The sequence below is a fragment of the Clostridium sp. 'White wine YQ' genome, from assembly GCF_028728205.1.
GTDB lineage: Bacteria > Bacillota > Clostridia > Clostridiales > Clostridiaceae > Clostridium_T.
In genome coordinates, this window is record NZ_JAQYUU010000001.1 from 519,042 (window position 1) to 749,727 (window position 230,686).

Genomic DNA, 230,686 nt, shown 5'->3' on the forward strand with positions numbered 1-230,686 from the left:
TAATGAAATTGAAGGTTTTTATGAAGATAATGAAGGTATTCTGTGGGTTGGAACCAGTGAAGGCGGACTAAACTCAATGGATCGAAAAACTGGAAAAGTAAATCATTATTTGTATTCTCCTACCGATGAGAATAGCTTAAGCAGCGATAGTGTATGGGGGATAACAGGATACGGAGATAAATATGTTTATGTAGCAACTTCAAATGGGCTAAATAGATTTGATAAAGAGACTGGAAAGTTTAAAAGATATGACCTGAGTAAATTAACAAATGGATTAGTGAGCAATGAGAGCAGATTTTTATACATAGATAGTGAAGGATTATTATGGATTGGCACTAGAAACGGGTTAGCAGCTTTTAATCCCAAAACGGAAGCCTTTACATATACAGATTTATTAACCATCAGCAATATAACTGATAAATTGATTACTTCCATTTATGAAGATATAAACGGTAATATGTGGTTTGGTTGCGGACTTGATGGAGGATTAATTAAATATAATAGAAGGACGGACAAGCTTAGGATATATAAAAATGAAGCAAATAATCCTAAGTCCTTAAGTATAAATAGTATAAAATCAATAAATGGAGATAGTAAGGGAACCATTTGGATTGCCACAAATCATGGCTTGAATTCATTTAATGTAAGCAAGGAGGAATTCACTAGATATACTGAAGATGAAGGTTTAGCTAATGATTATTGCTATGGGGTATTAATTGATAAAGAGGATAATCCATGGGTAAGTACAAATGGTGGAATATCAAAAATTGATAGAAGTAATAATAGAGTAATAAACTATGACGTTTCAGATGGACTTCAAAGCACTGAATTTAATGCATACTCATTTTATAAAAGTAAGTCTGGCGAGATGTTTTTCGGCGGAATTAATGGATTTAATAATTTTTATCCAGAAAATGTAGTTAAAAATTATTATTTAACAAATGTTAGAGTTAGCTCCTTTAAGATATATGATAAAGCTATTGATTTTACTCAGAATATAAATTTAAAATATAATGAAAATTATTTTACTATTAGCTACTTTCTTCCTGATTATAGAAACACCAAAAAAATAAAATATGAATATATGCTCGAAGGTGTAGATAAAGATTGGGTAGAATCCGATAACAGAAACTATGCAATGTACACAAATGTAGATCCTGGAAAATATGTTTTTAAAGTTAAGGCAAGGAATTCATCAGGGATATGGAGTGCACCAACACAGGTGGAGATAAATGTTAATAATCCGCCATGGAAAACACCAGGTGCATATTTTTTATATGCCATGTTACTAGCTTTAGTGATTTATCTAATTTGGAATTATGTTTATATACTTGAAAACATGGTAAATCAAAGGACGGTACAATTAAACAAAGAACTTGAAGAAAATAAAGTTCTATATAATAAACTTATAGAAAATGAAAGATATAAGAATAACTATTTTATAAATTTATCCCATGAATTAAGGACACCACTTAACGTTATATTATCTTCTATTCAGCTTATAAGAACACTAAACCAGGAAAATAAGTTAAAGAAAGAAAAAATCGAACAATACGTAGAGGTTTTAGATAAGAATTCTAATAGATTATTAAAAAATATTAATAACATTATAGATACATCTAGAATAGAATCAGGTAATTACAGACTTAACTTGGAGAAAGTAGATATTGTATATTTAGTAGAAGAAGTTGCACTTTCCATGAAAGATTTTATAGAAAGTAATGGGTTAGAACTTATAATAGATCCGGAAGTTGAAGAAAAGCTAATTCTATGTGATGCTAATGAAATTGAAAAATGTATAATAAATTTAATAGGAAATGCAGTAAAATTTACTCCGGAAAATGGTTCTATTTATATTAGAATATTAGACTTAGGTGATAAGATTGAAATTTCAGTTAAGGATACAGGAGTTGGAATACAGAAAGAATATATCAATATAATATTTAATAGATTTGCACAGGCATATAACACCATTACAGAAGAACATGGTGGAAGCGGCTTAGGATTGACACTAGTAAAACATTTAGTCACTTTACATGGAGGGGACATTAGAGTTAATAGTGAGGTAGGAAAGGGTAGTGAATTTATAATAACATTACCTACAAATATAGAAGAGGAAAATTAAAAAAATGGCCTAATGAAAAATACATTCTTAAAGAATGATATTCATTAGGCCATTTTTGTTTTACCCTTTAGGAATTTATAATATTTTACACATTTTAATAATTCAAGCATATAAATGAAAACAAATGCCAATTAAAGATAAATTGCAATATACCCACCAGGGGCATGCTAATCATTGGAAATGGGTGATAATTATTATTGATTAATAATATATATCAACTATAATGAAGGTATAAAAGAGATTAATGATTTTAAATATATACAAAAATACAAGGAGGCATGAAACGTGAAGTATAATATATTAATTGGTGGAGCCGCAGGACAAGGGATGGACACCATAAGTGATTTTTTAGAAAAAATACTAAAGTTAAAAGGATATAATGTTTTTTCAAATAAAGATTATATGTCTAGAGTAAGAGGAGGACACAATTTTATTCAAGTAAGGTTTGGGGATGAGCCTATATACAGTCATTCTCCAAATCTAGATTTTATTTTTGCATTAGATCAAAATACAGTGGATATACATCTTAAAAGATTATCTTCGGAGGGAATAGCAATCGTAGATGAAGGAATACATTCAGAAGATGATAGGGTTAAAACACTACCACTTAAGAAAATTTCTTTAGAACTTAAGTTATCAAAAGCTTTAGGAATGGTAGGACTAGGAGCTATTCTTAAGTTTTTTGGAATATCACTGGACAAAATAGAAGAAGTTTTTCCTAAAAAGTTTGCTGCTGAGATAAGAGAGATCAATCTAAAAGCTTTAACTAAGGGATATGAATTGGTAAATAAAAAATATGAACTTAAACCATTAGTGGATCAAAAAAACTTGATTTTAGATGGAAATACTTCCATTGCATTAGGAGCTTTAGCAGGCGGATTAAATTTCTATTGTGGATATCCAATGACACCAGCCACTTCAGTAATGACATATTTATCAAAAAAACAACTTCAAGCAGGAATTGTAGTTGAGCAGGTAGAGGATGAGATTGCTGCATTAAATATGGCAATAGGTGCATCTTATGCTGGTGCGAGAGCAATGACAGGCTCATCTGGTGGAGGAGTAGCCTTGATGGTTGAAGCCTTTGGACTTGCAGGTATTACTGAAACACCTATAGTAGTACTAGACTCTCAAAGACCTGGACCAGCTACAGGTCTTCCAACAAGAACAGAACAAAGTGATTTAAGTTTTTTATTAACTGCATCACAGGGAGAATTCCCTAGAGCAGTATTGTCTGTAAGAAATGCTGAAGATGCTTTTTATCAGACTTTTAAAGCCTTAAATATAGCAGAGAAATACCAGACACTAGTTGTCTTATTAACAGATCAATATTTAGCAGATGCAAAGGTTACAGTTCCATATTTCAATTTAGATATGCTTACAATAGATAGAGGTAAATGGCGCGAGGAAGAGTTCCAAGAGGGAGAAGAATATAAGAGATACTTACTAACAGATGATGGAATCTCTCCAAGAATTGTTCCTGGAAAAATAAAAGGGCAGACAGTTTTAGTAGATTCAGATGAGCACAATGAAGATTCTCATATCACAGAATCGGAAAAAGTAAGAATTGAACAGATGGAAAAGAGAATGAAAAAGCAAAAGTTAATTGAAAATGATATTGAGGAACCTAAATATATGGGAAGTGAAAATCCACAAGTGATACTAATAGGATGGGGTTCAACTTTTGGAGCATTAAAAGAAGCAGTTGAATTATTAAATAAAGAGGAAGATAAATTTGGCGCATTAAGCTTCGGAGATATTTATCCTTTGCCTAAAAAAACATTAGAAAAATATAAAGGTAAGGTTAAGTTTATAAATGTAGAACAAAACTTTACAGGTCAATTAGGAAAATTAATAACTCAAGAAACAGGAATTCTAATGGATTCAAGTATCCTTAAGTATGATGGTAGACAAATTAACGGGTACGAACTAGTTGAAAGGTTAAAAAGTGAGGTGAAATAATATGCTTGATATAAAAATATTTGAATCAAAGGATGAAAATGCTTGGTGTCCTGGTTGCGGAAATTTCGGACTTTTAGAAGGGATAAAAGAAACTCTAGCAGAACTTGATATAGAGCCACATGAGGTAGTTGTAGTTTCAGGGATTGGTCAAGCTGCAAAGATGCCACATTATTTAAAAGTAAATGGGTTTAATGGACTGCATGGAAGGGCCCTTCCACCGGCGCAAGGAATAAAGCTAGTAAATAAGGATTTGAAAGTTATTATTGTAGGAGGGGATGGAGATGCCTATGGCGAAGGTGGAAATCATTTCTTACATGCTATAAGAAGAAACTTAAATATTACTCAAATTGTTGGAGATAATCAGATATATGGATTAACAAAAGGTCAAGGGTCCCCAACTACATTTCTAGGACAGATAACTTCAATGCAATTTGAAGGAGTAATTCAAAATCCAATAAATCCTCTTGCAGTAGCATTGGCGGCAGGAGCTACATTTATAGGAAGAGCTTTTTCTGGAGATAAGGAAACTCTTGTAAGTGTTTTAAAAGAAGCTATAAATCATAAGGGCTACGCATTAGTAGACGTATTAGAACCCTGCGTTAGCTTTAATAAAGTAAACACCTTTAAGTGGTATAAAGATAGGGTATATAGATTGCCTAAGGATTATGATGTAACAGATAGAGTGAAGGCGATGGAAAAGGCACTAGAATTTGGAGATAAAATACCTACAGGTATTTTATACAAGGAAGAAGGAAAGGCTACATTTGAGGATTTGCATCCAGTTATAAAAAATAAGCCACCAATAATTGATAGAAAGTGGCAAGTTAAGGATGTTGAAAAATTCTTAAACGAGTTTAAATAATTTATAAAATAAGTAAGGCTTGTATAATCATATTTACAAGCCTTATTTTTATGATATAATATCAATAAATTTATAATAAAGGGGCTAAAACAAATGAAAGATATGAATAATGTTCGAACGGGAAAGTATTATTTAGATAAGCTTATAGAAGGAAATGAGAGGTTTTATCATAAGAAAAATTATGAGGAAGTTGATATATCAGAAGCAATGATAAAAAGTTTAGAAGAGGGGCAAAATCCATTTGCAACGATTTTATCTTGTTCAGATTCAAGAATAACTCCAACAATAATTTTTAATCAAGGGCTGGGGGATATATTTGAAATAAGATTAGCTGGAAATATAATTAGCAGTGAGGCTTTAGGCTCAATTGAATATGGAATAACAGCGGTTAATATACCTGTACTTATGGTATTAGGGCATCAGGGATGTGCAGCAGTCAATTTTGCAATTAAGTATGAAAAGGGAGAAGGAAAATATCAAGGAGAAATAAAATCTATACTTGAAAGAATTTCTCCGTCAGTTAAAAGAGTAAAAACAAGAGTTTATAAGGACTTATATCAAGAAAGTATAATTGAGAATATTGGTAATACACTTAGGGAAATACTTAAAAGTAGTATAGTCACAGATGCAATAAAGGATGGAAGATTAATTGTTGCTTCTGCTATATATAATTTTGATGGGAAAGTAGAAATATTAGATGTGATTTCATAGGTGTTATTAAATTTATAGGAGGGAAAAATTAATGAAAAAGGATTATAGTAAATATTTTTCTGAAAGTAAACTTTTGGGTAAGATTAAAGATTATTCAAAAAGCGCTGGAATTAAAGTTGTTTACGCGGTATTAATATTATTTTATACATTACAAAAACCAGAAATCTCAATGAAAGAGAGAGCTATTGTAATTAGTGCCTTAGGTTATTTTATACTTCCCTTTGATGCTATACCTGATTTTATACCATTTGCAGGCTATAGTGATGACTTTGCAGCATTAGCATTTGCAATAATGAAAATATCAAGACATATTGACCAGGAAGTTAAAGATAAGGCAAAAAGAAAATTAAATACATGGTTTAATAAGGTTGATCCTAAATCATTAATAGTAGTTGAAGATAAAATATTTTAATATGAGATGAGAAAATTTAAAAGGCTAATTTAAGCCTTTTTTAATTTGACATAAAAGTTCTTATATTCTAGAATTTATATATTGTCTATGGAGGATTTTGTATGGATTTTATTAATTATATAGATTTAGGAACAATAGATTTTATTAAAAATAATCTAGATAATAAGTTTTTTGACACAATCATGCCGATATTCACAACTCTCGGTAATGGAGGACTAGTTTGGATTATAATATCTATTATCTTGCTTACACAAAAAAAGTATAGAAAAATTGGAGTTGTTACATTAGTTGCGTTACTCTTAACTTATTTGGTTGGAGAAATAGGAATAAAAAATTTGGTTAGAAGAGAAAGACCATTTATGAGCATGCAGGAAATAAAGCTTTTAATTAAGGCTCCAAGTGGATTTTCCTTTCCTTCAGGACATACTGCTAGCTCTTTTGCAGCAGCAACAATTTTAAGTTCATATTTTAAAAAATATAGAGCTATAATATTTTCCTTAGCTATAGTAATAGGATTTTCTAGAATTTATCTAATGGTTCATTATTTAAGTGATGTTTTAGGAGGAGCACTGCTTGGTATCAGCATGGCTATACTTATAAAATACATCTTTAAAAAATTTGAGAAAAAACTATATAATATAGGATAAATTTTAATTATATATGAATAAAGTGTTACTTATGTAATATAGATATACTATATTATTAAATAAGGTGTGTTGAGTAATGGGTAATGGGGTTATCATAAGGTGTAATAATTGCCACTTTTCTCAAGAGTTCCTATTGGGTACAGGTTCATATCAGCCTCAGCTAGAAGAAATTTTAAAAGCTGCTGATGAAAAATGCAGAAGAATAGTAAAAAAGATGAATGAGGTATACCCAATAGAAAAATATACTGTTGTAAGACAATTGTTTTATTGTATTGATTGTAAAAATATAATTGATAAAAGTATACTTAAAGTAGTATTTTCTCATGGAATTTCTTATGAAGAGGAGATATTTTGTAGTAATTGTGGAAGCAAGCTTAGAAAAGTAATTGATTACAATGAGATAAAAGACATTGCTTGCCCAGAATGTAGGCTGGAAGCATTAACTTACATCGATAATTATAGTTCTTGGGAATAGGATTATTATATTTAAATTTTATGTATTTGTAAAAAGTCGATTATTTATATTAAATAAATAGTCGACTTTTTTGTATATCCTATTTTATATATGGGATTTACTAGAATTGATGGTCTTTGTATAGTATAATAAATGAAAATATCACAAATAAAGAAATATAATTTTGAAATAACGGAGGTAAGCATGAGGGGGCATTTATTTAAAAATTCAAGATTGGTTAAGGATTTAGAAGAAAGAATTTTAGTTCTTGATGGGGCAATGGGAACTAGCATTCAATCTTTTAAGCTTAATGAAGAGGATTATAGGGGAGAATTATTGAGGGATTTCCCTAGGGATCAAAAGGGGAATAATGATATATTATCTTTAACAAATCCAGATATAATAAAAGAAATACATAAGAATTATCTAGAATCTGGGGCAGATATTATAGAAACAAATACCTTTAATAGTACTATAATTTCTCAAGAAGATTATGAACTTACTCATTTAGTTTATGATATAAATCTTAATAGTGCTAAAATAGCGCGTGAATCTGCAGATCAATATACTACAAAAGATAGGTATAGATATGTGGCTGGTTCTGTTGGTCCTACCAATAAGACATTATCAATGTCTCCAGAGGTAGAGAATCCTGCTTATAGAAGTGTTAATTTTGCACAAGTTAAGGAATCTTACAAAGAACAAATTAGGGGACTTGTAGAAGGAGGAGTAGATTTACTATTAATTGAAACTATATTTGATTCGTTAAATGCTAGAGCTGCTATTATTGCAGCTGAAGAAGTTTTTGAGGAAAAAGACAAAGCACTTCCAATAATGATATCAGGTACAATCAATGACAAAGGTGGAAGAATACTATCTGGACAGACCTTAGAAGCTTTTTGTGCATCTATGAGTAGTGAGTATGTTATTTCTATTGGATTAAACTGTTCCTTTGGAGCTAAGGAGTTAGTTCCATTTGTAAAAGAGTTAGCTAAAAGCCAAGGGTTATTTATATCAGTTTATCCTAATGCAGGATTGCCAAATGTATTAGGAGAATATGACGAAACTCCTGATGTTACAGCTGAAAATCTTAAAGAATTATTAGAAGATAGCTGTTTAAATATAGTTGGTGGATGTTGTGGTACTACCCCTGAACATATTAAAGCAATTAGTGAACTAGTAAGTAAATATAGAGCAAGAAAGATTCCTGAGATTAAAATATATAGTAAATACGCTGGATTAGAATTATTAGAAGCCAGAGAAGAAAATAATTTCATAAATATAGGTGAGAGACTAAATGTGGCTGGATCAGCTAAATTTGCAAGGCTTATTAGAGAAAAGCAATATGAAGAAGCATTAGCAATTGCTAGAGAACAGGTAGAAAATGGAGCTCAGGTTTTAGATATAAATTTTGATGATGGTCTTTTAGAGGCAAAAGAGGAAATGGAGAATTTTCTTAAGCTTTTAGCATCTGAACCAGAGATTGCAAGCAAACCAATTATGATTGATTCATCAAGATGGGAAGTTATTTTAGCTGGATTAGAATCTATAGGAGGAAAACCTATAGTAAACTCTATTTCTTTAAAAGAGGGAGAAGAGGAGTTTTTAAAGAAAGCAAAAATAATTAAATCTTTTGGTGCCGCGGTTGTAGTAATGGTATTTGATGAGAATGGGCAAGCAGATACCTTCGAAAAAAAGAAAGCTATTTGTAAGAGAGCCTATGATTTATTAACTGAAAAGATTAAATTTCCACCAGAAGATATAATATTTGATCCTAACATTCTTGCAATTGCAACTGGAATGGAAGAACATAATGGATATGCAGTTGATTTTATAAAGGCTACTAAATGGATAAAAGAAAATCTTCCATATGCAAAAGTATCAGGTGGAGTATCAAACTTAAGCTTTTCATTTAGAGGAAATAATGCAATAAGAGAGGCTATGCATTCTGTTTTCTTATATCATGCCATTAAGAATGGAATGGATATGGGAATAGTAAATCCAGGAATGATTAAAATATATGATGATATTCCGAAAGATTTATTAGAACTTGTAGAAAATGTTGTTTTAAATAAAAAACCAGAAGCAAGTGAAGAACTTTTAGAGGCTGCAGAAAGATTTAAAGGTGCAGGAGTAACTAGTGATACAAAGGTTGAACTTTGGAGAAATGAATCTTTAGAAAAGAGATTAAGCAATTCTATAGTTAAAGGAATTGGTGATTATTTAGATGTTGATTTAGAGGAAGCAAGAGAAGCTAAATATAAGGCTTTAAGTATAATTGAAGGACCACTCATGGATGGTATGAAGATTGTAGGAGAGCTTTTTGGAGATGGAAAGATGTTCCTTCCTCAAGTGGTAAAGTCAGCTAGAGTTATGAAGAAAGCTGTTGAAATATTACTACCATTTATTAAACAAGAAAATTCAAAATCAGGAGCTAAAGCAGGTAAGGTTCTACTAGCTACTGTAAAAGGTGATGTACATGATATTGGTAAAAATATCGTAGGAGTAGTTTTAGCTTGCAATAATTTTGAAGTCATTGACCTAGGAGTAATGGTTAGCTGTGAAGAAATATTAAGAAGAGCTAAGGAAGAGGAAGTAGATGTTATAGGATTAAGTGGTCTTATTACTCCATCACTAGATGAAATGGCCCATGTTGCTTCAGAATTAGAAAGACAAGGTTTTGATATACCATTAATAATTGGAGGGGCTACTACATCAAAAACTCATACGGCACTAAAAATAGAACCTAATTATTCAAAAGGTGTTATTTATGGGGGAGATGCCTCTAAAACAGTTGAAATTTTAAAAGAGCTTATTAAAGATAAAGAAGGCTATATAACTAAAATTAAAGAAGAGTATCAGGAAGTAAGAGATAATTATAATAATATTAAAATCAATAATGTTTCTATAGAAGAAGCAAGGGAAAAAGCATTAAAGCTGGAATGGAGAAAAGAAGATATAGCAATTCCAAAGGTTATAGGTAAACAAGAGATAAGCTATAGCATTCAGGAATTAAGAAGATATATTGATTGGACTTTCTTCTTTATTGCTTGGGAAATGAAAAAAACTTATCCAGAAATATTAGAGGATGAGAAATATGGTGAAGAGGCGAAGAAGTTATTAGCAGATGCTAATTCAATGTTAGATACTCTTGAGGAAAATGGAAGAATAGTTCCAAAGGGAGTGTATGGCATATTCCCATGTAACTCAGAAGGTGATGAAGTTACTTTATATGATGAGAATAATAAAGAAATAGAAAAATTTTATTTCCTACGTCAACAAAGGCAAAGTAATAAAGGCGAGTATTTAAGTTTGGCAGATTTTATTGCACCAAAAACCTCAAATATAAAAGATTATATAGGTGCATTTATTGTGACTGCAGGGGATGGCGCGTATGAGTATGAAAAAGAACTTAAGGACTCAGGAGATGACTATGGTGCTATTATGCTTAAACTATTATGTGATAGATTAGCCGAAGCTTCTGCAGAAAAACTACATGAGGATATTAGAAAGAAATTTTGGGCTTACGATGAAAATGAAGACTTAAGCATGAAAGAAATCTTCCAAAGTAAATATAGAGGAATTAGGCCTGCATTTGGTTATCCTTCACTTAAGGATCAAAAGGAAATGGAAAAAGTATTTAAACTCTTAGATGGAACAGAAAAAATTAAAGTTATGCTAACAGAACATTATATGATGAATCCTGTTTCATCAGTATGTGGTTTGTATTTTGCTTCAAAAAGTTCAAGATACTTTGATTTAACAAAGTTATCTATGGACCAGATTGAAGATTACAGCCATAGAAAAGGAGAAGATTTACAAACCATTCTTAAAAGACTTAAAGGTTATGTGCTATAATAATAGCTAGTAATGTTTTAAAATAGGAGGCACATATGAGAAGTATAGTAATTTTAGATGGCAGAACTATGGGAAATGTGAATTTTGAGCTTTTAAAAGAATTTGGAGATGTAAAGTATTATGATATTACTCCAAGTGAATTAGTAGCTGAAAGAGTTAAAGATGCAAATGTAATATTAACTAATAAGGTTGTATTAAATGAAAGTAATTTATCAGGAAATACAAAATTAGAACTTATTTGTGAAATGGCAACTGGGTATAATAATATTGATGTGGAGTATGCAAAAGAGAGAAATATAGCTGTTACAAACGTGGCAGGATATTCTACAAATACAGTAGCTCAACATACCTTTGCTACATTACTTCATATTTATGACGAAATCGCATATTATGATAACTACGTTAAAAGTGGGGAATATTCAAAGAGCCCTATATTCACTAATTTAGATAAAGAATATAATGATATATCAGGGAAGACTTGGGGAATAGTAGGATTAGGAGCAATAGGAAGAAAAGTTGCACAAATAGCAGTAGCTTTCGGTGCCAATGTTCAGTATTATTCTACCTCAGGACAAAATAATAATTCTGATTACAAAAGAGTAGAATTAGATGAACTATTAAGAACTTCTGATATTTTATCAATTCACTCACCTCTAAATGATAAAACTCAAGGATTAATGAATTATGATAATATTTCTAAAATGAAAAAAAATGCTGTACTTATTAATATGGGAAGAGGACCTATAGTTGTCGATGAGGACTTAGCTAGAGCACTAGACGAGGATATAATAAAGGCAGCAGCTCTAGATGTGTTTAAAGTAGAGCCGATTAATGAGGATAATCCATTACTTAAAATAAAAAATAAACAAAAGCTAGTAGTTACTCCTCATATAGCATGGGCAAGTTTAGAGTCTAGAGAAAGATTGTTTAGTAACTTAATAGATAACATTAAAGCATTTTATGCTGGAGAGAATAAAAACAGAATAGTATAATATAGGGTTTTTTATAGGAAACTTAATTTATTCTTGTTTGAATAAATTATTAGTTGAACCTAAAACCCTGTATAAAAGTTTTGTGCTAAAGCTACACTAAAATAGATTTATTTTAGTGTAGCTTTTATATTTGCACAATCCAGTAAACATTTACAAGGGCGGATCTTTTAAAATTTATAATTTTAGTCTTTTGTGTACAAGTTAAAATATATTTTTTTATGCTTTATTGTTAGCTATAAACAAAAAAATATAAAAATAGACTAAGTTAATTGTACATCATTTAAATAAGAAAATGGCATAAAAAACCTAAAATTAATAAAGATATGTCAACAAAATGACAATTTTATTGACAAATAATCAGTTGAATAGTAAAATTTTAAACATAGTAATAATACAAATTTATTTTGGAATTTATTTAAGGGGAGGTTTTATTATGAACGCAATTAACAGTGCAGATACGGTGTTTGTTTTTGTTTCAACAGTTCTAGTATTAGTAATGACACCAGCTTTAGCATTATTTTATGGAGGTATGGTTAGAAGAAAGAATGTATTGAGTACAACCTTACACAGTTATGGTGCAATAGCAATTATCTCAATTCAATGGATACTTATAGGGTATACATTAGCCTTTGGATCGGATATTAATGGAGTGTTAGGTGGATTTAATTTCTTAGGATTAAACGGGGTTGGATTTGAACCAAATGCTGATTACGCAGGTACAATTCCTCACCAAGCATTTATGATGTTTCAAATGATGTTTGCAGTTATAACTCCTGCATTAATTTCAGGTGCAATAGCTGAAAGAATGAAAACAATGGCATTTATGCTATTCATGTTATTATGGGCAACTTTTGTATATGATCCTCTAGCTCACTGGGTATGGGGTGTTGGAGGTTGGATTAGAAACCTAGGTGCATTAGACTTTGCTGGAGGTGACGTAGTTCATATAAGTTCAGGAGTTTCAGGTTTAGTTGCAGCATTGGTTTTAGGACAAAGGAGAAAGAAAGAAACTGTTACACCGCATAACCTTACAATTACAGTTTTAGGAGCAGGATTACTATTATTCGGATGGTATGGATTTAATGCGGGTAGTGCTCTTTCTGTTAGTGATGTAGCATTTAATGCATTTATTACAACAAATACAGCAGCTGCAGCTTCAGCAATTGCATGGAGTATTGGTGAATATATACACAGAGGAAAAATAACTGCACTTGGAGCAGCAAGTGGACTTGTAGCTGGATTAGTTGCAATTACACCAGGAGCTGGTTTTGTAAGTCCAATGTCTTCAATTGCAATTGGAGCTATCGGTGGATTCATATGCTTCTTTGCAGTAACAATATTAAAATCAAAGTTAAACTATGATGATGCGTTAGATGCTTTTGGATGTCATGGTATAGGAGGTATCTGGGGAGGTATAGCAACAGGTATATTTGCATCAAAAAGTATAAATTCAGCTGGTGCAGATGGATTGATTTATGGTAATATACATTTATTAGGCGCTCAATTAATAGCTATTGTCGCAACTATAGCATTTGCAGCAGTAATGACATTTATAATCTTAAAGGTTATTGATAAGACTATTGGATTAAGAGTTTCTAATGAAGACGAACAAGCTGGAGTTGACGTTTCAAATCATGGAGAGGAAGCTTACGGCGGATTAAGCTAATAAGGGGGTATTATTATGAGTCAAAAATTATCAAAAGTTGATATTATTACTTCTCAAAGTAAATTTGATGATCTTAAAGATGCATTAAATGAAATTGGGATAACAGGTATGACTGTATCAAACGTGTTAGGTTGTGGAACACAAAAGGGGCACAAAGAATTTTATAGAGGAACTACTGTAGATATAAATCTATTGCCTAAAATAAAAGTTGAAATTGTTGTATGTGATGTACCAGTTGAGGAAGTAGTTAAGGCAGCAAAAAAAGTACTTCATACTGGAAAAATAGGCGATGGAAAGATATTTGTATATAATGTTGAGAATGTTGTTAGAATAAGTACTGGAGAAGAAGGTAGAGATGCCCTTCAATACAAAGAGTAATTTTAAAACTTAAAGCTAGAAGTATAAGTATAACGCTTATACCTCTAGCTTTTTCTTTTTTGCAATTTATTGGTATAATAGAAATAAGCTTACGTAAACTCGATTTGTGAATATCATTTCTTGGAATGTTCAACCAAGAAACGATAGAATAAATCGTTAGTTGAAGTTGCTTATTTCAGAATAAGCATACGCAAACCCCATTTATGAATCATACTGCTTGGAATGTTCAACCAAGAAACGACAGAATAAATCTATAGTTGGAGTTACATATTTCAGAATAAGCATACGTAAACTCAATTTTTGAAAGTTCAGCAAAGAAGTGGCTAAAATAAATTATTATAAATAGAGATTATTATTAAAAAAAAGGTGGTGAGATAATGTCAAGGGGAAAGTTTCAACTTCTAATAAATGAGGGCAATAGATTAAAGAATGAAGAAAAATATAAAGAAGCTTTTGATATGTTTATGAAGGCTTTAGATGAAATTGAAGAGAATGACGAAGAGCTTCAATGTTATTTTTCAATGATCGATTGCTCAATTAAATTAGAAGAGTTGGATACTGCAAAGGAATTTTGTTATAGGTCATTATCTAAATATGGAGAAAAAGAAGATTTTTATTTGAACTTAGCATATATAGCAGAGCTGGAAAGAGAATTCCTTGATTCATTTATTTTTTTGAACAAGTCTTATAATATTTCTAAAAGAGAGCATTATAAGGAGGGAATTAAAAACAAAGTATTTCTATGGCAAAGAGACCTGTGGTTTGAGTATAAATATAACTATGAGGTACATAATTTAAATAAAGCTATTGAATGTTTAGAACAACTAATTTCCTTAATATTGTTAAGTAAAGAAATAGAATTTACAATTAAAGAAGTGTATGACACATATATAGATTTATTAATAGAAACCAAAAATTATTGGAAAGTATATGAGTTAAAAGAGAAGTTAATAAAATTGGGCGTAAATGAAGAAATTATTTTCTCATTGAATAATGACGAGAAATACTTTAGTAAAATAAAGGCATCAGATACGTCACGAGAACATTTTAACTTATTAATTGATTATCTTATTAAAAAAGAAAAAAATGATCTGTATTATTTGGAAAAATTGAAGTTAGCAAAAGAGTTTGGTAGCCAGGAATACTATGGGTTATTAGTTAAAGATTATATAGATAGACCCTATGAAGAAAAGTTTAGAAGCAGAAAGAATAACTATAAAAGAGAAATAGAAATATATGAAATGTCTTTAGGTTTTTTAGGCAAAAATGAACAAAGCATTATTGATGAAATTCATAAAGAAATTCAAGAAATAAGAAATACAATTATTTAATATATTTTCAATAAAAAATCGAGATAATCAAAGGAAACCGTAGTAAGTGGGATGTAAGTTGCTCTAAATTAACTTATATCCCATTTTTGATTGAATTTCGGATTACATATATGTATTTAAAGTGTGGTATATTATTAGATGGTTAATATATATAAAACTGGTAGTTTAATATTACTAAACAAAAGTTTATAAATTTAATAAATTAAACTGAAAGTTAGGTATTACTAAACAAATTGAAGATAAAAGAGATAAAAATTATTTAAAATAAATAAATTACTAATAAAATTCTATGTAAATAAATTATAGGTGAATAATTTAGGAGGGATTTAAATGCATATAGAACAACTAGGAAGACATATTTTAATTGAATATTACAACTGTAATAAGGAAACATTAAAAGATCATGAAATAATTGAAAAGTACATGAAAGAAGCTGCAATTAAATCAAAGGCTACTATCGTGACAAGTTGTTTTCATAGATTTAATCCTTGGGGAGTAAGTGGAGCTGTAATAATTCAAGAATCTCATCTTACAATTCATACTTGGCCGGAATATGGCTATGCGTCTGTTGATTTATATACTTGTGGAGATACTATCAATCCATGGGATGCCTTTGCATACCTTGAAAAGGTTCTAGAAGCTGAGAGAAGTGAATCAACTGAAATCGCAAGAGGGATTGTTGAAAAAATTAAAAATTATTCAAAAGTAGATGTGGATATAACATCTCATAAGCCTTTTGAATTTATGGAGTAGGAGTGAATAATATGGAATTATGGTTTACAGAAAATCAAACTGAAAATGTTAAATTTTCTATGAAGGTTAAAGGTCATGTATTTTCAGGAAAGAGTGATTTTCAAAAAATAGATATAATAGATACTTATGAGTTTGGTCGTGTATTAGTTATAGATGGCTGGACTATGGTTACTGAAAAAGATGAATTTATTTATCATGAAATGATTACACATGTAGCTTTAGGTGTAAATCCTAATATAAAGAGAGCATTAGTTATAGGTGGAGGAGATGGAGGAACTGTAAGAGAATTAACTGGCTTCCTTACTATTGAAGAGATTCATATGGTAGAAATTGATCCAGTAGTAGTTCAAGCTTCAAAGGATTACTTATCTTATACTTCTTGTAAACTTAATGATCCAAGAGTAACTGTATATTATGAAGATGGAATAAAATACATCAAAGATAAAGAAAATTATTATGATTTAATAATAGTAGATTCAACAGATCCAATAGGACCAGGAGAAGGATTATTCTCTGAAGCATTTTATAATGATTGCTATAAGGCTCTAACAGAAGAAGGAATAATGGTAAATCAATGCGAAAGTCCTTACTATCCTAATAATGCTAGAGAAATGAAAAGAGCATATAATAAGATCGGTAAGATATTCCCTATATGCAAAGCATATCAATATAATATGCCAACTTATGCATCAGGTCATTGGTTATTTGGATTTGCTTCAAAGAAATATGATCCTATTAATGATTTTAAAGGCTTTAAGTTTAAAGAAAAGCTTGAAAATACAAAATATTATAATGAAGAAATACATAAAGGAGCTTTTGCTCTACCAAATTATGTTTTAAAACAATTGGAAAAATAGCATTGACTTTTAGTTTGAATTAGTATAATATTTTACTAAATTAGTAAATGATATATTATTTGAAATTATAAATTGGGGTTAATTTTAAATAATTACAACTTAAAAAATGAAACTTTTAAAAGTTTCTGTTCAACTAATAATTTTACATGCCAGAAAATTGTCAGAAACCACAATCTTCTAACAAGTAAAATTAAAGTTTCTCTATAATAAAACCCTTGAAAAAGCGATGACTGAGAGTAGTAGGAGATTTAATTTTTAAGAGAGTAGTCGGGTGGTGTGAGACTATAGATAACATTTCTGAACTCGCTCAATGAGCTGTGGATTGAAATTAAGTAGATTCAACCGGTTAATAACCGTTATTATAATTAAGTTATAAGTTTGGATGGTACCGCGCCTTTGCGCTCCAATGGAGTGTAAGGGCGCTTTTTTGTTATCTAAAAATAATAAAACGTGTATTTAAGGCTACGAAATTTTAAATGCAATTTCTACGCTTTTTCTAATATAAGAATAAATTAAGGGGGCTATAATTATGAAAAAAGAAGGATTTAAAAAGTACAAACAGTACAAAAATGTAGAACTAAAAGAGAGAAAGTGGCCAAGCAAACTTATTGACAAGGCACCTATTTGGTGTAGTGTGGATTTGAGAGATGGAAATCAAGCATTAAGAAATCCTATGAGTTTAGAAAAAAAGATAGAATTTTTCAATTTACTTGTAAAAATGGGGTACAAGGAAATTGAAGTTGGATTTCCAGCAGCATCACAAATTGAATATGATTTTACCAGATATTTAATAGAAAACAATCTTATTCCAGATGATGTAACTATTCAAATATTAACACAAGCAAGAAGAGAACTTATAGAAAAGTCTTTTGAAGCACTTAAAGGTATAAAAAAGGCAGTAGTTCATTTATATAATTCCACATCAGTAGTTCAAAGAAAAGTAGTATTTAATAAAGGTAAGAAAGAAATTATTGATTTAGCAGTTGAGGGTACAAGAATAATAAAGGAATTAGTTAGAGAATATCCTGAAACAGAGTTTATTTTGGAGTACTCACCAGAAAGTTTTAGTGGAACAGAACTAGACTATGCACTAGATATATGCGAAGCTGTAGTTGATGAATGGAAACCAACTACAGAAAATAAAATCATATTAAATCTACCAACAACAGTTGAGATGTATACACCCAATGTATATGCAGATCAAATAGAATGGTTTTCAGATAATATAAAAGATAGAGATAAGATTATTTTAAGTGCACATCCACATAATGATAGGGGAACAGCTGTAGCAACAGCAGAACTTGCAATGCTCGCTGGTATAGATCGTATTGAAGGAACTATATTCGGAAATGGAGAAAGAACGGGAAATGTTGATTTAGTCACATTAGGATTAAATTTATATACCCAAGGTATAGATCCAGAAATAGATTTTAGTTGTATAGATGAAGTTATTGGGGTATATGAAGAGTGTACCGAAATGCCAGTTCCAGATAGACAACCTTATGCTGGTTCTCTTGTGTATACTGCATATTCAGGTTCACATCAAGATGCCATAAAGAAGGGCTTAGGTGTTTATAGTGAAGAAGATTATTGGGAAGTACCATATTTACCTATAGATCCTAAGGATGTTGGCAGAAACTATGAAGCAATAATTAGAATTAACGCACAGTCAGGTAAAGGTGGAATAGCCTTTATAATGCAAAATTACTATGGATTTTCTATTCCAAAGTTTATGCAGAAAGATTTTAGCCTAGTGATTCAAAGTATTGCAGACGAGAGTGTAAAAGAAGTTAATTCTGAAGTTATATATGATGCGTTTAAGAAATCATATCTAAATATTGACTCACCAATATCTCTTGAAAGTATTGAAATAAATAGTAAAGAAGTAAGTAAAAAAGATATTGAAATACTAGCATCTATAAATTATAAAGCTAAGCTAATGAACATTGCAGGGGTAGGTAATGGCCCTATAGATGCATTTGTTAAAGGATTGAATAATATTATAGATGGTTTCAAGGTAAGCTCATATAATCAACATTCTTTAGGTGATGATTCAAATGCAGAATCTGTAGCATATATTCAAATAATAGATAAAGATGGTAGAAAACATTATGGAGTAGGAACAGATAATAATATTATCTTAGCTTCAATTAAGGCTGTAATAAGTGCAGTAAATAAATCAATAGTATAGCAAAAAAGTTAATTAAGAAATAATTAATAAAAACGCCAGAAATTTTCTGGTGTTTTTTACTCTTTAGGAATTTATAATATTATAAGGGTTCGTATATCATCATAAGTTTGAATTATAATCTAAGGATTAACTAGACTCCCCTAAAGAATAAAAAAATAGAATTAGTCGCCTGCCAATTTTTCCTCACATGCGTTTGGAAAGGCAGATGCGAGAAAAAAATCGTCTAGACGATTTTTTTTATATTCAAAATACGACTTTTTATGATATTATGTAAAGGTGAGGTGTTAAAATGGGAAAGAAAAGAATGAAATATATAGTTTTTGTTGCTCTTTTAGTTGTGATAACTATAGTTTCTATTGTGGGAGTAAAAAAATATAATAGATATAAACTTGAAGAAAATAGATTAAAAAATATCGCAATTACTAAGGATGCAATGAAGTTATACATGAATGAAGCAGATTCAGTTGGAGAGAATAAAATACAACTTAATTGGAAAGAGATTGCAGCAGTAAGTGCAATTGAAGAAAATAACTATTTCACTAAAATGGATGAGAGTAAGGTTAAAGCATTAGCTGAAAAGTTTGTAGTAGAAAAGAAAGTTTCAGGAAAAACATATTATGGTTCTAAAGGTATAGATGAAATAATTGATGAATTGCAATATACAGATAAGGAAAAAACAAGAGTACATAATTACTATGACCAGCTTCAAAAGATGGGGTTATATCCAGAAAACTATACAGATAAAAATCTTCAATTTATAAAAACAGTAGAACCATATGCCTATAAAATATATGAGAAATACGGAATATTGCCTTCTGTAGTAGTTGCTCAATCTATAGCAGAATCAGGTTGGGGAAATTACGCTGAAATTAATAATTACTTCGGGATTAAGGCAGATACGAGTTGGAAAGGTCCAAGCAAGTTGATAACAACCACTGAGTATAACGGTGAAACTATTAAGGCTAAATTTAGAGTATACGATAGCATTGAAGCATCTTTTGAGGATTACGGAAAATTTTTAAGTAATAACGTTAGATATAAGCAAGCAGGTGTATTTGAGGCTAAAAACTATAAAGATATGGCCAAAGCAATAGAAAAGGGCGGCTATTCTACCCATGAAAACTCAAGTGGGGAAAAGATTTATGCAGATAATCTAATATCTATAATTAAAGCAAATAATCTTATGATATTGGATAACAATGCTGAAAATAAAAAGTTTAAAGAGTTAAGCAATTAAAAATAATTAAGTAAAATAGTAGGTTAGAGGAGTACATATGTACAAGCCTCTAACCTTTTTTAATAAGATATTCTGAAAGCTTTTTCTTTTTCAATTAGAGGAACTTCCTTAGTAGATAAATCATCTATTCTTGAAAAACCATTACCCTTCATAAGCTGTGCTTTAAAAGTTTCTATTTGATTTTCATCTCCTTGAACCATGATTTCAACCATACCATTAGATTGATTTCGAACAGTTCCAGTTACTTGAGTTTTTTTTGCAATAAGTAAAACAAAATATCTAAAACCTACCCCCTGAACTCTTCCAGAGGCAATCATTAAATATCTTTTCATAGGACCCTCCTGTATAATTTGGTATTTAATAATTCTTTTTATATTATAACAAAGAAAAAAGTTTGGAACAAAATAAAAATTGTTTAAATATTTGAAATATACTGAAAATTTGTTATAATTATGATTATTAAGTTAAGGAGGGTTTATAACTATGGTGGAAAAGAGTTTAGTACTAATTAAACCAGATGCTGTAGAAAGAAATTTAATAGGAAAAATAGTTGATGCATATGAGTCAAATGGTCTAAAAGTAATAGCAATGAGATTGTTAAAGGTTTCTGAAGGGTTAGCAGAAATACATTACAAAGAACATGAAGGAAAAGCTTTTTATAAGAGTTTAATTGGGTATATTACAAGAAGCCCATTATGTGCATTAGTTTTAGAAGGGGAAAATGCCATAAGTGAGATAAGAAGAATAAATGGTGCGACAGACCCTAAAGCAGCTGAAGCAAATACAATTAGAAGCTTATATGCAATTGATAAAACAGAGAATTCAGTTCATGCATCTGATTCAAAAGAAAGTGCTTTAAGAGAGATTAGTTTATGGTTTCCAGAAGTAATTAATAAATTAGAATTAGAAAAAGAACATATATCTTAAAAGTTATAAAAATAGCCCCAGAATACAGTATTTATTCTGGGGCTATTAATTAGTTACTCTTTATTTCTAGCCATGCATCATCATAGAGTTTTAAGCTGTCTCCTAAGTCTACAAATACTTCACATTTATCTAATAATTCATCTGAAGGATATGATGCAGGATTATTTTGAGTATCTTCATCTAGAAGCTTATATGCTTCCTTATTTGGAGTAGAGTAACCAATGTATTCTACATTTTGTTTTGCATTTTCAGGATCACATAAGAAGTTAATAAATGCTTCTGCTTCTTCTGTATGAGGCGAATCCTTAGGAACTACTAAGGTATCAAACCATTTATTACTACCTTCCTTAGGAACTACATATTCTAAGTCAGGGTTTTGCTCCATCATGTATACAGCATCTCCTGACCATACTGTAGCAAGGGCAGCTTCTCCGCCTATCATTCTATCTTTAACTTCATCTACTACATAGGCTTTAACAAGAGGTTTTTGTTTTATTAATTCTTCTTTTGCTTCATTTATTTCTTTTGGATCTGTTGTATTTATTGAGTATCCAAGTCTTTTTAATGAAATAGCCATAGTATCTCTTATGGAATCAAACATCATTATTTGTTTTGAATATTTAGAATCCCAAAGTATATTCCATGAATCAACTGGATCAGTAACCATGGTCTTATTATAAATAATACCAACAGTTCCCCACATATAAGGAACAGAGTATTCATTTTTAGGATCATATGATAAGTTCTTGAACTTATCATCAATGTATTTATAGTTTGGAATATTATTAAAATCTAATTTTTCAACCATATCTTCTTTTATCATCTTTTGAAGCATATAGTCTGAAGGCACTACAATATCATAGCTGGAATTTCCACCTTTTAATTTTTGATACATAATTTCATTTGTATCATATTCTTCATAATTAACCTTAATTCCAGTTTCATCTTGGAATTTTGTTATAAGCTCTTTATCAATATAGTCACCAACATTAAATACATTTAAAACTTTTCTATCAGATTTCTTCTTGCCATATATAGCAAATGAAGTAACTAAAAGTATTATAACCAATGCAAACGCCATAGCTCTATTTCCATTCTTGTTACTGCTTGGCTTATTTTTCTTAACTGGTTCCTTTGATAAATCTTTTTTGTTTACCAAGATTAATAGTGTTAGTACTGTAATAAACATTAAAGTTGAGAGGGCATTAATCTCAGGCTTTATACCACGTCTAGCCATTGAGAATATTTCTATTGATAGGTTAGAGACTCCTGAACCTGTAGTAAAGAATGAAATTACAAAATCATCAATAGACATAGTAAAGGCCATAATGAAGCCAGAAACAATTCCAGGGGTAATTTGAGGAATTATTATTTTTCTCATTGCATAGCTTGGTGTTGCCCCTAAATCTAATGCAGCTTCTGTTATATTGCTTGGCATCTGTTTTAGCTTTGGTAAAACAGATAAGATAACATATGGAATATTAAATGTTATATGAGCTAACATAAGTGTTTTAAAGCCAAAGGTTAAATGCATAAAAACAAATAAACTCATTAGAGCTATTCCTGTAACAATGTCTGGGTTTAAAACAGGTAAATAGTTAATATTAAGAATTAATTTTTTTGTTTTACCTCTCATGTTATAAATACCAATGGCAGCTATAGTTCCAACTATAGTAGAAATAACTGAGGATGATAAAGCTACTAATAAAGTGTTATAAAGAGCTTTAAGTATTTTATCGTTATCAAGTAACGCTTGATACCACTTTAATGTAAAGCCTTCCCAAGAAGCCATCGATTTTGAGCTATTAAAGGAAAAAACTATTAATGCAAGTATTGGTGCATATAAAAATAAATATATTAAGAACATATACACCTTAGAGCTAATCTTTTCTAAGGTCTTCATCATAATAGTGCACCACCTTCCTTATCAGATTCACCTTCATATCTAGATAATAATGCCATTGAAATTAAAATTATTATCATCATAAATATTGAAATTGCTGATCCGAAATTCCAGTCACCTATATTAGTAAATTGTTGTTCGATTAAGTTACCAACAAGCATATATTGTCCACCGCCTAATAGGCTGGAAATTATAAAAGTAGATACTGCAGGCATAAATACCATAGTAATCCCTGACATAACTCCAGGTATTGATAGTGGGAAAATTACTCTTTTAAATAGTATACGTCTATCAGCACCTAGGTCTTGCGCTGCACTTATTAAATCACTATCTATTTTAATTAATACTGTATAAATTGGTATAACCATAAAGGGAAGAAAGTTATAAATCATTCCTAATATAACTGTCCCATCATTATAAAGTAAATTTAGTGGTCCTATACCTATATAACCAAGAAGTGTATTTATAATTCCATTTTTGCCTAGTATAGCAAGCCATGAATAAGTTCTAAGTAAAAAGTTCATCCACATTGGCAATATGAATAACATAATTAAAACATTTCTTTTACCTACATTCATCTTTGAAATCATGTACGCAATAGGGTATCCCATAACTAGACATGCTACTGTAGAAATAATAGCAAGCAATAAACTTCTTCCGAAAACTTTAAGATATTGTGGTGATATAAGTTTTTGGTAGTTTTCTAAGCTAAATACATATTGAGAATCAATTTTTTTAGTGAAGCTGAAAAATAATACAATAATTAGAGGAACTACTATGAAAAGTAAACTCCATAATAAATAAGGATAGGCAGCAAGGCCCCTTTTCTTATTCATTTTCTGAAACCTTTCTCATAATGTGTATATCTTCAGGATATATATCCATCCCAATGATATCTCCAGGTTTTGCATTTTTAGTGTTGTGAATAATCCAGCTTCTATCGTTTTCTATAACTTCGATTTCATAGTGAACACCTTTAAATATTACAGAATTAACCTTGCCTTTAAGCATACCCTTTTCACTATCAGTTATCTTAATATCTTCAGGTCTAATAACAACTTGAATTTCTTCATTTATTTCGAAACCTTTATCAACGCAGTCAAAATCTTTACTGCAGAAATTCACTTTATAATCTTCAAGCATGATACCATTTATTATGTTACTCTCACCAATAAATTTAGCAACAAAAGCATTTGAAGGCTCATTATAAATATCTTCTGGAGTTCCCATCTGTTGAATTATCCCTTTATTCATAACAATAATTTTATCAGACATAGTTAGGGCTTCTTCTTGATCATGAGTTACAAAAACAAAGGTTATACCTAATTTTTTTTGTATCTTTTTTAATTCTAATTGCATTTCTTTTCTTAACTTTAAGTCTAAGGCACCAAGAGGCTCGTCCAAAAGAAGAACCTTAGGCTCATTAACTAATGCACGTGCAATTGCTATTCTTTGTTGTTGGCCTCCTGAGAGAGATTCAATGCTACGTTCTTCAAAGTTTTCCAAAGAAACTAATTTAAGTATTTCTTTAATCTTCGAATCAATTTCATCTTTAGGTAACTTTTTAATTTTTAATCCAAAAGCTATATTCTCATATACGTTCATATGAGGGAATAGAGCGTACTTTTGAAAAACGGTATTAAGGGGTCTTTTATATGGAGGTATATCATTAATATTGCTTCCCTCAAAAATAACTTCACCTGAATCGGGATTTTCAAAACCACCTAAAATCTTTAATGTTGTAGTTTTTCCACAACCACTTGGACCTAAAAGTGTTATAAATTCATTTCTTTTAATATTCATACTAATGTTGTTTAGTACAACATTGTCTTCATAAGATTTAGTTAAAGTTTTTATTTCTATAATATTTTCTCCCAAAATAAAGCACCTCTTTCTGATTACTAAAATGATGGTGGAGTACTAATCCAAATTACTTTCGCAGGAGTTTTTCCTGCATTTGAAATATAATGATTTTCTCGTGGTTTAAAATAGAAGCTCTCGCCTTTTCTAACCTTATATTTCTTTTCACCGATATGAAGAAAAATAACCCCAGATAGTACATATCCAAATTCTTCACCTTCATGAGGCTCTTCTTCTGTATACCTGCCATCAGGTTCTAAATTTATCATTATTGGTTCCATTTCATTTTTTTGTGCATTAGGTACTAGCCACATTAAAGAGTATTTAAGTTCATTATTTTCTGTTTCAAACATATCATCCTTTGTAAAAGCGATTCTTTCCTGGTTATCTTCACTAAAGAATTCAGTTAAGTTTGTACCTAGGATTTCAAGAATATCCATTAAGGTTGCAATTGAAGGAGAAGTTAAATCATTTTCTAACTGAGAAATAAAACCTTTTGAAAGCTCACATCTATTTGCTAATTCTTCTTGTGTAAGTTGTTTTTCTATTCTTAATCTGCGGATTTTTTCACCTATTTGCATTTGATTTTCCTCCCGTATAATTTATAAATAAATAGTTGAGTTAATTTCATAAAAGCATAATTTACTAAACATAAAGTTTAAAAATACTAAACAACATTATATAGATTTTAATTTTAAAAATCAATAAATAGTTGGAAAATTATATGAGAAAAATATTTGTTTAACAAGAATTAAAAAGTTTTCTGATAATTCATTTGATTAAAAGGTGAAAATATGAGATATTATTAATATAATATAGAAAATATTAGGTGATATTATGGAAAGTAATTTTTATAGAAGAGATGGAAAATTAGTTTATATAAAACAACCAGAGTTTTCGGAACTCAAATTTGTTCAAAACTTATGGAATGACAGAGAAACCATGGACGGTATTGGGGGAATATATCATTTTCCAGAGGAAAAATGGAAGGTCTTTTATCATAAAATGGTTGCGCCTTCTGATGGAAAGAACTTCTATTGTTTAGTATATAATTTAGATGATGTACCAGTTGGAGAAGTAAGCTTTCATGGTTATGACTCAGCAGCAAAGATTGCAAGATTTAATATAAAAATCCAAGGAAAATATAGAAATAATGGATATGGCCGAGAAGCTATAAGATTGCTATTAGAATATTATTTCCTTGAATTTGGTGGCAATATTATGATGGAAAAAGCTAAACAGGAATTTTCAAATGAATTCATTAGTTCCTTAGGTTTTGAAGTTACAAGAAGGGACAAGGGTGAGATAACCTATCAAATATCCAAGGAAACATTTAAAGCTTTATCCAATAATGAAAAGAAAAATGTATGTTGCATTTTATATCCGGGTGTAGATTTGATAGAAGTTTCATTTACTTTCGAGCTATTTAATTTAATTAATAAATTTAATGGGGAAGAAGTATTTAAGCTATATGTTATTGGTGATGAAGAAGTGGATCTATCTAATGGAATGAAGATAATACCATCCCATTCTTATGAAGCAGAAGTAAGTCCTAATATTATTATAATGCCGGGTGGATGTGTTTGTTTAGAAAATAATAAAATCTCAAGCTTCATAGATAAATTCTATAAGGATAGTGACTATATTTTAGCTACAGGACATGGAATAATGACTATAGCAAAGTGTGGAATATTAAAAAATCATATCATTGCAGCATTAGAAGAAGATAGACAACAACTTTTAAATATGTCTCCAAGTTCTAAGATAGCAGAATTGAGCTATGTAGATACAGGAAAAATTATTACAACTGTTGGAGGAAAAAGTTCTATTGAGGGAACTTTAAAAATTATAGATAATATATTAGGAAATGAAAAGACAAAAGATTTAAAAGAATACTTAAGTATACATAAAAAATAAGATGGACGCTTGTCCATCTTATTTTTTAAACACGTTTTTTATTAAGAATATAATATCTTTAAATATACTTATGTATTCAGTAATATTTTCCTTTGCAACTATTACATCTGCAGTAGTCTCAGTTACAACTTCACTGACATCCTTAACGTTATCAGTTATATCTGCCATATTTTTAATTATGTTTGTTAGGGAGCCTTTATTAGATTCTAGTATTGAGTTAACGTTGCTTAATACCTGAATTAATTTTCTCAAAACAAATATTAAATAAATTATTGCAACAAAAAATGCAATTGCAATTATTCCCCAAAATAGATATCTTATATCAATTAACATATTAAATCCTCCATTTATTCGGTGAATGTTTCAGTGTCTGATTCATCTTCCTTGATATCATCTTGAGCAGAGCTAACGTTAGCTTTGTTTTTCTTTTCCTCTAAATATGAAGAAATTTTACTTTTAGCTTCTTTTATATTGGAGACTGTAGTTTCTTTTTTATCCTTAGCTAGATTTTTTGCTTCTTCAACTTTTAGTTTTATATTTTCATTTGCTTTTGAATAACCTTCTATAATATCATTTCTTGTTTCTTTTCCTGATTTAGGTGCAAGCAGAATTCCACCAACAACACCAGCTGTTACACCAGCAGCAGCACCTAAAGTAACCTTTTTTGCTGTTTCAATCTTTTTCTTTCTTTTTTGTGCTTTTCTTTTTTCTTCAATTAAACCTTTTAAACCCATAGTACTTTACCTCCATTAGTTTGATAAGTTTATTATACTACTTAGTACAATAATGGACAACAAAAAACAAGAAAGAGATGGATTGAGTTCCATCTCTTTCTTATTTAGTTATTTTTAGGCTTTCCTGTGTTATTAGTTTCATTACCATCTAAGTCAACATTGCTATCATTGTTATTAGCAGGTTGATTTCCTTGAACTGGGACACCAGTAGTAGGAGACTTAGTTGGTTGTACGGTATAATCATCTTGCTCAGTAGGAAGAATGTATTGGGCATCTTTTACATAAGAATTATCCGTGTTCCATGGCTTCTTTATAAAAACTCTTTCCTCAACTAACTCTTTAGGGGTATTATCAGTTGCTAATTTATTATTTAATTTGTTAACCTTAGCTGATACATGGACATCGCAGGTTTCTGTAGGTTCTGCACCATCTATAACCCAATCTTCAACAACTTTACTTCCTCTAGGATCCTTTGAACATAAATCTGTAGGAATTTTACCTGAAAGGCTACATAAGGCCATTTTCTTAATTCCAGAAGGTACAGGGATTTCTTTATCTGCTAAACCTTCATGGGCTTTTTCCATGATTTTTCCCCAAATAGGAGTTACAACAGCACCACTTTCACCTTTTATTTCAGTAGGAACATCATATCCAACCCATATAGCTGCTGAAAGATATGGTGTTAACCCAGCAAACCATAAATCCTTATTTTCAGTAGTAGTACCTGTTTTACCAGCAACAGGCATTGAACCCCATTTTGCATGTGAAGCAGTGTAATGTTCAACTGGTTCTTTAAGCAAATCATAAGTTATATATGATGCTTGAGGTGATAATACGCTTCTTGTTTCAGGTTTCTTTTCTAAAAGTACCTTTCCAGTTGCATCTTGAACCTTTGTATATAGAATACCTTCAGTATAAGTACCATTGTTTCCAAATGTACCATAGGCTGCAGCCATCTTATATGGATTACCTCCATCTGGGTCGCTTGGATCATTATTAAACTGACCTAAGGCAACGGAAGCTATAGAAGTTCTAGATTGATTGTTATATTTTAATCCAAACTTTTCACCATACGCTACACCATTTTTTATTCCAACTTTATCTTCAGTTAATACAGCAACGATGTTCTTTGAATATCTTAAACCTTCACGAATTGATATAAGACCAGAAAAATCATTTCGTGATTGGTTACGTGGGTCATATGCTTTGCCATCTGTAGAATATTTCATACCTATTTCTTTAGGAATAGGAGCATCATTAATACCAGTTGCTGGGTTTATTAGTTTCATGTCTATTCCAGGACCATATACAGTTAGTGGCTTAGTAGAAGAACCGATAGGTTTTAAAACATTATAAGCTCTGTTTAAAGAATTAGCAGCTTTAGGTTCTTTTCTACCACCAACCATTGCCTTAACTTCTCCAGTATGATAATCCATAATTACAGCAGCAGCTTGAAGTTTTGGGATTCCATTTTCATCAAGTACTTCTGGATTACCAACATTAAAATTATTTCTATCATCTAATACACTTTGAGTATAATCTTGAAGTTCTTTATCCATGGTAGTATATATTTTTAATCCACCATTAGCAATTAATTTGCTAACTTCATCATCACTTAATTTAAGTTGTTCCTTTAAATCCTTTTTAACTTGTGAAATAACAGGGTTTGAGAACCACTCATAATTTAATTTATAAGATATAGTCTGAGTTTTAAATTCAAATTTTTTCCCATCAATATCTTTTATTGCTTGATCATAATCAGCTTGAGAAATTTTACCTAAATCTTTCATTTTAGTAACTACTGTTTTTGTTCTATTTAAGTATGGAGTAGGATCCTTTTGCATTGTTGGATTATAAGCACTGTAGTAAGATGGTGCTTGAGTAAGCCCAGCAATATATGCGCATTGAATTAAGTTTAATTCTTTAGCTGGTTTACCAAAGAAATACATTGAAGCAGCTTCAACACCATAGATTTTACCCCCAAGTGGAATTGTGTTTAAGTAAGCTTCTAAAATTTGATCTTTTGAAAGTAATTTTTCTAATCTAGTAGCTAAGTAAGCTTCTTTTATTTTTCTATTTAGTGAAACCTCATTTGTTAGAATGGTGTTTTTTAATAATTGTTGGGTAAGAGTAGATCCTCCATGAAGACCTGATTTACCAGAAACTTTGTTTTTAACATCAATAAGTACAGAGCCAAGAATTCTCTTAACATCTACACCACTATGTTCATAAAATCTTTCATCTTCTATTGAAACATAGGCATTTTTTAGATTATCAGGCATATCTTTAAATGGGATAATACGACGTTCCTCATCTGAATGAACCGTATCTATAACATTACCATCGTTATCATAGAGGGTTGAGGGTTGGCTCAAATTTAGAACTGAATTAACATCTAAATCAGGTGCATTCTTTATTATGGCATAAGCATACCCCCCTGCAACTACAAGTAAAGTTAGTGCTATAAAAAATAAGGAAAGTAAAATATTCCTAAATATACGACCTTTCTTACGTTTTTTACTTTTACTTTTATTTTTAGTTTTAGGATCGCTTTTATTAGTTGAGCTAGCTTTATTCATTATTTCCTCCTAAATATTTAAAATGAATTAATCATCATTAGTCCATATTATAGCATAAAAAAATATAATAATAAATGGAGTGGTTGATATGAAATATTATACTAAAAAAAATAAATGGAATAAACGTATTATAATATTAATTATTATAATTATTATCTTGTTAACATTTTTTATATACATTTTTAATAAAATAATTTTAGGGACATTAATGGTGGTTTCAGATACAGAGATGAGAGCGAAAACTATAGAATCTATTGATGAAAATGTACTAACACTTTATTCAAAGGAATTTCAATATGATGATGTGATTAAGATAGAAAAAGACAAAGATGGAAATATAACAATGCTTAGGGCAGATACCATAAAATTAAACGCTCTTTCAACTAAAGTTTCATTAGAGGTGCAGCAGGATATAAATAGGATAGGTTCATTAGGAATAAAATTCCCTATTGGTTATATTACAAGAAATAATATAGTATCCTCATGGGGACCAAAGATAACAGTTAGAATGGAACCTATAGGAACTGTTAAAACAAACTATTATTCAGAGTTTGAATCAGCAGGGATAAATCAGACAAGACATAAGATTTATCTAGTAGTTGAAGCGAAAATAAATGTGATTGTTCCAACTAAAAATGACGAGGTGGAAGTAAAATCAACAATACCTGTTGCAGAAACAATTATTGTAGGTAAAACCCCTCAAACTAATTTAGATTTTGGAAAATAAGTTTATAAAATAAATAGTTCTTTAGACTAAAAAAAGAAGAGTTTAAAACTCTTCTTTTTTAATCTGAAGTTATGTAGTTTGAATTTTATTCCCAGTTAAAAACATAAGGAACATTTCTATAATAGTCTCCGTAGTTTAATCCATATCCAACTACAAAAACATCTTCTATTTCAAAGCAACAATAATCTGGGTTAAGATCCACTTTTCTTCTTGAAGGCTTATCTAAAAGAACACAAGTCTTTACAGATTTAGCACCAAGAGATTTAACATGATTAACTACAAATTCCATAGTATAACCTGTATCTACAATATCATCAACAATTAAAACATCATAACCTTCTATATTATCAGGAATATCATTTACAACTTTAACTTTACCAGTAGATTCTTCTGAATGTCCATAACTTGAAGTAGTCATGAAACCAATTTTAGCATTTGCATCGATAGATCTAACTAAATCTGCAGCATAAATAAAACTTCCTCTTAAAAGAGATAAAACATATAAGTTTTTATCTGAATATTCCTTAGTAAGTTCTTGACCAAGTTCCTTGATTCTAGTAGCAATTTGTTCTTCAGTAATAAGTATATTCCTTTTCTTATCTTCCATGTTAATCCTCCAAAATAAAATTTATATATAATCTACTATAGAGTTTAAAGTTTGTATTTAATTTATACATTAGAAATTAATAGCTTCAATCAGTATAAGTTAAGTTTTTTTAGCTAAACTCTTTATTCATATTAACCATATTAACAATTTTTTTGACATTTTTCAACTATTACAATAATACTGTAAGTAGTAAATATAATAAAATTAATACTTGTGTTAATAAAGTTAATTTGTAAATTAATAATATTAATTATATTAAGAAAAATATTAAATAATTTAAAAAATAATATTGAAATCATAAATATAAAGTAGTATAGTATGATTATAGGAAGGATGTGACAATTAGTGTATAAAGTTATAAACAAATGTCCTGTATGTAGTTCTAGGCTTGTAGTTACTAAGCTTAAATGTTCAAAGTGCAGTACAGTAATAGAAAATGATTTTGAGATGTCAAAGTTTGAATATTTATCGCTAGAGCAACTTAAGTTTATTGAAGTTTTCTTAAAAAATAGAGGGAATATCAAAGATGTTGAGAAAGAATTAGGTATTTCATATCCAACAGTTAGAGCAAAGCTTGATGAGGTTATTTCATCATTGGGCTACAATGTAAATCCAGCTCCAGTTGTAGATAAGAAGAAAGTTATAGATATGTTAGATAAAGGAGAAATAACTCCAGACCAAGCAATTAAGATGTTAAATGAATAGAATTAAGGAGGAATTATCAATGAATGAAGAAATTTCAAGAATATTAAAAATGGTTGAAGAAGGTAAAATTACAGCAGATAAGGCTCAAGAATTAATAGAGGCTCTTAATGAGAAAAAAACAGAAATTCAAACTGTACAAGATAACGACATTATGAATATGATGCTTAAGATTAAAGTAAATTCACATGAAGGTGATGTAGTAAATGTGAAACTTCCAATAAAGCTTATAAAAACTTTATTAAAAACAGTAGGAAAGCTTCCAATTGAGAGTAATGTAAAAGGCCTTGAAAATTTAGATCTAAATCTTATATCTGAAGCAATTGATAATGGTCTTTGCGGAAAAATAGTTGATGTAAATAGTGCTAACGGAGATGTTGTGGAAGTTGTAATAGAGTAGGAGAGTGAATTTCATGAGAATTTATGTTAAGGCAGAAGGAAGAAGCTTCTTTATTCCTTGTCCATTAGTATTTGCAAAATGGGGAATGTCACTTGTTAAAACTCCTTTTATAATGAAGAATATACCAGAAGAAGAAAGAAAATATGTAGAGATGATAGATTTTAAAGAGCTTTCAAACTGCTTATATATTTTAAAAGAATACAAAGGATTAACCTTAGTAGATGTTAAGGCAAAGGATGGAACTATTGTGAAAATTACAATATAAAGTAATAATTTTATTTAGGAGATATTTATGAGTAGTAAAAGAAATTTTCTGTTATATATAATAGGAAGATTTATATCCTATATAGGAACTGGGATACAACAAATTGCACTTCCTTTATATATACTTGATATCACCCACTCAGGAATAATGATGGGGTTATTTTCAATATTAAATTTAGTACCTAATCTAATAACTTTACCTTTTGCAGGCATATTAGGTGATAGGAAAAATAGAAGAAATATCATGGTTGCAACAGATTTGGGAAGAGGTATCATTGTTTGTTTACTTGGCACCTTAGCTTTAACAGGAAATATTAATATTTACATTTTATTCTCAGCTCAAATATTTATTTCCATTATGGATAGTATTTTTGGAGGATCATCTACTGCTTTACTTCCTGAATTGGTATCAGAAGAAAGTTTAATGAAAGCTACTTCAACCAGAGGAGGACTTGATGCAGCATCGATGATAGTTGGACCTGCTCTTGGAGGTATAATTTATGGACTCATGGGAATTAAAGCAGTTTTTTATATAAATGCAGTTTCTTTTATAATCTCTGGAGTATTATCAGCTTTCATTATCTATGAAAATAAAATTTATAATAAGGGTAAGATAACATTAAAATCATTTTTAAGTGAAAACTTAGAAACATTAACCTTTATAAAAGATAATAAAGGTATAATGCAGTTATTTGGATATGCAATGATGACAAATCTTCTTTTAACTCCTTCTTTTGATATTGTTCTACCCTATATAATGAAAAAGGGAATAGGATTTAGTTCTGAGCAATTCGGATATCTAATGTCTATTTTTACATTAGGTGTTTTAGTGGGAAATGTAGTTTTAGGATTAGGGGCTAAAAAGGCAAAAACAAAGAATATAATGAATTTATCTTTTATAATGCAAAGTGTAATGTTATTTGGGTTCTCAATAGTAATCTTCCCAAAACAAGTTTCACTATTAGGTGGTCATTCTTGGATACTATTTATGGTAATTGCATTGATATGTGTTACTATTGGAGGGTTTAACGCAGGAGTTAATACTCCAATAAGTACAAATCTTCAGAAAATGGTTCCTAACGAAATGAGAGCAAGATTTTTCTCTTTAATAGGAATGATTGCTCAAGGAGCAGTTCCACTTGGTTCTATTATGTATGGAATATTATTAGATAGATTTCACTATTATAATATATTTATGATTGTTACTATTTTAAATTCGGTTATAACATTAATATTTATATTTAAGGCAGTGCCAGAAGTTTATGAGCCAAAAGTTCAACCAATACTTGAAAATTAATAATAGTAAGTAGCTTAAATTTATATTTTAGCTACTTATTTTTTTATTCCATTAGGAAATTATAAATAGTGTGTACTATAGGGTTTTGATAGGAGACTTAACTTATACTTGTTTGAAAATGTCGTCTTCTGGACATTTTCAGGCATGTATAAGTTATTAGTTGAACTTAAAACACTATATTTACATCTTTTATGTTATAGTTTAAAATTAGATGAAGAAAATGAGGTGAGAGTATGATTCATGGTAATGTAGAAGGAATTAAGAATTCCTTTTTAAAAGAGTTAGATGATATATATAGTATAAAGACTCAAAGATATGAATTTTGTGCGACAGAAATAGTAGAGAGTATTTCAAGATTGACCTCTTTAATTGAAAGAGAAATATCAGTTGCAATAGATAGAAGAGGAAATGTTGTTTCAGTAGCTATAGGTGATTCAACATCAGTAGAACTTCCAATAATAGATATAAAGGAAAAAAAGTTGTCTGGAATAAGAGTTATTCACACACATCCAAATGGTTATTCACAACTTTCAGCATTAGATGTTACAGCACTATTAAAATTAAAGCTAGATTCTCTTGTTGCTGTAGGTGTAATTGAAGGTGCAATAACAGATATATCTCTTGGATTTTGTTCAATAGAAAATAATGTTTTGGTTGAAGAAACTATAGAGAGACTCTCTTTTGATGAGGCCTATAGATTTAATGTAATTGATAAGATACTAGAAATTGATAAGGTTTTAAAGGAAAGTGAAATTGAGGATGACGATTCAGAAAAAGCTATAATAGTTGGAACTGATACAGAAGAAAGCTTAGATGAACTTGAGGAATTAGCAAAAGCTTGTGATATTCCAGTTATGTATAAGGTATTTCAAAGCAGAAATAAAATAGATGCAGCTTTGTTTATAGGGAGTGGAAAAGTAGCAGAAATTGCAAGCTTAAGGCAGGCGCTTAGAGCAAACTTAATTATATTTGATGACGAACTTTCAGGCTCACAAGTTAGAAACTTAGAAGAATATATAGGAGCAAAGGTTATAGATAGAACAACATTAATACTAGAAATCTTTGCAAGAAGAGCAAAAACTAGAGAAGCTAGAATACAAGTAGAATTAGCTCAATTAAAATACAGAGCTTCAAGATTATCAGGACTAGGAACTGTTTTATCTAGAACAGGTGGAGGAGTTGGAACCAGAGGACCAGGAGAGAAAAAACTTGAAACAGATAGAAGACATATAAAGGAAAGAATATATGATCTAAATGATGAACTTAAGAAAATAAAGAAAAATAGAGAAGTTCAAAGAGAGAGAAGAGGAAAGCAGAGCATTCCTCAAGTTTCTTTAGTTGGATATACTAATGCTGGTAAATCTACATTAAGAAATACTTTATGTGATATGGTAGCGACTAAAGATGCAGTAAAAAAAGAAAAAGTATTTGAAGCTAATATGTTATTTGCTACATTAGATACTACTACTAGAGCAATTAATCTTCTAGACAATAGATTAATAACTTTAACTGATACAGTAGGTTTTGTTAGAAAATTACCACATGAGTTGGTTCAAGCATTTAAGTCAACCCTTGAGGAAGTAATTTATTCAGATTTACTTGTTCATGTAGTGGATGCTGCATCGGAAACTGCAATAGATCAAATAAGAGCAGTTGAAGAAGTGCTTGGAGAGTTAGGAGCTAGAGATAAGGAAGGATTTTTAGTTCTTAATAAAATAGATTTAGCTTCAGAAGATGCAATAAATGAAATTAAGGAAGAATTTAAAAATTATGATATCTTAGAAATATCAGCAAAAGAAAGAATAAATCTCGAATTACTATTAGAAAAGATATCGGAAAAATTACCATACAAGTTAAAAATGGTTGAATTTATAATTCCATATTCAGAGGGAAATATAGTTTCGTATCTTCATAATAAGTCCAATATTATTGAAGAAGATTATAAAGATGAAGGAACTTATATTAAAGCTGAGGTGGATGATGAGGCTTATAATAAATATAATGAATATATATTAAAATAAAGTCCTTAAAATAGAGCATAAAAAGTAAAATTATGCTCTATTTTCTATTTGTATAAAAAGTTAATAAACTTTATTTTTTATGTACTATAGAGTATAATAAGTTTAAAAATCTTCAGGAGGGATATTGTGAATTTAAAAATAGCTGAATTTCAGAAAGTAATTTCGAAAATTACATCGGAGTTTCAAGAAAATAAGGATGTACTAGCCCTCTTAGCTTATGGTTCTCTAGTAAGTGGAGATTTGTGGGAAGAATCCGATATTGATTTATTAGTAATTATAAAGAATGAATTAGATGGAATAAAAGATATATATATTTATGAAGAAAATATACCAGTACATTATAAACTGATTTCTAAGAGTGTCATTACAGACAAGAAAAATAAGAAAATAAACAAGATGAATATAGATAAAATACTTATATCTTCAAAACTTATTTTCTCAAAGGATGATGATATAACAAAAATTCATAGAGAATTGAGATATTTTCCAGATAATGAAAGACAAAGAATGAATTTGGTATATCTTGGAGAAACGCTGAAGGTACTGAGTGTTTTAAAAAAATACATGTATAATCATAGAGATATAACTAGTTACGAAATAGCAGTAAAATGTATTGACTCTTTTTCTAAGCTATATATAAACAATAGCGACTATTTAGTAAGTAAGGATGCCATTACTATGGCAATTAACTTAAATGATGATTTCAAAGTTATAGTTGAAAATGTGTTTTTTTCAAACGAGGATAAAGCAAAGTCCATAAATAGTCTAATAAAATATATAGATAAATATATTAGAAGTAATATAAAGAATTGTTGTAGTTTTTTAATTGAACATATAAAGAATAAGAATAATTGGGTAACTTCTCAATTACTAAAAGAGGACGAGCTTTTTAGAGATTTATCAATTAATATGGAAGATATATTAAAAGAACTATATAAAAATAAGCTGCTTAAGAGTAAAGTTCTAATGCAGAGCTTAAATGGCTTCAGATATAAGGAAAATGTTTATTTTTACGATACCCTATAATGGGTATTTTTACTATTTAGTATATTTATAAAAGTATATATTTTTGAAAAAATGGAGGAGAAATGAAGGAATTTAGCTTAATTTTTCATGAGGAAATACCAAAGTATATACAATTATCAGATTATATAAAGCATAAAATAGATATTGGGGAGATAAAAGACAGAGAAAAACTACCAACAATAAGAGCTTTATCTGAGATGCTTAAAGTAAATAATGTAACCATTGTAAATGCGTATAAAAAGCTTCAGGCAGATGGATATGCAAATATGAAGATGGGAAGCGGAACTTATGCAAGAAGGAAGGAAGTTATAAGAAGCTTTAATAAGGAATATAATAAAACCTTTAAATTATTAAGTTCTGGAGGCCTTAGAGAGTATATTGATTTTACAGGAGAAACTACATCATCCTCTTTCTTCCCAGTTAAAGATCTTCAAAAGGTTATTAATGAAGTATTTGATAGAGATGGGGCAGAGGCACTTTTATATCAAGATGTTTTAGGATATGAAAAATTAAGAGAAGAAATTAGTAAAAGGTTTTGGAAAAGTAAATATAGTGTAGATGATATTTTAATAGTTTCTGGAGCTCAGCAAGGAATAGATATTGCAGCTAAAGCCATATTAAATGTGAATGATAAGGTAATAGTAGAAAGACCAACTTACGGAGGCGCTATTTCAGTTTTTAGATGGAAGAGGGCAGATATAATTGAAGTACCAATTGAAGATGATGGGATTGATATTGGGATTCTAGAGAAAATATTAAAAAAACATAAGATTAAGTTTATGTATATAATGAGCTATTTTCAAAATCCAACTGGTATTAGTTATTCTGAAGAAAAGAAAAAGAATCTTATAGAATTAGCTGAAAAATACGATTTTTATATTTTGGAAGATGATTACTTATCAGAGCTTATTTATGATAGCAACCTTGTATATAATCCGTTAAAAAGTTATGATATTTATGATAGGGTTATATACATAAAAAGTTTTTCTAAAATATTCATGCCAGGAATCAGAATAGGATATGTAATTATTCCGGAAGTATTTAAGGAGAGCATGTATCTTTCAAAGATTAATACAGATATTTCAACATCTTCTTTAATGCAGAGAGCATTAGAAAGGTATATAGTTAAAGGCTACTGGAGGAAACATATAGAGTATCTAAATGAAGAATATAGATCAAGGTATACATTTATCAAACAAATATTAGAAAGAGATTTTAAAGGCATACTTGAGTTTAAAGAACCTAATGGTGGACTTAGTTTTTTGCTCAAGTTTTCTGAACCAGAGAAATTTAATTCAAGAAAGTTATTCTTTATACTAAGAGATAAAGGAGTATTGATTTCTCCAGGTGCTTTGTTTTTTAGAAAAGAGCAAGAGGGAGATAAGTATTTTAGAATAGGTTTTTCCCAAACAAATCATGAGAAAATAGAAGAGGGGTTAAATATAATCTTAAAAGAGCTTAGCTTATAAGGAGGAGAATCTTAATGTCTTATTTAACGATAAAAAAGCAGGCTAATGATGAGTTTGATGAAAAAAAATCACAGTTTATAGGGTATATTAAAAGAGTAGAATCAGAGGATGAGGCAAAAGAATTCGTTCAAGAAATTAAGAATATGCATAAAATGGCTACACATAATTGCTGGGCATATGTTATAGGCGAGAACCTAGGAATTCAGCGTTATTCTGACGATGGGGAACCTCAAGGAACTGCAGGCATACCAATTTTAGAAGTAATTAAGAAAACAGGATTAACTGATTGTGCTATTGTTGTTACTAGGTATTTTGGAGGAGTTTTACTTGGAGCAGGTGGACTAACTAGGGCATATACAAAGGGTGCATCAATTGCTATTAAAGCTGGGGGAATTGTTGAGAAAGTTAAGGGAACGCCTATTGAAATAAATATTAATTATGATTTGCTTGGCAAGGTTCAGTATATTTGTGGAGAAAATAATTGGGTAATTGAAAATACAGATTACACGGATAATGTAAAAATTACGCTTATACTTGAACTTGAAGAAGGGGAGAAGGCAATAAAAGAAATAATGAATACCACCAATGGAAAAGCAGCTATAAGCAAGGGGAGTTTAGGGACATATTTTAAAGAACAAAACAGGCTTTTTGAAAGCATTGATAACTAGGGGGCACTTAAAATGTGCTCTTTTGAGGTTGCAGAAAAAAAATCTACTATGTTATAATGGTTTAGGATTATTATATAATATAATGCAAAAATCATAGTACATCTTATTGTCAAACTCTTAGTTGAAGCGTCTAAGAGCTTAACAGTGACATGTAAATTCTTTAATGCATTATATATAATACAAACTTTTAAGGTACAAAGTTAGGAGGAAGTTTAATGTCAGGACATTCAAAATGGCATAATATACAAGCAAAAAAAGGTAAGACAGATGCTAAAAGAGGTAAAATCTTTACAAAGATAGGTAAAGAGATTATGGTTAGTGTAAAAAATGGAGGACCAAATCCAGAATCTAACTCTAAATTAAGAGATGTTATAGCAAAAGCTAAGGCTGAAAATATGCCTAATGATACTATTACTAGAGCAATTAAAAAAGCTTCAGGTGAATTAGGTTCTGTTAACTATGAAACAATAGTATATGAAGGATACGGTCCATCAGGAGTAGCTGTTATAGTTGAAACTCTAACAGACAATAAAAATAGATCTGCAGGTAATGTTAGAAGTGCCTTTACTAAAGGTGGCGGAAACATGGGAGCATCAGGTTGTGTTGGGTTCATGTTCCAAGAAAAAGGCGAAATAGTAATAGAAAAAGAAGATAAAGATGAAGATGAAATCATGATGTTAGCTTTAGATGCTGGTGCAGAAGACTTTGCTTCAGAAGAAGAAGTGTTTGTAGTAACAACTACACCAGATGATTTTGGAGCAGTTAGAGAAGCGTTAGAAGCGGCTGGATTAGAATTCTTAGAAGCAGCTGTAAAGATGATACCAGATACATATACAGCTATTAATGAAGATGATGCTAAGAAGTTCCAAAAGATGCTTGATTTACTTGAAGATGATGATGACGTTCAAGATGTTTATCACAATGCTGAGTTCCCAGAAGGATGGGAAGGCTAGTAGATAAATCAATGGTTTAGTCTAAATTGTTGATGTTAAGTTGCCGTTATCTATTATGGTAAACATTAAAAAAACTAACCCATTATGGTATAAGTTCAATTTCTGTTAAAGCCGTTATGGATATGCAAGTAGTACACCTTTATAAACTTATATAAAAGTTTATAAAGGTGTATTTTTTATGTTATTAGAAGAAGTGTTAAAAGAATTTATTTTTGATTGTGAGATTAGAAAGATGAGTAGCAGGACAATAAAAAATTATAAAAACAATAACCGAAGGTTTTTTAATTTTATAGAAGGTGAGTTTGATATAACGAAGTTAGAGGAAGTGTCACATTTACATATTAAGAAATATTTTAAATTTCTTATTAGTAAGGGGTTAAGTGAAGTCTATGTTAATGGAATACTTAAATGCTTAAGGGCATTCTTTGTATACAGTGTAAAGGAAGAGTATCTGTTAAAGAGTCCTTGTTTAAATGTAAGTTGGCAGAGAGAACCAAAGACTATCATTAATACATTTACCGATGATGAAGTAGTATTAATTTGAATTATTGTAATTGAATGGTATAATTTAATCAATATATTGACTGGAGTTTTTATATTATTACGATTCTACAAATTTATATATGATATGGGGGTAGATTTAATATGGAAAGAATAGCATTAATTTCTGATATTCATGCTAATATACCTGCTTTGGAAGCAGTGCTATTAGATATAAAAAATAGGGGAATTAGTAGAATTATGTGTTTAGGAGATTTAGCAGGTAAAGGTGCAAGCCCTCAAGTTGCAGTTGATACAATAAGAAATAATTGTGAAGTTGTTTTAAAAGGAAATTGGGATTATCTTATTTCTGAAGTAAATGATAGTTATTTTTTAGAATGGAATAGTTCTCGATTGAATCAAAGTCAATTAAGGTATTTAAAGGAGTTACCATTGTATTTTGATTTCTACATGAGTGGTAAATTAATAAGATTATGTCATGCTTCTCCTACAAATGTGTTTGATAGTGTCCAATCCACAGCAACTATTGAAGAGAAGTTAAGATTATTTAACCCGCCAAGCAATGAAACTAAAGAATGTGATGTGCTTATATATGGGCATATACATGTGGCGTATATACAAAATTTTAATCAGAAAACTATAATTAATTTAGGGAGTGTAGGGGTTCCGTTGAAAGTGTCTCAAGCCTCTTATGGGATTATTGAAGGAATGTACGGGGCTATAGAAGAGTCCAGTATTTCAATTTCATTAGTTAGAGTTCCCTATAATGTTGAAAAGGCAATTAAAGAGGCGAAAGATATTGATGTGCCAGATTTTGAAAAGTATTCCCACGAATTAAGAACTGGTGAAATTTATAGTATTAATTAAATAAAATTATTTAATCAGTTACATCGTTAGTTCAAAGTATTCTGATAAGATGCATCAAAGTAGAATTGCAAAAGTAACCTCGCTATCTAAATTAACGGATATTATTTCTTTTTCTAATAAAAACCCCCTATAGTAATTCAACAAGTTATTTTACCTCTATGGGACAAAATGTCGAAAACTATTTTAAAGCTTGTGTTATGGGTATAGTTATTGTGGCAAACTATATAATCCTTTTCCTTGGGATAGGCTAATAATTAATTTGCTTTTAAATTTTCCTATATGTAGCTAGAGTAATTTTAATTTTAAGTCATAAGGGAATGGTATAAGTCCTTTAATTAAATTCAATCTTAAAAAGTTGAGTTAGCTAATACACAAAGGAAAGGATTAACGGAAAGCCTTAATTGAATTTCGTAAATATTATTTTACAATGTTCAGGAGGTTAAAAAGTGTGTAAAATGCAAGGTATAATTGTGTTCGGAGCAAATGGAAGTGGCAAGTCTACACTTGGACGTGAATTGGCAAATATATTGAACTTTAAGTATATGGACATTGAAGATTATCACTTTGAAAAGTCAGAATTTCCATATACCATAGAACGCGCGAATGAGGATTGTTTGAATTTAATGCTCGCTGACATAAAAAAACATCACTCCTTTGTCATTTCTGCGGTCACTGGAGACTTTGGCGATACAATTCCGCAGTTGTACGAACTCGCTGTATTTATATCAGCACCAATTGAACTACGTATAAAACGTATAGAGCAGCGTGAGTATGAGAAACATGGAGAACGCATTCGCGAAGGTGGCGATATGCATGAGCAGCATTTGAAGTTTGTTGATTTCGTAGCCTCACGTCCTCTATCAAAAATCGAGCAATGGGGAGAAATGCTTATGTGTCCAGTAATCTGTGTTGATGGCACAGAGGATTGGCGTATAAATGCAGTCAATATAGCGGAACGTTTTTATGATAAAAATAGTTTTTCAAAGCAACAATGAGTATATATAAGGAAAGTAGAAAAATACGTTTTCCAATAATATGGTTTTCAGGTGGAGACATTCGAAAACTTCTTAAATATTTAGAAAAGGCGAATCAAAGGATTGAATGGATAGCTATTGATATATTAATGGGTATGCCATTTAGCAATTTTAAATGGCTAATTGATAATGATGAAATTCATGTGATTAAAGATAATGAGTTTACTGGTAAGTTTTTATATAATGAAGAAATAATAAGTGGAGATAAATTGTTTGATAAAGCAGTTAGTAATACTTACTATATGATATTTGTGACACTAAGAGCGTTTTTGAATGAAAGTGAGGTACAAAGGGTATCAACATATAGGGAGTTTTTAGAAAGTAGTTGTGAAATTGCTTTTGGTGTATATGATTGCTCAGAGGTTATATTTTGGAGTAAAGAGGAACAATTAGTATCTAAGATGTACAACTATTGTTTATCAAAAGGATATAACAAGGTTAAATATATTAGTGAAGATGATTTAATTAAAGGTATATATCATATTGAATAAACCAAGTTCATAATAAAGTAATAATTAGAGTTTTGGAGTGATATTTATGGATCTTTTCCGTCCAGTTGGTAAAGCTGAGTTAGAGTTAATTGAAAAGAGCAATTATACATTATTCCCACCGAGATTACCTCAACAACCTATTTTTTATCCAGTACTTAATCAAAAATATGCAGAGGAAATTGCCCAGAGGTGGAATACGCAGGATTCTAGTTCTCAGTATAAAGGATACGTTTTGAAATTTGAAATTGATGATGCATATATTTCTCAATTTGAAGTGCAAACTGTAGGACGTAGCTATCATCAAGAATTATGGATTACAGCAGAAGAGCTGGAGAACTTTAATAAATTCATAGTTGGAAAAATACAGGTAATTAAAGTGTTTGAATAATGAAATTTATAAATTAAAGACTTAGAAGAATGAAAGTAGAGGAGACTCTACTTTTTATTTGCAAATAAAAAGAGCAGATATGCCAATATCTGCTCGGTTTTACTGACTAATTAAGTCCCACTTGGAGACCTGAAATCCGTATAATTATACTAGCATTTTGAACAGTGAGAGGCAAGAGTTTTTATTTTCCATATGTTTAGTCTTACAATATAAAACACTTAAATTATAATAAAAAATAACCATTCTTTGTGTGAGTAAAGGATGGTTATTTTTATAATATAGTTATTTGATCTTCCTCTTGTAATCTTTGTAAAGCTCCTATAGCTCTAAAAACAAGACCGCTAATAACTACTTTATAGCCAAAAGTTATATTTATGTTTGGGGTTATGGTCCCCTTAGCAGTTCCTGATTCTATGTTTTGTTCTCTTTCTACAAGTCTTATCTCAGCAATTTCACTAAGTATGGTAGCTGAGCACAATGTAAGTAGTGATGATAGTGCCGCTAATTGCGTTGCTTCCAAAGGATTGGAAGACTTAATGCCATTTTGTCTATCAAGAATTAGTTGTCTGTTTTTATTTGCAGAAGCAAGAAGCGATAAATTAGCTAGTATAGAAATCATAGTCCCTTGTATTTCTCTTTCTATTAGCTCTAAGTCTAACTGATCATTACCAGTATTTATAACATTATTGCTGGTACCACCAGAAGGAGTTGATGTATTGGTTGAAGTATTCGTAGTCTGATTTCCAGTTCTATTAGCAGGCATTATACCACCTCCTCTAATATAATATTAAGATTAAAGTCAATTGTTCACCAGATTTTGATTTTTTGATTTTAGTTGAGGGTGTTATGAAATGTGAAAAAATAAAATCAGAAAAGTTTAAAAATTCTGATAATTTAAAGAGGAATTTGGAGTTTTCGCTAGAATATGTATATATATAATATATAGTAAGGGGGATTATTATGATTTTAATTTGGGATGATAATTTCACTACTGGAATTGATAGTATAGATAATCATCACAAAGAGTTATTTCTACTTATTAATAAATCATTACAAGCTATGAAAAAAGGTAAACAATCCATGGATATTATAAGTTCATTAGATTATTTAGAAAAGCATGTAATAGAGCATTTTAAAGAAGAAGAAGAAATTCAAAAAAATAATAGTTATCCTAATTATACATTGCAACATATACAGCATGAACAGTTTAAAAAGGAACTTAAAGATTTAAGAAGAACATTTGCAACTTCTGGCGCATCAACATTATTTATAATTAATGCTCAAAAATCTATAGCTACTTGGTGGGTAAATCATATAAGTAATATGGATAAGGATTTTGGTAGGTTTTTATTAGAGAAAAACTATAATTGATGAACCTAATATAAACTTCAAAACTAAACAATGAATTTAAATAAAGCTGTATCTCTTGATATAGCTTTTTCTTATGCATATAAATTTACAATAATAAAGACTAAATAAGCATAATTTACGTGCGTCCACATATTGTTAAATATATATAAGATATTATAGGAATTTTAATTAAGTTTAAAATTTTCTTGAAAATAACTATAAAATTATTAAAAAAATATTACAAAAAAAGGAATTTAGCCTATAAAAGAGAAGTATTAAGTTATATTAATTAACTTAAGGAGGTAAGAGCATGGAAATCAATGATTTTATAACTTTTGATTTTTTATCTAGCTATGTAGGCACAGTAATTGTAACAATGCTTATAGTCCAATTCCTAAAAGATATACCTTTTATTAAAAAGATCCCCACAAGGTATTTTACATTCCTTGTAGCTTTTATAACCATACTCATATCTGGTATATATCATGATACTATATCCTTTAGTAATTTGTATATTATGCTAATTAATGCCATCTTGGTTACCTTCACTGCAACTGGAGGGTATGATTTTGCAACCAGAAAAGTAAGTATAAACGTGGATAAACCAAACAATAATGATGGAGAAAAATAAAAAAAGCCCGTAAATAATCAATGATTTTCAACAGTGTAGAAATAGCAATTGATTAAAAGAGGGAGGGGCTTATGTCTAAACTAAATCAAATACAGCAGAAGATACTAGAATTAAATGGTGGAAGTTTTCAAAAGCTTGCAGATAGCTATTTAGTTTCATGTGGTTATGGACATATTGTTTCTTTAGGTTCAGTAGTTGGAAACGATGGTACAAGAAAAGGAACTCCAGATTCATATTTTATTTTACCTAATGGAAAGTACGCCTTTGCAGAATATACGGTTAAAAAAAGTAGTCTTTATGAGAAAATAGAAGAGGATATTGATAAATGCTTTGATTTTTCTTTAACTAACATTAAAGCAGAAGAGATTCAGGAAATAATATACTGTCACACCTCACAGCTCTATACTAATCAGGTAGATAATCTTATAAAAAAATGTAAGAAGAAAAATGTATGCTTAAGAATAATAGGTATAGATGAGCTTTCCCAGCAGATTTATCTTTACTACCCCAAAATAGCAAAAGATTTTCTAGGGATAGAACTGGATACTGGACAAATATTGAGTTTAGAGGATTTCATAGCTAATTATGATAGAAATTCCATGGTAACACCTTTGGGAATGAAATTCTATTTTAGGGAAAATGAATTGAAAGAAATCTTAAATAATATAGAAGGAAATGATTCTACAATAATAGCTGGTAAGGCTGGGGTAGGAAAATCCAGATTAGTAATTGAATGCTGTAAGAAATATGCTGAAAGACATAAGAATACGCTTGTTTGGTGCATAAAAAATAATGGACAAAATATTTTTGAGGATTTGAAAACATATTTTTCAGAACCGGGTAGCTACTTAGTATTTATAGATGATGTAAATCAAACAACTCCACTAACTGATATATTAGAGTATCTACACAAAGGAAATCTTGGAATTAACCTAAAAATAATAGCTACAGTTAGAGATTATGCGCTAAGGAGAATCTTGGATAAGTTTTATGAAGAAACTCACCCTAAGATTATTAAAATTGATCTTTTAGCTGATGAACAAATCAAAGAAATGGCAAGGCAAGAATTTAATATAAACAATTCATTATATTTAGATAGAATAATCCAAATAGCTCAGGGTAACCCTAGACTTGCAGTAATGGCAGCACAATTAGTTGTGAAGGAGAACACCCTTGAGAGCATAATAGACAGCACACAATTATTAGAAGAGTACTTTAGAAATATAAAAAAAGATCTCCAAGCCTTAGATGATGAAAACATTCTAAAAATTGCAGGAATAATTACTTTTCTAAATCATATGAGCCTTAAAGATAGCGAGAATATTAATAAAATCTGTACTATATGTGAAATAGAGAAGAGTGTATTTTGTGAATCAATTCAAAAGTTAAGCAATATGGAAATTATAGATATATATGAAGATGAGTTAGTGAAAATATCGGACCAGATTCTTTCAACGTATCTATTTTACTTAGTTTTTATTGATAAGAAAGTTCTTCATTATTCTGAATTAATAGAAGCATACTTTCCCATTATAAAACAAAGGATAATAGAAACAATAAATTCTGTATATACACATTTCAATTTTGAAAAAGTAAATGAGGTTATTAATTTAGAGATAAATATTGTCTGGGACAACTTTGATAGAAAAAATGATTATAGATTAACAGAATTGATGCTGACTTTTTGGTTTGTAAGGGAATCAGAAACACTTATTTATATTAAGAAAAGAATAAATAGTTTAATTTCCAATATGAACGAACCAGAAAGCTATGTAATACCTAAAAATGAATATATGGTGGTGCCAGAAAGTATCAAAACTTTAGTGCAATACAGAAGTAGTAACAATTATCCAATAGCAATTAGTTTAATACTAGAATATTTAAGGAAAAAACCTGAAGACTTCCCAATGATTTATTATGTGTTAGTTAATGGATTAGGGTTTAATGAAGATTCATATTATCAGAATTTTATTATTCAAAGAAATATTGTAGATCAAGTTATTAGACTTACAAGGAATTTTGAAAATAAACTTTATACAATGTTATTTCTAAGGCTGTCAAACTATTATTTAGGATTTGTTTTTGATGAAAATGAGCCATGGGGAAAAAAGAATATTTTGTTTCATAGAATAGCATTAAAAAATTCTCTTTCACTAGAAAAGCTTAGAGAGAAGATATGGATGAGTCTTATTGAATTATATGATAATCAAGAATATCAACTAGAGGTTTTAGAGATTCTAAAAAATTTTGGAGAAGATTACTTCACTGAAATTGATAGAGAAGTTATAAAAAACGATATGAAATTTATAAAGTTATTTATTAATGAAAAACTCAAGGAAAATAAATTCAATCACTGTATTGCTGCAGATTCATTATTTGAGGCCTTAGACAAGGCACAATTAGAAACTGAGGACATAAACATTAGGAAATTTGATGTAGGTGGATATAAAATATACAAATTACTTAAAGGTAGAAAACACCTAAAGATATTTAATTATAATAAAGAAGAAAGACTAAGAGAATTAGATATTAGAGTTTATGTTGAAGATTACAAATTAGAAGATTATAAAAGCTTTATAACCAATTGCAAAGAATTTGGAGAGCTTTCATCTAGTGACGAATACGAGTTAGGAGAAGGCATGGATATAGTATTTTCATCCTTAATGGTAAATAAAAGTCTATTTGTAGATGTAGTAGATTTTTATTTATCACAAAACTTATCAATTAGTGTAAGTCCAAAATTGATTATTAAGGGATTGATTGAGGTTATAGGATTAGATGAAGCAGAAAGAATAATAAATAAATATGAATACTTTAATAAGAGTAAATGGTTATATTGTTACTTTACACTAATTCCTGATAAGGAAATAAATACAGAGTATGTTAATAAATTATACGAATATTTCTCTAATAATGAAGATGAGATAATTGGTTGGACACGGAATATAAGCTTTTTATCAAATTACCTGCATGCAGATTCTAAAGTATTTATAAATGTAACTAATATTGTTTTAAGTAAAACAAAAAAATCACCATTAACTGTTATAAGAACTTTAAAATCATTATTTAATGTTTATAGTAATATTTATAAGCAGTTATTTGAAGTATTTAAGGATGACTTAAAGGTTTTAAGAAAAGCATATTTTACACTGCTTAAAATTGATAAAACAATGAACTATGATTCGAATTTATTAAACAAGTTAATGGAGAAGGATGATGAATTTAAAGAAGAATTTATAGATATAATTTTGAGTTCCAGAAATATAGATGAAAGCTTTGATTTTATATTCTTGTGGCAAGGTGAGAGTTATGTTGAATTAGTTTCATCAATTGTAAATATTTTCAAAGAAAAAACAATTGAAAAAAGATATATGTTTTATGATTTTATAAAGCAATTATTGAATCTAAAACACAGTGATATCTTAGATATAAAAGAAAAACAAGATAATTGGATTAAAATATATATTGAAGAAAATTATGATAGAGAAGAAGAAATACAGGTACTCTTTTATGGAATATCTTATTTTGAGGACAAGAGAAAGGTCAAGTTACTTTCATTTTTACTTTCATATAATAAATCTTTTGAACTATTCAAACAGTTAAATTTAGTTTCAAGGACTATGTTTTTAAGTGGTAGTGAAATTGCAGCACTCGAAAAACGTATATCACTCTATGAATCATTATTACCAGTTCTTAGAGATGTAGAATTATTAGAACATAAAAAATACGTTGATGATATTATTAGAAATTTAAGAAGTAAAATGAAAAGTGTTAAGATTAAAGAATTGATTGAAGATAATTAGTAAGTTAAACAACCTAATTTTATTTAAATTAGGTTGTTTTTTTCATATTTATATAAAAAAATTAAAAAAATTTTATTGGGAAAAAAATAGTAAAATAATACAGGTTGTCCATGAATAGAATACATATGTACTTAACAGTCCAACTGTGTATATAGAAGGAGGGCATGAATCCCTTTGGATATATTTGGAATAAATGGGGTGAAAAATTAATAATTATGCATGTTTGCAATGTTTATTTCATTTAAGTGTAATAAAGGAAATAAAAGTTGTAAAAGATGTGTCCACCATTGGGATACAAATGTTCTGAAATTAAGTGAAATTGCCTAAAATAGCTCTGTTGCAATTTAAAATATATCATGCTAATATAAACTAGTTAATAATAATAGGGATAAATTATTGATATTTTATCAATTTTAATTCTGTTTTACTTCAAAAATGTCAATTTAAATCGAAGACAAATTTGAAGTAATATGTCTAAATTGGGGAGGCAATATTTATGAAAAGAAAGATATCATTACTTTTGGTACTAGCTATCTCAACTACATTTACTTTAGCAGGATGTAAAGCTAAAACAAAAACAAGAGTAGATAGTGATGTAGTTAAAATTGGAGTATTTGAACCAATGACGGGAGCAAACGCAGCGGGTGGACAACTTGAAGTTGAAGGGGTAAAGCTTGCAAATAAGTTATATCCAACAGTACTCGGGAAAAAAGTTGAATTGGTTTTTGTAGATAATAAATCAGATAAGGTTGAAGCTGCAAGTGCAGCAGCAAACCTAGTGGAACAAGAAAATGTTAATGCAATAGTGGGAAGCTGGGGAAGTGGTAACTCTATGGCTGCAGGTGATGTTGTTATGGATGCAAAGGTTCCAGCTGTAGCAGCATCTGCTACTAATCCACTGGTAACAGCAGGAAATGATTATTATTTTAGAGTATGCTTTATAGATCCTTTTCAAGGAACTGTAATGGCTAAGTATGCTGCTGAGAAACTAAAGGCAAAAAAGGTTGCAATCCTTCAAGAAGTTTCAAGTGATTACTCAGTTGGAATATGCAAGTTTTTTACTGATTCTTTTATTAAGTTGACTGGGGATAAGAATGCTATTGTAGCAAAAGCAAATTATAATACTGGAGATCAAGACTTTTCTGCACAACTAACTAATATAAAAAGTAAGAATCCAGATGTTATTTTTGCACCAGGTAACTTTACTGAAGGAGCATTATTAATAAAACAAGCAAGGCAACTTGGGATAAAAACTCCTATAATTGGTGGAGACACTTGGGAGACACCAGAATTTGTTGATATAGGAAAAGATGCAGTGGAGGGAACAGTATTTTCAACCTTCTTTGCAAGTGAAACTCCTATAACAGAAGAATCGAAAACATTCTTAGATTCATATAGAAAAGAATATAAGAAAGAACCAGCAGCAGTAACTGCGCTATCATATGATGCCTACATTTTAATATTAGATGCAATTAAGAGAGCTAATTCCACAGATCCAGTAAAAATAAGGGATGAAATAGCAAAGACTAAGAATTTCCCAGGAGCTGCAGGAATGATAACAATAGATGAAAATAATAATGCAGTAAAAGATGCAGTATTAAAACAAGTTAAGAATGGTAAATTTACGTATCTCGATACTATAAAACCGGATAAATAAAAATAGGTGGTGAAATTATGACTTTTAGTATATTTATGCAACATTTAACAAATGGAATTTCTCTTGGTAGCCTGTACGCACTTATTGCCATAGGTTACACAATGGTTTATGGAATATTGAAACTTATAAATTTTGCTCATGGAGATATTTTTATGATGGCTACTTACTTTGCATTTTTTGGAGTAGCTACATTTAATCTACCTTGGTACTTTGCTTTCATTATAGCAATAGTTATAACTGCAGTACTTGGTATGACTATTGAATTTACAGCTTATAGACCGCTTAGAAGTGCACCTAAAATTTCAGTGTTAATTTCTGCAATTGGTGTTTCCTTCTTACTTGAAAATCTAGCTATTGTATTATTTGGAGGAATGCCTAAAGCCTTCCCTACACCAGATATATTTACGAATGTTGTTACTATAGGAGGAGTATCTATTCAAAATCTTACCTTCATAATTCCTGTTGTTACAATAGTATTATTATTTGTTCTTTTATACTTAGTTAATCATACAAACGTTGGTATGGCTATGAGAGCTGTTTCTAAGGATGTGGATACAGCAAGGCTTATGGGTATAAACGTAAATAGAATAATATCCTTTACCTTTGCTATTGGTTCAGCATTAGCTGCAGTTGGGGCAATGATGTGGTCAGTTAAGTATCCACAAATAATTGCAACCATGGGAATAATCCCAGGCCTTAAATGCTTTATAGCTGCAGTTATAGGGGGAATAGGTGATATCAAAGGAGCAGTTATTGGGGGCTTCATATTAGGAATTGGTGAAATTATGATAGTTGCCTTCCTTCCAAGCTTAACTGGATATAGAGATGCCTTTGCATTTATACTTCTAATAGTAATATTACTATTCAAGCCTACAGGTATAATGGGCAAAAATTTAGCAGAGAAGGTGTAAGTATGAGAGATAAAAGAAAACTTTTAAATATAGGACTTATTTTAATTATATTTCTATTACTTTTAGCTGCCAATACTGGCTTGGATTCATATAAAATAAGAATTTTAAATTTATGTGCAATATATACAATACTTGGATTGAGCTTAAATTTAATAAATGGATTTACAGGTATGTTTTCACTTGGACATGCAGGATTTATTGCTATAGGGGCCTATACAACAGCGCTTCTAACAATGTCTGAGAAAGTAAAGAACCAAAACTTCTTTTTAGAGTCTTTGGTAGCACCACTTAATCATATACAAATTCCATTTTTACCAGCGTTAATCATTGCAGGATTAGTTTCTGCATTAATAGCATTTTTAATTGGAGCTCCTGCATTAAGACTTAAAGGTGACTATTTAGCAATTGCTACATTAGGATTTGCAGAGATTATAAGAATAGTTATAACTAATGCTCAAAATGTTACTAATGGTGCACTTGGGCTAAGAGGTATTCCACATAAAACTAATTTATATTGGAGTTTCGGTATAGCAATATTTACTATTATAATTATAGTTTCACTTATGAATAGTTCTTATGGAAGAGCATTAAAATCAATAAGAGAAGATGAAATAGCAGCTGAAAGTATGGGAATAAGTTTATTTAAACATAAAACCATCGCATTTACTATAGGAGCATTTTTTGCAGGTGTTGGGGGAGGACTTTTAGGAAACCTGATGGGAACTATAGATCCAAATATGTTCAAGTTTGTTTTAACATTTAATATACTACTCATAATTGTTATAGGTGGAATGGGAAGCGTAACTGGTACAGTAATTTCAGCTTTTGTAGTAACAATTCTAGGAGAAGTTTTAAGATTCTTAGATATGGAGAAACATTTTAATTTTGGTATTATAAGCTTTAATGGAGTTCCAGGATTGAGAATGGTAGTGTTCTCAGCAATACTTATGGTTATAGTTCTTTTCTTTAGAAATGGAATAATGGGAACAAAAGAGTTTTCTTGGAAAGGAATATTTAAAAACTCAAGTGATAAACCTCTAACAGAAGGAGGAAGTAAATAATGGCATTATTAAAGGTTGAAAATGCAACAATGCAGTTTGGAGGACTTACTGCAGTTAATGATTTTAATTTAGAAATAAATGATGGAGAGATTGTTTCTTTAATAGGTCCAAACGGAGCAGGTAAGACAACAGCTTTTAATATGATAACAAATGTTTATACTCCAACAAAGGGAAAGATCATATTAGAAGGAAATGATATTACTGGTCTTAGACAAGACCTTATAACACAAAAAGGAATAGCTAGAACTTTCCAAAATATTAGACTTTTTAAAGATTTATCAGTACTAGATAATGTTTTAATAGCAAATCATGTTCATATTAAATCTAACTTCATGGAAGCAATTTTTAATCTTCCTAAATATAAAAAAGAAGAAAAAGAAATGGTTGAGAAGTCTATAGAATTATTAAAAGAAGTAGGGCTAGAAAGTTTAAAGTATGAAAAAGCAACTTCACTTCCTTACGGAAAACAAAGAAAGCTTGAAATAGCAAGAGCACTTGCAACTAATCCAAAGCTTCTTCTACTAGACGAGCCTGCAGCAGGTATGAATCCAACTGAAACAGATGAACTTACAGACTTCGTTAAGGAAATAAAAGAAAAGTTTAAGTTATCAATCTTTATGATAGAACATCATATGCAAATGGTTATGAGTTTATCAGATAAGATTCAAGTTTTTGAGTATGGAATTACAATTGCTGAAGGAACACCTTCTGAAATACAAAATGATAAAAAGGTTATAGATGCATATTTGGGGGTGTCTGAAGATGATTAAAATAGATAACTTGGTAGTGTCTTATGGTGGAATTGAGGCATTAAAAGATATTAGTTTAGAAGTACCAAGCGGCAAGATAGTTACTTTAGTTGGAGCTAATGGTGCAGGTAAAAGTACTACTTTAAAGTCAATCGTAGGACTAGTAAAACTTAAAAGTGGAAGTATTAGCTATGAAGGAATAGATTTAACTAAATTAAGTACTGAAAAGATGGTTGAGAAAGGTATTGCTTTAGTTCCAGAAGGAAGAAAAGTTTTCACTGATCTTACAGTACTTGAAAACTTAAAGATAGGTGCATATTCAAGAAAAGATCGTAAAGAAATATCAGAAGATCTTGAAAATGTATATTCTTTATTCCCAAGATTAAAAGAAAGAAGCTGGCAATTAGCTGGTACCCTTTCAGGTGGAGAACAACAAATGCTTGCTATAGGAAGAGCTCTAATGTCCAGACCTAAATTAATAATGATGGATGAGCCTTCACTAGGTCTTGCACCTATTATAGTAAAAGAATTATTTGGAATAATTAAAAGAATAAAAGAGGAAGGTACAACAGTTCTTTTGATTGAACAAAATGCTAATGCTGCATTAAAAATAGCGGATATAGGTTATATTATGGAAACTGGTAAAATCACATTAAAAGGCTCAGGAGCTGACTTGTTGAATAACGATGAAGTTAAAAAAGCTTACCTTGGCGAAAGTGTAAAGTAAATATTAGAGAAAACATTAGAGAAACTCCTTATGGAGTTTCTTTTTCTTAAGAAATAATTAATTAATGGCTTATGGATAAATTGAAAAAAATGTATTATAATGTAAATGAATATTGTATAATAATTTAAATTTATGATTAAATTGGGATTTGAGGAAAATATAAATGAAGAAAAAAATAATAACAATTCTATTAGTAGTAGCTAGTGTTTTTACTGTAGCTTGTGGAAATAAAACGGCTGATAGTGCACAAGGTAATAAAAAAAATACAGAGAGTGTTTCTCAAACTGATGATAAGAATAATTCAAGTTCTGAAGAGACTAAAACTAATACAACAGATTCAAGTAGTAATAATAACAAAGCTCAAGAATCTATTAAGAATACATCAACTCAATCAACAAATAATCAACAAGAAGAGAGTTTCTATGGCAATTGGGTAGCTAAAAAGCAAATAGGAACTTTAGTGGCGACTGCTCTATCAAGCAAGGATGTAGAGAAAATAATAGGTAGCAAATTTAGTTTTTCAAAGGAAAGTGCATCTTGTTTTGGAGATTCCTTAGATGATATGAAACATGTTGCAACTAATCCTAAGTATGAAAAAAAAGTAATAAATGAAAATGATTTTGGAATTAATTTCAGAACAAATCTAACCTTTAAGGACTTAGAAGGAGAGAATGGAACAGTTACTGAAATATCAGCAGTGGATGCTTCTGGTAACGGGTCAACGTTTTTAATTAAAGATAATAATACACTTATATTATTTGGCGGAGGAGTTTTTATAGAACTTGACAGAATTCAATAAATATTAATGACAGCTAGCTGCAGTTCCTATCTAAAGTTAGACAATAATATGTTTATAAGAAATTGTTATTAGGAGTTTTGTATGGGATATATTGAGAGGAAGCCTATTAATCGTTCAAAACTAAGATTATATTTTGGAAAGAGATATTATGACATAAAGAGATTTATTGAATGGCATTTCAGTAATAAGAAATTCTCAAAACATCTAAATGAAGAGCTTTATCAAAATATTATTTTTCAGCATAGAACACCTCTGCTTAGAAAATTAAAAGGAGTAGATATGGGGTTGCAAATTAATAAGATTCAAAATCTTAAAATAGCAACTAAAAAGATAAATGGATTAGTAATAAAACCTGGTGAAACCTTCTCATATTGGAAGCTCATAGGAAGACTAACTTATAAAAAAGGTTATTTAGATGGTCTAGTGCTATATCCAGACGGAACTTTTAAGGCAGGAGTAGGAGGTGGGCTATGTCAGCTATCTAATTTAATATATTGGATGACATTGCATACTCCATTAATAGTTACAGAAAGGCATAGGCATAGTCATGATATATTCCCAGATTCAAATAGAACTCAGCCTTTTGGTTCAGGAGCAACTTGTTCATATAGTTCATTAGATTTACAAATATTTAATGGAACTAATAGTGACTTTCAGCTTGTAGTTTATTTAACTAAAGATGAACTTGTTGGAGAATGGAGAAGTTCAGAATCTTCTATGCTACAATATGAAGTTTATGAAAAAGAGCATTCAATAACACCTGGGCTTTGGGGTGGTTATATAAGGAACAATACTATTTATAGAAAAGTATATGATAATATAGGATTTATTAAGGATGAATATATCACTGAAAATCATGCTTACATGACTTATAATCCATATTTAAATGGTATGCAGAATGTAAATTAATTTTAAGTACTGCTATGTATTATAGTAAAATTAACCTAACTAATAATTTTAGTTAGGTTAATTTTTTTTTAAAATAGAGAGAGAGTTTAAAAATTTGATACGTTTATATAATTGAATAACTATTAGGAGGTGAATTGTTTGAAGATTGATGATAATAATCTAATCCAAGAGCTAATTCAGAAAAATGAAAAAGCATTGGATTATTTAGTTGAGAGATATGGTAACCTTTTATTTAAAGTTTCCTATTCTGTTTTAAATGATAGAGAGACAAGTTTAGAATGTATGAATGATTCATTACTTAGAATATGGAGTAATATTAAATCATTTAAAGGAGACTATAAGAATTTTGTTAGCTGGATAATTGTAATCACAAAAAGAATTGCAATAGATGAATTAAGAAAAAAAGATAAAAGAGCCATATCGACCTTAGAAGATTTTATGATAGCAGATGAGATATCCTTAGAAAAACAATTAGAACACAAAGAAACGAGAGATAGAATTTTGAAGGAAATAGATACAATGGAGGATATAACACGAGAAATATTTTTAAGAAGATTCTTTGTAGAGGAATCAATTGTGGACATTTCTAAAAAATTAGGTATGTCAGTTTCAGCAGTATCAAATAGAATTTTTAGAGGTAAAAAGAAATTGGAGTTTTTATTTAGAGAGGAGGTAATTTAGAATGGATGATTTGGAAATCATGAGAATATCCCAAGGACTAGATTTAAAGGAAGAGGATTTTGAAAATATACAAGTTGAGTTAAATGAATTTGAAATAAATAAAACTAAGAAAATATTAAGAGAAAGAATAAAGAAGGATTCAATAAATAGTAGGTATAATAAACGTTCGGTAAAAAGATTATCTGTAGCAGCTTTAGCTTTAGCTTTTATTTCAATATCTATTATACTTTTATCCAAGCCCGCATTTGCAGAAAACATTAAGCTTCTAGATACGGTTTATGAAAAACTAGGATACTATAAAGAGTATAAAGATTTTTCAGAGATGGTTGGACAGACCCAAGAGAATAATGGATATTCTTTTACTATAGATAAGGTAGTAGTTACCCCAACTAAAGCGGTAGTTGCAATAAGAGTTAACTCCAAAAATGTTTTAGATAAGAATAAAGAAACCTCATTGCTTAGCAATCTCACAATTATGATGGATTTTCCTGAAAACCAGCCAAAGTCAGGTTCAGGTGGACAACATGTAGAATATATTGATGAACATAATGCACTTTTAGTTAATGAAGAAGAAATTCAAGGAGGAACCTTTAAAAAAAGAGGGGATTTTAAATTGCACATTCATTCTTTTGGTTTAGATGGTGTAGAAAAGGTGAGTGCAGACTTTAACTTTAAGGTTGATTTTAGTAAATCTTTTGCAATGGTTATGAATACGAGAATAGATAAAATGCTTCAATTTGGAGATGAAAAGATATATTTAAAAGATATGCAAAGTACAGTTTTAGGAACAATTATTAGATTTACCACAGCTGATTTAGAGAAGTGTGGCAAATTTTTAATTGAAGTTGATGGTAGTGTATATAGATTTATTAATTGGGGGACAAGTGATGATGGCGGGCATGCATTTATTAAGGAGTTGACCTATGATAAAGTAAAAAGTGCTAAAAGTATAAAAGTTATTCCAATATATATTGAGAATATAGATGAAAATCCACAGGATTTAAATAACGATGACATAGAAATAACTGAAGCAATGAATTTACCACAAAAATTAGGGCTTTTAAAGGAGTCCCAAGGAGAAGTATATAGAGTTGATAAAACAGAAAATAAAATAAGAGTATATTACTGTAATGGAGAAAAAACATTAGCAGAACTAGGTTATATATATATTTACGGAGAAGATGAAAATGATTTTGCCCTAAGTACTATTGGAAAAGACCCAAATAGAAAAGATGGATATTATATTGAAAGAGAAATACAAGGAAATAAGAAGTATTATATAAGAAAAACAAGGTCTGGGCTTACAATGAAGACTGGAGATGGGATAAATATAAAATAACACTTGAGGGTAGTTCGGATGATATCGCTGAGCTATCCTTATTATTCTATTTATGGTAAAATTAAAAATAAATTATCGGTATGTGGGTTGTTTACATGAATATAGAATTACTTTTTTCTGAGATTCCAAAGCTTCAAGGAGAAACTATAATATTAAAATCTGTTAAAGAATTGTTTCGTATTTATTTGAACGTATTAATCTAAATAGAATAAATGCTGAAGTTATGTTAGAAAACAGTCCATCTAAAAAAGTATTAATGAAAAATGGATTTTTAAAAGAAGGGACTATAAGACAGGGAAATTTCTGGCCAGGTAAAGGTATTGTAGATTTAGAGTACTATGGACTACTTAAGGAAGATTATTTAAAAAATAGGAGAGGGTAGTATGAGTTTTGATGAATACGCAAAGAACTGGGACACTGATATTAGAATTAAAAGAGCTAAAGTAATATCAAATGAAATAATTAAATCAATAGATATCAGAGAGGGCTATAGAGCTATGGAGTTCGGATGCGGTACAGGACTTATAAGCTTTAATATTTATGATGAGTTTAAAGATGTTACCTTAGTGGACTCTTCTCAAGGAATGATTGATATAGTAAAAGATAAAATTACTAAGTATGAAATAAATAATATGACTCCATGTAAAATAGACTTACTTAATGAGGAATTTACATCAAAGAATTTTGATGTAATATTCAGTTCTATGGTATTGCACCATATAGAAGACACTTCTAAAATAATAAAGAAATTTTATGAGCTATTAAATACAGAAGGGACCCTTTGTATTGTAGATTTGGATAAAGAAGATGGAAGTTTTCATAAAAATGAGCCTGATTTTAGGGGACATAATGGCTTTGAGCAAGAGGAACTTAAAAATATCCTACTAAAGAATAGCTTTAAGGATATTGAAGTAAATACATTCTATAAAGATAAAAAAGTAATAGATGATAAAGAAATTGGATATTCATTATTTTTGCTTAAGGCACGTAAATATTAATAAAATACACTTATAGCATAAGTCTATTTATTAAACCTGTGAAATATATTCTAACTATAGTAATAGAGTGAAAAGGCTGATGTAGTTAAATATGGCAAATGGAAAGAGAAGTATCATAGGTGGAAAATTAATAAGGATAAAAATTAATGGAAATACCATTAATTCAAGAGTAGATGAAGGTGTAGAAAAGTATTTTAGACCATCTAAATTACCTATAATTAATACAAAGGAATTTCATTATAAATTTTATGAGGATATAGATAAAACTAGTGAATTACCTGACTATTTATTTAAAACCCCAGAAGATACTATAATTAATTATTTTAGCATTTTAAGAGAAGCCTCAAACTATGAAGAAGGTAAAAAAGCAGGCTGTGGGTCAATTGGAGATACTAGAGCACCATATCCAATTGCATATAAGTTTTCAACTAAAAACTATCAGGATAGGATAAGTTATGATAAGTATCTACAATCATTTAAAAATATACTCCATATAAACCTTTTGAAGTTAAAACGGTTAGAATCAGATAAAGAGCATCCTGAAGCCCTAAAATATTTTGTGGAATTTGAAACGATAGAAGGATCAGAAAAGGATGCAACTTATTTTGCATACTATTATGGATACTTATATCTAACTAAGACAGATGAAAAGTATCTAATAGATGATATGATTTTTTATGGAGAAAATTATCTATGTGCTCCTTATCATGGATGGTCTTATATTGGAGAAAGTGTAGTTGATATAGAATATGGATACTGGTGTAATTTAGTTCAAAAAAGGATGCCATCAGAAGATGAAGGATATATAAAAAAGGTACCCTTTAAAGGAACAGATGGGAATCTCTACATGATTGAATTTATTAAATTAACCAACGATACAGATTTGAAAATTGGAGAATATGAAAAAGCAGAGAATGGTATGTGGGAACCTATAACTATAAACCCAGAGGAATGTTTAAAGAAGAAAAAACTAAATTATAGTAAATAAAAAAGGCTTGTAATAAGCCTTTTTTATTTAAATAGACCCTTAAAAAATCTATAACTCTTCCTTATAAAATTTAAACAAAAATTAGGGATAGCAGGATGACGCTTATAAAAGAAAGGAATATATATTGAGTAATATGCTTTTTTAAAGTCATCCCAATGGGAACAAACTTCTAATTTTAAGAAGTCAGAAACATCAACAACTACACCTTTATCATCAACAATCATAACATTTTTAGCATGTACATCATGAGGAGAAAGCCCAAGATTTTTAGCATAGTCTAATGCATAATCTATGTCTTTAATAATTCTTTCTGGAATTTGTATTCCTTTGTTTATGCAATTATATAATGTTTCACCATTGAGTCTTTTAAGAATTAGATAATTATCTGTATAATAGTAACATTTTGAAAATGAAGGATGATCTTTTATTCTATTATAAACTTCTACCTCTTCTTTAATTCCAGGTCTTCCAGGAGCATATATTTTAACAACATACTCTGAAAAATCAGGGTGGATTATACCAGCTGCATAATTTCCAACTCCTAATAGAATCCATGGTTTTGGTAGGTTATTAACAAGAATTGGATCATGAGGATTTACACTTTTTATATCTAAATTAGGTAAAAGCATATTATCAATGTTATGAACTAAATTAGTCACATAATTCATAGAAAAATCTCCTATCTTAAGTTAAATATGATTACTCATTATTATACGTTAAGGCTTGTATAAGTGAAATAGGTAAGTAGTTCAGAGAAAAAATATTAATAAGGTTATTATTCACCTATCATTTAAATATACATATATTCCTTAAATTGTTATAATAATTATAATATGGAAGAAGAGTTGTTCGATAATATCAACAAGAACATATTAATAATAAAGAGGTGCAAGTTAATTGTGGGAACAGTGATAATAACTGGTGGTAATGATGGCATTGGATATTACATGGTAGAGAGATTTTTATCTGATGGTAAGAATGTAGCGGTCCTAGATATAGAGTTAAATAAAATAACAGAACTAATGAAGCAGTATCCAGATTCACTAGTAGGATTTCAATGCGATATTAGAGATGTAGTTAAATTGAAAAGCTGTTTAAATGAAGTAGTCAAAAAATTTAAAACTATTGATTATGCTATACATAACGCTTGTATGTGTATATTTAAGAGTTTAGAAGAGTTATCATATGAAGAATATAACGAAGTTTTTCAAGTTAATTTCTATGGGGCAATTAATTTAACTAAAGAAGTTTTACCATATATGAAGAAGCAAAAAAACGGAAAAATATTTTTTACAAGTTCAGGGGTTGGTGTTACTGGTTTTACAAATATAAGTTCTTATGCATCAAGCAAAGGTGCAATAGAGTCATTTGCTAAATGTATGAATATTGAATATGAATCAAGCGGCATTAGTTTTCATATATTACATCCGCCATTAACTAGAACAAAATCTTCAGAGCCACTACCAGTACCAAAAGAGTTTAAAGCAGATGCCTGTAAGGTAGGAAATGGACTTGCTAAGAATATAGATAAAAATAAGTTTATTATTTGTCATAGTTTTTCTCAAGCATTACAAACAAAAGTGGCATATTTGTTTCCACTATATGTTGGAAGAATGATGGCTAAGATGACTTCAAGAGCAAAGGTGAAAGAGTAAATATTAAAGAGTGAAATGAATTTTTATTATATTCATAGAGAGGAAATAAGCATGATTAAAGGGGAAAATGTTAACTTGAGACCAATATGCAAAGAAGACTTTGACTTAATATATACTTGGAATACAAACCAAGAATATTTAGGAAAATATATGGATGCAGAAATGAGAGTAAAAGATTCAGCACTAGCAGATATGGAAAGGGCTGTAGCATCTAACAGAATATCATTCTTCATAATTGAAGATAAGGAAGGCCGTGCCATTGGTATAATTAATTATCTTAATTCTATGGCAACAACTGAAGCCTATGATTTTGGAATATTAGTAGCTAATAATGATAAAAAAGGAAAAGGCGTAGGAACAGAAGCATTAAATCTTTTTATAGATTATATATTTAATACTAAAAATATAATGAGGCTTCAATTTATCACAAGAAGTGATAATTATGGAATGAAAAAACTAGGTGAAAAGAGTGGATTTACTCTTGAAGGCACTCTAAGGAAATATAAATTTGAAAATGGAGATTATAGAGATTATTGTCTATATGGAATCATTAGGGATGATTGGAGAAAACTTATTAAGTAAAGGATGTATATGAGTTTTTTCCTTTTTATCAGCAGTTTAAGGATGGACCAATAAGAAAACTTAAGTTTGTTCCAATAGAATCCTTAAATGAGTAGGAGGAATTATGAATATTTCAATAATTGAAAAGGATATTAATGAAATTAATCTAATAAAACCATTATGGAAAGGCCTCAATTCAGTACACTTAGAAAAATCAATTAATTTTAAAGAGAAATATATGAATTTTACTTTTGAAAAAAGAATGGAATCAATACATGCGAAAGCTATTAAAGGAATAATTAAGATTGATGTAGTATTAGATTCTGATAGCGATAGCTATGCTGGATATTGCATAAGTTCAATTGAAGATGGAAGAGGAGAAATTGAATCAATTTTTATTCATAAGGATTACCGTAAATTTGGACAAGGAAAAAAGCTAATGCTGAGAGCTCTTGAATGGTTTAATAAAAATAAGGTTAAAGATATTTCAATAAATGTAGTTTATGCAAATGAAGAGGCACTACCTTTTTATGAAAGCTTTGGTTTTAGTATTTCAAATTATATATTAAAAAGGAGATAGATATATGAGCAAGGATATCTTAAATAAAATTAGATTAAAAAATGGAGAAGAGCTTGTACTTAGGGAACCTAATGTAGAAGATGCAGAAGCTATGATTAAATATCTAAATACTGTTGGCGGAGAAAGTGATAACCTTTTATTTGGTAAAGATGAATTTAGGCTTACAGTAGAGCAGGAAAGAGAATATCTTAAAAATGTAAGTAATGATGTAAATACCTTAATGGTTTTAGGAATTATAGATGACACAATTATAAGTGTTTCTCATTTAAGTGCATCTAATAGAAAAAGGATAGCTCATAATAGTGAAATGTCCATTTCTGTAAAAAAAGAATATTGGGGAATGGGTATAGGAAGTGCAGTTATGACAGAACTAATAAATTTTGCAAAGACTCATGAAAATATCAAAACTATAAGCCTTGGGGTTAAAGCAAGTAATAAAACTGCAATCAAACTTTATGAAAAGTTTGGTTTTGAACGAGTTGGAATGCATAAAAACTTCTTCAATATAAATGGGGAATTTGATGATGAGTACCTTATGGATTTATATCTTTAGTTTATTTTAGGAGGGCAATATGGACATTAATATATCAACAATAGTAATGACAATAATAAATATTTTAGTTTTAATAGCAATTATAGCAATTATTTATTCTGGAATAAAAAGCTTTAGATCTTTTATAAGAAGGAATAAGGAAAATGATAGGAAGCTTGATATGATACTAAGTAAATTAGATGAGCAGAAAAATAAGTAATCAACATACATTCTAATGTGAAAGGAGAAATATAAATGAGTAGGATATTAGTTTTTATTTTTGATGGAATGACTGACTATGAAATAACATTTATAACTCATCTTTTAAGTTCAGATGCTGGAAAGGAGATAATTACAATATCATATACAGATGAGCTTATAAAAGCTAAATCTGGATTTGTGTACAAGCCTCACAAATTGGTTAGAGATATGCTAGATGAAGATGTTGATGGATTAATTATTCCTGGAGGATGGTATGGTGAAACTAAACCAGAATTAATGGATTTAATAGAAAAATTAAATTCAAAGCATAGGCTTATTGGTGCAATATGCGGAGCTGGAACTGTATATCTTGCAAAGTCAGGTATTTTACAGAATGCAAAATACACAACACCAGTAGTAGAGTGGACAGAGAAGCATGCTGAGGTATTTGGAGAAAAAGATCCTTTCCCAAGAAATAATTTTGTTTCAGAAAGAGTTGTAAGAGACAAGAATATTATTACTGCGCATGGAACGGCATTTGTGGACTTTGCAGTTGAGATATGTGATTGGTTTGACTTATTTGAGGGGGAAGAAGAAAAAAATAATTTTGTAAAAAGTATTAAAGGAAAATAGTAAACTTAAAATGAAAAATCAAAATACATATTTAGGGTGGTTTTTATCTTCTATAATTGATAAAAATCACCTTACTTTATTGGTATAATTACATAAAATATTGGAAAAAACTAAAGGTAAAATAATATGTATATGAGGTAAGATCATGGATTATTTAATTTTATTTATAGTAGCAGCATTCTCAACCATAGTTTTTTCAATACTTATTAATGTATTTAACAATAATGTTATAGGTATTTTTATACCCATTCAAAAACATACCCAAAGTCTTAAGAGGAAAAGATTGTATAGCAATATGGCAAGCATAATATTTATATTAATAGCAATAAATATTGCCTGGTTTTTTAAATTAGGAAATGTTGGATCAGGGTTAGTTTTGGGTGCATTTATAGCATTAAACGGGGTACTTTTTGGTAGTGGATTTGGGTCTGATTTAAAAAGTTAAAATAGTTATAGAAATTTTATTTGAAGAAATAGGAAAATTAATGTAAAATACTTGTAATTACAATAATTTTCTAAGGAGTGATGAAATGTGAAGGTAGAACTAATGAGACCCAAAATTGAAATGGAAAAGGAATATTTTGATTTCATAAACGAATGGAAAGAGTATGGACAAGATATTGTTCCTTATTCAGCAAGACTTCTTGATATGGATTATAAAGGCTGGCTAGAAAAAACCTATAAAAACGAAAAAGAAGAAACATGTCCAAAAGATTTTGTACCTGCGCATACATATTTTTTAATTAATGAGAATAAAAGAATTTTGGGTGCTATAAATATAAGGCATCGCTTGAATGATTATCTATTAAATTATGGGGGACATATTGGCTATGGAATTCGCCCAACTGAGAGAAGAAAAGGATATGCAGCAGCAATGCTAGAACTAGCATTACCAATAGCTAAAGAACTTGGAATTAATAAGGCATTAATAACATGCGATAAAAACAACCTTGGGTCAGCAAAGACAATTATGAATAATGGTGGCGTTTTAGAAAATGAGGTTAAGGAGGCTGGAGAAATAACTCAAAGATATTGGATAAGCTTGTGATTGAATAATTAATAATAATAGGAGCTTTAGGAATGAGATTTAAAGCAGAATTATTTGATGAATTACAATTTATGTTTGAAAAAAATAAATTTAATGATCATGTTCTTCATTGCATTATAAACTTTAATGGGAAAATAGATAAAGTGATATTGAAAAAAGCTATAGAAATGACTCTAGATATTATCCCAATTCTAGGAAGTAGATATGTTGAAGGCAAGAATAAGGCATATTGGATAAAAGAAGATAAATTAAATTATAAAGAAATACTTAAAGTTGTAGATAATGAAGAAGAGTTTAACGATTTTATAACTTCAAAAATTAATGAGTTTAAAGCAACACAAGTGAAGGCATGCGTATTTTGTTCTAAAAATGATTCTTTAGCTATAAATATGAATCATATGATATGTGATGCCGCAGGTTTTAAGCAGTATATGTATTTGCTATGTGAGATATATTCTAACTTAACAAGAGAACAAGCATATAAACCAGAATTCGTAATGAATGGTGATAGAAGCATAGATAGAATTACAGGCAAATTCACCTTAAAAGAAAATATAAAAGTTTTTGTTACCCAAAATAGCGAAAGTAATAAACAATTTAACTATACATTTCCCTTAAGTTCTAACGAAAAAAGACTTCCCTTTATTATAACCCATAATATTTCTAAGGATAGATTTCAGTTAATTAAAGTTTATAGTAAAAAGAATAAAGTAACTATAAATGATATAGTGCTAGCAGCCTACTATAGAGTTATGTTTAAAATTTTAGAAGTACAAAATGGAAATGAACTTAATATTCCTATAATGATTGATATGAGAAGATATTTAGAAGAGAGGAATATTGATGCTTTATGCAATTTAGCATCAACAGTAATTACTAGTTTGAAGTTTGACTCACAAGAGAGCCTTCTAGAAACTGTGAAAAGACTTAGTGTGAGTATAAATAAGAAAAAGGTTAATCAACTTGGATTAAATGGATTTGTAAAAATTTCAGCGATATACAAAATATTTAGTTATAAAAACTTTAAAAGACTACTAACTTTTGGGTTTAAACACCCATTAATTGCTATGACTAATATAGGAATTCTAGATGAAGACAAGCTATGCTTTAAAGGAACACAAATAAAAGATGCCTATATGTGCGGCTCTATAAAATATCCACCATATTTTCAACTTGCAATAAGTAGTTATAAGGAAAGTCTTACCTTAAGCGTCAATTTATATGGAAGTACTAAGGATAAGGAAAGAATTAAAGAATTCCTTGAGTTATTAGATAATGAATTCCCTAAACAATAATATTTGGAGGTTAAGATGTTTAAAAAGGTAACACCTAAAAAAATAGCAATTTTTGTTTTAGTAGTTTTCATTTTATTAAATGTTGGTATTTTTATTACAGTGACAGTTTTATCTAAACAAACATTCGGAACTAGATATGATACTAAGATAAAATACAATTATCAAGACTTTAAAGGAATGATAAGAACTGAAAACTCATTTAAAAGTAATGAAGGACAAAATTTAAAGGGCTATGTATATTCAAAGCAAGAAGAAACAAAACCTAAGGCATTAATTATTTTATCTCATGGCTTTGGAGGGGGAGGGCATAATTCATATTTGCCTCAAATATATTATTTCATTAACAATGGATATTGGGTTTTTGCATATGACGGTACAGGCTGTGATGAAAGTGAAGGAAAAAATGTTAGAGGATTACCCCAAGCTGTAATAGATTTAGATTATGCAATAAAGTGCGTTAAGGAAGAGAGTAATTTAAAGAATTTAAAACTTTTACTTTATGGACAATCCTGGGGAGGTTATGCTGTTACAACAGTTGGAAATTTAGATAATAATATTTCAGCAGTAGTGTCACTTTCAGGCTTTTCTAATGTTACAGATTTATCAGTAAATCAAGCAAAAGGTATGATAGGACCAATAGCTTCAATTATATCTCCATATGTAAAGCTATATAATTATATTGGTTTCGGAAAGGTAGCAAATTATACGGGTGTAGGTGGACTAGATAAGATTAAGTCAAATGCCAAGGTAATGATAGTACAAAGTGAAGATGATAAAGTAGTAAGTTATAATAATTTTACAAAATACAAAAATACATTTGGTGATAATAAAAATTTTGAATTTATAAGTTATAAAGATAGAGGTCACTCAGTTGAACTTTCACCTGATGTTACAAATGAAGTAAAAGAAGAAGTGGCAGCATGGAAGTCTTTAGTTAACGAAAAAGGTGAAGAAAATATACCAGAAAGTGAAAAGGATGAATTCTATAAAAATTATTTAAGCACTAATGTAAAAATAGATATGGATCTTATGAAAGAAATTGTAAAGTTTTATGATGATGCTATAAAATAATAAAAATATTTAAGTGAAAAGGTTTTTATGATAAAATTATGTTAAGAAAATAACAAAGGATGATAAGGGGAGTAGATAGCTTGGATTCAAAAAAAGAAGTTAAAGTTAAAGGTAAACTAACACTGGAGGACTATAAAAAGCTCACTTCATATTACATGGGAAGATTATCAAAGCAGATGCTTATAGTTGTATATCTATTATTTTTAGGTGTATATGGAATAATCTTTTACAAAAGATATGGAATTCCTTTTGTATTAATAGCAGGGGTGTTTGGAACCTTAGTAGTGTATTTAGCTTTATATATTGCTACAAGACAAAGAATTAAAAAGACTTTTAAGAAAGATACAGCACTTAATAATGATTTCGTATATACAATAAATAAAAAGGGTGTACATGTTCAGTCTGAAAGAGGCGGGGACATCTATTATTGGAAAGATATTACTGAAGCAACAAATCATAAGGATTTATACATTTTAAATATTCCTAAGGTAAAAACAATATTAATACCTAAGAATTTTTTTGGTGATGAAGATGAGACGGAAGCATTTAAAAAGATAGTTGCCAATAATATTAAAGGAAAAAATAATATTGAATAGTTTAAAAGCCATCCATATATACAAGGATGGCTTTTAGTTTATTATTTGTTAAGCTCGATATTGAATTTTAAATCATCTCTAAATTCATAATTACTTAGATCAGATGTATAGATGGTATAGTTCTTATTTTTATCAAAAGCGGGATAGCTAATAGTAAATTCATTAGGGTTCTTTTCATCCCTATGAAGTGCAGGGAGTTTAGGGGATAAAATATTGCCAGCCTCATCTTTTACATGTACTTCATTGGCTTGAGTAAATGGTGCCTTACCTGTAGCAGTAAATCTTATAATTGTAATGCTATTTTCTGTTTTTACCTCGCTAATAACTATCTTACCAATGTTTCCTTGAACAAGTTCTATTGGGAATGTATCATCCATAACTTTAGATATTTCTTTGGTTTTATAACCTTCTATAGGGGTAGTTACTTCCTTTCCATTAACTATATGAGTTTCACCACCTCCAGTAGATAGGATATTACATGGAATAACGGTTAAGTACTTAGGAATTTCCTTCATGTTCTTAAAGTTAAATTCTCCAGTGAAGGTTTTAGAATTTAAGTTTGATTGAGAACCTCCACCTGTCCAGCTAAGTTCATTTCCTTTGTCATCGTATACTATCCAGCTACCATAGTTCCATTCACTAAAGGTATTACGTCTTTCATAATTTTTAAAAGTTCCGTTTACAAAAATTGATGTATCTATTGGTGAAAATACTACCTTATCTACATTAACATTTGTTCCGTCTGGAAAAGAAATTTTGTTTGTAGGATTAAATACTATGCTGCTTTTTGTTAGTTCCTCTTTTGATACTCCAAATGCAAAGTTCCAAGTTCCTTTGTTTCCCATGATATCATCTATATTTAAGTTTACATTAAACATCTTAGAATCCTGTGGTAAAGCCGTATGAATATCTTCATTTGCTACATAAGTGTAATCATCAACGTAATAACCCATTATGCTGCCAGTGGAACCATTTTGAGTACCATTAACCTTTAGAAATTTACTAAGTCCAAAGGTTTCTAAATCTTTGATTTTTTTATCACTTTTTATTGTATAGGTTATGGCAAATTTAGAATTATCAGCTAACACCTCATTGATAGTAAAGTCTATTCCATTATTTGAGACAGTTTTATTAACCATTTGAGTATATTTAATATATTCTCCGTGATTGTCAAATCTATCATTAATCGACTGAACAATATAATTTAAAGCAGGAATTTTTTCTGCAAAGGCAGGAGTTGCTGTTTCAATACCTATTAGTGAGACTATGGCTATAGCTGCAGCTGCAGATACATATTTAAGAGGCTTATGAAATTTATTTTCTTTTATTTTCTTTTTAAGATTTTTCTTTATTCTTTCTTTTTGAAGAGTTTGAACATCCATTTCAAATTCCTCAAATTCCTTTTCATCTATTTTTACTTCATTAAATAACTTGAAAATATCTTTTTCTTGCATTTTAGAATCTATATTATTCATTAAATTACTTCTCCTTTCAACGGCATAAGTTTTGCTTTTAACTGTTTACGACCTCTTGAAAGCTTTTTATCAATTATATTTCTATCTACACCGAAAGACTTTGCTATATCACAAACATCTTCGTAGAGAAAATATCTGCGAATAAATATTTCCTTGTCCTGAGGATTTAGAATGTTTAAACTCTCTATAATTTCTGTTCTATTCTCTTTAGAAATAAGTAGATTTTCTACATTTACTTCATCAGGCATAACATATTCATCTAAAGCTTCAGAAGTATTTAATCTATATAGCTTTCGCTTATAATCAATAGCTTTATATTTTGAGATTGCTGTAATCCAATATTTAAAGTCACCTTTCTCTTCATCAAAGCTCTCAATGTTATTCCATATAGAGAAGAATATATCATTTACACATTCCTCTACATAGTTAGCATAAAAACTTGAATTAAGCACACTGTGCGCAACCTTAAAAACTAGATTACTATAGGTATCAACCATAAAATCTAAGGCCTTAGTATTTCTTAATTTAATTTGTTTAATAAAGTTTGTTTCATTTATAGTCACATTTTTTCCTCCTTTAAGAAGCTTCTCATAAACAAATACGTTAAAAGGAATAATTTTCTGACCTAAAAAAATCACATTTTATAAAAATTATAATATAATAGAAGATTAAATGGTATAATAGACTAAAAAAGGCAGGTATACAAATGATAGACGAAAATATTAAATTAGAAGGACTAAGTGCGAAAGAAGTATGGGAAGCGCTATATAATAAAGAATTAAATTCAAAGAAAAATATATTAGAGTATATTGAGCTCACAAAGATATTAAAAAAGGATGATATTGATAGCAACCAGATTCAAGATACATATAATTTTATTTATGATAGTATTGATAAAATGGGTAATACCATAAAAGTGAATACAAATATGTTTTTAAAAAATCAATTAAAAGCACAATTAGGTAAGTATGTTAAAGACAAAGATCCAAAACCAGTTAATTATTTTATTGAATTCTTTAAAGAGGCATATCCACCACATGAGAGAAAGAAAGATTTTACTTGGGTACTTATGGATATAAATAAGATAACTGAGGAGCAGATTTGGACTACACTAACTTATATAAATTCAGGATGCATAAAAGGTAACAAGTTAAGTCATAACCAAATTAGAGACACTATAGAAATGGTAGAGAAACTTATAAATAAAAATAATATAAAATATGTTAATAGGGTAAAAAGTTTGGAAAAACTTTTAAATGTATTAGGAATAAAGATAGTAAATGTAAATGATAGATTTAAAGTTAGAAGAATATTTAGATAAAAAAGAAGCAGATTTCTCTGCTTCTTTTTAGTTTTTAGGAAAATATAAATAGGATATGCTAGATAGCTATTTATTTTAAATTCCTAAAATGCCAAAGGAGTGTAAAAAGCTGAAGGAATTCTCTCTATGATTTAAATAGAAGAGACTTTTTACATTTATATACTATGCAAATCAAACTAATTTGGACCTATATAAATAAGTTTAAAAAATTTATAATATAGGAACCTTTTTATCATTTGATCCTAAATACTCATTAACATAAGTTTCAGGAGTACATAAGTGTCCTTTGCCAGCAGATATGTGATATATAAGTGATGAATTTTTCATAGCTGCAGTAAGATTATGTTCAATTGAAATCACAGTTATATTTTTTTCTTCATTTAAGTTTTTAATTATTGAATAAATTTCTTCTTGACTAGTCACATCAATACCTGTTGAGGGTTCATCTAATATAAGCAAATCAGGATCTCCCATCAATGCTCTAGCAATAAATATTTTTTGACACTGTCCTCCAGAAAGATTACCTATAAGTGAATTTTGATGATTAAGCATATTTACCATTTCTAAGCTTGTTTGGACAATGTCCATGTCTTTTAATTTTAATAATTTTTTATAAGAATTAAGAAGTTCGTATACTGTTATAGGAAACTCAGAATTGATAAAATCTGATTTTTGAGGTACATATCCTATTCGATTACTTGAAATAGTAATAGATCCCCTACTTGGTGATAGCAGCTTTAAAATTAGTTTTATTAATGTACTTTTTCCTGAACCATTTTCACCTAAGATTGAAATGTATTCTCCATTATTTATAGTTAAGTTAATATCACTTAGTATGTATGGAGGTAAATTATTATAAGAAAAATATAGATCTTTAATTTCTATCATATTATTCCTCCTTAGTCTAACATAATCTTATTTTTTTCAAAATATGAAGCTCTTACTTATATTATATATTTAAATTGCTAATTAAAAAATATTTTAGAAATTAATTACAAAAAGTTGTTGCAAAAACTATCGGCTACCGATATAATATTAATATAGAATATCGGTAGCCGATATATTGGTAACGGATATATCGTCAAAAGTAGTAATGGAGGAATGAGAAATGCCAGAAAGTTCAGAAAGAGGAGCATTAACTGAAGCCGTATACTATATACTTCTTTCAGTAAATAAGCCTCTTCATGGTTATGGAATAATGCAATTAGTAAAGGAAATGAGTAATAATAGAGTGAATCTAGGACCCGGAACACTATATGGAGCTATTAATACTATGCTTTCCAAATCGTGGATTAAAATACTAGAAAATAATGTGGATAGTAGGAAAAAAGAATATATTATTACAGACCTTGGTAAAGAAATTGTGAGAAATGAAATTGAAAGATTAGAAGAACTTATATTAAATGGTAGAAGGGTAATGGAGGGATAATTATGAAGAAAGTTATCAGAAAACTTTTTTGGGATTATGAGAGGGAAGAAAAATGGTTAAATGAAATGGCAGCTAAGGGATATAACTTTTTAAGCTTTTCATTTCCAGGAAAATATGTATTTGAGGAAGGGGTACCAGGGGAGTATACCTATAGAATTGAGCTATTAAAATCTAAACCCCAAAGTACTGAAAGTAATGATTATATAAGCTTTATGGAAGAGAACGAAATTGAGTGTGTAAACACCTATTTCAGATGGGCTTATTTTAGAAGTAGGAATAAAGACGAACTTGCTAATTTATATTCTGATAATGAGTCAAAGATTCAACATTATAGTAAGGTGTTCAGATTAACTCTAACTTTATGGGCACTTAATTTTTCATCTTTTGTATATAACCTTATTATAGGATATGTGGTTTATATTGATAGAGGATTTATGATTAATCTATTTTGTAGTTTGATTAATTTAATCATAGCTATTTTAGTAAGTCCACTAACATTAAAACAATATAAGAATTTAAATAAATTAAAAAAACAAAGAGCGTTATATGAGTAAACAAAATATAAAATAGTTAGAAAGGAGAAAAGTAGTATGGCTGAGTTTGCTAGGGCTGCATTCCCCTGGGTTGCGATGGGAATTGCTATTGCATTTGTTTTATCTTACAAGAATGAAAAGGATAAGAAACAAGATAAAAAAGAATCTTGATATTTCAAGATTCTTTTATTATACCTCTTTAGAATAAAGTGAATGTGGATTTGGTGCCAATATAATAAAGAGAGACATGTCTTCTTTACCAGTATTCTTTATGCTGAAAACTTCTTTTCCAGTGCAATGAATAACATCACCCTGAGTAATATTATTAGTAACTCCATCCACAGTTAATTCTCCATTCCCAATTAGTACATGTACTAGTAAATCACTTTGTTCATGATTATGAGGAGGAACTCCTTGACCTGGCCTAAAATTTAAAACAAAATTTAAAATTTTATCTTCTTTGAAAAGAACTCTTTTAGTAAAAGAGTCGTCACTATATTCTATTTTATTAGCTATTTTCTCAATTTGCATACATAAAATCTCCTCGTTATCAATTTAATTTTTATAATAATTAATATTCACAAAGCACAGAGTATTTATACTTTAACTGAGATATTAAGAAATTAAGATAAAATAGTAATCTGTGATGATTATCACAGAAAAACTATTTATAAATTGATATTATATGATAATTAAAAGTAATATTTTGGGAGGGGATTAACGAATGTTTGAATGGAAAAAAGAATATGAAGTAGGAATAGAAAAAATAGATGGGGAACATAAAAAACTTTTTGATATTGCTAATAAAGGTTATGATCTTTTAAAAAATGATTTATATTTAGATAAGTACGATAGGATTATGGATATAATTCATGAATTAAAAGATTATGCACAATTTCACTTCTCTGCTGAAGAGGACTATTTAAAAAGCATTGGATACAAAAAATTATTCACACATAAAATGGAGCACGATTATTTTATAGATAAAATAAGCAGTGTTGATTTAAGTAAAATAGATAGCAATCAGGATAAATATATTACTGAAATACTAGATTTTATGGTACAATGGATAAAAGAACATATTTTAGACAAAGACAAAGAATACGTGAATTAAAGACCACTTACTAAAGTGGTCTTTTCTATAACTATAAATGGAGGATACATGGATAATAATATTTCTTGGTATATTGAAAAACAAGTAGAGAGAACAATAAATAATTTAAATAATCGTAATATGGAAGGTTATTTCGTAAAAGATAGATATGAATTAATTAATAAAGTAAAGGAATTCATATCTATTGGTTCTAACGTAGGTGTAGGAGATTCACTGACGCTTTCAGAAACAGGAGTATTAGATTTATTAAGAAATGGGGATTATAATTTTTTTGATAAATATAAAGAAGACCTAACCAAAGAAAATAAAAGGGAAATTTATATTAAGAATTTTGGAGCAGATAGTTTTGTTTCCAGCACAAATGCAATTACTGAAAATGGAGAATTATATAATATAGATGGCAATGGAAGCAGGGTTGCTCCAATGCTCTATGGGCCCAATCAAGTAATTATTGTAGTAGGGATTAATAAAATTGTTAAAGATATAGAGGCAGCTGAAAAAAGAGTAAGACAATATTCAGCACCAATAGATGCCAAACGTTTGAATAAAGATACACCATGCACTAAAATTGGATATTGTGTTGACTGTAAAAGTCCAAATAGAATCTGCAATGATTTTGTGATTATAAGAGGACAATTCATTAAAGGAAGAATAAAAGTAATTATTGTAGGTGAAAGTTTAGGTTATTAACATAAAAATAGAATTTAGCTAGAAACAAATTAAAACTACATTTTCAAATGTAGTTTTTTTATTTGAATATATATCCCTCACTTGGTAAAGATAAATTTGTGAATATGAGTTCGTAAAAGAGGAATATCAGAAGGTTAATTTTGAGGTGGATACGGATATAAAGATAATAAATACAAGGGTAATAAATTATAGTAGGTGAAGAATTTTCTTCACCTACTATGATTTTTAATATGTTTAGCTAATTTAAATACATATGATATTCTTCTTTACTTATAAGACTTCTAAGTTTATCTAATATTTTATTTCTTTTAGTTACAGCTTTTCTATATGTGACATTTTTGTATCTTGAATAATCCATTAAACTTTTCTTTTTAAAAAATACAAAGTCTATTAATTCTAATTCATCATACTGGAGTTTACTTAAGGCATCCTTTAGTTTCTTTCTAAAGACTACTTTATATAATGCATCTTCAATAAAACCTAAGTCATGGGAAAGAATGTTTTCTAGATTATCGTCAAGTATTAAGGTTTCTGGTCCATCGGATTTATCTCTTCTTATAGAGCTTCTAATTAAAAAGTTAATAGAATTTCTTATTCCATTTGTAGCATAAGCAACAAATCTATGTTTTTCAGGATTATATAGTCTTATGCAATTAAATAGGACTCTATAACACTCATTTTTAATATCCTCAAACTCGAAACCGTTTATAAAGGTTTTCTTTGAAAGATTTAGTATATAGGGTTTAAACTCCTCAGCTAATTCTTCTTTTGCCTGCTCCTCTCCAAACTTTGCAAGTAAAACTAAATTTTCGATTTTATCGTAATTCATGTTAATCACCTCTCCATAAGGTTATATATGCAAAGTAAATGAATTTTTGGGGACGGTTCTAAACTTTTTAAAAAGTTAAGAACCGTCCCTTAAATAATAACAAACTAAAACTAAAAATGTTTATTAATATATAGACAAATGTAAAATTTGATGTATAATATAATAAAGGAAATATTTAGAATCTAGGAGGATGAAAATTGTGGATACTAAATCAAATGAATTATTTTGGAGTGCAAATATAGAGGAAGTAAAAAAAGGTTATATCGAAACAGAAGATGAATATATGTGTATAATTTGCGAAGAGTCATTTAAGAAAGGACGTATATATGAAAAAAATTCAGAGCTTTATGATGCAAGAATGTCAACTAAGCTTCATATTAAAGAAAAGCATGAATCCATGCTTAAGTATCTAATAGGAATGAATTCTGCATATACAGGTGTATCAGAAGTTCAAAGAGAACTGCTTACCTTAATGGCTCAAGGTTTATCAGATAAAGATATTGCATTAAAGCTTGGGGTTGCACAATCTACTATAAGAAATCATCGCTTTAAATTAAGAGAAAAAGAAAAACAAGCAAAATTATTCCTAGCAATGATGGATTTACTTTCAAAGACAACAAGTAAAAAGATTAATAAATTGGAAGATGATATCATTTGCGATGCACATAAAACTGCAACTACAATAGATGATAGATATAATATTACTGATAAAGAAGAGAAAGAAACAATTAAAAATTATTTCGATGATAATGGAGCCTTAAAAAATTTCCCTGCTAGAGAGAAAAAGAAAATAATAGTTTTAAAAGAAATAGCAAGGAATTTTACAAAAGGGAAGAAGTATTCAGAAAAAGAGATAAATAGGATCATAAAAAGGATAAATGAGGATTATGCTACTTTAAGGAGAGCACTTGTAGAATATGGATTTATTGAAAGATCAAATGATTGCAGTTCATACTGGGTTAAGGAATAAAAATAGGGGAGCAATATGATTAAGAGTTATATTAAACTAGACGATAGAGAAAAAAGTTTAGTCAATACTTTTATAAATAGAAATATTGAAGAGAAAAAAACATCAAAAGAAGTTGATGAAATGTTCAATAATAAAGTGTATGACTATGGAAATGGGACATTATTCTACTTTGAAAGTGGAAAAGTCTTGGGAAAAGTTAATATAGTTCTAGAAGTAGCAAATCAGCTAGGAACTACTTATATACATTTCCTAGATATAGATGATACCTCGAATAACAAAGAGATGATCATAAAAAGTTTAATAGAAGAAGCTGTTATTATAGCAAATAAATATAAAGCTAAGGAAATATATTTAGGTGAGAGAAGTGAAGAAAGGCTTAAACTATTAGAGACACTAGGATTCCATAAAGACTATAGAGCTATAAGGATGTATTTAGAGGATAGAGATAAGAAAGCGGAATGCTTTGATTTAATACCATTAACACAAGAAAATAAACATGAATATCAAGGGGTATATAATGATTCCTTTAGTGATATGCCCCATGGATCCTATGTAGATATTAATGGAGTTATGGAGTGCTTAAAAAAGGCCAATGAAGAAAATTATTATTTTCTTGTAGCCTATAATAACATTAATATAGGATTTATGGATTGTACTATAAAAAATGGAGAAGGAACTTTTGACATAGGGTTATGCAAAGAATATAGGGGAAGAGGCTATGGTAGAATGCTTTTGGAAACAGCAATTGATTTTTTAAATAAAAAAGAGGTTAATAAGATAGGACTTTTGGTTATAGAAAGGAACTTAGTAGCTTACAACATGTATAAAAAAAGAGGCTTTAAAGTAGATTCAATATTTAGTAGCTGGATTAAATTAAAGTAAAGTATTATAATCTTAAGATAAATAATATATTTTAAGATTGAAGAGGAGTAACTTATTATGATGAATGTAAATACTGAGAAATGTATAGGTTGTGGCTTATGCGTTAAAGATTGTTTTGCAAGGGATATTGAGCTTGTAGATGGTAAGGCAAAAATAAAAAATATAGCCTGTTTTAAATGTGGACATTGTATTGCTGTTTGCCCAAAGGAAGCAGTGTCAACAGATGAATATAATATGGAAGAGGTTAAGAACTATAATAAAGAAGAGTTTACTATAGAGCCTGAAACCTTAATGAATTTTATTAAATTTAGAAGAACAGTAAGACAATTTAAAGATAAAGCAGTAGAAGAAGACAAGCTTTCAAAAATTATTGAAGCAGGAAGATTCACTCAGACTGGAAGTAATACTCAAGGAGTATCTTATATAGTTGTAAGGGACAAACTACAAGAATTAAAAGAATTGACTTTAGAAAGTTTAAAAAATATCGGAGAAGCGATGCTTTCAAATTTAACTCCTGAAACAATGGTATTTAAGAGATATGCTGAGATGTGGGTTGATATGTATAAAGAATTTAAAGCTAACCCTGATGGAAAAGAAAGGTTATTCTTTAATGCACCTGCAGTAATAATTGTAGTAGCTGATTCACCAGTAAATGGTGCACTTGCTTCATCAAATATGGAGTTAATGACAAATGCTTTAGGACTAGGAACATTCTTCAGTGGTTTCTTTGTAAGAGCATCGCAAGCAAATAGTAAAATAGCAGATTTTCTTGAATTACCTGAAGGTAAACAAATAGTAACTTGTATGGTAATAGGGTATCCTGATGTTAAGTATTCAAGGACTGTACCTAGAAAAGAAGCTAATATATTATGGAAATAAAATTAAGAGCTGCTGCAAAAATGCAACAGCTCCTTTTTGTTATGTTTATTTAATCCATTCAGTTATTTTATCAATTGATTGTCTTGTCTTTTCACGCGGAGTATTCTTTCTATAACCGAAAGCAGCCATGACAGAGACACCAAATTTAGTTTTATCCAGTACCCCTTCTTTTTCAAGTAAGTCTTCAACCTTTTTAATATCATAACCTTCAATTGGACATGAATCAATGCCTATCAAAGCAGCTGAAGTTAATATATTTCCAAGTAAAATATAAGTTTGCTTTGAAGCCCAGTCGAAAATGTACCTATCATTTTCAAGAAGATTAAAATCATTTTTCTGGAAGTTTTCAAAGGTAGCTGTTTTCCCGGTAAGGATATCGTTAGGAAGCTTTTGAATATCTTCCATGAAATTATGTATATATTCAGAGTTATATATCATTTCATCCTTTTTTCTTGCTAGAATTATAACAAAGTGGCTTGCAGTTGGTAGTTGTCTTTGCGCTCCCCAAGTAATAGGTTTAAGTTTATCTCTTAAATCTTTATTTTGAACGATTAAAAGCTTCCATGGTTCGAATCCAAAAGAGCTAGGAGATAACCTTGCAGTTTCAAGTATGAAGTTAAAATCATCATCAGATATTTTTTTGTTTTCATCAAATTCTTTACATGCATGCCTAAAGTTATAGGCATCTAATATTTTTGATTTTTCAATTGACATATATCTTGTCACCCCTTAAATTTAATATTATAGTTAATATTTAAATAAATTATAATATTAAAATTAAATATCTTGAAGAATGCACATTTCTTATATATAATATACAAAAAGGTACTTAAGTATACTTTTTATACTGAGGTGATAATTTGAATAATAATATTGAATATAAGGAAAATAGTGAATGTTCAGAGATTCAATGCCCTGTAGAAACAAGCCTTAATATCATTGGTGGTAAGTGGAAAGGGATAATAATTTACAGGTTACTTAACGGTAAAAAAAGATTTAATGAATTAAGACGAGAAATGCCTAGAATAACTCATAGGATGTTAACTCTTCAATTAAGAGAACTTGAAAATGATAATATAGTTAAGAGAACTGTTTATGCTGAAGTTCCACCTAAGGTTGAATATGAATTAACTGAATTTGGTATGTCAATAAAACCAATAATAGTTGCACTTTTTGATTGGGGAAAAATAGTTCAGCAAAATGAAAGTAAGTAATAATAGATTAAAAGTCTAAAGAAAAATTAGGAGATATAAAATGGCGAATGATAAGATAGAAAGATTATTATTAGATGAAGCTAATAGATGTATAATGTGTAAAAATCCAAAGTGTAAAGAGAATTGTCCAATAAGTACACCAATTCCACAAATTATCTCACTTTATAGAGAAGGGAAACTAAAGGAAGCAGGAGAAATATTGTTTAACAATAACCCTCTTTCAGTTGTATGTTCCTTAGTTTGTATTCATGAAGATCAATGTAAAGGAAATTGTATAAGAGGAATTAAAGGGGAACCAATTAGATTCCATGACATAGAAGATGAAATTTCAACCAAGTATCTTGAGGAAATTAAATTTGAAAATATTCCAAAGGATAAAGATAGAATTGCTATAGTAGGTGGTGGACCAGCAGGAATAACCATAGCCTTTATATTAGCACAAAAAGGCTATAATATCACAATTTTTGATGCTCATGATAAAATTGGAGGAGTATTAAGATATGGTATTCCAGAATATAGATTGCCAAAAAGAATAATTGATTTATATGAGGAAAAGCTTATAGAACTTGGTGTGAGAATAAGACCTAATACAACAATCGGACCAGTAATAAATATTGATAGACTACATGAAGATGGCTATAAAGCTGTATTTATCGGAACAGGAGTATGGAATCCTAAAACTTTGAATATTAAAGGAGAAACTTTAGGTAATGTACATTACGCTATTGATTATTTAAAATCTAGTAGTGTGTATAGATTAGGAGATAGAGTAGCTGTAATAGGAGCAGGAAATGTTGCGATGGATGCAGCAAGAAGTGCAAAGAGAAATGGAGCTAAAAATGTAACTATACTTTATAGAAAAGGCTTTGAAGACATGCCAGCTACAAATCAAGAGATACATGAAGCAAAGGAAGATGGAATAGAGTTTAACATATTTAAAGCTCCAATTGAAATAACAGAGCATGGCGTTAAGTTAGCACCTACTGAAAATGTAATTGATGAAGAAACAGGAAAAGTAAAAACTAAGATCATTGAAGGAAAAGAAGAATTCTTTGAATGTGACTCAACAATTATTGCAGTAAGTCAAAGCCCTAGAACAAATATAGTGTCTACGACAAAACAACTAGATACCAATAGACATGGTCTTCTTATCACTGATGATAGGGGAAATACAACTAAAAAGGGTACTTTTGCTTCAGGAGATGTAGTTACGGGAGCTAAAACTGTAGTTGAAGCTGTTGTACAGGCTAAGATAGTAGCAGAAACCATTGAAGAGTATTGTAAAAATAATTAATACATAAAAGTAAAAGGATGTTTCAACTTTGATTTGAAACATCCTTATTATTTAAATAAAAGTTTCATGAAATAACTAATTAGATTAAATAAGATCCTACTACGGCATATCCCCCTAGGATGCCAGTTATCAGTCTTCTAGTATCTGTTGAATTTAATAGTCCTAAAAATTGAATTAACCAATCTAAAAACATTATTGCTAAAAGAACTATACTAATAGGAATACTACCAATTTTAATAAGTGTAAATATAGATAAAATATATCCTAAAGTCATTCCTGTGCATCTAGCACATAAAGGAAATTGATAATTCCCTAGAAAAAAGCATCTATCAGATCTTTGATGGCAAGTTGGAGCAAAGAATTTCATTAATACATTTTTTATCGAAAGATTTTAGGTATATAATGGTTATAGAAAATGCAAAAGAAAGTAGGTCATTTAATTATGAATGTAAGGGACAAAATAAAACGACTAAGAGAATTAATGAAAGAGAACAATGTACAAGCATACATAGTTCCAAGTTATGATGCGCACCAAAGCGAATATGTAGCTGAGTATTTTAAGTGTAGACAGTGGATATCTGGATTTACTGGTTCTGCAGGAACAATAGTGATTACATTAGAGGATGCAGGTCTATGGACAGATGGCAGGTATTATATTCAGGCTGAAAATGAATTGAAAGACACAGGCATAAGATTATTTAGGATGGTAGATCCTGGTGTGCCTTCATACACAGAATGGCTCAAGGAGACATTAAAAGAAAATGATATGATTGGATTTGATGGTAGAGTTTTTTCAATAAATATGGTTAAAGCTATGGAAAAAGAATTTAATGATAAGAAAATATCCTTAAAAATTGATTTAGACTTAATAGATGAATTATGGAAAGATAGACCTGAAATCCCTAAGGAAAAGATATTTATCCATGATGTAAAATATGCTGGTAAATCCAGAAACGCAAAATTAGCACTAGTAAGAAACTCTATGAAAGCAATGGGAGCAAATTATCACCTATTAAGTTCATTAGACGATATAGCATGGCTTTTAAATATCAGGGGAAATGATGTGCCAAATAATCCAGTAGTTCTTTCAAACATTTTAATATCAATGGAAGAATGCTATTTATTTATAAATTTACAAAAGGTACCAAATGAAGTTAAGTTAGAACTTGAATCTGATGGAATAGAGTTATGTGACTATTACGAAATAGAGAAGGCTTTAAAGAAATTAAAAGCAGAAGATAGTATAATTCTAGATGGAGATAAAGTAAATGCAAGCTTATACTATTCAATAAACGAACAAGCTAAGAAAATTGATGCTATAAATATTACTACTAATCTTAAATCTATCAAAAATGAAACAGAAATAGAAAGCTTAAGAGAATGTGAAATAAATGACGGAGTAGCCATGGTAAGGTTCATAAAATGGCTAAAAGAAAATGTAGGTACAGAAGTAATTACAGAGATGAGTGCTGATAAAAAGTTACAGGAATTTAGAAGTGAGCAAGAATTATTTGTAGGACCTAGTTTTGACACTATAGCTGGATACAAGGATCATGCAGCAATGATGCATTATAAAGCAAATACTGAAATACAATATAACTTGAAGAATGAAGGACTTTTTTTAGTAGATTCAGGTGGACAATATTTTAATGGTACAACTGATACCACTAGAACTATAGTATTGGGTGAACTTACTGAAGAGGAAAAAAAGGATTTTACACTAGTGTTAAAGGGACATATTGGACTAAGCACTGCAAAGTTTTTATATGGAGCTACTGGATCTAACTTAGATATTTTAGCAAGACAACCTATCTGGGAGCAGGGGTTAGATTATAAGTGCGGAACAGGACATGGTGTTGGATTTTTTTTAAATGTTCACGAGGGACCACAAAGAATAAGCCAAGTACCTAATGGAATTAAGTTAGAAAAGGGTATGATAATCACCAATGAACCAGGAGTATATAAAGAAGGAAAGCATGGTATTAGAACAGAAAATATGATGGTAGTATGTGAAGATGCTAAAACCGAATTTGGACAATTTATGAGGTTTGAATCAGTTACTTATTGTCCTATAGATTTAGATGGAATAGATAAGGAGATGCTTACAGAAAATGAAATTAAATGGTTAAATAATTATCATAAGGATATTTATTTAAAGCTAGCTCCTAAATTAACTCAAGAGGAAAGAGAATGGTTGAAAGAACAAACCAGAGATTTATAGGTTTAAATATTAATATTACTGTTAAAGGTAAATTTTATTATGAAATAAAATTTACCTTTTTTATATAGTGGACATGAATATAAGAATGAAAATTTAAATAAAAAGAAGCAATTGCATATATGCTATAAAACTACATAACCTAATTAAAAATAGTAAATTAGGGAGTGAATATATGAAAAAAAATATATCAATATTAATATCATGTATACTTGTAGTTTTTTTAGTTGCATGTAACATAACTAAAAAGGAAAAGGTAAGTCCTTATTCAGATGATATTCAAATGAAACTTAACAAAATGTCACTAGAAGAAAAGATAGATCAGATGATTATGCTTTCAATTGATGAAGTGGTTAAAGACGGTGGCAGGGTAAAGTTTACAGAGATGAATGAAGCAACCAAAAGTTTTTTAAGCAAACATCAGTTAGCAGGAGTTATATTATTTAAGTTTAATATGATAGATAAATTACAGACTGAAAAGCTAACTAAAGATATTCAAAATTTAAGCAAAGTAAATAAATTTTTTATTGCAACAGACCAAGAGGGTGGGAGAATTAGTAAAATACCAACTGAAAACAAAACGATGACTGCAAGAGAAATAGGAAATACTAAAGATCCAAACAATGCATATAAAGCAGCTAGAATCATTGGTGGTGATTTAAAATCTTTAGGACTAAATTTAGATTTTGCACCAGTAATGGATGTGGACACCAATCCTAATAATCCAATAATTGGGGACAGAGCATTTAGTAATGACCCAAAGATTGTAGGTGAATTTGGTGTTAAATTCATGGAAGGATTACATTCTCATGGAATATTAGCAACAGCAAAACATTTTCCGGGGCATGGAGATACAACTGGTGATTCCCATAAGGAGTTAGTGAAGGTAAATCAACCTTTACAGAGAATTGAAAATGTTGAATTATACCCTTTTAAAAAAGCAATAGAAAATAATGTTGATATGATTATGGTGGGACATATAATTGTGCCTGCATTAGATGATGATAAAACTCCTGCAAGCTTATCTAAAAAGATGATGACTTCACTATTGAAAGAAAAAATGGGCTTTAAAGGAGTGGTCATAACAGATGCGTTTGATATGAAGGCAATAACACAAAACTATGAAATTAAATCAGCTGTAGTGCAAGCTATAAATGCAGGTGCAGATATTATTTTAATGCCTGTGGCAGTGGTTCCGGGTGAAAATGAAAAGGATTATGAAGAATTAGTTAGGTTTATTAAGGAGAAAGTTCAAGCTGGTGAAATTTCCGAAAGTAGAATAAATGATGCAGTTACAAGAATTTTAACTGCAAAAAAAAGTTTATAGATAGTATAAAGCAAGAGATTTTAACAGAATTATTAGCAGGAGGCTGATTTAATGGGAAAGCTTGCAATTATCACTTTAATCAAATCAATTGGTATGTATGTTTTAGCATTATTTTTAACTAGAATTATGGGTAGAAAACTTATATCACAAATGACATTCTTTGATTTTGTAGTGGGTATATCAATGGGAACTTTAGTAGCAAACACAATGGTAGATTCAGTATATATATCATAAACATCACTAATAGCACTGATAGCTATAACCATTTTAACTGTAATAACAGCATTACTTAGTATTAAAAGTATAAAAATAAAAAAGTTAAATGGGTTAGGGATGAATTGAAACAACAAGATGTTCAAGATATCTCTGAGGTGTTTTATGCAGGTATATATGCAAATAAAAAGTTACATGTATCAAGAAAATCTAAAGAAAAGATAGAGAAGCATGGACAATATGGGATAGAATAAGATATAAGAAAGTTCAGTTAATACTTTTTACATAAATATGGTGAAATAGTTAGTGAAGTATGTAACGAAATAATAATTGATATAAAAAAGGAGTTCTAGTTCATGGATATATATACAATAGGTCATTCAAATTATTCAGTTGAGAGACTAATTGATATGTTAAATTATTATAAGATAAATTGTGTAGTTGATATAAGGGGGACTCCTTACTCAAAATATAATGTTCAATTTAATAAAGAAACTATAAGGAATACTTTATTAAATAGAGGTTTTATGTATATATACATGGGGAAAGAATTTGCAGCTCAACGGGAAAATAGAGATTTATATACGAAGGAAGGATATGCAGATTTTGAGAAAGTAGTAGAAGATAAAGATTTCTTATCTGGAATTGAAAGGTTAAAACTTGGATGTGAAAAAGGATATAGAATAGTGCTTATGGGAGCTATGCAGGATCCTATTAACTGTCATAGATCAATTTTGCTTGGAAGAGCGTTAATTAATAACGGTTTTAATCTAAAACACATATTACATGACTATTCATTAGCTACTCAAGAAGAATTAGAAGAAAAAATGCTAGAAAAGTATTTTAGTACAAGAAATCAAGTTACAATTGATACTTTATTAGGAATAGAACCTAATAGAGAAGAGCTTATAAAAAAATGTTATAGGGAAAGTAATAAAGAAATAGGTAATAGAGTTGAAAAAAATAACCCTAAAAATTTTTAGGGTTATTTTTATTAAGTGGTATAAGATTATTATTTTGATCCCATAGAGTAACTAAGTACATTTTTTACTTTAGGTACAAGATATTTAGTTCCACCTATGGATTTTGTATCTTCCATCATCATAGCCACAACAAGTTTTGGGTTGTCCATATTCATTCCTACAAACCAAGAATTTTCTGTTCCATTTGCATCATCTTGAGTCTTTTTAATTTCAGCAGTTCCAGTTTTCCCTCCTATATTTGCTCCATCTATTTTTGCAAGATTTGCTGTAGCAGTAGGGCTATTTACGACTGCAATTAAGTCTTCTTTTAAAATATTTATATTTTCTTTTTTGATAGCATTTTCTTTCCAAATCTTTTGAGGAGCTTTATCACTTAACTCTAGAATAGGAGTCATAATGTTACCATCATTTACTACGGAACTATAAATAAGTGAAGCTTGAAGAGGAGATATTAAGAGTTCTCCTTGTCCATAACCAGTATCAGCTAAAAGTTCTTCACTTTTTATTGTATTATCATTAGAAATTTGGTTTTTTGAAATAGGATATGAAAAAGGAATTTCCTCTCCTATCCCAAATGCTTTAGCACCTTCAATAAATTTGTCAGCTTTAATTTTCAATGCCTGCTGTGCAAAATATATATTGTTGGAGCTGATAAGAGCATCTCTAAGGTTGATTGGCTTATCGGAACCAACTGTAGTGGTTATTTTTTTGCCTCCCCAGGAGCTATCTTTTTGCCATTCAGTACCCTTTATATCTAAAGTCTCCTCTGGATTTATTACACCAGTATCTAAACCTATTGCAGCGGTGACAAATTTGAAGATTGAGCCAGGTGCATAAGTATTATTGAATCTATTATTTGATATATCACTCCAAGCTGTATCCCATTGCTTTTTTATTGTTTCAGTTTTATAAGTTGTAAATATATTTGGATCATAGGAAGGGGAACTTACTAATGAGAGAACCTCCCCAGTTTTAGGGTTTATAGATGAGCAGGCCCCTTTTTGACCACTAAGTTCACTATAAACTTTTTGTTGCAATGCTAAGTCGATGGAGAGCTTTATGTTTTCGCCAGGGGTTGAATCTTTTTTTACTATGATAATCTCAGTATCCTTATTATCAACTTTTCTTGTAAGATATAGCTTAAGTCCATCTTCACCTTTAAGTCGAGGTTCAAAAACCTGCTCTAATCCAGCTTTTCCAATGACACTTGAACTACCATATCCTTTCCCCTGATTTTTCTCAAGTTCTTCAGCAGTAATAGGAGCAACATAGCCAACTAATGAGCCAATTGCTTCCCCTCCAGTATATACTCTTGAAGGAATCTCCATGTATTTAACTCCAGGAATTTCTATAGCCTTTTGTAGCTTATCTTTATCGCTTAAAGATACATTTACTAATGGTATAAATTCATCTAATTTATCTTCAGCACCCTTTAGTTTACTTGATATAAAATCTGGGGTTAAATCTAATATTGAAGCTAGTGCTTGTACACTAGAATCTTTACTTGGGATAAATTTTCTAGGATGTATTCCTAATGAAGCTACACTTCCATTGAATGCAAGCTTTACATTGTTTCTATCTGTCAATTCGCCTCTTTTAGCAGGGATTCTTTGTATTTTGATTTTTTCCCCTTTTTCCATCTGAGGGAATAGTAATTTTTCACTCCACTTAATTTTCCATGGATTCTCTTTGTCCTTAGTTTTTATTAAACTAAGAGTATAATCAGAAATATCAAGCTTTCCGAAACTACTATTCATTGAAAGGGAAAAAGGAATGTCTAACTCAGATGACTTACTCTTATTAGACTCAGATAAATCCTTAGCGTCTAATTTTATATCTGAAGCGTCTAAACTACTATAAATGCTGGTATACTTGTCTATAAAATCTTTTTCATTTATATATTCTTTAGAAGAATCATCTAACATGGCATATAATGCTTTATAATTTTTATTATTTAGATTATCACTAAACTTATTAAATGCATCAGTAGGTGTTTCTGTTTTTGAACAACCAATAATAAAAATTGGTATTATTGCTAAGAAACAATAAATGAAACATTTCTTTAATACTTTCATAAAGTTACCTCCTATATTCAATATAATAATATTAACACAAATAGAAATAAAAGGTAACGGGTAAAAAAGTAGCTTTTATATATAAATATTTTTAAAGAATTTTGTAAATGAATATAGAAAGATAACGAAAAGCATATTATAATATTATAAATATGTTAAAAATATAATAAAAAGATATTGTTAAAAGGAGTACATAATGAGAGCAGTTTATAAGAACCCAAAAGAATTAGCAACAGTTATAAAGGATTCTGTAGATGCATATTTGGAGGATTTAGTAACTTATGATCAGCTAGAACAAAAGTTAACTAAAGTAATTAATGCAAATGGAGAAAGAGTATATAAAAATGGAATAATCGCATTACAGATTTCAAATGTTCTAGGTGAATCCAGAACAGAAATAGTGAATAAAATATATAATAAGTAATAATGAAATGATGACGCTATATATTAGTAAATACGCTGATATATAGCGTTTTATATTTTATTAAAGTATTACATTTATATAAATGCAATCGCTTGCGTAAATCTTGCTCATTAAGAATGAAAATATAAAGAAAGAATATAATAAAAACTTATTAATATAATTATTATATGAGGATTTTAATTAGCATAGATAGAAAAATTCTAAAAATAACCTTAATCTTAATTGACAAACATTGGCAAGGGGGATATAATTAAATTAAAGTTGTGCAAGCGTTTGCATCAACTAATAATTAGTAAATGGGGGATATCATGAAAAAAATAAAAAAGCTTTTAGCTATGGCGTGTACTCTTACTGTTTCTATGGGAATACTTGTTGGTTGCGGTAGTTCTCAAACTACTAATGATAAAAAGGTCACTTTAGACATATTTCAATTTAAGGTTGAAGCAAAAGATGCCCTTGAAAAAGCAGCCAAAACTTATATGGATGAAAATAAAAACGTTACCATTAACGTTCAAACCGTTGGTGGTGGACAAGATTATGGTGCAGCGTTGAAATCAAAATTCGCATCTGGTGAAGAGCCAGCAATTTATAATATTGGAGGGCCTCAGGATGCTCTTGACTGGAAAGACAAGCTAGAAGATTTATCTAAAGAACCTTGGGTTTCACAAGCTTATGATGGAACATTAGGTGCAGTTACAATGGATGGTAAGATTCTAGGAATGCCTTTTGACTTAGAAGGATACGGACTTATATATAACAAAAATGTATTTAAGAAGGCAGGAATAGATCCAGCATCAATAAAAACTTATGCAGATTTAGAAAAGGCAGTTCAAACTTTAGATTCTAAAAAAGGAGACTTAGGATTAGAATCTGTATTTGCTCTACCAGGAAAAGAAACTTGGGTAACAGGATTACATTTATCAAATGTTGCATTTTCAAATGAATTTAAGGATGGAGTAGCAGCATTTAATTCTAAAACTATAGATTTTAAATACAACGATGGAATGAAAAAATTATTAGATTTACAAATTAAGTATGCATTTAAACCTGATGGAACAAATAAATCTATTAATAGTGTAGATTATTCAACTCAAGTTGAACAAAAATTCTCATTAGGAAAAGTTGCAATTATTCAACAAGGAAACTGGGTTTATGGAAGTATTGACGGTGTTGATAAGGATTTAGCACAAAATGTAGGAATATTACCTATGCCTATAGATGGTGTTAAAGAAGGAGCAATTCCTGTTGGTGTACCAATGTACTGGTCAGTAAATAGTAGTAAGGATGATGCAACTAAAAAAGCAGCTAAAGATTTCTTAAATTGGCTATATACCTCTGATAAGGGTAAAGACATGATAGTACATGATTTTAAATTCATACCTGCACTTAAGGGATATGATTCAGATAATTTACAGCCAGCAGATCCATTAGCAAAAGACATAATTAGCTATTCAAAAGATGGAAAGACTATGCCTTGGGTATTTATGGGATATCCAACAGGATGGGGACAAAATAAGTTAGGAGCTGACATTCAAAAATATATTTCAGGAGAAATTAACTGGGATACATTGGTGAACAATGCTAAAACTGAATGGCAAAATGCCAGAAAATAGAGAAATACATTAAAAATTAATAATCCTGGACTTCCTATAAGGATATCCAGGATTATTTAAATAAATAGTTCTAAAAAGGGGTGATAAAATGAGAAAACGGAATTTTTCATTTTGGGGTTTTGTTGGACCAATTCTTTTGGCGTATATAGTAGTTCAATTAATTCCGTTAGTTATTGGGATATATTATTCCTTTACAGATTGGAATGGAATAAATTCAGATGTAAAGTTAATTGGAATACAAAATTATGTAGATGTATTTAAAGATCCAACATTTAAGCAATCCTTTTGGTTTACTTTTAAATTCACTGTTTTATCAATTATAGTATTAAATGCACTAGGATTTGGACTTGCATTATTAGTGACAAGAGAATCTAAAATATGTAATATACTTAGAACAGTATTTTTTATGCCAAATTTAATTGGTGGATTAATTTTAGGATTTATATGGCAATTTATTTTTACCCAAGTTTTTTCAGGTATTGGAAAAGTTTTCGGACAACAGTGGCTCCTAGGTTGGCTATCTGATGGAAAGACTGGTTTGTATGGGCTAGTTATATTAATGGCATGGCAAATGGCTGGATACTTAATGGTTATTTATATAGCTTCACTTCAAAATATACCAGCTGAATTATTAGAAGCAGCAGAAATTGATGGAGCTAATTTATGGCAAAAGGTAAAAAATATAATTATTCCATTAGTAAGACCAGCTTTTACTGTAAGTGTTTTTTTAACATTAGCAAATTCATTTAAGCTTTATGACCAAAACCTATCTTTAACAGCAGGGGGACCTGCTAAAGCAACTGAAATGTTAGCTATGAACATATTTAATACTGCTTTTCAATTTAACTTAATGGGAATCGCTCAAGCAAAAGCAGTTATATTCTTTGTTATAGTTGGAGGAGTATCATTAATTCAATTATACTTTTCAAAGAGAAGTGAGGTGGAGATGTAATGAAAGTAAAGAAGAAGCTACGTATTTCCTATATTCTTATAACAATATTTAGTTGCTTAATAGGAGTGCTATTTTTATCACCATTTTATATTATAATTATCAATGCCTTTAAATCAAAAAAGCAATTGTTTGAGAATACATTATCCATTCCACATGAAGTAACATTTGATAATTTTAAAGAAGCATTTCATAGATTAGACTTTTTATCATCTTTAGCTCATTCACTATTTATAACAATTGTAAGTGTTGTTTTAATTGTATTATTTTCATCAATGGCTGCATGGATGCTCGAAAGAACAAAAAGTAAGTTAAGCGGATTTATTTTTACATTATTTATTGCATCTATGATAATTCCTTTTCAAGCGGTAATGCTTCCACTAATAAGGGTTATGGGAAAGATACATTTCCTCAATGTTGGTGGAATAATATTCATGTATGTTGGCTTTGGCTCATCATTATCAATATTCTTGTATCATGGATTCCTAAAAAGTATTCCTAAAGAATTAGATGAGGCGGCTACAATTGATGGATGTAATAAATTTAAGACTTTTTGGTATATAATTTTTCCATTATTAAAGCCAATGACAATAACTGTTGCAATTTTAAATACTGTATGGATATGGAATGATTACTTACTTCCTTCACTAGTTATAAATAAGCCAAACACTCTTACCATACCACTTAAAACATTCTTTTTCTTTGGAGAATATACAAAACAGTGGAATTTAGCATTAGCTGGGCTTATTCTAGTCATTATACCAGTAATAATTTTCTACTTCCTTGCGCAAAAACATATTATAAAATCTATAACAGCAGGAAGTATAAAGTAAAAAGAACAGTTATTACTGTTCTTTTTACTTTGCAATATATTTTGTTTAATTAATTTCATAAATAAGTCAGGGGTTACAATACGTACATTAGGAATATTATTAAGACTGTTAACAACACTACTTATATCATTCATATCTTTACTCCAGGCGTGAACATATACAAATGAGTAGGCACTTTCATTTTTTATATCTATTTCACCATTTTTTACGGAGTTTTTAATAGAGTTAACTAATTCATCCTCATCTTCAAGATCTCCCCATAGTAAATTTCTACAGGATACTATAGGTTTATCATTTGACCATAGAATTTTCCCTTTATAATCATCATGTTTAGAGTAATTTAAATAAAAGACCCCTTCAATATTAGGTTCTACGGTGAATTTATCCCATAAGTTAGTATTGTAGAAGGAGCAATCGTCAATTACAGCTAAATACTTTTCATCAACTTTTCCCATATAGAAATTTAAATCCTCTAAATATTTATCCAATGCTTTAGTAGGAAATTTACTTGGATAAATGTATGAATTCCCAGAAGGAGAGACGATGAAATTGTCTAAACTAGTTGATGAACTATAATATTTATTTAGAACTGTAGGGGCGAGGTAATATAAAGAAGGAGTCATACTCCAGCCCATATTAAAATCCCCTCTAAACTTTGATCCATACCATTTGTCTGAATTAAAATTGCTTCCTAAATTCCATTGTTGATTATCTCCATCAGACATTATAAAAGTCACATAATGAGCATTCGCATCAGTAGGAATTGCTTGATTTTTCTGATTTAATGGATTAGATGGAAATGAACTAAGTACAGACAAATTATAGGACCAATCCGCAGCAACCATTCCAACCCCATATTTTGAAGCGATATTTACGTTTTTAAACTCATCTGGTCCCCACCCAAGACATACAGAATTAGAATTCATGGAACCAAAAACTTTTTCTCTAAGTTTAAAATCATTAACATCATCTTCATAGAAGACTAAAGATTTTGTCATAATTGCATAATCTCTTAGAGCACTAGAATGTGCAGGTGATAATTCTATAACCAAGGAATGGTTTCTTAGCTTATTCCATAGGTTATCATATGCCCAAAACTTATCTGTATTTCTACAATCACCAGCAACTGTTGTTATTCCCATGTCTTTAACTTTATCCTCTATAGATTCATCTATGGCTAAAGAGGATTTTAAAGAAGCCAAAGTGCAAGCGTTATTAATTGAAGGGTCAGATGGAGTTGCCTTAGTATATAGAACATATCCTTTGATATAGTCTTTAAAGACATCCAACATACTCCAGGGGTTAGCAACTAGTTCGTAATCAATTTTATAATAGTTTTTCAAGTCATCTAACCATATTTTATAGTCTGGTTGATTGGAGTTAATTGTATATATTTGACTTGCAGAACGAGTTGAAATTAATCCTTGCAAAGTTGAAATCATAACTTGCTCAGCTTCTGTCATATCATTTTGAGATAATACATAAAGATATTTTGGTTTTTTAGGATTTTTCATATAATATTTTGGATTATTTGAATAAGCTAAAACCGAAGTTGAATTCATTAAAATTAATATAACTAATACTATTAATGTTCTTTTACTTTTCATAATATTAATACCCTTTTTCCTTTGCCCAATCTGAAAATTTAATTTTATATTTATCTCCATTTTCAGTGCAATATTCATAAAAGGTAGTTAGAAAGTTTATACGTCTTTCTGTATAAAAGTGCTGAATACTTTCAGTTGAAATTCCAGAGAGAAGTATTTGTCTCTTTATGATATCTTCAAGTTTAACATCTTTATAGTTTTTCATGGAATCGAACATTATCATAAATGTTGTGGTTCTGCCTATCCCTTCTTTACAGTGAAAATGAATCCATTTATCTTTAGAAAGTGAATTTATTTCTTTAACGAAGTAATCTACTGCCTCATTTGTAGGAATACTACCATCGGTAACTGGAATTCTCTTATACTTCATACCAAGACTATTAACCAACTTTTCTTCGTTATACACCTTGTTCGGGGTTAATGTGGTTTGGGGCTTATTATAGAAGGTTACAAATTCATTTTTAGGAATGCTTTTTAAGTCTTTCTTTTCTTTGGCGATAACTTCTCTTCTTGTCAATCCATGATTTGCATTGTTATATTTGTTTTTAAAGCTAATAGCATTTCCATCGATAAAGCCGTGAGATTCTTCCCTTAGATCTATAACTATAATTTTCTTTTTAGTATCTAGGGCATCTTTTATAGTCTTTAATGAGTGTTCTGTAAATTGTGAGCTTCCTGAGACATTTAGATTTTCTAAACCATTTAAATTAAGAATTTTACTATCCTTAATATCAATTTTATCTGTAGTCTTACGGAAGTGTTTAGGAAGATTTGAGGAATTAAGAGCATCTAAGACAAGATGAACTTCATCATCTTGTGCTTGAACATCAGTATTTGTCCTAGTTAAAGCATTAATAGGACTTGAAATTGTAAGAATTAAAATCATTAATAATAAAGTGCTGAATTTTAATATTTTTCTCATCATTTGTATACCTCGTTATATAAAAATTTGTTTATCACAATTAAGTTTTTATAATTTTAATGCATTTTATACGGATTTATAAAAATTATTTTAGACACCATAAACTGACAAAATACTCCAAATAGTATAATGTTTTATTGAAGGAGGTGGGGTATTATGTCAAATCTGGAAGAAGTTCTAGTGGCAATTGAAGACTTAAGAAGTCAAATGATTAATCTTCTTGACGAAAAAGATGAGATCTTTGATCCAGAATTGGTTGAAGTAAGTCAGCTGCTAGATAGCAAACTAAATGATTATGAAGCTATCATAAGACAAACTGACGACGCTTAAAAGGAAGTGAAAATGGGGGAGGTGGTATTTGTACCATCTCCTTCACAAAAAACACTATAATAGGGTTTAAAGTTAAGTTTCCTATAAAAAACCCAATAACTTGCCTATTTTAATTAAACATATTATCATATACTTAGAATTAAAGTTAGGAGTGAAGTTATGATTAGAGCAGTATTATTTGATTTAGACGGTACACTTATTGATACAAATAAACTTATTATGGATTCCTTTAAAAAAGCATTTAAAGAAATATTAGATATTGAACCTCCAGAGGAGGAAATAGCAATGTTATTTGGAAGACCATTAGTTCAGACCTTAGGACAATATTCAGAGGAAAGAGTTGATGATTTAGTTAAGACTTATAGAGATTACAATGAAAGTAATCATGATAATATGTGCAATGCTTTTGAAGGTGTAAAGGAGATGCTAATTCAGCTAAAGGATATGGGGATAAAGACTGGAATAGTAACATCTAAAAGGGCATCTCTTGCAAAAAGAGGCATGGAGATATCAGGAATCTTAAATTTAATGGATGTAATAATAACACCTGAATCGACTGAAAAACATAAGCCGGATGCAGAGCCTGCCTTAAAGGCATGTGAAGTTTTAAATATCAAGCCAAGTGAGGCTATCATGGTTGGGGATGCAACATATGATATTTTATGTGGTAAAGGTGCTGGATGTAAGACAATAGGTGTAAAATACACAGCAATTCCATTAGATGAACTTAAACAAGCTTCTCCAGACTATTTTATAGATGAGCCAATGGATGTGATTCAAATATTGAAAGAACTAAAAGAAAATATAGCATAAAAACAAACCGCAAATACATATGTATTTGCGGTTTATATTTTAAAAAATTTTAATATCTTCTTCTTCTACGTCTAGATCTTTTTCTTGCAGTTGCAATTAGATAAACTAAAGTTAATATTACAACTATTCCTACTAAAGTGATGACGTATAATACTATGTTAGCTTTTAATAACTGAGTTAGTTTTACATTTACACTGCCAGTGTAATCAGCTTTATACTCCCTAACTGAAAAGTTTAGCTTAGTATCGTTATTTGATGCAAGAGACCAAGCATCTTTTCCTTCTGTGTTTACAGCTATTTTACCTTCTTTATCATTTACATAATTTGAGTATGCAGTGACATCTTTATCTAAAGTTACAGGAACTTCTAGAGTCTTCTTAGGACCAAAGAATTTAAATGCTTTATAATCTAGAGTAACTTTACCAACTTCAGTGCCTGCTTTAAGTAATGTTTTTTGAGTTGCATCGTAACTATAATCAATTATAGATTTCATATCTTTGAAAACTTGTGTACTATGCTCGTCCTTTGTAGAATCAAGAACAACTCCTATTATCTTTCTACCATTTCTTTCATAAAGTGCAACTAAACATCTACCAGCTTGTTGAGTATAGCCAGTTTTACCACCTATACAGCCATCTTTTCCTAAGTTTTCATTTCTATTTTCAATATTAAAAGTAGCAGTTTTATTTATGGTTATAGTTGATTTATCTGTTCCCATTATTTCTCTTACCCAATCATTATGGTAAGCAGCTTTTCCTAATGTTGAAAGGTCATATGCAGTAGTATAATGATCTTCGTCATGTAATCCGTTTGGTGTAACAAAATGTGTATCCTTCATGTTAAGTTCTTGAGCTTTTTTATTCATCATGTCTGCAAAACTTTTAGAATCTCCGCCTACGGCATCTGCAATCATATAGGCTGAATCATTAGCAGAATAAAGTAAAAGTGCCTTCATAACATCATCAGCAGTCATTGTTTCACCTACAGGTATAGGTTGCATGTTTGTATTTAATGAATATGCTGGCTGCTTCTTTGCTTCTTCTGTATAGTCTATAGTATCATTTTTAGTTTTATTCTCAGCAAAAAGTAAAGAGGTCATAAGTTTTGTAGTACTAGCTGGATACTTTTTTGCGTCTACATCTTTTGCGTAAATAATTTCACCAGTTTCATAATCTATAGTAATAGCAGCTTTCGCAGCGACTGAAGGAGCTGAGGATTTTTCAGCTGCTTGACTCTTTAGTGCGAAAGGAGATATAAATGTTAAGGATAAAGTAATTGCAAGTGTTGATAATAATGTTCTACGTTTCAAAATACATCTCTCCAAATCTTCTCATATAATTTTTTACAACAAAATAAATTAGTTGTAATCCTTTTTAGCCTTAATAAGTATATCATCATTGTAGTATAATAACAACTATAAAACCTGTGAAAAGGAGTTTTGATAATGAATTGTAAACAAATTGAAGGGATATTTAAAGATAGAAAGCCAAGAAAGATTGGGAAGTATAAAAGAAGTTCGGTCGTTATACCTTTATATGAGGAAGAAGGAATAACATATATAATATTTGAAAGACGTTCTTTCAAACTAAAACATCAACCAGGAGATATTTGTTTACCTGGAGGAAAGATAGAACTAGGCGAGAATCCAAAGGAAGCTGCAGTAAGAGAATTAATAGAAGAGCTTTGCGTAAAAGAATCAGATATTGAAATTATAGGTCAAATGGATTACTTAGTTACCCCATTTTCTCTTATAATGTATCCCTATGTAGGAAGACTCAAGAACTTATCTGAAGATTTTAATAAGGACGAGGTGGATTCAATGATAAAAATTCCACTTAAGTATTTTATTAATAATACACCATTAATTCACGAAGATGAACTTACAGTGGAAAGGGGAGAAGAGTTCCCGTTCCATTTAATAAGAGGAGGGAAGGAATATAATTTTTCAAAAATAAAATATGCTACTCATTTTTATAAATATGAGGATGTAGTAGTATGGGGTCACACTGCAAGAATTATTTATGAATTTATAAAAATAATAAAAGGGGATAAATAATCCCCTTTTAAGTGAATACATTTTAATTTAAATACTAGTGTTGGAATTTTCTTTTCTAAATGGGAGAGGTAAAAATGAAAGCTTAGTTTCACAAATTATTATAGATAGAAATAAGATTGCTCCCCCAAGTATCATTTGAATAGTTAGTGTTTCATTTAGGACTAATGAAGAAAATAATGGGCCAAATAATGATTCAGTACATAGTATCAATGCTGCCTGAGATGGTTTGGTATGCTTTTGAGCAATATTTTGCAATAGGAATGCTAATAAAGTTGAAATAAAAGTTAAATAGCCTAATGAAACTAAAGAGTTATTTATATTTATTTCAGAAAAGTTTTCGAATTTAATAGAGCAAATTAAAGCCAAAAATCCTGTTACTAAAAATTGAATTATTGTTAGCAAAATAGGATCATATTTTTTTGAGAATACACCAACAAAAGCGATATGCATAGCAAAAAATAATGCACAAAACAAGGTAAGTGTATCTCCGAAATTAAATAAAAGTGAAGAACCGTCCCAAGTTAACAGGAAAATACCTAAAAAAGCAAGTATTGCTGAAAATACGGAAATTTTTTCTAACTTGTCCTTAAATATCATCCAAGCTAAAAAAGGTACAATTACAACATTTAATCCAGTTATAAATGCATTTTTAGAGGCAGTTGTATAAACCAAACCAACAGTTTGAGTTGAAAAACCTAAAAAAAGAAAAAATCCAAGTAATATTCCTGAACCAAGGGATTTTCTCGTTAAGTTTTTAAAGCGTTTAATAAAGATTATAAGTAAAACTAATCCGGAAACAGTAAATCTTATAGAAGTTAAAACAAAAGGGGGAAAGGAATTTAAAGCTTCTTTAGAAGCTACAAATCCAAATCCCCAAAAAGCTGCAACTAGTAATAAAGATATACTGTATACTTTATTATTAATTTTCATGGTTATATCCCTTCAAATTGTTATTTGCTTAAAGTATTAATTACAGATTCCTTAGCATTAAGCTCTAGGGTATCATCAAGAGGAGCAAGTATATAATCATATCCTTTATTTGTTAAAGCAGTTTGAATTAATCTATCTGCAAATTCAGGATTCTTTGTAAGAAAAGGTCCGTGGAAGTAAGTCCCATAGGTATTTTTATAAATACATCCTTCATTCCCATCTTCACCATTATTACCATAACCAACGATACATTTACCTAGAGGTTTCAAATCTTCTCCTAAATAGGTTCTTCCAGAATGATTTTCGAAGCCTACATATGTTTCGTTGAAATCTTCATTTTTGATCATGGTATTTCCTATAAATCTAGTACTTCCTCCTGTAGTATATAAATCTAATATATTTAATCCCTCTAGCTTTTCTCCTTTTGGAGAAGTGTAATACTTACCCAAAAGTTGATATCCACCGCAAATTGAAAGAAATACTTTACCACGTTCTATATATTCTTGTATTTCATATCCTTTATTTAGTTTTAAATCATCGGATACTATAGATTGTTCGTAGTCCTGTCCACCACCAAAGAATACAATATCAAAGTCATTTCTATTAAATTTATCACCAAGAGACAAGTTTGTAATATTAACTTTTATTCCTCTTTGTTCAGATCTATATTTAAGCACAAGTATATTTCCTAAATCTCCATAAACATTTAATAAATCAGGATATAAATGACATATATTAATTTCCATTTAAAATTCCTCCTACCATAGTTCCTTTATATATCCTTTTGAGTGAAGATATTTTCTATAGTTAATCATTGCTGTATAAGTTGCGAGTACATATACATTATTATTTTCGCTATTAATAATTGAATCAGTTAAATCCTTGTACTCTTGCTTAATTATAAAAGAATTCTCGTTTAACCCAGCAATTTTAAGTCTAATAGCCATATCATACATTCTTATTCCTGATATAAATACATCTTGTATATGCAAATCCTTAAGTTTTTCAAAATCTACGTCCCAAATCCAAGATACATCTCTTCCATCTGCATAATTGTCATTTAATAAAAAGGCAGTTGAAAAAGATTCTTTATTTAAACAAAGGGTATCAATAGCTTGATTAAACCCTGCAGGATTTTTAACAAGAATTATTTTCACTTTCTTACCTTCAATTGAAAGTATTTCTTGTCTTCCAAAGCTAGAAGATTGTTTCTCTAAGGATTCGATAATTTTATCTTCCTCAAGATCTAATTCTTTTGATATTGCATATGAGCAAAGTGCATTATAAATATTATAAACACCAGCTTGGTTAATATTTAATGCTCTTCCATTAATAGTTACACTTGAACTTTCTGGAGTTAAGTCAATTATGTTGTCAACGTAGTATTTTAATTCATCTCTCTTAAACCCGCATCCTTCGCAATAATAATCGCCTAAGTGATTATAGGTTATAAAGTTATAGGAGTAAGGAGTTTTACAAAACTTGCAGAACTTAGCATCAGCATTAATTTCAATTTCTTTATTATCATTAATTGAAGTACTAAATCCGTAGTAATACATTGGGTTTTTAAGCTTTAATCCACCAAGCAATGATTCGTCACCATTTAAAATAAGCTTTGTTTCAGGTACTTTTTTAATACCTTCTAATATCTTTTCTAAAGTTGTATAAACTTCACCATATCTATCTAATTGATCTCTAAACAAATTAGTAATTGTAATAATTTCTGGAACAATATCTTCAGTAATAAACTTTAAGTTAGCCTCGTCCACTTCAATAACAGCATATCTTTGAGTTTTAGAGAAGAATTTAAAATTCTCAATAAAACAAGCTACGATACCTGTATGAAGATTTGCTCCTGTTGCATTGGTTATTATATCTAATCCATTATTTTTCAAACTATTTGCTATCATCGAGGTAGTTGTAGTTTTGCCATTTGTACCTGTTACTAAAATTACTCTATAGTTTTCTGAAACTTTTTTTAAAATCTTTTTATCAAGTTTTAAGGCAACTTTTCCAGGAAAGTTACTACCACCTTTAAATAAATGCCTTGATAAAAATATAGTTGTTTTTCCTGCGATTATACTTAAAAAAGATTTAATACTAATTTTGTCCACCACCTTAAAATTATGTAACTTATAACTAAATATTTTAATAGGAAATTTTTAATAATACCCTTTTGATTTTAAAAAGAAAAAAATTCCCCTCCTTTTTATACACTAAATATGATATTTTATCAATCTAAATCTATATAATTAAAGTTTTCTTTAGCATAAAAAGGTAAGTTTTGAGCCTTTGAATTAAAAGTGCTAATTGCTGCTTTTCTTTCATTATAGGATATTTTATTGAAAATTAACTTAAGGCCATAAGCAATAGGAGTATCCTTAGAATAAACCAAACTTAAGCCGTAAATAAATCGTTCACTTTTTGGGTTGTTTATTATTAAAGTTTTATCCATTACTTTACTTGAAGCTTCTGTATCAGATTCAATAATGATAATATTGAAATGTTTATCAATTAATGTTTTTTCAATAGAAGCAGTGTATTCTTTTGAATTAATTATTGCAATATTAAAAGTTCCTTTTGATAAGTAAGGAATATTTGATATAGTATATGTAAGTGGTTTTTCACTTGAAAAAATATAAGATATATATATTTTTTTACTTTGAACATTTAGAATTGTGTTAGAAACGGCATTATTTAAATCCGGGATAAATTCAAATCTATTTTTATAGGAGTTAATCAATGATACAGAGTTTTGACTTTCTTTATTTATTATTGACAAGTTTACTCCATTTTTTTCAGTTTTATCTTTAAAATCTTTATTTTGTAAAAATGTATCTTGTAATGGAATTATGTTAAGCGGCACTTCAACTATAGAATCCTTAATAGTATCATTATTTGCTGGGGAATTGGTATAGCTTGGAGAATTGTTATATATTTTCTCGAAGTTTCCATTCGAAATAGTGATAATACCTACAATTATTCCTACTGAAAAAATTATAATTAGTAATGAAGGTTTAATTTTTAGGTTCATATTTGGCTCCTTTTATGTTAATATATATAATGCTTTTAAAAATTCATCTATATTTAAATATAATTTAAGTATAGCATATTATAGATTTTTAATTTAGGTTTTGATAGAATTTATTTATAACAAAGAGGGGATAATTAGGAGGAAAAATGGGAAAAATTAAAGAATTATTGAACAAGCTTAAGAAAAATGGAGAGCCCATGAAAAATAAGCTAATAGAAAATGCTAAAAAAGTGAAAGAAAAAAGTTTAACTTTGTATGAGAAGTTAAAGGTTAAAATAGATCCATTTCTTAAGAGATATAAAGCATTAAGTGAAAAATGGAGTATACTCCATCCAACTGTTGTAATGAATTTTTTCTTTATGATGGCTTTAATCATAGTTTTTTCGATAAGTACGGCTTTAAAGAAAAATCATACTTTAATTGCTAATAATAAAGCTGAAATGCTTTTCTATCAAGGAGATTTTGATAAGTCCCTAAGTGAGTACCAAAAATTGCAGGATGATGATAAATGGCCTATATGGGAAGTAAAAGAGGCAGAAATCTATTCAGTACAAGGTGAAATGGACAAGTCCAATAGTTTTCTAAAAGATGCTATGGATAAAAGAAATAAGATAGTTGGGAATAAGAGAGAAAAGTATGAGGCTCAAGATAGAGAGTTAGTAAACTATATTGTTTTCACATATTTTATGAATAAGGATTACAAGGAAGCTTTAGAAATAGGTGAAAATGAATTAAATAAATATGGAAAAGATAAGCCATTAATGAGAACAATGTATACGGTATATATGGTAAATGGAGAGAAAGATAAAGCTAGTGAAATGGTTAAAGAATACCCAGTGGATACTGATTCAGCATATGATTTATCTATTTTAGCGAAGATGCAGATGCTTTTAGATGATTATGATAAAGGATTTGATTTGTTAAAAGAAGCTTGGTATAAGGATAAGGATGAGATTAAGGTATTTGACATAATATCTCAAGCAGCTACCTTTAATAAAGATTTAATTCTTCAAAAATTAATAGATAGATCTTCAAAAGAGCCAAATGAGATTTGTTATAAGTTGTGGATAGCTAAAGTATATTCAATGGCTCAAGATTCAGCTGATATGGCTCAGAAAACTCTAACAGAATTAGAGGGTAAGGATATTGGAAATATTAATGTTAAAATAATTCAAGCAAAAATATATCAGTATTCTGGTGATAATGAAAAAGGGGAAAAATTACTAAATGAAATTATCAGTGAAAACAGTCAGTCATATATAGGTTACCATACTGCAGGATGGTACTATTATGATAAAGGGGACTATGATAAGGCATTTGAATTCGCTCAAAAGAGTATACTAGCCAATAAGGATTATCCTGATAATTATGGTTTCTTAATACCTGATATTATGTTAAAGCAAGGAAAAGATAAAGAGGCAGAACCGTATTTCAGAGCAGCTTTATTAAAAGAACCTTTTAATTATGACATTATGACAAAGATAGCAAATTATTATTGGACAACTGCTAAAGATAGCAATAAGGCCTATGAATATTTTAGTCTTGCATCTCAAGTAAAGCCAACTGATACTGAATTATATTATAATATGGCATTAATAAAACTAAATAGCAATTCAATTGATGATGCTATTTCATTGCTTAAGAAAGCAATTTCATTAGATGATGCAAATCCTAAATATCATAGAACATTGGGTACTATTTATATGAATCAAGAAAAGTATTCAGATGCTATTAAAGAAGTCAGATATGCATATGCAGCAGATAAGAATGACCCACTAACTTTAAATAATGCTGGTTGTTTTTATATTTCAATTAATGTTGATTTAGAAAGAGGCATGGCTAATTTAAAGGCAGCATATGAATTGAGAGATTCAATTACTGATGCAGATACAAAGAAAGCCATAGAAGATAATTATACTAAAGCAAAAGCAGTATATGATGATTATAATAAGGGTGAAGGGGATTCTATAAAGATTCCAGATTTCACACTATTCTATTAATAAGTTATTAAGAATATTACTATATAATATAATTTTATATAGTAATATTCTTTTTTTATAAAACTCTATGATATAATGTTATAATAACTTATATATATTTAATTTGAAATAATAGGGTTTTGAGTTCAACTAATACTTTATTAATGCCTGAAATCAAACAAGAATAAAGTAAGTTTCCTATATTAACCCTATATATACAGTTGAGAAGGAGGATTAATATGTACCCAATTATATTTGAAAATCTATATTATGATAGAATCTGGGGCGGAAGAGAATTAGAAGCCTTTAGAGATAACTTACCTGAAGGAAATATAGGTGAAAGCTGGGATATAGCTTGTCATCCAAATGGAATGGGTGTTGTTAAAAATGGAGAATTTAAAGGCCTTACCTTTGAAGAGTTAATTAAGAAAAGAGGGGCTGAAATTATAGGTAGTGAGATTAAAGGGGATAGATTTCCATTACTTATTAAAATAATAACAGCCAATGACAAATTATCAGTTCAAGTTCACCCTGGTGATGAATATGCTCTTAAAAATGAAGGAGATCTAGGAAAAACTGAAGCTTGGTATGTTATTGATGCAAAGGAAGGTGCTAGCCTAGTAGTAGGGACTAAAGATTGTACTAAGGAAGAGTTTGAAAAAGCATTAAATTCTGGTGATTTAGAAAAATATTTAAATAGAGTGTATGTTAAACCAGGAGATTTCTATTTTGTTAAAAGTGGATTAGTTCATGCAATAGAAGAGGGCGTTACAATTGCCGAAATACAACAAAATAGTGATACTACTTATAGGGTGTATGATTATAATAGAGGAAGAGAAATTCATGTTCAAAAAGCACTAGATGTAATTGATTTTTCCCTATCAGGTAAAAATGCAAAAGGAATAAAAATACAAGAAGAAGGTTATTTAAAGGAATACCTATCACTTTGTCCATATTTCTCTATAGAAAAATATGTATTAGAAACTGAAGTTACAGAGAGCAGTGATAAGGAAAGATTTTATATATTTACATGTACTGAAGGAAATGGAGAAATCAAATATAAAGATGGAACTGTTAAATACTCTAAAGGTGATTCGGTATTTATACCAGCAACACTAGGTGAATATAAAATAATAGGGAAATCAACATTGCTAAAATCATATGTGCCAAATGTAGCTAAAGTAGAAGAAGAAATACTTAATAATATAAGAGGCTAATACTATTGCAGTTAAAAAGTTAAAATAATTTTTTGCTTTTTAACTGTTTTTTATGTGAATCAAACAAATAATTTATGAGTATAAATCAATATGTTAATTTATAGCAACAAAATTTTAAGGAAATTTTAATTAGACATTGATGTAATTAGGTTTTATAATGAAATTTGAGTAAACATAAAGGAGTAGACGCATGGGAATTGATTTTATTTTTATACTTAAAGCTATTGTAATAGCTATTGTAGAAGGTATTACTGAATTTATACCAATATCATCTACAGGACATATGATTTTAATTGGAGAACTAATTCGCTTTAATACGGCTGAAACAAAAGCATTTTCTGATATGTTTGAGGTTGTCATACAATTGGGAGCAATTTTAGCAGTTATAGTTTTATATTGGAAGAAAATTTACACAACTGTAATTGAATTTTTTGTTTTTGCAGCTACAAGAAAGGAAGACGCAAAAAGGGGTTTTAATTTTTGGTTATCTGTATTAATTGGTACCATACCTGCAATAATTTTAGGATTTACATTTAATGATTTTATAGAAGAAAAATTGTTCTCAGCTAAAACTGTATCATTCGCATTTGTAGTAGGTGGTATATTACTTGTTTTAGTTGAAAACTATTATAGAAAGAATTTAAGAAAGAGTAAAAGAATAACTAAAGATATTGATAAGATAAGTTTTACTCAAGCAATAAAGGTAGGCATTTTCCAATGTTTAGCTATGTGGCCAGGAATGTCAAGAAGTGCTTCAACAATAATGGGTGGATGGATTTCGGGACTTTCAACTTCAGTGGCTACTGAATTTTCATTTTTCTTAGCTATACCAGCTATGATCGGAGCCTCATTATTAAAGCTAATTAAATTTGATTTCTCAATAATGAATACAACTTATTGGCTTGCTTTAGCAATAGGATTTTTAGTAGCATTTTTAGTAGCTCTAGTAGTAATCGAAATGTTTATTAACTTCTTAAAGAAGAAACCTATGAGAGTATTTGCAGTATATAGAATAATTGTTGGACTTGTTTTAGTAGGTTTAGCTTTTGCAGGAATTATTAAATAAAAAATGAATATTAAAACTGAGCTGCTGACTAATTGTTGGCAGTTCTTTTATTTTCCTATATAATGTTAAATGTTATGGCTTTAGTTAATAAATTAATATATTAATTTATTTAAGTTATAATAATTAATAAAATAGATAAATTTAGTTCAAAACATAAAAAAAATTGGGAGTTGAAGATATGTACATAGCATTTGGTAATCAAATTATTGATAGTAAAGATACTATAGATAAAATTGAAAAAAATTCTGAATTTAAAGTTGTTAAGGATATGAGCAAAGGTTCAAAAAGGGATGATATTTTGGCTCTAAACCTAAGCGTATCAATAGATATATTAAAAGAAATGATGGAAGATGATGAGATTAACATAAGTGAGTATAGTGAAGAAGAATTATTTGAAGAATATCTTACATTAGCAGAAGAGATAGCAACTGATTTAGAAGAATATATACCAGAAGAATCAATTTTAGATATTAGGGCGTATAAGTGGGATGAGTCTGACAATGACATTAAATTAATTATTGCAGTAACTCATGAAGAGGTAGGAGAAAAGAAGCTAAAAGATATAATGAAAAGATTATTAACACAAGTAGAGTAATAATTTAGTTATATATTTTTATAAAAGTACATGAAATATTAGTGTAGAGTAACCACGTATAAGTAATCTAAGGGATGAGTAATTTATAAGAAAATAACGTTACTCATCCTAATTTTATTTTTTAAAGTATATATTTATATGAAATGCAAAATTGTATTTTATTAACATAAAAAAAGCTTTTAACTTTCTGAATATTATGATATCATTTAATTGTGGTAATTATCTGAATATTTTGCAAACGTTTAGCATTTCTTGTCGTTTGCATTAATATAGCACTAGAAAGTCGTTAAATCAAAGCACTTTCCGTGAAAGTATTATTTTTAGAACAATCCGCAAGGGTAGAGGAGGATTATGATGTCACAAGAAATTAAAAAAATCGCATTACTAACAGGAGGCGGAGATTGCCCAGGATTAAACGCTGTAATTAGAGCGGTAACAAGAACAGCAATTTTGCAGTATGGTTATGAGGTTATTGGTTACAAATTTGGATATCGTGGTTTATACAACAACGATTTTGTTCCACTAACATTAGAAAGTGTTTCAGGAATTGAACATAAGGGTGGAACAATACTGTATAGCTCTAATAAAGATAATCTTTTTGATTACTTAGTTAATGAAGATGGTAAGATGGTTAAAAAAGATGTTTCAGATGTAGCGGTAGAAAACATGAAAAAAGAAGGCGTTGATGTTTTAGTTGTTATCGGAGGAGATGGAACACTTACATCTGCAAGAGATTTCTCAAGAAAAGGTGTAAATGTAATAGGTGTACCTAAAACAATTGATAATGATTTAGCAGCAACTGATGTAACTTTTGGTTTTAATACTGCAATTAGTATAGCAACTGAAGCTTTAGATAGACTTCATACTACAGCAGAATCTCATCATAGAGTAATGTTACTTGAAGTTATGGGAAGAAATGCAGGATGGATTGCATTAGAATCTGGAATAGCTGGATCAGCAGATGTAATTTTATTACCTGAAATTCCATATGATATTAATAAGATAGTAGAAAAGATTGAAGATAGAAAGAAACATGGAAAACCATTCTCTATTATAGTTGTAGCTGAAGGAGCTAAATCAAAAGATGGAGAAGTGGTTGTAGCTAAAATAGTTGAGGATTCTCCAGATCCAATAAGACTTGGAGGAATAGGTAACAAGTTAGCAGGAGATATAGAGAAAATCATTAAGGAAAATGAAGTTAGATGTACCGTATTAGGACACCTTCAAAGAGGAGGGACAACATCAACCTTTGATAGAATTCTATCAACAAGATATGGTGTTGCAGCTGCAGACCTAATTAAAGAAGGTAAATTCGGTAATATGGTATGCTTAAAAGGTGATGTAATATCATGTGAAACTCTTGAAAATGTAATTGGAGCAAATAAAAATGTAAATCCTGATGGTGAACTTGTAACTGTTGCTAGAAAGATAGGTATTTCTTTTGGAGATTAATATGGGTTAAGTTAACTTATTAATTAATACGTTGTAGTAAGTGAAAAGTTTGAGATTTACTATCAAGTATAATTTAAGTTTTTTGTTTAAACCCTTAATGAGAGCACTAATTCCATTGGGATTAGTGCTCTAAACATTTACTTAATATACAAATTATTAAAATACTTCAAAATTTTCTGAAAATATGATATAATAATCTTACAAAAACATAATGTAATGAAAGCTGGAGGGTATTATGAAAGAGATAAAAAAATATTTAGAGTCTAGAATAGGTAATTACAGTTTCTATTTTGAGGATTTACATTCTGGATATATGTATAGTTATAATGAAAACGTTCAAATGGTTGCGGCAGGCTGTATGAAGTTACCTATAGCAGTATCTCTTGTAAAAGCAGTTGAAGATGAAAGATATACTTTCTTAGATAAAATTAAGATAGAAGGAAAAGATAAGGTTTATGGAACTGGTATAATTCATGAATTTGGAGAAAGAGAATACACTATTTTTGAATTATTAGTTGCTATGTTAATTCAAAGTGATAACACTGCAGCAAATAAAATAATCGATTTAGTAGGAATGGATAGAATTAATGAAAATATAAAAGAAATGGGACTTAGAAACACAGTTCTCAATAGAAAAACTTCTGATGAAAGAACAGAAAAGAATGATTTGGAAAATATAACTTCAGCTTATGATCTTTCAATGATATGGAAGCACCTTTATAATGCTACTTATCTAAATAAAGAAAATAGCACTATGATTGTAGATATATTAAGAAGACAACAAATTAAGAATAAACTTGCTTTATATATTTCAGATGATTTAAAATACGATATATCATCTAAAACAGGTGATAAGAAGGGTGTAGAAAATGATACTCAGTTAATTCAATTATCAAAAGGTAACTTTGTATTTACTGTATTATCAATGGAAATACCTAACAGCGTATATGGAACCATAACTCTTGCTAAGTGCGGTAAGATGATGTGGGATAATGTAATGAATAATTGGCACTAAGCCATAAGATATGATAACTCCTAGGTTCTAGGAGTTATTTTTTTTGGATTATACTAAACGTCAAAAATACGTCAAAAATTCTTTGTTTAAGATAGTTTCATCATGCTATAAATTATTAATGCTAATAAATATGATATATAATTAAAATAGTAGAAAATTTTAGTGAATTGAGCAGTAATGCTAAGGAGTTAAGTATATGAAGACAAAAAAATATGTTATCTACTTTTTATTGATTATTTTACTATTCGTTTGTTCCGTTGAAGTAGGTTTGAAAACAACCGTAGGGAGCAATATCCTTAGCAGATATGAATGGACCCAGAAGAAAAAGCAATTAGAAAATACAGAAATTTCAAAGATTACGTTTTATACTGGGGGAAGAAATGCTAAAAATGTTGAACTTATTGGCTCTGAAAAGGATAATTTTATAAAATATTTATTGGCTTCAGAGTTTTACCGTAGTAATAGCGCAGGTCAAATAGATGGAGGAATGGCCATTATTTTAAATTTGAGAGATGGTTCTCATGACTCATTTGAATATTGTGGTGGAGATATTTTTCAAATTTCCAATAAGGGAAACTTATTCTCAATAAAAAACAAGGAACTTGAGAAAATCCTATTGAAATATAATGTAACATTATAATAAGTGTTATTAAAAACTATAATTTAATGAATATTAGCATTGATTTGCAAATTAAAGGATACTTATTTAATACCTGATAAATAGCAATTTGGTTAGTGAAAGGGGATTTTATATGAGAATTTATATTGTTGGTTCTGTTGCAAGTGGTAAGACAACTTTAGCAAAAAAATTATCAAATAAATTAGGAATTGAATGCACACATCTTGATGGTATTGTACATATAAAAGATAAGAATGATAAAGAGTGGGGAAATATTAGGAGACCTGATGAGGAAATCAACCGATTGTTCAAAAGCACAGTAATGAAACCCCATTGGGTGATTGAAGATGCTGGTAGAAAGATGTTTTCTGAAGGAATGGAGGCGGCTGATATGATTGTACACCTTATACCTAGCATATTTGTCAGGAGGATGAGAGTCATGACTAGATTTTTTAAGCAAAAATTAGGAATAGAAGAATGCTTATATGCACCTAGTATACATATGCTTAAGTTTATGTTTAGGGCTTTAAATAATTATGAGACTGGGAAAGATGATTTAGAAGCTAGACTAAATCAATATACTAACAAAGTAGTGATTTTAAGAAGCGGTAAGGAAATTAAGAAGTTTATGGAAAGTGTACATCAATCAGAGTATGGCATAAAGTTATATTGATTCGCAATCTTCTTATATTGAGCACTATAGATGGACAATCCATCTATAATTTTTAAGAGTATGTTTCAGCATTATATTAAAATATGGAATTAGTCGCCTGCCAATTTTTCTAGAGTATAAAATATATCCTAAGGACAATAATAATACCTAAGGGGTGTTAATATGACTAATAAACTTAGGGTAACAAAAAAACAAATGGCACGCTTAGGCTTAAAGAAGAATGAATCAGGTGATTATGAGTATATCGATCCTGAAGAAAAAAATAGATCAAAATATAATCCAGTAAGAAAAGAGTCTAAATAGGCTCTTTCTTTTCAAATAAGAAGAAGGAGAGACGATACGGTGAATATAAAATCGTACTTTTTTAATGTAAATACCTTTACTGAAAAGTTAATAGAAGAGAATCTTAGTGAATTTGTAGAATATAGTTTAGAAATACTTCCAGAATTCAATGGAGTATATTTTATTTATAAGAAAGATACAGAAGATTTAATGTTTATAGGGAGTACTTCAGGAAGTGGTAATTTAAAAAATAAGTTATTAGAAAGTATCAAGCCAGAATATGTTAGTGAAACCTTTAGAAATAAGGTGATGGAGGATGTATTTAAAACTACTAGTTGGGTTGAAAATGAGATTGGTGAAGAAAATAAAAATATAGAATATATAAGTAAAGTAATAGAATATATAAAATCAAATTACAAACTTAAGTTTTTACTATTACCTAATGAGGTGGAAGAGAATGAGGTACTTTTGGTAGAGAAAGCGTGCATTTTACTAAAAAAACCGATATATAATGAGCCTTAATATTGCAAAGCTTTTCAATATGCTATATAGTAAATATATATTATCCTGTGTATTGCGATAATAGGAGGGAAACCGATTGAAGAGATGGTTTTTATTAATTGAAGGAGTACTGTGTGGTACATATAAGGATCAGGAGGAAGCAAAAAAGGATTATAAGAGAGCGAAAGAATGCTATCCATATGATGATCAGTTAGTTGAACTTGCGGAAGTAGTTGATTCTACAGCAACTAATAAAACAATAAATGTAAACACAGTTAAGGGTTTCAATGAGACACTTGCTAAGCTAAAAGTTTTAGTAGTGTATAACAGACCAACCATTGCAGTAAATAAAAGAAGAAGAGTTGAAAAAGACTCTAATTCAGACTCTCTTACCTAAAACTATCTTTTATATTTTTAATTATACCTAAAAAACATTGACATTTTATGTGATCTTTGATATTCTCTATATAAATTAAAACCTTTAAATTGATCCAGAGAGGTCGTTAAGGAAGTTATTTTAATGAAGCATTGATAAGATTATTATGCCTTCCTTTATGGAGGGCATTTTTTTTATAAATATAGCAACCTTTAAATTAACACTGAGAGGTTAAAAAGGAGGAAATTATGAATAATATAAAACATCTAATAGATCCCATGGATCTATCTATTATGGAACTTGAGGATATACTGGGATTAGCTAATGATATAATGAAAAATCCTAAGGAATACTCACATCTTTTAAGTGGTAAAATACTTGCCACATTATTTTATGAACCTAGTACAAGAACAAGATTCTCATTTGAAGCAGCGATGATGAAACTTGGAGGAAATATACTAGGATTTTCAGAACCTAACTCATCTTCTGTTTCTAAAGGAGAAAGTCTTTCAGATACTATAAAAATAGTTTCAACTTATGCAGATATTATTGCCATGAGACATCCAAAGGAAGGATCAGCAAAAGTAGCATCTATTTATTCATCAGTACCTATAATTAATGCTGGAGATGGTGGACATCAGCACCCAACTCAAACATTAACAGATCTTTTAACAATAAAAAGTCTTAAAGAGAATCTAGAAGGGCATGTAATAGGAATTTGTGGAGATTTAAAGTTTGGAAGAACAGTTCACTCACTTATAAAAGCCATATCTAGATATAAAAATAATAAAATAATCTTAATATCCCCAGAGGAATTGACTATCCCACAGTACATAAGGGATGAAATTTTGATAAAAGAAAATATACCGTTTATAGAAGTAGAACGATTAGAAGATGTAATTGATAAATTAGACATTCTATATATGACGAGAGTTCAAAAAGAAAGATTTTTTAATGAAGAGGATTATATAAGACTAAAGGATAGTTATATCTTAGACCAAAGTAAAATGTCTAAAGCTAAAAAAGAAATGATAGTTCTTCACCCATTACCAAGAGTTAATGAGATAGCCCAAGAAGTGGACAAAGATCCAAGAGCCTGCTATTTTAAGCAAGCTGAATATGGAATGTATGTAAGAATGGCTTTAATTCTTAAACTTTTGGAGGTGAGATAATGCTAAAGATAACTACAATAAAAAGCGGTGTAGTAATCGACCATATAAGAGCTGGACTAGGGATTAAAATATTTAATTACTTAGAATTAAATAAGGTGGATTATCCAGTAGCTCTTATTATGAATGTTACCAGCAATAAACTAGGTAAAAAAGATATTATAAAGATTGAAGATATAAGTATTAAAGACTATACATTTCTTAAGCTTATATCTCCAAGTATTACAATTAACGTAGTTAAGAATGAAGAGATAGTAGAAAAGGTAAAGCCAGAATTACCATCTAGAGTTGAGAATATATTTTATTGCAAAAATCCAAGATGTATAACATCAGTAGAAAAGCATATTCCACAAGCATTTAAGCTTACTAATAAAGAAGAGGGAATATATAGATGCGAGTATTGTGATGAAACAAGTGAATTCTCAAAATTTTAGGGGGTTAGGTATGAATTTATTAATAAAAGCTATAAGAATAGTTGATGAAAGTCATGATTTTGTAGGGGATATATATATTGAAAATGGGCTAATTAAGGAAATCGGTACTTCAATTGAGAAAAATGTACAAGTAATTAATGGAGAGAGTTTAACTTTGATGCCTAGCTTTATAGATACACATGTACATTTTAGGGAACCAGGTTTTACTTATAAAGAGGACATTGAAACAGGATCTAAGGCAGCGTTAAAAGGTGGGTTTACTTTTGTGAATTTAATGGCAAATACTAATCCAATATGCTCAAGCAAAGAAGTTCTTGATTATGTATATAAGAGAAATGAAGAAGTAGGGTTAATAGATTTACATCAATGCCTGTCTATTACTAAAGATTTTGATGGTAAGAATATATTGCACCTAGAAGATTTCCAAGGAAATTTAAATATAAAAGCTATATCTGATGATGGAAAAGGGGTCATGGATTCTAAGGTTATGCTTGATGCGATGGAAGTAGCTAAAAAGAATAAATGGGTAGTTATTTCACATGCTGAAAACCATGAATTTTCAAACATAGATATGAGACTCGCAGAAAATCTAATGACGATTAGAGATGTTGAACTTGCTAAATATTCAAAAGCTAAACTTCATATGGCTCATATATCAACTAAGGAAGCTATGAAATGTGTTATTGATGGGAAAAAAGAAGGAGCAAATGTAACAGCAGAAGTTACCCCTCATCACATTTCATTAAATACAGAAATATCTAACTATAGAGTTAACCCTCCTATAAGAGAAGAGGAAGATAGAAAATACTTAATTAAAGCTATTAAGGATGGCTATGTAGATGTAATAGGCACAGATCATGCTCCACATAGCAAAGAGGATAAAGAAAAGGGTGCACCAGGAATGGTAGGACTTGAAACTGCTTTCTCAATTTGTTATACAACATTAGTTAAAGAAAATGAAATAAGTTTAAAAACACTAAGTAAGTTAATGTCAGCGAATCCAGGTGAACTTCTTGGGATTAATAAGGGAAGAATATCTCCAGGATATGATGGAGATTTAGTATTAGTGGATTTAAATTCTAAACATAAAATTGATTCTAGTAATTTTGCTTCAAAAAGCTATAACACACCATTTGATGGGATGGAATACTTTGGAGAGGTTGTTATGACAATAAAGGCTGGAAAAATAGCATATAGAAAGTAGGGGGAAATATTGAATATAATTGATAGATTATTTAAAAGGGTAGAAGAAAAAGGTGTAGTATGTGTTGGACTAGATACAAGTATTGAGTATGTTCCAGAATATATTATAAAAGCTAGCTTAGATGAAGCAGAGGCAATACTTAGATTCAACAAAGAAATTATAGATGGAACTTATGATGTGGCTGCAGTTTTTAAAGTTCAAATAGCTTATTATGAGGCATTGGGAATAAGAGGATTAGAGGTTTATAAGAAGACCTTAGATTATTTAAGAGAAAAAGAAGCAATAATCATTGCAGATATAAAAAGAGGAGATATTGCGGCAACTGCTAAGATGTATGCCAAAGCACATTTTGAGGGGGATTTTGAGGCAGACTTTATTACATTAAGTCCATATATGGGAATGGATTCGATAGAACCATATTTGCAATATCTCGAAAAAGGAAAAAAAGGATTATTCCCGCTTGTTAGAACATCAAACCCAGGGGCAAATGACATTGAATTCCTAGACACAACTTTAGGACATAAGGTATACCATGAGGTTGGAGATAGATTAACTAAAATGGGAGAAGCTTATTTAGGGGAATGTGGTTATTCTCAAATAGGGGGAGTGCTTGGATGTACCCATAGAGAAGAAGCTAAGGAATTAAGAAGTAGATTCTCAAAAATGTTCTTTTTAATCCCAGGCTATGGAGCACAGGGAGGAAAGGCTGAAGATGTAGCACTATACCTAAACAAGGGAAATGGTGGAGTAGTTAATTCCTCAAGAAAAATATTATTAGCTTATAGAGAAGGAGACGGTAAAGAATCCCTAGGTTATTATGCCAGAAAAGAAGTTATTAGAATGAGAGACGAAATCTTAGATGCAGTTAATAAAGTAGGTTAGGAGTGGTTTTATGGAATACAGGTTAGCAGAGATTATAAGTAATGTTGAGATTAGTCCTAATATTTATAGAATGGATATAGCTGAAAGAAATGAAGTTAAGGCAGGTCAATTCTATATGCTGAAACTAAATGGAAAAACGCTCCTGCCTAGACCAATCTCAGTATGTAATTGGGATGGTGAAGCAGTATCATTTGTATATGCTGTAGTTGGCAGAGGTACAGAAGAATATGCAAAGCTTAAGGCTGGAGATGAAATTTACGTCACTGGTGCCTTAGGTAATGGATTTATAACTAATGAGTATTTAGGAAAGGTTGCTATAGTTTCTGGAGGAATAGGAACAGCGCCCTTTTTACAGGTATCAAGAGAGCTTAGATGTAACTTCCCAAACATGAAAATAGATTTATATGCAGGATTTAGAGATGAAATATACCTTAAAGAGGAACTAAATGACTATTGTGACGAAGTTAATATTTCAACTAATACTGGAAAGCATGGTATAAAAGGCTTTGTAACAGATTTAATAGATATGGACAATTATGATACTATTTTATGCTGTGGGCCTGAAGTAATGATGAAAAAGGTAGTTGAAATGGCTAAAGAAAAGAATAAGAGAATATATGTGTCCTTGGAAAAACATATGGCTTGTGGAGTAGGAGCATGCCTTGTATGTACCTGTAAGACTAAGGATGGAAATAAGAGAACCTGCAAAGATGGTCCAGTTTTTGATGGAAACTATATAGAAATGTAAGGAGGATAAAGATTATGATGAAAGTAAATATAAATGGTGTAGAATTCAAGAATCCAGTAATTGCAGCCTCTGGTACATTTGGATTCGGAGCAGAGTATAATAATTTTTATCCAGTAGGTATATTAGGAGGAATTTCTTCAAAAGGATTAACCTTAAATTCTAAAGAAGGTAATGATGGTATAAGAGTTTGGGAAACACCTATGGGAATGATGAATTCTGTAGGATTACAAAATCCAGGAGTTAAAGGGTTTATTGAAGTAGAACTTCCTAAAATGAAAAAATTAGGCACAAATATTATAGCCAATGTTGGTGGAGCAACTATTGAAGATTATGAAAAAGCCTGTGAAATGCTAAATGATACAGATATAGATATGATTGAATTAAACATATCATGTCCTAATGTTAAGTCAGGGGGAATGGCTTTTGGGATTAAATCAAATGTTGCAGCAGAAGTTGTTTCTAAAATAAAGAAAATAACTAATAAGCCATTAATGGTTAAACTTTCACCTAATGCAGAAGATATAGTTGACATGGCATACACTTGTGTAAATGCAGGGGCTGATTCCTTATCATTAATTAACACACTAAAAGCAATGGCTATAGATATACATAGGAGAAAACCGGTTTTTAATAATGTAACTGCAGGATTATCAGGTCCAGCAGTAAAACCAATAGCACTTAGAATGGTTTATGAGGTGAGTTCTGCAGTCTCTGTCCCCGTAATTGGACTTGGGGGAATAGAGAGTGGAAAAGATGCTATTGAATTTATAATGGCAGGGGCTAACGCAATACAGATAGGGACAGTGAATTTTTATGACCCTTTAGCAGGCAAGAGAATAATAAAAGAAATGGAAGATTTTCTAATAGTTGAAGGAATAAAGGACATAAATGAACTTGTAGGAATAGCTAAGATTTAATTATAGGAGGGGTAAAATGGAAGGATATAAAAAAGAATTTATTGATTTTATGATTGAATGTGGAGTATTAACCTTTGGAGATTTTGTTACTAAGAGCGGAAGAAAGACACCTTTCTTTATAAATACAGGTAACTATAAAACAGGAAGTCAACTAAGTAGATTAGGGGATTTTTATGCAAAAGCTATAAAAGAAAATTTCCATGAAGATTTTAATATAGTATTTGGTCCAGCATACAAAGGAATACCTTTAAGTGTGGCTACAACTATATCTTTAAGTAAGCTCTATGATATAGATATAAACTATTGTTCTAATAGAAAAGAAGTAAAGGATCACGGGGATACTGGAATTCTTTTAGGAAGTAAAATAAAAGATGGTGATAAGATTTTAATTGTAGAAGATGTAACTACAGCAGGAACCTCTATTTATGAAACAATGCCAATACTAGAAGCTCAGGGAAAAGTAGAAGTAAAAGGACTAATTATTTCAGTAGATAGAATGGAAAAAGGTAAGGGTGAAGAGTCAGCGCTAAAAGAGATACGTGATAATTTTGGCTTTAAAACCTGTGCAATAGTTACTATGGAAGAAGTAGTGGAATATTTATATAATAAAGAAGTTAACGGACAAGTATTAATTGATGATAATATGAAAAGTAGAATAGAAGATTACTATAAAGTTTATGGAACTAAATAGGTTTGTATAAATATGGGTATAGTTTGTTAAATGATTGTCATTTTCAACTATATCTTTTTTATAATTTGTTATTTATGGATAATAATTATTAACAATAAATGAAACTTTTTATCATTTACATAAATCTATTAACTTTTACATACTTATAAGATATAATGAAGTTGTAAACTTCAGGTAGGAGGAATGTGCAATGTTTAAACAATGGGATGAATTCAAGGAAGGTACCTGGCAAGAAAAGATAGATGTTAGGAACTTTATACAAAAAAACTACACACCATACGAAGGTGATGATAAGTTTTTACAAGGTATTACTGATAAAACTAAAAAGGTTTGGGATAAATCAAGCGAATTAATACTTGAGGAAATCAAAAAAGGCATCATTGATGTGGCAACAGATAGAGTTTCAGGCATAGATAGCTATGAAGCTGGTTACATAGATAAGGAAAATGAAGTTATAGTAGGTCTACAAACAGATGCTCCATTAAAAAGAATAGTAAATCCATTTGGTGGTTGGAGAATGGTTGAACAATCATTAGAAGCATATGGATATACTATAGATGAAGAAATAGGAGAGAATTTTCCTAAGTATAGAAAGACACATAATCAAGGTGTATTTGATGCTTATACTGATGAAATTAGATGGGCAAGAAGCGCAGGATTATTAACTGGTCTTCCTGATGCATATGGAAGAGGAAGAATAATAGGTGATTATAGAAGAATTGCTCTTTATGGAATCGACTTTTTAATAGAAGAAAAGAAAAAGGATTTAAAAAATCTAAAGGGCGATATGCTAGATGAACTTGTTAGAAAAAGAGAAGAGGTTTCTGAACAAATAAGAGCCCTTGGAGCTATAAAGAGTATGGCATTAAAATATGGCGTAGATCTATCTAAGCCAGCAGAAAATGCAAAAGAAGCAGTACAAGCTGTATATCTTGGATATCTTTCAGCAGTTAAAGAAAATAATGGTGCTGCAATGTCATTAGGAAGAACTTCAACATTCTTAGATATATACATAGAGAGAGATTTAAAGAGAGGTCTATTAACTGAAAAAGAGGCACAAGAAATAATAGATCAATTCATAATTAAGCTTAGATTAGTTAGACATTTAAGAACTCCAGAATATAATGATTTATTTGCAGGAGATCCAACTTGGGTTACTGAATCAATTGGAGGAATGGGAGTTAACGGTAAGACATTAGTAACTAAAAACTCCTTTAGATATTTACATACTTTATCAAATTTAGGATCTGCACCAGAACCAAATATGACAGTTTTATGGTCTGATTCTTTACCAGAAGGATTCAAGAAGTACTGTGCAAAGATGTCTATACTAACAGATTCTATTCAATATGAGAATGACGAAGTTATGAGACCTATATATGGAGATGATTATGCAATAGCTTGCTGTGTATCTGCAATGAAGGTTGGAAAACAAATGCAATTCTTTGGAGCTAGATGTAACTTAGCAAAATCCTTATTATACTCTATTAATGGCGGAGTAGATGAGAAGAAGGGTACAGTAGTAGTACCAGGTGTTGAGAAAATAGAAGATGAAATACTTGATTATGAAAAAGTAAAAGCAAGTTATTTTAAAGTTTTAGAATATGTTGCTAAGCTATATGTTGATACTATGAATATAATTCACTTTATGCATGATAAATATGCTTATGAAGCAGGTCAAATGGCTCTTCATGATACTGAGGTTGGTAGATTGATGGCATTTGGAATTGCAGGTCTTTCTGTAGCTACTGATTCATTAAGTGCTATAAAATATGCAAGAGTTAGACCAATCAGAGAAAATGGAATAACTGTTGATTTTGAAATTGATGGAGATTTCCCTAAGTATGGAAATGATGATGATAGAGTTGATGATATAGCTGTTGAATTAGTAAATAAGTTCTCAAGTGAGCTTAAAAAGCACCCACTATATAGAGATGCAAAACATACATTATCAGTATTAACTATCACATCTAACGTAGTTTATGGTAAGAAAACAGGTGCAACACCGGATGGAAGAAAAGCAGGAGAACCATTTGCTCCAGGAGCAAATCCAATGCATGGTAGAGATAATAATGGTGCTTTAGCTTCATTAAATTCAGTTGCTAAGATACCATATAATGAAGTTTGTGAAGATGGAGTATCAAATACTTTCTCAATAGTACCAGATGCTTTAGGTAAGGCAGAGGATGAAAGAGAAGAAAACCTAGTTGGAGTTCTAGATGGATACTTTACTCAAGGTGCTCATCACTTAAATGTTAATGTGTTTAATAGAGAAACATTAATGGATGCAATGGACCACCCTGAAAAATATCCTTCATTAACAATAAGAGTTTCAGGTTATGCTGTTAACTTTAATAGATTAACAAGAAAGCAACAACAAGAAGTTATAAGTAGAACTTTCCACGAAAGTTTATAATAAAGTAAAAGTTTAATGGAGGCTAGAATAGGGATTTTATTAAAATTCCTACAGCCTCCTATTTTTAAAAGAGGTGATAGTATGATAAAAGGAAATATTCATTCAATAGAAACAATGGGATTAGTGGATGGTCCAGGGATAAGAGTTGTGGTCTTTTTTCAAGGATGTGCTCTAAGATGTTCTTTTTGTCATAATCCAGATACATGGAATACTAAAGGGGGAACTGAATATACACCCGAAGAGTTAGTTAGAAAAATAGAGAGATATAAAACATATTTTAAAAACTCTGGAGGAGGAGTGACTTTTTCAGGCGGCGAGCCGCTTCTACAACCTGAGTTTCTAATTGAAGTGCTAAAATTATGTAAATCAAGAGGTATTCATACTACAATTGACACAGCAGGAGTGGGCTTAGGAAGATATGAAGAAATACTTGAATTAGTAGATTTAATTCTTTTTGATATTAAACATTATGATCCAATAGAATATGAAAAGATTACTGGAAGAAAAATAGATGAAAGTTTGAAGTTTTTAGCTCTTGCAAATAAGATGAATAAAAAGATGTGGATTAGGCATGTTATGATGCCAGGGGTAACCGACAATGAACAGGCAATTAATAAGCTAGGGGAAATTATAATAAACCTTAAAAATGTTGAGAAAATTGAAATTTTGCCATATCATTTGCTTGGTGTTAATAAGTATGAAGCACTTGGTATGAAATATAAGCTTGAATTAATGCCAGCGATGAATAAGAATAAAGCAAAAGAATTAGAAAAGTTACTAATAGAAGTAAGCAAAAAATAAAAAAGAGGCATTACCTCTTTTTTATTTATAATATAATAAATTAATCTACTGGAGAAAATTCATCTTTACCTACACCGCAAAGTGGGCAAACCCAATCTTCTGGAATATCTTCAAAAGAAGTTCCAGGAGCAACACCGTTGTCTTCATCTCCTACCGCAGGATCATATACATAACCACATACATCACAAATATAACTTTTCATAATACTTACCTCCATTATTATTTAATAATTATTATTGCTTATAATATTATTATAACATAATTTAGATATATTTCAATATATTATTTAATATAATATAAAAATATGCTTTTTTCCATTTATAAGAGAATGCGATAAAATCAATATGTTAAGACTTTATATGAGTGTATTATACAAAATTTTTGAAATATAAAACATACTAAGTTATATAATATCTATAAAAGAGTATTGTTTAAATAAAGTAAAAGGAGAAGAAAAGTGAAAAAATTTTTATTACGTTTATTAGTATTACTCTCAATTACATTTTTTATAACCATGGCCTTTACATTATTTTTGGAAAGTAAATATAAAGGGCAGTTTCATTCAGATAAAAAGGTTGAAATTAAGATAGAAAAAGATAAAATTATTCCACCTATAGAAACTTCATTAGTAAAAGCAAATTATGCTTTTTCAAAAGGATATTTTTTATTGAACATTGCCTTAAGTATAATTTTCCCTATATTTATAATTAAATGCGGAATAATTGAAATTGTAGAAAATAAATTTTTAAAACGAAATAATTATATAAGAGAAGGGATAATAATAGGTGTGGTATATTACTTAACTAGTTTTATTATCTTTTTCCCGCTAACATTCTTTTCTTCATTTTATAGATTGAAACTTGTAGGACTATTAAATTACGACTTTTTTTCGTGGCTCTTGGACTTATTTAAAAATGAAGCTTTAAATTTTGTGTTAACTACCTTGTCTGTAACAATTTTATATTATATTTTTAAAAGGTTTAAGTTGTGGCCACTTTTAGTTGTAATCTTTACAGGTTTTTCTGTTATATTAGGAACATTTATTTTCCCGTTTGTTGTAGATCCGCTGCTAAATGAAATAACTCCAATGCAAAATAAAGAATTGGAATCAAAAATAAAAGATTTAGCTCATAGAGAGGGAATTAATAATATCAGTGTATATCAAGTGAAAATGAGTGACCAGACATCTGCATTAAATGCATATATGACAGGGATTTTTTCCTCAAAGAGAATAGTTGTATGGGATACTACATTGAATAATCTAGATGAATCACAAATATTATCAGTAGTTGCACATGAAATAGGACATTATAAACTTAATCATATTCCAAAGGGAATCGCGCTAGAATTTCTATTAGGGGCACTAACGTACTTCCCAGCTTATATACTTGCATTTATTATAGCCAAAAGAAATAATAGAGAAATTAAGGGACCCTATGGACTTGCATACATTTTATTAATCTCAACATTAATAGGAATGGTTTTAAATCCTGTTTCACTATATTATTCGAGAAAAGTGGAGTTGGATGCTGATAAGTTTGCAATACAAATTACAAAAGATAATTTAACAAATGGTATATTAGAACTTAAGTTTATGGAAACTAATCTTTCACCATATGATGTTGATGAGTGGTATAAGCTACTAAGGTTTGATCATCCTACAGCAAAAGAGAGAATCGATTTAGCTAATAGTTATGATAAATAAAAGAAAGGCTTCATATGAAGCCTTTTTAAATTTTAGAAGAAAAATATCCAGCAGGTATTAGTTTTTTCTTTATTCCTTCTACAACAATTAAATATGTAGCAGCTGTATCGAATCTAGCATCATGATAGTTTCCACTACCTTCGAATAACTTATCTGCTGTTTCTTCGATTTTTGATTTTGATATATTAAAATAATCAACTACCTCTTGTAGTTTAGGGTTTTTATATTCACCATTGTTTTTAAGTAGTTTAAGAATATCTTTATAATAATTCATTGTGCAAAAGGTGCGTTTAGCATTAAATTCTTCCCCTAGTATGTATAGAAGTTCATGAGATAAGAATTTTATATCGAAAGATACATTATGTCCTATAATAAAATCAGCTTGCATAAAATCCTCTAGAAACTCTTCATAAGAATCTTCAAAATAATTGCCGTTACTTAAGTCATATAACTTCTCTAAAGAAAATCCATGCACTGCTTCAGCTGATGGATCCATTTCATCTACAGTAAAAAAATAGTTTTTCCCATAAGTTTGTTGAGGTTTAACACCTGAATCTACAATGATATAACTAAGTTGACATATTCTCCCTGGGCGTATACTTGTAGTTTCAGTATCAAAAAATAGTAATTTCATCTTCTAGTCCTCCTTAGATAACTATTTTTATAATAATATAAATACTTTGAAGTTTAAAGAAAAATTTAAGAAATTTATGTATATGTTATAAAAGAAATTGAGAATAATAAAAAAAGTACTGCTAAGGCAGCACTTTTTATTTTATAAGTTTTGCAATATGAGCTAATAACTCCTTACAATTGCGTAAAGTTTCATGTTCTTCATCTAATAGAGGATTGAATTCTACAAAATCCATAGAACGAATTATGTTAGTAGCAAATAATCCTGATAGAATTTCTTTACTCTCTTTCATATTGATACCTTTGCTTACAGGAGTGCCTGTTCCAGGTACGAAGGAAGAGTCCAAAGAATCTATATCAAAACTAAGATGCAGGTTGTTTATATTTAATTGAGTGAGTCTATTTTTAAAATCTTCTAAAAATGCTTTTATACCAATAGACTTAATATCATTAGTAGTCCAAACGTTTATTTTTAAATTTCTTATTAATTCCATTTCACCTTTATCTAAATCTCTAGCTCCAACTATAAATACCTTACTTGGATCTATTTTTCTGCCACTAAAATATAAATCAGTTAATAAATTATGGCCAATACCCATTGCAGCAGATAAAGGCATTCCATGAACGTTGCCTGAAGGAGTAGTTAAGTGAGTATTAATATCTCCATGAGCATCAACCCAAACAACACCTAAGTCATCGTTAAAGTATTTTGCAGCACCACTTAAGCTTCCTAATCCTAATGAGTGATCTCCACCTACAACAAAAGGAAAAGATTTTGATGCTAATGAAGCATATACTGCATGAGCTAAATTTTTGTTTGTCTCAACAATAGCAGCTAAGTATTTCATGTTTTTATGCTCTGCAAATTTATTTTCATGAGAAACTTTTGGTACATAAATGTTTCCTAAATCAAAAATCTTATTATTTTCTTTCAATATATCTAAAAGTCCATGCTCTCTCAGGGTATCTGGCCCTAAGTTAACACCTTCTCTATCGCATCCATAAAATATAGGAACACCAAGTACATTTATTATCATCGATCTACCTCCTAATCATTAGTACTAACAAATTATATATCATATTAAGACAAAATATAAGAGTATTTTTTTAATATTTTATATAAAAACTTAAATTTTTTGTGAATAGATATATAGGTGGGTCAAATTAATGAAAAATTTAACAAACATATTGAAAATAACTTTGGAAAAGAATATAATAATATCATAGATAATAATTCTCAATAAGGAATCATTATTAAGAGGAGGTAGTTAATATGATTAAAGAAAAAGGAACTAAAATTTCAATTGTTGGTGCTGGTTTTGTTGGTTCAACAACTGCATATGCATTAATGTTAAATGGATTAGCATCAGAAATTGTAATTGTTGATATTAATAAAGAAAAAGCTGAAGCAGAAGCTATGGATTTATCTCATGGAGCTGCATTTGTTAAAGCAGTAGATGTAAAGGCTGGAGGGTATGAAGATACAAAAGATTCAGATATAATTATTATTACTGCTGGAATTGGGCAAAAACCAGGGGAATCAAGATTGGATATTATAAATAAAAATATTCCTATATTTAAAAGCATTGTACCTGAAGTAGTAAAATACAGTCCTAATGGTATTTTATTAGTTGTATCTAATCCAGTAGATATATTAACTTATATAGCTTATAAAATCTCAGGATTACCTGCAAATAGGGTTATTGGTTCAGGAACTGTTTTAGACACATCAAGGTTTAAATATATGTTAAGTGAGCATTTTGAAATTGATGCAAGAAATATTCATACTTATATAATAGGGGAACACGGAGATTCTGAAATTGCAGCATGGAGCTTAACAAATATTGCAGGAGTTTCTGCAGATGAGTATTGCAGTAGAATGTGTAAGAGATGTAATGGCAGCTTTAAAGAAACAATCCCTGATAAAGTTAAAGATGCAGCTTATGAAATAATAAATAAAAAAGGGTATACTAATTACGCAGTGGGTCTTGCAATTAGTAGAATTGTTGAAGCCATCATAAGAGATGAAGATTCTATATTAACTGTAAGCTCATTACTTAAAGGTGAATATGGACTTGAAGATGTATATTTAGCTATTCCAACAATAGTTAATAGAGAAGGAGCTAAACAAATACTAGAAGTGTCATTAGAAGAGAAGGAAAGTGATAAGCTTAAAGCTTCTGCTGAGATTATTAAAAAACATCTAAAAGAAGCAGGAATATAAAATAATTTACTTAATTACCATGCAACTAAAAAAAGAAACTCATAAGTGGGTTTCTTTTTTGTTATGTACTAATTATTTATTTTTAAAGAAATTTCTCCTGAAAAAATACTTTCAGTCTTACCGTCTCTTTCAATAATAAGTTCACCGTTTTCACCTATATTTATTACTTTTCCGTTAATAAGTTCTTTACCTTTAATTAAAGTTACATGTTTATTAATAACATAAGAATTATTTCTTATTATTTCTAGCGGATAGGAGAAGTCAAAATTTACTCCAAAGTTATTGTAAAAGTGCTCAAATTTATCAAGAATATCAGTTAATAGAGCTTCTCTATCGAAGTCTTTATTATAAACTGTTTTTAATGAGGTAGCTATTGTACTAATTTCTTCAGGAAATTCAGAAGATTCCTGATTTATGTTTAGACCAAAGCCAATTATTAAGTAGTTTATTCTGTCCATGTCTCCTTTCATTTCTGTTAGGATGCCACCAATTTTTTTATTGTCGAGATAAATATCATTAGGCCATTTAACTTTTGCATCAATATTATATGAATGCAGAACCTCTATTATTGCTGCACAGATAATTGAAGTGATTTTAGATATTTCGTATGGAGATAATTCTGGCTTTAAGTATATAGAGCAGTATATTCCTTTGCCTTTTGGTGAAAACCAGTTTCTATCAAATCTACCTCTTCCATTAAGCTGATGGTCAGTTAATACGATAGTTCCACTCTGAATATTTTCGGAATGATTTTTGCAATAATCATTTGTTGATTCTATGGTATCAAAATAAAGTATTTTTTTTACTAATGTATTTTTAGATAAATTACTAGTTAATTTATCAATTGATAGTTTACTAGGAGCAAAAGTAAGTTTATATCCTTTTCTAGGAGAAGATTCAATTATGTATCCTTCTTCTTGTAAGGATTTTATATACTTCCAAATAGCAGCTCTTGTAACCCCTAAAGTCTTACTTATATCCTCACCAGAAACATAATTATATTTATTACTTTGTAGTATTTCTAAAATTAGTAATTTCAAAAAATGACCTCCTATTGGTTTTTAAGAAAATTATAACATTAAAATGTCATTTTTTCGCAACCAATGTGAAAATTTATATAGTATAATTATTTTATTATATTTAAACTTTATGTAAAAGATGGGGTAAGAGAATGAAAAAAATGAGTAAGAGGAAAAAGATTATAATAGTAATTAGCACGCTACTTCTTATAATTGCTACTGCTTCTGTGGGAACTTATTACTATATAAAAAGCAAAATTTATGTTGAACCTGAAAAGGTTGTAGAAGTTCCAAAAGAGGATAAGGAGGAAATAAAGTATCAAGAACAAAATGGTATAATAAATATTTTGTTGGTAGGTATAGATGGGAGAACACTCGATGAAAAATCGAGAAGTGATTCAATTATAATAGCAACAATAGATACCAATCTTAAAAAAGTAAAATTAAGTTCAATTATGAGAGATACATTAATAAAAATTCCTGGGTATGGGGAACAAAAAATTAATGCTGCGTATTCTATTGGAGGTCCAGAGTTACTAATTAAAACAATAAAAGAAAACTTTGGGGTAACATTAGATAAATATGTAGTTGTTAATTTCTGGGGATTTCAAGATATAGTAGATGCTATGGGTGGTTTAGATATAGATGTAAAAGATTATGAAATTAATGAGATAAACAAATATATTGGTGAGGTTGATACAGTAAAATCTCCGCCATTAACTAAGTCAGGATTGCAGCATCTTGATGGACAGCAAGCTTTATCCTATGCCAGAATTAGAAAGGTAGGTAATGGTGATTATGAGAGAGTTGCTAGACAAAAATCTGTAGTTACTCTGCTCGCACAAAAGGGAAAAGAAATATCGCCAATAAAATACCCTTCAGTTGCTAATGCATTGTTAAAGTGTGTAAAAACTAATATTGATCCAATGACAATATTTAATTATGCATATACATTTTATAAGTTTGATAATCCTGTTTTTGAACAATTACAAATTCCGGCCACTGAATTAAGCCAAGGTGGAGAATATATGGATAAAGGAAGGGTATTTTTAATTGATGCCAAGCAGAATGGAAAAGTGCTACAAGATTTTATTTTTAATGACAAAAAGTGGGAATCAAAAGATTATAACTTAGCAAGCTTTAGAAGTATAATAAGTCAATATATGGCAAAGGCTGAAGCGTTTAATCCAGCTGATAAGCCTGCACTTGATGAAAATGGAGATGTAATAAATCCAAGTACTAAAACTCCAACTAAAACAGAGGGAGATGGAGGAACTGTTCCAACTAACGGGACAGGAGGAGCAACAACACCTGGAAATACTCCTGCTAATGGGGGAACAACTGGTGGTGCAACAACACCTGGTGGAACACCTTCAAACGGAGGCACAACACCTGGAGGCAGTAACCCTCCTACAAATGATACTGGTAATAATCAAAAACCACCTACCACTAAATAGTGTTAAAAAATAAAATATTGTAAAATGTAATCATACATTGTTGATTAAAAGTGTATAAAAATATATAATTAAGCAGGTAATATTTTTGTCTGCTTAATTTTTTGTGGAAAGGGAATGAATAATGAGCGAAAATAAAAAAGAAGTTAAAGGTAAGAAAAAAAGAAGATTTTCATTTAAAATCTTTATTGCTTTTATTGTTTTTGAAGTTGTATTTACTGCAATAACAGGGCCATTCTTCTTGTACTACGGACCTTTCAAAAATGTAAAAAAAGGCTTTGTAGGAGCAGCAATGACCTCTTATAAAAGTCAGTTCTTAGCAAAATGGTTTTTAAGTCAAAGTGAAATTGATAAGATATTAGCTGAAAATAATAATATTGAAGAAGGAAATACAGATGCATCTGATAAAGAGATAAGTATTCCTAAAAGTCATGATGACACTATAGAAAGATTCGATATAGAAAGTGATAAATTTAAAGGATATTTACTTGTTGTTAAAGACCCAACTAGAGTTCATGTTGGATATACATCAAAGCTTGGTGTGGAAGGGCAAACCGTTTCTCAAATTGCAAAGGATAATAATGCAATAGCAGCTATAAATGCAGGTGGATTTACTGATAAATCTGCAAATTCAACTTGGGCAGGAAATGGAGGACAAGTAATTGGTTTAATTATGTCAGAAGGAAAGGTAATTTCCTATGATGCTGATGAAAATAGTAAGACCGATATGATAGCAATAAATAAAGAAGGAAGATTGTTAGTTGGAAAATACTCATTAAAAGAACTTACTAACCTAGGTGCTCAAGAAGCAGTAACCTTTGGACCAGCGTTGGTTATTAATGGAAAAGGAACAATCAAATCTGGCGATGGTGGATGGGGAATTGCTCCTAGAACAGTAATAGGCCAGAAAAATGATGGATCTATAATGTTACTTGTTATAGATGGAAGACAAGTGTTTAAGAGTGTTGGAGCAACACTAAAGGAAGCTCAAGATGTTATGATAAAATATGGAGCTGTTAATGCTGCTAACCTAGATGGAGGAAAATCTACTACTATGTATTATGAAGGTGATGTAATAAATACTCCTTCAGATAGCTTAGGTGAAAGAAGTATTCCTACAGCTTTTATAGTAAAGTAAAAAGGAGAGAATTTAATGAAGGTATTTAAGAGAATAATCATTTGGATTATAATTTCTTTAACAATTCAATCTTTAGGGCTTCTTTATTTAGATAAAAAGATATTTGTAAGTAGCAATAATTTTAAAGCTGTAAAGGTTGATGACAAGAAAAAGGCAACTGATAAAGAAATTAACATAACAGAGAACGTGGATTATAAGATTAGCTTTGATGGAAAGTATCTATCTTATTTAAAAGATGGGATATTAAACATAATTGATACAAAAACAGGAGAATCAAAAAGTGTCAAAACTGAAAATGAATCAAAAATTTTAAATTATATTTGGCTTTCAGATAGAAATAGAATATTATTTGTAGATAAAGAAAGCAGTGAAGGAAAGAAGAGTAATTTCTTTTTAAATTATTACGATGCAAGTAAGAATGAAGTAGGAAAAGTTGAAAAGTTAGATTCATTAGATCAAGGCGCAGTAGTAGATAGTATTGATGCCTCAACGCTTCATAATGTAACTTATATAAAAGTTAATGAAAAAGGAGTCAAAGGTTTAGTTTATAGAATTGATATTAATCATAAAATTACAAAAATGAATCTAAACAGCTCGATAATTGGAAGTATAAAAGTAATTCCTCATGTGGATAGACTCATTTATGAAGATGATTTAAATGGAAATATATATGCGACTAATCCTAATATAAGGCTATCATTTACGAACAAAACAAAATTATTATATATAGATAGCAATGATGTAGTATATGTTGGTATTGCTGAAGGTGGAAAGATATCTAAAGTTATGTATGGTAGCTTAGACACTGATACAGGAAGTTGGAAAACAGTTCTGTTCGATAAACCTGTTGATAAAGAAAATATTTTTGTTTCTCAAAAAGGCGATGTAATGGTGAATGATATGTTACAAGGTATAATAAAAGATGTAACAATGTCAAAGGAATATAAATATGAAGGAACATATTTAGGTGTATATGATTTAGGAATAGCTTCAACATCACAAGGAAAACTTATTAAAACACCTTTTAATAAAGAGTAACTTATATAAGGATGGATCTGCTCCATCCTTTTTATAATATATAATGCATTAAAGAATTTACATGTCACTTAGAGCTTTTAGAAGTTTTAACTAAGAGTTTTGACATGAGATGTAATATGATTTTTGCATTATATATACTTAATAAATTGACTATAATCAGCAATAGTGGACATAGTTAGTAATAATGAATTTTTCTTTAATAGATAATTCATTATTTAAATTTCTTATGCTATAATATCATTTATATAAGGAGGATTGAAAATGAATTTTAATATGTTAAATATTGTACTATCTATACCTGCAATTTTGGTTGCATTTACATTTCATGAATATGCACATGCATGGATGGCTGATAGATTGGGTGATAAAACCGCCAGATTCCAAGGAAGATTGACATTAAATCCTTTAGCGCATGTAGACCCTATGGGATTTATTATGATTTTAATATTTGGATTTGGATGGGCAAAACCTACACCAGTTAATCCAAGGGCATTTAAAAATTATTATAAAGATGATTTAAAGGTATCTATAGCAGGACCATTAGCAAATTTAATTGTTGCTATTATATTTACTGTAATTACGGGGATATTTTTTCGCCTTACTATGGGAAGTAATGGGGATCTTGCTTATTTAACAGCAAGAATGCTTTTGATGATTGTTACAATTAATGTTAATTTATTTTTCTTCAACCTATTACCCGTGCCAGGATTTGATGGATTTAACATATTAGAAGATTTATTTCCAAGAGCATTTAGAAGAATTGGAGATCAAATATACAAGTATCAAATGATAATATTCTTTATTGTAGTGTTTTTTGCTTGGAAAGTAATATCAGGACCATCAGCAGCAGTTATAGAACAATTATCAAAACTAATGGTATTTGTAGCGAATTTATTTTAAGGAGGAACCATGAGACTAAGGAAAAAGTGGTGGGCAAGACCAGAATTAGAAGCAGATCCAAAGGTTATTGTAAATCCAAAGGAGTACAAAGGAAAATGGAGTGAGGTCTTTGGAAATAATAATCCTATATATTTAGAATTAGGTTGTGGAAGAGGTCAATTTGCAGCTTTAAATTGCAGAAACAATCCTAATATGAACTATATAGCAATTGATTTAAAAGATGAAGTATTAGTTAACGCCTTAAGAAGAGTTAACGAAGAAGGCGTAGAAAATATTAGACTGATACCTCTTAATATTACTTTTATAGAAGAGGTTTTTGATAAAGATGAAATTTCTAAAATATATATAAATTTCTGTAATCCTTGGCCAAAAGACAGACATAAAAAAAGAAGATTGACTCATAGCAGATTTCTTGAAATCTATAAGGGTTTCTTGAAGAATGGTGGACAAATTTGGTTTAAAACAGATGATAAAGAACTTTTTGATGAATCACAAGAGTATTTTAAAGAATCAGGCTTTAATATTGAATTCCTGACTTATGATTTACACAAATCAGATTTTAAAGAAAATATTATGACTGAATATGAAACAAAATGGACTGGCCTAGGAAAGAATATAATGTTTTTGACTGCTAGGTTAAAATGAGGAATAGAGGTTGTCTTAAATTTTCATTAAGGCAACCTCTATTTATATTAGCTAATGATATATTGTAACAAGTGGTTTTCATAGCAAAATACATTAAATAGAACTAATGATGCTATTTTTATTGACATTTTTTAAATGTAAAATGTATAATATGAATAATGTAATATTTTAAATTCTGGGAAGAGGAAAGTAGTTTAATTAGTATCTTTAAGCGAGCAGAGGATGGTGTAAGCTCTGTAGGAGAGATTAAAATGAAGAGAGCCTTGGAGAAGCTGCCTGGTGTTTTCTATTGGGTAGTCGCAATTTAAGCGTTAGATGATTGAGTGGCATTATAGTGTTTTAAGTATAACACTATTTTGAATTAGAGTGGTACCGCGGGAATTCCGTCTCTTTATTTTTATAATAAAGAGGCGTTTTTATTTGAAAAAATATAACAACTAGGAGGAAGAAAGATGGATTATAAAAAGATTGTAGCTGAAAGAATTGGTTCAGTTATTGAATTAGAGAAAGATAAGATTGAAGCATTAATTGAAATACCCCCAAATGGTGATATGGGAGATTATGCCTTCCCATGCTTCCAATTATCTAAAGTATTAAGAAAAGCTCCAAATATGATTGCAGCTGAGCTTAAAGATAAGATAAACGTTGAAGGGTTTGAAAAAGTTGAAAACCTAGGACCATACCTTAACTTTTTTGTAGATAAAGGATCTTTTTCAAAAAATACAATTGAAAATATTATAGATTTAGGAGATAAATATGGATCATCAAATATAGGAAATGGTGAAACTGTATGTGTTGAATACTCATCTCCTAATATTGCAAAGCCTTTCCATGTAGGACATTTATTCTCTACAGTAATAGGAAATGCTCTTTACAAGATGTTCAATTTCCAAGGATATAAATCAGTTGGAATAAATCACTTAGGTGACTGGGGAACTCAATTCGGAAAGCTAATTTCTGCTTATAAAAGATGGGTAGATGAGGAGGCTCTTGAAAGAGAACCAATAAATGAATTACTAAGAATATATGTAAAATTCCATGATGAGGCAGAAAAGAATCCTGAACTAGAAGATGAAGGAAGAATGTGGTTTAAGAAATTAGAAGATGGAGATCAAGAAGCTAATGAGTTATGGAAGAGATTCACTGAACTATCTCTAAAAGAGTTTAATAAGGTATATGATGAGTTAGGTGTAAAGTTTGATTCATATGCAGGTGAAGGTTTCTATAACGATAAGATGGATGTTGTTATAAAAGAACTACAAGAAAAGAAACTTTTAACTGAAAGTAATGGGGCACAAGTAGTAATGCTAGAAGATTATAATATGCCTCCATGCATAATATTAAAATCAGATGGAGCTACTATATATGCTACAAGAGATCTAGCAGCAGCTATGTATAGAAAAAATAATTATGATTTCAAAAAGAGCATATATGTTGTTGGATCACCTCAAGCACTTCATTTTAAACAAGTATTTAAGGTGTTAGAATTAGCTGGTCATGAATGGGCTAAAGATTGCGTACATGTAGGCTTTGGACTAATTAAGTTTGCTGATAGAAAACTATCTACAAGAAAAGGAGAGGTTATCCTATTAGAAGATCTATTAAGAGAAGCTAGAGAAAAGGTTCTTGAAACAATAAATGAAAAGAATCCTTCATTAGAGAATAAAGAAGAAGTTGCTGAAAAAGTTGGTATAGGTGCAGTAATATTTACTTACCTTAAAAATTCAAGAGAGAAAGATATAGTATTTGATTGGAAGGAAATGCTTTCTTTTGATGGAGAGACTGGCCCATATGTTCAATATGCTTATGCAAGAGCAAAAAGTATATTAAGAAAAGTTGGAGAAATTCAAGGGGAAGTAGATTATAGCAAATTAAGTTCTAAAGAGGAGTTTGAACTTATAAAAACACTAGAAAACTTTAATAAAAACATTCTTAGTGCTTTAGATAAGCTTGAACCTTCAATAGTAACTAGATACTCTGTTGATGTAGCTAAAGCCTTTAACAAGTTCTATAATTCTCATTCAGTTAGCAATTTAGAAGATGAAGGACTTAAAATAGCAAGAGTGAAATTAATCGAAGCTACTTGCCAAGTGATAAAGAATTCATTAGATTTGATAGGAATACAAGTTATAGAAAAAATGTAATTAAAATAAGAGGCTATTGCATATTGCAACAGCCTCTTATTTGTAAGTATATAAACATAAATGTGAGATATTACTTATTTTTTTATTTTAAGTCCATGGTCTTCTTCATACTTTGGGCAACTGCTTGAACAACTTCCACAATTGCATTCACCCTTAGAAGACTTTCTCAAACTCTTAAAGATAAAATATCCAGCTACTGCAAGGATAACCCCTGCTATTAAAATTTCTTTCATATAAATCACTTCCTTAAAATAATAATCCGCCAATATTATAAACCATAAATGCAGCTACCCAAGCTACAGCTAATTGGAATACTACAGAAAATAGGGTGAATTTTGAACCAAATTCTTTTTTCATAGTACCAATTGCAGATACACATGGTGTGTATAAAAGTACAAATACCATAAATGAAAGTGCAGTTAAGAAATTAAAGAAACTAGGTAATATACTTGATAAATCTCCTGTGTAAATAACTTGCATAGTTGATACAACTGTTTCTTTTGCTAATAACCCTGTAAGTAATGATACGGCTGCTTGCCAATTTCCAAAACCTAAAGGTGCAAAGAATGGAGCTATAACATTTCCAATTGATGCAAGGAAACTAGTATTAATTTCACTTACTAAGCCTGAAAAATTAAAGTTTGATAAGAACCATATAACAACACTCATTGAGAAAATAATTGTTCCAGCTTTCTTTAAGAAACCACTACCTTTGTCCCAAGTGTGCTTAAGAACATTTTTAATTTCAGGAACTTTATATTCAGGAAGCTCAATTATAAATGGTTCTTCGTCTTTTTTAAACAATGTGTTTTTAAAGAATATTCCTAGTATAAATGCCACTATAATACCGGCTAAATAAAGAGAGGCTACAACTATAGCTTCTTTTCCTCTGAAGAATACGCTAGAAAATACTAAGTAAACAGGTAATCTAGCATTACAACTCATAAATGGCACTAGTAAAGCGGTTAATTTTCTATCTTTTTCACTTTCTAGAGTTCTAGCTGACATTATAGCAGGTACTGAGCAACCGAAACCAACCATCATAGGTATGAATGCTTTGCCTGATAGACCCATCTTTCTCATTAGTTTGTCCATTATAAATGCCACTCTTGCCATATACCCTGAGTCTTCTAAAATAGAAATACATAGGAATAAGGCTAAAATAACAGGTAGTAAAACAACTATGCTACCAACACCTGAAATGATTCCATCGACAATTAAACTTTTAAACCAACCTGAAGAGGTAGATAATAAATTTTCAGCACCAGGAATGATTAACCCTTGTAATACTGTACCATCTAACCAGTCAGATAAAGGAATTCCAACCCAACTGAAAGTAAATTTAAAAATAAATGCAACTGCGATTATAAATAGAGGATAAGCTAGGAAGGGATTCAGAAATATTTTATCTAACTTCTCAGATATATCAGAAACTTTAGCTTCTTTTACATTTAAGTTTTTTATAAGTTCTTGATTTTTTCCATTTATCTTTTTAGCCTCATGGGAATCTTTATTAACTAAGATGTTAGAAAGGATACTATCTAAGAAACCATAAACTTCAACTTCGTTTTGCATATGAAAATCATTATCAGTTGAAGGACGTTCGAAATCCTTCTTCTCAATTAATTCTTTAATATGTTCAATACCTTTACCTTTAGAAGCGCTGATAGGTATAACTTTTACTCCCATCTCTTTTTCTAATAGGTCTATGTCAATTAAAAATCCCTTTTTTAGAACAATATCCATCATATTTAATATTAATATAATTGGAATGTTAAAATCCTTTAATTGAGTAGTAAGATATAGGTTTCTTTGTAAATTAGATGCATCAACAATGTTTAGTATTGCATCTACATTTCCTTCTTCTAAAAAAGTTTTAGAAACTTTTTCTTCGTTAGAGAATGTATCCATAGCATAAATTCCTGGTAAGTCTACAATCTTGATATCTTTATAGAAACCTTCTTTTTTTTCTACGGTTACTCCTGCCCAGTTTCCAACGTATTGGTTTGAACCAGTTAATTCATTAAATAATGTTGTTTTACCTACATTAGGGTTTCCAAGTAGAGCGATAGTTGTCATTAATATTCCCCCTTATTTTATAAAAATATTTTTAGCGTCCTTCTTTCTAAGTGCGAAATCTGTTCCTCTTAGATTTACAACTATAGGATCACCTAAGGGAGCTACTCTTTTCAAAGTTATTTCAGTTCCTTCAACGCAACCAAGTGCTAGAAGTCTTTTAGCTAGTTTTTCGTTTCCTGCAATTTCATTTATTAATCCAACCTCACCAGGTTTTAAATCGCAAATGCACATTATTAACACCTCACATTGAAAATCATTATCACATACTTATAATATCAGTATATTCGTACATAGTCAAGAAAATAACAATGTAAAGTTGCAAATTATTTTACAAATAGGTTGTATTATTTCTAATAATGGTGATAAAATAAAAATTAAAAATTAAAGTAATGGAGTGATAATTATGACAAGAATTGCAGCATTTTTCGATATTGATGGTACTTTATACAGAGAAGGCTTAATTACTGAAGTTTTTAAAAAAATGATTAAGTATGAAATAATTGAGCCGGATAAATGGTATAAGGAAGTACGTCCAAGTTTTCTAAAATGGGATAGAAGAGAAGGGGACTATGATTTATATTTACTAAAAATGATTGATATATATATGGAAGCTATTAAAGGAATAGATAAGCATCATATTGAATTTATAGCTAATCGAGTTATAGAACAAAAGGGAGATAGAGTTTATACATTTTCCAGGGAAAGAATTAAATGGCATAAAGAAAATAATCATGTTCTGATAATAATCTCTGGCTCTCCAATTGAACTCGTAAGAGAAATGGCATTGAAATATGGTTTTGATGATTATAAAGGTGCGATATATCTTTTGGGCAAAGAGGGCAAATATACAGGTGAGGTTTCGCCAATGTGGGATTCTGTAAGCAAGAAAAACGCAATTGATGAAATGACACAGAAATATGATATTGATTTATCTCAAAGTTATGCTTATGGTGACACTTCAGGAGATTTTACAATGCTTAAATCTGTTAGTTATCCGTACTGCATTAACCCAACAAAAGAACTTCTTGACAAGGTAAGAGAGGATGAGGAAGTAAGAAAAAAAATAAAAGTAGTTGTTGAAAGAAAAGATGTAACTTATAATTTAAATATAGACGACATTCAATATGTTTAAAAGAAAGAGTGAGATTTAGTGATAGTAAGACAAAACACTATTAAAGTGACGGATCTCTCAAAGGAAAATATGCTTAAATTTGGAGACGGAGATTTATCCTTTGAGGATGCTGTCTATTTTGACCTAGAACATTATGTCTATAAAAAACCAAAATGTGTTGGCGTTTTCGGCGCTTGTTATTTCTCTGCTGAAGATTCAGAAATTCATGTTACTCAATATATGATTGAGAATAAGGAAGAAGTAAAAGATATCCTTATTCTAGCAAAAAGTTATCTGGAAGATATCTATAAAAATAAATTGAAGAAATCTATAGTCACTTTTTCGGGAAACAATGACTTTACAGTTATTAATTATTTATTTAATAAATTTCAAGTAGACTTTTCATTTCAGGAGCACTTTACATCAATTGATTTGCAAAAAGAATATGAAAAAGTAAATAAGAAGAGTATAGGTTTAAAAAATTTAGAAAAACAATTTTTCATTGAACGGGAAGAATGTGATCTTATATCTGGAGCAAACTTAGCTAAAACTTTCCATAAGGTTTTGAAAGATAGCGATTATATTTTTAGGATGCCAAAAGAAAAGATAGAAAAAATACTTATTTATAATGAAGCGGATGTCGTTAACCTTTTTCACATATATAAGGATTGGAAAAAACATATAACATTAGAACAAGAATCTTCAGAGGAAATAAAAGAGAGCTGTACAGTTTAGTACAACTCTCTTTTATTTTTTATTAGGGGGACGGTTAACATATTATTTCTTAAATATTAGTTTAAAATATTTGAAATAAATGTTAACCGTCCCCAAGTTTTATTTGTTAAAAGTAATATTTTTACCATCTAAGGTTGCAATAATAGTTCCATCTAAATCAGTTCTATAATATTTTATTTTAGCTGCTTTTAAGTTATCTAGAGTTTCCTTATGTGGATGCCCGTATTTATTGTCTTTTCCACATGAAATGATAGCATATTTAGGATTTACTGCCTGTAAAAAGTTTTTTGAAGTGGAAGTAGAACTTCCATGATGGCCTACTTTTAATATATCTGACTTTAGGTTATAGCCCTTTTGAAGAGTTTCTGCTTCAGATTCTTTTTCAGCATCACCAGTAAATAGAGCTGTATTACTACCATAAGTCAATTTAATTATTGCTGAATAATTGTTATTATCATCACCATAGTTATCACTATTAGGTGCAAATACATCAAGCTTTAAATCAGGAGAAAAATCAATTGTAGATCCTCCTTTTAAAACATTGATTTTAAGATCTTTATTGTTTAGTTCTGTAACCATATCTTTAAATGCAGCAGTAGTAGTCTTCTTCTTTGGTGCATAGAATTTGCCTACATCAAAGTTCTTAATTACCCAGTCCATATTTCCAATATGATCTTCATCGGGATGGGTAGCAACAATTGCATCAAACTTCTTTATTTTTAATGAGTTTATATAGTTCTTGAATTTTTTATCTTCTTTACTTGTAGATGAATCTATAAGTAAGTTCTTATCTTTATATTGGATTAAGATAGCATCTCCTTGTCCAACATCAATATAATGTATCTCAACGCCATCTATTGTTTTAGCTTCGTTGTTAACGGTACTACCTTTGCTACATGAGATAAAAAGAAAAGATGTAATAACTAATAATAATGAGAGAAATTTAAGTTTTTTCATAACTGCCTCCTTAATAATCGCCAATAAATATAGTTTATCATTATATTATTCTTATGAGAAGATTTGAAATACTTGCACTTTAAGCAAGACATAGTATAATGAAATAGATGAAATTAGGATGGTGTAAAGTATGAAAAAGATTAAAATGTTAGTTTCTTATGGTTTATATATGATTTTATTTAGAATTAGAGGATTTAAGTATAAATTGCTAAAATCAAGAGCTACTGAAGAAGAAGTTATTAAATACAGGGACAAGGTTATTCAAAATTGGGCAGCCTTTACTGTGAAGACTCTAGATCTTAAAATACAAGTAGTAGGAAGAGAAAATATTCCGAGTGAAGCTTGTGTGTTTATAGGAAATCATCAAAGCTTATTAGATATACCTATTTTACTATATGGAACACAAAGAAGTGTTGGCTTTATAGCTAAAAAAGAACTTTTAAAGGTTCCTGTAATTGGATACTGGATGCGTTTGATTCATTGTGTCCCAATTGATAGGGAAAATGTAAGAGAAGCTATAAAAGTAATTAACATAGGTTCTGATAATTTATTGAATGGTAATGATATGGCGATATTCCCTGAGGGAACTAGAGCTAGAGAAGGAGTAATGAAAGATTTCAAAAAGGGCAGTATGAAATTAGCAACAAAAGCAAAAGCACCTATAGTTCCTGTTACGATAGATGGTAGCTATAAAGCTTATGAGTTAAATAATAAATTCCAAAGTGCTGAAGTAAAAATAACCTTTGGGGAACCAATATATACAAATAATTTAACAAAAGAAGAAGAGAAAGATTTACATATAAGAGTTCAGAATGTTGTAAAAGGAAATCTTCAAGTTAAATAAAATTATTTAACAAGACGTGTTCATTTAAAATGGGCATGTCTTGTTTTATTGTAAGTTAATTACAGGAGAATTAATATGAATATATAATATTATTATTTTCAGAAATTTATATTTTGAATGAAAAATGAAATAAAAATAATTTCTGAATTTCATTTTTTGTGTTATAATTGTATAAGATTGATAAAAAATCTATTAAAATGAAATTTTATAAAAACTTATATGCATACTAAGGGGGCTGGAATATGCGTAAAGAATTTTCATTAAGTAATGACAAGGCAACTATTAATTTTACAGCTAAGTATTGTGATAACTATGAGACGCTGCTAGAAAGTGATGGATTTAGAAGAGTTTTAGAAGCATTTTTAAAACAAGCTAAAAAGAAAAATACTCATAGCTTTAGATTTTTAGAAAAAAGCTTTGGAAAAGATCAAATTCCTAACTTGGAAAGTGAAATATCTAATTTATTTAAAGTACTTACAGTATTAAGTGTTGAAGAAATATCTCATGTAAATCCTAATTATAGTGGGCTTCTTCTAAATAAGGATGAATTTATAGCATTTGTTGAGGATTTATATTTATTCTGGAGAAAGTTAGAAAGATATACAATAATATATACTAATAGGGTAAAAACAGGTCTTGCGGCAGTAAGCTTTACTGAAGTGGATTCACAATTTAGTAGATTGATACGTAGACTTTATAGAAGAATTGAAAAAAATGTATTAGGATATAGTCCTAATGTATTCAGACAACTACCAGTTGGAGGAAATGCTAGCTTAATGTTATCAAATGTAGTGTGGGCAGCTCCAGATGAATACAGAGTATTAGAAGACATTCCTTTTATTGATTCAATTTTATTACAAACACCTTTTATAACTTATCCAAAGAAAAATACAAGAGATGGAATGTTTAAAGAGGTAAAAGATAACCCACTAAAGAAAGCAATAATAGATAAAGATCATTGGTTTTGTTATCCTGCAAAAATAGGAGATCTATTGGCATTTTTATATTTCCATAGAGACTTTATGGAGCATGGGATTACACTTTGTAATCTTTTTGAATTAGCAAAAGAAAAAGAATTTAAGGGTAAAAAACCTGATATAATATACGTTTATGGAGCAAGAGAAAAGGGTGATGAGCTAAAGACCGTTTTCTATGATGATAAAGACAATGATATTATGTTTGGATATATAAATCATTCAGAAGAGATAGATTATTTTGGATATATGAAAAAGATGAGCTTGACCCTTCATAATTTAATTCAAATCAAGAGAGGGTATCTTCCTATACATGGTGCTATGGTTAATATAGTCCTTAAGAATGGAAAAGAAGCAAATGTCATTATTATGGGTGATTCTGGAGCAGGAAAATCTGAAAGTCTAGAAGCTTTTAGAGGTTTAAGTGAGGATTATATTTCAGATATGACAATTGTTTTTGATGATATGGGAACTATTAAAGAAAAAGATGGTAGCATTTATGGATATGGAACAGAAATTGGTGCATTCGTAAGACTAGATGATTTAGACCAAGGCTATGCATTTAAAGAAATGGATAGAAGTATTTTCATGAATCCAGATAAAATTAATGCAAGACTTGTAATGCCAGTTGCTTCCTATAAGGAAATAATGAAAGGATATAAAGTAGATCTTTTCTTATATGCTAATAATTATGATGAGGTTCCTGAAGGTGGAAAAGCAATAGAGTATTTTGAAACTTCAGAGGATGCAATTAAAGTATTTAAAGCAGGAGCTAGAGTTGCCAAGGGAACAACAACAGAGAAGGGATTAGTAAAATCGTATTTTGCAAATCCTTTTGGACCAGCCCAAAAGCAACAAGAATGTGATATATTATTAGATAAATACTTTGACGCTCTATTTGCATCTGGTGTTAAAGTTGGAGAGATTAAAACTTCTCTTGCAATTCAAGGAAGCGAGAAAAACGGGCCTAGAAAAGCAGCACTTGAGCTTTTTAATATAATAAATAATTTATAGAATAGAAAAGCGATGGATAACCCATCGCTTTTTATATTTCTTTTAAAGAATTTAGTTTTTCTTTTATTTCTTTTAAAATATTATCAAATTTACTTGGTTTTAAGTTAGGAAAAGCACGTAAAAGTCTCTTGTGATTAAAATCTAAGGCATCAAAAGAAGTGTCATATTTGTGCCTAAGCTCTTTTATGTTGTTCTCAATATTTTGAACTGCATCAAAGGCTGCATCTTTTGTTGTAACAATTATATATTCATATCGCTCTTTTAATTCTGAGGATATTAATTGTAACCTTGTAAGCATTTTACTAAATCTTACTAAAGATGAAAGTGTGAATGCTACATCCAAGGTAAAAACAAGTAAAAGTATATATGATATCATAATATTAAATTCTTTAGGAAAAGATGAAACAATATTTGATATTAAAGGATTAATAAATTTTATAATGACTAATGCTGCAATTCCCCACACAAGAGAGAATGATAGACATATTCTACCATGAAGATTAAAGGGTTCATTAGTATAGTCCCACCATTTTGATTTAAAAAACTTTTCTAATATAAAGCCGGTTATATATTCAATAAAAGAAATTATAACAGTGGAAAGCACATATAAAAGAAGTATATTACTTTTAAAATTATTAAAAAGCAATACAACTGAAACAATTCCAGTTCCGTATATTGGACATAAGGGACCATATAAGAAACCTCTATTTACAAAATATCTTTTGTTGTAGAATTGGTAGATAACCTCTGTTACCCAACCTAGAAGTGAATAAATAAAAAATAGAAGTACTATTTCGTATAGATTAACACCTAATATTGAATGGTAAATAGTAATCATCCCCTTTCAAATTAGTAATAATTTATATTATACATTATTTGTCTGTTTAGTTAAAATAAATAGTAATAACTTGGAAAATTATTAAGTGTAAAAATATATAAAAATAACTCTCTAAGAATAGAGAGTTATTTTTATATTAGTCTATTGAAGAATATCTGTCTTTTGCGAAAAAAGATATTGCATATAATCCACATATACCTACAAGAGAATAAATAACTCTTGAAACTATGGACATTTGACCAAAAAGGCTTGCAACTAGATCAAATGAGAAAAATCCAATTAATCCCCAGTTCAAAGCCCCAATGATTACTAGAATAAGTGCAATAGTATCTAGTGTTCTCATAAAAAACACACTCCTTTTTGTTTGTTTACAACCAATAGTATAACCATAAACAAATAAAGTATACTTAAAATGAGTGAGTAATATAAACAAAAAAACTTGGACAATATCCAAGTTTTTAAAACACTTATGTAAATAAAAATGTTTTAGCTACTACTATGATTAAAGTTGTATATTTCTGTCTACAGGTTGAGTAAGTGAGATAAATGTATCTGTTCTTTGAATTCCAGTTATAGTATTAATCTTATTCATAAGTAAATCTTGAAGATCAGTTATGTTCTTACAAATTACTTTAGAGAAAACAGAATAATCACCTGTAGTTAAATGTAATTCTACTACTTCTTTAATTTTTGCTAATTCTTCAAATACATAGTTAAAGGAAGAAGTTTTGTCAACATAAATTCCTACAAAACAGCAAACGTCATACCCAAGTTTAGGTAAGTTTAGAACTATTCTAGTGCCTTTTATTATTCCCATGTCTTCCATTTTTTTCATTCTTACGTGGATTGTTCCTCCAGAAACATGACAAATTCTAGCTATTTCAAGATAAGGAGTTCTACAATCTTTTATTAATATGTCTAATATTTGTAAATCTAAATCATCTAAATGTGATAATTGATTCATAGACATTTTATCACCTCTCTGTTCTATTATCATTTTTATTTTATCAAATAAGTTTAAAAATTTCTATAAAAAAATATAAAAATATAAAAAAATTTTTTGGTTATTTATTATTTTATTAAATTATACTTTGTTTCAATAAAAAAGTAAAACTAGACAAATTAATATTTGAAGAAAGTATTGAAAATGTTTAGATTTTACATTAATATAATATGTAGCATTAAATATTAGGAGGGGTAGTAAATGGGACTGTTTTTACTTATATTACAAACAGTTATTATATTTGCAGTAGTACTTGGAGCATTTTATGTATTAAGAAAATTTGTTTTCAATAAGCTTAAAATATCAAAATGGATTCCATTAGCAATTGCAATTTTATTACTTGCAGGTCAATTTTTATTTAAAATACAAAATGGACTTCAAGGAGTAGCGTTAACAGCATTAACTTTATTATTTTTCATGTGGTTCTTAGACTTAAATCAAGGTGGTGGACCAGTAACTTCGAAAAAGCAAAAACAAAAACAAATTGAGATAAGACCAAAAGCAAAACCAAACAGAGTTAAAAATTTAAATAAAGATAAAAAAGATAAGTAATTATCTTTTAAATATAAATAAAACTCGGCAATGCCGAGTTTTATTTATGTCAATTGTAGAATAGTAGATTAATATTCAAAAAATATTGGAGAAGTAATTGCTATTTTGTCTTCATCTTGATAAATCTCAAGTAAGTACCAAGTGTTGCCTGGGTTTACTGGTAAGTTTATAAAATACTTAACTGTATTTAGGTTTAAATCATTTAAAGTTTTAACTACAATTCCGTTGTTTGATATTATTTCTATTTTTTTTATTTTACGCTTAATATCTTGCAAGAAAATATAGAACTTTAATTCATTAAAATTAGGATGACTTATTACTTCACCCATAAAATATCCATTTATACTAAAGTAAGCTTTTAATGTTCTTGATTCAGTTGAATATGTTCTTCTGCACCTAATACTATCTACTAAGGATGAATGATTAAGCTCGTTGCAGATTACACAAGTAAGATTATCTGTATCACCAAAATTAAGTCTATGATTATCTTGCCCATTAATTGCACCTAATTTCCAGCCAGAGTCAAGCAACTTGAAATAGTGCTTATGATGACGAATGTATTTATGCGGAGGGGAACCATTTCCTACTTCTACAGAAGTTATAAAATAATTAAGATAAGCATTGTATGGCAGTCTTTCTATCGGACTATGAGGATGATTTATAAATATAAGACCTGCCTGGTTATTTAACATCCAAAGTAATAATACTCTTAAGTCCTTAACCACTCCAGTAAAGTAAGTTGAAATATTTATAAAATTCAAATCACCCCAAGGATTGCTTCTGCTTTCGAATCCTAATAAAGTAAGGGGACGGGTATGTTTTTTATTATATTTTTTTAAGCAAGATTTCAAATAGGTCCATTTGGAAACCTTTGAGGATTTATAATCTATATCTTCTTTTAGATAAGAATTGTGATCTGTTATAAACATAAAATCTAGTGAATTTTTATAACCATATTCCAGTGCTTCAATAGGAGAACCTCGTCCATTAGAAAGGAATGTGTGACAGTGAGGAATTCCATAATAGAAGTTTATATCTTTGTCATCTATTTTCTCAGATTTATATTTAAAAGTAGATTCTTTCCTAGTCATAGTAGGTCCTTCTTTCAAAATATTTCTATATATTATATAATAATATGATATAAATGAATTTTATGTCCTTAGGAGGTAAATATGATAAAAGAATTTTCACCGTATAAACCTAAAATTCATAAGGAAGTTTATTTAGCAGAAAACTCAACTATCATTGGCAACGTTGAGATTGAAGAAGGTGCATCTATTTGGTTCGGTGCAGTATTAAGAGGTGATGAGAATTCAATCAAAGTCGGAAAGAATTCTAACATCCAAGATAATGCAGTTGTGCATGTAGATGATTATAGTGTAAGTATTGGGAATAATGTTACTGTAGGGCATGGTGCTATTTTACATGGCTGCGTAATAGAGGATGAATGTTTGATTGGTATGGGAAGTATAATATTAAATAATGCTAGAATAGGTAAAAATACAATAGTAGGTGCAGGATCGCTAGTAACGCAGAATGCTGATATTCCAGAGGGTGTTTTATGCATTGGATCACCGGCAAAGGTTGTAAGAAAGCTTACTGAAGATGAAATTAATAGCATAAAATCATCAGCAAGAATGTATTTTGATCTTTCAAATAAATACAGGAGTGAGGAGAAATAGAATGATAAAATTAGGAGAATATAATGAACTAAGGGTCTCAAAGGAACGTGACTTTGGTATTTTTGTTACAGATGGGGAACAAGAAATTTTAATTCCAAAGGGAAGTCTTGCAGGTGAAAAACATAATATAGACGAAACTATAAAGGTATTTATATATAGGGATTCTGAAGATAGAATTATAGGAACATTAAAAAAACCATTAGGAACATGCTTCGAAATATCTTATCTAAAGGTAGTTGACATAACTAGCATTGGAGCATTTGCGGATATAGGTATAGGAAGAGATGTACTAATACCGCTTAAAGAACAACTATATAAATTACATACTGGACAAAAATATCTTTTATATTTATATATTGATAAGACAGGAAGAATAGCTGCAACTACTGATATTGAGGATTATTTAGAGGTTGCTACTAATTATAAGATAGATGATGAAGTTACAGCTGTGGTTTATGAGATAAATGAAAATAACACATTGAAATTAGCTGTAGATAATAAGTATAAGGCATTAATGCTAAAAAATGAATATTACGACTATATTCCAATGGGAGAAGAGCTGAAGCTTAGAATTAGAAGAATCTATGAAGATGGAACTTTAGGATTAACTACAAGAAAAAGAAAATTAGATGAAAGAGAAGTTTTAATAGAGAAGATATTAAAAGCTTTAACAGAAAATGGGGGATCTATTTCTTTTAATGACAAATCAAATCCAGAAGATATTAGAAGAGAGTTTAACACAAGCAAAAATTACTTCAAAATGACATTAGGAGCATTGATGAAGCAAGGAAAGATATATCAAGATGAAAGAGGTACTCACTTAAAATAGTAATTTAACTTGATAAATATAGAAGGCAGGTAATAATCTTATTAAAGTTTAAAATGCTTTAATATAGGATTTTTTTACCTGTCTTATTTTTGTTATATTTTAGGGACGGTTAACAAATAATATCAATTAAAGGAGTGAGAATATGAGGAAAATTTATATATTTTTATTATCTGTATTTTTAGCAGTAACATTTAGCCATAAATATGTACTTGCTTCAGATTTAGACGTTAAAGTGCATTTTATTGATACTGGACAAAGTGATTGTATTCTTATAGAAAGTGGAGAAAAGTCATATTTAATAGATAGTGGAGAAGAAAAAAACAGTGCTAAAATTTTAAGCTATTTAAATAAACGTGGAATTAATAAACTTGATTTTATAATCTTGACACATTATCACCAGGATCATTATGGTGGACTTTTTAATATAACAAGCAAAATAAAGACTAATATGGTGTATGTACCTAGATATTTTGTAATTGAAGAGGAGAAAAATAAAGCCTTATCATCTTTGTTAAAAAATAAAATTTCCTATAAAGTCATAGAAAAAGAATGGAAATATAAAGATGGATCTGTAGATTTAAAGGTTTTAGCACCTTCAAAAGGACATGATTCACTAGAAAACAATAATTCATTGGTTATAAAAGGAATATTAAATGGGAAAAGTTATTTATTTATGGCTGATTGTGAGTTTGATGAGGAAAAGGAACTGCTTAGTAGAGATATAGCAAATATCGATGTATTAAAGCTAGGTCATCATGGATTTGATACATCGTCATCAGAGGAATTATTAAGAATAATCAATCCTAAATATACAGTAATAACTTGCAACGGGAATGAAAGTCCAGAAATTCAAGTATTAGAAAGATTAAAAAGACTGGATACCGTTATATTAAGAACAGATAGGTGTGGAGATATCGAAATTATAAATAGCCAGGAAAAGAATTTGCAAATGTCATTATAGAAGAGTATTAAAGCATTAAACCCTGCGGTCTTAGAAAGTAAAAAGGTTGAGACAAATGTTTGTAAGTAGATTAAAAAATACACTCATAAAGCAATTGAAGTTTTACATTAATAATGTATAATAAATTTGAGGGGGAATTCATTTGGAGATTAAGGGTTTAGGAAAAAATACTAGAGTTACAAGCGAAAGAAAAATACAAAGTTCAAGAAAAGATTTTTCCCAAAGCTTCAGTCAAGCTAGAGATCGTAGAAGTGGTGAAGAACTGAAGAAAATGATTGAAGATATCAAGAAGAAAGGGAATCGTCTTGTACTTACAAAAACTTATGCAGATGTTGCAAGTTATAAAAGGATGATTAAAGAATACTTACAATCTGTTTTAGAATATATGTATGGTGTTAAGCAAGATATTAGTTTTTGGCAGACACAGTATTTTATTACTGTTGATATAATTGATTCGAGATTAGAAGAATTAACTCAAATGCTTTTAAGTGATGAGATGGAAAACATAAACATAGCGTCAACAGTTGATGAAATACAAGGGTTGATTGTTGATATATATAGATAAATATTTTACATATTAAAAGGGTGAATGGTGTATGCATTTATTAAGAGCAACACCATTCACCTTTAAGTTATTGTAATTTATTTACCCAATCGTTAGAAGATGCATCTGATGGCATTCTCCAGTCTCCTCTAGGTGATAAGGAGATTGTACCTACTTTTGGACCATCAGGTAAGGCACTTCTTTTGAATTGTTGAGAGAAAAATCTATTTATAAATTTACTAAGCCATTTCTTTATAGTTTCTTCATCATAATCGTCTTTAAAGGCTTCCTTAGCTAAGAATAAAATTCTCTCAGGAGTAGAGCCATGTCTTATGAAATGATATAAGAAAAAGTCATGTAGTTCATAAGGACCAACTATGTCTTCAGTTTTTTGAGCAATTTCACCTTTATCATCTTTAGGTAATAGCTCAGGGGAAACAGGTGTATCTAATATGTCTAAAAGAGTATCCTTAACTTCTTTAGTTGATTCATAATCAGCTACATATTTAACCAAATATCTTACTAAAGTTTTTGGTATTGATGTATTAACGGCATACATGCTCATATGATCACCATTATATGTGCACCAGCCTAAGGCTAATTCAGACAAATCTCCAGTTCCAATTAATATACCACCTTCTTTATTTGCGATATCCATAAGTATTTGAGTTCTTTCTCTTGCTTGAACATTTTCATAAGTTACATCATGTTTATTTTTATCATGACCTATATCTTCAAAATGTTTTAAGCAAGCATCTACGATGTTGATTTCTCTTAGGTCGCAATTAAGTTCTCTGCATAAAGTCAGAGCATTATTGTATGTTCTATCTGTGGTTCCAAATCCAGGCATTGTTATTGTAATAATATTTTTTGAATCTAAACCTAATAATTTAAAGGTTTTAACAATAACCAAAAGTGCTAGAGTAGAATCTAATCCTCCAGAAATTCCAATAACAGCTTTATTTGAATATGTATGTTCTAGCCTTTTAGCTAATGCAGATGCCTGAATATTAAATATTTCTTTACATCTAAATTCTCTCTCTATATCTGAGGAAGGGACAAATGGATGTTTTGCAATATAACGATTAAAATTAGAAATTTTAGTATTCTTATACTGGAAACTTATTAATTCAGGTTCAAAAGGTAGTGATTTATAGGAATCTCTAAAACTAATATTTTTAGTTCTTTCTGAATTTAATTTAAATAGATCGATAAAACTATAAACAATTTCGTTTTCCCTTTGGAAACGTTCATTTTCAATTAATGTTGAACCATATTCACTTATTAATAAATGCCCTGAGAAAAGTAAATCTGTTGAAGATTCATATACTCCAGACGAAGAGTATATATAACCGCTCATACAACGAGCACTTTGATTCTCAACTAAGGATTTTCTATAGGTGCTTTTAGATACTAATTCGTTTGAAGCTGATGGATTACAAATAATATTTGCACCGGCTAAAGAAAGATACGAAGAAGGTGGTATTGTTACCCATAGATCTTCACATATTTCAACCCCAACTTTAACATCACCACATCCAAAAATAATATTTGTTCCAAAAGGTATTTCTTTTTGAAAAGATAAATCCACTTTTTTACTAGTAACTGATAATCCCTCAGTAAACCAACGCTTTTCATAGAATTCTGTATAATTTGGGATATAAGATTTTGGAATAATTCCAAGAATTTTACCTTCAAATATAACAAAAGCACAGTTATATAATGTATAATTAACTAATAGTGGTGAACCAACTATTATCAATAAATCTTTGTTTTTTGAATTTTCGCAAATATTTTTTATTGATGAGTATGAATTTTCGATTAGATTCCATTGCGTGAATAAATCTCCACAGGTGTATGAGGTTGTGGCTAGCTCAGGAAAGACAATAATTTTAGCATTATTTGCTTCTGCTTCATTCATTTGTTTGATTATATTTTCTAAGTTATATTGCACATCTGCTACTTTGGTTTTAGGGCAAGCTGCTGCAACTTTTATAAAGTCCATTGAATCATCTCCATTTAATTTTTATATAAGTTAATTTTAAAATTTATAATTTTATCATCAGACAATTAATTAAAATTTAAATCATTTCATAAACTTATAATAATTAGAAAACTGAAGAAAATCAATGAAAAAAAGAGAAAAGATTTATATAACAAACAAAAGAGATATTAAATACCCTTTAAAAGGTTAGAAAATAATTTGTAAAATGATTTTTAATAAAGTATATTATATATATAGTTGTAAAGGAGAGGAGAAATATGGAAAGTACTTATGTGATTGTTTGGTTATTAGTCGCTATTGGATTTTTTGCCATTGATATTTTTACTTCAGCTTTTCTTTTTGTATGGTTTGGACTTGGTGCATTAATTGCTATGATAGGTGCAATACTTGGAATACCACTAGAAATTCAAATAATACTATTTTTGGTTGCAAGTTTAGTATCAACATCTTTAGGTTATCCTTGGGCAAGAAAGAGATTTAAGGTTAATGTTAAAAAAACTAAAACAAGAGACGAAGAGCAAATAGGAGCAATAGGTAAAGCCGAAAAAGATATAGTAAACGAAGGAGAAATAAAGCTTGATGGAGTTTTGTGGAAAGCTATAAATACTGGAAACAAGATAAATAAAGGGGACAGTTATAAGATTTTACAGTTTAAAGGAAATAAAATTATGATTGAAAAAGTGGAGGAGGATTTATAATGATTACACTAATTATTATTGGAGTATTGGCATTTATTTTGCTATTGATAGTTGTATCATCAATTAAAATAGTAAATACAGGTTACTTATTCGTTTTAGAGAGGTTTGGACAATTTCATAGAGTTTTAGAACCAGGTTGGCATTTTACAATACCTTTTGCTGATTTTGTTAGAAAGAAAGTTTCAACAAAGCAACAAATATTAGACATTCAGCCACAAGCTGTTATCACAAAGGATAATGTTAAAATATCAATAGACAATGTTATCTTCTACAGAGTTTTAAGCGCAAAAGATGCTGTTTATAATATAGAAGATTTTAAATCAGGTATAATTTATTCAACCATAACCAATATGAGAAATATTGTTGGAAATATGACATTAGATGAAGTATTATCTGGAAGAGATATTATTAACCAAGAACTACTTAAGGTTGTTGATGACATAACTGATGCATATGGTATAAAGATTCTATCAGTTGAAATTAAGAATATTATTCCACCAGCTGAAATTCAACAAGCTATGGAAAAGCAAATGAAGGCTGAAAGAGATAAGAGAGCTGTTATTTTGGAAGCAGAAGGAGCTAGACAATCTTCTATTGAAAGAGCAGAAGGTGAAAAGCAGTCTAAGATTTTACAAGCAGAAGCTGAAAAGCAAGCTAACATTAGAAGAGCTGAAGGTTTAAAAGAATCTCAATTATTAGAGGCTGAAGGTAAAGCTAGAGCAATTGAAGTTGTTGCAAAAGCTCAAGCAGAAGCAGTATCATTAGTTAACAGAGCTATAATTGAATCAGGTACTAATGAACAAGTTATAGCACTAAAACAAGTTGAAGCGCTTCAAGAAATGGCTAAAAACCCAGCTAATAAGCTTATTCTACCAAATGAAACTTTGTCATCATTAGGAAGTATAGCAGCTATAGCTGAAACATTGAAGAAATAAAATTGGGGACGGTTAACATTTTTTTATATAAAATTAAATGTTAACCGTCCCTTTTTATATTTGATTAACATCAAACTATTTTGTCAATACTTCGAATAAAGGAGTTGATAAAATGCCTAGATCTGCAAGAATAAAGTTATCAAATGGGTTATATCACGTCATGATAAGAAGTATTAGCGAAATAAAGCTATTTAGAAGAGATGAAGATAAGGTGGCATACCTAAAAATAGTAAGGGAACTTCAGAATACATTTAAATTCAAAATTTATAGCTATTGTCTTATGAGTACTCACGGCCATTTCATTTTAGATTCTTATGGTGCAGATATATCTAAAATAATGCATTCTATAAACTCAAAATATGCCAGATATTATAATAAAAAATATAAAAGGCATGGGCATCTATTCCAAGACAGATTTAAAAGTAAGTTAATTACAAACGATAGATATATACTCAATTTATCACTATACATACATAAGAATCCATTAGATATGAAGAAATATATGCATAGCCCAGAAAAATACAGGTTTTCTAGTTTGTCTGTGTTCCTAGGTATCAAAAGCGATGAGTTTAATATATTAGATGAAGGATACTTATTATCTATGTTAACTAATAATTTAGATGATGCTAAAAATAGATATCGAAAAATGTTTTATGTAAATGACAACTCCTTAGGTAAAATTGTGGATTTGAATAAAGATGTAAATTTATATGTAAGTGGAAGAGATCCAATTGTGAGAAAGTATGATTTTATCACCATATTAAACTTCATTGAAAGTAAATATAAGATTAGTAGGAAGCTTATAATAGCAAAATTTATCAGAGAATGTAAAAACTTCAAAGCTATTTTAATTGCAATGGTAAGATGTTTATGTAACCTGCAAATCAATCAAATATCGAAATTAATAGGTAACATTACTGATTCTAGAACATCGTATCTTGGAATTTTAGGAATAGAGCTATTAACAAATAATAAAGTTTATGAAGGATTAATAGAAGAATTTATAAAAATAAATGAACCAGTAATGGCATAATTTAAAAAGAAATACTTAATCTTAATGCATTTTAACAGGGAAAATTGTACAAGACCCTAAAATAAGATAACAGTTGTAAAAAAATAATATAATGAATAATTTGAGTGCAAATGGATATAATAATACTACTTAAGGGCTACGTAGGTCCAACCATTGGAATATATCCAATGGTATTTTTTTATGAAATTTACTCGATTAATAATGTATTCAAGTAATAAATATGTATAAGATTAATGAAATTTGATATAATCAATCTAATAAATTGTTTTTGAAGGAGCAGAATGATGAAAGGTCTTACATGTGAAATATCTTTAAATAATGTTGAACATAATTTAAATCTTGTAAAAAAATTAAATGGTGAAAAAAAAGTGATAGGTGTAATTAAGGCAAATGCTTATGGTCTTGGCCTTGAAGGAATTTCCGATTTCTTAAAGGACAAGGTAGACTATCTAGCAGTAGCAGAACTTGATGAAGCTAAAAGAATATCACAAGATGTGGAAGTATTGATATTAAGTCCCCTTGTAAAAGAAGAGGATTTCCTAATTGACCAAGATAATATTATTTTTACAATAGATAATGAAGAGTTAATTGATAAAATCCCAGAAAATAAGGATCTTAAAGTTCACATATACGTTGATACTGGCATGAATAGAATGGGAATTAAACCTGAAAATTTGGACAAGGTAATTGATAAATTAAATGTTAACCGTCCCCAAGTTTTAGTTCACGGTATTTATACTCATTTACATAATACTAAAAATGTTAAGTATACACTTAAGCAAATTAGTGTATTTAAGAAAGCTTGCGAAAAGTATATTGGAAAAATTCCTGTGATTCATGCTCTTAATTCTTCCGGAAGCATAAATGATGAGATAAGAAATGCTTGTGATTTTACTAATGCGGTTAGAGTTGGAAATATACTTTATGGTTATGATGGTTTAGATAAGGGCTTTAAGAAGACGTATAATTATTATGCAGAAATAATTAACATTTGTGAAGTTAAAGCTGGAGAGCATGTTGGATATAGTTGCGTATATAAAGCTAAAAGAAATATGAAGGTTGGAGTTTTAGGTATTGGAAATATAGAACATATAGGTTTTAGCAGAGATGTTAAACATAATATTTTTTATGATTTGTTAAAAGTAATTTATAATCATATAAAATATAGACCAATTATATTTTCTAAGAATGGTGGAATTAGAATAGTTAGTAAACCTAATATGAATATTACTTTAGTGGACGCAACTAATCTGGATAAAAATGAAAAGCTTAGAATAGAAATATCCCCTATATTGGCTGAAAGTAGCATACCTAAGATTTACAAATACGAACAATAAAATCTAAAATTGCGTTTATAATTCGACATATAACGAAAGAAATGTTAAAAAAACTTAATATAGTTGACAATTACAAAAACAGATGGTAATCTAAGGATGTAAAGGGCGAATGATTTTTGAAAGTTTACAGAAATCATTCGAGCAATGATGTATCCCTTTGACTTAGAAATAGTCACTTGGGATTTTCCCAAGTGTTTTTTTTTACATTTATAAAGAAGTTATAAATTTAATTTGGAGGTTAGCCACAATGTCTAATGTAAAAACTGTTTTTGTTGAGAAGAAGAAGGGGTTTGACGTAGAGGCAAAAGGTTTATTTGAAGATTTCAAAACTAACTTATCAATAAAAACTATAGAAAAAGTTAGGGTATTGAACAAATATACCATAGGTAATCTTTCAGATGAATATGAGGCTAAAGCTATTAGCTCAATTTTTTCTGAACCAATGGTAGATGAAGTATTAGTAGGAGAATTAAACTTAGGTAAAGAAGAATGGGCGTTTTGTGTGGAGTATCTTCCAGGACAATATGATCAAAGAGCAGCTTCAGCAGAAGAATGTTATGAAATACTAACGGCAGGTGAAAAAATAAAAGTTAAATCTGCTAAGGTAGTAATAATATATGGAAACTTAACTAAAGAGGAAAAAGATAAAATAAAAGGTTACTACATTAATCCAGTAGATTCAAGAGAAGTAGAAATAAATTCTAAAGAAATCTTTTCAGAATACTTAGTTCCAGAGGATGTTAAGGTATTAGATAACTTTATAAGCCTTACAGAAAATGAGATTAAAGCACTTCACGAGGAACTTTCCCTAGCCATGAGCCTAGCGGATCTTAAATTAGTTCAATCATATTTTATACAAGAAAAAAGAAATCCAACTATAACTGAAATAAAAGTGATTGACACTTATTGGTCTGATCATTGTAGACATACAACATTCTTAACCAATATCACAAAGGTTGAAATAGAAGATGGAACATATAATCAAGCATTGATTAATAGTTTTGAAGAATATAAAAAATCTAGAAATTTTGTTTATGGAGAAAATCCTAGAGATATTAACTTAATGGATATCGCAGTTCTTGCAGCTAAAGAGTTAAGAAAGAAAGGATTATTAACTGATTTAGATGAATCAGAGGAAATCAACGCATGCTCAATAAAAGCAAAAGTTGAAACAGATAAAGGCGTTGTTGATTATTTAATAATGTTTAAAAATGAAACTCACAACCACCCAACTGAAATAGAACCATTTGGTGGTGCAGCTACTTGTTTAGGTGGAGCTATAAGAGATCCATTATCAGGAAGAAGTTACGTATATCAAGCAATGAGAGTAACTGGTGCTGGAGATCCAACTGAACATATTGAGGATACGTTAAAGGGTAAGCTTCCTCAAAGAACTATTACATTAGGGGCAGCTCATGGGTATAGCTCATATGGAAATCAAATAGGACTAGCTACAGGTCAGGTAGCAGAACTTTATCATAATAATTATAAAGCAAAGAGATTAGAGATTGGTGCAGTTATTGGGGCAGCGCCGATGGAGAATGTAAGAAGAGAAAGACCTGTTAAAGGCGATATAATAATACTTCTAGGTGGAAGAACAGGTAGAGATGGACTAGGCGGAGCAACTGGGTCATCTAAAGAGCACACAGAAGAATCAATAAATATATGTGGAGCTGAGGTTCAAAAGGGTAATGCTCCTACAGAAAGAAAAATTCAAAGGCTATTTAGAAATAAAGAAGTATCTACATTAATAAAAAGATGTAATGATTTTGGAGCTGGTGGAGTATCAGTTGCAATTGGAGAATTAAGTGAAGGGTTAGATATAAATTTAGATAAAGTTCCAAAGAAATACGATGGGCTTGATGGAACAGAACTTGCAATATCAGAATCACAAGAGAGAATGGCCGTGGTTGTTGATAAAAACGATGTTGAAAAGTTTATTAATTTCTCAAACGAAGAAAACTTAGAGGCAACAGTTGTTGCAGAAGTTACAGATGAAAAAAGACTAAGAATGTACTGGAGAGATAAATTAATTGTTGATCTTAAAAGGGAATTCTTAGATACAAATGGCACAAAATCATACACAGAAGTTAAGGTAGATTTACCAAAGGAACCACTTAATGTGTTTAATAAAGAGATAAAAGGTAGCATTAAGGAGAATTGGCTTAAGACTTTAGGCAGTCTAAATGTAGCATCTCAAAAGGGTTTAGTTGATAGATTTGATTCTACTATTGGATCATTAACAGTTTTAATGCCATTTGGAGGAGTGAACCAAATTACTCCAGCAGAAGGTATGGCAGCAAAAATTCCAGTTCAAGGTGGAGAATCAAAGGATGCGACTTTAATGGCTTATGGTTTTAACCCTGAACTAGGACTATGGAGCCCATTCCACATGGGATATTATGCAGTTATAGAATCCCTTACTAAACTAGTTTCAATGGGAGGGGATTATAGAAAATCCCACTTAACATTCCAAGAATATTTTGAAAGACTAGGAGTGGCAAAAGAAAGATGGGGTAAACCTTTTGCAGCTTTACTTGGAGCATTTAAAGTACAAAAAGACTTATCACTAGCTGCAATTGGTGGAAAAGATTCTATGTCAGGTAGTTTTGGTGACTTAGATGTACCACCAACCTTAACATCTTTTGCAGTTGCAATAGAAAAAGCTGAAAATGTAATTTCACCAGAGTTTAAAGAGGTTAACTCAAAACTTGTACTTATAAAAACAGACAGAATTCAAGATGAAACCTTAAACTTAGAGCAATATATTTCAAATATGAACAAGTTAGTAGATCTAATTAAATCGAAGAAGGTTATTTCAGCATTTACATTAAAATTTGGTGGTGTTTCAGAAGCTGTTTCGAAGATGGCTTTTGGAAATAAGATTGGAGCTAAATTATCAAATTTGAACAATCAGGAATTATTCGGCTTAAATCCAGGTTCAGTATTAGTAGAAATTAAGGCGGAAGATTTTAATGAAGATTTACTAAAAGGATGTAACTATAAGATTCTCGGAGAAACAATAAGAGAAAATCAAATAGTTATAGAAAATGAAGTATTAAAATTAGATGACCTATTAGCAGTATGGAGAAATAAATTAGAAGGTGTATTTAAGAGTGAGACTTCTAAAGTTTCTGAAGAAGAAGTTAAGCTTCCAGAAATTAAGAAATCAATTAGTTCACCTGTAATAAAGACAGCAAAACCTAAGGTTATAATTCCAGTATTCCCGGGGAATAACTGTGAAGATGATTGTGAAAGAGCCTTTAATAAAGCTGGAGGAGAGGCAACGCAATTCCTATTTAAGAACCTAACAAAGGAAATGCTTGTTGAATCTATAGAAACTTTAGAAAAAGAAATTAGAAAATCTCAGATAATTATGATACCTGGCGGTTTCTCAGCAGCTGACGAACCTGATGGATCAGGAAAATTTATAGCAACTGTATTTAGAAATGAAAGAATAAAAGATGCAGTAATGGATCTATTAAATAATAGAGATGGATTAATTATTGGTATATGCAATGGCTTTCAAGCACTAGTTAAACTCGGCTTAGTTCCTTATGGAGAAATTAGAGAAATGAATTCTGAAATGCCAACATTAACCTACAATAATATAGGAAGACATATGAATTCACTTGTTAGAACAAAGATTTCCTCTAAACTCTCACCATGGTTCTCAGAAGTAAATCTTGGGGAAATTCATACAGTTCCAATATCTCATGGGGAAGGAAGATTTGTAGCTTCAGAGGAAGTGCTTCAAGAGATGATTAAAAATGGACAAATTGCAACTCAATATGTTGATTTAGATGGACGTGTATCATTGAACATGCCATACAATCCAAATGGTTCTGTTCTTGGAATAGAAGGAATTACTTCTCCTGATGGAAGAGTTTTAGGGAAAATGGCTCATTCAGAGAGAATCTCAACTAATGTATATAGAAATGTACCTGGAGATTTTGACCAAAAAATATTCCAGGGTGGAATAAATTACTTTAAATAATAAAATGCAATTAAATTAGGGGGTTAACAATGAAGGTAGCAATCTTTTTTGGAAGTAAATCAGACATGGATGTAATGAAAGGTGCAGCAAATGCTTTAAAGGAATTTAATATTGAGTATAAAGCATACGTACTTTCAGCTCATAGAGTACCAGAAAAATTAACAGAGGTATTAAATGAGGTTCAAGAAAAGGGATGTGAAGTAATAATTGCTGGGGCAGGACTTGCAGCACATCTTCCAGGAGTAATAGCATCACAAACTACATTACCAGTAATAGGAGTTCCTATAAAAGGAGCTGTAGAAGGACTAGATGCACTATTTTCAATAGTACAAATGCCTAAGTCTATTCCAGTTGCAACAGTTGGAATAAATAATAGCTACAATGCTGGAATGCTTGCAGTGCAAATACTTTCTATTAAGTATCCAGAAGTAAAAGAAGCATTAAATAGTTTTAGAACTGAAATGAAAAGAAAATTTATAGAAGAAAATGGAGAAGGAGTGGAACTATAATGGAAAAATTAGAAATGATGTATGAAGGAAAAGCAAAAAAGATTTACGCTACTGATAAGGCTGATGAGGTAATAGTTTATTACAAGGATGATGCAACTGCATTTAATGGAGAAAAGAAAGGAAGCATAGAAGATAAGGGAGCATTAAACAATGCAATTACTTCTATTATATTTGAATTATTAAATGAAAAGGGAGTAAAGACTCACTTTATTAAACAATTAAATGAAAGAGAACAATTATGCAAGAAGGTTGAAATAGTACCACTTGAAGTAATTGTTAGAAATGTTGCAGCTGGAAGTATGGCAAAAAGATTAGGTTTAGAAGAAGGTTTTGAACTTAAAACTACAGTTTATGAATTAAGCTATAAGGATGATTCCCTTGGAGACCCGTTAATAAATGATTTCCACGCAGTAGGAATTGGGGCTACAACTTTTGAAGAATTAGATAAAATTTATGAAATTACTAGAAAAGTAAATGAATTATTAAAAGAATTCTTCTTAAAATTAAACATTAAGCTAATCGACTTTAAATTAGAATTTGGAAGATATAATGGAGAAATTCTTTTAGCTGATGAAGTATCACCTGATACATGCAGATTCTGGGATGCTTCAACAAACGAAAAGTTAGATAAAGATAGATTTAGAAGAGATTTAGGAAATGTTAAAGATGCTTATGTTGAAATATTAAACAGAATAAAGAATGAGAAATAAAAGTGAGGTTTGATTAATGTTAATAGATCCAAATGTTGATAAGTTCAAAGAAGAATGCGGTGTATTTGGAGTATATACAAAAGGCGGAGTAGACGTAGCTAGGCTAACATATTACGGATTATATGCTCTTCAACATAGGGGACAAGAAAGTGCTGGAATCGCTGTAGGAGATGGAGAAAAAATATCGTTGCACAAGGACTTAGGTCTATTAACTGAAGCTTTCAGTGAAGAAGACTTAAACAAACTTAAAGGAAACGTGGCAATTGGACATGTTAGATATTCAACAACAGGAGCAACAAAGGTTGAAAATGCTCAACCCTTACTTTCTAATTATAAGCTTGGTTCAATTGCAGTAGCTCATAATGGAAATTTAGTAAATGTTGATGTGCTAAGAGGACTATTAGAAGATGTAGGATATGTATTTGATACTACAATTGATACAGAGGTTGTAATAAGTCTTATCGCAAGAGGAGCAAGTAAAGGCATAGAAAGTGCTGTTTATAATGCTATAGGTGCAATAAAAGGTTCCTTTGCCATGGTTATATCTACTAAGGATAAGCTTATTGGGGTAAGAGATCCATATGGAATAAGACCCTTAGCATTAGGAAAAATTGATGAAGGATACGTGTTAACATCTGAAAGCTGCGCATTTGATTCAACAGGAGCTGAATTTATAAGAGATATCGAACCGGGTGAAATAGTTATTATAGATGAAAATGGAGTAAAAAGCATAAGATACTCAGAAAAAACTGGGGGACATACATGTGCTTTTGAGTATATTTATTTTGCAAGACCAGATTCAGTAATAGATGGAATTAATGTTCATCAGTCAAGGGTAAGAGCAGGAGAACAACTATATAAAGAATCACCAATTGAGGCTGATGTAGTAATTGGGGTGCCTGATTCAGGAATACCTGCTGCGGTTGGATATTCTAAAGCCTCAGGAATACCTTTTGATATGGGATTTGTTAAAAATAGATATGTAGGCAGAACATTTATAACTCCAAACCAAGAACTTAGAGAGAGAGCAGTTTCTGTAAAACTAAATCCTCTAAAGTGCAATGTTGAGGGGAAAAGGGTTATTTTAATAGATGACTCTATAGTAAGAGGAACCACCTCAAGACATCTAATTGAAGCATTAAGAAAAGCAGGAGCAACAGAAGTACACTTTAGAGTTGCATCACCTGCAGTTAAATTTCCTTGCTATTTTGGAATAGACACTCCTTATAGAAAAGAATTAATTGGGGCAAATAAAACGGTAGAAGAAATAAGCGATATAGTAGGATGCGATACATTGGCATATTTAAGCATAGACGGATTAATAAGTTCTTTGGGTAAAAATAGTATTAATGGTTTTTGTATAGGATGTCTTAATGGAAAATATCCAGTAAGCACACCTATTGAAACTTCAAAAGACTATTTAGAAAGGTAGGAGGAATAATGCTAACTTATAAAGAAGCTGGTGTAAATATAGAAGAAGGATATAGAAGCGTAGACTTAATAAAGAAATATGCAAAAGAAACTTTAAGTAGCTATGTTTTAAATGGTCTTGGAAGTTTTGCTGGAATGGTTGAATTGCCAGAAGGATATAAAAAACCAGTGTTAGTTTCAGGTACTGATGGAGTTGGAACTAAACTAGAAATAGCTTTTAAAACTAAAAAATACGATACAGTTGGAATTGATTGTGTTGCTATGTGTGTAAATGATATTTTATGTCATGGAGCAAAACCATTATTTTTCCTAGATTATATTGCTTGTGGAAAGTTAGAAGCAGAAGTATCAAGCGATTTAGTTAAAGGGGTGTGCGATGGTTGTTTGCAGTCAGAAGCTTCATTAATAGGTGGAGAGACAGCAGAGATGCCAGGTTTCTATAAAGAGGGCGAATATGATATAGCTGGATTTGCTGTAGGGATTGTAGATAAAGATAAGATAATAAATGGAAGTAATATTAATGAAGGAGATGTTCTAATTGGAATTCCTTCATCAGGTTTACATTCAAATGGATTTTCATTAGTTAGAAAGCTTTTTCCTGACATAAACGAGAAGTTTAATGGGGAGGAAATATGGAAAACCTTACTTACACCAACAAAGATATATGTTAAACCAATATTAGCACTTTTAGATAAATATGAAATAAAAGGAATGGCACATATAACTGGCGGTGGATTTATAGAAAATGTTCCAAGAATGTTTACTAAAGAAAATCAAACAGCAGTAATTAAAAAAGATTCATATCCTATGCCTGAAATATTTAATTTAATTATTGAAAAAGGCGTAAATAAGGATCATATGTATAACACTTTCAACATGGGAATTGGGTATGTGCTTTGCGTTAATAAAGATGATGCACGAAAGGTAATTGATGAACTTAAAAAACTTGGAGAAGAAGCTTATGAGATTGGGTATGTAAGAGCTGGAGGTGAAGGAGTTTGCTTAGAATAGCAGTTTTAGTTTCAGGGAGTGGAAGTAACCTTCAAGCAATTATAGATGAAGTTGAAAAAGGTAATCTAAACTGTGAAATTAAATATGTTATTTCAGACTCTGAAAAGGCTTATGGTTTAGAAAGAGCTAAAAATCACGCCATTGAGGCAATAGCTTTAGATAGAAAAGTATATAAAGGTAAAATCTCAGATGAAATATTAAATCTAATTGATGGAAAAGTTGATTTAATTGTATTAGCGGGTTATCTTTCAATATTAAATGGAGAAATTTTAAGGGTATTTAGAAATAAAATTATAAACATTCATCCTTCATTAATACCATCATTTAGCGGAGCTGGAATGTATGGAATTAAAGTTCATGAAGCTGCAGTAAAAAAAGGTGTAAAGTATTCAGGGTGTACAGTACATTTTGTTAATGAAGAAGTTGATGGTGGAGAGATTTTATTACAAGAAGTGGTTCCTGTTTTTGTAGAAGACACAGCAGAAACTCTTCAAAAGAGAATTCTTGTAGAGGAACATAAACTTTTACCAAAGGCTATTAAACTTATTTCTGATAATAAGGTGAAAATAGAAAATGGTAAATGCTATATCTCTAAATAGTTTAGGAGGATAATAAATGATTAAAAGAGCATTAATAAGTGTTTTTAATAAGTATGGAATATTAGACTTTGCTAAGTTTTTACAAGAGAAAAATGTTGAAATTATATCAACAGGAGGAACTTATAAATATCTTAAGGAAAATGGAATAAATGTTATTGAAATAAATGAAGTTACAGAATTTCCAGAGATGTTAGACGGAAGAGTTAAAACCTTACATCCTAAAATTCATGGTGGAATTCTTGCTATTAGAGATAACAAGGAACACATGGAAACTATAAGAGAACATGAAATAAATCCAATAGACTTAGTTGTAGTTAATCTTTATCCTTTCTTTGAAAAGGTAAAAGAGGACTTAGAATTTGAAGAAAAAGTTGAATTTATTGATATTGGTGGTCCAACTATGCTTAGAGCAGCAGCTAAGAACTTTAATGATGTTGTTGTAATAAGTGATGTAAAAGATTATGAGAAGGTTAAAAATGAAATAACTGAAAACATAGAAGTAAGTTACAAAACTAGAAAATTACTTGCAGGAAAAGTATTTAACTTAATGAGTGCTTATGATGCAGCTATTTCAAACTTCTTATTAGATGAAGAATATCCAGAATATCTTTCAGTTTCGTATAAGAAGCTTCAAGATTTAAGATATGGAGAAAATCCACATCAAAGCGCAGCTTATTATGGCTCTACTATGGTTGATGGTTCAATGAATGGCTTTGAAATATTAAATGGAAAAGAATTATCCTACAATAATATAAAAGATTTAGATATAGCATGGAAAGTTGCATGTGAATTTGAAGAAACAGCTTGCTGTGCACTTAAGCATAATACTCCATGTGGTGTAGCTATAGGCTCAGATGTGTACGATGCATATATAAAGGCATATGATTGTGATCCAATATCAATTTTTGGTGGAATAGTGGCTGTAAATAAAAAGGTAGATAAGAAAACTGCAGAAGAAATGGCTAAAATATTCTTAGAAATAGTAGCAGCACCAGATTTTGATGAAGATGCATTAGAAGTTTTAAAAACAAAGAAGAACTTAAGAGTACTTAAAATAAAAAATTCTCCTCAAGATAAAAAGTATATGGTAACAGTAGATGGTGGTATGCTAATTCAAGAAGAAGATAAGAAATTACTTGATGAATTAAAAGTAGTTACTGAAAAAGCACCATCAAAAGAAGAATTAGATCAACTAACATTTGGGATGAAGGTTGTAAAGTATGTTAAGTCAAATGCAATTGTAGTTGTAAATAATTTTAGAGCTACAGGAATAGGCGGAGGTCAAGTTAATAGAATTTGGGCAACTACTGAAGCATTAGAAAGAGGAGAAGGTGCTACAATATTAGCATCAGATGCATTCTTCCCATTTGGGGACGTAGTGGAAGAAGCAGCGAAACACGGGATAAAAGCAATAATACAACCAGGTGGATCAATAAGAGACAACGAATCCATAGAAAAATGTAACGAAAATGGCATAAGCATGGTGTTTACAGGCGTAAGACACTTTAAACATTAGGGGGACAGTTATGAAGTTATTATTAATTGGCGCAGGTGGAAGAGAGCATGCAATGGCATGGAAATTAGCTCAGAATCCTAAAGTTGAAAAAATTTTTGTAGCTCCAGGTAATGGAGGAACTGCATTAGAAAATAAATGTGAAAACATAAATATGTCTGATATTAATGAATTAGTTAACTTCGCAAAAAATAGCCAAATTGATTTAACAGTAGTTGGGCCAGAAGACCCATTAATTAAAGGTGTTGTTGATGCTTTTAAAAAGGAAGGACTTAAAATATTTGGACCAGAACAAAGAGCTGCGATGTTAGAAGGAAGCAAAAGCTATTCAAAAGTATTTATGGAGAAGTATGGGGTAAGAACTGCTAAGTATGAGGAATTTTATGATCATATAAAGGCAATTGAATACTTAAAAGAATGTGAATATCCATTAGTTATAAAAGCAGATGGATTAGCAGCGGGCAAAGGGGTTAATATATGCTTTAGCAAAAAGGAAGCAGAAGATACCATATATAGCTTTATGGTAGATGATGTATTTAAAGGGGCAGGAAAGAAAATTATAATTGAAGAATTCCTTGAAGGAGTAGAAGCTTCAATTATAAGTATAACTGATTCAAAGGTTATAATTCCGTTTATTTCAGCTAAGGATCATAAACAGATTTTTGATGGAGGAAAAGGACCAAATACTGGGGGGATGGGTGTTATAGCACCTAATCCATTTGTTAGTGATGAGGTTATAGAAGACTTTAATGAGAATATATTAAAGCCTACATTAAAAGGAATAGAAGAAGAAGGCTATGATTATAAGGGAATTATATTCTTCGGTGTTATGATGACTAAAAAGGGTGCATATCTTCTTGAATATAATGTAAGACTTGGTGACCCAGAAACTCAAAGTTTACTTTCCTTAATGGAAAGTGATTTCTTAGAATTAATAGAGGCTTCTTTAGAAGAAAAATTAGATAGTTATAATATTAAATGGCATGAAGGTGCATGCTGCAATGTGGTATTAGCCTCAAAAGGATATCCAGGTAATTTTGAAAAAGGCTATGAAATAACTATAGATGATAAAGTTAAAAACAATGTCTTTATAGCTGGGGGACAAATTAAAGGTGGAAAACTTGTAACAGCTGGAGGAAGAGTACTATCTGTAGTCGGGTTAGGAAAAACGATAGAAGAGGCAAAAGCTACAGCATATAAGAATATTAATAATGTCTCCTTTAAAGATATGTATTTTAGAAAAGATATCGGGGATAGTTAACATATTTGTGAAAACTTATGGGGACGGTTAACATGTTTTTATAATCTTTCAGAACGCTTAATAAAGGAAATGATAATATTAAAAACGAGGGATTCCTCGTTTTTAATATTTATTAACTATGATATTATATAGATAGTCTTTAAAATTTTTAGGAGGTAATGTTATGCAGAATGAATTTACAGAAGATCTAGAAAAGGCTTTAGACAATCTTTATAAAAAAGGTGCTTTCTTAACCGCAAAAGCAGATGGAAAAGCAAATACAATGACTATTAGCTGGGGTTCAATTGGATACATGCATAGAAGACCAGTATTTATGACTTTAGTTAGACTTTCAAGATATACGTATAGTCTTCTAGAAAAAAGTGATAACTTTACAATAAGCATCCCTTATGATGGAGATTTAAAAGAAGCCCTAGGATTATGTGGATCTAAGTCAGGGAGAGAGTTTGATAAAGAAGCTGAAGGGTGGATTAAATACAAAGAAAGCAGCGAGGTTTCAGCACCAGTTGTAGAAGGTTGTGGAAAATATTTTGAATGTAAAATATTATTCAAGCAATTACTAGATAAAGAATCATTAACAGAAGATATGGTTAAAAACTTCTATGGTGATGATGATTATCATATGTTATACTTTGGTGAAATTGTAAAAGCATATTAGGATAAATAAGAGTGTAATAGGATAGAAACTATTGCTTTCTTATCCTATTACATAATATGTTAGTTTTATGCTTAATTAACAAAAAGTACATTGACAATGGAAATTTTCTGTAGTATATTTTGATTATCAAATAAAATGATTTGACAATCAAAGTATTTAACTCCAGAATTAATAAACTTACTTGAGCTTAGTAAAGGAGAGAGACTAGATGAATCGTATAGAGCAGGTAATAAATGAGCTCTTAGTTAAAATATTTAATGATATTCTTGTAATTGAACAAAAAACTTTAAAAAATGGTGTGCTTAATGATTTATCTGTAACTGAAATACATACGATTGAAGCAATTGGTATGTATACAGCAAGGAATATGTCTGAAGTAGCAGCAGATTTAAAGATTACATTAGGAACTCTTACTACAGCGATCAATAAGCTTATTAAAAAAGGATATGTAGAAAGAAATAGAATTGAAACAGATAGAAGAGTAGTTCAGGTTCAATTAACTAAAAAAGGGAAGCTTGCCTATAGACTTCATGAAAAGTTTCATGGAGATATGATTAAAGATATAGTTGATGGATTAGAACCAGCTGAAGAGGAAATACTAGTAACATCTTTAAGCAAGTTATCAAAATTTTTCAAGGAAAAAAATGACTTATAAAAAGGAGAAATAAATGATATATAGTAAGTTTCTTTCTGTTGGAGCTTATGCACCTGAAAATATCGTAACAAATGAAGATTTAAGCAAAATCATGGATACATCAGATGAGTGGATAAGTACAAGAACAGGAATTAAAGAAAGAAGAATTTCAAAAAATGAGGACTGCTCAGATTTAGCTTATAAAGCAGGAAAAAATGCATTAGAAAAAAGTGGTTTGAAGGCAGAAGACATTGATTTAATAATAGTAGCTACAGTTTCACCAGATATGTTTTTCCCATCAGTAAGTTGTATAGTTCAAGATAAATTAGGAGCAGTAAATGCTACATGCTTTGATCTTAATGCAGCATGTTCAGGTTTTGTTTATGGATGTATTGTTGCTAGTTCAATGATTAAAACCGGAGAGTATAACAATGCTTTAGTTATAGGATCAGAAGTATTATCTAAACTCCTAGATTGGGAGGATAGATCAACAGCAGTGTTGTTTGGTGATGGTGCTGGAGCAGCTATAATAACAAGATCAGAAACTGAAGGTATAATAGCTGGAGCAACAAGCTCTAATGGAAGCAAAGGTAGTTCACTATCATGTGGTGCATTAGATGTTAAGTCTCCATTTACTGAAGAAGATAATATAAAACATAAGAAATTAATAATGAATGGAAGAGAAGTATTTAAATTTGCAACTGGAGTAATGGTTGATAATATAAATAAATTACTAGAAAAAACTAATATTTCATTAGATGAGGTTAAATATATAGTTCCTCATCAAGCAAATGTAAGAATTATAGATTATGTTGCAAGAAAAATAAATGAACCAATAGAAAAGTTCTATATGAACTTAGAAAGATATGGTAATACATCTTCAGCAACTATCCCATTAGTACTAAATGAAATGGATGAAAAGGGATTATTGCAGAAGGGTGATAAAATTATTTTAGTAGGTTTCGGCGCTGGGTTAACCTCTGGAGCCTTAATATTAAATTGGTAAGATCATAAATTAGGAGGATATTTAAATGGTATTTGAAAAAATAAGAGCGATAGTAAGTGAGCAATTAGCAATCGAAGAGGATAAGGTTCAATTAGAAACTACATTTGAAGATTTAGGTGCTGATTCACTAGACTTATTCCAAGTAATAATTGAATTAGAAGAAGAGTTTGGAATTCAACTTGAAAATGCAGAAAATATTAAAAGTGTTAAAGATGCTGTAGATTATGTAACAGCAAAAATAGCTTAATAATAAAATAAAACTTATTTAAAGTCAGATATAAGATTTTAATTTTGAAACTTAGTTTGTATTTGTTAGAAAATCGCAGGAAATTTGCGATTTTCTGGCATGTATAAATCAATAGTTAAACTTAAAATATTGAATATCTGACTTATTAAATAGGAGGATATGTATGAAAAAAATAGGATTTATATTTGCAGGGCAAGGAGCTCAGTACAGTGGAATGGGAAAGGATATTGCAGAAAAATATCCTTCAGCAATGGAGATTTATGACAAAGCAAATGCTTTAGTAGGATTTGATATTAAGGAACTTTGTTTTAGTGGTACTGTCGAGGATTTAAACAAAACTGAAAATACTCAACCAGCCATTTTAACAACAACACTAGCTATTTTAAAGGCTATTGAAGAAGAGGGGATTAAAGCGGAAGGTGCAGCAGGATTAAGTCTTGGAGAATATTCCGCTTTAGTTTATGGAAAAGCAATTAAGTTAGAAGATGCTATTCCTCTAGTTAAAAAAAGAGGAAGATTTATGCAAGAAGAAGTTCCAGTAGGTGTTGGTGGAATGGTTGCAGTTCTAAAATTAGATGAGGCTACAGTAAATGAAGTAGTTGAAGAAGCTTCAAAAACTGGGGTTGTAGAGGTGGCAAACTTTAATTGCCCAGGACAAATAGTTATATCAGGTGAAAAACAAGCATTAGAATTAGCAGCTGAATTAATTAAAGGAAAAGGCGGCAGAGCTTTACCATTACCTGTGTCAGCTCCTTTTCATAGTTCTATGCTTAAAGGTGCTGGAGATAAGCTTTTAAGTGAATTAAATAATATAGAAGTAAATACGCCAGATTTAGCTATTTATAAAAACCTAACAGGTACTATCTATGAAAATAATGAAGATGTTAGGGACGTACTAAGAAAACAATTAATGAGTTCTGTAAGATGGGAAGAAACAATAAATAATATGATAAAAGATGGCTTTAATGTATTTATTGAAATAGGTCCAGGTAAAGCCTTAACAAGTTTTGTTAAAAAGATTAATAGAGAAGTTACTACATTCAATGTAGAAAATTTAGAGAGTTTATCAAAAACTTTAGAAGGATTAAAGGAGATTTAAAATGCTTAAAGATAAAACTATTATTGTTACCGGTGCTAATAGAGGGATAGGTAAGGCTATAGCTATAAAGCTTGGAGCTTTAGGAGCAAATGTTATTGTTAACTATAGAGGTAATGAAGTTGAAGCTTCAGAAGTGGTTTCAGAAATAGTTAATGCTGGTGGAAAAGCAGAAAAAGTAAAGGCTGATGTATCCAAATATGCTGATGCAGAATTTTTAATTAATGAAGCAAAGAATATTTTTGGAGAAGTATACGGACTTGTAAATAATGCTGGAATCACTAGAGATACATTGATCCTTAGAATGAAAGAAGAAGATTTTGATGCAGTAATTGAAACAAATCTAAAAGGAGCATTTAACTGTTCAAAAGCAATTACTCCAATACTATTAAAAGCAAGAGCAGGAAGAATAGTTAATATTTCTTCAGTTGTAGGTATTGCAGGAAATGCAGGTCAAGTTAATTATGCTGCTTCAAAGGCAGGAATAATTGGAATGACAAAATCTTTAGCAAAAGAAATAGGTCCAAGAGGAATAACAGTAAACGCTGTTGCACCAGGATTTATAGAAACTGATATGACAAAAGATTTAAAAGATAATATAAAGGAAGAAATGATTAAAACACTTCCATTAAAAAAACTTGGTCAGGCAGAAGATGTAGCTAATGCAGTAGCATTTTTATTATCAGATGAAAGTTCATATATAACAGGCCAAGTGTTAAATGTAGATGGCGGAATGGTGATGTAAGGAGGAAATAATGAGTAATAGAGTAGTTGTAACTGGGATGGGTGCTGTAACTCCTATAGGAAATAATGCTCAAGACTTTTGGAATAATTGTAAAAATGGGGTTAACGGAATAGATTTTATTAAGGCATTTGACACAAGTGATTTTGATGTAAAGATTGCTGCAGAAGTAAAAGATGATTTTACTACAGATGGAGTAATGGAAAAGAAAGAAAGCAGAAGAATGGATAGATTTTCTCAGTTTGCAATTGTAGCAGCTGATGAAGCTATTAAAGATGCTAAACTTGATTTAGATAAAGTTGACAGAGATAGATTAGGTGTTATAATAGGGTCAGGTATTGGCGGTTACAATACCATGGAAACAGAATTCTTCAAGCTTTTTGAAAAAGGAAACAAAAGAGTTTCACCACTATATATCCCTATGGCAATAGGTAATATAGCTGCAGGAAATGTTGCTATAAAATTTGGGGCAAAAGCTATATGTACATCAGTTGTAACAGCTTGTGCATCAGGTACTAATTCTATTGGAGAAGCTTATAGAAATATAAAGCATGGTTATACTGATATAATGATAGCAGGTGGAACAGAAGCACCTATAACAAAATCAGGGGTTTCCGGTTTTACTAACATGAAGGCATTAAATACTACAAATGACAAGGATAGAGCTTCTATACCTTTTGATAAAGAGAGAAGTGGATTTGTTATGGGAGAAGGTGCAGGTATCTTAATACTTGAAAGCCTTGAACATGCACAAAATAGAGGAGCTAAAATCTACGGAGAAATAGTTGGTTATGGATCAAACTGTGATGCATATCATATAACTTCACCATCACCAGATGGAGAAGGTGCAATGAAGGCAATGAAATTAGCTATAGATGAAGCGGGGATAAAGCCAGAAGAAGTAGGATATATTAATGCTCATGGAACATCAACACCATATAATGATAAATTTGAAACTTTAGCTATAAGAAAATTATTTGGTGAAAAAGCTTACGAAATACCAGTTTCTTCAACTAAGTCTATGACAGGACATTTGCTTGGAGCAGCAGGAGCAGTAGAAGCAATAGTTTGTATAAAAGCAATGGAAGAAAGTTTTGTTCCTCCAACTATAGGATATAAGGTTAAGGATGAGGAATGTGACCTTGACTATGTACCTAATAAAGGGAAAAATGCAAATGTAAAATATGCATTATCAAATTCTCTAGGATTTGGTGGACATAATGCAACATTGTTAATAAAAAAATGGGATTAGGAGTAACTCAATATGAAAATTGAAGAAGTTAAAGAACTTATTAATTTAATAAATGAATCTGATTTAGCTTTATTTGAATTCAAAACAGATGACTGTTATTTAAAAATGGATAAATCAACAACAAGAAGTAGTGAAGTAAAGGAAGTAGTAACTGCTGCAAGTCCAGTTCCAGTAGCTAATATTACTAGTTCAGAAACTACAATTGTTAATAAAGAAGAAACTATAATAAGTGCACCAGCTCAAGAGGGATATATTGTGAAATCTCCAATAGTAGGTACATTTTACATGTCTCCATCACCAGATAAGCCAGCTTATGCTGAAGTTGGAAAAAGAGTTAAACAAGGTGATACTTTGTGTATAATAGAAGCTATGAAGCTTATGAATGAGATTGAGAGTGAAGTAAGTGGAGAAGTTCTTGAAATATTAGTTGAAAATGAAAGCATGGTTGAGTTTGGTCAACCGTTATTTAGAATTAGGAGGGATTAAGATGTTAGGTGTAAAAGAAATAAGAGAAATTATACCACATAGATATCCATTTCTATTAATAGATAGAGTTGAGGAATTAGAACCAGGAGTTAGAGCTAAAGGTTATAAAAACTTAACAGCTAATGAAGAGTTTTTCCAAGGACATTTTCCGGAAGAACCTGTTATGCCTGGAGTATTAATGATAGAAGCTTTAGCACAAATGGGAGCAGTTTCAATATTAAGTAAAGAAGAATTTAAAGGAAAAACTGCTTTCCTAGCAGGCATAGATAAGGTAAGATATAAGAGAAAAGTTGTTCCTGGAGATAAATTAGAATTAGAAATTGAAATAATAAAAGTTAAAGGCCCGATAGGAATAGGAAAAGGAACTGCTAAAGTAGATGGGAAAATAGCATGTCAAGGAGAAATTCTCTTTGCAATAGGATAGGTGAGAGTATGTTTAAGAAAATACTAATAGCAAATAGAGGAGAAATAGCAGTAAGAATCATTAGAGCTTGTAGAGAGTTAGGAATTAAATCTGTAGCAGTATATTCTGAAATAGATAAAGATGCACTACACACTCAATTAGCTGATGAAGCTGTTTGTATAGGTAAAGCAGCTGCGAAAGATAGTTATTTAAATATACAAAATATTCTAAGCGCTTGCGTTTTAACAGGTGCAGAAGCAATTCATCCTGGCTTTGGCTTTCTTTCAGAGAATGCAAAGTTTGCGAAAATGTGTGCTGAATGTAATATAAAGTTTATAGGACCAGATTATGAAGCAATTGAGCTTATGGGAAATAAGGCTGTTGCGAGGGAAACTATGAGAAAAGCAGGAGTTCCTATAACGCCAGGATTTGAAGGAATAATAGAAAATGAAAATCATGCTTTAGAAATTGCAGAAGAAATAGGATATCCAGTTATGATAAAAGCTGCTGCCGGCGGTGGTGGAAGAGGAATAAGAATAGCCTTTAATAAAGACGAATTCTTAAATGGATATAATACTGCAAAGGCTGAAGCTTTAACTTGTTTTGGCGATGACAGACTATATATTGAAAAATATATACAAGGACCAAAACATATAGAATTTCAAATTCTTGCAGATGAGCACGGAAAAGTAGTTCATCTTGGAGAAAGAGATTGTTCAATTCAAAGAAAAAACCAAAAAGTTATTGAGGAAGCTCCATCATTAATTTTAGATGAAGAATTAAGAGCTAAAATGGGAGAAATCTCAGTAAAGGCAGCTGAAGCTGTAAATTATAAAAATGCAGGAACAATTGAGTTTTTAGTTGATAAGGATAAAAATTTCTATTTTATGGAGATGAACACTAGAATTCAAGTTGAGCATCCAATTACAGAAATGGTTACAGGGATAGACTTAGTAAAAGAGCAAATTAAAATAGCTTATGGTATCCCATTAGATTTTAACCAAGAAGATATTGTAATAAAAGGCCATGCTATTGAATGTAGAATAAATGCAGAAGATCCAAGCCAAGGTTTTAGACCATGTCCTGGCACTATTGAACAAATTATATTTCCAGGTGGTTTTGGTGTAAGAGTAGATTCAGCTATATATGGAGGATATAAGATTCCTCATTGCTATGATTCAATGATTGGAAAACTAATCGTTCATGGTAAAACAAGAGAAGAAGCGATAATGAGAATGAAAAGAGCACTTGGTGAATTTGCTATAGGTGGAGTAAGTAATAATATTGATTTTCAATTTGATATATTAGAGAATGAGGATTTTGTTAAAGGAAATTTTGATACTTCATTCTTAAAAGAAAAGTTGGTGATTGAATAATGCTAGAGGGGCTACTTAAAAAGAGAACCTATATCACTGTTTCATCAGTACCAATTAAAAAAGATGAAAAAGGAAAGATTAAAGCAAGTGAAGTAAGACCAACTATACCTGATGGTATGTGGTGTAAGTGTCCAGATTGTGGGGCAATTCTTTATAATGAAGATGTTGAAAAAAATATTGGAGTATGTAATAAGTGCAACTATCACTTTAGAATAGATGGAAAGTATAGACTTAACTTAGTGGCAGATGAAGGAACCTTTGAAGAGTTTTTTGGTGATATTACTAGTGTGGATCCACTAAACTTTGAAGGGTACAAGGAAAAGTTAGTTAAAGCCGAAGAAAAAGCATCTATAAAAGAAGCAGTTATAACTGGAACTTGTAAAATAGATGGCATGAAGGTTGCAATTGGGGTTATGGACTCTAATTTTATGATGGGAAGCATGGGAACTGTAGTTGGAGAAAAAATAACTAGATTAATAGAGCTAGCTACAGAAGAATCTCTACCTTTAATCATTTTTACTACTTCAGGTGGAGCGAGAATGCAAGAGGGAATATTCTCTCTTATGCAAATGGCAAAAATAAGTGGTGCTCTTAAGAGACATTCATTAAAAGGCTTACTATATATTGCATTCTTAACTGATCCTACTACAGGAGGGGTTACTGCATCCTTTGCAATGGAAGGAGACATTATCCTTAGTGAACCAGGTACACTTATAGGTTTTGCAGGAAGAAGAGTAATTGAAAATACAATTAATCAAGAACTTCCTAAGAATTTTCAAAGAGCAGAGTTTCTATTAGAAAAGGGATTTATTGATAGCATTATAAATAGAAAAGAACTTAAAGAAACCCTTTCAAAAATACTGAAACTGCATGAGGTGAAGTAAATGGAGAGAAAGCCTATTAAAAAACTAACGGCTTGGGAAAGAGTTGAGATTGCAAGAAAGCAAGATAGACCTAATGCCTTATATTATATAAACAACATATGTGATAGTTTTATAGAATTTCATGGAGATAGAGCCTTTGCGGATGATAAATCAGTAGTTGGAGGAATCGGTGAAATTGAAGGTATAAATATAACCATTATTGGAATAGTAAAAGGAAATAATGCCAAGGAAAATATTGAAAGAAACTTTGGTATGCCTAATCCAGAGGGGTACAAAAAAGCTCTTAGATTAATGAAACAGGCAGAAAAGTTTAAGAGACCTATCATCTGCTTAATAGATACTCCTGGGGCTTATCCAGGTATTGGTGCAGAAGAAAGAGGCCAAGGATATGCAATTGCTCAAAATCTTCAAGAAATGTTTGATATAAAAGTACCTATAATTTCTGTGATTATAGGGGAAGGTGGAAGTGGAGGAGCATTAGCATTAGGAGTTGGAGATAGAGTATTCATGCTTGAAAATGCTATTTATTCTATACTTACACCTGAAGGATTTGCATCAATTCTATGGAAAGATGCTAGTCGTTCTAAAGAGGCGGCAGAAGTAATGGGAATAACTGCACAAGAATTATTAGATTCTGGAATCATAGATAAAGTTATAAGAGAGCCAATTGGAGGAGCACATATTAATCCTGAGAAAATGGCTTGGAGATTAAAAAGAAAAATACTTCCTGAGCTTGAAGCATTAAGAGAAATGAATACAGAAGAACTATTAGAAGCTCGTTATAATAAGTTTAGAGCAATGGGAAATTTTTATTAGAGATAAAAGTAGGTGCATTTTAATGATAAATAAATCATTGAAATGCACCTTTAAATTTTTATTTTTTTTCTCTTCTCTTTTTACTTGATTGATAGAAATAGTAAGCTCCTATTGGGATAATTAAAACACCAGCAGTAATCTGATTTATGTAACCTAGGTCATAAAGCGCCATTAATGCCAATAATTCAAGCAATGGTGCTAAAGAAAGCTTTAAAAAATCGTCTTTACTTTTCTTTCCTTTATAAACATTGTAAACATCAAAAAGTAGAAGTGCTACAAGAATCACGTATACTAACATCATTAGTTCCCCTTTTCTAAGTAATAACAGCTTGATTATAACATAAGTAATGCAAATTAACCAATAGGACAAAATAAAATAGTAACAAAATGATTGAAAATATTAGATTAAAATAAGAAATAAATAAATAAAAAAACAGAAGCTTAAAAACTCCTGTTTTGATATGTATTAGTAATTATTTATTAATTTTAGGCTGCAGTTCCTTTTTTATTATCTAAATTCAATACTGAACTTTTAGAAAGTGCTTTAGCTAGAGCTACTGAAATTGCACCATCAACAAAGTGATGGATTATTGTTCCTACACCAACCACTATTAAAACCTTATATACTGTAAATCCAAATGGAATTACTGCAAGAGCTTCTAAAGTTCCATGGATTGGAGCAGTAATTAAAATAACATATTTGAATGGAACATTTCTCTTAACTAAGTATCCTCCAACACCACCTACGACAGTATGCATTAATGCTCTTGCTGCAATAACTAATGGTGAAGTTATAAAGAAACCAAGGGCTGATCCAAGACCAACAGCTAATGCAACTGCCGGGCTAATTAACATTGCAATAAATAATGGTACATGCGAAGCTATAGTAGCTGTGAATGGACCAATTACAACCTTTAAAAATCCAAAGTATAAAGGAATTATAATAGATATTGCTATAAGTAATGCTGCATAAATCATATTTTTAATTTTAGATTGCATAGTATTCCTCCTATAATTCAAGTGTATATACACCAGTATACAAGTTGTCTTTGGATTTGTAAATACCTTATTTAGATATGGCAAAAACTATAAATATTTACTAAAAAAGTAGCAAGTGTGATATAATGTCACTATGTAAATTATAGGAAATATGTAGAAATATTTTAATAATAAGTTATGGTATTTATGGAGGTATAAGATGATTGAGATTAACAACCTAACAAAGAAATATGGTAAGTTCGTGGCAATCAAAAATATTGATTTTAAAGTAGGAGAAGGGGAAATAGCAGTTTTAGTTGGCCCTAATGGTGCAGGAAAATCAACAATAATTAAATCAATTGCAGGACTTTTGAGATACGAAGGAAAAATAACCATATGTGGAAAGAATAATAAGACTATTGAGGGAAAAAGACTTTTTAATTATGTTCCAGAAATCCCTTCCATGTATCCATTATTAACAGTAGATGAACATCTGCATTTTATTGCTAAAGCTTATGGTATATCAAATTATAAAGAGCATGCGGAGCTGTTACTAGAAAAATTTGATATGACTGATAAGAGAAAAAAGTTAGGACAAGAGTTGTCAAAAGGGATGCAGCAAAAAGTAAGCATAATGTGTGCATTATTAACTAATCCTAAGGTGATTTTATTTGATGAGCCATTAATAGGATTAGATCCTAAAGCGATTAAAGAACTTAAAAATCACTTACTTGAATTAAAAAATCAAGGAGTGACTATTATAGTAAGCACGCATTTACTAGACAGTGTTGAGGAGTTATGGGATAGAATAATATTAATGAAGAATGGAGAGATTGTTTTATCAAAATCTAAAAATGAATTCCAGTTGGAGAAGGAAAGTTTAGAAGACATTTTCTTTGAGTTTACGGAGGGTAACTAAATGAAGGCGCTAATATATTTATTAAGAAAATCTCTTATTAACTTTATTTTAGACCTAAGAAAGAAGCCTTCAAAGTTAATACCCATGATTATAATTGTGGGATTTCTAATATTTACCTTTGTAGTTTCAGCCAAAGGAGGGAGTAGGAATATCCCAAGTAATATATCCGCTAAATATATTGTAGCGTTTGGTACAATAGGAATAATTGGAATTTTACTACTAGCATTAATTAATGGCCTAAATAAAAGGTCGTCACATTTTTACATGAGTGATGTAAATTTTGCATTTACTGCTCCAATAAGACCACAAAATATGTTAATCTATGAATTTATTAAAAGTATATCTTCTACGTTGTTTTTCATGGTGTTCTTATTATATCAGATACCCAACTTAAGGGTTAATTTAGGTATCACTGGTGCAGGAATAGTAGGGCTATTAGTTACGATAGGATTATTTTTTATTACAGTAACAGTAATATCCATTTTCTTATATAGTCTATGTTCTATTTATCCAAGCCTTAAAAATATACTATCATATTTATTTAAGGGAATTGCAGTTATTATAGTTTTATTCACAGGAATAAAAATACTACCGGATAAATCTAAAGCATTAGAAATAGTAGTTGGAATTTATAATAATGATATTATTAATTACATACCTTTAGTTGGATGGTATAAAGGTATGATATATGAATCTATAGTAGGTATAAACAGTATATTCTTCGTATATTTGACACTAAACATCTTATTAATTGGAGTTATATTAACTATACTTTATTATATGAAACTTGATTATTATGAGGATGTATTAGATGATGCTCAGCTTAAAGAAGATGCTTTAAAATTAAAAACCAAGCAAATAAATGCAAAGGAATTTCAATATGGTAGAAAGGGTAAAAGAAAGATAAGGAAAATAGATTCAGAATATACTGCTTCCTATGGAAAGGCTATTTTCTATAGACATCTTTTAGAATATAGAAAAACTGGTTTCGGGGTAATAAATTTGTATACAGGTTTTATGGTTGTATGTGCATTTATCTTTGGGAAGTTTATGCATGTTGGTGAAATAACACCATTACTATATTTTTATGCTTATCTTTCAGCCATAAGTTCCTTTGGAACAAAGATTCACACGGAAATGTCAAAACCATATATATTTTTGATTCCAGATACTCAAGAAAGTAAGGTGTTTTGGGCAACTCTAGCATCCTCTTTTAAGTTTCTTGTAGATGGAACATTGAGTTTCCTACTTGCAGGAGTGTTGTTACTCGCAAATCCTTTTGAAATAATATTATGTATAGCAGTTTACGTATCCTTTGGATTTGTATTTATTTATGGAGGTGTACTCAACTATAGATTATTTGGTAGTTTAGCTTCTAACTCTCTAAAAGGAATTTTAATGATGGTAAGTATTTTTGTATATATTTTACCAGGAATAATTGCTGCGGTAGTAATATCAAATACTCTTAGCTTCTTAGGTCACTATGCAATATATTGTTCTTTCTTAATTTGGAATGTATTAGTTTCCTTCATTATTATTCAATTTGCTAAAGGCGTGCTTAATAATTGTGAATTAGAATAAAGAAAAAGAGTCAAAAGTACTAATCTAAAATCATAATTTCTGATATACTAACATTAGTACATCAGAAGAAAAGAGGGTTAATATGGATAGTGTACAAGTAGCAAAGTTTGCTACAAGAATGGCTATTTCAGCTAGAGATGAAGAAGGTAAGTTAAGAGAAGAATTTGAAAAATTAGGAGCAAAAGTTTGTGCAGTTGATATTGGAGGAAATATTAATAGCTCAATACAAAAAATATTAGAAAGAGCCTTAGTTGCCTCAAAAAGATGTGGGTTAATAAGAGATGAACATCTGCATGAAGGAGCAGTGATAGGAGCTTGTAGGGATGCTATAATGGAGGTATCTGCAAAGGCCAGCAGTCAAAATATTGGCGGAAAAATTGGTATTGCAACTGCTGGTGAACATTTAAGTGTCTGTATATTTTTAAGTATAGGATTACTTCATTTAAATGAAGTTGTAATTGGACTTGGACACAGAGCAATACCAAGGTAATATAAATTAATATTTGGAATAATAGAATGTAAGTTTTGGAAGAAATAATGCCCATAATGTAAGAAATTATGGGCATTATTTTATTTACAAAAAGTGTGAAGTATGATAATATATTTTAAATGATATATTATCAATAAATCAGTAGTTATGTTGTATTGTTTAGTAGAATTTGTAGTAAATTATTGATAAATATTAATTATAACTTTATTTTATTTGTAAAATTAAAAAGGAGATGGAAGTATGGTAGGAAAGAAGAAAATTGCTCTAATTTTATGCTCACTATTGGCAGTTACATCATTAGTTGCTTGCGGCAAAAAAGAAGAAGCAAAAAAGAAAATTGGAATTACACAAATAGTTGCACATCCTGCATTGGATTCTGCTAGAAAGGGTTTTTTAGATGCTCTTAAAGAAAAAGGGTATGAAGATGGTAAAAATATAACTGTTGACTATCAAAATGCCCAAGGAGATATTTCTACGGCAAATACTATCGCGCAAGGATTTGTAAGCGATAAAAAAGATTTAATCTTAGCTATTGCAACACCAACAGCGCAAGCAGCGTATAATTCAACTAAGGATATTCCAATTGTTTTTACAGCAGTTACAGACCCTGTAGATGCTGGTTTAGTTAAGGATGCTAAAAAACCTGGTACAAACGTTACTGGAACATCAGATTATGTTTCAATTGGTGACCAGATTAAATATTTAAAGAAAATACTCCCAAATGCAAAAACTGTAGGAGTTATATATAATACTTCAGAAGCTAATTCAATGGTTCAAGTAAAAACCTTAAAAGAAGAAGCAGCAAAAGTTGGACTAACTGTTAAAGAAGCTGGGGTTACTAGCGTAAATGATATTGATCAAAGTTTAAACTCAATTTTAGGTTCTATAGATGTACTATATACACCAACAGATAATACTATTGCGTCTTCTTATGATCTAGTAGGAAAAAGATGTCTTGAAAAGAAGGTTCCTATATTTGGAGCAGAATCTGCAGTAGTAGAAAAAGGTGGACTAGTTACAGCAGGAATTGATTATTATGAATTAGGTAAACAAGCAGGTTATAAAGCTGCAGATATTTTAGGTGGTAAAAAGCCACAAGATATAGAAGTTGGATACTTCACTGATTTAAAAGTTACAATAAATACTGATGCTGCTAAGAAATTAGGAATAACAATACCAGATGATATTTTAAAGGATGCTGAAAAGGTAACTGGAGGCGTTAATTAATGTCTTTAGTACTTAATGTATTAGAACAAGGGTTTTTATTTTCCCTTGTATCAATTGGTGTTTATATAACATACAAAATATTGGATTTCCCGGATATGTCCGTTGATGGGTCGTTCCCTTTAGGTGCTGCAGTTTGTGCAGCACTTTTATCAAGGGGAATGGATCCAATATTATCTGTATTTATAGCCTTAGCAGCAGGAGCAGTAGCAGGATTTTTCACAGGTATATTACACGTTAAATTGAGAATAGACAGTTTACTTTCAGGTATACTTATAATGATAAGTCTCTATTCTATGAATTTAAGAATTATGGGAAAGTCAAATATTCCACTTTTTACATTCAAGAATATTTTTAAAGAAAAAGAGCTTATGATTGGAAATTTAAATTTTGCACCAATAATAATCATATTGATTTTTGTGATTATAGCAAAATTAGCAATTGATCTTTTTTTAAAAACAAAAAGAGGATTTTTATTAATTGCAACTGGAGATAATGAACAAGTCGTTACTTCATTAGGAATAAATTCAGACAATGTAAAAATATTAGCCCTTATGATCTCTAATGCCTTAGTAGCATTAGCAGGAGCGTTAACAGCACAATATCAAGGGTTCTCAGATGTAGGTATGGGGACAGGTACAGTAGTTATGGGGTTAGCATCTGTAATTATTGGTGTATCAGTTCTTAAAAAGGTAAGTTTTATTAAGATAACTACCTTAGCTATCTTTGGAGCTATCGTTTATAAATCTGTGGTTGCTATAGCACTACAGGTAGGATTATCACCAAATGATTTAAAGTTAGTGACAGCATTAATTGTTATTATTGCATTAACTATTAACAATAAAGGTTTGATTTTTAAAAGGAAGAAATCAATGAAAGGTGGTGCCGTTCTGAATGTTAGCAGTCAAGAATCTATGTAAGATTTTTAATAAGAATACTGTAAATGAGCATAGTGTATTCGAAAACTTTAACTTTGAAGTAAATGAAGGAGATTTTGTAGCTATAATAGGATCTAATGGCGCTGGTAAGAGTACTCTTTTGAACCTAGTTGGTGGAAGTTTAGATGGAGATTCAGGTTCAATTATTATCGATAATAAGGAAATGATTAATTTCCCTGAATATAAAAGGTCTAAGCTTATTGGAAGGGTTTATCAAAGTCCTTCTATGGGTGTATCACCTAACATGACAATTCTTGAAAATTTATCTATGGCAGATAATAAGGGAAGAAAATTTGGACTAACCTTTGCAATAGATAAAAAAAGAGAAGGATATTTCAAAGAACTTCTTAAGAAAGTAAACTTAGGACTTGAGGATAAACTTCATACCAAGGTAGGACTTTTGTCAGGAGGCCAAAGACAAGCATTAACACTATTAATGGCAGTTATGTCAAATCCAAAACTCTTATTGTTAGATGAGCATACTGCAGCATTAGATCCTAAAACTTCTGAAAAGATTATGGAGATAACAAGAGATATAGTTAAAGAAAAAGGAATTACTACATTAATGGTTACTCATAATTTAAATCATGCTATTTCATCAGGTAATAGGCTAATTATGATGCATGAGGGTAATGTGGTTATAGATGTAGAAGGCGAAGAAAAAGCATCTTTAGATACAGATAAATTAATTGGTTTATTTGAAAAAGTCCATCTTAAAGATGGTCTTAGTGATAGAACTTTGTTTAGTTAAATAAAAATAACCCCAAAAGGAGTAATACCTTTTGGGGTTGTTTTATATTTAAAATTTAAATAACAAAACTTAGAAGTATAGAAAAGGCTCCACCAATAATCAAAGCTATCATACTTATTCCAAAGCTTAATGTAGTTTTAACACTATAACTATTTTTTTCTTTTTTTGTAACTTCAAGATTTGCATTGCTTACATATTGAGAATTTACCTGTCCCATAGATTGAAGAGATAAGCCCATAGGATTGCCGCCTATAGATGACAGTGCACCGATAATTATTAATAGAATTCCCTCCATAAAAAGAACATCTTTAAAACTATATCCTGTAAAACGTATAATTAGATAACCTATACCAATAGCAATAAGAAACCATACAATACCAGCAAATAGACATTTTAATAATTGCTTAGATTTTGAAATTTCCATAACAAACACCCCAACTAATTTACTTTAACTTATTATATAATATAAAAAAACTTATTTCAATATTTTACAAGGAAACAATTTAATAATTATGTTAAAAATTTGAATTAAGTTTTGTATTTATATATAATTTAAATAAGTTGATTTTTTAATTAAGGTTACTTAAAGATCAATTTTGTTTATATAAATTAGGGGGGTATTTATGAGAGAACGTAAATCTGAAATTATTGCATATTTAAGTTCAGATGTTAAATCTGTTTGGAATGTAGTAACGAATAATAGGGATTTTAAATGGAGAAGTGACATTGAAGGAATTGAAATATTTAACAATGGTAAGGAATTTATTGAATATAACAAAAAAGGTACATCTACAAGATTTAAAATAACAAAGAAGCGAGAATTTAAAGAATATGAGTTTAATATGGAAAATAAAATGTTTACTGGTTTTTGGACAGGTTATTTTTTTGAAGTTGAAAATGGTGGAACAAAGATAATTTTTAAGGAAAATATATTTATAAAAAATCCAATAATAGCATTATTGTCATACATATTTATGAATTTAAATAAGATGCAGGGCATATATGTATCCGATTTAAAAAGGAAATTGGGTGAATAGGGAGTCAAATATTATGAAGCTTGAATTGATGAATAAAGATGATTTTTATAAAATTGTAGACTGGAATAAAGATAAATCCGGAGACTTTTTATTACAATGGGCAGGACCGTCCTATACTTATCCCATAACTATTGTTCAGATAGAAGACCATTATTTTAATGAAGTTCAAAGGAAAGACTCAAATGCTTTTATATATAAAATAATTGGGGACGGGGATGAAGTAATTGGAACCATAGAGCTTAGAGAAACAGATAAAGTAAATAAAGTAGGAAGAGTATGTAGGTTTTTAATTGGAGAAGAAAAAGTCAGAGGAAAAGGAATTGGAGCAAAAGCATTAAATGAAGTTTTGAGAATTGGATTTGAAGAAATGGGGTTTAAGAAAATAACACTTGGTGTATTTGATTTTAATATACGAGCCATTAAATGCTATGAGAAAGTAGGGTTTAAGAAAGAAAAGTTTATGGAGAACTCAAGAAAAGCATCAAATGGCTATTGGAATCTATATGATATGGGGATATCAAAGGAAGAATGGGAGTTAAGATATGAAAAGTCATGATAACATACTAAATATTATAAAGAAGAATTAAAGTGGAACCCACCATTTGCAGATGTATTATCTAAATATTCTCCTAAGGGATTAGAAGGATATTTAACTATGAGGGAATCAATGCCTTATGCAAAGCAGGAATAGAAGCAATTAATGCTGCTGAAAGTAGATATAAAGAAATGGCACGGTAAAAGAAAGTAGTAAATAAGAAGTTATAAAATTGGGGGCGACATTATGGTAGATTGGAATTCAAATCAGTATTTAATGTTTAAAAATGAAAGAACACAACCAGCAATTGATTTAGTTAATAGAATTATGGTTAATAATCCTAGAAAAATTATCGATATAGGTTGTGGGCCTGGTAATAGTACAAAAGTTTTAAAAGAAAGATTTCATGATTCATATATTTTGGGAATTGATAGTTCTTCAAATATGATAGAGGCTGCACAAAGAGATTATCCAGAAATAGATTTCAAAATATGTGATGCAAGTAAAGATTTATCAAAACTTGGTGATGATTTTGATATTGTGTTTTCTAATGCATGTATACAATGGATTCCTAATCATAATGAACTTTTAAGAAATCTTATTGGGTTGATTAAAAAAGGCGGTGTATTAGCAGTACAAACACCAATGAATTATAATGAGCCAATTCATAACATAATTGAAGAGGTATCAACAAATAAAAAGTGGAAAGACGAATTTAAAAATCATAGAATTTTCTACAATTTAACGCAAGGAGAATATTTTGATTTATTATCAGAAATCTCTTCTGAGTTTTCAATTTGGGAAACTATATACTTTCACAACTTAAAATCCCATAAGGAGATAATAGAGTGGTATAGGGGAACTGGATTAAGACCATACTTAGATGAACTCTCAGACGAGAAAAAAGAAGCTTTTGAGAAGGATATTTATGATAGAGTAGTTGAGGAATATCCAACACAGAAAAGTGGAAATATCATTTTTAGATTTCCAAGGTTCTTTTTTATAGCAAGAAAATAGATTAGGAATAAAAATATTATGATAAAACTAGAAACAGAAAGATTGATAATAAGAGATCATATAGAAGAGGATATAAATTCACTACATAGCTTAATTTCAAATGATGAAGCTATGTATTATTTACCTGAAATTAAAACACACACTCTAGATGAATCTATGGAAAATCTGTACGAAGCAATTAAGGAGGCAAATTTAGAAAATAGAGCTAAGTTTTTCTTTGGGATAATAATTAAAGCCACCAATGAATATGTTGGAGAGATAGGATATACAATAACTATCAATTCGTTGAAGGGGAAGGTAGTAAACTTAGGGTATTTTATATTACCTAAGTTTTGGGGAAAAGGATTTGTAACAGAAGCAGCTAGAGAAGTTATAAGTTATGCCTTTAGTCAAGAAGATATAATTAAAATTGAAACTGGATGTGTAACAGAAAATGTAGGTTCTGAAAAAGTGATGAAAAAATTAGGAATGATTAAGGAAGCTGAGTTTAAACAACATGTGTTATTAAATTTTCAGCTTTTAGATAGAGTAGAATACAGATTATTAAAAGAAGAATGGTTTAAATAATATAAGGGGGATACTTGATGAATTTAGAAGAGTTAAGAGAAGATTGTAGCATTAAGCAGAAGAAGGGATTACATTTTATTATAGCATCCGTTTTTATTTGGGGGGCTTTACTATTTATACATTTATCTAGTTTACCAATTTTAACGAAAAATCTATTAACCTTTTGTTGTACAGCACCACTTTTACCATTAGCATTTTTTGTTTCAAAGATTATTAAAGTAGATTTTCAAAATAAAGATAATCCACTAACCAAACTAGGGGTTCTATTTTCATTGAATCAAATACTATATTTACTTATTGCCATGTGGGTTTATCCAACAGTTCCAGAGAAAATGTTAATGGTAATCGCAATGATATTTGGTGCACATTTGCTTCCATATAGCTGGTTATATAAATCAAAAAGTTATATGATATTTTCTATAATAATACCTATTATTGCATTGATTTTAGGAAATAATTTTCCTCCGTATATCTTAGCCGCAATTATGATTATAGTCGAACTATTATTTAGCATTTCTTTAGTTGCCGAAAATAAAAGATTTGTTTTATAATTTACTTAACTAGATAAAGAAATGAGGGGTTTTGATGTATAAACCTTTAGCTGACAAGGTTAGACCTAGGAAAATTGATGAAGTCTTTGGACAAAAGCACATACTTGGAGAAGGTAAGATTTTAAGTAGAATAATTAAAAGTAATAGAATTTCTAATATGATATTTTATGGACCACCTGGAGTAGGGAAAACTACTGTAGCAAATATTATAGCTGAAACTTCCAATAAAAGATTTTATAAATTAAATGCTACTAATGCATCATTAAAGGATATTCAAGAAATTGTAGCAGACTTAGATACCTTAATGGGTACGTCTGGGGTAGTATTATATCTAGATGAGATTCAAAACTTCAATAAGAAGCAGCAACAGTCTTTATTAGAGTTTATAGAGGATGGAAGAATAACATTAATTGCATCTACTACAGAGAATCCATTTCATTATATATTCAAGGCGATATTAAGCAGAAGCACAATTTTTGAATTTAAGCCTCTAGAGAAAGATGATATAATTGAGGCATTAAAAAGAGCAAGAGTACTTGCCGAAGAAGATTACCATGGTGTTAAAATTGAAATTACAGATGAGGCTTATGAATTTTTAGGAGATTCTTCAAATGGAGATGTAAGAAAAGCTATTAATGGCTTAGAAGTAGCACTTTATTCAACTAATCCAGATAGAGAAGGAAGAATACTAATTGATAGGGAAGTAGCAGCAGATTCTGTTCAAAAGAAGATATTAAATTATGATATTAATGGGGATTCCCATTATGATATATTAAGTGCATTTCAAAAATCTATTCGCGGAAGTGATCCGGATGCAGCAATTCATTATTTAGCTAGATTAGTTAAGGCGGGAGATTTAATCTCTATATGTAGAAGATTAATGGTTATTGCGGCGGAAGATATTGGGTTAGCATATCCACAAGGTATTTCTATAGTTAAGGCTTGTGTAGATAGTGCTCAAATGCTTGGATTTCCGGAAGCAAGGATTCCATTAGCAGAAGCAACTATTTTACTTGCAACTGCTCCAAAATCTAATTCCGCAGTTATGGCCATAGGAAGAGCGTTAGAGGATTTAGATAATGTAGAAGTAGGAGATGTACCTATTCATTTAAAAGATGCTCATTATGCAGGTGCTGCATCCTTAGGAAGAGGAATAGAATATAAGTATCCTCATAGTTACCCTAATCATTATATAGAGCAGCAATACTTACCTGACAGTTTAAAAGATGCAAAGTATTATGAAGCTGGTGAAAACAAATTTGAAGGAAGCATTAAAAGATATTGGGATGGAATAAAGAAAGAATAATTAGTTTAAGTCACTAAGGTTAATTAAAATACTTTAGTGGCTTATTATAATATAAGATATATTATTATTATTATTTTAAATCTTCACAATATCTTTAAAAGTTATTGGTATAATAAGTATTATTCCTAAAAATTTTGAGGTGGAAATTATATGAATAACATATTAATTATAGAGGATGAAGAAAAAGTATCAGAAGTGTTAAAAGCATATCTGGAGAAGGATGGTTATAGGGTTTATTGCGTGGCAAGTGGGCTTAAGGGACTGGAGTTATTTAAAACTATAGATTTTAAACTTATAATCTTAGATTTAATGCTTCCTGATATAAGTGGAGAAGAAATCTGTAAGAAAATAAGGGAAGAATCTCAAGTATATATATTTATGCTTACAGCCAAGGGAGAATTAAATCAAAAAATTGAGGGGCTAAATATAGGGGCAGATGAATATTTAGTTAAGCCTTTTAGTCCTAGAGAACTTACAGCAAGAGTAAATGCACTTTTTAGAAGACTTATATTAACAGTTGAAGAAGACACAAACCTATGTTTTGATGATGGCAATTTAAGCATTGATTATGAAAAAAGGTCTGTAAAGCTAAAAGGAGAAGAGGTATCTTTCACTCCTAATGAATTTGATATATTGTATTCATTAGCAATAAATAAAGGAAAAGTTTTAACAAGAGAGCAATTAATTGATAAAATAGGTGGAGAAGATTTTGATGGTTATGATAGAACCATTGACGTTCACATAAAAAATATACGTAAGAAAATAGAAGAAGATACTAAAAAACCTAGGTATATCATCACAGTGATGAAGGTAGGTTATAAATTTGGTGGTGAAAATTAGTGCAGAGTATAAGAAAAAGATTAAGTATTTTATTTGTTATATGTTCAATAATAGCAATTTTACTTATTATAACCTTTGTAAATATTACCATAAACAAAAAATTTAATGACTATATGTTAGATACTCAAAATAAACGGTACGAGAGAATTGTATCTTATTTTGAAGAGATATATAAAAGAGATGGTAAGTGGGATGAAAGCTCTGGAATTGAATTAATGCATGAAGCCTATATGGGCAATTATTGCTTAACCTTGCTTGATAGTAATGAAAAGACCATATGGGGTATGAATGCAAATGATATAAAAAATAATATACATTTAAGTTCAATGCCAACGCAAAATAGCGGAGTATATACAACAAATAGATTTGCGATTAAAGTTCAGAATAAAGTTGTTGGTTATGTAGATATCGGACAATATTCATCAATATTATTATCAGAAGAAGATCTGAACTTTAAGGACTCTATAAATAGAAGTATGATTTCTAGTGGAATTCTAACGTTAATAATTATTATAGTAATTAGTCTTTATTTTTCAAAACAATTTTCTAACCCAATAAAGCAAGTTGCAAATATGTCAGTTAGATTATCAAAGGGAAAATTTGATAAAATTTCAGAAGTAAAGAGTAATATTGAGGAGTTAGAGAATCTTAGAGAAAGTGTTAATATTCTAGCTGAAAAGTTAAAGAACCAAGATATGCTTAGAAGAAGATTGGTATCTGATATATCACATGAAATAAGAACGCCTCTTAATGTATTGCAAAATAACTTAGAAGCGATGATTGATGGAGTATTTCCTGTATCTACTGAAAGGCTTAATTATTTAAATGATGAGGTAGTGAGATTCGGAAGACTATTAAATAATTTAAATATTCTAAAGGAATTTGAGTCAGAAAGTATTAAGTGTAATTTTGAAAAGATAGATTTAGATGACATAGTAAAAAGTGTTTATGAAGATTTTTATATGGCTGCAACAAATAAAAATATTACATTTAATTATTACATAAAGAAAGGTCAAAACTATCAATTAACTGGAGATAAGGACAAACTTAAGCAGGTATTTATAAATATAATATCGAATGCAATTAAGTTTACTAAGGAAGATGGACATATAGCTATAGATATGTATGAAGATAGCAAAAATATTGTAGTAGAAATTCAGGATGATGGCGTTGGAATTAAGAATGAAGATTTACCGTTTATATTTGAAAGATTATATAGAGGTGATAAAAGTAGGCACGAAATTGAGGGCAGTGGATTAGGACTTACTATTGTAAAAAACATACTTGATCTTCATATGGCTACTATTGAAGTTCAAAGTGAAGAGGGTAAAGGAACTAAATTTATCATATCATTTAACAAAGAGTTATAAAAAAGTGTTGTAAAGAGCTAATAAAATATGCTTTTTACAACACTTTCTTTTATAGAACTTTTGATTCGTTAAGTGCTAGAGAATCTTTTGTTTCACTACTTGAACTGGTTTGTTGATTTTGTAATGCAGTTTGAAGTAAACTTTCCATCAATTGCATTGAACTATCATTAGAACCAGACATTCCAGAATCATCACTACTATCCCCATAGCTGTCATCACTAGAATTAGAATTCTGCATTGATAACATCATTAACATAAGTTTCTGAGGATCAATAGCTAAATTATTAATTCCACTAGTAGAACTTTTTGCTTGAGTTGGACTAGTGTTTTCTAGTGAAGTACCAGTAGTATTACTTTGCTTTGCTTGATTGTTATATGTATTATCTAATAGCATTTCTTCAAGTAAATTTTGAAATGATGAACTGGAATCACTAACACTTGAATCAGAATCACCTAAATTCATAAGTCCTTGTAACTGGTTTAATTGTGACACTTGATTTACTTGCATTGGTTACCTCCTTTGTTAATTATTTGCGTAATAAAAACTACAAAAGCATATTATTTAGCAATATAATTTTAAGTGAAAAATGTGACAGTATTGTGTCACTAAAATTTTTGATTTTATGATATAGTTTATATGTTGACTTATATGATGAAAGGACTTGAGTAAGCTTGGAGAATAAAAGAAATTATACAGATTGGAAGATTGTAGGATGTATAGCAGCTGTATGTTGTATATTATGGGGAAGTGCCTATCCAGGAGTAAAAAGTGGATATATACTTTTTAATATTGCTACAAATGATATTGCATCAAAATATGTTTTTGCAGGATATAGATTTACGATTTCGGGGATGGTTTTACTTATATTCTCAGGAATGGTTGGGAAAAAAGTGTTCAAGCTATCAAAAGAGAGTATTAAGAGCTTGATTATACTTTCAATACTTCAGACTATGTTACAGTACATATTTTTCTATGTGGGGGTTGCAAATACTACTGGAGTTAAAAGTGCAATACTTAATGCAACTGGTACATTTTTTAGTGTCATATTGGCTCATTATATTTATAAGGATGATAAATTAAGTAGGGGAAAGATAATAGGTTGCCTTGTGGGCTTTATAGGAGTGATGATTGTTAACTTTAGTTCGAGTTTACTAGATTTTTCTTTTAGTTTTATGGGAGAAGGATTTATTGTTATATCAGCATTTGTATCTTCAGTAGCAGCGATTTATGCTAAAAAACTTACTAAAGAGCTAGACGTAATAATAGTAACTGGATATAGTCTTTTTATTGGAGGGCTTATGCTAATATCTTTAGGGGCAGCTTTTGGAGGAAGAGTTTATCACTTTACATTTGAATCTACATCACTATTACTTTATCTAGCTTTATTATCCTCAATAGCATTTTCTTTATGGAACTTATTATTAAAATATAACAAGGTAGGTAAGGTATCTATTTACAATTTTTTAACTCCAATTTTTGGAGCGCTATTTTCATCTATGTTTTTAGGCGAAAATATATTTGAAGTTAAGAATGTAATTGCGCTTATTTTAGTATGTTTAGGTATTTGGAGTGTTAATAGAGAATAAAAAAGCAGAAACAAATGTAGTTTCTGCTTTTTGAATATTAATCACAATTATTAACCATTCCTGCAATTTTAAATAATATTGTAAAATCATCACCAAATGTACATAAAGAATCCCTATTTTTATATAAATGAGAAAATAATATATATCTTAATGTAATACAATCAAGATTTTTAAAAGATGGACGTTTTAATTGAGCTATTATTTCTTTTTCTCTTGAATCTGGGGCTATCAGAAAGAAATTATATTGATTTTTTTCTGTGCCAATTGATGATGCCAGGTCCGCCAATCTTAAAATTCCAGAATATATAGATGTACTTTTCTCAACTTCAAATGCACATTCAATCTCATTCGTATTTTTATTTATCCATATAACATCGATAAGTGAAATTGTTTTTATTACCTCTTTAGGAAGATCTAAAGGTGGAAGAGTTGGAGTTGTAATAAACTCAAGACTTTTACCATGAAGACATTTAGTCCGATCATTAATAGCTACAAAAACCTCATAGCCTAAGTTTCTCCCTATTTCGGTTAATAAAAATTGGACTTCAAGATGTTCTGATTCTTCCTTAAGCTCATTTTCAATTTCTTTATGACGTTTTATTAAGGATTTTTCTAGTTTTTCTTTTTCAAACTTAAGTGATAATTCCCAATCGTCACCTAAAGAAATTTTACCTACACCTACGTCAAATAATAGACCAGAGAGTGCACCTAAATCTTTTGAAAGTAGCGGATTGAGTTCTGAATTCGTATTTATAATAATTTCGCGCATTTGTAAATAATCGTTCCAGGAACCAAGTTTCATTTTATCAGAAAAAATTGCATTGAAGCCTTTAACCATTGCAGTATTAAAGGGTGGCATAAGTGTTGGATGTAGAAAGTAAAGAATATTTGCCACTGCTGGACCGAGCCCTTTAATTTTGTAGCTATCTAGTTTAATTATTTCTTTTATTAGTTTTTCAGAACTAGTGGCAGATAGGCAAGATTCAAGAAACTCACCAAATATTTTTTTATTTCTCTCATTTTCATATATATCAGGTATTCTAAGTTTAGGCTTCCAATAAAATGGGTGTGCAGCGCCTTGGAAGATTTGCTTTTGCTCTGTTATTGAATTCAATACAAATTCTAGAGGAGAACCCTTAAAGTCGTTTCCAAAAGTATTATTTTTAATAGACTCAATTACTGATATAACACCTCTTCTAATAGATCTAAATGCTTTCATTCTAGTTTCATTTTCGATAAACCAAGTGTTATAAACTGATTCTAAATCATTCTTATATGCCTTTACCAATGTAGATAAATTAATAGATTCCATAGCCTATCCCTTTCAGATTTTAAATTTAGTTAAACTGTTTTACATATTTTAATAATACTACCGTTACTTATATAAATAAACTAAAAAGAAAAGACTTGAATAAGCCTTTTCCTTTAAATAAATAAATTTATTGTGTATTAAGATATTTTTTAGAAATATTTATTTCTTATTTGATCAGTATCAGCTGCCTTTAAATCATCAGTAACTTCAATAATACCTAAGATAACATTATCTTTTACAATTGCAAAAGGTCCAATTTCCTTAGAATTAAACTCAATTTCATTTTTTCCCTTTTTGCCGGTAAAGGAGCTAACTTTATCTCCGTTTTGTGCATTTAAGATTTCATATTCACCATTAGCATTATTAAAGGCGCTTAAGTCAAAGGAGATTTTTGTTTTTGATGTATTACCAGTTACGATAACTAGTGGTTCAAGACTCTTTTCTTTACCTGTAAATGTTGCAGTTTGATAATTTCCAACTACAGTGGCTTTTTTTACTATATTTTCAGTTGGAACATTTGTAATTTCAGTACCATTAAAGTCAAATTGTTTTCTAGGACCAGATGAACCATCAGCTACTGGGCCAGCGCAACAGCTAGGACCTGTACTTGCAGGAGGAATAGAAGGATCTGATTTTGAAGTATCAACTGTATCTAATTTATCTACAACTTTTATAACTCCTCTTATCATTCCCATCCAACAGCTAAAGTTTATATCTTTATCTTTAGGTGTAAACTCTATAACATTTTCACCGCTTTTTAATTTCTTTTCAACATTTAGAGCTTGAGCAACAACTTGGTTATTACAGGAGTTAATCTGCTTTCCATCGATGACCCATTTAACTGGGATATCTTTTTGAACATAAAATGCATTTGGGGTATAACCATTGTTATCTGCAGTCATCTTTATTACCTGAACTCCATCCTGTAAGGTAGCTTTAGCAACATTGGAATTAGTACCACCTGAACTAGCTAGTAGAGTATTGGAATCTTTGTTAAGTGCAGTTAGTGGATTAAGATTAATACCTGCTAAAGTGAAACCTCTGTTTCCCATAATAAGACCAAGTACTATAATTAAAACTCCACTAAGTTTAAGTATTTTTTTAGTATATCCCTTACTTAAAAGTCCTGATAATGCTCCAAAAGTCAACATAAGAGGTACAGTTCCTAGAGAAAAAACAAACATTGATAAGGCACCTTTAAAGGCACTTCCGGTACCTAGTGCAAATAGCTGCATGGTTTGAAGCGGACCACAAGGCATAAGCCCGTTTAAAAGTCCAACTATAAATGGGGAACCAGATTTATTTTTAACTTTGCAGGCTACACTAGGTAATTTAATATTAAATCTTCTAAAAATACTGAAGCCTGCCATATTAAAGCCCATCATTATCATAAAGACACCAGCAATTATTTGCATTATTGCTTTAGTAGTAATGGAAAGAGAAAAAACTGAGCCAAGGGCTCCTATTATTCCTCCTAAGATAGTATAGGAAACAACTCTTCCTCCATTATATAAAAGTGCAGGAATAGTGGCTTGAAGCTTGCTTTTATTTTCCTTAATTAAGCTTTGTGACAGCATTATACCTCCACACATACCAACGCAGTGAATTGAAGTAAGAATACCAACCACGAAAAGTACAGCATAAGAAGCATTAGCGAGCTTAGCTTCCATATCAAAACCACTTGTTCTGAAGCCAAGTAATATTATGGCAGCAGCTATAATAAGTATTCCAATAAATTTATAGTCATTTGAACTTTCTGTACTATAGCCTGCTTTTTTAATAGCAGCTTTTATTTTACTTAGATTGCACAGTTCATCATCATAGTTAATTTCCGCAAACTGTTTACTATAATTTGCTTTGGCATACGAAACACCATCTAACTTCATAAGAGCTTTCTCAACTCTATTTTCACAAGATGAGCAGGTCATTTCATATACTTTAATTTTCTCACGTCTAATACTCATAAAATCCTCCTAATTACTAAGCAATATAGAATTAGTTCTATAAAACTTACATAATAATGTAATAAGTATATAAAAAAGTTGTGTAGTAAATATGAAGATATCTATAATCTTTAAAATTTCCACGTTGTGAGGGATAAAACTTTACTATTTTTTCATTGAAGCTACATAATTTTTCATTTCTTCAAGGTTCATTTCTCCAACCTTTTTTTGAACTATAGCCCCTTCTTTATTTATAAAAAAGGAGGTTGGAATGGAGGAAATGTCATATTTAACAGCTACATCTTGATTAGAATCTAGTAATACTTGAAATTTATAATTATTTTTATCCATAAAAGATTTTATGGTTTCTTTATCTTCACCTAAATTTACTGCTAAAATAACTAAATCTGAATTCTTATTTTCTTCATATAGTTTTTCAATATCTGGCATTTCAGCTTTACAAGGAGGGCACCAAGTTGCCCAAAAGTTAATAAGTACATTTCTTCCTTTAAAATCACTTAAGGATACTTCTTTGCCATTCATATCTTTTAATTTGAAATCCAAGGCTTTATCTTTAGAAAGTACTTTAGAAGTATTACTATTTTCTACAGTAGATGTGTTATTCGGAGACTCTTTATTAGTGTTTTTATTTTTATTGTAATTCGTAACAGTATATACGCTTATGCTAAACATTAAGATAATAGCTAAATAGAAAAAAACTTTTTTCATTGCATAACTCCTTTAAACAACTTAATCTGAAAGTTTATATTTTAAATTATTGCCTAGTTATAGTATTTAGAAATTTATAAAGTTTGAATATTTATTAAGTATATTAAACTTGTTTGTAAACATCAAATACCCAATGACTATTAGAAGCAAACCACTTATAAAAGTAATTATTGGCATTAGTTTAAATAGTTTATTCTTATATTTTATAAATTTGTCTAATGCCATAGATGTAAGTAAAAAAGGTAGGGCTAGTCCAATTGAATAAGATATTAAAAGTAAAATACCTTTTGAGAGAGTACTTTCACTTCCCGAATAAATTAAGATTGATGATAAAATTGGGCCAATACAAGGTGTCCATCCAAAAGCAAATGACATTCCCATAATAACAGAACCAAATTTTTTACTTATGTTGTTTATATTTAAATAGCGTTTTTCAAAATAGAGAAATTTAATTTTTATTATTCCTATGGTGTGAAACCCAAAAATTATTATTATTACTCCCCCTATTTTTCTAAAGATACTACTATTTCTAATTAAAATATTACCTATTGAAGTAGCAGAAGCTCCCATTATTATAAATATAAGTGAAAAGCCTAAAACGAATCCTAGGGCATTATAAAAAGAAGATACTTTAGAGCTTATATAATTGGGCTCTTTAATAGTGGAGCTTGTTAAGTAGCTAATATATGCTGGAACAAGTGGAAGTACACAAGGAGATAAAAAAGATAAAAGTCCTGCTGAAAATGCTAAAATAAATGTAATGTTATTCAAGTTTTAAATACCTCCATAAATATCAGAATAGCTTTATCCTTAAGTATACAATAGGAATGTGTAGAAAATATATAGGAAAAGCAACTTATATATTATTTTTACAGATATTTGAAGTCGAATGGGCATATATTTTATAATAGTTAAGTAGAAGATAATAAAACATTTCACACTATGAAATTATAAAATCAAATCTCTTTAAAGGAGTTTTTTGTTATGAAATTAATATTTAGTATATTAATGATTATTGGTTATATTTTCGGCGGGTGCATAATTGTGTTGCCACTTGTTATATGGCATGCTCATACACATTCATATATTTGTAAAAACTGTGGGTATAGATTTTCTATTTCTACATTTAAAGATTTAATAAGCCCTCACAGATTGTTAAAATGTCCAAAATGTAATAAATGGGCGTGGCAAAAGGAAATAAAAAATTCAAAGTACCATTGATATCTTAAAATGATGAATTATATAGATAGAAAATAAGCTTGGGTGGAAGTCCCAAGCTTATTTTTTTAAAACGTAAATATTCATAAGGGTAAAACTAAAATAATTAATCATTAAAGGGGAATGATTAATTGTCTTACAGATTTATAATACTCAAAAGATATAAAGAATATGTGAAGAAAGTGCATGTTCACAATTATTTAAAATTTACATACTAGGAAAAATCAGCGTAAATGAAGTTCCATTTCCTTCTGTGCTTTCTACTGATACTTTCCCCCCATGAGCTTCAACTAATGCCTTTGTGATTGTAAGTCCAATTCCAGAACCACCAGTATTTTTAGCTCTTGAAACATCGCTTCTATAAAAACGTTCAAATATATGGGGCAGATCTTTTTCGGATATTCCTATACCATTATCAATTACTTGAATAATAATATTATCTTTATCTTTTTCAAGAACAACCTTAACTAGACCGTCTTTTTTAAGGTACCTATAGGAATTGGAAAGCAAGTTAGTCATGATTTGTGTAAACTTATCACTATCTATATAGGCAAAAACATCTGGTGATAGGGTACTAACTAATGTGTAGTCTTCTTTATTATACATAGGAGTAAATGAATCAATTATTTTTTCAAGTTCTCTTGATAGATTAACTCTGCGTAGATTTAATTTAAGATTTTCTTGCTCATATTTTGATAAGTTACGAAGGTTATCAACTAGTTTTGTCAGTCTTTCTATTTCATCATAGAAGGCATTGAATCTTTCAGGGGTTGGTTCCCAAACACCATCAATAAATGCTTCAATATGAGTCTTTAGAGTGGTAAGGGGAGTTCTAAGTTCGTGCGAAATATCAGATGTTAGCCTTTTTCTTAGCATCTCTTGATGACTTAAGGTTTCTGCTAAATAATTTATTGAATTGGAAAGGTCATTAATTTCTTTAGTATTAGTGTTTGTTTGAGAACGTATATCCAAATTACCTTTTCTCATGTTATTAGCTATGTCAGTTATATTTTTTATAGGCTTAGAAATTCCCCTTGAAATTATCACGCTTATTATAAGGGCAAAGATTAATGCAATAAAACCAGATAATAAAAATGAATGATTTAAAGCACTTATAAAGGCAACTGAACCAGAGGTAATATATGAAGTTCCGAAGTACCCTATTGTTATACTTCCAACATTTTTATTATTTACATTTAAGGGATACTTATTTTCTGTATAATCATTTAAATTCATTCCGGAAAAATTATTCATCATAGATCCCATCATATTCTTCATTCTGCCATTTCCTTTTAAGTAGTTACTGCCTGAAGAGTATAAAATATTATCATTCAAGTCTCTTACTTCAATAAACATCGTTTGAAGTTCAGCATAACGTTGAATTTCCCCTTTGTTCTTGATAGTGTTTTGATCTGTATATAAGCCTTCAATCATTTTTATCGCATCATTTTCTTTAGTTTTATGCTCGTCAATTAGATACTCCTGAAATTGTCTACTAACAAAATAATTAGATATGAAGCTAGTTAATATAATTGAACCTAAAATTGCTATTACTATAGCAATAGAAAGCTTTTTCATTAAGGATATATTCATTATTTCACCTCACTTGAATTTGGGGAGAATTTATATCCCATTCCGTAAACAGTTATTATGTATCTTGGATCTTTTTGATTTAATTCTATTTTTTGACGAATATTTTTAATATAAGTATCTATTGTTCTATCATAACCTTCATAATCTACACCAAAAGCTTTTTCAACTAATTGCTCTCTTGAAAATATTTGATTAGGATTGGACAGTAAAGTTAGTAAAATCTTAAATTCATTAGTAGTTAATGTTACTGGCTGCCCTTGCTTTCTAACTAACATTTTTTTTATATCAATTTCTAAATCCCCGTTGTCAAAGGTTAAAATATCAGCCATAGGTAGGTCATCTCTATAGGATCTTCTAAGTAGAGCTCTTACTCTAACAACTAACTCACGTACACTAAAGGGTTTAGTAATATAGTCGTCTGCACCAATAGATATTCCTTCGATTCTCTCGTCCTCATCTACCTTTGCAGTAAGCATGATTATAGGGACATTAGAAGTTGCTCTTATTTTATTACATACTTCTTCACCGGTGATTTTTGGAAGCATCAAATCTAAAATAATAAGATGAAAGGTTTCTTTATTAAATAAATTAAGTGCTTCCTCACCATCCATTGCAGTAATCACTTCAAAATTTTCTCTTTGTAAATAAGCTTTTACAACGTCTAAAATATTTTGTTCATCATCTACAACTAATATCTTAAAATTATCAATCAAAAGTATCACCTCAGATTCTTAATTATAATTTATTATAAAATTTAAATGTGAAGGAAATGTGGAGAAAAAAGAAATTATAAATTCTTCATAAGTTCTTTATATAAAATAGTTAAAATGTAATTACTTAATGTAGAGAATAAAATTGGAGGGATAAAAATATGAAACATAATCATAACCATAGTCCATTAAAACACATGCTTCACATGGTTCTATGTTGTGGACTACCTATAATCATTATAGGACTATTACCAATTATATCAAGGATTAGTCCTAGTGCATCATTAGTAATTTCAAAGATAGTTCCGTTTATATGTCCAATAATGATGATTTCCATGATGTTTATGATGATGGGTGGCAACAAAAAGAAAGATTGCTGTTCTAGCAAGGATAATGGAAATAACAATGAAATAGTAGAGTTAAAAGAAAAAATTGAAATAGAATAGTATAAAGTATATCCCCTTATGATTTATTGTAGTCATAAGGGGATTATGTATATAATCTATTATTTTCTTTTTTTAGCTTTTGGCTTTATTACTTGTTTATTAGCATTTGCTTTCTTTTTAGCTTGTAATTTTAGTGTTACTATTTGACTTGCTAACATTACTACAAAAAATAATATACCAGTTAAAGCTACCTCTAAGTTAGTGTAAGTAGCCTTTAAGGTGAACTTCATAAAACCTATGAAAATTAGAGTTCCTATTAAGCAGGTTATTAAGGACTTTTTGTATGAAATATCATTTTTCATTATTGTGTCTCCTTTGATAAATATATAAAATTATAATTACAATTTATTATATAAGGAAAAAGTATATATTCCAAGAAAATATTATAAAAAGGTGAATTTATGAAAGTAAAAGAAGTTAAAGCTAAAAGTTTATTAACTAAAGTAGGAAGTCCTGAAAATTGGTTCGGGAATGTTTATAATATGAATATTTATAGAGGGTGTCAACATGGATGTATCTATTGTGATTCTAGGAGTCAATGTTATCATGTTGAAAATTTTGATGATGAGATTATTGTAAAATCTAATGTTTTAGAATTATTGAAGAAAGAGCTTTCATCAAAAAGAGTAGTTGGAACTATAGGAACTGGGGCAATGAGTGATCCTTATATTCCACTTGAAAAGAAATATAACTTAACAGGAGAGGCTTTAAAGATAATTGAATATTATAAGTTTCCAGTGACAATTATTACGAAAAGCTCTTTGATATTAAAGGATATTGAAACCTTAAAAGGAATAAATAAAAGTACTCAAGCAACTGTAGGAATCACAATTACAACAATTGATGAAAAGCTTGCAAGAATTATTGAACCTAAGGCGCCATCACCATTAGAAAGATTAGAAGCATTAAAGAAATTATCCATGGAAGGAATTTATACAGGAGTATTAATGATGCCTATTTTACCCTATATTAATGATTCTGAGGACAATATAAGAACGATAATTGAGGCTTCAAATAGAGCAGGTGCAAAGTTTATTATACCAATGTTTGGGGTAACCTTAAGAGATGCTCAAAGAGTATATTTCTATAATAAATTAGAGGGTAATTTTAAAGATTTAAAAGAGAGATATGCTAAAGAGTATGGAGAGAATTATGTGTGTATGAGTAAAAATACAAAGAAATTATGGAATTTAACTAAAAGATTATGTGGTGAATATGATATGGTTTCACATATGAGGGATTTGAAAATATATAAGGCAGATGAATATGTTCAAACTTCATTATTTTAGATTCTCAAAACTATGATGCAGAAGATTGGTAACTAAGGTCTTAGGTGGAATTTATCAGAAAATTCTGATATAATATTTATATACAAATATAAATATTTTTGCATAAGGGAGGAATCATTATGAAGTTAGATTTTTACGGCGCAGCAGGTTGTGTTACAGGTTCATCTCATTTACTTAAGGTTAAAGATAAAAGAATTTTACTTGATTGTGGAATGTATCAAGGTAAGGATGAGAAGGAAAGGGATAATAATACTTTTAACTTCATTCCAAAAGATATAGATTACTTAATACTATCTCATGCTCATATAGACCACAGTGGAAGGATACCACTATTATATAAGCAAGGGTTTAAAGGAAGAATAATAGCAACGGAAGCTACAAGAGATTTATGTGAAGTCATGCTTGAAGACAGTGGACATATTCAGGAAATGGAGACTGAATGGGTAAATAGAAAAAGAATGAGAAAAGGACAAGGATCCTTAGAACCTTTATATACAGCTAAAATGGCCAAGCTTTCTATGTATTTGTTTGAAGGATATCCTTATGACAAATGGATTGAGTTGTTTGATGGATTTAAATTCAGATTTAGAGATGCTGGACATTTATTAGGTTCTGCAATTATAGAAATGTTAATAGATGAAGATGGGAAAGAAACTAAATTAGTATATTCCGGAGATTTAGGAAATAAAGATATGCCAATTCTTAAAGATCCAACTATTATTGAAAATGCTGATTATGTGATTATGGAAAGTACATATGGAAATAAGCTTCATGGAGTATTTAAGAATGACTTGAAGCAATTAGTAAATATTATTGATGAAACCTTCAAAAGGGGTGGAAATGTAATAATACCTTCCTTTGCTGTAGGAAGAACCCAAGAAGTATTATATGCATTAAACAGTTATGTAGAAAATAAAGAACTTAAAAATGTAAAAGTATATGTAGATAGCCCACTAGCAATTGAAGCTACAGAAATATTTGACTACCATTCAAAAGATTTTGATGATGATACACAAGCTCTACTAGAAAAAGGGGATGATCCTTTTGAATTTGAAGGATTGATTTTTTCAAAGTCAACAGAAGAATCCTTAGAAGTTAATAAAATTAAAAAAGGTGCTGTAATAATATCTGCTAGTGGTATGTGTGAAGCAGGTAGAATTAAACATCATTTGAAACATAATCTTTGGAGAAATGAATCTTCAGTAGTTTTTGTGGGATATCAAGCAGAAGGAACATTAGGGAGAGCTATAGTTGATGGTGCAGAAAAGGTTAAAATTTTTGGAGAAGAAATAGCTGTAAATGCTAAAATTTATAACTTAGAAGGGCTTTCAGGACATGCTGATAGAAATGGCCTTATGAGCTGGTTAGAAAGCTTTAAGGAAAAACCAAAAGCAATACTATTAGTTCACGGAGAAAAAGAATCTCAAGAAAGCTTTAATAAATTATTAAGAGATAAAGGCTATAATTCATTTATTATGAGCCATGGAGAAAGTTTTAAGCCGGGGCAAGAGAAAGAAGAAAGCTTAGTTAAAAATAAAATAGTAAAGTTATTAGATTCAATGGAGAACTTAGATTCAATTGATGTAGACTTATTACTTGAAAAAATTAAAAAGGAATTGAATAGTTAGTTTAAAAGAGGCGAAAGACGTTTGTGAAAACATCTTTCGCCTCTAGTTTTGGTGGATTATTTTAACTCACTTATTTATTGTTGACAATAAAGGTCTGCTTTGCTATTATAAATAAAGTAAAGTTTATCGATTTAGTCGGCTTTAAGGAGTGATCAATTTGAAACTATCTACTAAAGGTAGATATGGAGTTAAGGCAATGGTGGATTTAGCAATTAATTATGGCTCTCAGCCAGTGTCAATTAAGGCTATATCTCAAAGACAAAATATTTCAGAATATTATTTAGAACAGTTATTTTCCCCGCTAAGAAAGGCTAAACTAATTAAAAGTATTAGAGGGGCTCAAGGTGGGTATGTATTAAATAGAGATCCTAAGGATATTAAAGTATCAGATATTATGGATGTCTTAGAAGGACCTGTAGAAATAGCTGAATGTATCGAAGGTGCGACCTGTGATAATTTAGATTGTTGTGCCACTAGATTGTTATGGAAAAAAATAAAAGAATCACTAGATGAAGTAATGGAATCAGTAACACTACAAGACATAGTAAATGATTATAAAAGTATGAATATTAAAAATTCTCAAATAAAGATAAAAGAATAGGAGAGAGAGCAATGAATAAAACAGTTTATATGGATTATTCCGCAACAACTTATGTTAAACCAGAAGTTTTAGAAGAAATGATGCCGTTTTTTACTGAAAGTTTCGGTAACCCATCATCTTTCTATGCAATTTCAAGAGACACAAAAAGAGCAGTAGACAAAGCAAGAGACAGAATTGCAAAAGTTTTAAATGCTGATTCAGCAGAGGTTTATTTTACTGGAGGCGGATCTGAAGCAGACAACTGGGCAATAAAAGGAGTTGCTTTTGCTCATAGGAACAAAGGAAATCATATAATAACTACAAAAATAGAGCATCATGCTGTACTACATACATGCGAATGGCTTGAAAAGTTGGGTTATGAAATTACTTATTTAGATGTTAATGAAGAAGGATTCATAAACACAGATGAACTTAAGGATGCAATTAAAGATACTACAATATTAGTTTCTGTTATGTTTGCAAATAATGAAATTGGAACAATTCAACCAATAAAAGAAATAGGTGAAATATGCCGTGAGAAAAAGGTATTATTCCACACTGATGCAGTTCAAGCAATTGGAAATCAAGCAATCGATGTTAAAGACATGAAGATAGATTTATTATCACTTGCTGGACATAAATTCTACGGTCCTAAAGGTGTTGGTGCACTTTATATAAGAAAAGGTGTTAAAATTGACAACTTAATTCACGGTGGTGGTCAAGAAAGAGGTAGAAGAGCTGGTACAGAAAATATTGCAGGTGCAGTTGGCCTTGGAAAAGCAATAGAATTAGCTTATGAAAACCTAGAAGAGCACAATAAAAAGCTTGTAGCTTTAAGAGATAAATTAATTGATGGATTATTAAAAATTCCTTATACAAAGCTTAATGGACCAAGAGGAGATAAGAGACTTCCTGGTAACGTTAATGTTGGCTTTGAATTTATTGAAGGTGAATCAATATTACTTTCACTAGACTTTGAAGGAGTTTGTGCTTCTTCAGGTAGTGCATGTACTTCTGGATCATTAGACCCATCACATGTACTTTTATCAATTGGCCTTCCTCATGAAAAGGCACACGGATCACTAAGATTATCTCTTGGAGATAATAACACAGAAGAAGAAGTTGATTATGTTTTAGAGGTATTACCTCCAATAATAGAAAGATTAAGAAATATGTCTCCATTATGGGAAGACTTTTTAAAGAAGGGAGAAAAATAATATGATATACAGTGATAAAGTTATGGACCATTTTAGAAACCCAAGAAATGTAGGTGAAATTGAAGACGCCAATGGTGTTGGAGAAGTTGGAAATGCAAAATGTGGAGATATAATGAAAATATATCTTAAGATAGAAGATAATGTTATAAAGGATGCTAAGTTTAAGACTTTTGGTTGCGGTTCTGCAATTGCATCTTCATCTATGGCAACTGAATTAATAGTTGGAAAAAGCTTAGAAGAAGCATGGGAACTTACAAATAAAGCAGTTGCTGAAGCTTTAGATGGACTTCCACCAGTAAAAATGCACTGTTCTGTATTAGCTGAGGAAGCTATACATAAAGCTATAAATGACTACAGAATAAACGCAGGTTTAGAACCTTGGGATTATGAAGAACATGATGATATTCATGATCAAGTTCACGGGGAATAAATTATAACGGGTGAAATTTAATGAATAAAAAAGTTGTTATAGGTATGAGCGGCGGAGTTGATTCTTCAGTTGCTGCATATCTTTTAAAAGAGGCTGGTTACGATGTTATAGGAGTAACTATGCAAATATGGCAAGAAGATAAGGAATATGAAGAAAGAGAAGGGGGATGCTGTTCCCTTTCGGCTGTTGATGATGCTAGAAGAGTAGCTGATAAAATTGGAATACCTTTTTATGTTCTTAATTTTAGAGATTCTTTTAAAGAGAAAGTTATAGACTACTTTGTAGATGAGTATCTTGAAGGAAAAACGCCTAATCCTTGTATAGCATGTAATAAACATTTAAAGTTTGATGAGTTATTAAGAAAAGCTCAAGGTATCGGAGCTGATTATGTTGCAACTGGTCATTATGCTAAAATCGAAGAAAGAGATGGAAGATTCCAGCTTATTAGAAGTGATGATAGCAGAAAAGATCAAACCTATGCTTTATATAATTTGACTCAAGAACAACTTTCGCACACTCTTATGCCATGTGGTGAATATACAAAAGATAGGATAAGAGAAATTGCTAAAGAGATAGGGCTTGCTGTTCATAATAAAAAAGATAGTGAAGAAATTTGCTTTATTCCAGATAATAATCATGGGAGATATATAACAATTGCAAAGCCAGGGCAAGTTAAAGAAGGAAACTTCATTGATAAAAATGGAAATATATTAGGTAGACATAAAGGGATTGTATACTATACAATAGGCCAAAGAAAAGGCTTAGGGATAGCATTAGGAAGACCTGTATTTGTTACTGATATAAATCCAATGACTAATGAAGTGGTTTTAGGACCAGAAGAAGATATATTCAAGACAGATTTAATTGCAAAGGAAGTTAATTTTATATCTATTGATAAGCTAAATGGACCTTTAGAAGTGGAAGCAAAGGTAAGATACTCAGGAAAACCTGCTAAAGCTATCATTTCTCCATATGGAGAAGACAAAGTTAAGGTTAGCTTTGAGGAAAAGCAAAGAGCAATTACTAAAGGTCAGTCTGTTGTATTCTATAGTGGAGACATTGTAGTAGGCGGCGGAATAATAGAAGGGTTAGTATAATATAAAGATAGATTTATTTAGGGATGGTTATTTAACCATCCCTTTTTGCTATATTAAGAATTAATATTAAATAGAAATTAGGAAACACTATAAAAAAAGTACAGGAGGATTATTTGTTGAAAAGAAATAAAGATTTTATTGGACTTGGTGTTTTTCAATCAAATAGCAAGAAGATAGGAATTGTTGTTGATATACTAATAGATTTTTATAATAGTAAAATTACGGGTTTTAGAATGAATTCAACTAATTTTTTCTCGAAAAAGACTTTTGTAGATATAAAAGATATTATAACAGTCAAAGATAAAGTAATAATTTCAAAAATCTCTGAAGAAAAGGGAATTCCATTTTCTGAACTTAAGGATATGGATGTAATAGATAAAGAAGGGTTAATGATTGGAGTAGTTGAGGATGTTGTTATTGATGAACTTGATTTTGCAATTAAAGGGGTAATTATAAGTTCGGGATTATTTGATAAGATTTTAAGAGGAAAGAGAGTGCTATTAATGGATAGAGCTATATTAGGAGATAAACAAGTACTTTCTCTAGAAAAAGAAAATATATATTTTAAATCATTACCGCATAAGATGGTAGATAGCCATGAGTAAATTAATTAAAAGCAAGTGGTTTAAATGGCTTATAACTCTAATAGCAATAGCATTATTTGTAGTTGTTTATAGAAGGGTTGAGATTATACGTGAGACCTTAAGTGTTATTTTAATATCATTCATAATAGCCTATTCATTAAAACCACTAAAAAATAAAATCCTCGAAAGAGTAGGTATAAATCCAAGATTTTTATCTGCATTATTAATTCTATTTACAATAGGTCTAATAGTAGGAAGTTTTGCGCTTCTTATTCCATCCTTAATGAAGGAAAGTATAGATGTAGAAGGCATCATAAGTAGCATATCAGGTTTTATTTTGTCGGTAATGAAGAAAATAAAAAGCATTAACAATGAAACACTTGATATTATCATTATACATATGCAAGAAAAAGTAAATATTTGGTTGATTAATCTTTCATCAAGTTTTTTTGACATGGTTGTAAGGCTATGGGAAAATGCAATTTCTATGGCAGTAATACCTGTTGTAAGTTATTATTTTTTAGCTGATGGAGAGAAGCTATTAAATAAGTCCTTGCTTATATTACCAACGGAAAAAAGAACTGTTATAAAAATAATTAGTAAAGATATAGATAATGTACTAGGAAGATATATTTTTTCTCAGATAATATTATCTTTGATAGTAATTATATTTACCTTTATTGGATTGATTGTTTTAAAAGTTAAATTCCCATTATGGCTTTCTCTAATAAATGGAATTGCTAATATAATACCATACTTTGGACCCTTACTGGGATGGATACCTGCCCTATTTATAGCTTTAATTTCTTCACCTACAAAGGCTATAGAAACTGCTTTTTTATATATGTTTATACAACAAATTGAAGGGGATATTATTTCACCGAAGATTACAGGTGATTCAGTTAATATGCATCCTTTAGGAATAATAATATTATTACTGATTGGAGAGAAAATAGGTGGAATAGTTGGAATGGTTTTAGCTATTCCAATAGGAGTAATAATTAAAGTAATATATGAGGATATTAACTACTATATATTTTAAAAGCTTATATATTGACAAAATATTCTTCTTAACCTATAATTCTAGTAGAAATTTATATTGAGTGATGAAGAGAATTAGTAGAGTTGGAGCTTGTATTCAGAGAGGAAGTGGGTTTGGTGTGAACTTCTTGCAAATCAATTTGAAGCTGTCTTGGAGCTTATCTAGTTAAGTGATGCTTATTTAGTAGCATAATTAGGGTGGTACCGCGGAAGTATAGGCTTTCGTCCCTTTCTTTAGGGATGAAGCCTTTTTTTATTTATTTAAGATAAACAATGTATATACGGAGGTAAGAGATATGAAAAAAATGGGCGCAAATGAGTTAAGAGAATCATATTTAAGATTTTTTGAAAGTAAAGATCATTTAAGATTAGAAAGTTTTCCACTAGTTCCTAAGAATGATAAAAGTTTATTATTAATAAATGCTGGTATGGCACCATTAAAGCCATATTTTACTGGACTTCAAGAGCCACCAAGAAAAAGAATAACAACTTGTCAGAAATGTATAAGAACTGGTGATATAGAGAACGTAGGAAAAACATCAAGACATGGTACTTTCTTTGAAATGCTTGGAAATTTCTCTTTTGGAGATTATTTTAAAGAAGAGATAATTCCTTGGGCATGGGAATTTATTACTCAAACTTTAGAAATCCCTAAGGATAAATTATACGTTACTATCTATTTAGAAGATGACGAAGCTTTTGATATTTGGACATCTAAAACAGATGTAGATCCATCGAGAATTTTTAGATTAGGAAAAGATGATAACTTCTGGGAAATAGGGGTAGGTCCATGCGGCCCTTGTACTGAGATTCATTTCGATAGAGGAAATGGAGATAAGGTAAATACAGTTGAAGAATTCCTAGCTGCAGCAGATGAAGATAGAATAGTTGAGTTCTGGAATTTAGTATTTACTCAATTCGACAAGGATGAAGAAGGAAACTATAATAAACTTGCTAATCCTAATATAGATACAGGAATGGGTCTAGAAAGAATAGCAACTATTATGCAAGGTGTAAATAATATATTTGAAATAGATACTGTAAGAAGCATTTTAAATAAGGTATGTGAAGTAACTAATTCAAAGTATGATGAAGATAAAAATAAAGATACTTCAATAAGAATAATCACAGACCACGTTAAGAGCGTTACTATGCTTATTTCTGATGGAGTTTTACCTTCTAATGAAGGAAGAGGATATGTCCTTAGAAGACTTCTTAGAAGAGCTGCTAGACATGGAAGACTTCTAGGTGCTAAAGACATATTCTTAATTGATATTGTTGATACTGTAATTGAAAATTACGGTCCAGCATATCCTCAATTAGTTGAGAAAAAGGATTATATTAAGAAAATTATTTTATTAGAAGAAGAAAGATTTAACGAAACAATTGACTCAGGAATGGAAATTTTAAAATCATATATAGATGAGATGGAATCTAATAATGAAAAGACTTTATTAGGAGAAAAAGCTTTCAAATTATATGACACTTTTGGTTTCCCACTTGAATTAACTTTAGAAATATTAGAAGAAAAAAATCTTTTAGTTGATTTAGAAGGCTTTAATAAAGCAATGGAGCATCAAAGAGTTTCTGCAAGAGAAGCTAGAGGAGAAAGCACTTATATGGGTTCTGATGAAAAACCTATAAACAAAATAGATGCTTCAATAGAAACTGAATTTAATGGATATAAAACACTTGAACTTGAAGCTAAGGCAGTTGTTTTAGCAGATGATAGTGAATTTAGAAATTCAATATTAGCAGGAGAAAAAGGATATTTAGTTACTGAAGTTACTCCATTCTACGCAGAAATGGGTGGTCAAGTAGGAGATAAAGGAGCAATCTTTAATGATAAATTTACTGGAGTAGTATATGACACTAAAAAGAATGTTGGTGGAAAAACTATTCATTATATTAAAGTAAATGAAGGGGAATTGTCATTAAATGATAAGCTAACTCTTAAAGTAGATGCTAGAAGAAGAAATGATATTTGTAAGAACCATACTGCAACTCATATGCTTCACGAAGCTTTAAGAGAAACTTTAGGTGAACATGTTTCACAATCAGGATCCTATGTTGATAGTGAAAGATTAAGATTTGACTTTACACACTTCCAAGGATTAACTAAAGAAGAAATTGAAAAGGTTGAAGCTATAGTAAATGAAAAGATAATGGAAGTATTTGAAGTTAATACAAACCTAATGACTATAGAAGAAGCTAAAGAATCTGGAGCAATGGCTCTATTTGATGATAAATATGGTAATGAAGTTAGAGTTGTTTCAATAGGAGAATTCTCAAAGGAATTATGCGGTGGAACTCACGTAAGAAATTCTGGAGAGATAGGTCTATTTAAGATTTTATCTGAAGCAGGAGTTGCTGCTGGAGTTAGAAGAATAGAGGCTTTAACTGGCTTTAACGCATTAAAATTTGTTGAAGATAAAAATAATTTATTAAGAGAGACAGCAAGTATATTAAAGTGTAATGAAAAAGATATTACAACTAAGATAAACACATTATCCCATGAACTTAAAGAAAAAGAAAAAGAAGTTCAAGAACTTAAAGCTAAGTTAGCATCTGGAGCAGAAGAAGACATATTAAAAGCTGTTAAAGATATAAATGGAGTAAGTGTAATAGCTTATGGTTTATCAGAAGTAGATGGTAATGCTTTAAGAGACTTGGCTGATAAGATAAGAAATAAGATTTCCTTAGGAGTAGTTGTGCTAGGAAGTACTCATGGTGATAAGATTAATTTTGTAGCAATGGCTACAAAGAATTCTATAGAAAAAGGAATTCACTGTGGAAAGATAATTAAGGAAGTTGCAACCATTGCTAGAGGCGGTGGTGGTGGAAGACCAGACATGGCTCAAGCAGGCGGAAAAGACCCAGCTAAATTAACAGAAGCAATTGATAAAGTATACCAAGTAGTTGAAAATTTAGTAAAATAGTATACATTTATCATTAATTCAGTTATAATTTAATTAAATGATGGGAATATTTATAGATGTGTTAGTGTAATATTGTGCGAAGGGATGGTGAAGTTGCTTAATTAGCAGCGAAATATGAAGGACAATTTACAAAATACAATGATGTTTGATAGAAGTAAAGATAGAAAAGATTTAACGAAGGCAATTTTAACAGAAATCTATGATGCACTTATTGAAAAAGGATATAATCCAGTAAATCAATTAGTAGGGTATTTAATTTCTGGTGATCCAACATATATTACTAACTACAACGGAGCTAGAGCTCTTGTTAGGAAACTAGAAAGAGATGAAATTCTAGAGGAAGTAATAAAATCCTATTTAGGAGTAGAGTAAAGAGTGCCTTTGGGGTACTCTTTATTCTTAATATTGGGTATTTTAAATGAATATTAATTTAAGATTATTAATCATTTAAACAAAATTACCGTAATTATTCTTTAATTATAAGGAGAAAAAATGCGCATACTAGGTTTAGATGTTGGAACGAAAACTGTAGGTGTAGCAGTAAGTGATCCATTAGGGTTTACTGCTCAAGGTATAACAACTATAAAAAGAAAAAACTATAATTATGATATAGCAGAAATTAAAAAGATATATGATGAGTATTCTGCTGAAATTATAGTAGTTGGTTTACCTAAAAATATGAATGGAACGCTTGGAGAAGCAGCTGAAAGAACTTATAAGTTCTGTGAGAAGCTTGAAGCATCTTTTAATCCTAAGATAGAATATTGGGATGAGAGACTAACAACAATGGCAGCTCATAGAGCTATGTTAGAAGCAGATTTGTCAAGAGGAAAAAGAAAAGAAATAGTGGATAAAATAGCGGCAGCCTTAATTTTGCAAGGATATTTAGATAGAAATTCTAAATAGTGGCTTCCAATTTTATATATGTGAATAAATTAAGAGAAGGAGTGTATTTATGGAGAACAATGTTGACAAAATTACATTATTAGACGAAGAGGGAGTGGAGACTGAATTTGATGTATTAACAAAGCTTGATATTGAAGATAATGAGTATGTTATAGTTGTACCTTCAGATTCAGAGGATAGTGAAGATGAGGCTATAGCATTAAAAATTATCAAGGATGAAGATGGAAATGATGTTCTAGCAACAATTGAAGATGAGGAAGAGTTTCAAATGGTTGCAGAGGCATACGAAGCAGTATTCCAGGATTAAGTAAAAAGAGAGGGTAAATTTATGCCATATTTAAGTGAAAAAGAGATTAATGAGTTAAAAGAAGATTTAAAGAAAAAAGGGTATAAGCTAACACCACAAAGAAGAGCTATTGTAAATACCATAATTGAAAATGAAGGTAAACATCTGACTACCGAAGAGATATATGATGAGGTAAAAAGAGGATGTCCTGAGATTGGTTTAGCTACGGTGTATAGAACTATTTTACTTTTGGAAGAACTTGGCATAATATATAAACTAGATTTGGATGATGGGTGTGCTAGATATGAACTTGCTCATGAGGGAGAAACTCATAGACATCATCATCTAGTATGCAACGTGTGCGGAAAGGTCTTAGAAGTAGAAGATGACCTTTTAGAAGTTATTGAAAACAAAATTGAAGAAACATATAACTTTAAGATATTAGATCATTCGGTTAAATTCTATGGAATTTGTAATGATTGTAAAAAATGATAGTAAAGGTATCCTCTTTTACAAAGGAGAAGACATCTTTAGTATTTCAAATATAAAAGGAGGGGAAATATGAAAAGAGAAAAAGCAAAAGTTAAAGTAATTCCTCTAGGAGGAATTAATGAAATTGGTAAAAATATTACTGTGATAGAATTCAAAGATGATATTGTTGTAATAGACTGCGGATTAAAATTTCCAGATGAAGATATGTTCGGAATTGATATAGTTATACCTGATGTGTCATATCTTATAAAGAACAAAGATAAGGTTAGAGGTATATTTTTAACACATGGTCATGAGGATCATATAGGGGCATTACCATATGTACTAAAGCAATTAAATGTACCAGTATATGGCACAAAGCTAACTATTGGATTGGTTGAAACAAAATTAAAGGAGCATGGGTTACTTAGTACAACTGAACTTATAAGAGTTAAATCCAGAGATGTAATAAAGCTTAACTCGGTTTCAGTAGAATTTATAAAGCAAACTCACTCTATTGCAGATGCTTCAGCAATAGCAATCCATACGCCTATAGGTGCGGTACTTCATACAGGAGATTTTAAGATCGATTATACTCCAATTGATGGAGAGCAAACTGACTTTACAAGACTAGCTGAACTAGGAAGAAAAGGTGTTCTACTTATGCTAGCAGAATCAACTAATGTTGAAAGACCAGGATATTCTATGTCTGAGAGAACTGTAGGGGAAAGTTTTATAAATCTATTTGGTAAAGCAAAAGGAAGAATTATAGTTGCTACTTTTGCATCTAATGTCCACAGAATGCAACAAATAATTACTGCGGCACAGATTTATGGAAGAAAAGTTGCTGTTTCAGGAAGAAGTATGGAGAATGTTCTTCAAGTTGCCATGGAATTAGGTTATATTGATGCTGGTAAGGATACGTTAATAGGAGTAGATTCAATTAATAAGTATCCTCAAGACAAGATTGTTATAATTACAACTGGTAGCCAAGGTGAACCGATGTCAGCTTTAGCAAGAATGGCTAGCTCTGACCATAAGAAAATAAATATATTAGAAGGGGATACTGTAATTATTTCAGCGTCGCCTATTCCAGGAAATGAAAAATTGGTATCTAAAGTTATAAACTCATTATTTAAAAAAGGTGCAAATGTAATATATGAGGCATTAGCAGATGTTCATGTATCTGGTCACGCATTCCAGGAAGAACTTAAATTGATGCATACATTAGTTAAACCAAAATACTTTATGCCAGTTCACGGTGAATATAGACATTTAAAGCAACATTGTGATTTAGCTGTAAAGCTAGGATTGCCAGATAAAAGTGCTTATATTCCTGAAAATGGGGATGTAATAGAAGTAACTAGAGATGGAATAAGAAAAAATGGTACTGTTGTTTCAGGTCAAGTCTTTGTTGATGGACTTGGAGTTGGAGATGTAGGAAATATAGTATTAAGAGATAGAAAGCATTTATCACAAGATGGTATTTTAACTGTTGTTGTAACAATAGAGAAAGAATCAGGTACAGTTATTGCAGGTCCAGACATTATTTCTAGAGGATTTGTATATGTAAGAGAATCTGAAGGATTGATGGATGAAGCAAGAGATATTGTTAAAAACGTGTTAAAAGATTGTGAGGAGAGAAAAATTACTGATTGGGCGACCTTAAAGTCAAACATGAAGGATCAATTAAGAAGCTTTCTTTATGAAAGAACTAAGAGAAAGCCTATGATACTACCAATAATTATGGAAATTTAATTAGGGGGAAAGACAATGCAAAATATTTATGATAAAGTTCACGCTTTAGCGGATGAGTTAAGAAATGATCCTCAAGTTATAGCATATAGAGAGGCTACAAATAAAATTAATGAGACTCCAGAAGCTAAAAAAATGGTTGAAGACTTTAGAAGAATTCAATTTGAAGCTTATAGTGAACAAGTACAAACAGGAAAAATATCAAAAGAAACAGAGGAAAAAATGCAAAATCTTGGGGGAACTATTATGTTAAACCCACAAGTTTCAAGCTATATTTCAGCTGAAGCCTCATTTGCTCAGATGTGGGATGATATTTTAAAAATCTTAAATGACGCAATAGGAGTAAATATTATTGCACCATCTCAAGAATAAGATTTGACTTTTTTACTCTCTAATATTAGAATGTAATATAGACTGAAGATTGGATACGTAAGTATCCAATTTTATTTTGCAAATTTTGCTTGGAGGAATAAAAATGAATTTAACTGTAAGAGAAGATATAAGAAATATTGCTATTATTGCCCATGTTGACCATGGTAAGACAACATTGGTAGACGCACTACTTAAGCAAAGCAATATATTTAGATCTAATGAAAAAGTCGAAGAAAGAGTAATGGACTCTAACGACTTAGAAAAAGAAAGAGGAATAACAATTCTTTCTAAAAATACTGCTGTTATACATAATGGAATTAAGATAAACATAATTGATACCCCAGGGCATGCTGATTTTGGTGGAGAAGTTGAACGTGTACTTAAAATGGTTGATTCTGTTTTACTTGTTGTAGATTCTTATGAAGGTCCAATGCCACAAACTAAGTTCGTTTTAAGAAAAGCTCTTGAATTAGGATTAAAGCCAATCGTTGTAATAAACAAAATTGACAAGCCTAATGCAAGACCAGAAGAAGTTATAGATGAAGTATTTGACTTATTCTTAGAACTTGGTGCAGAGGACGAGCAATTAGACTTCCCAATAGTTTATGCATCTGCAAGAGACGGAATAGCAAAGCTAGAAGTTGAAGATGAATCAGACAATATGGAACCTTTATTTAAGACAATTGTTGAGAAGGTTGAACCACCTAAGGGATATGCAGACGAGCCGTTACAAATGCTTATTACTACATTAGATACAAGTGAGTATGTAGGTAAAATAGCAATTGGTAAGATTGTACGTGGAACTATCAAGAAGAATCAAAACTTATCTATAGTTAAGCAAGCTGGAAAAATCACAAACTTCAAGGCTTCAAACATATATACTTATGAAGGTCTAAAGAGAGTTGATACAGATATCGCATCAATAGGTGATATAATAGCAGTTTCAGGTATTGGTGATGCTAATATAGGTGAAACTATTGCAGATTCAGCTAATCCAGAAGCACTTCCATTTGTTGATATTGACGAACCTACATTAAACATGAACTTCATGGTTAATGATTCACCATTTGCAGGAAGAGAAGGAGAGTTTATAACTTCAAGACACTTAAGAGATAGATTATTTAAGGAACTTGAAACAAATGTAAGTTTAAAAGTTGTAGAACTTTCTCCAGATTGTTTTGAAGTATCAGGAAGAGGAGAACTTCACTTAGCAATATTAATAGAAACTATGAGAAGAGAAGGTTATGAATTACAAGTTTCTAAACCAAACGTTATATTTAAAGAAGAACATGGTAAGAAGCTTGAACCAATAGAATACTTAACTATAGATGTTCCAGAAGAGTTTATGGGACCTGTAATGGAAAAGTTAGGACCTAGAAAAGCAGAAATGGTTAATATGACTTCTGCACAAAATGGATATACTAGACTTGAATTTAATATTCCAGCAAGAGGTCTTATAGGATTTAGAAATGAATTCTTAACTGATACTAAAGGTAACGGAATAATGAACCACGTATTCCATGGATATGAACCATACAAGGGTGAAATCCCAGGAAGAAGCAGAGGTTCAATTGTTGCATTTGAATCTGGAGATGCTTTAACTTATGGATTATTTAATGCACAAGAAAGAGGTACTTTATTTATAGGTGCTGGTACAGAAGTATATGAAGGTATGATAGTTGGAGAATCTTCAAGAGCAGACGATTTAGACGTAAATGTATGTAAGAAGAAACATTTATCAAATACAAGATCATCTGGTTCTGATGATGCATTAAAGCTTTCTACACCAAGAGCTATGTCTCTTGAACAATCATTAGAATTTATTAATGGTGATGAGTTAGTAGAAGTTACCCCTGTAAGCATTAGAATGAGAAAAAGAGTTCTAGACAGTGGAGATAGAAAGAAACAAATTTCAAGAAGTAAAAAATAACTCATGGATAATTGGGCTTCTATTAAGAAGCCCTTTATCAGGGTTTCTAATAGGAAATTCTGAACCATGAGTTCCCTTATAATTTGGAGGAAGTATAATGAGTGGAGTCACTTACGATTATATGGAAAAATATATAAGAGATCTTATTCCAGAAAAGGAAGGATCTTTAAAAGAACTTGAGGATTTTGCGCATGAAAACCAAGTCCCGATTGTTCAGAAAGAAACTGCAAAGTTTTTAGAATTTATGGTGAGTTTTCAAAAACCAAAGAGAATATTAGAATTAGGTACAGCTATAGGATATTCATCAATACTTATGTATGAAGCTTCAAATAAGGAAGCCCATATTACTACTATTGAGAGAAGTGACGAAATGATTGCTATGGCTAAAAAGAATGTAGAAAGATTTTCCTTAGAATCATCAATAGAAATATTACAAGGGGATTGTTTAGAAATACTTGAAAATTTAACAGAGCCTTATGATATGATTTTTATGGATGCAGGAAAAGGACACTATAATCATTTCTTACCACACTGTTTGAGATTGCTTAAAACAGATGGTATAATCATAGCAGATAATGTATTATTTAGAGGAATGGTTGCTTCAAATGAACTAGTTAAAAGAAGAAAAATCACAATTGTTAAAAGAATGAAAACTTACTTAGAATTAGTTTCAAAAGATAAGGACTTAATAACCTCTGTAATACCAATGGGCGATGGAATTGCTATAACAAAGAGGAGGTAAAAAGTAATGAAAAAACCAGAACTTTTAGCACCAGCAGGTAGTTTAGAAAAGCTTAAGATAGCTATAGACTATGGCGCAGATGCTGTATATATAGGAGGAAGCAAGCTTAATTTAAGAGCTTTTGCGGACAATTTTACAAATGAACAGATTAAAGAAGGAGTAGAATATGCTCATTCTAGAGGAAGAAAACTTTATGTAACACTAAATGTTTTCCCTCATAATGGAGATTTAGTCGGACTTGAAGATTATTTAAAAGATATTCACTCATTAGGAGTAGATGCAGTTATTGTATCAGATCCATCAATTATAGTAACAGCAAGAGATGTTGTTCCTGAGTTAGAAATACATTTAAGTACTCAAGCTAATAACGTTAACTGGAGATCAGCTAAGTTCTGGCATGAACAAGGTGTAAAAAGAATTGTTTTAGCTAGAGAACTTTCTATGGTTGAAATTAAGGATATAAGAGACAAACTTCCAGAAGATTGTGAGCTTGAAGCTTTTGTACATGGTTCTATGTGTATGAGCTACTCCGGAAGATGTCTATTATCAAACTATATGACAGGCAGAGATTCAAATAGAGGAGCTTGTGCTCAACCTTGCAGGTATAAATATTATCTTGTAGAAGAAAAAAGACCTGGAGAATACTTCCCTATAGTGGAAGACGAAAAAGGAACATACATAATGAATTCAAAAGATTTATGTATGATAGAACATATTCCAGAGCTTATGGAAAGTGGAATATACTCCTTTAAAATAGAAGGAAGAATGAAAAGTGCATATTATGTTGCTGCAATAGTAAAATCTTATAGATCAGCAATTGATGCTTACATGGCAGATCCAGAAAATTATGAATTAAAACAAGTTTGGGTAGATAATTTATTAAAAGTTTCTCATAGAAGCTACCATACAGGTTTTTATTTTAATGAACCAAATAAACAAGTATATGACGATTCTTCTTACATAAGAGATTTTGATATAGTTGGAGTAGTTAGAAGCTATGATGAAACTACAAAGATAGCTGTAATAGAACAGAAGAATAGAGTATTTGAAGGCGATAAGGTTGAAGTTTTAACTCCTGATAGAGAAAACTACACAATTGAGCTAATGGATATGAAAGATGAAAAAGGAGCAAAAATTGATGTAGCTAATAAGGCTGGAATGGTATTTACAGTTACAGTAGATGCTCCATTAAAAGAAAAAGATATGCTTATAAAGGGAAAATAAGGAGGAAAAACATGAAGAAACCAATTCTTATTGGAATAACTGGGGGCACGGGATCCGGAAAAAGTTCAATTGCGAAAGCAATATATGAAAATTTTAATGAAGACTGTATAGGAATGATTCAAGAGGATTCATATTATAAAGATCAAAGTCATTTAGCTATGGAAGAAAGAGTTAAAACAAATTACGATCACCCAATGGCTTTTGATAATGATTTATTAGTTGAACATTTAAAGGCTTTATTAGCTGGAAATAGAATAGAGATGCCTATATATGATTTCTCAATACATAATAGAAAAAAAGAAACAATTATATTAGAACCGAAGGAAATCATAATAGTTGAAGGTATATTAGTTCTTGAAGATGAAAGAATAAGAGATCTTCTTGACATAAAAATATATGTGGATACTGATGCTGATGTTAGAATAATAAGAAGAATAGTTAGAGATATTAACGAAAGAGGAAGAACCTTAGAATCCGTTATAGAGCAATACTTATCTGTAGTTAGACCAATGCATCTACAATTTACAGAGCCAACAAAGAGACATGCTGATATTATAATACCAGAAGGTGGACAAAATAAAGTAGCAATTGATATTATGGTATCTAAAATAAATCAAATATTAAATAAATAGTGTATAAAACATCTCCCTAGAGTCAAGAATTTAATCGGGGAGGTGTTTTTTTATGGTAAAATCCATACATGCAAAAAGAAGCAAGTATATGGGGATAGGGTTTTGTGTACTTTTTATTCTTTTATCAGTGAGAACATATATTGTAGTAAATAAATATAATCCAGATAGAGCAAGTGTTTCTATGGTTAATTATCAAGTGGAAAACATTTCTCAAAATAACTACATGATGCTAGATTCTAAGGGTAAGGATTTAATGACCTATTCAAAGAAGTATGTAGTTGTTATTGATTCTAAACCCTTTAGTTTAAATAACTGTGATGATAATATGCAAAATCTTTTGGCATTTAATTTTATTATGAAAACCCAAGTAGATAACTTTAGTTATGATGAAATATTAAAAAAAGCTGGAAAGAGCTATTTTGTGGTTAATGAAGATACTTATAACAAAGTAAAAAATATGACCAATATAAAAGGTATATATGCCTATACCTATGATGAGTCAGATAGTAAGAATTCTTGGTCTATTACAGATCTGCTAAGTAAAGTAAATGCAAAGGATAAGTATGAAGAAGGATCTCTAGAGGCAACACTACAAAGTTATATTAAAAATAATAAATCACCACAGGTTAAATTTTCTTTAGACAAGTCAGGAGTCTATAAAGAGGAAGGATATGAAGTTAATAAGGATAATAAAAATATTCAGTTAACTTTAGATTTAGATTTAAATAATAGAATTAAAAATATCTTAAATAAAAGTGAATATTCTAGTTTAAAGAATGCCGGTGTAGTTATAATGGATAGTGAAAGTGGAGATATTAAAGCGCTAGTTCAAAAAGATGAATCACAGCCCAATCTGTTAATTGGAGCAGAAGGAATAGGCTTTGAACCAGCCTCAACCTTTAAACTACTTGTGGAACAGGCGGCATTAGAGGATAAGGATGTTTCATTAAGTGATAAGTTTGTATGTAAAGGCGAGATATGCCAAAAAGATGGTAAGCCATATTCTCACGGAACTTTATCTGTTAGAGATGCATTGTTAGTATCTTGTAACGATACATTCTTTCAGGTTGCTCAAAAGGTTGGCTATGATAAATTAATGAAGTTAGCTGAGTCTGAAGGGCTGTATAGTAAGGCTTTAGGATTAACAAAAGAAATTTCAGGAACTAAACCTAAAGAAGAAGCAGGACTTAGTAATATAGGTATAGGGCAGGCAATGACAGTCACTCCAGTACAAATGGCAGGAGCAATAAACACCATTGTAAATGGAGGAGTTTACGTTAAGCCTAGCATAGTTAAATCAATATTAGATATCAACGATAAGCCTGTGAATAACTATACAAGTACTAAAACAAGAATTATTTCAAAAACTATAGCAGATGAAATAAAGGAAAATATGAGAGAGGTAGTTAAAAAAGGTACTGGAACTAATGCTTTTATTCCTAATGTAGATATAGGAGGTAAAACAGGATCAGCAACTGGAGCTAAAGGAACAACTCATGGATGGTTTAGTGGTTATTTTAATATAGGAAAGAAGTATTATACAATGGTAATCTTTGTTCCTGATATCAATGGTAAAAATGAAGAAGGAGAAAATTTAGTAGGTGGTAATACTGGTGCTCCTATTTTTAAGGATATTGTTTTAGATATGATGAAAAATAAGTAATTTAAATATTGAGATAGTATAAAAAGAGTCCTACATTATCGAACGTAGGACTCTTTTTATTAAATAGCTAAGTCTCTTTTATTGTAAAAGAAATAAGTTAGTACAGAAAAAACAACGACCATTAATAGTGTTACAGAGACTATTAGAAAATCTAGTCCATTTCCGTTTACTATATCCGCATAGTTAAAATATTTAAAAGGGGAAAGTAAGTTTAAAAAATTCATACGATCTGTTACATCAGTAATCTTTGAAATTACAAAGGATAAAAGTAGTATTCCTGTTGCTATTGAACCTGATACTTTAGCCTTCTTCATAAATGCTGATAGTAAGGCTCCAAGTGAAAGGAAAAGTAGTTGAACTATAAACATTACAAAGAAGAATGTTAATATTTCACCATTAATTGAAGCTCCTTTATTGTATTGAGCTACCATTACTATTGAAGAAACCAAGGTAATTAAATTTATTATCACTAGATTTACTAATGCAGCAAGAAGCTTTGAAGTAATGATAGTAGATCTAGATACTGGTTTTACAATTAAAAATTCTGTGGTTTTGTCTCTTTCTTCCTTTGCGATAATACCATTTCCTAGAAGAACAGCATGAATTGCTACTGTTAGTTCAATATAAAGAAATAAGAATGCAAAGAAACCACCAATGCTAGTAACATCAAAGGAGCCAATTCCAAGTAATGCTTTTAAGGTGAAGGGCATCTTATTAAAAACTTCATTAGCAGAACCCCCTTCAGAATAAGCAGTATACTTTGCCATACCACTTACAACCAATAAAATCATACAAATGCTCCATATTATAAGGGCTTTTCTATTAGCTTTTAATTCTCTTATAAAAATATTCATTATTATACCTCCTTTTAATTAAATCCAAGAGCATAAGATTATACTGCATGGATATCTTTTTTGTTATAAACTATATAGCTTACAATTATAGAAACAATTACGATTGCTATTCCAGTAATCATATATGAAGACTCATAGCTTATGTTTTTAATAATATAAGGTATATCAAAATATTTAAAAGGAGAGAAGTAACGCGCAATGTCAACATCCTTTCCAGTTGCAATAAGTGTACCTAGCATATATAAGCCAAAAACTACGCCTAGTGATAGAGGCAGTATGTTTTTAAGTTTATTAAAGAATACTGAAGAAACCATACCAATTGCAAGGAATATAACTTGAATAAAAAATAGGGTAAGGTTAATTAGGAAAAACGTCTTTACATCAAAATCTGCAGTTTTAACCATATTTGCCATAATGAAAGATACAGCTAAGAAAATAATATTTGTAATAATGATAACAGTAAAGGCAGCCAAAAGCTTTGCAGTTACAATAGATGTACGAGAAACAGGCTTTACTAATAAGAAATCAGCTGTTCGCTCTCTGGATTCTCTAGAAAGTATTGAAACCCCAAGATTCATAGCCTGAATAGCACCAAAAACGACGATAAAGGAAAATATCATTGAGTAAAACCCTAAAATAGAGGTTATTGTATCTAAATTAATTCCAAGCATAGCTCTAACGGATGCTGGATAACCTTCTAATAATTTTTTAAAATCTTCAGCATCATTAGCCATTCCAGGATATATTGAAAGATATAGTGCCAGTAAAGAAACTAAAACAATAATCCATATAGCTGTTGTTTTTCTCAGAGTCTTTAGTTCATGTAGAAAAATATTCATATTACTATTCCTCCTTTGAATAATAGTGCATAAAGATTTCCTCTAAATCCGGCTCTTCAATTGATATATTATTAAGTTCTATTTCAGCTAATTTTTTAGTAATTGCGTTGATATTTCCCTTAAATATGAAACTAGCAGTATCTTTTTCAATCTTAAGATTATTTACCCCTTTAACATTAAAAGCTTCTTTTTTAATATTAGATTTAGCTTCAATACTGATTTTCTTATAGTTATTTTCTTGAAGTGTGCTAATCTTTTCAAGCTTAATGATTTTACCTTCTTTTATGAAAGCAACACGGCTACACATCTTCTGAACTTCACCTAGAATATGAGAAGAGAAGAATACAGTTGCACCTTTCTTATTTTCCTCTTTAATAAGTTCAAAAAATCTTTGTTGCATTAGGGGATCAAGTCCACTAGTAGGCTCATCTAATATTATTAGTTTTGGTTCATGTAGAAGCCCTTGTACTATACCAACTTTCTTTTTATTACCAAAAGAAAGATCATCTATTTTCTTTTTTAAGTCTAAATCCATAATTTCTGCTAGCTCATGTATTCTTTTTGTACAATCCTTTTTATAAAAGCTTGCAGAGTATTTTAATAAATCTAAAACTCGCATATTATCATAATAGAATACTTCTGATGGAAGATAACCTAGTGATTGTCTTACTTCAGGGTTCTCAATACAATTCTTTCCGAATATAGTTGCACTACCGCTAGTTGGATATATAAGTCCTAAAAGAGTTCTAATGGTTGTAGATTTTCCAGCTCCATTTGGGCCAATAAAACCAAAGATTTCCCCTTCCTCAACGTTTAAGTTAACGTCAATTATACCTCTGGACTTACCATATTGTTTTGTAAGATTTTTAATTTCAATGACATTCATAATTGAAACCTCCTAAAATTATAATCGTATAAATCCTTTTTTATATAAATTTCTAATATGTAGTTCTTTCTTAGCTTTTACAGGTATTCTTCTTTATAAAAGTTCTTTTTAAGCATTTCCATACAATCATAGAACTCGTTACATATGCCTTCAAAATCTACATCTGTTTTACCTGAGAACTGTTTCATAAATCCATCAGTCATCCAATAGAGCAATTTCATAACGATTTTAAGATCAATAGTGTCCTTAAACTTTGAAACATCCATACCATCAAAGGCTATTTTTTCTCTAAAGCCTTCACCTTGAGCAATACCAGCTTTAATGACATCTTTTACTTCATCATCCTCTTCAAAATACATACTTGTTAGGAAAGTAGGTATAGGAGGGTATTGTTTCATAGCAGAAAGTTCGATTTCAGTTGCCATTTTGATTCTTTCGAAAAAATCAGTAACTGAATTATCAAATCTATTGATAACTTCATTAGTAATAATTGTTCCACATAGTTCCAATAAGTATAGATACAATGCTTTTTTTGTACCAAAGTAATGAAATACCATGGCTTTAGAAATTCCAGCAGCGGAAGCAACATCGCTAACAGAGGTTTTTTTATATCCATTAGTTCCAAAAGCTTTAAGTGCCGCATTTATAATTACATCTTGCTTTTCCTTTGGCAAATTTTTAAATTTCTCCAAAAACACCACCTCACAAATTCTTATAAACCGAATCGGTTTATTTGATTATAACGCCATAAACCGATTCGGTCAATAGAGTTGAAAAAATATTTTTGATGAATTAAAATAAAGTATAAAATAGTATGTAAGAATGAGTTAGAATATATTATATAAGTAAATTGGAGGTAATCAAGTATGATTATGATAGGGCAAATACGAGAAGTTTATGAGGATGATAAATATCCATCAATAAAAGAGTTAATAAATAGACCAATTAAGAATAAAGAAAAAGTTATAGAATATATGAAAAAATCTAAAGTTATAGCCCAAGCACCAGCAGTAGGAAGGGATTTAATAAATTCTAATAATACAACATTAGAACTTAGCTTAATGACTGACGGTGACTATGAATGGCGCTCTGATATAATTTATTATGTAGAAAAATATGATATGGAATTGCCAGAAGAATTTATAAAGCATGTATTAAGTCAGAACTAAACTGAAATATTTATTATATTTTAGGTGGACATAAAATGTGTTAATATATGTTATAATCTAAATAATATAAATTTGTTAAGTTTACTGAAGGAGTAAAATATGATTAACGAAAATGACTTAAACAAATATTACGGTGAAATTGCTGAAAAATTAGATGAAATTATTCCAATGAAATGGGACAAGATTGTAATGTATGCTGAAGAGCTAGGGACTGTGAACTCTGCTAGTTTTTATTTTTATACAGATGATTGCAATAATATTAATTACTCTGGAGATATCCCTAGTAAATTTGGTGTTAGCAGAGAGACCTTTAAACTTCTTTTAAGAGAACTAAGGGAGATTAACAGAAATCTATGGCAAGAATTTAAAAATGCTGGTGAAACTGCTTGGAGTACATTTACCTTAACCTTAAATAGTGATGGTAAATTTAAAGTTAAATTTGATTATGAAATAAATAATGAAATTGGACTTTTAGAACGTGAAATAAGATGGGCCTATGATGAGCTTGGAATAGTACCAGAAGATGAATATGAGATGAAGTTATTAGATGAGTATAGAAATTGTATAACCAAGTAATTACATAGATCTTAGCTATTAGAGAGTAAGTTTTTTAACATATTAAGACTAATAGTTTGGATCTTTTTTTATTACATTTTGTTCGATAAGAAGTAATATTCATATGGCAATTGGCAAAGTATATTTAGTGATATCATTTTTAGAAAAGATAAGTATAACTAGAAGTATTTAATAAGAGGTATAATATGAATAATATTGTTAGAAGGGGTTTTTCACCTAAAGATAAAGAGGAATTTGGATATGAATCTATACAAATACTACATAAAGCAGCTAAGGATTTATACTATCTTATAAATCAAGGATATAACATAAAAGGAGCCTCTACTTTTATCGGCAATCACTATTTACTATCAGAAAGACAGAGATTAGCTTTAGTAAGAGCAATATCATCTGAAAATTCAGTTAAAGTGAGAAAAGAAAAAGAAGTATTAGGAAGTTTAGAGAATTCAACAGTACATATCGATGGTTTTAATACAATCATTACGCTGGAAGTCTTATTATCTGAATCTTTAGTACTAAGATGTTTAGATGGCACTATTAGAGATTTAGCTGGACTTAGGGGAACTTATAGGTTAATAGATAAAACAGATATTGCCATTAATCTAATTGGAAATATTATAAGTAAGCATAAAATAACTGAAGCAAATTTTTATTTAGATGCTCCAGTATCAAATTCTGGAAGGTTAAAGGAAAGAATACTAGAGTTATTAAAAGTTTATAATTTTGAAGTTAATGTTCAAAATATAAACAATGTTGATAAAACTTTAGAAGGTTTACCTAACGTAATAACCAGCGACGCAATTATTTTAGATAAGTGTGAAAGCTGGATAAACTTAAATAGAGAAATTGTTGAAAATGAAAATTCAAACTATTGGATTATAGATTTTAAAAGTTTAGAATCTATAGGTTAAGGAGGGGAAATGCTTAATTTTATTGGAATAGGAAGTGCATTTAATACTAAGTTAGGTAATAATAGCGCTTACATAAAAAAAGATAATAGCTTAATTCTTATAGATTGTGGAGGAACAGTATTTCATAAATTACAAGAATTAAACCTGCTACAAGGAATTGAAAATTTATATTTTATTATTACCCATACTCATCCAGATCATATTGGAAGCTTAGGTGATACAATATTTTATTCAAACTACATTTTAAAGCATAAGCCAAAAGTTTATTTTCCTGATAAAGCTTTTCTTAATGGAATTTTAGCGGGTTTAGGTGTTGGAGAAGAAATGTATTATATGAATGACTATAAGGAATTTTTAATAAGTGATAATGCTCTTGGTAAGGTAGAAGTTGAATTTATAAAAACAACACATTCCAGCAAACTTCCATGTTATGGATTTATAATGGGTGTAAAAGGAGAAAAATTTTATTATAGTGGGGATTCAAATGAAATAGAAAATAAAATAATTGATAAACTTATAAGTGGAGAAATTCAAAGAGTATATCAAGATACTAGCGGGCTTGACTATGAAGGCAATGGACATTTATATATTAATAAATTGATTCAAATAATACCAGAGGAATTTAGAAATAAAGTTTATTGTATGCATCTTGATGGGCATGTGTCAGTAGAAGAAATCAGAAATAGTGGATTTAATGTAGTTGAAATTTTAAAAAATTAATTAATCAATAAATCTATGTATAAATACTATTCCTTTGGAAAAGATATATTTGAAAGGTGAAATAACTTGCTTTATAAAACAAACTGTTATATTATAATAAAGAAGCTTAAATTAATAGTAAATAATGTAACACAGATATATTTCAATTAGTACTTCAAATGGGTATGATAATATCGAAATTTTGTTGGTGAGTTATTACAAAGAATTTAAGAAATAATAAAATTTCGGAGGGAACAAAAATGACAGGAACAGTTAAATGGTTTAACGGAGAAAAAGGATTTGGATTTATAACAGGAGAAGATGGTAAAGATGTATTTGCTCATTTTTCTCAAATAGTTGCAGAAGGTTATAAGTCACTTCAAGAAGGACAAAAAGTTTCTTATGACGTAGTAGAAGGACAAAAAGGTCCTCAAGCAGAAAATATTACAGCTATCTAATTGATGTAAGTTTTACCCCTTTAAATAGGCAACTATTTAAAGGGGTTTTTTGCTGTATATTTATCTTCAGTAGATAAATATTAAAAGGTAATTTATCTAAAATATCATAATATATTTAAGTTATATAATTAATTAATGGTGATAAATATGTATGCGGCATTTAATTTGATACTGAGTAATAAACTTGATTATTATTATGATTTAGGTACAAAATTGTTAGATGAAAATAAAGCTTTAATTAGAAAAGGCTTAGAAAGTTTTATTTTAAAGGATGGATTTATAAATGGTACAAAAATTCAATCTAATTGGTTCCCTTTAGTTGAGGCTGATGTGTTTATATCTTATGCATATAAAGACGAAAAAAAAGCAGTAGCATTAGCAGGGTGGCTTAATGAAAATTTTAAACTAAAGGTTTTTGTTGATTCCTGTGTATGGGGATACTCAGAAGAACTTTTAAAAATAATTGATGATAATTTCTGTTTCGAAAAGGATAAAGACCAATATGACTATTTTAAAAGAAATAAATCTACAAGTCATGTTCATATGATGCTTTCGATTGCCTTATCAAAGATGATAGATAATACTGAATGTTTAATTTTTCTGAATACTCCTAATTCATTAAATGTTTCAGGAGTAATCAATAGTACAGTATCACCTTGGATATATTATGAAATAGCAATGATTAAATTAATACGAAAAAGAAATCCTAACCTTCATCGCATTAAATCTCCTGATATATATGTATTTAATTCTAATTTGCCCATTAAATATTATTTAGAAATGGATGAATTAATTGAATTAAGTGAAGATGATTTATATGTATGGAAAGAAAAATATATTAGTGGTAACTCATTAGATACATTATATGAAATGAAATCATTACTTAAAAAGGATTAATTTATAGGTGAATTAATGGAGAATAAAATAAAGCATTTAGAGTTAATTCAAGGGATAATATCAAGAATGGCAAATAACTCATTCCTTTTAAAGGGGTGGGCTATTACGTTGGTTGCTGCAATGTTTGCGCTAGCCGCAAAGGACTCAAATAATAAGTATATTATTTTAACTTATTTTCCTGTTTTAATGTTTTGGATACTAGATTCATATTTTTTAAGTCAAGAAAATTATTTTAGAAAATATTATGAAGAGGTAAGAAATAAAAATGAAGATGATATAGATTTTTCCATGAAATCTGAAACTCTAAAGTGGAGCATAATAGAGTGGGCTAAAGAATGTGTATCATTAACTATTGGAATATTCTATGGAACAATTATAATTCTACTTATTGTGGTAATGTATTTCATATAAGCTGTGATATAATTAGTGTAAATTAGTAAACCTTTTATAAGGAGGAAACTCAATGAAGAAATTAAGATGGGGAATAATAGGGCTTGGGGAAATTGCTAATAAATTTGCACAAGCTGTGACTAAGATGGAAAATGTAGAACTTGTTTCTGTTGCCTCAAGATCTATGGAGAAATCAATTGCTTTTGGAAACAAATATAGTGTATCTAAAGATAGATGCTATGGAAGTTATGAGGATATAGTTAAGGATGATACTGTAGATGCAATATATGTGGCAGTTCTACATCCATTTCATAAAGATATATCAATAATGTGTTTGGAAAATGGAAAAGCTGTACTTTGTGAAAAACCTGTAACCATAAGTGAAGAAGAGGTAAAGGAAGTAATAAAAACAGCAGAAGAAAATAAAGTGTTTTTCATGGAAGCTATGAAAACAAGATTTTTACCTATAAATAAAAAAGTAAAAGAATGGATTGAAGAAGGTAGAATAGGAGATGTTCGTTTACTTCAAGCAGATTTTGGATTTAAAGCTGAATTTGACCCATTAGGGAGGTTATATAATAAAGAGCTAGGTGGTGGGGCACTTCTTGACGTAGGAATTTATACTATTTCTTATAGTTCTTTTATATTTGGAAATAAACCTATAAGTATAGGAAGTAACCTTTATATAGGTTCAACAGGAGTAGATGAATGTGCTTCAATTAATTTAACTTATAATGAAGGAAAGCAAGCACAACTATATGGAGCAATAAATGTTAACTCTAAAAGAGAAGCTAATATTATAGGGACAGAGGGAAGGATTTGCGTTGAAAGATTCTCTAGTGCAGATACCGCAACCATATGGGTAAATGGAAGAGAAGAAGAAAAGATATATATCCCATTTGATATAAATGGCTTTGAATATCAAATAAATGAGGTTGTAGACTGTATAAGTAATGGCAAGTTTCAAAGTGAAATAATGAGTTGGCAGGATTCTATAGATATAATGAGAATAATGGATGAGGTAAGAACTCAAGGTATAAAATAATTAAAAACAACTTAAAAGCTATTTTTTAGTAGCCTTTAAGTTGCTTTTTTACTTTTTCTTAAATAAGGCAGTCCACAAAAAACTTAGTCCTTGTAAGGTATCAGGAATACCATCTTTATATTTTCTAATTTCAATAATCTCAAAATCATCGCTAAATATTTTTTCAAGTTTTTCTTTTGAAAAACCAGTTCCAGTAATATGGCGTTCATAATAGTCCCAATCAGTGTGTTCTTCAGAATCTACCTCTGTAGAAAAACAAGCTAATCCAAAATAACCTCCAGTTTTTAAAGAACTTCTTAAGAGCTCTAAATATGTAATTCTTCTATGGGGCGGAAGATGATGAAAACATCCACTATCATAAATAAAATCAAAATGCATATTTTTAAACTCAAAGATAGATTTACATAAAAAATCTACTTTAACAGTATTTTTAGCAGCTTGCACTCTTGCATTTTTTATAGCAGATTCGGATAAGTCAACTCCGGTAACATTAGAACCTTGCTTTGCCATAAATATTGCATTTCTACCTTCACCGCAGCCGAGTTCAAGAACCTTATTAGGAACCCTTTCAAGTTTTGAAAAGAATTCTTTAAGATTTTCATCAGGTAAATCAGGATGATTAATAAAAGGAGCTTTAAATTTCCTTTCAGAATAAAAATTCTCCCATCTTTCTCTTTGATCTTGAAGCTTTGCGTCTAACATATTAAAAACGTCTTCAACTGTGAAAATATCGTGATTAGCCATTAATAACTCCTTATAAGAATACTATTATTTGTTAAGATTACTCATTATTTTTTTTACAATAGAATCTGCATCTATATTTGTATCAACTTGTAGGAGAATTTTTTGACTTAATCCCTTGGCTTCACCTGTTAGATACATAATTTCAGCAGTATTTTCGTCAACTTTTTTCATGACTCTTGCAATATCCCCAGGTACAATTTTTGCAGTTCCACCTTTAGCAAGGGGGATTGTATATGGTTTATTAAATCTAATCTGTTCGCCTAATTTTGCCTTCATATATATCAATCTCCTATCTTCTTTCGATAGTAGTATTATATCATAAAATGCACATTTTCGCGTAGCTTTGCCTTATTTTGATAGAGAATAATGTAGTGAAAATTTATGCAAAATAAATATAAGATAAAAAGAATTGGAGGAAGCTTTATGATTGATCAAATGATAGAAAAAATATCTGATATAATGCAGACTTATGAACAACTAACCGACGACATTATACTTTTACGATTTACAATAGTAAATTCCTGTATTGTTGCAGATTTAAGTAAAAAACCTAATGAATTTGTATTAGTGGATACTGGCCTTAAGACTTCAGGAGATTTTATAATAGATACAATAGAAAAGCTTTATGGAGTGAAGAGTTATCCTAAAGCAATTATATTGACTCATGGACATTTTGATCATGTAGGCTCAGTTATTCAGCTTATTAAAACTTATAATATTCCAGTTTACGTTCATCCACTTGAAATACCTTATTTAACAGGTAAAAAGGATTACCCAAGAGGGGACTCTACAGTCGATGATGGAATGGTAGCGAAGATGTCCAAATACTTTCCAAATGAAGCATTAGACTTAGGCGGGTTTATTCATAAGCTTCCTGAGGATGGAACAATTCCACATATGCCTGGATGGAAGTGGATTTTAACTCAAGGTCATACTCCAGGACATATTTCATTATACAGAGAAAGCGATGGAACAATTATTGTGGGAGATGCATTATGTACTACAAAGCAAGAATCTCTTATATCAGTATTAACTCAAAGAGAGCAAATTAGCGGGCCTCCAGCATATCTTACAACTAACTGGGAAGATGCAAAAGATGCAGTTGAAACCATAGCAAATCTAAAACCTAATCTAGCAGTATTTAGTCATGGAAATCCATTAGAAGGAGAAGAATTAAAATCTCATCTGAATTATCTTAAGGATAACTTTGAAGAGCTAGCTAAGCCCGAGCATGGAAGATTTACGTAAAAGATTTGTTTAATAAAGAAATAGAAGCCATAGCGGCTTCTATTATTTTTTTATTTTTTTATAACTTCTTGTTTACCAGTTATAGAACTCTTATCATCCATTTTAAATGTTGTTTTATTTTCATCTGAAGTAAAGTATACATTACCATCAACTTTAGTGTCTATAAGTTGGAAACCCTTTACGTCAACATATAAATCTCCTTTGAAGGTTCCATGTTGAAGACTACCCATTGGACTTCTAAAAGTCATTTTTGGTGCAGTTAATGTAAATCTTGCAGTTATGTTACGATTTTCATCTTGAGAATAAAGTGCTATTTTACGTTGAATTTGATCATTTCCTTTATCATCTTTTTTACCATTTTTGAATTCACCTTCAACTACAAGATCTTTATCAACTGTAAGATCTTTTGTTATAGCAACAATCCATGTACCTTTTGAACCTATTGCCTTTTCAAAAGCATCAGCATTATTTACAACTGAAGCAGAGGTACCAGCATCTGTATTTCCTGTATTTTGCTTAGCTGGCTCAGCTGGTTGAGTTGTTTGATCATTTTTCTTAGCACATGCAGTAAAAAGTGTACATACTACAAGTAATGATGATAAAAATAGTTTAGTTTTCATTATATAAGTTCCTCCTTTATAACATAAACTTTCGATTATAGTATGGCGCATTTTTGAGAATTATATTATAAAGATTAACAAGAGATTTATATTTTTTATAAATAAAATTATTTGAAAAATAATATTTGCATAATTATAAGTTTTCTATTGAAATTATAAAATTATTAGCATAAAATATAAACATATACTAAATATGTAAAATAGATTTATATATGCCATATTATTGAAATAATAATGTTTGTATTAAAGTCAATTTTACTTAACTCCCCACAACTATAAATTCTAAGATTTTCTTATTAAACATTTCTTTTGAATATGGGTATGATTTTAGTAATTGCAGAAGTTATACTTTATAGTCAGTGTTACAATTCTTATTTTATTTCAGTGTGAGAGAAAAATTATATAGTTTTATTTGTGTAGGTTATTTTAGTACATGTTTCGGTTAAACGTTTACAGAGACTAATCTACCTTTAATAGTCATAGCTTAATTTAATTCTACCGATACATAGCAATAGTACTCTGCTAAATAAATAATTTCTGATGAAGGGAGGGGTGGCTAAATATGTAGGATAACATTGTATATTTCCAAAAGTAAAATGATTTTAGGAGGTAAGTAAAATGTTCAAGAAGGGTAAAAAACTTTTATCAACAATTCTATCTCTATCAGTTTTTACTAGTTTATTTATGGGTACTACATTAATTACAAAAGCAGAGCCAGTT

Annotated in this window: 246 protein-coding genes and 3 other annotated features (2 of these 249 only partly in view); of the genes, 189 read left to right on the top strand and 57 right to left on the bottom strand. The window is 29.9% G+C overall.

Going from position 1 to position 230,686, the window contains the following annotated elements:
- The 16 genes from PTZ02_RS02430 to PTZ02_RS02505 all read left to right on the top strand — a co-directional run.
- Positions 1–2,125, top strand: the 3' portion of a protein-coding gene (locus PTZ02_RS02430; protein ID WP_274226229.1) for a ligand-binding sensor domain-containing protein. It extends 1,112 nt beyond the left edge of the window; only the last 2,125 of its 3,237 coding nucleotides appear in the window; the start codon falls outside the window, past its left edge; its stop codon occupies positions 2,123–2,125.
- Between the two features lie 285 nt (positions 2,126–2,410).
- Entirely contained in the window at positions 2,411–4,087 is a 1,677-nt protein-coding gene (locus tag PTZ02_RS02435; RefSeq protein ID WP_274226230.1) for a 2-oxoacid:acceptor oxidoreductase subunit alpha, read from the top strand.
- A 1-nt stretch (position 4,088) separates the two neighbouring features.
- Positions 4,089–4,949 carry a 2-oxoacid:ferredoxin oxidoreductase subunit beta gene (locus PTZ02_RS02440; RefSeq protein WP_274226231.1) on the top strand — a complete coding sequence of 287 codons (861 nt, stop codon included), beginning with the start codon at positions 4,089–4,091 and terminating at the stop codon, positions 4,947–4,949.
- A gap of 93 nt (positions 4,950–5,042) precedes the next feature.
- Positions 5,043–5,660, top strand: coding sequence for a carbonic anhydrase (locus tag PTZ02_RS02445; RefSeq protein ID WP_274226232.1), 618 nt, complete (start codon positions 5,043–5,045; stop codon positions 5,658–5,660).
- Between the two features lie 31 nt (positions 5,661–5,691).
- Complete coding sequence (locus PTZ02_RS02450; RefSeq protein ID WP_274226233.1) at positions 5,692–6,072, top strand: YkvA family protein; 381 nt, start codon at positions 5,692–5,694, stop codon at positions 6,070–6,072.
- Between the two features lie 101 nt (positions 6,073–6,173).
- Complete coding sequence (locus tag PTZ02_RS02455) at positions 6,174–6,719, top strand: phosphatase PAP2 family protein (protein WP_274226234.1); 546 nt, start codon at positions 6,174–6,176, stop codon at positions 6,717–6,719.
- 76 nt (positions 6,720–6,795) lie between these two features.
- A complete protein-coding gene (locus PTZ02_RS02460) occupies positions 6,796–7,194 on the top strand; it encodes a hypothetical protein (protein WP_274226235.1) in 399 nt (132 codons plus the stop codon).
- Positions 7,195–7,377: 183 nt separating this feature from the next.
- A complete protein-coding gene (gene metH, locus PTZ02_RS02465) occupies positions 7,378–11,031 on the top strand; it encodes a methionine synthase (RefSeq protein ID WP_274226236.1) in 3,654 nt (1,217 codons plus the stop codon).
- Positions 11,032–11,066: 35 nt separating this feature from the next.
- The gene (locus tag PTZ02_RS02470) at positions 11,067–12,023 is read left to right on the top strand and encodes a D-2-hydroxyacid dehydrogenase (protein WP_274226237.1); all 957 of its coding nucleotides are present in this window, start codon (positions 11,067–11,069) and stop codon (positions 12,021–12,023) included.
- A 433-nt stretch (positions 12,024–12,456) separates the two neighbouring features.
- Entirely contained in the window at positions 12,457–13,689 is a 1,233-nt protein-coding gene (locus PTZ02_RS02475) for an ammonium transporter (protein WP_274226238.1), read from the top strand.
- A 15-nt stretch (positions 13,690–13,704) separates the two neighbouring features.
- Entirely contained in the window at positions 13,705–14,067 is a 363-nt protein-coding gene (locus PTZ02_RS02480) for a P-II family nitrogen regulator (protein ID WP_274226239.1), read from the top strand.
- A gap of 377 nt (positions 14,068–14,444) precedes the next feature.
- Complete coding sequence (locus PTZ02_RS02485) at positions 14,445–15,398, top strand: hypothetical protein (protein ID WP_274226240.1); 954 nt, start codon at positions 14,445–14,447, stop codon at positions 15,396–15,398.
- A 336-nt stretch (positions 15,399–15,734) separates the two neighbouring features.
- A complete protein-coding gene (gene speD, locus PTZ02_RS02490) occupies positions 15,735–16,151 on the top strand; it encodes an adenosylmethionine decarboxylase (RefSeq protein WP_337992989.1) in 417 nt (138 codons plus the stop codon).
- Positions 16,152–16,162: 11 nt separating this feature from the next.
- Positions 16,163–17,008 (top strand): polyamine aminopropyltransferase, encoded by an 846-nt coding sequence (gene speE, locus PTZ02_RS02495; RefSeq protein ID WP_274226242.1) that lies wholly within the window; start codon positions 16,163–16,165, stop codon positions 17,006–17,008.
- Positions 17,009–17,225: 217 nt separating this feature from the next.
- Positions 17,226–17,417 (top strand) — a binding site (T-box leader).
- A gap of 120 nt (positions 17,418–17,537) precedes the next feature.
- Complete coding sequence (gene leuA / locus PTZ02_RS02500; protein WP_274226243.1) at positions 17,538–19,199, top strand: 2-isopropylmalate synthase; 1,662 nt, start codon at positions 17,538–17,540, stop codon at positions 19,197–19,199.
- Positions 19,200–19,488: 289 nt separating this feature from the next.
- Positions 19,489–20,436 (top strand): glycoside hydrolase family 73 protein, encoded by a 948-nt coding sequence (locus PTZ02_RS02505; protein ID WP_274226244.1) that lies wholly within the window; start codon positions 19,489–19,491, stop codon positions 20,434–20,436.
- 59 nt (positions 20,437–20,495) lie between these two features.
- Here PTZ02_RS02505 and PTZ02_RS02510 read toward each other — a convergent pair whose 3' ends face one another.
- Complete coding sequence (locus PTZ02_RS02510) at positions 20,496–20,768, bottom strand: acylphosphatase (protein WP_274226245.1); 273 nt, start codon at positions 20,766–20,768, stop codon at positions 20,496–20,498.
- Positions 20,769–20,919: 151 nt separating this feature from the next.
- On the opposite strand from PTZ02_RS02510, the gene ndk reads away from it, so the two are divergent.
- Positions 20,920–21,363 (top strand): nucleoside-diphosphate kinase, encoded by a 444-nt coding sequence (gene ndk / locus PTZ02_RS02515; protein ID WP_274226246.1) that lies wholly within the window; start codon positions 20,920–20,922, stop codon positions 21,361–21,363.
- A 49-nt stretch (positions 21,364–21,412) separates the two neighbouring features.
- On the opposite strand, the gene PTZ02_RS02520 is transcribed toward ndk, so the two are convergent.
- From PTZ02_RS02520 to PTZ02_RS02535, 4 genes are read right to left on the bottom strand one after another with little or no spacing between them, the layout of a single operon-like run.
- A complete protein-coding gene (locus tag PTZ02_RS02520) occupies positions 21,413–23,269 on the bottom strand; it encodes an extracellular solute-binding protein (RefSeq protein WP_274226247.1) in 1,857 nt (618 codons plus the stop codon).
- Positions 23,266–24,102, bottom strand: a complete 837-nt coding sequence (locus tag PTZ02_RS02525) for an ABC transporter permease (RefSeq protein WP_274226248.1) — start codon at positions 24,100–24,102, stop codon at positions 23,266–23,268. Before PTZ02_RS02525 ends, PTZ02_RS02520 begins: the two co-directional genes overlap by 4 nt.
- A complete protein-coding gene (gene potA, locus PTZ02_RS02530; RefSeq protein WP_274226249.1) occupies positions 24,095–25,144 on the bottom strand; it encodes a spermidine/putrescine ABC transporter ATP-binding protein in 1,050 nt (349 codons plus the stop codon). Before potA ends, PTZ02_RS02525 begins: the two co-directional genes overlap by 8 nt.
- Before the next feature lie 23 nt (positions 25,145–25,167).
- Positions 25,168–25,707 (bottom strand): helix-turn-helix domain-containing protein, encoded by a 540-nt coding sequence (locus PTZ02_RS02535; RefSeq protein WP_202767569.1) that lies wholly within the window; start codon positions 25,705–25,707, stop codon positions 25,168–25,170.
- 256 nt (positions 25,708–25,963) lie between these two features.
- Here PTZ02_RS02535 and PTZ02_RS02540 point away from each other — a divergent pair, with 256 nt between their 5' ends.
- Positions 25,964–27,043 (top strand): GNAT family N-acetyltransferase, encoded by a 1,080-nt coding sequence (locus tag PTZ02_RS02540; RefSeq protein ID WP_274226250.1) that lies wholly within the window; start codon positions 25,964–25,966, stop codon positions 27,041–27,043.
- Between the two features lie 18 nt (positions 27,044–27,061).
- Here PTZ02_RS02540 and PTZ02_RS02545 read toward each other — a convergent pair whose 3' ends face one another.
- From PTZ02_RS02545 to PTZ02_RS02555, 3 genes are all read right to left on the bottom strand, one after another.
- Entirely contained in the window at positions 27,062–27,376 is a 315-nt protein-coding gene (locus PTZ02_RS02545; RefSeq protein WP_274226251.1) for a DUF948 domain-containing protein, read from the bottom strand.
- A gap of 14 nt (positions 27,377–27,390) precedes the next feature.
- Positions 27,391–27,777 (bottom strand): YtxH domain-containing protein, encoded by a 387-nt coding sequence (locus PTZ02_RS02550; protein WP_274226252.1) that lies wholly within the window; start codon positions 27,775–27,777, stop codon positions 27,391–27,393.
- 104 nt (positions 27,778–27,881) lie between these two features.
- A complete protein-coding gene (locus PTZ02_RS02555) occupies positions 27,882–30,356 on the bottom strand; it encodes a transglycosylase domain-containing protein (RefSeq protein ID WP_274226253.1) in 2,475 nt (824 codons plus the stop codon).
- A gap of 88 nt (positions 30,357–30,444) precedes the next feature.
- Here PTZ02_RS02555 and yunB point away from each other — a divergent pair, with 88 nt between their 5' ends.
- Entirely contained in the window at positions 30,445–31,083 is a 639-nt protein-coding gene (gene yunB, locus PTZ02_RS02560) for a sporulation protein YunB (protein ID WP_274226254.1), read from the top strand.
- Positions 31,084–31,168: 85 nt separating this feature from the next.
- On the opposite strand, the gene hpt is transcribed toward yunB, so the two are convergent.
- Positions 31,169–31,690 carry a hypoxanthine phosphoribosyltransferase gene (hpt, locus tag PTZ02_RS02565; RefSeq protein ID WP_202767563.1) on the bottom strand — a complete coding sequence of 174 codons (522 nt, stop codon included), beginning with the start codon at positions 31,688–31,690 and terminating at the stop codon, positions 31,169–31,171.
- Positions 31,691–32,035: 345 nt separating this feature from the next.
- On the opposite strand from hpt, the gene PTZ02_RS02570 reads away from it, so the two are divergent.
- From PTZ02_RS02570 to PTZ02_RS02635, 14 genes are all read left to right on the top strand, one after another.
- Positions 32,036–32,395 carry a DUF2089 domain-containing protein gene (locus tag PTZ02_RS02570; RefSeq protein WP_274226255.1) on the top strand — a complete coding sequence of 120 codons (360 nt, stop codon included), beginning with the start codon at positions 32,036–32,038 and terminating at the stop codon, positions 32,393–32,395.
- Positions 32,396–32,414: 19 nt separating this feature from the next.
- Complete coding sequence (locus PTZ02_RS02575) at positions 32,415–32,792, top strand: SHOCT-like domain-containing protein (protein WP_274226256.1); 378 nt, start codon at positions 32,415–32,417, stop codon at positions 32,790–32,792.
- Positions 32,793–32,805: 13 nt separating this feature from the next.
- Entirely contained in the window at positions 32,806–33,057 is a 252-nt protein-coding gene (locus PTZ02_RS02580; protein ID WP_274226257.1) for a hypothetical protein, read from the top strand.
- A gap of 27 nt (positions 33,058–33,084) precedes the next feature.
- On the top strand, positions 33,085–34,353 hold the full coding sequence (locus PTZ02_RS02585) for an MFS transporter (protein WP_274226258.1): 1,269 nt from the start codon (positions 33,085–33,087) through the stop codon (positions 34,351–34,353).
- Positions 34,354–34,586: 233 nt separating this feature from the next.
- The gene (hflX, locus tag PTZ02_RS02590) at positions 34,587–36,374 is read left to right on the top strand and encodes a GTPase HflX (protein ID WP_274226259.1); all 1,788 of its coding nucleotides are present in this window, start codon (positions 34,587–34,589) and stop codon (positions 36,372–36,374) included.
- 126 nt (positions 36,375–36,500) lie between these two features.
- Complete coding sequence (locus PTZ02_RS02595; protein ID WP_274226260.1) at positions 36,501–37,400, top strand: nucleotidyltransferase domain-containing protein; 900 nt, start codon at positions 36,501–36,503, stop codon at positions 37,398–37,400.
- A 62-nt stretch (positions 37,401–37,462) separates the two neighbouring features.
- A complete protein-coding gene (gene pdxR / locus PTZ02_RS02600) occupies positions 37,463–38,869 on the top strand; it encodes a MocR-like pyridoxine biosynthesis transcription factor PdxR (protein ID WP_274226261.1) in 1,407 nt (468 codons plus the stop codon).
- 14 nt (positions 38,870–38,883) lie between these two features.
- Positions 38,884–39,537, top strand: a complete 654-nt coding sequence (locus tag PTZ02_RS02605) for a YigZ family protein (protein WP_274226262.1) — start codon at positions 38,884–38,886, stop codon at positions 39,535–39,537.
- Between the two features lie 215 nt (positions 39,538–39,752).
- Entirely contained in the window at positions 39,753–40,490 is a 738-nt protein-coding gene (locus tag PTZ02_RS02610) for a YebC/PmpR family DNA-binding transcriptional regulator (protein WP_274226263.1), read from the top strand.
- A 178-nt stretch (positions 40,491–40,668) separates the two neighbouring features.
- The gene (locus PTZ02_RS02615; RefSeq protein ID WP_274226264.1) at positions 40,669–41,034 is read left to right on the top strand and encodes a tyrosine-type recombinase/integrase; all 366 of its coding nucleotides are present in this window, start codon (positions 40,669–40,671) and stop codon (positions 41,032–41,034) included.
- Positions 41,035–41,135: 101 nt separating this feature from the next.
- A complete protein-coding gene (locus PTZ02_RS02620) occupies positions 41,136–41,858 on the top strand; it encodes a metallophosphoesterase family protein (protein ID WP_274226265.1) in 723 nt (240 codons plus the stop codon).
- A 455-nt stretch (positions 41,859–42,313) separates the two neighbouring features.
- Positions 42,314–42,853, top strand: coding sequence for an AAA family ATPase (locus PTZ02_RS02625; RefSeq protein ID WP_274228056.1), 540 nt, complete (start codon positions 42,314–42,316; stop codon positions 42,851–42,853).
- Positions 42,850–43,383 (top strand): DUF2691 family protein, encoded by a 534-nt coding sequence (locus PTZ02_RS02630; RefSeq protein ID WP_274226266.1) that lies wholly within the window; start codon positions 42,850–42,852, stop codon positions 43,381–43,383. Before PTZ02_RS02625 ends, PTZ02_RS02630 begins: the two co-directional genes overlap by 4 nt.
- A 46-nt stretch (positions 43,384–43,429) precedes the next feature.
- Positions 43,430–43,771, top strand: coding sequence for a hypothetical protein (locus tag PTZ02_RS02635; protein WP_274226267.1), 342 nt, complete (start codon positions 43,430–43,432; stop codon positions 43,769–43,771).
- 271 nt (positions 43,772–44,042) lie between these two features.
- Here PTZ02_RS02635 and PTZ02_RS02640 read toward each other — a convergent pair whose 3' ends face one another.
- The gene (locus PTZ02_RS02640) at positions 44,043–44,534 is read right to left on the bottom strand and encodes a hypothetical protein (protein ID WP_274226268.1); all 492 of its coding nucleotides are present in this window, start codon (positions 44,532–44,534) and stop codon (positions 44,043–44,045) included.
- A 197-nt stretch (positions 44,535–44,731) separates the two neighbouring features.
- Between PTZ02_RS02640 and PTZ02_RS02645 the strand changes: the two genes are divergently transcribed.
- The 15 genes from PTZ02_RS02645 (at position 44,732) to PTZ02_RS02715 (ending at position 60,374) form a co-directional block, all read left to right on the top strand.
- Entirely contained in the window at positions 44,732–45,142 is a 411-nt protein-coding gene (locus PTZ02_RS02645; protein WP_274226269.1) for a bacteriohemerythrin, read from the top strand.
- A 289-nt stretch (positions 45,143–45,431) separates the two neighbouring features.
- Complete coding sequence (locus tag PTZ02_RS02650; protein WP_274226270.1) at positions 45,432–45,752, top strand: hypothetical protein; 321 nt, start codon at positions 45,432–45,434, stop codon at positions 45,750–45,752.
- A gap of 71 nt (positions 45,753–45,823) precedes the next feature.
- A complete protein-coding gene (locus PTZ02_RS02655) occupies positions 45,824–49,555 on the top strand; it encodes a hypothetical protein (RefSeq protein WP_274226271.1) in 3,732 nt (1,243 codons plus the stop codon).
- A gap of 496 nt (positions 49,556–50,051) precedes the next feature.
- Entirely contained in the window at positions 50,052–51,212 is a 1,161-nt protein-coding gene (locus tag PTZ02_RS02660) for an ABC transporter substrate-binding protein (RefSeq protein WP_274226272.1), read from the top strand.
- A 17-nt stretch (positions 51,213–51,229) separates the two neighbouring features.
- Entirely contained in the window at positions 51,230–52,123 is an 894-nt protein-coding gene (locus tag PTZ02_RS02665) for a branched-chain amino acid ABC transporter permease (RefSeq protein WP_274226273.1), read from the top strand.
- 2 nt (positions 52,124–52,125) lie between these two features.
- Positions 52,126–53,184, top strand: a complete 1,059-nt coding sequence (locus PTZ02_RS02670) for a branched-chain amino acid ABC transporter permease (RefSeq protein WP_274226274.1) — start codon at positions 52,126–52,128, stop codon at positions 53,182–53,184.
- Positions 53,184–53,954 carry an ABC transporter ATP-binding protein gene (locus PTZ02_RS02675; protein WP_274226275.1) on the top strand — a complete coding sequence of 257 codons (771 nt, stop codon included), beginning with the start codon at positions 53,184–53,186 and terminating at the stop codon, positions 53,952–53,954. Before PTZ02_RS02670 ends, PTZ02_RS02675 begins: the two co-directional genes overlap by 1 nt.
- Complete coding sequence (locus PTZ02_RS02680) at positions 53,947–54,660, top strand: ABC transporter ATP-binding protein (RefSeq protein WP_274226276.1); 714 nt, start codon at positions 53,947–53,949, stop codon at positions 54,658–54,660. The genes PTZ02_RS02675 and PTZ02_RS02680 overlap by 8 nt, the downstream gene beginning before the upstream one ends.
- A gap of 163 nt (positions 54,661–54,823) precedes the next feature.
- Positions 54,824–55,459 carry a hypothetical protein gene (locus PTZ02_RS02685; RefSeq protein WP_274226277.1) on the top strand — a complete coding sequence of 212 codons (636 nt, stop codon included), beginning with the start codon at positions 54,824–54,826 and terminating at the stop codon, positions 55,457–55,459.
- Between the two features lie 81 nt (positions 55,460–55,540).
- Positions 55,541–56,368 (top strand): VanW family protein, encoded by an 828-nt coding sequence (locus tag PTZ02_RS02690; protein WP_274226278.1) that lies wholly within the window; start codon positions 55,541–55,543, stop codon positions 56,366–56,368.
- A gap of 138 nt (positions 56,369–56,506) precedes the next feature.
- Entirely contained in the window at positions 56,507–57,049 is a 543-nt protein-coding gene (locus PTZ02_RS02695) for a sigma-70 family RNA polymerase sigma factor (protein WP_274226279.1), read from the top strand.
- A 1-nt stretch (position 57,050) separates the two neighbouring features.
- Positions 57,051–58,388 (top strand): DUF4179 domain-containing protein, encoded by a 1,338-nt coding sequence (locus tag PTZ02_RS02700; protein WP_274226280.1) that lies wholly within the window; start codon positions 57,051–57,053, stop codon positions 58,386–58,388.
- A 223-nt stretch (positions 58,389–58,611) separates the two neighbouring features.
- Positions 58,612–58,770 (top strand): GNAT family N-acetyltransferase, encoded by a 159-nt coding sequence (locus PTZ02_RS02705; RefSeq protein WP_274226281.1) that lies wholly within the window; start codon positions 58,612–58,614, stop codon positions 58,768–58,770.
- Position 58,771: 1 nt separating this feature from the next.
- Positions 58,772–59,386 (top strand): class I SAM-dependent methyltransferase, encoded by a 615-nt coding sequence (locus PTZ02_RS02710; RefSeq protein ID WP_274226282.1) that lies wholly within the window; start codon positions 58,772–58,774, stop codon positions 59,384–59,386.
- A 91-nt stretch (positions 59,387–59,477) separates the two neighbouring features.
- On the top strand, positions 59,478–60,374 hold the full coding sequence (locus PTZ02_RS02715; protein WP_274226283.1) for a hypothetical protein: 897 nt from the start codon (positions 59,478–59,480) through the stop codon (positions 60,372–60,374).
- Between the two features lie 23 nt (positions 60,375–60,397).
- On the opposite strand, the gene PTZ02_RS02720 is transcribed toward PTZ02_RS02715, so the two are convergent.
- Positions 60,398–61,042, bottom strand: coding sequence for a serine/threonine protein kinase (locus PTZ02_RS02720; RefSeq protein WP_274226284.1), 645 nt, complete (start codon positions 61,040–61,042; stop codon positions 60,398–60,400).
- Positions 61,043–61,273: 231 nt separating this feature from the next.
- On the opposite strand from PTZ02_RS02720, the gene PTZ02_RS02725 reads away from it, so the two are divergent.
- The 11 genes from PTZ02_RS02725 (at position 61,274) to PTZ02_RS02775 (ending at position 68,546) form a co-directional block, all read left to right on the top strand.
- Positions 61,274–62,029, top strand: coding sequence for an SDR family oxidoreductase (locus PTZ02_RS02725; RefSeq protein WP_274226285.1), 756 nt, complete (start codon positions 61,274–61,276; stop codon positions 62,027–62,029).
- Between the two features lie 51 nt (positions 62,030–62,080).
- Positions 62,081–62,611 (top strand): GNAT family N-acetyltransferase, encoded by a 531-nt coding sequence (locus tag PTZ02_RS02730; protein WP_274226286.1) that lies wholly within the window; start codon positions 62,081–62,083, stop codon positions 62,609–62,611.
- A gap of 103 nt (positions 62,612–62,714) precedes the next feature.
- Complete coding sequence (locus PTZ02_RS02735; RefSeq protein ID WP_274226287.1) at positions 62,715–63,170, top strand: GNAT family N-acetyltransferase; 456 nt, start codon at positions 62,715–62,717, stop codon at positions 63,168–63,170.
- A gap of 4 nt (positions 63,171–63,174) precedes the next feature.
- Positions 63,175–63,723 (top strand): GNAT family N-acetyltransferase, encoded by a 549-nt coding sequence (locus PTZ02_RS02740; RefSeq protein ID WP_274226288.1) that lies wholly within the window; start codon positions 63,175–63,177, stop codon positions 63,721–63,723.
- 19 nt (positions 63,724–63,742) lie between these two features.
- Positions 63,743–63,922 carry a hypothetical protein gene (locus PTZ02_RS02745; protein ID WP_274226289.1) on the top strand — a complete coding sequence of 60 codons (180 nt, stop codon included), beginning with the start codon at positions 63,743–63,745 and terminating at the stop codon, positions 63,920–63,922.
- A 35-nt stretch (positions 63,923–63,957) separates the two neighbouring features.
- A complete protein-coding gene (locus PTZ02_RS02750; RefSeq protein WP_274226290.1) occupies positions 63,958–64,536 on the top strand; it encodes a DJ-1/PfpI family protein in 579 nt (192 codons plus the stop codon).
- 145 nt (positions 64,537–64,681) lie between these two features.
- Entirely contained in the window at positions 64,682–64,981 is a 300-nt protein-coding gene (locus PTZ02_RS02755) for a hypothetical protein (protein ID WP_274226291.1), read from the top strand.
- A gap of 87 nt (positions 64,982–65,068) precedes the next feature.
- On the top strand, positions 65,069–65,584 hold the full coding sequence (locus PTZ02_RS02760; protein WP_274226292.1) for a GNAT family N-acetyltransferase: 516 nt from the start codon (positions 65,069–65,071) through the stop codon (positions 65,582–65,584).
- Between the two features lie 32 nt (positions 65,585–65,616).
- Positions 65,617–66,879: a siderophore synthetase gene (locus tag PTZ02_RS02765; protein ID WP_274226293.1), complete on the top strand. Its 1,263-nt coding sequence runs from the start codon at positions 65,617–65,619 to the stop codon at positions 66,877–66,879.
- Positions 66,880–66,894: 15 nt separating this feature from the next.
- Positions 66,895–67,950 carry an alpha/beta hydrolase family protein gene (locus tag PTZ02_RS02770; RefSeq protein ID WP_274226294.1) on the top strand — a complete coding sequence of 352 codons (1,056 nt, stop codon included), beginning with the start codon at positions 66,895–66,897 and terminating at the stop codon, positions 67,948–67,950.
- Between the two features lie 80 nt (positions 67,951–68,030).
- Positions 68,031–68,546 carry a YcxB family protein gene (locus tag PTZ02_RS02775; RefSeq protein WP_274226295.1) on the top strand — a complete coding sequence of 172 codons (516 nt, stop codon included), beginning with the start codon at positions 68,031–68,033 and terminating at the stop codon, positions 68,544–68,546.
- A 41-nt stretch (positions 68,547–68,587) separates the two neighbouring features.
- Here PTZ02_RS02775 and PTZ02_RS02780 read toward each other — a convergent pair whose 3' ends face one another.
- Complete coding sequence (locus PTZ02_RS02780; RefSeq protein WP_274226296.1) at positions 68,588–70,021, bottom strand: DUF4179 domain-containing protein; 1,434 nt, start codon at positions 70,019–70,021, stop codon at positions 68,588–68,590.
- Positions 70,021–70,584 carry a sigma-70 family RNA polymerase sigma factor gene (locus tag PTZ02_RS02785; protein WP_274226297.1) on the bottom strand — a complete coding sequence of 188 codons (564 nt, stop codon included), beginning with the start codon at positions 70,582–70,584 and terminating at the stop codon, positions 70,021–70,023. The genes PTZ02_RS02780 and PTZ02_RS02785 overlap by 1 nt, the downstream gene beginning before the upstream one ends.
- A gap of 146 nt (positions 70,585–70,730) precedes the next feature.
- On the opposite strand from PTZ02_RS02785, the gene PTZ02_RS02790 reads away from it, so the two are divergent.
- Positions 70,731–71,342, top strand: a complete 612-nt coding sequence (locus PTZ02_RS02790; RefSeq protein ID WP_274228057.1) for a hypothetical protein — start codon at positions 70,731–70,733, stop codon at positions 71,340–71,342.
- Positions 71,343–71,552: 210 nt separating this feature from the next.
- On the opposite strand, the gene PTZ02_RS02795 is transcribed toward PTZ02_RS02790, so the two are convergent.
- Positions 71,553–72,230, bottom strand: coding sequence for a metal ABC transporter ATP-binding protein (locus PTZ02_RS02795; RefSeq protein ID WP_274226298.1), 678 nt, complete (start codon positions 72,228–72,230; stop codon positions 71,553–71,555).
- 220 nt (positions 72,231–72,450) lie between these two features.
- Between PTZ02_RS02795 and PTZ02_RS02800 the strand changes: the two genes are divergently transcribed.
- Both PTZ02_RS02800 and PTZ02_RS02805 read left to right on the top strand, forming a co-directional pair.
- Positions 72,451–72,771, top strand: coding sequence for a PadR family transcriptional regulator (locus PTZ02_RS02800; protein ID WP_274226299.1), 321 nt, complete (start codon positions 72,451–72,453; stop codon positions 72,769–72,771).
- 2 nt (positions 72,772–72,773) lie between these two features.
- Entirely contained in the window at positions 72,774–73,325 is a 552-nt protein-coding gene (locus PTZ02_RS02805; RefSeq protein ID WP_274226300.1) for a DUF2812 domain-containing protein, read from the top strand.
- A gap of 168 nt (positions 73,326–73,493) precedes the next feature.
- Here PTZ02_RS02805 and PTZ02_RS02810 read toward each other — a convergent pair whose 3' ends face one another.
- The gene (locus tag PTZ02_RS02810) at positions 73,494–73,835 is read right to left on the bottom strand and encodes a cupin domain-containing protein (protein ID WP_274226301.1); all 342 of its coding nucleotides are present in this window, start codon (positions 73,833–73,835) and stop codon (positions 73,494–73,496) included.
- 193 nt (positions 73,836–74,028) lie between these two features.
- Here PTZ02_RS02810 and PTZ02_RS02815 point away from each other — a divergent pair, with 193 nt between their 5' ends.
- Both PTZ02_RS02815 and PTZ02_RS02820 read left to right on the top strand, forming a co-directional pair.
- Positions 74,029–74,418: a bacteriohemerythrin gene (locus PTZ02_RS02815; protein WP_274226302.1), complete on the top strand. Its 390-nt coding sequence runs from the start codon at positions 74,029–74,031 to the stop codon at positions 74,416–74,418.
- Between the two features lie 48 nt (positions 74,419–74,466).
- Entirely contained in the window at positions 74,467–75,108 is a 642-nt protein-coding gene (locus tag PTZ02_RS02820) for a lactate utilization protein (protein ID WP_274226303.1), read from the top strand.
- 238 nt (positions 75,109–75,346) lie between these two features.
- On the opposite strand, the gene PTZ02_RS02825 is transcribed toward PTZ02_RS02820, so the two are convergent.
- Positions 75,347–75,937 (bottom strand): sigma-70 family RNA polymerase sigma factor, encoded by a 591-nt coding sequence (locus PTZ02_RS02825; protein ID WP_274226304.1) that lies wholly within the window; start codon positions 75,935–75,937, stop codon positions 75,347–75,349.
- A gap of 199 nt (positions 75,938–76,136) precedes the next feature.
- Here PTZ02_RS02825 and PTZ02_RS02830 point away from each other — a divergent pair, with 199 nt between their 5' ends.
- Genes PTZ02_RS02830 through PTZ02_RS02840 form a run of 3 tightly spaced genes read left to right on the top strand, consistent with a single transcriptional unit; the run spans position 76,137 to position 78,668 of the window.
- Entirely contained in the window at positions 76,137–76,907 is a 771-nt protein-coding gene (locus PTZ02_RS02830) for a DUF2087 domain-containing protein (RefSeq protein ID WP_274226305.1), read from the top strand.
- A gap of 15 nt (positions 76,908–76,922) precedes the next feature.
- Positions 76,923–77,789, top strand: a complete 867-nt coding sequence (locus PTZ02_RS02835) for a GNAT family N-acetyltransferase (protein WP_274226306.1) — start codon at positions 76,923–76,925, stop codon at positions 77,787–77,789.
- A gap of 57 nt (positions 77,790–77,846) precedes the next feature.
- The gene (locus tag PTZ02_RS02840; protein WP_274226307.1) at positions 77,847–78,668 is read left to right on the top strand and encodes a nitroreductase family protein; all 822 of its coding nucleotides are present in this window, start codon (positions 77,847–77,849) and stop codon (positions 78,666–78,668) included.
- 45 nt (positions 78,669–78,713) lie between these two features.
- Here PTZ02_RS02840 and PTZ02_RS02845 read toward each other — a convergent pair whose 3' ends face one another.
- Positions 78,714–79,382 carry an NAD(P)H-dependent oxidoreductase gene (locus PTZ02_RS02845; protein WP_274226308.1) on the bottom strand — a complete coding sequence of 223 codons (669 nt, stop codon included), beginning with the start codon at positions 79,380–79,382 and terminating at the stop codon, positions 78,714–78,716.
- Positions 79,383–79,528: 146 nt separating this feature from the next.
- On the opposite strand from PTZ02_RS02845, the gene PTZ02_RS02850 reads away from it, so the two are divergent.
- Positions 79,529–79,882, top strand: coding sequence for a winged helix-turn-helix transcriptional regulator (locus tag PTZ02_RS02850; protein WP_274226309.1), 354 nt, complete (start codon positions 79,529–79,531; stop codon positions 79,880–79,882).
- Positions 79,883–79,922: 40 nt separating this feature from the next.
- The gene (locus PTZ02_RS02855; RefSeq protein ID WP_274226310.1) at positions 79,923–81,176 is read left to right on the top strand and encodes an NAD(P)-dependent oxidoreductase; all 1,254 of its coding nucleotides are present in this window, start codon (positions 79,923–79,925) and stop codon (positions 81,174–81,176) included.
- A gap of 79 nt (positions 81,177–81,255) precedes the next feature.
- Here the strand turns inward: PTZ02_RS02855 and PTZ02_RS02860 are convergent, their stop codons facing one another.
- Entirely contained in the window at positions 81,256–81,543 is a 288-nt protein-coding gene (locus PTZ02_RS02860; protein ID WP_274226311.1) for a DUF2085 domain-containing protein, read from the bottom strand.
- 75 nt (positions 81,544–81,618) lie between these two features.
- Between PTZ02_RS02860 and PTZ02_RS02865 the strand changes: the two genes are divergently transcribed.
- The 5 genes from PTZ02_RS02865 to PTZ02_RS02885 all read left to right on the top strand — a co-directional run bounded on the left by PTZ02_RS02865 (position 81,619) and on the right by PTZ02_RS02885 (position 85,917).
- The gene (locus tag PTZ02_RS02865) at positions 81,619–83,397 is read left to right on the top strand and encodes an aminopeptidase P family protein (protein ID WP_274226312.1); all 1,779 of its coding nucleotides are present in this window, start codon (positions 81,619–81,621) and stop codon (positions 83,395–83,397) included.
- 172 nt (positions 83,398–83,569) lie between these two features.
- Positions 83,570–84,721, top strand: coding sequence for a beta-N-acetylhexosaminidase (nagZ, locus tag PTZ02_RS02870; protein WP_274226313.1), 1,152 nt, complete (start codon positions 83,570–83,572; stop codon positions 84,719–84,721).
- 51 nt (positions 84,722–84,772) lie between these two features.
- Positions 84,773–84,955 (top strand): hypothetical protein, encoded by a 183-nt coding sequence (locus tag PTZ02_RS02875; RefSeq protein ID WP_274226314.1) that lies wholly within the window; start codon positions 84,773–84,775, stop codon positions 84,953–84,955.
- Positions 84,956–85,059: 104 nt separating this feature from the next.
- Entirely contained in the window at positions 85,060–85,188 is a 129-nt protein-coding gene (locus PTZ02_RS02880) for a hypothetical protein (protein ID WP_274226315.1), read from the top strand.
- Positions 85,189–85,290: 102 nt separating this feature from the next.
- Positions 85,291–85,917 (top strand): DUF488 domain-containing protein, encoded by a 627-nt coding sequence (locus PTZ02_RS02885; RefSeq protein WP_274226316.1) that lies wholly within the window; start codon positions 85,291–85,293, stop codon positions 85,915–85,917.
- Positions 85,918–85,946: 29 nt separating this feature from the next.
- Here PTZ02_RS02885 and PTZ02_RS02890 read toward each other — a convergent pair whose 3' ends face one another.
- On the bottom strand, positions 85,947–87,992 hold the full coding sequence (locus tag PTZ02_RS02890; protein WP_274226317.1) for a penicillin-binding transpeptidase domain-containing protein: 2,046 nt from the start codon (positions 87,990–87,992) through the stop codon (positions 85,947–85,949).
- Positions 87,993–88,188: 196 nt separating this feature from the next.
- Between PTZ02_RS02890 and PTZ02_RS02895 the strand changes: the two genes are divergently transcribed.
- The 4 genes from PTZ02_RS02895 (at position 88,189) to PTZ02_RS02910 (ending at position 91,811) form a co-directional block, all read left to right on the top strand.
- Entirely contained in the window at positions 88,189–88,416 is a 228-nt protein-coding gene (locus tag PTZ02_RS02895; protein WP_274226318.1) for a TIGR04540 family protein, read from the top strand.
- A gap of 308 nt (positions 88,417–88,724) precedes the next feature.
- The gene (locus PTZ02_RS02900) at positions 88,725–90,029 is read left to right on the top strand and encodes an ABC transporter substrate-binding protein (RefSeq protein WP_274226319.1); all 1,305 of its coding nucleotides are present in this window, start codon (positions 88,725–88,727) and stop codon (positions 90,027–90,029) included.
- An 88-nt stretch (positions 90,030–90,117) separates the two neighbouring features.
- A complete protein-coding gene (locus tag PTZ02_RS02905; protein WP_274226320.1) occupies positions 90,118–90,981 on the top strand; it encodes a carbohydrate ABC transporter permease in 864 nt (287 codons plus the stop codon).
- Positions 90,981–91,811 carry a carbohydrate ABC transporter permease gene (locus PTZ02_RS02910; RefSeq protein WP_274226321.1) on the top strand — a complete coding sequence of 277 codons (831 nt, stop codon included), beginning with the start codon at positions 90,981–90,983 and terminating at the stop codon, positions 91,809–91,811. Before PTZ02_RS02905 ends, PTZ02_RS02910 begins: the two co-directional genes overlap by 1 nt.
- On the opposite strand, the gene PTZ02_RS02915 is transcribed toward PTZ02_RS02910, so the two are convergent.
- Positions 91,754–93,418 (bottom strand): GxGYxYP domain-containing protein, encoded by a 1,665-nt coding sequence (locus PTZ02_RS02915; protein WP_274226322.1) that lies wholly within the window; start codon positions 93,416–93,418, stop codon positions 91,754–91,756. The genes PTZ02_RS02910 and PTZ02_RS02915 overlap by 58 nt on opposite strands.
- Positions 93,419–93,422: 4 nt before the next feature.
- Positions 93,423–94,343: a phosphatase domain-containing putative toxin gene (locus PTZ02_RS02920; protein WP_274226323.1), complete on the bottom strand. Its 921-nt coding sequence runs from the start codon at positions 94,341–94,343 to the stop codon at positions 93,423–93,425.
- Positions 94,344–94,496: 153 nt separating this feature from the next.
- On the opposite strand from PTZ02_RS02920, the gene PTZ02_RS02925 reads away from it, so the two are divergent.
- Complete coding sequence (locus tag PTZ02_RS02925; protein WP_274226324.1) at positions 94,497–94,670, top strand: aspartyl-phosphate phosphatase Spo0E family protein; 174 nt, start codon at positions 94,497–94,499, stop codon at positions 94,668–94,670.
- 159 nt (positions 94,671–94,829) lie between these two features.
- Positions 94,830–95,483 (top strand): pyrophosphatase PpaX, encoded by a 654-nt coding sequence (ppaX, locus tag PTZ02_RS02930; protein ID WP_274226325.1) that lies wholly within the window; start codon positions 94,830–94,832, stop codon positions 95,481–95,483.
- Between the two features lie 49 nt (positions 95,484–95,532).
- Here ppaX and PTZ02_RS02935 read toward each other — a convergent pair whose 3' ends face one another.
- Positions 95,533–96,792: a D-alanyl-D-alanine carboxypeptidase family protein gene (locus tag PTZ02_RS02935; RefSeq protein WP_274226326.1), complete on the bottom strand. Its 1,260-nt coding sequence runs from the start codon at positions 96,790–96,792 to the stop codon at positions 95,533–95,535.
- A gap of 135 nt (positions 96,793–96,927) precedes the next feature.
- On the opposite strand from PTZ02_RS02935, the gene PTZ02_RS02940 reads away from it, so the two are divergent.
- Positions 96,928–97,539 carry an NUDIX hydrolase gene (locus PTZ02_RS02940; protein ID WP_274226327.1) on the top strand — a complete coding sequence of 204 codons (612 nt, stop codon included), beginning with the start codon at positions 96,928–96,930 and terminating at the stop codon, positions 97,537–97,539.
- A gap of 27 nt (positions 97,540–97,566) precedes the next feature.
- Here PTZ02_RS02940 and PTZ02_RS02945 read toward each other — a convergent pair whose 3' ends face one another.
- The 4 genes from PTZ02_RS02945 to PTZ02_RS02960 all read right to left on the bottom strand — a co-directional run bounded on the left by PTZ02_RS02945 (position 97,567) and on the right by PTZ02_RS02960 (position 101,503).
- The gene (locus PTZ02_RS02945) at positions 97,567–98,469 is read right to left on the bottom strand and encodes a DMT family transporter (RefSeq protein ID WP_274226328.1); all 903 of its coding nucleotides are present in this window, start codon (positions 98,467–98,469) and stop codon (positions 97,567–97,569) included.
- Between the two features lie 20 nt (positions 98,470–98,489).
- The gene (locus PTZ02_RS02950; RefSeq protein WP_274226329.1) at positions 98,490–99,215 is read right to left on the bottom strand and encodes a type 1 glutamine amidotransferase; all 726 of its coding nucleotides are present in this window, start codon (positions 99,213–99,215) and stop codon (positions 98,490–98,492) included.
- 12 nt (positions 99,216–99,227) lie between these two features.
- Positions 99,228–100,583: a Mur ligase family protein gene (locus tag PTZ02_RS02955; RefSeq protein WP_274226330.1), complete on the bottom strand. Its 1,356-nt coding sequence runs from the start codon at positions 100,581–100,583 to the stop codon at positions 99,228–99,230.
- 119 nt (positions 100,584–100,702) lie between these two features.
- Positions 100,703–101,503, bottom strand: a complete 801-nt coding sequence (locus PTZ02_RS02960) for a hypothetical protein (RefSeq protein ID WP_274226331.1) — start codon at positions 101,501–101,503, stop codon at positions 100,703–100,705.
- 146 nt (positions 101,504–101,649) lie between these two features.
- On the opposite strand from PTZ02_RS02960, the gene PTZ02_RS02965 reads away from it, so the two are divergent.
- From PTZ02_RS02965 to pflA, 20 genes are all read left to right on the top strand, one after another.
- Entirely contained in the window at positions 101,650–103,503 is a 1,854-nt protein-coding gene (locus tag PTZ02_RS02965; RefSeq protein WP_274226332.1) for a tetratricopeptide repeat protein, read from the top strand.
- Positions 103,504–103,721: 218 nt separating this feature from the next.
- The gene (manA, locus tag PTZ02_RS02970; RefSeq protein WP_274226333.1) at positions 103,722–104,699 is read left to right on the top strand and encodes a mannose-6-phosphate isomerase, class I; all 978 of its coding nucleotides are present in this window, start codon (positions 103,722–103,724) and stop codon (positions 104,697–104,699) included.
- 190 nt (positions 104,700–104,889) lie between these two features.
- On the top strand, positions 104,890–105,765 hold the full coding sequence (locus PTZ02_RS02975) for an undecaprenyl-diphosphate phosphatase (RefSeq protein WP_274226334.1): 876 nt from the start codon (positions 104,890–104,892) through the stop codon (positions 105,763–105,765).
- A gap of 178 nt (positions 105,766–105,943) precedes the next feature.
- Complete coding sequence (locus PTZ02_RS02980) at positions 105,944–106,360, top strand: hypothetical protein (protein ID WP_274226335.1); 417 nt, start codon at positions 105,944–105,946, stop codon at positions 106,358–106,360.
- 354 nt (positions 106,361–106,714) lie between these two features.
- On the top strand, positions 106,715–107,812 hold the full coding sequence (locus PTZ02_RS02985; protein ID WP_202767484.1) for a 6-phosphofructokinase: 1,098 nt from the start codon (positions 106,715–106,717) through the stop codon (positions 107,810–107,812).
- 235 nt (positions 107,813–108,047) lie between these two features.
- Positions 108,048–108,827: a serine hydrolase gene (locus tag PTZ02_RS02990; protein WP_274226336.1), complete on the top strand. Its 780-nt coding sequence runs from the start codon at positions 108,048–108,050 to the stop codon at positions 108,825–108,827.
- 196 nt (positions 108,828–109,023) lie between these two features.
- The gene (locus PTZ02_RS02995; protein WP_274226337.1) at positions 109,024–109,467 is read left to right on the top strand and encodes a hypothetical protein; all 444 of its coding nucleotides are present in this window, start codon (positions 109,024–109,026) and stop codon (positions 109,465–109,467) included.
- Positions 109,468–109,579: 112 nt separating this feature from the next.
- Positions 109,580–110,119, top strand: a complete 540-nt coding sequence (locus tag PTZ02_RS03000; RefSeq protein WP_274226338.1) for a hypothetical protein — start codon at positions 109,580–109,582, stop codon at positions 110,117–110,119.
- 162 nt (positions 110,120–110,281) lie between these two features.
- On the top strand, positions 110,282–110,422 hold the full coding sequence (locus tag PTZ02_RS03005) for a hypothetical protein (protein ID WP_202767480.1): 141 nt from the start codon (positions 110,282–110,284) through the stop codon (positions 110,420–110,422).
- Positions 110,423–110,461: 39 nt separating this feature from the next.
- On the top strand, positions 110,462–110,923 hold the full coding sequence (locus PTZ02_RS03010) for a hypothetical protein (RefSeq protein ID WP_274226339.1): 462 nt from the start codon (positions 110,462–110,464) through the stop codon (positions 110,921–110,923).
- A 76-nt stretch (positions 110,924–110,999) separates the two neighbouring features.
- Positions 111,000–111,299: a hypothetical protein gene (locus PTZ02_RS03015; protein ID WP_202767478.1), complete on the top strand. Its 300-nt coding sequence runs from the start codon at positions 111,000–111,002 to the stop codon at positions 111,297–111,299.
- A 227-nt stretch (positions 111,300–111,526) separates the two neighbouring features.
- The gene (pyrB, locus tag PTZ02_RS03020) at positions 111,527–112,450 is read left to right on the top strand and encodes an aspartate carbamoyltransferase (RefSeq protein WP_274226340.1); all 924 of its coding nucleotides are present in this window, start codon (positions 111,527–111,529) and stop codon (positions 112,448–112,450) included.
- Positions 112,450–112,881, top strand: a complete 432-nt coding sequence (locus PTZ02_RS03025) for an aspartate carbamoyltransferase regulatory subunit (protein WP_274226341.1) — start codon at positions 112,450–112,452, stop codon at positions 112,879–112,881. The genes pyrB and PTZ02_RS03025 overlap by 1 nt, the downstream gene beginning before the upstream one ends.
- A gap of 10 nt (positions 112,882–112,891) precedes the next feature.
- On the top strand, positions 112,892–114,085 hold the full coding sequence (locus tag PTZ02_RS03030) for a dihydroorotase (RefSeq protein WP_274226342.1): 1,194 nt from the start codon (positions 112,892–112,894) through the stop codon (positions 114,083–114,085).
- A gap of 6 nt (positions 114,086–114,091) precedes the next feature.
- The gene (gene pyrF, locus PTZ02_RS03035; RefSeq protein ID WP_274228058.1) at positions 114,092–114,967 is read left to right on the top strand and encodes an orotidine-5'-phosphate decarboxylase; all 876 of its coding nucleotides are present in this window, start codon (positions 114,092–114,094) and stop codon (positions 114,965–114,967) included.
- 10 nt (positions 114,968–114,977) lie between these two features.
- Positions 114,978–115,715 carry a dihydroorotate dehydrogenase electron transfer subunit gene (locus PTZ02_RS03040; RefSeq protein ID WP_274226343.1) on the top strand — a complete coding sequence of 246 codons (738 nt, stop codon included), beginning with the start codon at positions 114,978–114,980 and terminating at the stop codon, positions 115,713–115,715.
- 14 nt (positions 115,716–115,729) lie between these two features.
- The gene (locus PTZ02_RS03045) at positions 115,730–116,632 is read left to right on the top strand and encodes a dihydroorotate dehydrogenase (protein WP_274226344.1); all 903 of its coding nucleotides are present in this window, start codon (positions 115,730–115,732) and stop codon (positions 116,630–116,632) included.
- Positions 116,633–116,648: 16 nt separating this feature from the next.
- Entirely contained in the window at positions 116,649–117,323 is a 675-nt protein-coding gene (gene pyrE / locus PTZ02_RS03050) for an orotate phosphoribosyltransferase (protein WP_274226345.1), read from the top strand.
- 190 nt (positions 117,324–117,513) lie between these two features.
- Entirely contained in the window at positions 117,514–119,739 is a 2,226-nt protein-coding gene (gene pflB, locus PTZ02_RS03055; RefSeq protein ID WP_274226346.1) for a formate C-acetyltransferase, read from the top strand.
- Positions 119,740–119,820: 81 nt separating this feature from the next.
- The gene (gene pflA / locus PTZ02_RS03060) at positions 119,821–120,540 is read left to right on the top strand and encodes a pyruvate formate-lyase-activating protein (protein WP_274226347.1); all 720 of its coding nucleotides are present in this window, start codon (positions 119,821–119,823) and stop codon (positions 120,538–120,540) included.
- A gap of 40 nt (positions 120,541–120,580) precedes the next feature.
- Here pflA and rd read toward each other — a convergent pair whose 3' ends face one another.
- Positions 120,581–120,742 carry a rubredoxin gene (rd, locus tag PTZ02_RS03065; RefSeq protein WP_274226348.1) on the bottom strand — a complete coding sequence of 54 codons (162 nt, stop codon included), beginning with the start codon at positions 120,740–120,742 and terminating at the stop codon, positions 120,581–120,583.
- Between the two features lie 255 nt (positions 120,743–120,997).
- On the opposite strand from rd, the gene PTZ02_RS03070 reads away from it, so the two are divergent.
- Entirely contained in the window at positions 120,998–122,245 is a 1,248-nt protein-coding gene (locus tag PTZ02_RS03070; protein ID WP_274226349.1) for a M48 family metallopeptidase, read from the top strand.
- A 25-nt stretch (positions 122,246–122,270) separates the two neighbouring features.
- Here PTZ02_RS03070 and PTZ02_RS03075 read toward each other — a convergent pair whose 3' ends face one another.
- The gene (locus tag PTZ02_RS03075; RefSeq protein ID WP_274226350.1) at positions 122,271–122,879 is read right to left on the bottom strand and encodes a 3'-5' exonuclease; all 609 of its coding nucleotides are present in this window, start codon (positions 122,877–122,879) and stop codon (positions 122,271–122,273) included.
- Between the two features lie 136 nt (positions 122,880–123,015).
- Positions 123,016–123,915 (bottom strand): arginase, encoded by a 900-nt coding sequence (gene rocF / locus PTZ02_RS03080; protein WP_274226351.1) that lies wholly within the window; start codon positions 123,913–123,915, stop codon positions 123,016–123,018.
- A 236-nt stretch (positions 123,916–124,151) separates the two neighbouring features.
- On the opposite strand from rocF, the gene PTZ02_RS03085 reads away from it, so the two are divergent.
- Positions 124,152–125,102 (top strand): L-lactate dehydrogenase, encoded by a 951-nt coding sequence (locus PTZ02_RS03085; protein WP_274226352.1) that lies wholly within the window; start codon positions 124,152–124,154, stop codon positions 125,100–125,102.
- Positions 125,103–125,170: 68 nt separating this feature from the next.
- On the opposite strand, the gene PTZ02_RS03090 is transcribed toward PTZ02_RS03085, so the two are convergent.
- The gene (locus PTZ02_RS03090; RefSeq protein WP_274226353.1) at positions 125,171–126,142 is read right to left on the bottom strand and encodes a biotin--[acetyl-CoA-carboxylase] ligase; all 972 of its coding nucleotides are present in this window, start codon (positions 126,140–126,142) and stop codon (positions 125,171–125,173) included.
- Between the two features lie 131 nt (positions 126,143–126,273).
- On the opposite strand from PTZ02_RS03090, the gene PTZ02_RS03095 reads away from it, so the two are divergent.
- From PTZ02_RS03095 to argS, 6 genes are all read left to right on the top strand, one after another.
- Positions 126,274–127,578, top strand: coding sequence for an LCP family protein (locus tag PTZ02_RS03095; protein WP_274226354.1), 1,305 nt, complete (start codon positions 126,274–126,276; stop codon positions 127,576–127,578).
- A gap of 121 nt (positions 127,579–127,699) precedes the next feature.
- Positions 127,700–128,713 carry a phosphodiester glycosidase family protein gene (locus tag PTZ02_RS03100; RefSeq protein WP_274226355.1) on the top strand — a complete coding sequence of 338 codons (1,014 nt, stop codon included), beginning with the start codon at positions 127,700–127,702 and terminating at the stop codon, positions 128,711–128,713.
- A 15-nt stretch (positions 128,714–128,728) separates the two neighbouring features.
- On the top strand, positions 128,729–129,751 hold the full coding sequence (locus PTZ02_RS03105; RefSeq protein WP_274226356.1) for a hypothetical protein: 1,023 nt from the start codon (positions 128,729–128,731) through the stop codon (positions 129,749–129,751).
- Between the two features lie 261 nt (positions 129,752–130,012).
- Positions 130,013–130,651, top strand: a complete 639-nt coding sequence (locus PTZ02_RS03110; RefSeq protein ID WP_274226357.1) for a site-2 protease family protein — start codon at positions 130,013–130,015, stop codon at positions 130,649–130,651.
- Positions 130,652–130,660: 9 nt separating this feature from the next.
- Complete coding sequence (gene trmB, locus PTZ02_RS03115) at positions 130,661–131,296, top strand: tRNA (guanosine(46)-N7)-methyltransferase TrmB (protein ID WP_274226358.1); 636 nt, start codon at positions 130,661–130,663, stop codon at positions 131,294–131,296.
- 168 nt (positions 131,297–131,464) lie between these two features.
- Positions 131,465–131,690: a binding site (T-box leader), on the top strand.
- Positions 131,691–131,748: 58 nt separating this feature from the next.
- Positions 131,749–133,440, top strand: a complete 1,692-nt coding sequence (argS, locus tag PTZ02_RS03120) for an arginine--tRNA ligase (RefSeq protein WP_274226359.1) — start codon at positions 131,749–131,751, stop codon at positions 133,438–133,440.
- Positions 133,441–133,514: 74 nt separating this feature from the next.
- Here the strand turns inward: argS and PTZ02_RS03125 are convergent, their stop codons facing one another.
- Genes PTZ02_RS03125 through PTZ02_RS03135 form a run of 3 tightly spaced genes read right to left on the bottom strand, consistent with a single transcriptional unit; the run spans position 133,515 to position 135,750 of the window.
- Entirely contained in the window at positions 133,515–133,673 is a 159-nt protein-coding gene (locus PTZ02_RS03125) for a FeoB-associated Cys-rich membrane protein (RefSeq protein ID WP_202767456.1), read from the bottom strand.
- Positions 133,674–133,686: 13 nt separating this feature from the next.
- Complete coding sequence (gene feoB, locus PTZ02_RS03130; RefSeq protein WP_274226360.1) at positions 133,687–135,519, bottom strand: ferrous iron transport protein B; 1,833 nt, start codon at positions 135,517–135,519, stop codon at positions 133,687–133,689.
- Between the two features lie 12 nt (positions 135,520–135,531).
- Positions 135,532–135,750: a FeoA family protein gene (locus PTZ02_RS03135; protein ID WP_274226361.1), complete on the bottom strand. Its 219-nt coding sequence runs from the start codon at positions 135,748–135,750 to the stop codon at positions 135,532–135,534.
- 172 nt (positions 135,751–135,922) lie between these two features.
- Here PTZ02_RS03135 and PTZ02_RS03140 point away from each other — a divergent pair, with 172 nt between their 5' ends.
- A complete protein-coding gene (locus PTZ02_RS03140) occupies positions 135,923–136,651 on the top strand; it encodes an HAD-IB family hydrolase (protein WP_274226362.1) in 729 nt (242 codons plus the stop codon).
- 39 nt (positions 136,652–136,690) lie between these two features.
- Positions 136,691–137,365 (top strand): ribonuclease H-like domain-containing protein, encoded by a 675-nt coding sequence (locus PTZ02_RS03145; protein WP_274228059.1) that lies wholly within the window; start codon positions 136,691–136,693, stop codon positions 137,363–137,365.
- 99 nt (positions 137,366–137,464) lie between these two features.
- Here PTZ02_RS03145 and PTZ02_RS03150 read toward each other — a convergent pair whose 3' ends face one another.
- Positions 137,465–138,322, bottom strand: a complete 858-nt coding sequence (locus tag PTZ02_RS03150; protein ID WP_274226363.1) for a ComEC/Rec2 family competence protein — start codon at positions 138,320–138,322, stop codon at positions 137,465–137,467.
- 130 nt (positions 138,323–138,452) lie between these two features.
- On the opposite strand from PTZ02_RS03150, the gene PTZ02_RS03155 reads away from it, so the two are divergent.
- A complete protein-coding gene (locus PTZ02_RS03155; RefSeq protein WP_274226364.1) occupies positions 138,453–139,166 on the top strand; it encodes a lysophospholipid acyltransferase family protein in 714 nt (237 codons plus the stop codon).
- 242 nt (positions 139,167–139,408) lie between these two features.
- Complete coding sequence (locus tag PTZ02_RS03160; RefSeq protein WP_274226365.1) at positions 139,409–141,154, top strand: phosphoenolpyruvate carboxykinase; 1,746 nt, start codon at positions 139,409–139,411, stop codon at positions 141,152–141,154.
- Between the two features lie 31 nt (positions 141,155–141,185).
- On the opposite strand, the gene PTZ02_RS03165 is transcribed toward PTZ02_RS03160, so the two are convergent.
- The 3 genes from PTZ02_RS03165 to PTZ02_RS03175 form a co-directional block, all read right to left on the bottom strand.
- Positions 141,186–141,992 carry a putative ABC transporter permease gene (locus tag PTZ02_RS03165; protein ID WP_274226366.1) on the bottom strand — a complete coding sequence of 269 codons (807 nt, stop codon included), beginning with the start codon at positions 141,990–141,992 and terminating at the stop codon, positions 141,186–141,188.
- Positions 141,993–142,128: 136 nt separating this feature from the next.
- Positions 142,129–142,335 (bottom strand): DUF378 domain-containing protein, encoded by a 207-nt coding sequence (locus PTZ02_RS03170; protein WP_202767447.1) that lies wholly within the window; start codon positions 142,333–142,335, stop codon positions 142,129–142,131.
- A 159-nt stretch (positions 142,336–142,494) separates the two neighbouring features.
- Positions 142,495–142,962, bottom strand: coding sequence for an Lrp/AsnC ligand binding domain-containing protein (locus PTZ02_RS03175; protein WP_202767446.1), 468 nt, complete (start codon positions 142,960–142,962; stop codon positions 142,495–142,497).
- 234 nt (positions 142,963–143,196) lie between these two features.
- Between PTZ02_RS03175 and PTZ02_RS03180 the strand changes: the two genes are divergently transcribed.
- Complete coding sequence (locus PTZ02_RS03180; RefSeq protein ID WP_274226367.1) at positions 143,197–143,547, top strand: hypothetical protein; 351 nt, start codon at positions 143,197–143,199, stop codon at positions 143,545–143,547.
- 68 nt (positions 143,548–143,615) lie between these two features.
- Here PTZ02_RS03180 and PTZ02_RS03185 read toward each other — a convergent pair whose 3' ends face one another.
- Positions 143,616–144,638, bottom strand: coding sequence for a CehA/McbA family metallohydrolase (locus PTZ02_RS03185; protein WP_274226368.1), 1,023 nt, complete (start codon positions 144,636–144,638; stop codon positions 143,616–143,618).
- Positions 144,639–144,719: 81 nt separating this feature from the next.
- On the opposite strand from PTZ02_RS03185, the gene PTZ02_RS03190 reads away from it, so the two are divergent.
- The 4 genes from PTZ02_RS03190 (at position 144,720) to PTZ02_RS03205 (ending at position 147,584) form a co-directional block, all read left to right on the top strand.
- Positions 144,720–145,229, top strand: coding sequence for a gamma carbonic anhydrase family protein (locus PTZ02_RS03190; protein WP_274226369.1), 510 nt, complete (start codon positions 144,720–144,722; stop codon positions 145,227–145,229).
- 1 nt (position 145,230) lies between these two features.
- A complete protein-coding gene (locus tag PTZ02_RS03195) occupies positions 145,231–146,058 on the top strand; it encodes a CvfB family protein (RefSeq protein ID WP_274226370.1) in 828 nt (275 codons plus the stop codon).
- A gap of 142 nt (positions 146,059–146,200) precedes the next feature.
- Entirely contained in the window at positions 146,201–147,019 is an 819-nt protein-coding gene (locus tag PTZ02_RS03200) for a ComEC/Rec2 family competence protein (protein ID WP_274226371.1), read from the top strand.
- A 142-nt stretch (positions 147,020–147,161) separates the two neighbouring features.
- Positions 147,162–147,584: a YaaR family protein gene (locus tag PTZ02_RS03205; protein WP_274226372.1), complete on the top strand. Its 423-nt coding sequence runs from the start codon at positions 147,162–147,164 to the stop codon at positions 147,582–147,584.
- Between the two features lie 67 nt (positions 147,585–147,651).
- Here the strand turns inward: PTZ02_RS03205 and PTZ02_RS03210 are convergent, their stop codons facing one another.
- Entirely contained in the window at positions 147,652–149,568 is a 1,917-nt protein-coding gene (locus tag PTZ02_RS03210) for an NAD(+) synthase (RefSeq protein WP_274226373.1), read from the bottom strand.
- Between the two features lie 257 nt (positions 149,569–149,825).
- Between PTZ02_RS03210 and PTZ02_RS03215 the strand changes: the two genes are divergently transcribed.
- From PTZ02_RS03215 to PTZ02_RS03330, 24 genes are all read left to right on the top strand, one after another.
- A complete protein-coding gene (locus PTZ02_RS03215; protein WP_274226374.1) occupies positions 149,826–150,266 on the top strand; it encodes an NfeD family protein in 441 nt (146 codons plus the stop codon).
- Entirely contained in the window at positions 150,266–151,201 is a 936-nt protein-coding gene (locus PTZ02_RS03220; protein WP_274226375.1) for an SPFH domain-containing protein, read from the top strand. The genes PTZ02_RS03215 and PTZ02_RS03220 overlap by 1 nt, the downstream gene beginning before the upstream one ends.
- Before the next feature lie 112 nt (positions 151,202–151,313).
- Positions 151,314–152,234 carry a transposase gene (locus PTZ02_RS03225; protein WP_274226376.1) on the top strand — a complete coding sequence of 307 codons (921 nt, stop codon included), beginning with the start codon at positions 151,314–151,316 and terminating at the stop codon, positions 152,232–152,234.
- A 284-nt stretch (positions 152,235–152,518) separates the two neighbouring features.
- Positions 152,519–153,571, top strand: a complete 1,053-nt coding sequence (gene alr / locus PTZ02_RS03230) for an alanine racemase (RefSeq protein WP_274226377.1) — start codon at positions 152,519–152,521, stop codon at positions 153,569–153,571.
- Between the two features lie 247 nt (positions 153,572–153,818).
- Entirely contained in the window at positions 153,819–157,568 is a 3,750-nt protein-coding gene (locus tag PTZ02_RS03235) for a phosphoribosylformylglycinamidine synthase (protein WP_274226378.1), read from the top strand.
- Positions 157,569–157,597: 29 nt separating this feature from the next.
- Complete coding sequence (gene purE, locus PTZ02_RS03240; RefSeq protein ID WP_274226379.1) at positions 157,598–158,077, top strand: 5-(carboxyamino)imidazole ribonucleotide mutase; 480 nt, start codon at positions 157,598–157,600, stop codon at positions 158,075–158,077.
- The gene (gene purC, locus PTZ02_RS03245) at positions 158,077–158,787 is read left to right on the top strand and encodes a phosphoribosylaminoimidazolesuccinocarboxamide synthase (protein ID WP_274226380.1); all 711 of its coding nucleotides are present in this window, start codon (positions 158,077–158,079) and stop codon (positions 158,785–158,787) included. The genes purE and purC overlap by 1 nt, the downstream gene beginning before the upstream one ends.
- 16 nt (positions 158,788–158,803) lie before the next feature.
- Positions 158,804–160,219: an amidophosphoribosyltransferase gene (gene purF, locus PTZ02_RS03250; RefSeq protein WP_274226381.1), complete on the top strand. Its 1,416-nt coding sequence runs from the start codon at positions 158,804–158,806 to the stop codon at positions 160,217–160,219.
- A gap of 8 nt (positions 160,220–160,227) precedes the next feature.
- On the top strand, positions 160,228–161,229 hold the full coding sequence (gene purM, locus PTZ02_RS03255; protein WP_274226382.1) for a phosphoribosylformylglycinamidine cyclo-ligase: 1,002 nt from the start codon (positions 160,228–160,230) through the stop codon (positions 161,227–161,229).
- The gene (gene purN / locus PTZ02_RS03260) at positions 161,217–161,828 is read left to right on the top strand and encodes a phosphoribosylglycinamide formyltransferase (protein WP_274226383.1); all 612 of its coding nucleotides are present in this window, start codon (positions 161,217–161,219) and stop codon (positions 161,826–161,828) included. The genes purM and purN overlap by 13 nt, the downstream gene beginning before the upstream one ends.
- 16 nt (positions 161,829–161,844) lie before the next feature.
- Positions 161,845–163,344 (top strand): bifunctional phosphoribosylaminoimidazolecarboxamide formyltransferase/IMP cyclohydrolase, encoded by a 1,500-nt coding sequence (purH, locus tag PTZ02_RS03265; protein ID WP_274226384.1) that lies wholly within the window; start codon positions 161,845–161,847, stop codon positions 163,342–163,344.
- Positions 163,345–163,354: 10 nt separating this feature from the next.
- Positions 163,355–164,602: a phosphoribosylamine--glycine ligase gene (purD, locus tag PTZ02_RS03270; protein WP_274226385.1), complete on the top strand. Its 1,248-nt coding sequence runs from the start codon at positions 163,355–163,357 to the stop codon at positions 164,600–164,602.
- A 163-nt stretch (positions 164,603–164,765) separates the two neighbouring features.
- Positions 164,766–165,260, top strand: a complete 495-nt coding sequence (locus tag PTZ02_RS03275; RefSeq protein ID WP_274226386.1) for a flavin reductase family protein — start codon at positions 164,766–164,768, stop codon at positions 165,258–165,260.
- Between the two features lie 208 nt (positions 165,261–165,468).
- The gene (locus tag PTZ02_RS03280; RefSeq protein ID WP_274226387.1) at positions 165,469–165,915 is read left to right on the top strand and encodes a MarR family winged helix-turn-helix transcriptional regulator; all 447 of its coding nucleotides are present in this window, start codon (positions 165,469–165,471) and stop codon (positions 165,913–165,915) included.
- Between the two features lie 13 nt (positions 165,916–165,928).
- Entirely contained in the window at positions 165,929–166,900 is a 972-nt protein-coding gene (locus PTZ02_RS03285; RefSeq protein WP_274226388.1) for a beta-ketoacyl-ACP synthase III, read from the top strand.
- 25 nt (positions 166,901–166,925) lie between these two features.
- Positions 166,926–167,147 (top strand): acyl carrier protein, encoded by a 222-nt coding sequence (gene acpP, locus PTZ02_RS03290; RefSeq protein ID WP_274226389.1) that lies wholly within the window; start codon positions 166,926–166,928, stop codon positions 167,145–167,147.
- Between the two features lie 163 nt (positions 167,148–167,310).
- Positions 167,311–168,246 carry an ACP S-malonyltransferase gene (gene fabD / locus PTZ02_RS03295; RefSeq protein ID WP_274226390.1) on the top strand — a complete coding sequence of 312 codons (936 nt, stop codon included), beginning with the start codon at positions 167,311–167,313 and terminating at the stop codon, positions 168,244–168,246.
- Position 168,247: 1 nt separating this feature from the next.
- Entirely contained in the window at positions 168,248–168,988 is a 741-nt protein-coding gene (gene fabG / locus PTZ02_RS03300; protein ID WP_274226391.1) for a 3-oxoacyl-[acyl-carrier-protein] reductase, read from the top strand.
- Positions 168,989–168,998: 10 nt separating this feature from the next.
- Positions 168,999–170,237, top strand: a complete 1,239-nt coding sequence (gene fabF / locus PTZ02_RS03305; RefSeq protein WP_274226392.1) for a beta-ketoacyl-ACP synthase II — start codon at positions 168,999–169,001, stop codon at positions 170,235–170,237.
- Positions 170,238–170,249: 12 nt separating this feature from the next.
- Positions 170,250–170,723, top strand: coding sequence for an acetyl-CoA carboxylase biotin carboxyl carrier protein (gene accB / locus PTZ02_RS03310; protein WP_274226393.1), 474 nt, complete (start codon positions 170,250–170,252; stop codon positions 170,721–170,723).
- Between the two features lies 1 nt (position 170,724).
- Complete coding sequence (gene fabZ, locus PTZ02_RS03315; protein WP_274226394.1) at positions 170,725–171,147, top strand: 3-hydroxyacyl-ACP dehydratase FabZ; 423 nt, start codon at positions 170,725–170,727, stop codon at positions 171,145–171,147.
- Positions 171,148–171,155: 8 nt separating this feature from the next.
- Positions 171,156–172,502, top strand: a complete 1,347-nt coding sequence (locus tag PTZ02_RS03320) for an acetyl-CoA carboxylase biotin carboxylase subunit (protein WP_274226395.1) — start codon at positions 171,156–171,158, stop codon at positions 172,500–172,502.
- On the top strand, positions 172,502–173,386 hold the full coding sequence (gene accD, locus PTZ02_RS03325) for an acetyl-CoA carboxylase, carboxyltransferase subunit beta (protein WP_274226396.1): 885 nt from the start codon (positions 172,502–172,504) through the stop codon (positions 173,384–173,386). The genes PTZ02_RS03320 and accD overlap by 1 nt, the downstream gene beginning before the upstream one ends.
- A complete protein-coding gene (locus tag PTZ02_RS03330; RefSeq protein WP_274226397.1) occupies positions 173,387–174,202 on the top strand; it encodes an acetyl-CoA carboxylase carboxyltransferase subunit alpha in 816 nt (271 codons plus the stop codon).
- Between the two features lie 58 nt (positions 174,203–174,260).
- Here PTZ02_RS03330 and PTZ02_RS03335 read toward each other — a convergent pair whose 3' ends face one another.
- Together PTZ02_RS03335 and PTZ02_RS03340 are read right to left on the bottom strand one after the other, a co-directional pair.
- On the bottom strand, positions 174,261–174,500 hold the full coding sequence (locus PTZ02_RS03335; RefSeq protein WP_274226398.1) for a hypothetical protein: 240 nt from the start codon (positions 174,498–174,500) through the stop codon (positions 174,261–174,263).
- Positions 174,501–174,688: 188 nt separating this feature from the next.
- Positions 174,689–175,201: an ECF transporter S component gene (locus PTZ02_RS03340; RefSeq protein WP_274226399.1), complete on the bottom strand. Its 513-nt coding sequence runs from the start codon at positions 175,199–175,201 to the stop codon at positions 174,689–174,691.
- A gap of 199 nt (positions 175,202–175,400) precedes the next feature.
- Between PTZ02_RS03340 and PTZ02_RS03345 the strand changes: the two genes are divergently transcribed.
- From PTZ02_RS03345 to PTZ02_RS03370, 6 genes are all read left to right on the top strand, one after another.
- A complete protein-coding gene (locus PTZ02_RS03345) occupies positions 175,401–176,099 on the top strand; it encodes an ABC transporter ATP-binding protein (RefSeq protein WP_274226400.1) in 699 nt (232 codons plus the stop codon).
- On the top strand, positions 176,100–177,680 hold the full coding sequence (locus tag PTZ02_RS03350; RefSeq protein WP_274226401.1) for a putative ABC exporter domain-containing protein: 1,581 nt from the start codon (positions 176,100–176,102) through the stop codon (positions 177,678–177,680). It begins immediately after the preceding gene.
- A gap of 82 nt (positions 177,681–177,762) precedes the next feature.
- Complete coding sequence (locus PTZ02_RS03355) at positions 177,763–178,170, top strand: HutP family protein (protein ID WP_202767410.1); 408 nt, start codon at positions 177,763–177,765, stop codon at positions 178,168–178,170.
- A gap of 240 nt (positions 178,171–178,410) precedes the next feature.
- Positions 178,411–179,397, top strand: a complete 987-nt coding sequence (locus PTZ02_RS03360; protein ID WP_274226402.1) for an ABC transporter substrate-binding protein — start codon at positions 178,411–178,413, stop codon at positions 179,395–179,397.
- Entirely contained in the window at positions 179,397–180,314 is a 918-nt protein-coding gene (locus tag PTZ02_RS03365; protein ID WP_274226403.1) for an ABC transporter permease, read from the top strand. Before PTZ02_RS03360 ends, PTZ02_RS03365 begins: the two co-directional genes overlap by 1 nt.
- Positions 180,289–181,083 carry an ABC transporter ATP-binding protein gene (locus PTZ02_RS03370; RefSeq protein WP_274226404.1) on the top strand — a complete coding sequence of 265 codons (795 nt, stop codon included), beginning with the start codon at positions 180,289–180,291 and terminating at the stop codon, positions 181,081–181,083. Before PTZ02_RS03365 ends, PTZ02_RS03370 begins: the two co-directional genes overlap by 26 nt.
- Positions 181,084–181,138: 55 nt before the next feature.
- Here PTZ02_RS03370 and PTZ02_RS03375 read toward each other — a convergent pair whose 3' ends face one another.
- The gene (locus PTZ02_RS03375) at positions 181,139–181,507 is read right to left on the bottom strand and encodes a hypothetical protein (RefSeq protein ID WP_274226405.1); all 369 of its coding nucleotides are present in this window, start codon (positions 181,505–181,507) and stop codon (positions 181,139–181,141) included.
- A 199-nt stretch (positions 181,508–181,706) separates the two neighbouring features.
- Here PTZ02_RS03375 and PTZ02_RS03380 point away from each other — a divergent pair, with 199 nt between their 5' ends.
- From PTZ02_RS03380 to PTZ02_RS03415, 8 genes are all read left to right on the top strand, one after another.
- Positions 181,707–182,120 (top strand): hypothetical protein, encoded by a 414-nt coding sequence (locus tag PTZ02_RS03380; RefSeq protein ID WP_274226406.1) that lies wholly within the window; start codon positions 181,707–181,709, stop codon positions 182,118–182,120.
- 13 nt (positions 182,121–182,133) lie between these two features.
- A complete protein-coding gene (locus tag PTZ02_RS03385) occupies positions 182,134–182,676 on the top strand; it encodes a GNAT family N-acetyltransferase (protein WP_274226407.1) in 543 nt (180 codons plus the stop codon).
- 225 nt (positions 182,677–182,901) lie between these two features.
- Positions 182,902–183,672, top strand: a complete 771-nt coding sequence (locus PTZ02_RS03390) for a methyltransferase domain-containing protein (protein ID WP_274226408.1) — start codon at positions 182,902–182,904, stop codon at positions 183,670–183,672.
- An 18-nt stretch (positions 183,673–183,690) separates the two neighbouring features.
- A complete protein-coding gene (locus tag PTZ02_RS03395; RefSeq protein WP_274226409.1) occupies positions 183,691–184,239 on the top strand; it encodes a GNAT family N-acetyltransferase in 549 nt (182 codons plus the stop codon).
- 17 nt (positions 184,240–184,256) lie between these two features.
- Positions 184,257–184,790, top strand: a complete 534-nt coding sequence (locus PTZ02_RS03400) for a DUF7010 family protein (RefSeq protein ID WP_274226410.1) — start codon at positions 184,257–184,259, stop codon at positions 184,788–184,790.
- 34 nt (positions 184,791–184,824) lie between these two features.
- Positions 184,825–186,096, top strand: a complete 1,272-nt coding sequence (locus PTZ02_RS03405; RefSeq protein WP_274226411.1) for a replication-associated recombination protein A — start codon at positions 184,825–184,827, stop codon at positions 186,094–186,096.
- A 150-nt stretch (positions 186,097–186,246) separates the two neighbouring features.
- A complete protein-coding gene (locus PTZ02_RS03410; RefSeq protein WP_274226412.1) occupies positions 186,247–186,936 on the top strand; it encodes a response regulator transcription factor in 690 nt (229 codons plus the stop codon).
- Complete coding sequence (locus tag PTZ02_RS03415; protein ID WP_274226413.1) at positions 186,936–188,306, top strand: sensor histidine kinase; 1,371 nt, start codon at positions 186,936–186,938, stop codon at positions 188,304–188,306. The genes PTZ02_RS03410 and PTZ02_RS03415 overlap by 1 nt, the downstream gene beginning before the upstream one ends.
- Before the next feature lie 49 nt (positions 188,307–188,355).
- Here the strand turns inward: PTZ02_RS03415 and PTZ02_RS03420 are convergent, their stop codons facing one another.
- Complete coding sequence (locus PTZ02_RS03420) at positions 188,356–188,814, bottom strand: hypothetical protein (RefSeq protein ID WP_274226414.1); 459 nt, start codon at positions 188,812–188,814, stop codon at positions 188,356–188,358.
- Positions 188,815–188,978: 164 nt separating this feature from the next.
- Between PTZ02_RS03420 and PTZ02_RS03425 the strand changes: the two genes are divergently transcribed.
- Positions 188,979–189,893: a DMT family transporter gene (locus PTZ02_RS03425; RefSeq protein ID WP_274226415.1), complete on the top strand. Its 915-nt coding sequence runs from the start codon at positions 188,979–188,981 to the stop codon at positions 189,891–189,893.
- A 37-nt stretch (positions 189,894–189,930) separates the two neighbouring features.
- Here PTZ02_RS03425 and PTZ02_RS03430 read toward each other — a convergent pair whose 3' ends face one another.
- The 4 genes from PTZ02_RS03430 to PTZ02_RS03445 all read right to left on the bottom strand — a co-directional run bounded on the left by PTZ02_RS03430 (position 189,931) and on the right by PTZ02_RS03445 (position 194,648).
- A complete protein-coding gene (locus PTZ02_RS03430; protein ID WP_274226416.1) occupies positions 189,931–191,205 on the bottom strand; it encodes a hypothetical protein in 1,275 nt (424 codons plus the stop codon).
- A 149-nt stretch (positions 191,206–191,354) separates the two neighbouring features.
- Positions 191,355–193,169, bottom strand: coding sequence for an urease accessory protein UreH domain-containing protein (locus PTZ02_RS03435; RefSeq protein ID WP_274226417.1), 1,815 nt, complete (start codon positions 193,167–193,169; stop codon positions 191,355–191,357).
- A gap of 144 nt (positions 193,170–193,313) precedes the next feature.
- A complete protein-coding gene (locus tag PTZ02_RS03440) occupies positions 193,314–193,877 on the bottom strand; it encodes a TlpA family protein disulfide reductase (RefSeq protein WP_274226418.1) in 564 nt (187 codons plus the stop codon).
- A gap of 66 nt (positions 193,878–193,943) precedes the next feature.
- Positions 193,944–194,648, bottom strand: a complete 705-nt coding sequence (locus tag PTZ02_RS03445; protein WP_274226419.1) for a cytochrome c biogenesis CcdA family protein — start codon at positions 194,646–194,648, stop codon at positions 193,944–193,946.
- Positions 194,649–194,861: 213 nt separating this feature from the next.
- On the opposite strand from PTZ02_RS03445, the gene PTZ02_RS03450 reads away from it, so the two are divergent.
- Positions 194,862–195,098, top strand: coding sequence for a hypothetical protein (locus tag PTZ02_RS03450; RefSeq protein ID WP_274226420.1), 237 nt, complete (start codon positions 194,862–194,864; stop codon positions 195,096–195,098).
- A 204-nt stretch (positions 195,099–195,302) separates the two neighbouring features.
- On the opposite strand, the gene PTZ02_RS03455 is transcribed toward PTZ02_RS03450, so the two are convergent.
- Together PTZ02_RS03455 and PTZ02_RS03460 are read right to left on the bottom strand one after the other, a co-directional pair.
- Complete coding sequence (locus PTZ02_RS03455) at positions 195,303–196,688, bottom strand: sensor histidine kinase (protein ID WP_274226421.1); 1,386 nt, start codon at positions 196,686–196,688, stop codon at positions 195,303–195,305.
- Positions 196,688–197,401: a response regulator transcription factor gene (locus PTZ02_RS03460; protein WP_274226422.1), complete on the bottom strand. Its 714-nt coding sequence runs from the start codon at positions 197,399–197,401 to the stop codon at positions 196,688–196,690. The genes PTZ02_RS03455 and PTZ02_RS03460 overlap by 1 nt, the downstream gene beginning before the upstream one ends.
- Before the next feature lie 158 nt (positions 197,402–197,559).
- On the opposite strand from PTZ02_RS03460, the gene PTZ02_RS03465 reads away from it, so the two are divergent.
- Entirely contained in the window at positions 197,560–197,844 is a 285-nt protein-coding gene (locus tag PTZ02_RS03465; RefSeq protein ID WP_274226423.1) for a hypothetical protein, read from the top strand.
- Between the two features lie 59 nt (positions 197,845–197,903).
- Here the strand turns inward: PTZ02_RS03465 and PTZ02_RS03470 are convergent, their stop codons facing one another.
- A complete protein-coding gene (locus PTZ02_RS03470; RefSeq protein ID WP_274226424.1) occupies positions 197,904–198,146 on the bottom strand; it encodes a hypothetical protein in 243 nt (80 codons plus the stop codon).
- Positions 198,147–198,245: 99 nt separating this feature from the next.
- Here PTZ02_RS03470 and PTZ02_RS03475 point away from each other — a divergent pair, with 99 nt between their 5' ends.
- From PTZ02_RS03475 to PTZ02_RS03570, 20 genes are all read left to right on the top strand, one after another.
- Positions 198,246–199,133 (top strand): SPL family radical SAM protein, encoded by an 888-nt coding sequence (locus PTZ02_RS03475; RefSeq protein WP_274226425.1) that lies wholly within the window; start codon positions 198,246–198,248, stop codon positions 199,131–199,133.
- Between the two features lie 119 nt (positions 199,134–199,252).
- Positions 199,253–200,761: an MBL fold metallo-hydrolase RNA specificity domain-containing protein gene (locus PTZ02_RS03480; RefSeq protein ID WP_274226426.1), complete on the top strand. Its 1,509-nt coding sequence runs from the start codon at positions 199,253–199,255 to the stop codon at positions 200,759–200,761.
- Between the two features lie 157 nt (positions 200,762–200,918).
- Positions 200,919–201,362, top strand: a complete 444-nt coding sequence (locus tag PTZ02_RS03485; RefSeq protein ID WP_274226427.1) for an RrF2 family transcriptional regulator — start codon at positions 200,919–200,921, stop codon at positions 201,360–201,362.
- 11 nt (positions 201,363–201,373) lie between these two features.
- On the top strand, positions 201,374–202,558 hold the full coding sequence (nifS, locus tag PTZ02_RS03490) for a cysteine desulfurase NifS (protein WP_274226428.1): 1,185 nt from the start codon (positions 201,374–201,376) through the stop codon (positions 202,556–202,558).
- A 1-nt stretch (position 202,559) separates the two neighbouring features.
- Positions 202,560–202,988, top strand: coding sequence for a Fe-S cluster assembly scaffold protein NifU (gene nifU / locus PTZ02_RS03495; protein ID WP_274226429.1), 429 nt, complete (start codon positions 202,560–202,562; stop codon positions 202,986–202,988).
- Positions 202,989–203,008: 20 nt separating this feature from the next.
- On the top strand, positions 203,009–204,085 hold the full coding sequence (gene mnmA, locus PTZ02_RS03500) for a tRNA 2-thiouridine(34) synthase MnmA (protein ID WP_274226430.1): 1,077 nt from the start codon (positions 203,009–203,011) through the stop codon (positions 204,083–204,085).
- Between the two features lie 116 nt (positions 204,086–204,201).
- Positions 204,202–204,690, top strand: coding sequence for a PRC-barrel domain-containing protein (locus tag PTZ02_RS03505; protein WP_274226431.1), 489 nt, complete (start codon positions 204,202–204,204; stop codon positions 204,688–204,690).
- Complete coding sequence (locus PTZ02_RS03510) at positions 204,683–205,711, top strand: AI-2E family transporter (protein ID WP_274226432.1); 1,029 nt, start codon at positions 204,683–204,685, stop codon at positions 205,709–205,711. Before PTZ02_RS03505 ends, PTZ02_RS03510 begins: the two co-directional genes overlap by 8 nt.
- Before the next feature lie 55 nt (positions 205,712–205,766).
- Positions 205,767–205,943: a binding site (T-box leader), on the top strand.
- A gap of 63 nt (positions 205,944–206,006) precedes the next feature.
- Complete coding sequence (gene alaS, locus PTZ02_RS03515; protein ID WP_274226433.1) at positions 206,007–208,649, top strand: alanine--tRNA ligase; 2,643 nt, start codon at positions 206,007–206,009, stop codon at positions 208,647–208,649.
- 114 nt (positions 208,650–208,763) lie between these two features.
- Positions 208,764–209,021 carry an IreB family regulatory phosphoprotein gene (locus tag PTZ02_RS03520; RefSeq protein WP_202767375.1) on the top strand — a complete coding sequence of 86 codons (258 nt, stop codon included), beginning with the start codon at positions 208,764–208,766 and terminating at the stop codon, positions 209,019–209,021.
- Between the two features lie 120 nt (positions 209,022–209,141).
- The gene (gene ruvX / locus PTZ02_RS03525; protein ID WP_274226434.1) at positions 209,142–209,555 is read left to right on the top strand and encodes a Holliday junction resolvase RuvX; all 414 of its coding nucleotides are present in this window, start codon (positions 209,142–209,144) and stop codon (positions 209,553–209,555) included.
- Between the two features lie 49 nt (positions 209,556–209,604).
- A complete protein-coding gene (locus tag PTZ02_RS03530) occupies positions 209,605–209,862 on the top strand; it encodes a DUF1292 domain-containing protein (protein ID WP_274226435.1) in 258 nt (85 codons plus the stop codon).
- Positions 209,863–209,883: 21 nt separating this feature from the next.
- The gene (locus PTZ02_RS03535) at positions 209,884–210,333 is read left to right on the top strand and encodes a Fur family transcriptional regulator (protein WP_202767372.1); all 450 of its coding nucleotides are present in this window, start codon (positions 209,884–209,886) and stop codon (positions 210,331–210,333) included.
- A 69-nt stretch (positions 210,334–210,402) separates the two neighbouring features.
- The gene (locus PTZ02_RS03540; protein WP_274226436.1) at positions 210,403–212,070 is read left to right on the top strand and encodes a ribonuclease J; all 1,668 of its coding nucleotides are present in this window, start codon (positions 210,403–210,405) and stop codon (positions 212,068–212,070) included.
- Positions 212,071–212,085: 15 nt separating this feature from the next.
- Positions 212,086–212,439, top strand: a complete 354-nt coding sequence (locus PTZ02_RS03545; RefSeq protein ID WP_274226437.1) for a YlbF family regulator — start codon at positions 212,086–212,088, stop codon at positions 212,437–212,439.
- A 103-nt stretch (positions 212,440–212,542) separates the two neighbouring features.
- Positions 212,543–214,369 carry a translational GTPase TypA gene (gene typA / locus PTZ02_RS03550; RefSeq protein ID WP_274226438.1) on the top strand — a complete coding sequence of 609 codons (1,827 nt, stop codon included), beginning with the start codon at positions 212,543–212,545 and terminating at the stop codon, positions 214,367–214,369.
- A gap of 97 nt (positions 214,370–214,466) precedes the next feature.
- A complete protein-coding gene (locus PTZ02_RS03555) occupies positions 214,467–215,111 on the top strand; it encodes an O-methyltransferase (protein WP_274226439.1) in 645 nt (214 codons plus the stop codon).
- Positions 215,112–215,117: 6 nt separating this feature from the next.
- The gene (locus PTZ02_RS03560) at positions 215,118–216,335 is read left to right on the top strand and encodes a peptidase U32 family protein (RefSeq protein WP_274226440.1); all 1,218 of its coding nucleotides are present in this window, start codon (positions 215,118–215,120) and stop codon (positions 216,333–216,335) included.
- A gap of 11 nt (positions 216,336–216,346) precedes the next feature.
- Positions 216,347–216,967 carry a uridine kinase gene (gene udk / locus PTZ02_RS03565; protein WP_274226441.1) on the top strand — a complete coding sequence of 207 codons (621 nt, stop codon included), beginning with the start codon at positions 216,347–216,349 and terminating at the stop codon, positions 216,965–216,967.
- A 52-nt stretch (positions 216,968–217,019) separates the two neighbouring features.
- Positions 217,020–218,630 (top strand): penicillin-binding transpeptidase domain-containing protein, encoded by a 1,611-nt coding sequence (locus PTZ02_RS03570; protein ID WP_274226442.1) that lies wholly within the window; start codon positions 217,020–217,022, stop codon positions 218,628–218,630.
- 59 nt (positions 218,631–218,689) lie between these two features.
- Here the strand turns inward: PTZ02_RS03570 and PTZ02_RS03575 are convergent, their stop codons facing one another.
- The 4 genes from PTZ02_RS03575 to PTZ02_RS03590 form a co-directional block, all read right to left on the bottom strand.
- Entirely contained in the window at positions 218,690–219,484 is a 795-nt protein-coding gene (locus PTZ02_RS03575) for an ABC transporter permease subunit (protein ID WP_274226443.1), read from the bottom strand.
- Between the two features lie 38 nt (positions 219,485–219,522).
- Positions 219,523–220,323 carry an ABC transporter permease subunit gene (locus PTZ02_RS03580; protein ID WP_274226444.1) on the bottom strand — a complete coding sequence of 267 codons (801 nt, stop codon included), beginning with the start codon at positions 220,321–220,323 and terminating at the stop codon, positions 219,523–219,525.
- 4 nt (positions 220,324–220,327) lie between these two features.
- The gene (locus PTZ02_RS03585; protein WP_274226445.1) at positions 220,328–221,209 is read right to left on the bottom strand and encodes an ABC transporter ATP-binding protein; all 882 of its coding nucleotides are present in this window, start codon (positions 221,207–221,209) and stop codon (positions 220,328–220,330) included.
- Positions 221,210–221,286: 77 nt separating this feature from the next.
- Positions 221,287–221,901, bottom strand: coding sequence for a TetR/AcrR family transcriptional regulator (locus PTZ02_RS03590; RefSeq protein ID WP_274226446.1), 615 nt, complete (start codon positions 221,899–221,901; stop codon positions 221,287–221,289).
- Positions 221,902–222,075: 174 nt separating this feature from the next.
- On the opposite strand from PTZ02_RS03590, the gene PTZ02_RS03595 reads away from it, so the two are divergent.
- From PTZ02_RS03595 to PTZ02_RS03630, 8 genes are all read left to right on the top strand, one after another.
- Positions 222,076–222,378, top strand: a complete 303-nt coding sequence (locus PTZ02_RS03595; RefSeq protein WP_274226447.1) for a hypothetical protein — start codon at positions 222,076–222,078, stop codon at positions 222,376–222,378.
- Positions 222,379–222,477: 99 nt separating this feature from the next.
- The gene (locus PTZ02_RS03600) at positions 222,478–222,954 is read left to right on the top strand and encodes an immunity protein YezG family protein (protein ID WP_274226448.1); all 477 of its coding nucleotides are present in this window, start codon (positions 222,478–222,480) and stop codon (positions 222,952–222,954) included.
- Between the two features lie 185 nt (positions 222,955–223,139).
- Positions 223,140–223,865 (top strand): DUF434 domain-containing protein, encoded by a 726-nt coding sequence (locus tag PTZ02_RS03605; RefSeq protein WP_274226449.1) that lies wholly within the window; start codon positions 223,140–223,142, stop codon positions 223,863–223,865.
- Positions 223,866–223,874: 9 nt separating this feature from the next.
- Positions 223,875–224,585 (top strand): MBL fold metallo-hydrolase, encoded by a 711-nt coding sequence (locus PTZ02_RS03610; protein ID WP_274226450.1) that lies wholly within the window; start codon positions 223,875–223,877, stop codon positions 224,583–224,585.
- Positions 224,586–224,824: 239 nt separating this feature from the next.
- On the top strand, positions 224,825–225,022 hold the full coding sequence (locus PTZ02_RS03615; RefSeq protein WP_202767356.1) for a cold-shock protein: 198 nt from the start codon (positions 224,825–224,827) through the stop codon (positions 225,020–225,022).
- A gap of 147 nt (positions 225,023–225,169) precedes the next feature.
- Complete coding sequence (locus PTZ02_RS03620; RefSeq protein ID WP_274226451.1) at positions 225,170–225,919, top strand: hypothetical protein; 750 nt, start codon at positions 225,170–225,172, stop codon at positions 225,917–225,919.
- Positions 225,920–225,934: 15 nt separating this feature from the next.
- Complete coding sequence (locus PTZ02_RS03625; RefSeq protein WP_274226452.1) at positions 225,935–226,330, top strand: hypothetical protein; 396 nt, start codon at positions 225,935–225,937, stop codon at positions 226,328–226,330.
- Positions 226,331–226,382: 52 nt separating this feature from the next.
- Positions 226,383–227,354 (top strand): Gfo/Idh/MocA family protein, encoded by a 972-nt coding sequence (locus PTZ02_RS03630; protein WP_274226453.1) that lies wholly within the window; start codon positions 226,383–226,385, stop codon positions 227,352–227,354.
- A 48-nt stretch (positions 227,355–227,402) separates the two neighbouring features.
- On the opposite strand, the gene PTZ02_RS03635 is transcribed toward PTZ02_RS03630, so the two are convergent.
- Positions 227,403–228,098, bottom strand: coding sequence for a class I SAM-dependent methyltransferase (locus tag PTZ02_RS03635; RefSeq protein WP_274226454.1), 696 nt, complete (start codon positions 228,096–228,098; stop codon positions 227,403–227,405).
- Positions 228,099–228,122: 24 nt separating this feature from the next.
- Positions 228,123–228,374, bottom strand: coding sequence for a hypothetical protein (locus PTZ02_RS03640; RefSeq protein ID WP_274226455.1), 252 nt, complete (start codon positions 228,372–228,374; stop codon positions 228,123–228,125).
- Between the two features lie 147 nt (positions 228,375–228,521).
- Between PTZ02_RS03640 and PTZ02_RS03645 the strand changes: the two genes are divergently transcribed.
- Entirely contained in the window at positions 228,522–229,346 is an 825-nt protein-coding gene (locus tag PTZ02_RS03645) for an MBL fold metallo-hydrolase (protein WP_274226456.1), read from the top strand.
- A 50-nt stretch (positions 229,347–229,396) separates the two neighbouring features.
- Here PTZ02_RS03645 and PTZ02_RS03650 read toward each other — a convergent pair whose 3' ends face one another.
- Complete coding sequence (locus PTZ02_RS03650) at positions 229,397–229,966, bottom strand: hypothetical protein (RefSeq protein ID WP_274226457.1); 570 nt, start codon at positions 229,964–229,966, stop codon at positions 229,397–229,399.
- A 618-nt stretch (positions 229,967–230,584) separates the two neighbouring features.
- Here PTZ02_RS03650 and PTZ02_RS03655 point away from each other — a divergent pair.
- Positions 230,585–230,686, top strand: partial view of a galactose-binding domain-containing protein gene (locus PTZ02_RS03655; RefSeq protein WP_274226458.1) — the start only. It continues 2,745 nt past the right edge of the window; 102 of the gene's 2,847 nt are visible here — the first part of the coding sequence; it begins with the start codon at positions 230,585–230,587; the stop codon falls past the right edge of the window.

Coding starts and splice junctions, on each gene's coding strand:
- PTZ02_RS02440 (WP_274226231.1), top strand. CDS start 4,089: ATGCTTGATATAAAAATATTTGAATCAAAGGATGAAAATGCTTGGTGT.
- PTZ02_RS02445 (WP_274226232.1), top strand. CDS start 5,043: ATGAAAGATATGAATAATGTTCGAACGGGAAAGTATTATTTAGATAAG.
- PTZ02_RS02450 (WP_274226233.1), top strand. CDS start 5,692: ATGAAAAAGGATTATAGTAAATATTTTTCTGAAAGTAAACTTTTGGGT.
- PTZ02_RS02455 (WP_274226234.1), top strand. CDS start 6,174: ATGGATTTTATTAATTATATAGATTTAGGAACAATAGATTTTATTAAA.
- PTZ02_RS02460 (WP_274226235.1), top strand. CDS start 6,796: ATGGGTAATGGGGTTATCATAAGGTGTAATAATTGCCACTTTTCTCAA.
- metH (WP_274226236.1), top strand. CDS start 7,378: ATGAGGGGGCATTTATTTAAAAATTCAAGATTGGTTAAGGATTTAGAA.
- PTZ02_RS02470 (WP_274226237.1), top strand. CDS start 11,067: ATGAGAAGTATAGTAATTTTAGATGGCAGAACTATGGGAAATGTGAAT.
- PTZ02_RS02475 (WP_274226238.1), top strand. CDS start 12,457: ATGAACGCAATTAACAGTGCAGATACGGTGTTTGTTTTTGTTTCAACA.
- PTZ02_RS02480 (WP_274226239.1), top strand. CDS start 13,705: ATGAGTCAAAAATTATCAAAAGTTGATATTATTACTTCTCAAAGTAAA.
- PTZ02_RS02485 (WP_274226240.1), top strand. CDS start 14,445: ATGTCAAGGGGAAAGTTTCAACTTCTAATAAATGAGGGCAATAGATTA.
- speE (WP_274226242.1), top strand. CDS start 16,163: ATGGAATTATGGTTTACAGAAAATCAAACTGAAAATGTTAAATTTTCT.
- leuA (WP_274226243.1), top strand. CDS start 17,538: ATGAAAAAAGAAGGATTTAAAAAGTACAAACAGTACAAAAATGTAGAA.
- PTZ02_RS02505 (WP_274226244.1), top strand. CDS start 19,489: ATGGGAAAGAAAAGAATGAAATATATAGTTTTTGTTGCTCTTTTAGTT.
- PTZ02_RS02510 (WP_274226245.1), bottom strand. CDS start 20,768: ATGAAAAGATATTTAATGATTGCCTCTGGAAGAGTTCAGGGGGTAGGT.
- ndk (WP_274226246.1), top strand. CDS start 20,920: ATGGTGGAAAAGAGTTTAGTACTAATTAAACCAGATGCTGTAGAAAGA.
- PTZ02_RS02520 (WP_274226247.1), bottom strand. CDS start 23,269: ATGATGAAGACCTTAGAAAAGATTAGCTCTAAGGTGTATATGTTCTTA.
- PTZ02_RS02525 (WP_274226248.1), bottom strand. CDS start 24,102: ATGAATAAGAAAAGGGGCCTTGCTGCCTATCCTTATTTATTATGGAGT.
- PTZ02_RS02535 (WP_202767569.1), bottom strand. CDS start 25,707: ATGCAAATAGGTGAAAAAATCCGCAGATTAAGAATAGAAAAACAACTT.
- PTZ02_RS02540 (WP_274226250.1), top strand. CDS start 25,964: ATGGAAAGTAATTTTTATAGAAGAGATGGAAAATTAGTTTATATAAAA.
- PTZ02_RS02545 (WP_274226251.1), bottom strand. CDS start 27,376: ATGTTAATTGATATAAGATATCTATTTTGGGGAATAATTGCAATTGCA.
- PTZ02_RS02550 (WP_274226252.1), bottom strand. CDS start 27,777: ATGGGTTTAAAAGGTTTAATTGAAGAAAAAAGAAAAGCACAAAAAAGA.
- PTZ02_RS02555 (WP_274226253.1), bottom strand. CDS start 30,356: ATGAATAAAGCTAGCTCAACTAATAAAAGCGATCCTAAAACTAAAAAT.
- yunB (WP_274226254.1), top strand. CDS start 30,445: ATGAAATATTATACTAAAAAAAATAAATGGAATAAACGTATTATAATA.
- hpt (WP_202767563.1), bottom strand. CDS start 31,690: ATGGAAGATAAGAAAAGGAATATACTTATTACTGAAGAACAAATTGCT.
- PTZ02_RS02575 (WP_274226256.1), top strand. CDS start 32,415: ATGAATGAAGAAATTTCAAGAATATTAAAAATGGTTGAAGAAGGTAAA.
- PTZ02_RS02580 (WP_274226257.1), top strand. CDS start 32,806: ATGAGAATTTATGTTAAGGCAGAAGGAAGAAGCTTCTTTATTCCTTGT.
- PTZ02_RS02585 (WP_274226258.1), top strand. CDS start 33,085: ATGAGTAGTAAAAGAAATTTTCTGTTATATATAATAGGAAGATTTATA.
- hflX (WP_274226259.1), top strand. CDS start 34,587: ATGATTCATGGTAATGTAGAAGGAATTAAGAATTCCTTTTTAAAAGAG.
- pdxR (WP_274226261.1), top strand. CDS start 37,463: ATGAAGGAATTTAGCTTAATTTTTCATGAGGAAATACCAAAGTATATA.
- PTZ02_RS02605 (WP_274226262.1), top strand. CDS start 38,884: ATGTCTTATTTAACGATAAAAAAGCAGGCTAATGATGAGTTTGATGAA.
- PTZ02_RS02610 (WP_274226263.1), top strand. CDS start 39,753: ATGTCAGGACATTCAAAATGGCATAATATACAAGCAAAAAAAGGTAAG.
- PTZ02_RS02615 (WP_274226264.1), top strand. CDS start 40,669: ATGTTATTAGAAGAAGTGTTAAAAGAATTTATTTTTGATTGTGAGATT.
- PTZ02_RS02620 (WP_274226265.1), top strand. CDS start 41,136: ATGGAAAGAATAGCATTAATTTCTGATATTCATGCTAATATACCTGCT.
- PTZ02_RS02625 (WP_274228056.1), top strand. CDS start 42,314: ATGCAAGGTATAATTGTGTTCGGAGCAAATGGAAGTGGCAAGTCTACA.
- PTZ02_RS02630 (WP_274226266.1), top strand. CDS start 42,850: ATGAGTATATATAAGGAAAGTAGAAAAATACGTTTTCCAATAATATGG.
- PTZ02_RS02635 (WP_274226267.1), top strand. CDS start 43,430: ATGGATCTTTTCCGTCCAGTTGGTAAAGCTGAGTTAGAGTTAATTGAA.
- PTZ02_RS02640 (WP_274226268.1), bottom strand. CDS start 44,534: ATGCCTGCTAATAGAACTGGAAATCAGACTACGAATACTTCAACCAAT.
- PTZ02_RS02645 (WP_274226269.1), top strand. CDS start 44,732: ATGATTTTAATTTGGGATGATAATTTCACTACTGGAATTGATAGTATA.
- PTZ02_RS02650 (WP_274226270.1), top strand. CDS start 45,432: ATGGAAATCAATGATTTTATAACTTTTGATTTTTTATCTAGCTATGTA.
- PTZ02_RS02655 (WP_274226271.1), top strand. CDS start 45,824: ATGTCTAAACTAAATCAAATACAGCAGAAGATACTAGAATTAAATGGT.
- PTZ02_RS02660 (WP_274226272.1), top strand. CDS start 50,052: ATGAAAAGAAAGATATCATTACTTTTGGTACTAGCTATCTCAACTACA.
- PTZ02_RS02665 (WP_274226273.1), top strand. CDS start 51,230: ATGACTTTTAGTATATTTATGCAACATTTAACAAATGGAATTTCTCTT.
- PTZ02_RS02670 (WP_274226274.1), top strand. CDS start 52,126: ATGAGAGATAAAAGAAAACTTTTAAATATAGGACTTATTTTAATTATA.
- PTZ02_RS02675 (WP_274226275.1), top strand. CDS start 53,184: ATGGCATTATTAAAGGTTGAAAATGCAACAATGCAGTTTGGAGGACTT.
- PTZ02_RS02680 (WP_274226276.1), top strand. CDS start 53,947: ATGATTAAAATAGATAACTTGGTAGTGTCTTATGGTGGAATTGAGGCA.
- PTZ02_RS02685 (WP_274226277.1), top strand. CDS start 54,824: ATGAAGAAAAAAATAATAACAATTCTATTAGTAGTAGCTAGTGTTTTT.
- PTZ02_RS02690 (WP_274226278.1), top strand. CDS start 55,541: ATGGGATATATTGAGAGGAAGCCTATTAATCGTTCAAAACTAAGATTA.
- PTZ02_RS02700 (WP_274226280.1), top strand. CDS start 57,051: ATGGATGATTTGGAAATCATGAGAATATCCCAAGGACTAGATTTAAAG.
- PTZ02_RS02705 (WP_274226281.1), top strand. CDS start 58,612: ATGTTAGAAAACAGTCCATCTAAAAAAGTATTAATGAAAAATGGATTT.
- PTZ02_RS02710 (WP_274226282.1), top strand. CDS start 58,772: ATGAGTTTTGATGAATACGCAAAGAACTGGGACACTGATATTAGAATT.
- PTZ02_RS02715 (WP_274226283.1), top strand. CDS start 59,478: ATGGCAAATGGAAAGAGAAGTATCATAGGTGGAAAATTAATAAGGATA.
- PTZ02_RS02720 (WP_274226284.1), bottom strand. CDS start 61,042: ATGAATTATGTGACTAATTTAGTTCATAACATTGATAATATGCTTTTA.
- PTZ02_RS02730 (WP_274226286.1), top strand. CDS start 62,081: ATGATTAAAGGGGAAAATGTTAACTTGAGACCAATATGCAAAGAAGAC.
- PTZ02_RS02735 (WP_274226287.1), top strand. CDS start 62,715: ATGAATATTTCAATAATTGAAAAGGATATTAATGAAATTAATCTAATA.
- PTZ02_RS02740 (WP_274226288.1), top strand. CDS start 63,175: ATGAGCAAGGATATCTTAAATAAAATTAGATTAAAAAATGGAGAAGAG.
- PTZ02_RS02745 (WP_274226289.1), top strand. CDS start 63,743: ATGGACATTAATATATCAACAATAGTAATGACAATAATAAATATTTTA.
- PTZ02_RS02750 (WP_274226290.1), top strand. CDS start 63,958: ATGAGTAGGATATTAGTTTTTATTTTTGATGGAATGACTGACTATGAA.
- PTZ02_RS02755 (WP_274226291.1), top strand. CDS start 64,682: ATGGATTATTTAATTTTATTTATAGTAGCAGCATTCTCAACCATAGTT.
- PTZ02_RS02765 (WP_274226293.1), top strand. CDS start 65,617: ATGAGATTTAAAGCAGAATTATTTGATGAATTACAATTTATGTTTGAA.
- PTZ02_RS02770 (WP_274226294.1), top strand. CDS start 66,895: ATGTTTAAAAAGGTAACACCTAAAAAAATAGCAATTTTTGTTTTAGTA.
- PTZ02_RS02780 (WP_274226296.1), bottom strand. CDS start 70,021: ATGAATAATATAGATTCTAAAATGCAAGAAAAAGATATTTTCAAGTTA.
- PTZ02_RS02795 (WP_274226298.1), bottom strand. CDS start 72,230: ATGATAGAAATTAAAGATCTATATTTTTCTTATAATAATTTACCTCCA.
- PTZ02_RS02800 (WP_274226299.1), top strand. CDS start 72,451: ATGCCAGAAAGTTCAGAAAGAGGAGCATTAACTGAAGCCGTATACTAT.
- PTZ02_RS02805 (WP_274226300.1), top strand. CDS start 72,774: ATGAAGAAAGTTATCAGAAAACTTTTTTGGGATTATGAGAGGGAAGAA.
- PTZ02_RS02810 (WP_274226301.1), bottom strand. CDS start 73,835: ATGCAAATTGAGAAAATAGCTAATAAAATAGAATATAGTGACGACTCT.
- PTZ02_RS02815 (WP_274226302.1), top strand. CDS start 74,029: ATGTTTGAATGGAAAAAAGAATATGAAGTAGGAATAGAAAAAATAGAT.
- PTZ02_RS02820 (WP_274226303.1), top strand. CDS start 74,467: ATGGATAATAATATTTCTTGGTATATTGAAAAACAAGTAGAGAGAACA.
- PTZ02_RS02825 (WP_274226304.1), bottom strand. CDS start 75,937: ATGAATTACGATAAAATCGAAAATTTAGTTTTACTTGCAAAGTTTGGA.
- PTZ02_RS02835 (WP_274226306.1), top strand. CDS start 76,923: ATGATTAAGAGTTATATTAAACTAGACGATAGAGAAAAAAGTTTAGTC.
- PTZ02_RS02840 (WP_274226307.1), top strand. CDS start 77,847: ATGATGAATGTAAATACTGAGAAATGTATAGGTTGTGGCTTATGCGTT.
- PTZ02_RS02845 (WP_274226308.1), bottom strand. CDS start 79,382: ATGTCAATTGAAAAATCAAAAATATTAGATGCCTATAACTTTAGGCAT.
- PTZ02_RS02855 (WP_274226310.1), top strand. CDS start 79,923: ATGGCGAATGATAAGATAGAAAGATTATTATTAGATGAAGCTAATAGA.
- PTZ02_RS02860 (WP_274226311.1), bottom strand. CDS start 81,543: ATGAAATTCTTTGCTCCAACTTGCCATCAAAGATCTGATAGATGCTTT.
- PTZ02_RS02865 (WP_274226312.1), top strand. CDS start 81,619: ATGAATGTAAGGGACAAAATAAAACGACTAAGAGAATTAATGAAAGAG.
- nagZ (WP_274226313.1), top strand. CDS start 83,570: ATGAAAAAAAATATATCAATATTAATATCATGTATACTTGTAGTTTTT.
- PTZ02_RS02875 (WP_274226314.1), top strand. CDS start 84,773: ATGGGAAAGCTTGCAATTATCACTTTAATCAAATCAATTGGTATGTAT.
- PTZ02_RS02885 (WP_274226316.1), top strand. CDS start 85,291: ATGGATATATATACAATAGGTCATTCAAATTATTCAGTTGAGAGACTA.
- PTZ02_RS02890 (WP_274226317.1), bottom strand. CDS start 87,992: ATGAAAGTATTAAAGAAATGTTTCATTTATTGTTTCTTAGCAATAATA.
- PTZ02_RS02895 (WP_274226318.1), top strand. CDS start 88,189: ATGAGAGCAGTTTATAAGAACCCAAAAGAATTAGCAACAGTTATAAAG.
- PTZ02_RS02900 (WP_274226319.1), top strand. CDS start 88,725: ATGAAAAAAATAAAAAAGCTTTTAGCTATGGCGTGTACTCTTACTGTT.
- PTZ02_RS02905 (WP_274226320.1), top strand. CDS start 90,118: ATGAGAAAACGGAATTTTTCATTTTGGGGTTTTGTTGGACCAATTCTT.
- PTZ02_RS02910 (WP_274226321.1), top strand. CDS start 90,981: ATGAAAGTAAAGAAGAAGCTACGTATTTCCTATATTCTTATAACAATA.
- PTZ02_RS02915 (WP_274226322.1), bottom strand. CDS start 93,418: ATGAAAAGTAAAAGAACATTAATAGTATTAGTTATATTAATTTTAATG.
- PTZ02_RS02920 (WP_274226323.1), bottom strand. CDS start 94,343: ATGATGAGAAAAATATTAAAATTCAGCACTTTATTATTAATGATTTTA.
- PTZ02_RS02925 (WP_274226324.1), top strand. CDS start 94,497: ATGTCAAATCTGGAAGAAGTTCTAGTGGCAATTGAAGACTTAAGAAGT.
- ppaX (WP_274226325.1), top strand. CDS start 94,830: ATGATTAGAGCAGTATTATTTGATTTAGACGGTACACTTATTGATACA.
- PTZ02_RS02940 (WP_274226327.1), top strand. CDS start 96,928: ATGAATTGTAAACAAATTGAAGGGATATTTAAAGATAGAAAGCCAAGA.
- PTZ02_RS02945 (WP_274226328.1), bottom strand. CDS start 98,469: ATGAAAATTAATAATAAAGTATACAGTATATCTTTATTACTAGTTGCA.
- PTZ02_RS02950 (WP_274226329.1), bottom strand. CDS start 99,215: ATGGAAATTAATATATGTCATTTATATCCTGATTTATTAAATGTTTAT.
- PTZ02_RS02960 (WP_274226331.1), bottom strand. CDS start 101,503: ATGAACCTAAAAATTAAACCTTCATTACTAATTATAATTTTTTCAGTA.
- PTZ02_RS02965 (WP_274226332.1), top strand. CDS start 101,650: ATGGGAAAAATTAAAGAATTATTGAACAAGCTTAAGAAAAATGGAGAG.
- manA (WP_274226333.1), top strand. CDS start 103,722: ATGTACCCAATTATATTTGAAAATCTATATTATGATAGAATCTGGGGC.
- PTZ02_RS02975 (WP_274226334.1), top strand. CDS start 104,890: ATGGGAATTGATTTTATTTTTATACTTAAAGCTATTGTAATAGCTATT.
- PTZ02_RS02980 (WP_274226335.1), top strand. CDS start 105,944: ATGTACATAGCATTTGGTAATCAAATTATTGATAGTAAAGATACTATA.
- PTZ02_RS02985 (WP_202767484.1), top strand. CDS start 106,715: ATGTCACAAGAAATTAAAAAAATCGCATTACTAACAGGAGGCGGAGAT.
- PTZ02_RS02990 (WP_274226336.1), top strand. CDS start 108,048: ATGAAAGAGATAAAAAAATATTTAGAGTCTAGAATAGGTAATTACAGT.
- PTZ02_RS02995 (WP_274226337.1), top strand. CDS start 109,024: ATGAAGACAAAAAAATATGTTATCTACTTTTTATTGATTATTTTACTA.
- PTZ02_RS03000 (WP_274226338.1), top strand. CDS start 109,580: ATGAGAATTTATATTGTTGGTTCTGTTGCAAGTGGTAAGACAACTTTA.
- PTZ02_RS03005 (WP_202767480.1), top strand. CDS start 110,282: ATGACTAATAAACTTAGGGTAACAAAAAAACAAATGGCACGCTTAGGC.
- pyrB (WP_274226340.1), top strand. CDS start 111,527: ATGAATAATATAAAACATCTAATAGATCCCATGGATCTATCTATTATG.
- PTZ02_RS03025 (WP_274226341.1), top strand. CDS start 112,450: ATGCTAAAGATAACTACAATAAAAAGCGGTGTAGTAATCGACCATATA.
- PTZ02_RS03030 (WP_274226342.1), top strand. CDS start 112,892: ATGAATTTATTAATAAAAGCTATAAGAATAGTTGATGAAAGTCATGAT.
- PTZ02_RS03040 (WP_274226343.1), top strand. CDS start 114,978: ATGGAATACAGGTTAGCAGAGATTATAAGTAATGTTGAGATTAGTCCT.
- PTZ02_RS03045 (WP_274226344.1), top strand. CDS start 115,730: ATGATGAAAGTAAATATAAATGGTGTAGAATTCAAGAATCCAGTAATT.
- pyrE (WP_274226345.1), top strand. CDS start 116,649: ATGGAAGGATATAAAAAAGAATTTATTGATTTTATGATTGAATGTGGA.
- pflB (WP_274226346.1), top strand. CDS start 117,514: ATGTTTAAACAATGGGATGAATTCAAGGAAGGTACCTGGCAAGAAAAG.
- pflA (WP_274226347.1), top strand. CDS start 119,821: ATGATAAAAGGAAATATTCATTCAATAGAAACAATGGGATTAGTGGAT.
- rd (WP_274226348.1), bottom strand. CDS start 120,742: ATGAAAAGTTATATTTGTGATGTATGTGGTTATGTATATGATCCTGCG.
- PTZ02_RS03075 (WP_274226350.1), bottom strand. CDS start 122,879: ATGAAATTACTATTTTTTGATACTGAAACTACAAGTATACGCCCAGGG.
- rocF (WP_274226351.1), bottom strand. CDS start 123,915: ATGATAATAAATGTACTTGGTGTTCCTATATTTTATGGATGCGATAGA.
- PTZ02_RS03085 (WP_274226352.1), top strand. CDS start 124,152: ATGATTAAAGAAAAAGGAACTAAAATTTCAATTGTTGGTGCTGGTTTT.
- PTZ02_RS03095 (WP_274226354.1), top strand. CDS start 126,274: ATGAAAAAAATGAGTAAGAGGAAAAAGATTATAATAGTAATTAGCACG.
- PTZ02_RS03100 (WP_274226355.1), top strand. CDS start 127,700: ATGAGCGAAAATAAAAAAGAAGTTAAAGGTAAGAAAAAAAGAAGATTT.
- PTZ02_RS03105 (WP_274226356.1), top strand. CDS start 128,729: ATGAAGGTATTTAAGAGAATAATCATTTGGATTATAATTTCTTTAACA.
- PTZ02_RS03110 (WP_274226357.1), top strand. CDS start 130,013: ATGAATTTTAATATGTTAAATATTGTACTATCTATACCTGCAATTTTG.
- trmB (WP_274226358.1), top strand. CDS start 130,661: ATGAGACTAAGGAAAAAGTGGTGGGCAAGACCAGAATTAGAAGCAGAT.
- argS (WP_274226359.1), top strand. CDS start 131,749: ATGGATTATAAAAAGATTGTAGCTGAAAGAATTGGTTCAGTTATTGAA.
- PTZ02_RS03125 (WP_202767456.1), bottom strand. CDS start 133,673: ATGAAAGAAATTTTAATAGCAGGGGTTATCCTTGCAGTAGCTGGATAT.
- feoB (WP_274226360.1), bottom strand. CDS start 135,519: ATGACAACTATCGCTCTACTTGGAAACCCTAATGTAGGTAAAACAACA.
- PTZ02_RS03135 (WP_274226361.1), bottom strand. CDS start 135,750: ATGTGCATTTGCGATTTAAAACCTGGTGAGGTTGGATTAATAAATGAA.
- PTZ02_RS03140 (WP_274226362.1), top strand. CDS start 135,923: ATGACAAGAATTGCAGCATTTTTCGATATTGATGGTACTTTATACAGA.
- PTZ02_RS03150 (WP_274226363.1), bottom strand. CDS start 138,322: ATGAAAAAACTTAAATTTCTCTCATTATTATTAGTTATTACATCTTTT.
- PTZ02_RS03155 (WP_274226364.1), top strand. CDS start 138,453: ATGAAAAAGATTAAAATGTTAGTTTCTTATGGTTTATATATGATTTTA.
- PTZ02_RS03160 (WP_274226365.1), top strand. CDS start 139,409: ATGCGTAAAGAATTTTCATTAAGTAATGACAAGGCAACTATTAATTTT.
- PTZ02_RS03165 (WP_274226366.1), bottom strand. CDS start 141,992: ATGATTACTATTTACCATTCAATATTAGGTGTTAATCTATACGAAATA.
- PTZ02_RS03170 (WP_202767447.1), bottom strand. CDS start 142,335: ATGAGAACACTAGATACTATTGCACTTATTCTAGTAATCATTGGGGCT.
- PTZ02_RS03175 (WP_202767446.1), bottom strand. CDS start 142,962: ATGTCTATGAATCAATTATCACATTTAGATGATTTAGATTTACAAATA.
- PTZ02_RS03180 (WP_274226367.1), top strand. CDS start 143,197: ATGGGACTGTTTTTACTTATATTACAAACAGTTATTATATTTGCAGTA.
- PTZ02_RS03185 (WP_274226368.1), bottom strand. CDS start 144,638: ATGACTAGGAAAGAATCTACTTTTAAATATAAATCTGAGAAAATAGAT.
- PTZ02_RS03190 (WP_274226369.1), top strand. CDS start 144,720: ATGATAAAAGAATTTTCACCGTATAAACCTAAAATTCATAAGGAAGTT.
- PTZ02_RS03195 (WP_274226370.1), top strand. CDS start 145,231: ATGATAAAATTAGGAGAATATAATGAACTAAGGGTCTCAAAGGAACGT.
- PTZ02_RS03200 (WP_274226371.1), top strand. CDS start 146,201: ATGAGGAAAATTTATATATTTTTATTATCTGTATTTTTAGCAGTAACA.
- PTZ02_RS03210 (WP_274226373.1), bottom strand. CDS start 149,568: ATGGACTTTATAAAAGTTGCAGCAGCTTGCCCTAAAACCAAAGTAGCA.
- PTZ02_RS03215 (WP_274226374.1), top strand. CDS start 149,826: ATGGAAAGTACTTATGTGATTGTTTGGTTATTAGTCGCTATTGGATTT.
- PTZ02_RS03220 (WP_274226375.1), top strand. CDS start 150,266: ATGATTACACTAATTATTATTGGAGTATTGGCATTTATTTTGCTATTG.
- PTZ02_RS03225 (WP_274226376.1), top strand. CDS start 151,314: ATGCCTAGATCTGCAAGAATAAAGTTATCAAATGGGTTATATCACGTC.
- alr (WP_274226377.1), top strand. CDS start 152,519: ATGAAAGGTCTTACATGTGAAATATCTTTAAATAATGTTGAACATAAT.
- PTZ02_RS03235 (WP_274226378.1), top strand. CDS start 153,819: ATGTCTAATGTAAAAACTGTTTTTGTTGAGAAGAAGAAGGGGTTTGAC.
- purE (WP_274226379.1), top strand. CDS start 157,598: ATGAAGGTAGCAATCTTTTTTGGAAGTAAATCAGACATGGATGTAATG.
- purC (WP_274226380.1), top strand. CDS start 158,077: ATGGAAAAATTAGAAATGATGTATGAAGGAAAAGCAAAAAAGATTTAC.
- purF (WP_274226381.1), top strand. CDS start 158,804: ATGTTAATAGATCCAAATGTTGATAAGTTCAAAGAAGAATGCGGTGTA.
- purM (WP_274226382.1), top strand. CDS start 160,228: ATGCTAACTTATAAAGAAGCTGGTGTAAATATAGAAGAAGGATATAGA.
- purH (WP_274226384.1), top strand. CDS start 161,845: ATGATTAAAAGAGCATTAATAAGTGTTTTTAATAAGTATGGAATATTA.
- purD (WP_274226385.1), top strand. CDS start 163,355: ATGAAGTTATTATTAATTGGCGCAGGTGGAAGAGAGCATGCAATGGCA.
- PTZ02_RS03275 (WP_274226386.1), top strand. CDS start 164,766: ATGCAGAATGAATTTACAGAAGATCTAGAAAAGGCTTTAGACAATCTT.
- PTZ02_RS03280 (WP_274226387.1), top strand. CDS start 165,469: ATGAATCGTATAGAGCAGGTAATAAATGAGCTCTTAGTTAAAATATTT.
- PTZ02_RS03285 (WP_274226388.1), top strand. CDS start 165,929: ATGATATATAGTAAGTTTCTTTCTGTTGGAGCTTATGCACCTGAAAAT.
- acpP (WP_274226389.1), top strand. CDS start 166,926: ATGGTATTTGAAAAAATAAGAGCGATAGTAAGTGAGCAATTAGCAATC.
- fabD (WP_274226390.1), top strand. CDS start 167,311: ATGAAAAAAATAGGATTTATATTTGCAGGGCAAGGAGCTCAGTACAGT.
- fabG (WP_274226391.1), top strand. CDS start 168,248: ATGCTTAAAGATAAAACTATTATTGTTACCGGTGCTAATAGAGGGATA.
- fabF (WP_274226392.1), top strand. CDS start 168,999: ATGAGTAATAGAGTAGTTGTAACTGGGATGGGTGCTGTAACTCCTATA.
- accB (WP_274226393.1), top strand. CDS start 170,250: ATGAAAATTGAAGAAGTTAAAGAACTTATTAATTTAATAAATGAATCT.
- fabZ (WP_274226394.1), top strand. CDS start 170,725: ATGTTAGGTGTAAAAGAAATAAGAGAAATTATACCACATAGATATCCA.
- PTZ02_RS03320 (WP_274226395.1), top strand. CDS start 171,156: ATGTTTAAGAAAATACTAATAGCAAATAGAGGAGAAATAGCAGTAAGA.
- accD (WP_274226396.1), top strand. CDS start 172,502: ATGCTAGAGGGGCTACTTAAAAAGAGAACCTATATCACTGTTTCATCA.
- PTZ02_RS03330 (WP_274226397.1), top strand. CDS start 173,387: ATGGAGAGAAAGCCTATTAAAAAACTAACGGCTTGGGAAAGAGTTGAG.
- PTZ02_RS03335 (WP_274226398.1), bottom strand. CDS start 174,500: ATGTTAGTATACGTGATTCTTGTAGCACTTCTACTTTTTGATGTTTAC.
- PTZ02_RS03340 (WP_274226399.1), bottom strand. CDS start 175,201: ATGCAATCTAAAATTAAAAATATGATTTATGCAGCATTACTTATAGCA.
- PTZ02_RS03345 (WP_274226400.1), top strand. CDS start 175,401: ATGATTGAGATTAACAACCTAACAAAGAAATATGGTAAGTTCGTGGCA.
- PTZ02_RS03350 (WP_274226401.1), top strand. CDS start 176,100: ATGAAGGCGCTAATATATTTATTAAGAAAATCTCTTATTAACTTTATT.
- PTZ02_RS03355 (WP_202767410.1), top strand. CDS start 177,763: ATGGATAGTGTACAAGTAGCAAAGTTTGCTACAAGAATGGCTATTTCA.
- PTZ02_RS03360 (WP_274226402.1), top strand. CDS start 178,411: ATGGTAGGAAAGAAGAAAATTGCTCTAATTTTATGCTCACTATTGGCA.
- PTZ02_RS03365 (WP_274226403.1), top strand. CDS start 179,397: ATGTCTTTAGTACTTAATGTATTAGAACAAGGGTTTTTATTTTCCCTT.
- PTZ02_RS03370 (WP_274226404.1), top strand. CDS start 180,289: ATGTTAGCAGTCAAGAATCTATGTAAGATTTTTAATAAGAATACTGTA.
- PTZ02_RS03375 (WP_274226405.1), bottom strand. CDS start 181,507: ATGGAAATTTCAAAATCTAAGCAATTATTAAAATGTCTATTTGCTGGT.
- PTZ02_RS03380 (WP_274226406.1), top strand. CDS start 181,707: ATGAGAGAACGTAAATCTGAAATTATTGCATATTTAAGTTCAGATGTT.
- PTZ02_RS03385 (WP_274226407.1), top strand. CDS start 182,134: ATGAAGCTTGAATTGATGAATAAAGATGATTTTTATAAAATTGTAGAC.
- PTZ02_RS03390 (WP_274226408.1), top strand. CDS start 182,902: ATGGTAGATTGGAATTCAAATCAGTATTTAATGTTTAAAAATGAAAGA.
- PTZ02_RS03395 (WP_274226409.1), top strand. CDS start 183,691: ATGATAAAACTAGAAACAGAAAGATTGATAATAAGAGATCATATAGAA.
- PTZ02_RS03400 (WP_274226410.1), top strand. CDS start 184,257: ATGAATTTAGAAGAGTTAAGAGAAGATTGTAGCATTAAGCAGAAGAAG.
- PTZ02_RS03405 (WP_274226411.1), top strand. CDS start 184,825: ATGTATAAACCTTTAGCTGACAAGGTTAGACCTAGGAAAATTGATGAA.
- PTZ02_RS03410 (WP_274226412.1), top strand. CDS start 186,247: ATGAATAACATATTAATTATAGAGGATGAAGAAAAAGTATCAGAAGTG.
- PTZ02_RS03420 (WP_274226414.1), bottom strand. CDS start 188,814: ATGCAAGTAAATCAAGTGTCACAATTAAACCAGTTACAAGGACTTATG.
- PTZ02_RS03430 (WP_274226416.1), bottom strand. CDS start 191,205: ATGGAATCTATTAATTTATCTACATTGGTAAAGGCATATAAGAATGAT.
- PTZ02_RS03435 (WP_274226417.1), bottom strand. CDS start 193,169: ATGAGTATTAGACGTGAGAAAATTAAAGTATATGAAATGACCTGCTCA.
- PTZ02_RS03440 (WP_274226418.1), bottom strand. CDS start 193,877: ATGAAAAAAGTTTTTTTCTATTTAGCTATTATCTTAATGTTTAGCATA.
- PTZ02_RS03450 (WP_274226420.1), top strand. CDS start 194,862: ATGAAATTAATATTTAGTATATTAATGATTATTGGTTATATTTTCGGC.
- PTZ02_RS03455 (WP_274226421.1), bottom strand. CDS start 196,688: ATGAATATATCCTTAATGAAAAAGCTTTCTATTGCTATAGTAATAGCA.
- PTZ02_RS03465 (WP_274226423.1), top strand. CDS start 197,560: ATGAAACATAATCATAACCATAGTCCATTAAAACACATGCTTCACATG.
- PTZ02_RS03470 (WP_274226424.1), bottom strand. CDS start 198,146: ATGAAAAATGATATTTCATACAAAAAGTCCTTAATAACCTGCTTAATA.
- PTZ02_RS03475 (WP_274226425.1), top strand. CDS start 198,246: ATGAAAGTAAAAGAAGTTAAAGCTAAAAGTTTATTAACTAAAGTAGGA.
- PTZ02_RS03480 (WP_274226426.1), top strand. CDS start 199,253: ATGAAGTTAGATTTTTACGGCGCAGCAGGTTGTGTTACAGGTTCATCT.
- nifS (WP_274226428.1), top strand. CDS start 201,374: ATGAATAAAACAGTTTATATGGATTATTCCGCAACAACTTATGTTAAA.
- nifU (WP_274226429.1), top strand. CDS start 202,560: ATGATATACAGTGATAAAGTTATGGACCATTTTAGAAACCCAAGAAAT.
- mnmA (WP_274226430.1), top strand. CDS start 203,009: ATGAATAAAAAAGTTGTTATAGGTATGAGCGGCGGAGTTGATTCTTCA.
- PTZ02_RS03510 (WP_274226432.1), top strand. CDS start 204,683: ATGAGTAAATTAATTAAAAGCAAGTGGTTTAAATGGCTTATAACTCTA.
- alaS (WP_274226433.1), top strand. CDS start 206,007: ATGAAAAAAATGGGCGCAAATGAGTTAAGAGAATCATATTTAAGATTT.
- PTZ02_RS03520 (WP_202767375.1), top strand. CDS start 208,764: ATGAAGGACAATTTACAAAATACAATGATGTTTGATAGAAGTAAAGAT.
- ruvX (WP_274226434.1), top strand. CDS start 209,142: ATGCGCATACTAGGTTTAGATGTTGGAACGAAAACTGTAGGTGTAGCA.
- PTZ02_RS03530 (WP_274226435.1), top strand. CDS start 209,605: ATGGAGAACAATGTTGACAAAATTACATTATTAGACGAAGAGGGAGTG.
- PTZ02_RS03535 (WP_202767372.1), top strand. CDS start 209,884: ATGCCATATTTAAGTGAAAAAGAGATTAATGAGTTAAAAGAAGATTTA.
- PTZ02_RS03540 (WP_274226436.1), top strand. CDS start 210,403: ATGAAAAGAGAAAAAGCAAAAGTTAAAGTAATTCCTCTAGGAGGAATT.
- PTZ02_RS03545 (WP_274226437.1), top strand. CDS start 212,086: ATGCAAAATATTTATGATAAAGTTCACGCTTTAGCGGATGAGTTAAGA.
- typA (WP_274226438.1), top strand. CDS start 212,543: ATGAATTTAACTGTAAGAGAAGATATAAGAAATATTGCTATTATTGCC.
- PTZ02_RS03555 (WP_274226439.1), top strand. CDS start 214,467: ATGAGTGGAGTCACTTACGATTATATGGAAAAATATATAAGAGATCTT.
- PTZ02_RS03560 (WP_274226440.1), top strand. CDS start 215,118: ATGAAAAAACCAGAACTTTTAGCACCAGCAGGTAGTTTAGAAAAGCTT.
- udk (WP_274226441.1), top strand. CDS start 216,347: ATGAAGAAACCAATTCTTATTGGAATAACTGGGGGCACGGGATCCGGA.
- PTZ02_RS03570 (WP_274226442.1), top strand. CDS start 217,020: ATGGTAAAATCCATACATGCAAAAAGAAGCAAGTATATGGGGATAGGG.
- PTZ02_RS03575 (WP_274226443.1), bottom strand. CDS start 219,484: ATGAATATTTTTATAAGAGAATTAAAAGCTAATAGAAAAGCCCTTATA.
- PTZ02_RS03580 (WP_274226444.1), bottom strand. CDS start 220,323: ATGAATATTTTTCTACATGAACTAAAGACTCTGAGAAAAACAACAGCT.
- PTZ02_RS03585 (WP_274226445.1), bottom strand. CDS start 221,209: ATGAATGTCATTGAAATTAAAAATCTTACAAAACAATATGGTAAGTCC.
- PTZ02_RS03595 (WP_274226447.1), top strand. CDS start 222,076: ATGATTATGATAGGGCAAATACGAGAAGTTTATGAGGATGATAAATAT.
- PTZ02_RS03600 (WP_274226448.1), top strand. CDS start 222,478: ATGATTAACGAAAATGACTTAAACAAATATTACGGTGAAATTGCTGAA.
- PTZ02_RS03605 (WP_274226449.1), top strand. CDS start 223,140: ATGAATAATATTGTTAGAAGGGGTTTTTCACCTAAAGATAAAGAGGAA.
- PTZ02_RS03610 (WP_274226450.1), top strand. CDS start 223,875: ATGCTTAATTTTATTGGAATAGGAAGTGCATTTAATACTAAGTTAGGT.
- PTZ02_RS03615 (WP_202767356.1), top strand. CDS start 224,825: ATGACAGGAACAGTTAAATGGTTTAACGGAGAAAAAGGATTTGGATTT.
- PTZ02_RS03620 (WP_274226451.1), top strand. CDS start 225,170: ATGTATGCGGCATTTAATTTGATACTGAGTAATAAACTTGATTATTAT.
- PTZ02_RS03625 (WP_274226452.1), top strand. CDS start 225,935: ATGGAGAATAAAATAAAGCATTTAGAGTTAATTCAAGGGATAATATCA.
- PTZ02_RS03630 (WP_274226453.1), top strand. CDS start 226,383: ATGAAGAAATTAAGATGGGGAATAATAGGGCTTGGGGAAATTGCTAAT.
- PTZ02_RS03635 (WP_274226454.1), bottom strand. CDS start 228,098: ATGGCTAATCACGATATTTTCACAGTTGAAGACGTTTTTAATATGTTA.
- PTZ02_RS03640 (WP_274226455.1), bottom strand. CDS start 228,374: ATGAAGGCAAAATTAGGCGAACAGATTAGATTTAATAAACCATATACA.
- PTZ02_RS03645 (WP_274226456.1), top strand. CDS start 228,522: ATGATTGATCAAATGATAGAAAAAATATCTGATATAATGCAGACTTAT.
- PTZ02_RS03650 (WP_274226457.1), bottom strand. CDS start 229,966: ATGAAAACTAAACTATTTTTATCATCATTACTTGTAGTATGTACACTT.